Below are 230686 nucleotides of genomic sequence, written 5' to 3'. Positions count from 1 at the left end.
GAGACGTCTAAAAGGTTTTAATACGAATATTATGTATCATAACAGAACAAGACATAAAGATGATGAAGAAGCGCTTGGCGCATTATACGTTTCATTTGAAACATTATTAAAAGAGAGCGACTTTGTGATTTGTACGGTACCATTAACTCCAGAAACACGTGATAAGTTTGACGATAAGGCATTTAAAATGATGAAAAATGATGCGATTTTTATCAATATCGGTAGGGGCGCTGTCGTTGACGAGGAAGCATTAGTGAAGGCTTTACAAAATGGTGAAATTAAAGCATGTGGATTGGATGTTTTAAGAGAAGAACCCATTGATATGAAACATCCGTTACTTTCAATGAACAATGCAACGATACTCCCACATATTGGAAGTGCATCGGTGATAACAAGAGACCGAATGATACAACTTTGTGTAGATAATATAAAGTTAGTATTAAGTGAAAAAGAACCTAAGACTCCCGTGGTATAAATTACTTATACCATGTCAAGCTACTCATTACTTGATTAACCCAAGTGAAGAGTAGCTTAATTTTTAGAAATATTTACAATGAATATCAGTCATTTAAATTTGCATTATTACTAAAAGATGATTGCCACATATGATAACTGTGGTTGTTGCATTATTAGATCATTATATCTTGGTTTGAAATGTTTTATTGAATACACATTAAATTTTGTAAAAGAATTTAATGTGTATTTTTTTGATTTTTAAAATAACGCATTATTTATTTATATTCTATCTAACAATTTTGTTATATAGATGCACAAATATTTAATTGTAATGATGTAGGAAAAATTGTATAATTAATTGGTGAAAAAGTTGAATAATTTATATACAATAAAGCGTAAAACATAAAAAATAATTTAATGAAGATAATTAATGTTGAATTTACATAAATGCCAGAGGTGAAATATGCAAAAAAACGATAAAGAACGTACTGCTTTACAAAAATTCAAACCATGGTTATTGATAGTAATGTACTTAGCTATATTAATTGCATTATATTTAATTTATGGTACAGGAGATACACACAATAACTTTATTTACAATGAATTTTAATTAAGGAGACTATCATGAAAGACATCATTCGAACTTTAATAGAGCATGGAGAAAACTGCCCAAATCAAGTTGCAGTTAAACATAATGACGAAATTCTGACATATGAAGCGCTCAATCGCTTCGCTAATCAACTTGCAATCCTATTGAAAGATGCTAAAACACCACTAATTTTATATGGGCACATGTCCCCGTTTATGATTGTGGGAATGATAGGTAGTATGAAAGCAGGTTGTGGCTATGTTCCCCTAGATACTTCTATCCCTCAAGATCGTATTCTATCTATTATAAATAAAATAGAGCCTCAATTTATATTTAATACTACTGATGAACAACTAGAAATTGAGGATATTTCCTTTATTTCAAAAGATTTATTAACAGGCGTAAAACAAAATGAGGACACAGTAAGTAAAATTAAAGATTCAGATATTGCTTATACTATTTTCACATCAGGTTCTACTGGAGAGCCCAAAGGTGTACAAATCAGTTATGAGAGCCTCAATCTTTTTACAAATTGGATGTTAGAACTTAATCAAGTTGGTTCAAATCAACAATGGTTAAATCAAGCGCCTTTTTCATTTGATTTGTCTGTCATGTCTATATATCCATGTTTAATGACTGCTGGAACTTTGAACTTAGTTGATAAGACAATGATTAATAAACCAAAATTATTAAATGAAATGTTAGAAGAATCAAAAATAAATGTATGGGTATCTACACCCTCATTTATGGAAATGTGTCTCATGTTACCTCGCTTAACAGAAGCATATTACAGTAATTTAAAGGAATTTTTCTTTTGCGGCGAGATATTGGCAAATAAAACTGCAGAACTATTGCTACAACGTTTCCCATCTGCTTATATTTACAACACTTATGGGCCTACAGAAGCTACGGTAGCAGTTACAAGTATATTAGTTACAGAAGAAGTGATAAATCAGTACAATCCTTTACCAGTAGGATTACCGCAACCGGGAACGAAGTTATCTTTGACCCATGAAGGCGAACTTATTATTTCAGGGAAATGCGTAAGTGAAGGATATGTCAAAGACGAACTACGTTCTAAAAAAGTATTTAACAAGTTAGACGGTCAGAAATCATATTACACTGGTGACAAAGCACAATTTATTGATAATCAATGGTTTATTAATGGGAGAATAGATTATCAAATTAAATTAAACGGTTATCGTATGGAATTAGAAGAAATTGAATTTCAATTGCGAAAATTAGAAAAGATTAGAGATGCGATTGTCGTACCAACTTATAAAAATAACAAAGTCACTCATTTAAATGCCGCAGTAATATTGAATCATTGTGATGAGGTAAAAGATGTTCAAACTTTGACACATGATATCAAAACTGAATTGAAACCTGTACTGCCTGAATATATGATTCCCAAAAAGATAATATATATGAAGAAATTACCGCTTACGATGAATGGGAAATTGGATCGTAAGAAGATTGCTGAGGCTATATTGAAATGATTCCATATGGCGATTTTACATTCTTTTTTATAGCATTAGTAATATTATTACCAGTTATCATATTAGGATTTATGGGCAAACAGAGCAAAATCTATAATGGTCTTAGTACAGCCGTTATGATTATATTAATATTCTCATCGACTAAGCATAACCTATTTGGACAAACGTATTTAAGCTTAGAATTGATAAATTTTATACTTTATCTGATTTGGCAAGTGATGATTATTATATATTATTGGCATTCTCGAGCTAAAAATAATACTACAACAAAATTTATATCAGTTATTTTTCTTTCTATTTTGCCATTGATTATTGTGAAAGTTATGCAAAGTTCGTGGTTTGGTACTGCGCAGTTAAAACTACATGAGAGTAAAGTCATTGAATTTATAGGGTTTTTAGGCATTTCATATGTAACTTTTAAAAGTGTTCAACTATTAATGGAAATTAGAGATGGCTCAATCAAAGAGGTAAGACTTTGGAAAGTAGTACAATTTATATCATTTTTTCCAACCATTTCTTCAGGACCGATTGACCGTTACAAACGTTTTGTAAAAGATGACAATAAAATTCTGAGTGGAAGTGACTATAGTCATTTATTAGTCAAAGCAATACATTACATCATGCTCGGATTTTTATATAAATACATTATTGCTTATTTAATACAAACATTTGCAATTAATCCATTAATGCTGGATTTTTCTGGTGTTATCACAAAATGGCTATATATGTATGCTTACAGTTTATATTTATTTTTTGATTTTGCCGGTTATTCACTTTTTGCTATAGCATTTAGTTATATTTATGGTATTCAAACCCCGCAAAACTTTAACCAACCATTTAAAGCTAAAAATATTAAAGATTTTTGGAATAGATGGCATATGTCACTATCATTCTGGTTTAGAGATTGTATTTATATGCGTTCATTATTCTTTATGTCAAAGAAAAAATTACTGAAAAGTCAATTTGCAATGTCGAATATAGCATTTTTCTTAAACTTTTTAATAATGGGCATCTGGCATGGTATTGAAATTTATTATATTTTGTATGGTTTGTACCATGCAGCATTATTTATTGGATATGGTTATTATGAAAAATGGAGAAAAAGCCATCGTCCACGTTGGCAGAACCAGTTTACAACTGCTTTAAGTATTGTTGTAACGTTTCACTTTGTAACATTCGGTTTTCTGATTTTTTCTGGAAAACTTTTTTAAAATGAGGAGGAATTATAATGGAATTTAAAGAACAAGTGTTAGATCTATTAGCTGAAGTAACTGAAAATAATATCGTGAAAGAAAACCCTGACGTTGAATTATTTGAAGAAGGTATTATAGATTCATTTCAAACGGTTGGTTTATTATTAGAAATTCAAAATAAATTAGATATAGAAGTTTCAATTATGGATTTTGACAGAGATGAATGGGCAACGCCTAATAAGATTGTAACGGCATTAGAAGAATTAAAATGAAATTAAAACACTTTATTCCAATTATTATCAGTCTATGTTTATTTGGGATTTTCTTAATATTACCTTCTAGCTGGTTTAGTGGATTAATTACTCCGAAAACTATAGAAAATCAACGCACTTCACTATCAGATCAAGTGTTAAAAGGTACGTTAATACAAGATAAGATGTTTAAATCGAATCATTTTTATCCTATTTATGGTTCTAGTGAACTTGGAAAGGATGATCCGTTTAATCCATCTATGTTATTGCGCAACAAAAATACGTATGCTAAACAACCATTTCTAATTGGCACAGGTGGTTCTACAGATTTGATTAATGCTGTGGAATTAGCTTCACAATATGATCATTTAAAAGGAAAGAAAATGGCACTTATCATATCACCACAATGGTTTACGGACCATGGATTAACTAATAAAAATTTTGATGCACGTATATCTAAAGCACAATTGAATCGTTTATTTAATCAAAATTATTTAAGTCCAGAGCTTAAACAACGCTATGCAAAGCGTTTATTGAGATTTAAAAATGTAGAAAACCGAAAATATTTAGAAAAAGTAGCTAAAGGTAAAACCAACAATAAAGACCAATATTTATCACCGTTTAAAATGAATCAATTTGAAAAAATTGAAGCGATAAAGTCGAATTTCCCACTTTCAAATACTGAGCTAGAAGATATTAAACCAGTAACAGCTCAAGATGAAAGTTGGAAAATGCTTCTCAATAAAGCTGAACAATATGGCGCTAAACATTCAAAATCAAATATGTTTAAAATTAGAGATGAATATTGGCAATTAATAAAAAAACATAAGCGTAAAGTGAATAGAGATTATGAATTTAATAGTAATTCTCCAGAGTTTAAAGATTTGGAGTTATTGGTAGATACTATGCGAGAGGCTGGTGCTGATATTGAATATATCAGTCTTCCATCAAATGGAAAGTGGTATGATCATATAGGTGTAAATAAAGAAAAACGTCAGAAAGTATATAACAAAATTAGGGAAACTGTTGTTAATCGTGGCGGGAAAATTTATGATATGACAGCTAAAGATTATGAACCTTATGTTATCAGTGATGCCGTCCATATAGGATGGAAAGGCTGGGTTTATATTAGTGAGCACATTGCGCAGCACATGCGTAAATAGTTATTTTAAAATTGAACGTGAATGATTTGAAAAATATATAAAATGTAGCATAGGATAGGAAATCGCAATAATAGATTTCCTATCATTTTTTTATGGACGTGATTCATGAATCCAATCTTTGCATAAGTCCAGACAGTATATTGTTCAGGAAAAAGATGACTTAAATAAAATTAACTAACAAAATCAAATGTATTTCACATCGTGCATACATCGATTTTATTACTGATTTGAATATAAAAATGCACCTTCATTGAACATGAAAGTGCATTTTGTTATGAATCGGTTATTATATAACAAATTCATAAACAAAGAATTCTATAAAATTTGACGCTTTTGTTGTTTAATTTATATATAAGTTGATCAACTAGAATACTTGTTCTACTTCTACTACTCCAGGTACTTCTTCATGTAAAGCGCGTTCGATGCCTGCTTTTAATGTGATTGTTGAACTTGGGCATGTACCACATGCACCGTGCAATTGAAGCTTAACAATTCCATCTTCTACATCTACTAACGAGCAATCGCCGCCATCACGTAGTAAGAATGGACGTAGTTTTTCAATTACTTCTGCTACTTGATCAAACATTGTTACGTTTTCAGTTGGCATGGAAATGCCTCCTTTCAAGTATATTATTTCATTTTCTGTCTATCTTTTTATTATAATAGATATATAAAGAAAAATCTATCAATCAAGACAAAAGGGGATAGTTAAAATGAATAAAGTAAGTGTAGTCGTTTATGGTGCAGATGTTGTTTGTGCAAGCTGTGTTAATGCACCAACTTCTCGAAATACTTTTGATTGGCTGCAACCATTACTCAAAAGAAAGTACCCAGATACACAATTTGAATTTACGTATATCGATATCGAGAAGGATACTGAAAATTTAACTGATCATGACCAACAATATATTGAGCGTATTCAGGAAGATGAATTGTTCTATCCACTTGTAACGATGAATGATGAATATGTTTCTGATGGATATGTACAATTGAGAGATATTACTAAATTTATGGATGCGCATTAATTTAATCATTTAGAAAAAGACACGTTCATATACTTTTAACAGAAGTTAGTAAAGTATATGAAGACGTGTCTTTGTTATTTTTGTTTAAGATTTATCCATTGTGATATTTGTATAACCATAGCACACCAGATTTTAAGATTGAAGCTAAACGACCAGTAACTGTTCTGTCCATGATGTAGGCAAAACCTTTTTTATCGCCAAGAGAACCTAAGAAACCTTGAACTTTAAGTTCTGGCATTTTTTCTGGTAGAGGCTTGCCTTGCCATTGTAGTTTCATAACATCTGCAATTTGGTCTCCTTGAACTTCAGCAAGTTGTGCACTAGGTGCATGAGGCAAATCTGCACAGTCTCCTACTACGTAAACATTTTTATAGGTTGGAACTTGATGGTATTGGTTAAGGATGACACGGCCATCTCTACTAATATCAATTGGTAAATTTCTAACAATTTCCACAGGTTGAATTCCAGCTGTCCAAACGATTAAATCTAATGGTTCAGGTACATCATTATTGAAAATTTTACCAGGTTCCACACGATTAATATCAGAGTTTGGTACTACTGTTACATCGTTCTTTCTAAACCAATTTTCTATATAACGACTTAATTTTTCAGGGAAACGTCGCAAAATGCGTTCTCCACGATCATATAAGTATATTTGTAAGTCTTTACGACTTTCACGGAGTTCACTCGCTAGTTCGATGCCACTTAAACCTGCACCTACAATACCTACTTTTGCTCCGTTGGGAAGTTCACTAATATGATGAAATGTTTCCCGTGAACTTGATAACGTTTGGATACTGTGAGTATATTCTGCAGCCCCTGGAACATTATGATATTTGTCTTCACAACCAAGTCCAATAACCAATTCATCATAATCTACTTTTGTGTTGCCAACTGAAATAATTTGATCTTCCAAATTAATATCATTAATTTCTCCATACACAATATTGATACGTTCTGAATCAGGGAAATTCATACGAATATCTTTGTCTGATTTAGTACCAGCAGCTAATTCATAGAATTCTGGTTTTAAACCATGATAAGGCATACGATCAATTAATGTAATAGAATAATTTTCAGGAAGTGCAGATGGTAAAATATGAGACATAATGCGCATATTTCCGTATCCGCCACCCAATAGAACTAAATTTTTCATTTATGATACCCCTTTAGTAAAAATGTATTGAGCAATTTGATAAAAATACAACTTATTTTCGTTAATAAATAATATCTTTATCTCTTGTCGTCAATGTAAGTCAATAAATATAATGTGGTTAAATCATATTCGTCTTCATTGAACGAAATACCATTTCATAATAAGCTTACTTAGATATATTATATGCTTTTTTATATACTTCTACAAATAAACATGATGAATTGTAATTTGTAAATATATATCTTTTAAATGCAATATGATTATAACAATATAAAAATATTGTGTGAATGACATTTCATACGAAAATAAGTTTTGTTTTAATTGATTTGTAACAAAAAACGGCAAAATAAATGAATAAATAATATAAGCTAGTAATTGGTCAAAAGCGGTGTGATTTTGTTATAATTGATAAACTGATAATTAATTGAGAGGGTGTAATATGAATCCAATAGTTGAGTTCTGCATTTCGAATTTAGCGAAAGGTGGAGATTATGTATATAATCAACTTGAAAATGATCCAGGTGTAGACGTTTTAGAATATGGTTGTCTACAAAATTGTGGTATTTGCTCAAGTGGCTTGTATGCATTAGTAAACGGTGATATTGTTGAAGGAGAATCACCAGACGACTTATTACAAAATATTTATTCACATATAGAAGAAACATGGATTTTTTAGGGAGGTAATTTTAATGGCAGTAGTTGAACTGACAGAAGCGGCAGCATACGAAGTTAAAGATATGATGGAACAAAATGATATGCCGAATGGCTTTTTGAAAATTAAAGTCAATGGTGGCGGCTGTACTGGATTAACGTATGGTATGTCTGCAGAAGCTGAACCTAGTGAGAATGATGAAATATTTGAATTTCACGGTGTGAAAGTGCTGATTGATAAATATGACATACCAGTATTGGAAGGTACAAAAATTGATTTTAAACAATCGTTAATGGGCGGTGGCTTCCAAATCGACAATCCAAATGCAATTGCATCTTGTGGTTGTGGTAGTTCATTCAGAACTGCAAAAGTTTCTGGGTCACCAGAAGATTGTTAATAATTGTAAATAGAGTTTTTATAGACTATAGTTCGACTAAGTGAGGTGAGAACTATAGTCTTTTATCTGTTTATGTGAAAAAACAAACAATATATGCGTTTCGGCTTGAAAATAAACTATAAAAACTATAAAATTAGTGTTGGATGAAAAATGTCTTTTTTGTGAATTTCTATGAAAATCAGTATATTAAAAAAGACGATCGCAACAAAAAAATTATGAAAGCTTAGGTGAATGAAATGGCTCAAGAACGTAAAAAAGTTTTAGTTTTAGGCGCTGGTTACGCTGGGTTACAAGCTATTACCAAATTACAAAAGCAACTTTCGGCTGATGAGGCTGAAATTACATTAATTAATAAGAATGATTATCACTATGAAGCGACTTGGTTACATGAAGCTTCAGCTGGAACAATTAGTTATGAAGATGTTTTATACCCAGTTGCAAGTGTGATCAATAAGAATAAAGTAAACTTCATCAAAGCAGAAGTTACAAAAATCGATCGCAATGCTAAAAAAGTAGAAACTGATGCGGGTATTTTTGATTTTGATATTTTAGTTGTTGCTTTAGGTTTCGAAAGTGAAACATTTGGTATTAAAGGTATGAAAGATCATGCTTTCCAAATCGAAAATGTTTTAACTGCTCGTAAATTAGCGCGTCACATTGAAGATAAATTTGCTAACTATGCTGCATCAAAAAATAAAGACGATAAAGATTTAGCTATTATCGTTGGTGGTGCAGGATTTACAGGTGTTGAATTCTTAGGTGAATTGACTGATCGTATCCCTGAGTTATGTAACAAATATGGTGTAGATCAAACAAAAGTTAAAATTACTTGTGTAGAAGCTGCTCCAAAAATGTTACCTCAATTCTCTGATGAATTAGTAAACCATGCAGTAAGTTATTTAGAAAGCAAAGGTGTTGAATTTAAAATTGCTACACCAATCGTTGCTGCAAATGAAAAAGGTTTCGTAGTTAAGGTTAACGATGAAGAACAACAATTAGAAGCGAATACAGTTGTATGGGCTGCTGGTGTTCGTGGTAGCAAATTAATGGAAGAATCATTTGAAGGTGTGAAACGTGGCCGTATCGTTACTAACCAAGATTTAACAATCGATGGATATAATGATATTTTTGTAATAGGTGATTGTTCTGCATTTATTCCAGCTGGGGAAGAACGTCCATTACCTACAACAGCACAAATTGCTATGCAAGAAGGCGAGCACACTGCTAAGAACATTAAAAATATCCTAGAAGGTCAACCAACTCAAGAGTTTGAATATGTTGATCGTGGTACAGTTTGTTCTTTAGGTGCTAACGATGGCGTTGGCGTTGTTTATGGTAAAGATATCCAAGGTAAAAAAGCTGCATTTATGAAAAAAGTTATCGATACACGTGCGGTATTCAAACTTGGTGGCGTAGGCTTAGCATTTAAAAAAGGTAAATTTTAATAACTGATAAATACTAGATGTATATCTAGTAGTATAAATATTGAGGCTGAGACTATTTTATGTCTCAGCCTCAATTATTATATGTATGTTTTTATAAGTATAGACTGTAAATTATTTTTAATAATGGATAGGGATTAATAAATGATACAATGTGACTGAATAAACTGAAATGAGGGATGATTGATGAAAGCAATTATAAATAACACTGCTAAGGTTGAACAAGATACAATCATTGTTGGTGTACCTGAACACTTAAATCAATTAGAGGCAATAAAAATAGGTGAAGAAGATTTAAAAGACTTATTATCACCTTTAAAGGAACATCAAGTCTTTAGCACAAATGTTGGAATAATATCGACTACATTTTTTAAAGTAGAAGAGAAAGCGCATAAGTTGATTACTGTAGGATTAGGAAATACTAAGGAATTAGGATACAATGATTATTTAAAAATATTCGGTAATTTATTTCAAGCTTTAAATAGCAGTAGAATCACTGAAGCTTCACTGTTATTTAATTCATTTAAATCTCAAAAAGTCGAAAAGGAAATAATCGCTGAAATTCTTGGTCAGCAAAGTGAACAATCAATTTATCATTTTGATGGTTATAAATCCAATAAATCAGCGCCTTATCAATTAAAATTAGAGATACATACAGAAGAAGATGATATTGCAAAATCTATTGAAAATGGTGAAGCAATTGCAACTGCTGTTAATTTAGCTCGTGATTATAGTAATATACCACCTAATATATTAACACCTGCTTATTATGCAGAACTGATAGAAAACCAATTTAATGACACTAATGTATTTGTTGATATCAAAGATAATAAGACTTTACAAAAAGAAGGTTTTGGGTTAATTCATGCAGTTGGTAAAGGTTCTAAAAATGGACCACGTGTAATTACATTGACTTATAATGGTGGCAAACCAGGAGAAAATCCTATTGCACTTGTAGGTAAAGGCATTACTTATGATTCAGGTGGTTATTCAATTAAATCTAAAACAGGTATGCAGACCATGAAATTTGATATGTGTGGCTCAGCAAATGTAATAGGAATGATTGAAGCTGCTCGTAAATTAGCGCTGCCATTAAATATTGTTGGTATTATTGCTGCTGCTGAAAATATGGTGAATGAAGAAGCGATGAAACCAGATGATGTTTACACAGCGCTAAGTGGGGAGTCTGTAGAGGTTTTAAATACAGATGCAGAAGGACGTCTTGTTTTAGGTGACGCTGTATTCTACGCTAATCAATTTCAGCCAAATATAATATTAGATTTTGCAACTTTAACTGGTGCTGCTGTAGCTGCGTTAGGTGAAGATAAAGCTGCCGTTTTTAATCAAAATGCTGAAGACACTTTAAAATCTATTCTAAGTCAAGCAGAAATTATGGATGAAAAAGTCTTTGAATTACCGATTACTGCTACAGAACAAGGACTGATAAGAAAAAGTGAGGTAGCTGATTTAGTCAACCATACCAATGGTCAAGGTAAAGCATTGTTTGCGGCAACATTTATCAATCATTTTGCAGGTAATACACCACATTTACATTTTGATATCGCAGGGCCTGCTACTACGAATAAACCAAGTTATAAGGGGCCAGTTGGGCCTACAGGTTATCTAATATCAACAATCGTACAATGGTTACGTAACCTGTAAAATAAACAAATTGAAGTTAAGAAAACATATGCTTCAAGTTAATTTTTAGTAGATTAACTTGAAGCTTTTTTAACTTATATAAAAAGGTTGGCAAGTTTATGAAGCATGTCTCATTTTAGTATAAAGTTTTGAATAAATATATCTAAAGATAGGATTGACAATTTGATAAGCAATTGTTATTATAAATCTCGTGATACTTTAGTTCGATAACGTAATAAAGGAGTTGTGCTTTTGTGATAAATGCAGTTGTTATAGCAGTGGTACTGATGATTGTACTCTGTTTATGTAGATTAAATGTTGTTATAAGCTTATTTATCAGTGCACTAGTTGGTGGCTTAATCGCAGGTATGAGCGTCACAGACATTGTATCTGTATTTGGTAAAAATATTGTTGATGGTGCTGAAGTAGCATTAAGTTATGCTTTATTAGGTGGATTTGCTGCGTTGATTTCTTATAGTGGTATTACAGACTATTTAGTAAATAAGATTATCAATGCGATTCATGCAGAAAACAGTAAAATGTCACGTATTAAAGTTAAAGTTATTATTATCGGTGCACTATTAATTATGAGTGTAATGAGTCAAAACTTAATACCTGTACATATTGCATTTATCCCAATTGTAATACCTCCATTAATAAGTTTGTTTAATGAACTTAATATAGATAGAAGACAAATTGCAATAATTATTGGCTTTGGTTTATGTTGGCCATATGTTTTATTACCATATGGTTTCGGTCAGATTTTCCACCAAATCATTCAAAGTGGATTCTCTAAAGCAGATCATCCAATTGAAATGGGTATGATATGGAAAGCAATGCTGATTCCATCATTAGGCTATATTGTTGGCTTAATCGCAGGTATTTATTATTATAGAAAACCTAGAAAATACTCTGAACATAAAGACATTAAAGATATGAGTGAAATTGAAATTAGACCTTATGTTCTCGTAGTAACGATTATTTCTATTATTGCTACTTTTTTAGTACAGATGTTCACTGATTCTATGATATTTGGAGCTTTAGCCGGCGTACTTGTTTTCTTCATTTCACGTGCTTATAAGTGGACTGAGTTAGATCAAAAATTTGTAGATGGTATTAAAATCATGTCATTTATAGGTGTTGTGATTTTATCAGCAAATGGTTTTGCAGGTGTAATGAATGAAACAGGAGATATAGGTAATTTAGTAAGTGGGCTTAGTGGTGTTATTGGAGAAAATAAATTAGTTAGTATTATTGTAATGTACATTATTGGTTTGGTCGTGACTTTAGGAATTGGCTCATCATTTGCTACAATACCTATTATTGCAACGTTGTTTGTGCCATTAGGTGAATCTTTGGGACTAAGTACCATGGCATTAATTGCTTTGATAGGAACGGCGAGTGCATTAGGAGATTCGGGGTCACCTGCGAGCGATTCAACATTAGGTCCTACAGCAGGTTTAGATGTTGATGGTCAACATGATCACATTCGTGATACATGTATTCCAAACTTTGTTTTTTATAATATTCCTCTAATCATTTTTGGCACTATTGCAGCTATGATATTATAGACCTAAGAATAAGAAAAAGAGGTGTCTTCAATGGCAAATATGCTTGATGCTTTAAAGATAAAAGTAGAGCGACAAGAACATGGACTTATGGTTATGTCTATGCCAGTCACAGATGAAGTGAAACAACCATTTGGCTTTTTACATGGTGGTGCGAGCTTAGCGCTTGGAGAGACAGCATGCTCAATGGGAGCTGCTGACATTATTGACACAGAGCATTTTATTCCTTTAGGTCTCGAAATGAATGCAAATCATATAGGTTCGACGACTGAAGGAACGATATTTGCGACTGCTACAATCATTCATGAAGGTAGTACAACCCAAGTTTGGAACATAGATATCAAAGATCAAAATGATAGACTGATATGTGTTATGAGAGGTACAATTGCCATTAAATCACGTAAACGGCAGTAAGGCATTGAAGTATTAGATTAATGATATTTACTTTAATGAAATCAGATTTTTAAATGCTAATTAAGTTTTAAAAATAAATTATATGTAAAGGACTCATTCACAGTTAGCGGATGAGTCCTTTCAGAAAATAGACAAACCTCCTTCGTATTAATTTGCGAAGGGTTTGTTTATTTTCTAATTATATCGTTTTTTCAAATAGGACTTTTCCCCTTGAACTAATCTTTATTCTTTAATTTCATTATTTAATTCTTCTTGAAAATAGAGTGTGTCCTTCTCAGCTAATTCAGTTGTATACTTATTCTTATTTGCATTTGCTTTAATATGCGTAGCATCAATAAATAAAGATGAGTAATCTATTAAATTATTTTGATAGCTATTTCTTATATTTTCTCAAATATTTGTCTTCGACAAGTTCATATATAAAATTTAAATCTAATATCGCATCGACTTTACGTAATAAATGACTATTAGCGACTAAGTCAAAGATAGAAATCATTTCATATTGATCTCTTTTATCAATTGATTTATTCAACATAATAAACACCACCACTGCTTAATTTATATATATTATAATATTGGCAGTGATTTATGCCGACTCCTGCGGAAATAGCACTAGCCGAAGACTACAGGCTAAGGTAGTGCCCGCGGAAAGCGTGCATAAAAAACTGCCAACAAAGTCAGAGACTTTGTCAACAGTCTTAGCCATTTCAATTTTTAGAAATTCAAATCAATGAGACAAGATAGTCTCTGAATTAGTAATATTTTAGTGTGATATTGGCAGTGATTTATGCCGACTCCTGTGGGAATAGCACTAGCCTAAGACTACAGGCTAAGGCAGTGCCCGCGGAAAGCGTGCACAAAGAAACTGCCAACAAAGTCAGAGACTTTGTCAACAGTCCTTTTTGATAACATAGTATTTGAAATTTTTGATGCTGCTTCACAGGCACCCATGATATTTCATTCAAAAGGGCTGAGTTTTAAGTCGGCTAGACCACCTGATACAAATAAATAGGGTTAACCATTCTAAATGAGCAGAAGTAGAAGGCAGCCCTGAATCTGACACAGTTGCGTCATCATTTGTAATGATTTGTTTGATAATCAGCTGTTGCATTAATGTATCTTTGAAACCTGTTATGGAATAAAAAATACGCATTCCTGATATTGGAATGCGTAATTAAATGATATTACAATTTTGTATCTTTTAAGTCTTCTTGTATGTCATCACGTTTTGTTCTTTTTGAAGCGGGTGTCTTCAAATTATATGCTGATTTAATAATAAGGTGACTTGCTAACGGCCCCGTGATCAAAATGAATAATATACCGATAAGTAATTGCATATTTACATAACCTTCACGACCTATGAAATATAAGAAAACACCACTTATAAGTAACATTGCTCCTAATGTAGCAGCTTTACCAGCAGCATGCGCACGTGCATATACATCATCTAAACGTAAGAGGCCAATCGCAGCTAGTGCACTTATGAGTGAGCCAAGGATAACCAAAATAAGAGCTATACTAATGATGATCGTTGTTATCATGCTCAATCACCTTACCTTTATCCATATATTTTGCAAACACTGCAGTTCCTAAAAACGCTAAAATACCAATTAATAAAATGGCAACCATCATATATTTAGTACCCAAGAAAATACTAAATAGTGCTACAATCGCCATCAGTTGGATACCCATTGCATCAAGTGCCACAACCCTATCAGCAAGAGAAGGGCCGATAATGACACGAACAAGCATACCAAACATTGACAATGTTACAATAACTAATGCCACGATTAATATCACGTTGTAGTTCATTAATACTCGCCTACCTCTCTTACCACTTTTTCAAGTGATGATTTAATACTTTCAATTTCTTCTTCTTTAGTACTGAAATCAATACTGTGAATATATATTTGTTTGCGATCATCACTGATACCTAGAACAATCGTACCAGGTGTGAGTGTAATCAAGTTTGATAACAACACAATTTGCCAATCTTTTTTCAAATCTGTTGGATACGTAAAAAAGGCGGGTTCATTGTTAATTTTAGGTTTAGTAACGATTCTAATAACATCAATATTTGCTTTAACTAATTCTACTAAAAAGACGATAAATAATTTTATAATTTTATAAATAGTAATAATATAAAATCTACCGGGTAAGACACCACGCATCAGGAATACTAACAATTGACCAAATATATAACCTAATAGGAAATTATTAAATGTATAGCTACCTGTTACAAATAGCCAAAACACTGATAAAATTAAATTTACTAATATTTGAATTGCCATATTATTTGCCCCCCAATACGCTGTCTATATAAACACTAGGATTATAGAATGTTTCGGCAGCATCTTTTATGATTGGTTGTAAAAAGTCAGCGGATAGGCCAAATATTACTGATATAGCAACTGCAATAACAGCTACTGTTAAAATACCTTTGTATTGCAGTTTAGGGTTGACTTCATAACCTTCAGATTCTCCGAAGAAACCTTTTAAGAAAATACGAATAACTGAGTAAAGTACAACTAAACTAGATAATAAAACAATCATACCACTTAAATAAAATCCTTTTTCGAAAGTAGCTTGAACAATGTAATATTTTCCATAAAAACCGCTTAACGGTGGTATACCGGCTAAACTCAAAGCAGCGATAAAGAAAGACCAGCCTAATACAGGGTAATGTTTGATTAAACCACCATACTTACGTAAATCGTGTGTCTTGGTGATTTTATACATGACACCAATTAAGAAAAATAGTGCTGCTTTAATCAACATGTCATGTAATGTATAATAAATTGCTCCCATCATACCGGCCTGATTCATCATTGCTACACCTACTAAAATGACACCAACAGCAATCATAATATTATAAATTATGATTTTTTTAGTATCAAAGTAGCTAACTGCGCCTACACAACCAAAAATAATTGTAAGTAAGGCTAAGAATAAAATGGTGTACAGTGAAAAGTTAGAAGAATCACCAAAGAATAAGCTTGCTGTTCTAGCTATTGCGTAAACGCCAACTTTTGTTAACAATGCACCAAAGAAGGCAATAATTGCTATAGGTGGCGCATAATAAGCGCCTGGTAGCCAGATATACATTGGGAACACACCAGCTTTTGTAGCAAAGACAAAGATAAACATAATAAATATAATACTGATAATTCCTTTATCTTGTGTTGACAGTTGACTTAATTTTTCACTAATATCTGCTAAATTCAATGTGCCTACAACAGAATAAAGCATTGCGACGGCTATAACAAAGAAAGCAGAAGATGTCACATTCACAAGTACATATTTTATCGTTTCACTCAATTGAACTTGTGTGCCACCAATAACTAATAAAATATAAGATGCCATTAAAAATACTTCAAAGAATACGAAAAGGTTGAAAATATCACCAGTTATAAATGACCCTATAACACCAGTGAGCATAAACATTATGGCAAAATAATAGTAATATGTTTCACGCTCGATACCTACAGATTGATATGAATATAAAATAATCAACATCGTTACAATTAAACTTGTAATCACAAGTAAAATACTAAAAATATCTGTAACAAAAACAATACTATATGGTGCATCCCATGAACCAAGTTCGAGTTTTATAGGTCCATCTCTGAGAATATTTTTTAAATTTATAAAAGCAAAAATTAATGTAATTGCAGTACCTGTTAATGCAACGTAGCGTTTAATTTTAGGGCGTTTACCAATAAAAATTAATGCAATAATTGTTAACATTGGTATGACGAGTAATGAAATAATAAGATTACTCTCTATCATTATCTAGCACCCCTTTCATACTTTCTACGTTGTCTGTACCTAGTTCTTTATAGCTTCTAAAAGCCAATACTAAGAAAAAGGCTGTTACAGAAAATGAAATTACTATTGCTGTTAATATGAGTGCTTGTGGAATTGGATCTACATATGAAGTGAACCCTTTTTCATAAATAGGGACTTCACCTTTCTTAAGACCACCCATAGTTATTAAGAATAAATTAGCTGTATGTGTTTGTAATGTAGTCCCAATAATGATGCGTATCAAACTTTTAGAAAGAATGAGATAGACGCTCATTGTAGTGAGAATACCACAAACAAAAATCATCACTATTTCCATTACTCATTCTCTCCAATCGCTAATATTATAGTCATTATTGTGCCAACAACCGCACATAAAACACCTAAATCGAAAAATGTGGCAGTGTGCATTTCTATAGGTTTTAAAATACCTAATGGAATCTCAAATGGCGTATGCGTAAAGAAGTTTTTATTGTATAGCCAACTCGCCATAGGTGTAGCTAAACAAAAGAATAACCCGATACCAATGAGTTTCTTGAAGTCCCATGGGTATATTTTACGCATAGTCTTAATATCGTAAGCCACTGCTACAATCACAAGTGAACTTGATAGTAGTAGGCCACCGACGAAACCGCCACCAGGTGTATAATGTCCTGTTAAAAATAGGTGTAAACCAAACATAACGATTAAGAAGAAAATCACGATAGCTGAGTATTGGAAAATTAAATTATTTTTCTGTCTTTTCAATGTGAGTTCCTCCTTCATCATTTGGTTTGTTTTTATAACGAAGTTTAATCATTGTGTAAACACCTAAACCTGCAATACCTAGTACAGAGGATTCGAATAAAGTATCGGTACCACGGAAATCAACTAGAATAACGTTGACCATGTTTGTACCATGTGCTAAATCATATACATGCGCTTTATAAAATTCTCCAATTGAGCCAAAGTGTCTATTACCGTAAGTGATTAAACCTAATACTGTTACAACGGTACCAGCACCGATGGCAATAATAATGTTCAGCCATTTATATGAAGTTGATTCGTTGTGTCTATTTAAATTCGGCAAATGATAGAAACATAATAAGAACAATGCAGTAGAAATAGATTCTACAACAAATTGCGTCAATGCTAAGTCTGGTGCACCAAAGAAAATAAAGAAGATCGCTACTGCATATCCTACTGCACTTGCCATGATGATACTGAATAGGCGAGAGCGTGCAAATATAATCATAGATGCTGCTGTAATGATAATGACTACGATGATCAATTCAAATGGTCTGATTTCACTAACATCTTTGAAGTTAACACTGAATGGTGTTACTAATAATGTCACAAGTGTGATTACGATTAAAGACGCGAAGATGATTAATAAGTTATTACGAGTAAACCCAGTAACGTAAGTGTTAGTAAATTGACTTGAATAGCCTGGGAATACCGTTCCAAATTTATCATACCAATAATTGATTGTTAGTTTTGTAGGTTGTGCTTTTAATAAGCTAATCCAATAACCAAAGCTAAGTATTAACAAAATTCCAGCGATGTAAATGCCTAATGTTGAGAAAAAGGCTGGTGTAAATCCATGGAACATATGAAACTCAGCTGTTGCGTTAGTATTATGACTGATTGCGTTTACTGCTGGTTCAATGATTGTCCCAGTCAATATTGAAGGGAAGAACCCAAAAACAATGACGAGTATTGCTAATATACCTGGAGAAATTAGCATTAATTTTGAAACTTCATGAGCTGATTTTGGTAAATTATTTGGTTTATAGCTACCTAAGAATATTTGACCAATAAACCTAACAGCATAGACAAAAGTGAATACGCTACCTAAAATTGCCACGATTGGTATGAGTATACCAATACTATTTAAACTGAAGATATTAGCGTGCGTAACTTCAATCATACTTTCAAGAAATTTCTCTTTTGATAAGAAACCATTAAATGGAGGAATACCTGCCATACTCAATGATGTAATTAACGTAATGGTAAAAGAAATTGGCATGATGGTTACTAAGCCACCCAATTTATTGACATCACGTATTCCCGTACTGTGATCAATCGCACCAGTTACCATAAATAATGCACCTTTAAAAGTAGCATGATTTATAAGGTGAAACACAGCTGCCGTAAAGGCAGCAACGTAAATTTGACTGTCTGAGCCTTCGAAATGATAACTAACTGCTCCGATACCTAACATTGACATAATCATGCCAAGTTGTGAGACAGTTGAAAAAGCTAAGATACCTTTTAAGTCTTGTTGCTTTGTTGCATTTAACGATGCCCAAAACAGAGTGATTAGCCCCACTGCAGTAATCGTCCAAATCCAACCTTGTGAAAGCGCGAATATTGGTGTCATACGTGCAACTAAATAAAGACCAGCTTTAACCATTGTTGCTGAATGCAAGTAAGCACTAACTGGCGTTGGCGCTTCCATTGCATCTGGTAACCAAACATAGAATGGAAACTGAGCTGATTTAGTCATCGCTCCTATGATTACAAAGATCATAGACAATATAAAGTAAGGGCTTGTTTGGATTTCAGACGCATGATTAATGAGTGTTTGAATACTAGTAGAATTACCTGCAAGTGATAGTAAAATAAGTCCACCTAGCAGAGAAAGACCACCCAACACAGTTATGAGCATTGATTTTTGTGCACCATAAATAGATGCTTGTTTTGTTCTCCAAAATGAAATGAGTAGAAAACTTGAAAAGGAAGTTAACTCCCAAAACAGATATAAGATAATGATATTATCTGATAATACGACCCCTAACATGGCACCCATAAAAAGCAAAAGGTAACAATAAAAATGACCTAATTGCTCTTGTCGACTTAAATAACTAATGGAATATAATACAACCAAGCTTCCGATGCCAGTTATTAGTAAACTGAATAATAAGCCTAAGCCATCAACGTATAAATCGAAATTCATGCCAAAATGAGGCATCCAATTTACTTTATGTACTACGCTTTTGCCTGACATTGTTGTCGAAATGATTGATAGAAAATATATAAATAAGACGACGGGGATAGGTAACACAAACCATCCTAAATGTATACGCTTATGTATGCGATATACAATTGGAATAATGAGTGCAAATATTAACGGTAATAATACCGCTATATGTATCAAACTCATTATTTTATCCTCCTTTTTAAAATAGTATAAGGTCATTATACATGAATAAGACTATTCTGAAAAACCACGTTAACCCTTGTGGAGCTTTAATTTAAAGTTTGTTTTAAATAAGAAGAAACACGGTATTTTTATTCAAAATTTTGTTTATATTGAATTGAATAATCTTTTTTTAATTGTGCTAAATTAGCAAGTGAGCAATTAGCATATTCAGTATTTTCTTCTTTTAATTTATTTTCTAAATTTGTAATTGCAATTTGTAAAGATTGTATATAATCCAGTTCTTCTACATTAAATGGTCTAAGTTTGGATTTTGACGTATAACGCTTTTCAAATTGACTTAAAGCTTTGCGCTCGTGAAAAAATACATTCTTCGTTTCATTTGGATGGTGCAAGTCACCTTGCTTTGGATGTTTAATGACCTGTTCAATTTGAACAAGTACTTGATTGTCATCCTCTTCTATAACAGATACACCATAACTTCCAGTTTTATGTGCAAAACGATATAACATAATTCAATACACCCCTCATTTTATGTTAGAATACATATATCATCTTAACATGAAATGGAGAATAAAAATGTCGAACTATCCTCAGCTAAATTCAGAAGTAAACGAAAATGAAATAAAAATGGTTATGCATACGAATAAGGGTGATATGGCTTTCAAATTATTACCTGATATTGCACCTAAAACAGTAGAGAACTTTGTTACACATGCGAAAAATGGCTACTATGATGGTATTTCTTTCCATCGTGTCATCAATGACTTCATGGTACAAGGAGGCGACCCAACTGCAACTGGTATGGGTGGTGAAAGTATTTATGGAGGTCCGTTTGAAGATGAATTTTCACTTGAAGCATTCAATCTATACGGTGCTTTATCAATGGCAAATTCTGGTCCGAATACTAACGGTTCACAATTCTTTATTGTTCAAATGAAGGAAGTACCAGAATCTATGCTTAGCCAACTTGCAGATGGTGGTTGGCCGGAACCAATTGTCAAAGCTTATGGTGAAAAGGGTGGTACACCTTGGTTAGATCAAAAACATACTGTTTTTGGTCAGTTATTAGAAGGTGAATCTACGTTAGAAGATATTGCTGCAACAAAGGTAGGACCGCAAGATAAACCTTTACATGATATCACGATTGATTCGATAGACATTATTGAAAAATAATATAAAACGTAGTTTGAACGGTAGTAAGTAAAACGATCTTTTATCGTTTTGAATTTTAATGAAACATTAATCGATTATATTAAAAATATAGAGAAGTCTAAGAGGCTGGGACAAATTAATTGTTCCAGCCTCTTACTATTATATTGATATTTTTTAGTTATCTTTGTCAGAACATGGCGATGCAAACACATTAAATAAAATCACTTTCTGACCAATCATTTGATATTTTTTATTTTGAAAGGATTGAATCAAGTAACATTCTTAGGAGTTGTTCAAATACCTTTGTATAATGAGATGCAATCCCAATTCAAGCAAGTATTGTATAACTGAATTTTGAAAAATCGTGAAATTTTTCTAGGTAATATTAGTACCATTGAATGATTTATGCTATTATGAACATGTTAAGTAAAACGAAATAAGGGGTTATCACGTTGAATAATCACTATAAAGTAGGTCAACATATCAAAGTTCGTGTGACTGGTATTCAACCGTATGGCGCTTTTGTAGAAACCCCTGACAATACTGAAGGATTAATCCATATTTCTGAAATTATGGATGATTACGTCCATAATTTAAAAAAGTTTTTATCGGAAGGACAAATTGTCAAAGCGAAAGTCATTTCAATTGATAAAGAAGGAAAGTTAAATCTTTCTTTAAAAGATAACGACTATTTTAAAAATTATGAACGTAAAAAAGAAAAGCAATCAGTATTAGATGAAATTAAAGAAACCGAAAAGTATGGGTTTCAAACAATTAAAGAACGCTTACCGGTTTGGATTAAACAGTCCAAAAACGCGATAAAAGATGAACAATCATCTTTTAAAAAACACTAACATCTTATTTTAAGATGTTAGTGTTTTTTATTTGTAAGGTAAATTTGTAAGTTAAGATAACACTATAAAACTATATGCGTGAGCATATAGTTTTATATTTAAAATCAGGAAAGTTAGAATTAAAATCGCTTAAAGTGATTATGCAATGACACTTAAGTATATTGTATATTAGGAGGATTTAATTTAATGGACAAAAAATTTCAACCGTTATTTGAAAAATTAAAATTACCAAATCAAGTTGTTTTAGATAATCGATTTGTACTAGCCCCATTAACGCATGTTTCATCTAATGATGATGGTACGATTTCTAATGAAGAGGTTGTGTACATGGAACAACGTTCTAAAGATGTTGGTTTAGCAATTTCAGCAGCAAGCAATGTTACAGATTTAGGTAAAGCTTTTCCTGGGCAACCTTCAGTAGCGCATGATTCTAATTTAGAAGGCTTAAAACGTTTGGCAAAAGCTATGAAGAAAAATGGTGCGAAAGCGGTTGTCCAAATACATCACGGTGGTGCACAATCTTTACCTAATTTAACGCCTGATGGTGATGTTGCGGCACCAAGCCCTATATCATTAAAAAGTTTCGGTGAGCAAGAAGTCCATCAAGCACGTAAAATTACTAATGATGAAATTGAATCAACAATAAAAGCATTTGGTGAAGCAACTCGCAGAGTCATTGAAGCTGGCTTTGATGGTGTTGAAATTCACGGTGCAAACCATTATTTAATCCATCAATTTGTATCTCCATATTATAATCGTCGTAATGATGAATGGGGAGAAGACCGTTATAAATTTGCTACAAGTGTAGTAGACGAAGTAACTGAAACTGTTAAAAAATATGGTAGTAAAGATTTTATCGTTGGATATAGATTTTCTCCTGAAGAAGCTGAATCTCCGGGTATAAGCATGGAAATTACAAAAGAACTAATTGAGCTATTAATAGAAAAAACTTTAGATTACTTACATGTTTCATTAATGGATATTCACTCTCAAACACGTGAAGGCCAGTACAAAGGGCAAGAACGTATTAAACTCATTTTAGAGTGGATTAATGGACGCATGCCACTAATAGGTATAGGATCTATCTTTACGGCTGAACAGGCTATTGAAGCAATTGAATCAACAGGTGTAGAACTCGTCGCATTAGGACGAGAAATCTTGTTGGATCATAATTTTGTAAGTAAAATTAAAGATGGAAAAGAAGATGAAATTCTATCTCACTTTGATCCACAAAGAGCAGATAAACACCATCTGCCACCAAAATTATGGGAACAATTTAATAAAGGCTTTTACCCATTACCAAGAACAGACAATAAATAAAATCTTTGAATATGAAGATGTTTATAGTATTTAACACCACTATATTTTCATAATGAAGGTAAGTATAAACATTTTACTAATGAAGCAACGTCAATTTCTATTGAATATATATAGAAATTGACGTTTTTTGTTTGTATAAAATTTTGATGAACGTTAAAGTAACCTTTTATATTTATAACAGTCAATGGTTGTTGCTGCTGACGTTTTTTAGGCAGATATAGCATATATGTCGGAGATATTTAACGATTTTTTATATAAAATATTATAAATTTCAGACACTAAAATTAGCATAAATCTTGTGATAGTGATTTTAATCAAGAAGAATTAATAAATTTATTAAAATTGGCTTGTGTAAACAGTCGGGAATGTGTCATTATATTAATGTAAAGGCTTACATTTTGATAGCTATATTCTAAATTTAATATTTAAAAGTTGCTATGTGAGTTCTGTATCTACGATTTTATAGTATTTTCGGAAAATAGTTTTCGTAAGTGAATAAATACGTTATGCTATGAATGAGTATTGCCAATAAATTATTATATAATTCATACAAAGGGGAGATATTATGTCAAGATCTGAAGAAATCATTGAATTAACAAATCATTACGGTGCGCACAATTATGTGCCGCTTCCAATTGTAATTTCAGAAGCTGAAGGTGTATGGGTTAAAGATCCTGAAGGAAATAAATATATGGATATGCTATCTGCTTATTCTGCAGTAAACCAGGGTCACAGACATCCTAAAATTATTCAGGCTTTAAAAGATCAAGCTGACAAAGTGACTTTAGTATCACGTGCATTTCATAGTGATAACTTAGGAGCATGGTATGAAAAAATATGTAAGTTAGCTGGTAAAGACAAAGCCTTACCTATGAATACAGGTGCAGAAGCAGTTGAAACAGCATTGAAAGCTGCGCGACGTTGGGCTTATGATGTGAAAGATATTGCACCTGATCAAGCTGAAATTATTGCATTCAATGGTAACTTCCATGGTCGAACAATGGCGCCAGTATCATTGTCATCTGAACCAGAATATCAACGAGGCTATGGTCCATTATTAGATGGGTTCCGAAAAGTCGATTTTGGTAACATAGATGCTGTTAAAGAAGCAATCAATGAAAATACAGCTGCTATTTTAATTGAACCTATTCAAGGAGAAGCAGGAATCAATGTCCCACCAGAAGGTTATTTAAAAGAAATTAGAGAATTATGTGATGAACATAATGTATTATTTATTGCTGATGAAATTCAAGCAGGACTTGGACGTTCAGGAAAATTATTTGCTACTGATTGGGATGATGTAAAACCAGACGTATATATTTTAGGTAAAGCTCTAGGCGGTGGTGTATTCCCAATATCAGTTGTATTGGCTGATGAAGAAGTATTGGGCGTATTTACGCCTGGTTCACACGGATCAACGTTTGGTGGTAATCCATTAGCGTGTGCTGTATCAATTGCAGCCTTAGATGTATTAGTTGATGAAGATTTAGCAGGACGTTCTTTAGAATTAGGTGAGTACTTTAAATCAGAACTTGAAAAAATCAATCATCCAGCAATTAAAGAAGTACGTGGTCGTGGATTATTTATTGGTATAGAACTAAATGAAAATGCTAGACCTTATTGTGAAAAGTTAAAAGAAGAAGGTTTATTATGTAAAGAAACACATGATACAGTAATTAGATTTGCACCACCTCTTATTATTTCCAAAGAAGAATTAGACTTTGCATTGGATAAAGTAAGAAATGTTTTTAAATAAAAATGTTCTGTAACTTAAGTTTTGAAAACCCTTTAAAAAGCAAAATCTTATGTTACAATTATCGTGAAAGCGAAATCATTAGTAACGAAAAAGAGGCGAAATGAATCATGACTGAGAATAATAATTTAGTTACTTCTACGCAACAAATTATTAAAGAAGCATTGCATAAATTGGGATTTGATGATGGGATGTATGATTTAGTAAAGGAACCATTAAGATTCCTTGAAGTACGCATTCCTGTACGTATGGATGATGGTACTGTTCAAACATTTAAAGGTTATCGTGCTCAACATAATGATGCTGTTGGACCAACAAAAGGTGGGGTACGTTTCCATCCAGACGTTGACGTTGAGGAAGTTAAAGCATTATCTATGTGGATGACATTAAAATGTGGTATCGTCGACTTGCCATATGGTGGCGGTAAAGGTGGCATCATCTGTGATCCTAGACAAATGAGTATACATGAAGTTGAACGTTTATCTCGTGGTTATGTGCGTGCGATATCTCAATTTGTTGGACCTACAAAAGATATCCCAGCACCAGACGTATTTACTAACTCACAAATCATGGCTTGGATGATGGATGAGTATAGTTCATTAGATAAATTTAATTCACCAGGGTTTATTACTGGTAAACCGATTGTATTAGGTGGATCACAAGGCAGAGATCGCTCTACAGCACTAGGTGTAGTAATTGCAATAGAACAAGCTGCTAAAAGAAGAGGTCTAGAATTGAAAGGTGCACGTATCGTTATTCAAGGATTTGGTAACGCGGGTAGTTTCTTATCTAAATTCCTATATGATATGGGAGCAAAAATTGTTGGTATTTCAGATGCTTACGGTGCATTACATGACCCAGATGGTCTTGATATCGACTATCTTTTAGATAGAAGAGATAGCTTTGGTACTGTAACAAATCTATTCGAGGAAACAATTTCTAATAAAGAATTGTTTGAACTTGATTGTGATATTCTTGTACCTGCAGCGATTGCTAATCAAATCACTGAAGACAATGCAAATGAAATTAAGGCTGATATAGTTGTTGAAGCGGCTAATGGCCCAACAACACCAGCTGGCACACGTATTTTAACTGAACGTGGTAAATTGCTTGTACCTGATGTGTTAGCAAGTGCAGGCGGCGTAACAGTTTCTTACTTCGAATGGGTACAAAATAATCAAGGTTATTATTGGACAGAAGAAGAAGTAAATACAAAATTGCGTGAAAAACTTATCACAGCCTTCGATACAATTTATGAGTTATCACAAAATAGAAAAATTGATATGCGCTTAGCAGCCTATATTGTGGGTATTAAACGTACTGCTGAAGCTGCACGTTATCGTGGTTGGGCTTAATTAAATATTTTAATTTGTAGAAAAAGAAGAAGTTCTTGTACGCAAGAACTTCTTCTTCTTTTTATTTTATTTATTTTTTTGTTCATCATCTTGAATCACTTGTTTATATAAATCAGGGTAATTTGTGAAAACACCATCTACCCCATATTGATTTAAGCGGTGCATATCAGCTTCATTATTAACGGTGAAAGGATGTACGAGCAGACCAGCCCTTTTAAGATTTTTAACATTTTGTTTTGTTAAATCTGTATATTCAGGGCCGACACCAATTGCGTATTGACGAATTTGATTAAAATCCTGTTGGGTTAAAGAGAGTAATTCACCTTTATCTAATAATCTGATTAACGGGACATTGCTATTTAACTGATGCAATTTACTTAAGCTTTCAGGTGAAAATGATTGTAATAAGACATGTCCTTGATTCAGTGATTGTTCATTAAGCATATTGTGGTTGTTTAGTGTTTTTAATACTGCTTCTTCCATCCCTGGGTAAACATCTGGTGATTTAGTTTCAATATAATAATTTGCATTTGTACCATAGCGTTCTAATATTTCATCTAATGTAGGGATTTTAGCACCTACATAATTTGAATTAGCATACTGAGGATTTGCGGCATTAAATTTACTTCCAGCATCTAATTGTTTCAGTTCCTTTAGTGTATATGAATCAACTCTACCAGTACCGTTTGTTGTTCTATCTACAGTTTCATCATGCATTGCAACTAGATGACCATCTTTAGTCATCTGAAGATCGATTTCGATATAAGAAGCACCCATAGCATTATAGCTTTTATCATATGAATAAAAAGTATGTTCTGGCGCATAGCCACTTGCACCTCTATGCGCGACCGTTGTATATTTCTCGCCCGTTAGATTTTGTGCTCTATTTGGATTATGTGAGTTATTATCCTTTTGGTTTGATGGTGTGGCATGTTGTTGTGTTTGAACATTGTGGTTATTTTCGTTAGCTGATGTTATAGATGTCGTTCCAATTAAAGTTAAAGATAACATTGCTATACTCGTGGATAGTACTTTTTTAAAATTTTGCAAGAATGGGTCACTCCTCGATATGTATTTACATATCAACCCTACAAAATAAAAGTGTGTTTGAGAATAACATTTACAGGATTAAAATTTAAGTTTTATAAAGTTAATATTTTTATAACAATATATTAAAACAATTAAAATCTTTCTAGTATAAATATAATAGGAAATATTATTTTTTGTATCACGCTATCTTCATATAAGACTCCAAATCAACAAAATAAACGTCAATTTCTATAGAAATTGACGTTTACATGTAGTTAAAGTTACTATGTTGGTGATTTAATTGTTTTATCTTTTTTAAAATTTTCAATAGCTAACTTAATCTCATCTCTAACACGTTGGAATTCTGACCACGATTTACCAGCTGGATCATCAAAACCCCAATGTTCTTTTTTGACATTTGGCGGTAATATTGGACAATTCTTATCTGCATCACTACATAATGTTACTACCAAATCTGCTTGCGCTAAGATCTCATTATCTATCAAATCTGATGTATGATTTGATAGATCAATATCTACTTCTTTCATAGCTTCTACAGCTTTAGAGTTGACACCATGTGTTTCAATACCAGCAGAATAGACATGCCACGTTTCACCTAATATATGCTTTCCCCAACCCTCAGCCATTTGGCTACGACATGAGTTTCCTGTACATATAAAATAAATTGTTTGTTTGTCCATTATAGATACCTCTTTTCTTAAAATATGATGAGTGTAAGGTATAAACCTAACAATGTTACAAATAATACTGGAATGGTAATGATAATACCTGTTCTAAAATATGTTCCCCATGAAATTTTTACACCTTTTTGTGTTAAAACATGTAGCCATAATAACGTTGCTAAAGAACCGATAGGAGTGATTTTAGGACCTAAGTCAGACCCTATAACATTCGCATAAATCATGCCTTCTTTCATCGTTCCTATTACATTAGATTGGCCAATAGCGATAGCATCTATTAATACAGTAGGCATATTGTTCATAATTGATGATAAAAAGGCTGATATAAAGCCCATACCCATGATACTGCTAAATAATCCATAACTTGAAACGTTGGATAATATATCTGCTAAAATTGTGGTGATACCAACGTTTTTTAATCCAAACACTACTAAATACATACCAATAGAAAATAGCACAATGTTCCAAGGTGCGCCTTTAATCACTTGCTTGGTATGAACTGCTTTAGATTTACGAGCTAAGAGCACAAAGATAAAAGCAATGATACCAGCAATAATTGATACAGGGATATGAATAAATTCACTTACAAGATAGCCAACGAGCAATATGGCTAATACAATCCATGAAATTTTGAATAATTTGGGATCTTTAATTGCATCTCTAGGCGTTGTAAGATTTTCAGTATCGAATGTTTTTGGTATAGATTTTCTAAAATAAAGCCACAACACGAGGATGCTAGCTATTAAAGAAAATATATTAGGGATTATCATACGACTAAAATATTCAATAAAGCCAATATCAAAGTAATCAGCAGAAACAATATTTACTAAATTACTTACAATTAAGGGCAATGATGTTGTATCAGCAATAAAACCACTGGCGATAATAAAAGGGAAAATCACTTTTTTATTAAATCCTAAATTTCTTACCATTGCTAATACGATAGGTGTTAAAATTAAAGCTGCGCCATCGTTGGCGAAAAATGCTGCTACTATGGACCCTAACAACATGATGAAAACAAACATTTTTAAGCCATTACCTTTTGAAGCTTTAACCATATGTATTGCAGACCATTCAAAAAATCCAATTTCATCTAATATTAATGAAATAAGAATAACAGCAACAAATGTTAATGTGGCGTTCCAAACAATGCCAGTTACTTCTATTACATCGGAAAAACTAACTACACCTGTAATAATAGCTATGATAGCCCCAGCCAAAGCCGTAATACCAATATCTAATCCTTTAGGTTGCCATATGACAAAAGTTAATGTTAAAAGAAAAATTATAATTGCTAAAATAGTCATGTTTAACACTCACCTGATTTCATATTTTTGCATACGCAGTGTTGGTTAGATGTGTTAATCATATTGAGACTTTGATTGATATCATCTAAAATAGCATGATTAAGCTGGTACATACGTTTATTGCCATTTTTGCGTGTATTTACTAACTCGTGATCTACTAATGACTTCATATGATGACTTAGTGTAGGTTGTGAGAATTGAAAATGTTCCAACAAATCACATGCACATAATTCACCACAAGAAAGTAAATCTAATATTTCTAATCTGCTTGAATCGGATAAAATTTTAAGCAATGCTGAAAGTCTTTTATAAGACATATGTATACCTCCTAAACACTAAATAGATTAACATCTATATAGAAATTCGTCTATATAGTTTTGAGCTAAATAGTAAAGGGGGGGATTGATTTTATTCAAAAATAGATGATGTTGAATAATTTATTAAACTTATACAAAGGTATATCGAGTAAAGTAAGTGAAATGTAATAAAGCGAAGCGGTTTGGATAGTGTAAAAAAGAGTCTGCGACAAAAAGTTTTGGACAAATGTGACGTATTTTGGCAAGACTCTTGTGGAAATAGGGCAAGCTGAAGACTACAGGCTGAAGCTGTCCCTTAAGAAAGCGAGCCATCAATAAGAAGTATTGAATAAAAAGGAGCACTCAGATGAATTGAATTAAATCATCTGAGTGCTATTTTTCTGAGATTTATGTCCCAGATTCTGTTATAAAGTTTTTTAATTTGTATCTTGTTGCTGCTTAATGACTGATAATTGGTGTTCCACAGCTGCTTGTCCAGTTGAGCCATAACTAATTCTACGGCTAACACAATTTTCTGGCTTTAAGAAATCATAAATATCTGCATCGATACTTGTATGCGCATTTTGATATTCTTCCAATGGCACATCTAATAAATAGACATTATGTTGAATTGACCATAGTACGATTTTCCCTACAATTTCATGTGCTGTTCTAAACGGAACTCCTTTATTGACTAGGTAATCTGCCAGTTCAGTAGCATTTGAAAAATCATTATAAACAGTTTGATGTAGACGATCGACATTCACAGTCATTGTATCTATCATACCTGCAAAAATACGCAAGGAACCTTTTATCGTGTGAACAGCATCAAACAAGCCTTCTTTGTCTTCTTGCATATCTTTGTTATATGCTAAGGGTAAACCTTTGAGCGTCATTAATATGCTCATTAGGTTTCCTGTCGTACGTCCTACTTTACCTCTTATTAACTCTGCCATGTCAGGGTTTTTCTTTTGAGGCATGATTGACGAGCCTGTTGAAAACGCATCCGATAAAGTTACAAAATTGGCTTCTGCTGATGACCAAAAGATAATTTCTTCAGCAAAACGCGATAAATGTATCATTGTTAATGATATGTTATGCAATGTTTCTACAATATAATCTCTATCGCTTACAGCATCTATACTGTTTTCGTAAACAGAATTGAAATTCAATAAAGATTGCGTTTCATGACGATCGATTGGATAAGTCGTTCCACTTAGTGCAGCAGCGCCAAGTGGGGAAATATCGATACGCTTCAAACTATCCTGAAAACGCGATTTATCTCTATCTAACATCCAGTAATAAGTTAGTATATGGTGTGCAAATGAAATGGGCTGCGCTCTTTGTAAATGCGTATAACCTGGCATAATTGTATTGACATGTTGTTCTGCGATATTGACGATGGTTTGTTGCAAATCATTGACGAGCTCAATAATCTGAGTAACTTCATCTTTTGTATATAAGTGCATATCAGTAGCGACTTGATCATTTCTGCTACGTCCTGTATGCAATCTACCACCTGCATCACCGATACGTTTAATTAATTCATGTTCGATGTTGAGATGAATATCTTCTAAAGAAACATCGAACGTTAAATTTCCTTGTTCATAATCATTTAAAATCGCTGTTAAACCATTAACTATTTGCTTACAGTCTTCATCAGTTATGATATCTTGTTTGGCTAGCATTTTAGCGTGAGCAATACTTCCTTGCACATCATATTGAATGAGTGTTTTATCAAAGTGAATGGAGGCATTAAATTCATCGACCCAATCTTCGGGCTGCTCACTAAATCTTCCTCCCCAAGCTTTATTACTCATCTAAGTAACCACCATGTAACATAGAATTAACTTTTGTAGGTAAACCAAAGATATCAATAAAACCGACTGCAGATTCTTGATTAAATGCATCTTCCTTAGTATAAGTAGCTAATTTTTCGTTATATAGTGTATGAGGTGATTTTCTGCCGTTTACAACAGCACTGCCTTTAAATAATTTAATACGTACATCACCAGAAACGAATTTTTGTGTACTATCCACAAAAGCTTTTAAGCTATCTGTTAGTGGAGAGAACCAAAGACCATTGTATGTTTGTTCCGAAAATTGTTTTTCAATAACAGGTTTAAAATGAGCTACATCTTTAGTTAAAGTAATCGTTTCAAGTGCTTTGTGTGCTTTCATTATGACTTCTGCTGCAGGCGTTTCGTATACTTCTCTTGATTTAATACCAACGAGTCTATTTTCCACATGATCAATTCTACCAATGCCATGTTTACCAGCTAATTTGTTTAAATCTAAAATTAATTGACTTAACTTATAAGATTTACCATTTAAAGCGATAGGTAAGCCTTGTTCGAACGTAAGTACGATCTCATCAGCTTCGTCAGGTGTATCTTCAATTTCATTTGTTAAGTCAAATGCATCTTTAGGTGGTGCGGCATATGGATCTTCTAAAATACCACATTCATTACTTCTTCCCCATAGATTTTGATCAATAGAATACGGAGAATCATGTTGGATAGGTACTGGAATATTATGTTTGATTGCATAATCAATTTCTTCTTCACGGCTCCAAGCCCATTCTCTCACTGGAGCAAATACTTTTAACTCTGGGTCTAACGCTTTTATCGCGACTTCAAAACGAACTTGGTCATTACCTTTTCCGGTACAACCATGTGCAATACCTACTGCATTTGTTTTACTTGCAATTTCAACCAATTTTTTTGAAATTAAAGGTCTTGATAATGCGGAGACTAGGGGATATGTGCCTTCATACATCAAATTGCCTTTGATTGCATATGAAACAAAATCTTCACTGAATTCTTCAGTGGCATCAATAATATGACATTCAATTGCTCCCATATCTAAAGCTTTTTGATGAACTAGGTCTAAGTCCTTACCTTCACCAACATCCAAGCAGCAAGCAACGATATCATAGCCTTTATCTATCAACCATTTTACTGCCACACTTGTATCTAAACCGCCGGAATATGCTAAAACTATTTTTTCCTTCATATATTACACCTCAATTGAATTTTTTAATATGTTGTTTATAAATTTGATATTAGTAAGTATAGCAGAAGAATTATGAAAATAAAACCATTTTTATACATAATTATGCAAATTGTAGAAATTTCTTACAATTTAAATTTTACTTATAGTACTTATTTATAGGTTTGTTTGAGATTTTGTCGGATTTATAGAAATGTATATATTTATGAATATATAATTAGATGTTCTGTTTGTTATATAATAAAAGAATAAGCTAAAATATTTATAAAAAATCTTGTTTTATAGGCTAGTTGTTTGAATAGTCAAAATAAACTTAGTAAAATATATATGAAATCAAAAACACTGGAGGCAATTTAGATGACTCATATTCAATTAGATTATGGTAAAACTTTAGAATTTTTCGGCGAACATGAATTACAGCAACAAAAAGATATTGTTAAATCAATTCATAATACAATTCATGAAGGAACAGGTGCTGGTAGTGACTTCTTAGGTTGGATTGATTTACCTATTAATTATGATAGAGAAGAGTTTTCACGTATTTTAGAAGCTTCTAAACGTGTTAAAAAAAATTCAGATGTATTTGTAGTGATTGGTATTGGTGGTTCATATTTAGGTGCACGTGCTGCAATTGAAATGTTAACACCAGCTTTTAGAAATAGTGATGAATATCCTGAAATTGTCTTTGTAGGTAATCATTTATCTTCGACATATACACAAGAACTAATTCATTATTTAGACGGTAAAGATTTTTCAGTTAATGTTATTTCTAAATCTGGTACAACAACAGAACCAGCAGTTTCATTCAGACTATTTAAACAAATCTTAGAAAATAAATATGGTAAAGAAGAGGCCAAACAGCGTATTTTTGCAACTACTGATAAAGAAAAAGGTGCTTTAAAACAATTAGCAACAAATGAAGGCTATGAAACGTTTGTAGTTCCTGATGATATTGGTGGTCGTTACTCCGTTTTAACAGCAGTAGGCTTATTACCAATAGCTGTTGCAGGTATTGATATTGAAGCTATGATGGGCGGTGCTGCTAAAGCTAGAGAAGAGCTTTCTTCTGAAAACCTAGAAGATAATATTGCTTATCAATACGCCAGTATTCGTAATATTTTATATGCAAAAGGCTATGACACTGAAATGTTAATAAACTATGAACCTTCAATGCAATATTTCAACGAGTGGTGGAAACAATTATTTGGTGAATCAGAAGGTAAAGATTACAAGGGCATCTATCCATCCAGTGCAAACTATACAACTGATTTACACTCACTTGGACAATATGTACAAGAGGGCCGTCGTTTCTTATTCGAAACGGTTGTCAAAGTAAATACACCGAAACATAACATTACTATTGAAGAAGATAGTGAAAACTTAGATGGATTAAATTATTTAGCAGGCAAAACAATTGATGAAGTGAACACTAAAGCCTTTGAAGGTACTTTATTAGCACATACTGATGGAGGCGTACCGAATGTAGTGATTAATGTTCCTCAATTAGATGAAGAAACATTTGGTTATCTTGTTTATTTCTTTGAAATGGCTTGTGCGATGAGTGGCTACCAACTTGGAGTCAATCCGTTTAACCAACCAGGCGTAGAAGCATATAAACAAAATATGTTCGCGTTATTAGGTAAGCCAGGTTTTGAAGATAAAAAAGAAGCATTAGAAAAACGTTTATAATTTTATCTATTTATTAATTTAAAAAATGACTGACAAAATGATTTCCGCACTAATCAGGCGGGAATCATTTTTTGTATGTGCCTTATTTTATCAATGCACATCATCATTTCTGTGAGATGTCATTAACCTTTTTGGTACTTGAGACTGATATTTGTACAAAAGCATACATAATTGTTTTAAAATCGCTATAATACACTTATAATTATCGTTGACTAACAATGGTAGGGACTGATGAAATGACTCAAGAACAAGTGCAGTATTGGTTTGATTTATTTGGCAGTTTAGGTTATATCGTAGGGTTTTTATTGCCTTTTATTGAAGCTTTTATCCCAGTACTACCTATTATTGTATTTGTGATTGTTAATGTGAATGCGTTCGGATTGTGGATGGGAACATTATTAGCATGGTTGGGTACTGTTTTAGGGAGCTATCTTGTATTTTTAGGCTTCCGCAGATTGAACCATATACGTTATATGAAAAAACTACAGCAACGTACCTCAGTTCAGAGGTTAATTCATTTTATAGATAGAAAAGGGGTTATCCCTATTTTTATCCTATTATGTTTTCCATTTACACCAAGTGCATTAGTGAACTTGGTAGTAAGCCTGTCGCATATCAGAGCACACGTTTATCTTGTAGTATTGTTCAGTTCGAAATTGGTAATGATCGGTTTGATTGGATGGTTAGGTAATGATATTACGACACTATTTACAGAGCCGTTAAGGTTGATTATCATTATTATTGTTATTATTGTCGTTTGGTTTATAGGTAGAAAACTTGAACGATATTTTATGCATTCTCCAGAGGAGTGACAATTTGGGTAAGATAGTAAAACATTTGATTTCTATAATATTTGCGATTATTATTGTAATATTGATTCAGACTTTTATTGTTACAGGAGCAGTTATACAAGATAAAAGTATGACGCCGACGTTGAAACAAAACGATCGTGTGATTGTTAATAAAATCAAAACAACTTTTAACATGTTAAAGCTAAACGATATCATCATGTACCATAAAGGTGACGATGTACATATTGGTAGAATTATCGGGAAGCCCGGCCAATCTATAACCTTTAAAAATAATCAATTGTATAGAGATGACAGACAAGTAGATGAAAGGTATACTGAGTCAAGTATTGATGATTTGTCCCTCAGAAATATTAAAGGTTCTGAAGGAGATGTTATTCCACCAGACGAATATTTTGTACTGAATGATAATCGTGAAATAAAAAATGATTCTAGAACAGAAGGCTTTGTTCGACAAGAAGACATTATTGGTGATGTAAGTTTAAGGTATTACCCTTTAAGCAACTTCACAGTAAACTTTAAATAAATAGACGAGGTGTAAAAAGTGAAAAAAGAAATACTAGAATGGATTGTGTCAATTGTTGTCGCAGTAGCGTTAGTATTATTGATTACAAATTTTGTTGCAAAATCATACACAGTCAAAGGGGATTCTATGGATCCAACCTTAAAAGATGGTGAACGTGTAGTTGTAAATATGATTGGTCAAAAATTAGGACATTTAGAAAAGGGAAATGTCATTGTATTCCATGCTAATAAAGAACAAGATTATGTAAAACGTATCATTGGTACGTCTGGAGATAACATTGAATATAAAAAAGACCAATTATATGTTAATGGTAAAAAAGTTGATGAACCTTATTTAGATTACAATGAAAAACATAAACTAGGTGAATATATTACAGGTACTTATAAAACAAAAGAAATCAATCAAGTTGATGGTAAAAACAAAATTCCAGAAGGGAAATTGTTAGTATTAGGTGATAATCGTGAAGTAAGTAAAGATAGTCGTTCATTTGGTTTAATTGATGAAGATAAGGTAGTAGGTAAAGTTTCGTTTAGATATTGGCCACTAAATAAAATGACATTTGGATTTAATCCAGATGTCAGTTATGAATAGATAATATATAGAAAAAACCTGAGACATACAAATGTCTCAGGTTTTTTCTATATAGAACGATTGTACAATTTGTGGTTTGTTAACCGTTTGAGAAATGTTTTATAAACATGAAAACAATACAGTACTTAATTAATATATATGAACTTAAATGTAGGTAAATCACATAGACTAATAAACAAAGTACAATGCTTAATATGTTAAAATATAAATCAAAGGAGTTGTTGTATGCAATGGAATTCAATGCTTATATTGGGAGAGCTGGCACTGGTAAATCATACAGTGTAATAGAAGAAATAAAAACGAAAATGAAACAAAATCCATTAGGGGATCCTATTATATTAATCGCACCTACCCAAAACACTTTTCAGTTAGAACAAGCTTTCGTAAACGATCCATTATTATATGGTAGTTTGAGAACTGAAGTGCTCCATTTTGAACGATTAAGTCATCGTGTTTTTCAAGAAGTTGGAGGATTAACAGAACAACAGTTATCCAAAGTTGGTACTGAAATGATGATTTATGACATTATTCAACAACATCAGTCACAGTTAAAATTGTATCAATCACAAGTGAAATACTATGGTTTCAGTGAAAAATTATATGAACAAATACAAGATTTTAAGAAATATGCGGTTTCACCACAACATATTGAAGAGTATATAGCAACCAATCATTTACAAACGAGAACTAAGCATAAATTAGAAGACATTGCATTAATATATAAACAATTGGAAGATAGAATTCGTGGTGAATATGTTTCTACTGAGGATAGTTTGCAACGATTTATTGAGGTGATGAATCAGTCTGAATGGTTGCAACGTGCTGAGATTTACATTGATGGATTTCATAACTTTTCTACAATCGAATATCAAATCATTCGGTCATTAGTTCAAAATACTAAAAAAGTTACGGTTGCTTTAACTACTGATGGAGATAAAGATGTTTTTAGTTTATTTAGAAAGCCATCAGAATCTTTAACACATATGCAAGATATTGCAAGTGAATTAAATATTGATTTAAATATTAAGCAATTTTATCAACAACAAAGATTCATTCACGATGATTTAAAACATTTGGAACAAAACTTTAATGCATTGCAATTTGAACCCATTGCGTCAAAAGGACACATCTCTATCATAGAATCATCAGTGATGCGAGAAGAAATAAATGAAGTTGCAAGACGCATTCTAAAAGAAAATCGTGAATTGGGTAGACGGTTTCAAGATATTGCTATTTTATATAGAGATGAGACATACGCATATTTAATGGAATCTATTTTACCCCAATATGACATCCCGTATAATATTGACGTCAAGTCATCAATGACACATCATCCTATAATGGAAATGTTCCGTTCATTAATTGAAGTACTTCAGACAAATTGGAACTTTGAACCGCTCATGCGTTTGTTTAAAACAAATATTTTAACTAAAAAATTTAAAGACAGCCAATACTTAATTGATATTTTAGAAAATTTTGTATTAGAACGTGGTATTTATGGAAAACGTTGGATAGATGATAAATATTTCCAAATTGAACAATTTAGAAAAATGGGTTTAAAACGACAACCTTTAACAGAAGAAGAACGTGAAACATTTGAGAGGGTCATCCAATTAAAAGTAGATGTGATAGATAAAATTATGCGCTTTGAAAATCAAATGGCTAATGCAACAACAGCTGTTGATTTTGCAACGGCATTTTACGAAGCAATCGAATCATTTGATTTACCGAGCCAGTTAATGACAGAACGTGATACGTTAGACACTGAAGGCGAACACCGTAAAGCAGAAGAAATTGATCAAATATGGCACGGTTTTATTCAAACATTAGATGATTTAGTGACAGTATTTGGTACTCAAGATTTAACAAAAAGTAGATTTTTAGAGTTGTTAGATATTGGTTTGGATCAATTGGAATTTGTAATGATTCCTCAAACACTTGATCAAGTTAGCATTGGTACCATGGACCTAGCAAAAGTTGATAATAAGCAGCATGTGTATTTAGTTGGTGTAAATGACGGTATTTTACCTCAGACTGTTAGTGCTTCAGGCTTAATTACAGATGAAGAGAAAAAATACTTCGAAGAACAATCTGCGATTGAATTAAGTCCAACATCAGACATATTACAAATGGATGAAGCATTTGTATGCTATATTGCTATGACGAGAGGACGTTCAGAAGTGACATTCTCGTATTCATTAATGGGCGCAAGTGGAGATGAAAAAGAAGCAAGTCCATTTTTAAGTCAAATTCAGCAACTGTTTACAAATCTTGAAGTACAAAACATCCATCGTCAACATCAAGCAAATCCACTAACATTAATGGAACATCCACATCAAACAAAAATTGCATTATTTGAATCACTCAAAGCGTGGCTTGATGAAGAAATTGTCGCAGATACATGGTTAGATACATATCAAGTTATGAGAGATGATGAGAAATTAAATACGGGACTTAGTTATTTATTATCAGCACTCACTTACGATAATAAAACAGTACAATTAAGTGAAGCATTATCAAAAGATTTATATGGTACGACCATTAATGCTAGCGTATCACGTTTTGAAGGGTATCAATCATGTCCATTCAAACACTTTGCTTCACATGGTTTACGACTTAATGAACGTACAAAATATAAACTAGAAAACTTTGATTTAGGTGATATATTCCATCAAGTATTAAAATTTATCTCTGAAAAAATTAATGGTGACTTCAAAAATTTAAACGTAAAGCAAATTCAAAAATTAACGAGTGACGCATTATCTGAAATTCTCCCAGAGATACAATTTAATTTATTAAATTCAACAGCTTATTATCGCTATTTGTCACAGCGCATAGGTTCAATAGTAGAAACAACTTTAACTGCGTTAAAATATCAAGGTAGTTACAGTAAATTTACGCCGCAACGCTTTGAAGCTAGCTTCAGAAAAAAACCAAGGGACAATCAAGAGCTATATGCTCAGCCTTTACAAACAACACAAGGGGTTCCTATCAATATTCGAGGACAAATTGACCGGATAGATACGTATAACCATGGAGATGAAAGTTTTGTAAATATTATTGATTATAAATCTTCAAAATATAGTGGAACTTTAGATTTAACAAAAGTCTATTATGGTATGCAAATGCAAATGATGACCTATATGGATATTGTATTACAAAATAAATCTAGACTCGGGCTAACTAATATGACTAAACCAGGTGGGTTATTGTATTTTCATGTTCATGAACCACGTATAAAACTTGCTTGGAATGAATTAAATGAGACGAAAAGAGATTTAGAATTTATTCAATCTTTTAAATTAAGTGGCTTATTAAATAGTGATGAAGCAGTATTAGACGCTTTCGATACTCGAATAGAACCAAGCTATAATTCAGATATTGTACCTTTAGGTTTGAAAAAAGACGGTGGTATTAAGTCTAATAGTAAAGTTGCGGACGAAAAGACTATTTACAAATTAATCCAGCATAATAAACAAAATTTTATAGAAACAGCATCTAATATTATGGACGGTCATACAGAAGTAGCACCCATGAAATATAATCAAACACTGCCATGTGATTTCTGTAGCTATAAACCAGTCTGTCATGTTGATGGCATGATTGATAGTAAACGCTATAGAACTGTAGATGAAACAATTAACCCAATTGAAGCGATACAAAATTTGGAGTTAGAAAGTGAGGAAGAAGAATGATAAGTGAGATTCCTGTAAAACCAGCTGATACAAGGTGGACCGATAATCAGTGGAAAAGTATCTTTGCAAAAGATCAAGATATACTTGTAGCAGCAGCTGCAGGCTCTGGTAAAACAGCGGTCTTAGTTGAACGTATCATTCAACGCATTCTTAGAGATAAAATCGACGTAGATCGTTTATTAGTCGTAACATTTACTAATGCTAGTGCAAGAGAAATGAAGCAACGCGTAGACCAACGTATTCAAGAAGCATTTATTGAATCACCTGATAATACACATCTAAAGAATCAACGCATTAAAATTCATCAAGCTCAAATTTCTACACTTCACAGTTTTTGTTTAAAGTTAATTCAGCAACATTACGATGTATTAGATATTGATCCAAACTTTAAAACAAGTGGTGAAGCGGAAAATATTTTGCTACTTGAACAAACCATTGATGAAGTTTTAGAACAACATTACGATATATTAGATCCTCATTTTGTTGATTTGACTGAACAATTGTCTTCAGATAGAAATGATGAGCAACTTAGAGATATTGTAAAAAAAATGTATTTCTTTAGTGTTGCTAATCCCGATCCTTTGAATTGGTTAAGTCATCTTTCAACACCATATAAAGATAAAGCACAACAGGAAGCATTATTAAAATTGCTTAATGAGTTGGCTATGATATTTATGGAGTCAGCGTTAGAGTCATTAAATAAAAGTTATGATTTATTTATGATGCTTGAGCAAGTAGATAAGCAAATTGCAGTTATCGAAAAAGAACAACAATTTTTAGCTAAAGCTATGGAAAATGGCCATATAAATCATGAAACAATCGTGCAACACGAATTCGAAAAAACATTTCCTCGAAAAGATAAAAAGATTAAAGAAGCGAATGAAATGATGATAGATGCTTATGACGATGGTAAAGCATATTATGATAATTATAAAAAATTAGTGTCAAAAGTTAAAAATGATTATTTTTCAAGATCTTCAGAAAATCTAAAAGCAGATATGCAACGTTTAGCACCTAGAGTAGCTTATCTTAGTCTTATTACCAAAGATGTCATAACACTTTTTAATCAAAAAAAACGCAGTCGAAATATTTTAGATTTCTCAGATTATGAACATTTTGCTTTGAAAATTTTAACAAATGATGATGGTTCACCTTCAATCATTGCACAAGCTTATCGTGAACAGTTCGAAGAAATATTAGTAGATGAATATCAAGACACAAACAGAGTACAAGAAAAGATTTTGTCTTGTATTAAACGTGGTGCAGAACATGATGGCAACTTATTTATGGTAGGGGACGTAAAACAGTCGATCTATAAATTTAGACAAGCAGATCCTAGTTTGTTTATCGAAAAATATAATCGCTTTACTGAAGATGGTTCATCATATGGTTTACGTATAGATTTATCTCAAAATTTCCGTTCAAGATTAGAAGTGTTAACAACAACTAATTACTTATTTAAACATATGATGGATGAATCTGTAGGAGAGATTAACTATGATGATGCAGCACAATTGTATTATGGAGCTCCCTTTGACAACAAGCCACATGATGTGAATTTAAATATGTTAGTAGAAGATGCATCTTCTGATTTAAATGGTTCAGAACAAGAAGCAGAATACATTGTGCAACAAGTTGAAAAAATAATGAATAATCATGAAATCTATGATATTAAAACACAACAATATCGAAAGCCTAATTACAAAGATATCGTTATTTTAGAAAGGTCATATGGGCAAGCGCGAAAAATACAACAAGCATTTAAAGATCATAATATTCCGTTTCATGTGAATAGTAAGGAAGGCTATTTTGAACAAACAGAAGTACAATTGATATTGTCCTTTTTAAGAACAATTGACAACCCGTTACAAGATATTTATTTAGTTGGTTTAATGCGTTCCGTTATTTATCAATTTACAGAAGATGAATTATCAAACATTAGAGTGTTTAGTCCTCATGATGATTATTTTTACCAATCTATACAACATTATATGGATAATGATGTTGCCAATAAAAAACTAGTCAAAAAATTAAAATCATTTTTAAATGATATAGCTATGTATCAAGACTACAGTCAAAATCATCCTGTATATCAACTTATTGATAAATTTTACAATGATCATTATGTTATTCAATATTTTAGTGGACTTATTGGCGGCAAAGGTCGACGTGCGAATTTATATGGATTGTTTAATAAAGCAGTAGAATTTGAAAATTCTAGTTTTCGCGGCTTATATCAATTTATTCGGTTTATTGATGAACTTATGGATCGCGGAAAAGATTTCGGCGAAGAAAATATTATAGGTCCTAATGACGATGTTGTGCGAATGATGACAATTCATAGTAGTAAAGGGTTAGAGTTTCCATTTGTTATTTACTCTGGTTTATCACGTAAATTTAGAAGAGACGATTTACACAAACCTGTAATTCTAAACCAAAATTATGGACTTGGTATGACGTATTACGATGTTGAGTCAAATTTAGCGTATCCGTCATTATCTTCAGTCACTTTGAAAGCAATCGCAGAAAAAGAAATGGTTTCAGAAGAGATGAGATTGATTTATGTGGCATTGACGCGTGCTAAGGAACAATTATTTTTGATCGGTCGTGTTAAAGATGAGAAAGAATTAACACAACTTGAGCAGGTTTCTGTCTCGGAAACACATTTACCAGTAAGTTATAGAATTACAGCTCAAAGACCGATTGATATGATATATCCAATATTAGCAAAATATCAATCATCGTCATTACCAAGTGAAATGCGATTCGAGCAATCGATAGATGATATTGATGCTACGATGAAACCTTATGTGAAATTGACTACAGAATTTTATGAAGATGTTGCTTCAGAACAAGTTATTTCAGATAGTGAACAGCGAACTGTTAGTGACATTGAGAATATGAATAGTGGCAATGACACCTTAAAAACACAAATACATCAACAATTAAGTTACGTCTATCCATATCAGGAAGCCATGGTAAAACCTTCAAAACAGTCTGTTTCTGAATTAAAACGACAATTAGAAACGGAACAAGCGGATACAAATTATGATAGAGTTCGACAGTATCGTATTGGTACTACTGCATACGAAAGACCTGCATTTTTAAGTCATCAAACTAAAAGAAAAGCAAATGAAGTTGGGACATTAATGCATACAGTAATGCAGCATTTGCCTTTTAAACAAGAAAGGTTAACTTCAGAAGAAATTGAAGCATTGGTTGAGCAGTTAATTGTTAAATCTATCATTCCTAAAGATGCAAAAGCTGATATTCAATTTGAAGATATTCATAAATTTGTTGAAAGCGATTTGTATCTTACGATAGCGCAAAGTGATTATATTTATCGAGAATTACCTTTCGTTGTTAATCAAGCAAAGGTAGACCAGTTGCAAGATGTAGAAACAGATGCATCAATTATTCAAGGGATGATTGATTTGATTTTTATTACAGATGATCAATATTACTTCGTTGATTATAAAACAGATGCTTTTAATAGACGTTTGCATATGTCAGATGAAGAAGTCGGAAATCAATTACGCACCCGTTATAAAATACAAATGGAATATTATAGAAACACCTTACAGACCATCCTTGGTGAATCTGTTAAAGGCTATCTATATTTCTTTAAGTTTGGTCAACTTTCAATAGATGATAAGTCGATAAAATAATGCTTTGATAAAGGAGTGCTAAACAGTGTCGACACAGCAGAGAATATTTGAATTGGATGCTTTACGTGGGTTCAGTTTGTTAGGCATTGTATTGATGAATATTTTGACTTTTAGTCTGCCATATGAAGAATCATTTCTTCCTGATTTAGTGAAGGGTATAGATGAAAGTTTATTAAGAGGTGTTACGCTTTTTGTAATTAGTTCTTTTTATCCCATTTTCACTTTTTTATTTGGTTATGGTTTAGCCATAATGTATAAGCATAGTCTAAAAAGGTCAATGAAATACTATCCTTTTATTTATAGGAGATTAATATTTTTATTAATATTAGGTGCATTACACGGTTTTCTACTTTTTTCAGGTGATATTTTATTCAGCTATGCATTTACTGGGATGATTGCAGTATTATTTATTAAAAAAAATGCAAAGCAACTTTTTAAGATAGGAATTGTTTTGTATGTAATAAAAGTATTTATCTTGATTTTACCTACTTTTTTAGTGACACTCTTCGATGATCCATACAGTACTATTAACATAAGCGGATATAATGTTTCTGAAATCGTCAACTTAAAGCAAAGTGGTGAATATTTTAACTATTTAAAAATAAATGTTGCTGAAAATATCTATAATATTATAGATACAGTAACTTTTTCTGCATATTTTGAATTTTTACCGTATGTGTTCTTAGGAATGGCAGCACAAAAATACAACTTGATTGAAAAAGTACAATCCAATCAAAGTCGTCATCGTCATATTTTATACGTATTTGTTATGTTAGTTGTAGGATATGCTTTTAAAATGCCATATGTAATTGATTATGGAAACCAAGCTTTTGCTATCATTAGCGCTATGATTGGTGGTCCGCTTGTAGCATTTAGTTACATATTATTGTTTATTTATTGTTGTCAATTTAACCAGTTTTCTAAAGTAGTGCGTATTTTTAAGTATCCAGGAAAATTAAGTTTAACAGTATACTTAATGCAAAGTTTTATTTTTACATTTATTTTTGTAGGCTTAGGTTTTTATAATAAGCTGCCACTTTATGAATCTTATATTATCGTATTTATTGTATACAGTTTGCAACTTATTTTCTGTTATATGTATCTGAAATTTTATAGATATGGACCTATTGAATGGTTGTGGCGTAAAGTGACTTATTTAAAATAATGATGCGATATCCAAGACGGTGTTTATTGAATTTTTTGAAAATAATGGGTATTTATTTGTGATTTGTTACTAAATATAGTTATAATATGTAATAAGATATAGATGAGGAGCTGATATTGAATGAAATTTTTATCATTCAGACATAATGAACAGACATCTTATGGTGTGAAAGTTAAAAGAGAAGAAGCTGCTTGGGACTTGAAAAAAGTCTTTGCAGATTTTGCGGAAGGAGACTTTCATCCTAAGACATTATTGAATGGTCTTCAACAAAACCAAATATTAGATTTCCAAGAACAAGTACGTAAAGCAGTCGTAGCGGCAGAAGATAGCGGCAGAGCTGAAGAATATAAAGTTGCATTTACAGATATTGAGTTTTTACCTCCAGTAACGCCAACAAATAATGTGATTGCTTTTGGACGTAACTATCAAGACCACGCAAGTGAATTGAATCATGAGGTACAACGTTTATACGTCTTCACAAAGGCAGCTTCATCGTTAACGGGTGATAATAGTGTAGTACCAAACCATAAAGATATTACAGATCAGTTAGATTATGAAGGTGAGCTAGGTATTGTAATAGGTAAATCAGGTGAAAAAATTCCTAAAGCTTTAGCACTTGACTATGTATATGGCTATACAATTATTAATGACATTACTGACCGTAAAGCTCAAAACGAACAGGACCAAGCATTCTTATCTAAAAGTTTAACTGGCGGTTGCCCAGTTGGTCCATATATTGTAACAAAAGATGAATTACCAACTCCTGAAGATGTAAATATTGTAACCAAAGTAAATAATGAAATTCGCCAAGATGGTAATACAGGAGAAATGATTCTTAAAATCGATGAATTGATTGAAGAGATTTCAAAATATGTAGCATTACATCCTGGTGATATTATTGCTACTGGTACACCAGCTGGTGTGGGTGCAGGTATGGCACCTCCTAAGTTCTTACAGCCAGGTGATGAAGTGAAAGTAACGATTGATAATATTGGTACTTTAACAAATTTCATATCAGAAAAATAAAAATAAACGAATTAGGCTAATGATAATAAAGTTAGCCTAATTTTTTTGAAATAAAGTAGTGATATTGCTTTAAATTGAAATTAAAGATAAAATGTGAAGTGCAGAACTTTTTTTGAAAAACATATACTTTTTCAGTATGATTAGAGAAGTACGCTTTTAGTTTTGTAATTAAAAGCAATTATGTATTTATATTTTTTATAAAAAGTAAAAATAGTGTGGGGGTATCATATATGTTACATATGCATATTGCAAGTTGGGTATTATTAATTATCTTGTTTTTCGCAGCTTACTTTAATTTCTCAGAAAAACAAGGTGCAACACCTTATTTTAAACCAATTCATATGCTATTAAGATTATTCATGGTTTTAGTCTTAATTTCAGGATTTTGGATTTGGATTCAAGCATTTGGTGATGGAAATTCAGGCGGACACATGTTATTAACATTGAAAATGATATGTGGTGTTGCTGTAGTTGCGTTAATGGAAGTTACAGTTACAAAACGAAAAAAAGGACAATCAAGCAATGGTATGATGTGGGGCACGATTGCATTAATTATAATTACTATGATTATTGGTGTTATTTTACCGCAAGGCCCAATCACTCAAATGTTTGGTATGTAAAAAAACGGAGACATTAAATTGTCTCCGCTCAGACTGTCGACCAAGTCTCTGACTTTGTTGGCAGTTTTTTTGTGCACGCTTTCCACGGGCACTGCCTTAGCCTGTAGTCTTCGGCTAGTGCGTTTCCAGCATGAGACGGCCCAAATTACTGCCACCATTAATCTGAAAATAGTATAATATATATTATACAGTGGTGGTGTTTATTATATTGAATAAATCAATTAACAAAATAGATCAATATGAAGTGATTTCTATCTCTGAATTAGTTCCTAAAAATCATTTATTGCGCGCCTTATAGCCTATCATGTTGATAATATCTTTTGGTCGACTATAAGGTGGAGCATAAGAAACTTCGAACTCAGTAAGTTCATCAATGGTTAATTTATGCAACATGCCCATAGATAAAACATCTATACGTTTATCAGCGCCATTTTTTCCTACAGCAGCAGCACGAATGATACGTCTGCTAGATTTATCGAAATAGACACGTAAATGTAACTTAGTATTTCCTGGGTAATACCCTGCATGTTCTCCTTGGTTAGCTTCTACTATTTCATAATCAAAGTTATCTAATTCTTGTGGCGTTACGCCAACACTGGCAAAGGTATAATCAAAAAATTTTACAATATTTGCGCCTAAATAACCCTTAAAGTGTACAGAAGTATTTCCTGCTAGTTGTTCTGCTATAATACTTGCTGCTCTATGAGCACCCCATGCTAAAGGTACATGTGCATTTAAGTCTACATGACGATAATGAGAAGTAATAATATCACCTAAAGCATAAATGTTTTCAATGTTCGTTTGGAACTGATCGTTTACTGGAATGTAACCTTTACTGTCCAAAGTTACATTTGATGATTGAATGAATTCTGAATTAGGTTTAACGCCAATCCCTTCAATAATCAAATCATAGTGTTCAACTTTACCAGATTTAAAATGAACTTCATGACCATTCACTTTTACAATTTCTTCATTTAAACGATAGTTGATATCTCTTGCTTTCATTTCATCAAAAATGGGTTGATTCATATCACTATCCATTAATTTGTTCACATGAGTTGAACGATGTATTAATGTGCTATCAATCCCTCTATGATGTAAATTATCTAATATTTCTAATCCAATGTATCCCGCACCAACGACAAGTGCTGTTTTAACGTTTTGTCGCTCGATAAAGTTTTCAATGGCATCAGTATCTTCCATATTTCTTAATGTAAAACTGATATCACTGTTTAAGTTTAAAGAATTCGCGCTACAGCCAGGGCTTAAAATTAAAGTGTCATAGTCTTCTTCAAACGTCGTCTTGTCTTGTTTGTTAAAAACGGTAATTGTTTGAGTTTTGTCGTTAATCGCAGTTACTTCGTGATAGGGCTTAACAACAATCTTTTTAGAATCATAGAAAGACTCTGGCGTTGCTTCTAATACTTTGTCTCTAGAATCTACGACATTTCCTAAATAATAAGGCAGTGCACAGTTAGCAAAACTCATATCTCTATCTTTTTCAAAAACGGTGATTTCACTCTCTTTGTCTAATCTTCTGATTTGGCTAGCAACGGTTGCACCTCCAGCAACAGCCCCAACCACTACAATTTTATTCATAGTATATAGCCCCCTATAAATTTAATGATTAAATATGTGATTCTACTACTGTTTCATAAGATAAATTTAAATGGAAAAAATCATTTAAATAGCGACCAATACCATCGTCATTATTTGAATAAGTTACATGATTTGCGACATGTTTTAGTTCATCTAAACCATTTTCCATAGCGATGCCATGTTTGGCATATTTTATCATTTCTAAGTCATTATCTTCATCACCAAATGCAATAATATGATTTCTATCCACATCTAAATAGGATTTTACATAATCTATACCTCTTGCTTTACTAATACCTTGTTTTACGATTTCAATAACTGGGAAAGGTGAGCCCCATCTTCGGTGTTCAATGTTTTCAGCATAGAAACGTGTAAGCATTTGCTTAATTCTAGGAATCATAAACTCTTCAGCTTCGACTAAAATTGAAGTAGGTGATTCACTTAAAGAATTAAGTAAATCGCCGGTTTCTATTTTAGGGTTTCCCATTGAAAAACCATCAAATAATTTTTGGTCAAAATTATTTAAAAAGACATAATCTTTTTCTTCAGCAATAATATTGGAAACACCAAAGTTGTTTAGTGACTGAATAATCTCATGTGATAAGTCTAAATCTAGTACTTCATGTTTATTTTTAAAATGATCATCTTTTGGATGATGCACGAAAGCACCATTAAAATTAACTACAGGTGTATTCATATTTAGTTCATGATAATAAATTTGACTGGCTCTGTATGGTCTGCCAGTTGCTATCATTAGTTTGTGTCCTTGCTTTTGTAATGTAGTTAAAACCTTTTTAGTATAAGGTGTAATTTTCTTGTCATCGTTTAACAGTGTTCCGTCTAAGTCTAAACAAATTAAATAAGAACTCATGTAAATCTCCTTTAAATTTAATAAATGATGTATGAATATCATAGCATTTTATTGGCGTTTTGTAAGATATTTGATATATTGTTAGTATGATTAAATACGAAGAGGTGAAATGTATGGATGAAGGATTAAAAGATAGCATACTAAATGCTTTAGAGATGGTAATTGACCCTGAGTTAGGAATCGATATCGTAAACTTAGGTTTAGTATATAATGTAGATGTTGATGATGAAGGCTTATGTACAGTGGAAATGACATTAACTTCTATGGGTTGTCCGCTTGGACCACAGATTATGAACCAAGTAAAAATGGTCTTAGCAGAAATTCCTGAGATTTCAGATACAGAAGTAAATATTGTTTGGAGTCCGCCATGGAGTAAAGAAATGATGTCACGTTATGCTAAAATTGCGCTTGGCATAGGTTAATAAAAGATAGATAACTAGTTTAAGTAACAATACGTTTGAATATGTATTGCTAACTTAAGCTAGTTTTTTTTATTTTAGAAAACATGTGGACGCTTTATGTCAGGCTATTTTAAAATTTTTTATTTCTATCGTTCAATTCATTAAAATAATTGCAGTTGTATTACATTAATATTACAATAGCTAGGTGAATAAATTAGATGTTTACGTAATTTTAGGAAAGTTTGTGGGGAAATGAACAATAATCTTGAAAATAATCGTGTGAAACGTAACACGCGCTATATGCCTGGTTTAGATGGTTTAAGAGCAATTGCAGTAATTGGTATTATTATTTACCATTTAAATAAGCAATGGTTAACTGGTGGATTTTTAGGTGTTGATACATTTTTTGTTATTTCTGGATATTTAATTACTAGCTTACTTTTAAAAGAATATGAAGAAACAGGGATAATTAATTTAAAAAACTTTTGGGTACGACGTTTCAAAAGATTGATACCTGCAGTACTAACTTTAGTATTTGTTGTAGTAGTAGCAACATTGGTATTAAAACCAGAAGAAATTGTTAATATAAAAAAGGATGCAATAGCAGCAATTTTTTATTTTTCTAATTGGTGGTACATCGCTTCAGATGTAAATTATTTTGAACAATTTGCTTTTATGCCATTAAAACATTTATGGTCCTTAGCAATTGAAGAACAATTTTACATTGTATTCCCAATCCTTTTTATATTCCTTTTATTAGCATTAAAAAAATACCGCAATGTTGTTTTGATATTTTGGATAATTTCATTAATTTCTTTACTTGTGATGATTATCATTTCACAACCGCATATGTCTCATTCTCGAGTTTATTTTGGTACAGATACGAGACTTCAAACAATGTTATTGGGTGTTATACTAGCGTTTTTATGGCCGCCATTTAAGTTGAAGAAAAATCCTCAAAAGACACTAACGCATATCATAGATGGTATTGGTGTTTTTGGTATTTTTATCTTACTTTTACTTTTTTATAAAGTTAATGATAATAGTGATTGGATTTATAACGGTGGATTTTATTTAATATCTGCAATGACGTTATTTGTCATAATGAGTGCTGTTCATCCATCAGGTTATTTTGCTAAAGTTATCGGTAATCCTATTTTTGTTATTATTGGTAAGAGATCTTATAGTTTGTATTTATGGCATTTTCCAGTTATTAGTTTTGTACATTCATATTATGTTGCTGGGCAATTACCGAATTATGTGTACTTTTTAGATATCATATTGACAATCATTTTAGCTGAACTCTCGTATCGCTATATTGAAACACCTTTTAGAAAAGAAGGTTTTAAAGCATTTTCTATAAAATTAAATAAAAAATTACCATTAGTAAGAACAGCTATTTTGTTAATATTTATGATTCCAAGCCTATTTGTTTTAGCTGGTAGCTTTGATAAATTAGGGAAAGATATGATTACGGATAAAAAAACAACGTTTAAAACAGATGAATTTGATAAACAATTAGTGCGGCCTATACCAATTGATGAAGTAAACTTTTTTGATAAATCAAATTCTAAAAAAACAACAAAATCAGAAGTATATACAAATATTAAACCATTGCTTATTGGAGACTCAGTGATGGTTGATATAGGTGAAAATTTTAAAAAAAGGGTGCCCAACGCAAAAATTGATGGTGAGGTTGGACGTAATTTATATGATGTTGCACCACTTGTAGAAAAACACTATCAATCATATAATAAAAGTTCCGATAAAATTGTGCTAGAACTAGGTACAAATGGTGACTTTAGTAAAGAACAATTAGATACGTTAATCAATAAATTCGGAAATGCACAAATTTATTTAGTGAATACACGCGTTCCGAGAAGTTATGAAGGTCACGTGAATAAATTGATGGCAGATGCCGCTAAAGCACATAAAAATGTAACGCTTATTGATTGGTACAAACGCTCTGAAGATCATACAGAATATTTTGCGCCAGATGGTATACATATAGAAACAAAAGGTGTAGAGGCATTAACAGATGAGATTTTAAAACATATAGCAAACGATTCAAAATAAATCAGAAGGTTAGAGAAACACGATATTATTGTAGTTTGATTATACACAAACGCCAATTTCAATTGAAATTGGCGTTTGCTTTGTTATTGATACAATTTTTCGAAAAACTTTCGCTTGAATTTATTTGTGTTTTAAATGAAAATTCACAATCGTCTTTATGCGTTTTGAAACGATATTACTAACCTTGTACTATGTCTGTACTCATATTAAGTTGAGAATATATTAAATGACAAGTATTTATTATTTATGAGTTGCAATTGTTAGGTAAAGTGAACTCAATATTTTCTATCACGTTCATTGATTGGGTAATCATTTGCACTCATATCTCTTCTCGTCATGAGGCCATTATTATTAAATTTCCAATGTTCATTGCCGTGTGTACGCATCCATTGATTTGTAGAGGCATCATACCATTCATACTCAAATCTAACTGAAATACGGTTGTCGGTGTAACACCATAATTCTTTCATCAACTTGTAGTGAAGTTCTTTGCGCCATTTTCTATATAAAAAGGATTTGATTGCTTCTCGACCTTCAAAAAACTCACTACGATTTCTCCATTGTGAATCTTGTGTATAAGCAAGACATACTTTTTCAGGATCTCTGGTATTCCATGCATCTTGCGCTAATTTCACTTTTTCTAAAGCTATCTGTTTATTAAACGGCGGCGTTGGTCTTTTGATTACATTATTCATATATTTAACCTCCATTGTTGTATATTTACAATAATGCTAACATAACTTTAACGTAATGAGATATGTGCTATCGTTGGAAGTATAAAAATCGCTGTTAATTTAACAGTTTTTATGTAATCTATATGGATGTTTTAACAAATGTGTGTTGGGCAAATGTTATGATATGGTAAGCGTTCAAAACTTTAAAAAATAATTGAAAAACGAACCCTTTATTGTTGATTCTTGTCAAGAAGCGTAATATAATATAGATAAGGTCAAAGAAAGTCAAAGTCAAACTTACTTTATTGATCAATCATTAAATGGTGAGGTGAATCAATTTGGATATAAATCAAATGACCTATGCAGTTCAAAGTGCATTACAGAATGCAATTGAATTAGCTAAAACAAATGAAAATCAAAATATTGAAATTGAAGCTGTATTATCAGCAGCATTAACAGAAAATGAAAGTTTATTTAAAAGTATTTTCGATAGAGCGCATATTGATACAGAAAAATTAGATCAATCATATAAAGAAAAACTTAAAAAATATCCATCGGTCCAAGGGGATAATATTCAATATGGTCAATATATAAGTCAAAATGCTAACAATTTATTAAATAAAGCTGAAACTTATATGAAAAAATATGAAGATGAATATATATCCATGGAACATATCGTATTAGCTGCTATGGATATAGATGATACGACCAAACAATTTGTAGAAAATAAAAAAGAAGTAATAGAGGAAATTATAAAAAAAGTTAGAGGAGGCAATCGCGTGACATCACAAAATCCAGAAGCAAATTATGAAGCATTAGAAAAATACGGGCGTGATTTAGTTGAAGAAGTTCGTCAAGGTAATATGGACCCTGTCATTGGACGTGACGAAGAAATTCGTAATTCAATCCGTATATTAAGTAGAAAAACCAAAAATAACCCGGTCTTGATAGGTGAGCCTGGTGTCGGTAAAACAGCAATTGTCGAAGGATTGGCGCAGCGTATCGTACGTAAAGACGTGCCAGAATCACTGTTAGATAAAACAATTTTTGAACTTGACTTAAGCGCACTTGTAGCAGGTGCAAAATATCGTGGAGAATTCGAAGAAAGATTGAAAGCAGTACTTAAAGAAGTCAAAGAATCAGACGGAAGAATTATTTTGTTTATTGATGAAATTCATATGCTTGTAGGTGCTGGTAAAACTGAAGGTGCTATGGATGCAGGTAATATGCTTAAACCAATGTTGGCTCGTGGGGAGCTACATTGTATTGGTGCGACAACTTTAAATGAATATAGAGAATATATTGAAAAAGATTCAGCTTTAGAACGTCGTTTTCAAAAAGTAAATGTATCTGAACCTAATGTAGAAGATACTATTTCTATTTTACGTGGTTTAAAAGAACGTTACGAAGTATATCACGGTGTTCGTATACAGGATAAAGCATTGGTAGCAGCAGCTGAATTATCAGACCGTTATATTACTGATCGATTTTTACCAGATAAGGCAATAGATTTAGTAGACCAAGCATGTGCGACGATACGTACTGAAATGGGCTCAAATCCAACAGAATTGGATCAAGTGAATCGTCGTGTTATGCAGTTAGAAATTGAAGAGTCAGCATTGAAAAATGAATCTGATAATGCCAGTAAACAACGTTTGCAAGAGTTACAAGAGGAACTAGCAAACGAAAAGGAAAAACAAAGTTCTATTCAATCACGTGTTGAAGAAGAAAAAGAAAAAATAGCTAAACTGCAAGAGAAACGTTCAGAATTAGATGAAAATCGAAAAGCTTTAGAAGATGCTGAAAATAACTACAATTTAGAAAAAGCTGCTGAATTACAGCACGGTAAAATTCCACAACTAGAAAAAGAATTACGTGAATTAGAAGACGCTTTCCAAAATGAACAAAGTGAAGACAACGATCGCATCATTCGTGAAATTGTTACTGATGAAGAAATAGGCGATATTGTTAGTTCTTGGACAGGTATTCCAGTATCAAAATTAGTTGAAACCGAAAGAGAGAAACTCCTAAACTTATCTGATATACTTCATGAACGTGTTGTAGGTCAAGATAAAGCTGTAGATCTAGTTGCTGATGCAGTTGTCAGAGCGCGTGCTGGAATTAAAGATCCTAATAGACCAATTGGCAGCTTCTTATTCTTAGGTCCAACAGGTGTAGGTAAAACAGAATTAGCGAAATCATTAGCATCAACTTTATTTGATTCAGAAAAACATATGATTCGTATTGATATGAGTGAATATATGGAAAAACACTCTGTCTCTCGCTTAATAGGTGCCCCTCCCGGCTATGTTGGACATGAAGAGGGTGGACAACTGACAGAATCAGTTCGTCGTAATCCTTATTCAGTTATTTTGTTAGACGAAATAGAAAAAGCACATTCAGATGTGTTTAATGTGTTGTTACAAATATTAGAAGAAGGTCGTTTAACTGATTCACAAGGACGAGAAGTAGACTTCAAAAATACTATTATTATCATGACAAGTAATATTGGTTCACAAATATTATTAGAAAATGTAAAAGATACAGGCGTGATTACTGAATCAACAGAAAAAGCAGTAATGAATAGTTTAAACCAATACTTCAAACCAGAAATCATAAATCGTATGGATGATATCGTATTATTTAAACCATTATCCGTAAATGATATGAGTTTAATTGTTGATAAAATTTTAACACAATTAAACATTAGATTGATGGAACAACGTATTTCCATTGACGTTTCTGATAAAGCTAAAGCATGGTTAGGTGAGGAAGCATATGAACCTCAATTTGGTGCAAGACCACTAAAAAGATTTGTTCAAAGACAAATTGAAACACCACTTGCACGCAAAATGATTAGAGAGAATTTACCAGAAGGTACGTTAATAAAAATAGATTTATCAGATGATGGTTTAACATTTGAAGAAATCAGACCAGAAATAATATAAACTGAAAATAAATAGTACTTGAGATATCAACTCTCATAAAATAAGCCCGTAAAAGTGAACTGAGGCAGTTCTTTTACGGGCTGTTATTATAATAATTCAGAATTTTGAATGTTCAGAGTGCTAATTAACAAATTGTATCAATGCAAAACCGTCATGACATATAGGTCATTTGAGATAGGATGTAGTAACAAAAAATGACAATTTCTATTAAAAACTTAGAAATTGTCATTTTTTGTTAGTTCGAGGTATTTTACGTTCTGAACTTTTTTATTTGTATGTGATAAAAATTTAATGTTGTTCTTTCGTCTCATGCTTTGAAGGTTTAATAATCAAGTCAAATAATACGACAATGATTGTAAATACAATAGCACCAATAATAGGGGTAATTAAATTAAGTGCGCCCCCACCTGAAAGACTGTTAAGTACGAAATTTACCATTTGTAATAAGACAATAGACCAAAATAACACTGCGAGGTATTTCATTATGTAATGCCTCCAATTTAATATATATACATTCATTATAAATAAGAAAGCAGTATTTGTATAGTAGTAACTTAATAAAGTATAGATTTTAATTGTGCTAACATTTACGATAAACTATAATAAATAATGTGATTTTAATGAGTATACTAGGTGAAGTTCTTGTATTGGAAATATGTATTATGTTAAATTAATACCTGGTATTAAAAAATTATTAAGAAGGTGTACAACCATGAACGTGGGTATTAAAGGTTTCGGTGCATATGCGCCTGAAAAAGTAGTAGAGAATGCCTATTTTGAATCATTTTTAGAAACTTCAGATGAGTGGATTTCAAAAATGACAGGTATTAAAGAAAGAAGATGGGCTGATGAAGATGAAGAGACGTCTGATTTAGCTTATCAAGCAAGTGTTAAAGCTATCAATGATGCTGGTATAGAACCAACTGATATAGACATGATTATTGTTGCAACATCTACAGGAGATTTTCCGTTTCCAACTGTAGCTAATATATTACAAGATAGACTTGGAATCGGAAAAGTTGCTTCTATGGATCAGTTAGCTGCATGTAGTGGTTTCATGTATGCAATGATCAATGCTAAACAATTCGTACAATCAGGTGATTATAAAAATATTTTAGTTGTAGGAGCAGATAAATTATCTAAGATCACGGATTACACTGATCGTTCAACAGCTATATTATTTGGTGATGGTGCTGGTGCAGTAGTTATCGGTGAAGTGTCTGAAGGCCGAGGCATTTTAAGTTATGAACTTGGGTCAGACGGTTCTGGAGGAGAATATTTATATTTAAATCCAGAAAATGGTAAGATATTTATGAATGGACGAGAAGTGTTTAAATTTGCTGTTAGAATCATGGGTGAAGCTTCAAATAATGCAGTTGCAAAAGCAAATTTAGAACCAAAAGATATCGATATGTTTGTACCACATCAAGCTAATATTAGAATTATGGAATCTGCAAGAGAAAGATTAGGTATACCAAAAGAAAAAATGAGCGTCTCAGTTGATAAATTTGGTAATACTTCTGCAGCTTCAATTCCTTTAAGTATCGCACAAGAATTAGAAAATGGTAAAATTAAAGATGATGATGTTTTAGTACTTGTAGGATTCGGTGGTGGTCTTACTTGGGGTGCTGTAACTATAAGATGGGGAAAATAGGAGGATAATTTATGAGCAAGGAACATCGCGTTGTAATTACTGGTATGGGTGTTTTATCTCCAATCGGTAATGATGCAAAAACTTCATGGAAAAATGCACTAAATGGTGTTAGTGGTATAGACGAAATAACACGTTTAGATACATCAGCATATAAAGTTCATTTAGCTGGTGAATTAAAAGACTTTGATATTGAAGATCATATAGATAAAAAAGAAGCGCGTCGTATGGATCGATTCACACAGTATGCTGTAGTTGCTGCAAGAGAAGCGGTCAAAGATGCAAAACTAGAAATTAATGAAAATACTGCTGATAGAATTGGTGTTTGGATTGGCTCTGGTATCGGAGGTATGGAAACATTTGAATTATCACATAGTCAATTGCTAGAGCGTGGTCCTAGACGTGTGAGTCCTTTCTTTGTACCGATGTTAATTCCAGATATGGCTACTGGCCAAGTATCTATTGATTTAGGTGCAAAAGGTCCTAATGGTGCTACTGTTACAGCATGTGCAACAGGTACAAACTCTATTGGAGAAGCTTTCAAGATTATCCAACGTGGTGACGCTGATGCTATGGTTACTGGAGGTACAGAAGCACCAATCACACATATGGCTATAGCAGGCTTTAGTGCAAGCCGTGCCTTAACAACGAATGAAGATAAGGAAACAGCTTGTCGACCATTCCAAGAAGGTCGTGATGGCTTTGTGATGGGTGAAGGTGCAGGTATTGTTGTACTTGAATCATTAGAATCAGCAAAAGCGCGTGGTGCAGAAATTTATGCCGAAGTAGTTGGATATGGTTCAACAGGTGACGCTTATCATATTACTGCGCCAGCACCAGAAGGTGAAGGCGGCTCACGTGCAATGCAAGCTGCGATTGATGATGCTGGCATTGAGGCCAAAGATATACAATATTTAAATGCTCATGGCACAAGTACGCCAGTAGGTGATTTAACTGAAATTCAAGCGATTAAAAATACATTTGGTGAAGCAGCTAAAAACTTAAAAATTAGCTCTACAAAATCAATGACTGGTCACTTATTAGGTGCAACTGGTGGCTTAGAAGCAATCTTTTCTGCCTTATCTATTAGAGATGGACGTATCGCACCAACCATCCATGCTGAATCTCCAGACCCAGAATGTGATTTAGACATCGTTCCTAATAAAGCTGAAGATTTAGATATTACTTATGCAATGAGTAATAGTCTAGGATTTGGTGGCCATAACGCCGTGCTTGTTTTGAAAAAATTTAACGACTAAAATAATATGTAATGTTAAAGGCTGAGACAATTTATTTGTCCAGCCTTATTTATTTTTGGCTAAATTTATTTAACAGATACGGAAATTTTATAAATAAGCTTTGGATAGTATAAAGTATGAAAAATTAATAATGCAGATAATTAATAGTAAAATACATGATTAATTTTGATATTTTGTATATTTATGACGTACACCTAATGTATAATGTGCTTTATATTTAGGTTATAAGGAGGCAGTCAAGATGAAACGCTTCTCATCTTTATCAACAACTTTGAAAACACGAATGATTGCAGATTTTATCTTGATTATTGCAAGTCAAGCAATCATGCCTTTTATTGCACTTTATTTAACGAGTAAAGTGAACGCAGTTTTTGCAGGGACATTTTTAATTGTTAATATTGTGGTGAGTTTTATTGTGTCTTTCCTAGGTGGATATTTAGGCGATAATTATAATAGGAAGAAAATAGTGAATTATATCCATTTTTTATACGCAATTTGCTTAATTATTCTAAGTATTACGGTTACTATGAATGGCATCGGCTTACTAATTTTTTGCATTGCTGTGTTTATCTTTCAATTATTGTTTGCTGCAAGTGAACCAATATTTGAAGCGGCAATTATGGATGCTATATATGAAGATGTTAGAGAATATGTATACCAATTAAATTATTGGATGTTCAATATTGGTACAGCTATCGGTATGGCACTAGGTGCGTTGTTATACTTGGGACATAAACATTTATTATTTATCCTCTTCTTTATCGCAATGTTAGTGAGTTGGTATTTATTTGAAAAGTATTATAATGTTGAACAAATCATTAACAAAAAGGGAGATTTAACGACTAAGTTTAAACATTTTTTTGATAGTTATCGAGATGTAGTTAAAGACAAGTATTATATGATGCTAAATTTAGGTTATATGATGGTCATTATGGCTGAATTAAGTTTAAATTCTTATGTCGTGGTAAGATTGAAAGATGCTTTTGAACCATTATCTATTTTAGGTTTTTATATAGATGGTGTCAGAATGTTCACGGTCATTATGATTATTAACACAGTAGTAGTTGCAACTTTAACTTTTACTGTCAACAGAATTGTTGCAGCGACTTCAACTAGAATTGCATTTATGATTGGGATTGTCTTGTATACATTAGGATACAGTATTTTGACATCTGCAACATCGTTTTGGATTCTATGTTTGTTTTCAATTGTAGCGACGATAGGAGAATTAATATATTCACCTATCCAAAATGCACAAAGATTCTTAATGATTCCTGAAGATAAACGTAGTACGTATAGCACATTTGCGATGGTATCATTTTACGGTGGAAATATTTTAGCACGTTTTGGGCTTATTATTGGCGCATTTATATTGCCATGGATGATGTCAATCTATGTGGCAGTCATTGTTTTATTAGGATTTGTCTTACTTTATTATGCACTTTTCTGCAATCCCAACATTGATAATCGTAAACAAAAAAGGCTGGATTAGTTATTGTTATTAAATACAATTTCTAATCCAGTCTTTTTATATAGCAAATGATATGAAAATAGAAATAATGACATAAATAAGATTACAAAGAAAAGCAATTTTTACCCAAGAAGAGACAATATAAACATCTTTTTTAGGTTGAGTAGGTTTAAAAAATTCATCATTTTCAAACGCACTTCTATGTTTCTTTTTTGTCAATTGGTATTTTAGCCTTCTAAAACCAAAACTCGTGGGATCTAAAATGCCTTCTTGTACAATCAAAATGATAAAAAAGACAATTGCTAAGAGCATAGAGACATAAAATAAAGTATTAATAAAGTTTATCCAAGTATGGTTTGAAAATAGCCATAAAATAAATGAAATTATGGGTGTAAAAAGTAAAAAAATTACTAGGTGCTTTAAATATTTCATGTTGGCGCCCCCTAAAAAGAATTAAATTAATTGTAACTTAAGTTAACTAAAAAATGAATAAAAATTACTATAAATTCGTTAACAACAGTATTTAATTAGAAGTTTAAAATTAAATAATTTTTAATTTCTTTAATAAAGTAAAGCAATAGAATATTGATTAAAATCTTAACTAAACGTATAATGTTATTAAATATTCTGAATATTGTGAAGGGAATGTTTAATTCGATTCAAAGGGGGATACGATATGCTTAAATATGTTTTAAAGCGACTGGGTTATATGATTTTGTCATTATTCATTATCATTACCATTACATTTTTCTTGATGAAACTTATGCCAGGTTCACCGTTTAACGATGAAAAATTAAATGAAGAACAAAAGCAAATTCTTAACGAAAAATATGGTTTAAACGATCCAGTACCAGTTCAGTATGCGAGTTATTTAAAGAATGTTGTTACGGGGGACTTTGGTAACTCATTCCAATATGATAACCAACCAGTTTGGGAATTAATCAAACCAAGATTATTACCATCTTTAGAAATGGGTTTAACAGCGATGGTGATTGGTGTCATACTCGGTTTAATTTTAGGGGTTATTGCAGCAGTCCGGCAAAACACTTGGGCTGACTATACAGCTACTGTAATTTCAGTTATAGCGGTTTCGGTACCATCATTCGTATTAGCTGTTTTATTACAATATGTATTTTCAGTAAGGTTGCAATGGTTCCCAGTAGCAGGTTGGGAAGGTGTTTCAACAGCAGTTTTACCATCTTTAGCACTATCAGCAGCAGTTTTAGCGACGGTAGCAAGATACATAAGAGCAGAAATGATAGAAGTGTTAAGTTCAGATTATATTTTACTTGCACGTGCCAAAGGTAATTCAACAATGAGAGTATTATTTGGACACGCATTAAGAAATGCTCTGATTCCAGTAATTACAATTATTGTGCCAATGTTGGCAAGTATATTAACAGGTACTTTGACAATTGAGAATATTTTTGGTGTACCAGGGTTAGGGGACCAATTCGTAAGATCGATTACCACGAATGATTTCCCAGTAATTATGGCGACAACCATTTTATTCAGTACACTATTTATAGTTTCTATATTCCTTGTAGATATATTATATGGTGTTATTGACCCACGTATACGTGTACAAGGAGGTAAAAAATAATGGCTGATAATAAAAATGAAAATTTAAATCAAGATTATTCAAATGCAGTTATGTCACATACCTCAGAAGGAATTCCAGCATCAGACTTTATTAGAAGTAACAATGACATTGAAAAAGAGCCAGAAATACAAAGAGAGAGTAAAAACTTTTGGCAGGATGCATGGTCACAACTAAAGCGTAATAAATTAGCGGTAGTTGGTATGATAGGGTTAATTATTATCATTATTTTAGCGTTAATTGGCCCTTTATTTAGTGCACATGACTATGCTGAACAAGATGTTGAAAGACGTAACTTGCCAGCAAAAATACCTGTTCTAGATCAAATTTCATTTTTACCATTTGATGGTGAAGGTGCTCAAGGTAAAGATGCGTATAAAGAAGCTGGAGTGAAAGAGAATTTTTGGTTTGGTACAGATCAATTAGGTAGAGATTTGTGGTCTCGTACTTGGCAAGGTGCACAAGTATCACTATTCATCGGTGTTGTTGCAGCACTGCTTGATATTTTTATAGGTGTTATTTATGGCGCGATTTCAGGATTTTTTGGAGGCCGTATTGATAATGTGATGCAGCGTATTATTGAAATTGTTGCGTCTATCCCAACGTTGATTGTTGTTATTTTATTCGTTTTAATTTTTGAACCATCTATATGGACGATTATATTAGCGATGGCTATCACAGGTTGGATTGGCATGAGCCGTGTGGTCAGAGGGGAATTCTTAAAATTAAAAGGTCAAGAATTTGTATTAGCATCTAAAACACTAGGTGCCTCTAAACTTAAATTAATATTTAAACATATATTACCTAATACTTTAGGGGTTATTGTAGTTACATCCATGTTTACAGTACCGAATGCAATCTTCTTCGAAGCATTCTTAAGCTTTATTGGTATCGGGGTACCAGCGCCAAGAACTTCTCTTGGGTCACTTGTAAATGAAGGTCGAGCAATGTTATTGATTCATCCACATGAATTATTTATTCCGGCTATTATTTTAAGTTTATTAATACTATTCTTCTATCTATTTAGTGATGGGTTACGCGATGCATTTGATCCGAAAATGCGTAAATAATAAAGGGGGCAACATTTTATGTCAGAAAGAATATTAGAAGTGAACGATTTGCATGTTTCCTTTGATATTGACGCAGGGGAAGTGCAGGCAGTACGTGGCGTGGATTTCTTTCTTGATAAAGGAGAAACGCTGGCGATTGTTGGTGAATCAGGTTCAGGGAAATCAGTGACAACAAAAGCTATTACAAAATTATTCCAAGGCGATACTGGAAGAATTAAAAAAGGTGTTATTAATTTCTTAGGTGAAGACTTAGCTAAAAAATCAGAAGAAGAATTGATTAAATTACGAGGTAAAGATATTTCTATGATATTTCAAGATCCAATGACTTCGTTAAATCCTACAATGAAAATAGGCAAGCAAGTCATGGAGCCATTAATGAAACATAGAAATTACAATAAGGCAAATGCGAAGAAAAGGGCGTTAGAAATATTAAATCTTGTAGGATTACCAAACGCTGAAAAACGTTTTAATGCCTATCCACATCAATTCTCAGGTGGACAAAGACAAAGGATAGTCATTGCGACAGCACTTGCATGTGAACCTAAAGTATTAATTGCAGATGAGCCAACTACTGCACTTGATGTAACGATGCAAGCACAAATATTAGAATTGATGAGAGAATTACAAAGCAAAATAAGTACTTCAATCGTTTTTATCACACACGATTTAGGTGTTGTTGCTAATATAGCTGACAGAGTAGCTGTTATGTATGGAGGACAAATGGTTGAAACAGGAGATGTAGATGAAATATTTTATGACCCTAAACATCCATATACTTGGGGGTTACTATCATCGATGCCTGATCTGACAACTGGTACAGATACAGCATTATTAGCTATTCCAGGTACACCACCAGATTTATTACACCCACCTAAAGGAGATGCGTTTGCTGAACGTAGCCAATATGCATTAGATGTAGACTTTAAAACTCCACCACCATGGTTCAAAATTTCTGATACACATTTTGTAAAGTCTTGGTTACTTGATGAACGCGCACCGCATGTTGAACCACCAGAAATGGTACAAAAACGTTTACGTAAGATGCCTAATAATTACGATAAGCCGCAACAGGTAGAAAGGGTGGCGTTTGATGATGCAAAATAAAGACATACTTTTACAAGTGAAAAATGTTAAACAATATTTTAATGAAGGAAAGCGTAGCGAAGTACGTGCAATTGAAAATATTTCATTTGATATTTATAAAGGGGAAACATTTGGACTAGTTGGTGAATCTGGTTGTGGAAAATCTACTACTGGTAAAGCAATTATTAAACTCAATGATGTAACGAGTGGAGAAATTCTTTATGACGGTGTAGACATTCAAAAAATAAAAAACCGTAAAGATTCTTTGAAGTTTAATAAAAAGATGCAAATGATTTTCCAAGACCCATATGCTTCATTAAATCCAAGGTTAAAAGTCATGGATATAGTGGCAGAAGGGATAGACATCCATAAGCTTGCTAGTGGAACAAAAGATCGTAAAAGAAGAGTTTATGATTTATTAGAAACGGTGGGACTTAGTAAGGAACATGCCAATCGTTATCCACATGAATTTTCAGGTGGTCAAAGACAACGTATCGGTATTGCTCGTGCATTAGCAGTAGAACCAGAATTTATTATTGCAGATGAACCGATATCAGCGTTAGATGTTTCAATTCAAGCACAAGTTGTCAATTTGTTATTAAAGTTGCAAAGAGAACACAATATTACATTTCTATTTATTGCTCATGACCTTTCGATGGTGAAATATATTTCAGACAGAATTGCAGTTATGCATTTTGGTAAGATTGTCGAATTAGGTTCTGCAGATGAAATATATAATCATCCGTTACATCCTTATACGAAATCATTACTTTCAGCAGTGCCACAACCAGATCCTGAAAGTGAGCGTACGCGAAAAAGAACAGTGTATAAAGAAGACATGTCCAAAAACGATCAACGGTCTTTGAACGAAATACAACCAGGGCATTTTGTATTTACTACGGATGAGGAAGCAGAAACATTAAAATCTCAAATACAAGCACCATCAGTATAAGGGAAAGGGGGATTAATATGAAAAGGATTAAACTATTTGTAGTTTTATTAGCTTTAACTGTAATCGCTGCGGGATGTAGTAGTGCTGAAGGTGTTTACTCGGATAAAGGACAAGTATTTAGAAAAGTTATATCACAAGATATTTCTTCTTTGGATACTGCCTTAGCCACTGATACTGTATCGTTTGATATATATAACCAAGTGTATGAAGGTTTATATACATTAGATAAAAACGATAAAGCTCAACCAGGTGTTGCTAAAGAGATGCCAGAGAAAAGTAATGGTGGAAAGACATTGACTATTAAACTGCGTAAAGATGCTAAGTGGTCCAACGGTGACCCTGTTACAGCTCATGATTTTGAATATGCTTGGAAAAGAGTTGTTAATCCAGAAACAGCTGCTGAATATGCTTACATAATGTATGATATTAAAAATGCTGAAGACATTAATATGGGGAAAAAAGATGTTGATAAATTAGGGGTTACAGCTTTGAATGATCATACATTGAAAGTTGAATTAACAAAACCAATCCCATATATTAATGAAATGTTCGCCTTTGGAGCATTTATGCCACAAAATGAAAAAGTTGTGAAAAAGAATGGCGAGCAATATGCTACAACTGCAGATAAAACAGTCTTTAATGGTCCGTTTAAAGTTAAAGATTGGAAAGTTGAAGATAAAATTCAGTTAGTTAAAAATGAAAATTATTGGGACAAAGAAAAAGTTCAATTAGATCGTGTAAATTATAAAGTGTTAAAAGATCAGCAAGCAGGTGCATCACTTTATGACACTGGTTCTGTAGATGATACGACCATTACCGCTGACCAAGTAGATAAATATCAAGATAATCCAGGATTAAAAAAACGTTTATTGGCTAGCACGTTCTATATTAAAATGAATCAGGATAACGTACCAGAATTTAAAAATAAAGACTTGAGGTTAGCCATTGCACAATCTATCAATAAAGAGGGATATGTGAATTCAGTAAAAAATAATGGATCAGAAGCGACAGATGGATTTACTGCTAAATTAACGGCAGAAACACCAGATGGTAAAGACTTTGCTGAATCCATAGATTCACCACTGACTTATAATCCTAAAGCGGCCAAACAACATTTTGAAAAAGCAAAAAAAGATTTAGGTATTAAAAATTTAACATTTACGATGAATACTGAAGATACACCAGATGCAAAGGTTTCAGCTGAATATATTAAAGCACAGGTAGAAAGTACCTTGCCAGGTGTTACTTTGAAGATTAAACAATTACCATTTAAACAACGTTTAAATCAAGAGTCTTCTGAAACATTTGAAGCATCGTTATCAGGTTGGGGGCCAGATTATCCAGACCCATTGTCATTCTTAAATATTATGACTACAGGTAATTCGCAAAATAATACTGCATGGAGCAGCAAAAAGTATGACCAACTTATTAAAGATGCAAATGGTAAATTATTGAAAAAACCTGAAGAACGTAACGCAGCAATGAAAGAAGCAGAAGAATTGTTACTCAATGATGCGCCAGTAGCACCTGTTTATCAAAAAGGTGAAGCACACTTAACTAATCCTCAAGTTAAAGGGTTAATTTATCACCAAATCGGCGGCGATACATCGTTAAAAGAAGTGAAAATTGATAAATCAATTGACCGTGAAACAGGTGAAAAAAATAAAATGAAGTAAAAGGTGAAAAAGAAGCCTGAGTACAATTTATTGAATTAATGAAAAACGTCAGTTTCTATATCACGTTATAGAAATTGACGTTTTCCTCATGACAAGAATTTTGGTTCATTTGTTGAACTATTATTATTCTCTAGCAGAGTTGACTTTGTACGTTAATTAATAATGTAGGCATTATTGATATATTCCAAGAAATTGTGGTGTTATTGAAAAATTCGTACACTTAACGATATTGTAATTTGGTTATATCAAGTGGAAAATTTGAGTGGAAATTACAGAAATGTTTCATATGCAGGTTAATATAAATACCATAAAATTTATAGAAAAAAGGGCTAATCTATTTGATGTAGATTGGCCCTTTTTTGAATGAGATTTATGCAATCTTCACTATGATTTTATAAATTATCTTTTTCGGCCTAAGCCCATTGCTTTTTCCATTTTTTTCAACGTTTTAAATGAAGCTTTTTGAGCTTTATCTCTACCGTTATCTAAAATCGTATCTAATTCATCAGAGTTGAAATAGTATTCATATTTTTCTTGGAACTGAATTAAAAAGTCTTTCACAATTTCAGCTAAATCTGATTTAAATTCACCATAGTTAGAATCTTTATATTGTGTTTGGAGTTCATCAATCGTTTTGTCTGTTAAGCTTGAATAAATTGATAATAAATTTGAAATGCCAGGTTTATTGTCACGGTCAAATTTAATAATGCCATCTGAATCTGTTACTGCACTTTTTATTTTTTTGGCACCCACATTTGGTTCATCTAATAACGAAATATAATTTTTTTGGTTATTGTCACTTTTACTCATTTTCTTCGTTGGATCCTGTAAACTCATAACACGACCACCAACTTTTGGCATGCGTATTTCTGGTTTTACAAGTACATCATTGTAACGTGAATTGAATCGATCTACTAAATTTCTAGTTAATTCAATATGTTGTTTTTGATCGTCTCCAACAGGAACGATATTTGTGTTATAAATGACGATATCTGCTGCCATTAATGGCGGGTATGTAAGTAACCCAGCAGGTATACCTTCAGTTTGTTTTACTGCTTTATCTTTAAATTGTGTCATGCGTTCTAATTCACCAATCGATGAAATAGTTGTTAACATCCAGCTCGCTTGCACGTGCGCCGGCACCTCAGATTGTATAAATAATGTTGATTTTTCTGGGTCAATGCCTGATGCCAAATAAATTGCTGCTAGCTGTCTTGTTTGTTTACGTAGTTTTAATCGGTCTTGTGGAATTGTAATCGCGTGTTGATCCACGATGCAGAAGAAACAATCATAATCATCTTGGACTTCACCAAATTGCTTCAACGCACCAATATAGTTACCAAGCGTTGGAATACCGCTAGGTTGGATACCAGAAAATAAAGTTTCCATTTTTTGATGCCTACCTTTATAATAATTTAATTTGTATACTTTAGTAATAGTATAACAGTATTTCAATCATTTGTAAGTTATGTTAAACTGTATACATATCAATATTTCTAACTAAATTGATTGGGAATTAAGCTTATTTGAAATTTTTTAAAAAAATTAGAGAATTCTCATTTAATTTTAATGTTGATAGGGTATACTTTAATTGTAAGGTTAAGAGAGATAAAAATCACTTTAAAAATTCTTAATCATATAAAATTGAAATCTAATGAATTTATATTCATGAAAAATAGGAGAGTGAGATGTATGGTAACATTATTTACTTCACCAAGTTGCACATCTTGCCGTAAAGCGAAAGCATGGTTACAAGAACATGACATTCCGTATACGGAGCGTAACATTTTTTCAGAACACTTAACAATTGATGAAATCAAACAAATTTTAAAAATGACTGAAGATGGAACAGACGAAATCATATCTACTCGTTCTAAAACTTATCAAAAATTAAATGTAGATATTGATGCTTTACCACTTCAAGACTTATATTCAATTATCCAAGATAACCCAGGTTTATTAAGACGTCCAATTATCTTAGATGATAAACGTTTACAAGTTGGTTATAATGAAGACGAAATTAGACGTTTTTTACCTAGAAAAGTACGTACGTTCCAATTGCAAGAAGCGCAACGTATGGTTGATTAATGTATAGATAGAGCGATTGAGCCATAAAGTAACGTTATTGTGATGTTGCTTTGTGGTTTTGTTGTATTTACCGTAACAGATAAATATATACTTACGTCAAACAAATCGGTTATTCAATTGTGAATGATTATTGACTGAATTCAAACAGCACTCTAGAGAAAGTGCTGTTTTTTGGCCTTTTATAAGGGTATATGTTATTATAAGAGACCAAATAGAAAATAGTAAAAATTAATCAAACAAATTAATTGTAATTCTTACTACGTTCTAATACAATAATGATTACTATTCATCGACTGTAAGGAGTGAGATGATATGAGAATAGAGCGAGTTGACGACACTACCGTTAAACTATTTATAACATATAGTGATATAGAAGCAAGAGGCTTTAAACGTGAAGATTTATGGACTAATCGCAAACGTGGAGAAGAATTCTTTTGGAACATGATGGAAGAAATCAATGAAGAAGAAGATTTTGTTGTTGAAGGTCCTTTATGGATTCAAGTACATGCTTTTGAAAAAGGTGTGGAAGTAACGATTTCTAAATCTAAAAACGAAGATCTTATCAATATGTCTGATGAAGACAATGATCAATTAGATCATCAAGTTAATGATTTATTATCACAAACATTTGAGCAAGATGATAGTTTAGAGGATTTATTTGAACAACGTCAACAACAAAAAGAAACGCAACAAGATCAAGAACGCAACAAACGTAAACCACAGAATACGCGTACTGTTATAGTTAGATTTAATGACTTAGAAGAAGTAATTGATTATGCTTACCATAATAATCAAAGTGCAGATGAGTTTGAAGATTTATTATATAGTCTTAATAATGTATATTACTACGCTGTTCACTTTGATGAAACAGTTGGACAAGAAACAATTAACGATAGTTACAGTCAATTACTTGAGTTCGCATATCCTACTGATAAATCAGAAGTATATTTAAACGATTACGCAAAAATTATTATGAGTCATAACGTCGCTTCACAAGTACGTCGTTATTTTCCTGATACAACTGAATAATGATGATTAAAAACTAATATAAATTATTATCAATACTGATTATGATTTGATTAGTAATATTATTTAGATACTGAGCCATAAGTTAATTGTTAACTTATGGCTTTTTGTATTAATAATTTTTTCTTAAATAAAGTTATAGTAATTTGATGACTTTCTGCGTGTAATTATATGAGGTGACGAAATGTTATACGCAAACAATGATCAAAACCAGGCCGTGTGGGCAAAAAATGCAATAAAAAGTGAAAACTATCGTTGCCCATTTTGTAAAGGAAAAGTGTTATTAAAAAAGGGGGCATACTATACACCTCATTTTGCACATGTTCGTAATGATCGTTTATATTGTCATAAAAATGAATCGCAAGCACATTCTGATTTGAAATACCGCATTGCTCAACAGCTAAAAGATTTAAATCATAAAGTTAGCATTGAACCATATGTACCACAAAGTTACCAATATCCTGATTTAATTATAGATGATGAAATTGTATTCGAAATACAATTTTCAAAAGTAACGTTAGCGTGTATTTCAAGACGCAGTAAAGCTTTACAAAATGCCGGTTATAAAGTTTATTGGATAATAAAAGATGTAAAATATAATAAAAATAATAGCGTTGTATACTTATCAAAATACGAAAGAAATTTCATTAATATTTATAATAGATTGTTATTATCATGGGATACAACACATGAAATGCTTTTTGGTTATAAAGTGATTAATTTTATTGGTGGACAACAATTTATTGCGAAAAGGTATGATATACCATTAAAGCATTTAGTTAATCAAATTCAGTTAAAGGATGTTTATCATGCTGCAACACAAACGTTAAAACTATCAAATCGTGCTATAAAACATTATTTAAGTCTATGTCGTAAGACGCATTCAGTTTTAGAGCCAAGTTTAAGTGTGATGTATAATTTAAAGCTAACTGATGAATGGGTAGGTGAATATCTAGGGATCATTTATCCAGAACAAATGTATATTAAGTCGCATCCTGTGTATTGGCAATTACAACTTATATATATGTGGCAAATGAACACATTTAATATGACACATTTTAAACAACTGCTAGAATTAAACCAATTTTATAATAATGAAATAGATAAAACACAAATAAGTTATAGCATTGTTCAAAAATTCAAACAATTCTATTATAATCATGGGTGTTATAGCGTGCAAAAATGACTATGACGTGAGAAAATTATACTAATAGACTTTATAGGAGGTTTACTAGATATTATGACACAACAATTAACAAGAGAAGAGCAAGAACGTCAATATCCAGAATATACTTGGGATTTATCTACCATCTTTGAATCTGATAATGCTTTTGAGGATGCATTTAAAGATGTTGAAAATAATATAGGTGAAGAACAACAATATGTCGGTCATTTAGCTGATAGCTCATCGACTCTATTTAATGCATTAGCATTAGAAGATGAATTAGGTTCCAAGTTGGAAAAAGTATATGTGTATGCCCATTTAAAACAAGATCAAGATACGGCGAATGATAAATACACAGGTTATGAATCTAGAGCGCATCAATTAATTATAAAATTTAGCTCAGCATGGAGTTTTTTAGTACCTGAAATTCTACAAATAGATGAAGCAACGATTCAAAGTTTTATTGATGAAAATGATGATTTGAAACGTTATAAATTTGATTTAAAATTAATTAATGAAAAGAGACCGCATGTATTAAGTGCTGATAAAGAAAGATTATTGACAGAGGCGCAAGATGCATTGTCTACACCTGACAACGTGTATGGCATGTTTAGCAATGCAGACTTAGAATTTGAAGATGCAATAGATAGTGAAGGTCAACGACACGCTTTAACACAAGGGACATTCATAAAATGTCTGGAATCAGATGATCGCGTATTACGACAATCTGCATATGAAAATTTATATAAGGCATATGGTGCTTATAACAATACACTAAGTGCGACACTAGCTGGAGAAGTTAAGAAAAACGTCTTTAATGCAAGAACACATAATTATAAAACGGCAAGAGAAGCTGCTTTGAGTAATAATCACATTCCAGAAGCTGTTTATGATAATTTAGTGAAAACAGTTCATAAATACTTACCTTTACTGCATCGGTATACTAAATTACGCAAAGAACTATTAGGCTTAGATGATATGAAAATGTATGATGTATATACACCACTTGTCAAAGACATTAAGTTTGAAATGCCTTATGAAGAGGCTAAAGATTGGATGTTGAAAGCATTACAACCAATGGGTGAAGAATATATGAAAGTTGTGGAAGAAGGTTTAAATCATCGATGGGTAGATGTCTTTGAAAATAAAGGTAAACGTTCTGGAGGATACTCATCAGGTGCTCACTTAACGAATCCGTTTATATTACTGAATTGGTCAAATACAGTTTCTGATTTATATACCTTAGTACATGAATTTGGTCATTCAGCACATAGCTACTTTAGTCGTCAAAATCAACCATCTAATTTAAGTGATTACACTATATTCGTTGCAGAAGTCGCATCAACTTGTAATGAAGCATTATTAAGTGACTATATGGATAAACATTTAGATGACAAACGCAGATTACTACTATTAAACCAAGAACTTGAACGTTTCCGTGCAACGTTATTTAGACAAACAATGTTCGCAGAGTTTGAACATAAAATCCATCAAATAGAAGAAGCTGGAGAACCATTAACTGCTAACCGTATGAATGAAGAATATGCAGATCTCAATAGAAAATATTTTGGAGATGCTGTTGAAACAGATGAAAATATTAGTAAAGAATGGTCTAGAATACCACACTTTTATATGAATTATTATGTGTATCAATATGCAACCGGATACAGTGCAGCTCAAAGTTTAAGTCATCAAATTTTAACAGAAGGTAAACCGGCTGTTGAGCGATATATTAATGAATTCTTGAAAAAAGGTAGTTCAAATTATCCTATTGAAATCTTGAAAAATGCTGGTGTAGATATGACAACACCTGAACCAATTGAACAAGCTTGCCAAGTATTCGAACAAAAATTAGACGCTTTTGAAAAGTTAATGAAAGCTTAGTATGAATGTATTCGTTTAAAATATGACAAGTTTGTGACAAAGGGTATTTATTTAATTTTAATGGTTGAAAGGTATATAACAGCGTGTTATATTATATACATGAAATTAATCACATAACAAACATACCCCTTTGTTTGAAGTGAAAAATTTCTCCCATCCCCTTTGTTTAGCGCCGTGTAATCAGACACGGCGTTTTTTTTATATCCATTTTTAAATAACTAAGAGATGTATAAGAAATTGAATAACTATTCAGATATTTCAACATATAATTTGCATTGAATTTTATATAAAATACTAATGTATATTGAAAATAATGTTTAGCAATTAGCAAATAAGAAAAAGTTGTAGAGATTCATTTTACAAAAAGCAATTGAAATATAATAACTAAAGGCAATAAAAAGCGCCAACTTCTTTAGTAATAATATAGAAGTTGGCATTTTCTTTGTTTTTATGAAATTTTGTATTATATGACGATTTGAAAATGCTTTGGGTACTAAATTTATATAAGTGCAACTTTGTTTCATCTTCCCGTAGTTAGTTAAGTGCGGAATAGGTGTTTTTTGAGTTAAAATACATCATTTATCGAAAATTTGTAACGTGTCGATCGATGAGAATTTGAGCTAAGGGTGAGGTTATAGACTTAATTCATATTCTGTGTAAGTCAGTATAATCCCAATCGATAACTTGTAAAAAAGAACTAATACATTTTGTTATGGATTAGTTCTTTGTCCAATGCTTCTTGGAATTGAAAAGTAACTTTTTTTCACAGCTTCTTTGATTGTTTGTTTCATTGATTTGAGACAAAATAGTCTCTGAATTAGTAATATTTTCAGTGTGATATTGGCAGTGATTTGGGCCGACTCCTGCGGGAAGCGCACTAGCCGAAGACTACAGGCTAAGGCAGTGCCCGCGGAAAGCGTGCACAAAAAAACTGCCAACAAAGTCGGAGACTTTGTCGACAGTCCTTTTTAACAATAAAATACATGCCACAGTATCTGTTTCAAATAAAATGAAACTTATAATTTTGAAAATAAAGCATATATTGTTGTGAATACTAGCAATATTTCAAACTTTTGACTTCCAAAATTTACCTTCTGGTGAGCTAAGTTTTTCTATTTTTTGCTGTAATGCTAATTTTTTCAGTTCTTTATTCAATAATTTTTCAGGCCATTCATAAATAGTCAGCAACTCTTCTTTGGTTACTAATTGTTGTTGGTAAATGTAAGTTTCTAAACTTGGTGGAAGTTCTTTTTCAATTGGTGAACCAATAAGTTCATTTATGATATACGTATATATATGATAAGGGTATAAGCCTTCAACTTTTAAACCTTCTTCATGTATATCTTCGTTAAAGAATACAAGGGAAGGTGCCTCTTCAATTTCCATTTCTCGAGCTATATGCAGGTCAACTTGTAAACTTTCTTTTAATGAACTCTTATGTAAGTCTTCTTTAAAGACTTCATAATCAAGTCCAGCATTACTAATACAATTATTGACCATCTCTTCAGTTATAATATCTCGTTTTGGTATTATCTCATTTTGTACAAGATGTATAAAGCGCTCAGCCCGTAATCGACCTTGGAGTTCAGCAGCTTTATAGGCAAGTGCGATATTATCTAAATTAGATGTACTTTGAGCTTGGCATTTTGTTAATACTTGTAAGGAAGGATTTAAAATATGTCTAATACTGATATATTGTTTATACTCAAGTCGTAATTTTGAAAGTATAGCAGACAATTTAAAGCACTCTTTACTGAATGGATCGAAAAAGGAATAAATTTCAATCTTACTCAAAGGTGAAAGATTTGCATCTTCACGACTATTAGCATTTATTAATTTTAATTCTTCAGCCATGTTTTTTCACCTACAATTAATTTTCGGAATTAACCATGTGATTCGCTGTTAAACGTAATCGTTCATATAAATAATCCCCGACGCCTGCAGGAAAATCTGCTTGTTGAATAGCTTTATACATATTTTCAAGCCATGCGTCACGTTCGTGCGTTGTTATTACAAATTCTAAATGTCTTTTTTTTAACATAGGATGACCATGTTCTTCTGTATACAGTTGAGGACCGCCTAAAAATTGTGTTAAGAACTGTTTTTGTTTTCTGCTTGTTTCTTCAAAATCTCCAGGAAACAAATGATTGATTCTATCATCACGTTGTACCATATAATAAAAATGGTCAATCATTTTAAATAAGGCGTCTTGTCCGATAACCTCGTAAGGTGTTTGTGTCATAGTATCACCATATCCTATTAATATAATACTAATATAACATGAATTTTTACATTTGGAAGTAATTCGACTTCTTAATATTGCGCGCAATTAACTATTGCTTAATTTATGTTTGCGATTGAAAAATCTTTGGACTTTATTGTTTGGAATTTCATGATTGATATTGAATTGATGAAGGATTGATTTAAATTGAATTAATCCTTCATCATAATCATTTACTTCATATTCAAGTTCGAAGTCTTCAAAATCCAGATATTGATTTTTATCCAAGACAAGTAAATTACCATGAATTTCTTTTTCTAAACGTTCGGTAGTCAAAGCTCCTAATACGGTTAATGCATCAATATCTACATCCATTTTTAAGAGTTGGTTTAAAATATCTTGGGGCAGGTCCTGACTTTTGATGTGTTTGTTTAGTTTTGGTTCAACCTTTGTGTCGAAATTATACTCCATCAAGCCAATTTCAGCCGGTACTTTTAATGTCATTTCGTAAGTATCATCTTTAATACGAATTCTCAAAGCTGAGTGATGTGATTTTAAATCGAAATTTCGTGTATCGATGTAATAATTGGTCTGACTAAATGGTTTTGTATCTAAAAAATAAGTGTTGTATATTGCTTGGTAATTGTCTTTAGACAATAACTGTTTAAATTCAATTTCATTATTAGTTGCCACGCGTTACACTCCTTAAATACTTATGATAATTCATTTTAAAGTACTTGTGAGTTAATTTAAATTAGATTGCATTATACGCTAAAAATTATTATATTTACGTTAAGCCAATTGATGACATGATAATAGTCATGTAACGTGTTATGTACGTCATAATTATGTTAAAATGATGAAGAATAAGGAGGAACAAGCATGCGTATTTATGTGAATGAAATTAAAGTAACAGAAGATAGTTTAAAGTGTTATACAGAACAATCTACAGAAGGCTTACAAGAAGCAGGACAAATGCTTGTTGATAGTGATAATTATAGTTTTGCATATATCTTAGATGATGGTCAGTCATATTCATATTTGATTTTTGTTCAAGAAACCTGGTCTATGTTACATGAGAATAAAAATAAGAAGATTATCATTAATGATCAATTAGAACTAAAACAATTCGACAGAGAGTTTAATTATATATTAGAAAATATTCAAGGTAATTCAAACTATGGTAAGGAGTTTGTTTCTGTTGTGGAAGATACTTTCGAATTAGAGTGAAGCGGAGTGAAGCACAATGAATCAATGGGATCAGTTTTTATCTCCATATAGACAAGCAGTTGATGAATTAAAAGTTAAATTAAAAGGGCTTAGAAAACAGTATGACGTAGAAGATAATGCTTCACCAATTGAATTTGTGACGGGTCGTGTTAAACCTATGACTAGCATTATTGATAAAGCGAATAAAAGACAAATCTCATTTGATCGATTACACGAAGAAATGTACGATATCGCAGGTTTGAGATTAATGTGTCAATTCGTAGATGATATCGATATTGTGGTAAATCTCTTGAGACAACGTCAAGATTTTAAAGTAGTAGAAGAACGCGATTATATCAACAATACAAAACAAAGTGGATATCGTTCATATCATGTTATTATCGAATATCCAATTGAAACACTTGAGGGTGAAAAATCAATTTTAGCTGAAATCCAAATCCGGACATTAGCGATGAATTTTTGGGCAACAATCGAACATACATTACGTTATAAATACGACGGAGATTATCCGCCAGAAATCCAGCACCGACTAGAACGTGCGGCTGAAGCAGCGTTTTTACTTGATGAAGAAATGTCGGAAATTAAAGAAGAAATACAAGAAGCTCAAAAATACTATTCCAAAAAACGTGCTAAAAAGCATGATAATGACTAGGAGGTGTAATCATGCGCTATACAATTTTATCTAAAGGTGATTCAAAGTCTAACGCTTTAAAGCATAAGATGATTAATCACATGAAAGATTTTGAAATGGTTGAAGATACGGAAAATCCTGAAATAGTCATATCAGTTGGTGGAGATGGTACATTATTACAGGCTTTCCATCAGTATAGCCATATGTTATCACGGTGTGCATTTGTAGGGATACATACAGGACATTTAGGGTTCTATGCAGATTGGTTGCCACATGAAGTGGAGAAATTAATTATTGAAATTAATAATTCAGAATTCCAAGTTATAGAATATCCTCTATTAGAAATCATTGTTCGTTATAACGATAATGGATATGAGACGAGATACTTGGCATTAAATGAAGCGACAATGAAAACTGAAAATGGCTCTACACTTGTTGTGGATGTGAATATAAGAGGGAACCAATTCGAACGTTTTAGAGGAGATGGACTGTGTGTATCAACACCATCAGGTTCCACTGCTTATAATAAGGCATTAGGTGGCGCATTGATACATCCTTCTTTGGAAGCAATGCAAATTGCAGAAATCGCTTCTATTAATAATAGAGTGTTCAGAACGGTTGGTTCACCATTAGTATTACCCAAACATCACACATGTCTGATTACACCAGTGAATCAAGATAAGATTTTAACGACCATAGACCATGTTAGTATAAAACATAAAAATGTTAATGCAATTCAATTTAGAGTGGCAAATGAAAAAATTAGATTTGCTAGATTTAGACCGTTTCCATTTTGGAAAAGGGTACATGATTCCTTTATTTCAAGCGGAGACGACGAATAATGCAATTTACGTATACAATTAGAGGCCCTCAAATGCTAAGAACCTTTTTACAGGAACAAGGGTATTCTAAGAATACAATTAGCGCCATTAAGCATAATGGCGCTTTAATTGTTAATGGACAAACAGAAACTGTGCGTAAACAATTACAGAAAGACGATATAGTAGAGGTACATTTAGCTCAAGAAACAGCAAGCCACAACTTGGTCCCGTTTGAGAAAACTTTAAATATTTTATATGAAGATGAATACTTATTAATTATTTCCAAAGAACCTTATCAAAATTGTGCACCATCAAGGGAACACAAACATTTTAGTTTAGCTGAACAAATTCTTGGTTATTTTAAACAATCACGACAAAACATTGTCCCACATATTGTCACTAGGATTGATCGAAACACTTCAGGTATTGTTGTGGTTGCAAAACATGGTTTTCTACATCATCTTATGTCAAACATACACATTGATAAAACGTATTTATGTGTATGCTTTGGTGAAATGGAAGCACAAGGAATTATAGATGCACCTATTGCTAGGGATCCTTCTAGTATTATTACAAGACAAGTCAATTCACATGGCAAACAAGCAATAACTAAATATAGGCGTTTAGACCATGTCAGTAATTACAGTTTATGTGAAATTGCTTTATTAACAGGTCGGACACATCAAATCCGCGTTCATTTTCAATATATAGGACATCCTATTGTGGGTGATGATTTATATGGAGGCGGACACTCGAGCTATAAACATCAGTTATTACGATGTTTTAAAATATCTTTTATGCATCCAATCTATGATAAAAAAATTGAAATACAGGATAGATATGATGCAATAGAAAATATATTTAATATGATATAATTTGAGTAACTATGGAGGTGGGACTTTTGGCAAATGAAAAAGATCAAATCGTTTTAGAAGATGAGCAAGTATATGATCAAGAAATGTTAGATAAACTACTTCATGAAAATCATATAGGTGAATTTAGAGAAGAATTCTTAGCGATGCACACATACGAACAAAGTGAATACTTTGAAGACAGCGATGAAGATATTAGACAAAAAATGTTTGAAGTATTGTCCCCTGAAGAAGTAGCGGATTTCTTCGAACAATTAGAAATTGATGAAGAAGAGTATGAAGCGCTATTCGATACCATGGATGCTACATATGCTAGCAAAGTGTTAGAAAATATGTCATACGATAATGCAGTTGACATTATGAATCAATTATCTAAGCAGAAAATTGTTAGCTTGCTGACACTAATGAACCGTGAAGATGCAAAAGAAATTAAAGCATTACTACATTACGAAGAAGATACCGCCGGTGGTATCATGACGACGGAATATATTTCTTTAAAATCAACAATGCCTGTAAAAGAAGCATTAATGCAAGTTAAAGAACAAGCGCCAGATGCTGAGACAATTTATGTCATATTTGCTGTGAATGAGCATAAACAATTAGCCGGGGTTTTATCACTAAGAGATTTAATCGTAGCAGAAAATGATGCTTATATAGAAGACATAATGAGCGAACGTGTGATCAGTGCTAACGCTGCTGATGACCAAGAAGACGTAGCGCAAAAAATGCGTGATTATGATTTTATCGCTATGCCAGTTGTCGATTATCAAGACCATTTATTAGGTATTATAACAATCGATGATATCTTAGATGTTATGGATGAAGAAGCGAGCGAGGACTACTCTCGTTTAGCCGGGGTATCTGATGTTGATGCAACAAATGATTCTGTCATTAAAACTGCTAAGAAACGTTTGCCATGGCTAATTATTTTAACGTTTTTAGGAATGATTACAGCGACAATACTTGGATCATTTGAGGATACATTAGCACAAGTATCGTTGCTAGCAGCATTTATTCCAATTATCAGTGGTATGTCTGGTAACTCTGGCACACAATCACTTGCCGTATCAGTACGTAATATTTCAACTGGTGAAATTGATGAACAAAGTAATTTCAAAGTCGCATTGAGAGAAGCGGGCAGTGGCTTTTTAAGTGGATTGATTTGTGCTATATTGTTATTTATTATTATACTGGTGCTTTATGGTCAACCAATTTTAGCTACGATTGTAGCGAGCAGTTTAACGATTGCTATGACAGTAGGTACGTTAGTGGGATCAATGATTCCATTAGTTATGAATAAATTAAATATTGACCCTGCAGTTGCAAGTGGTCCATTTATAACTACGATCAATGATATTGTGAGTATGTTGATTTACTTTGGATTAGCAACTTCATTCATGTCTTACTTATTATAGGGGGTTACATGGAATTTTTATCACTTGTTGTCGTTGTAATGGCAGCATTCCTTACACCGATACTAATCAATAGATTACGAATTACATTCTTACCTGTTGTTGTAGCAGAAATACTAATGGGTATTCTCATAGGACACTCTTTTTTAAACATAGTAGAGCGTGATGCTATGTTAAATATTTTGTCTACATTAGGTTTTATCTTCTTAATGTTTTTAAGTGGTTTAGAAATTGATTTTAAAGCATTTAAAAAAGATAAAGGATCGTCTGGAGATAAGGATAAAAGTAAAGAACCAGGCCACCTGCAATTAGCACTTACTGTATTTTTATTTATTATGATAATTTCAATTGTATTTGCTTATGCATTTAAGTGGTTTGGCTTAATTGATGATGTCTTATTAATGATTATTATCATTTCTACGATTTCATTAGGTGTTGTTGTACCGACACTAAAAGAAATGAATATTATGCGTACTACAATCGGACAATTCATATTATTAGTAGCAGTATTAGCTGACTTAGTGACAATGATATTGTTAACTGCATATGGCACACTACATGCTTCAGGTGGTGCATCACTATGGTTAATAGGCAGTTTAGTAGTATTTGCGCTTGTTTTTTATTTCTTAGGTGGCATATTTAAGAAAGCACAATTTTTACAGAAATTGATGGATGGTACCACACAGATAGGTATACGTGCTGTATTTGCATTAATCATTATGCTGGTTGCCTTAGCAGAAGGCGTTGGTGCAGAAAATATTTTAGGCGCTTTCCTAGCAGGTGTGATTGTTTCTTTATTAGGCCCAGATGAGGATATGGTGGAGAAATTAGATTCTTTTGGTTATGGTTTCTTTATACCAATATTCTTTATCATGGTTGGTGTAGATTTAAATATACCAATGTTAATAAAAGAACCTTCGTTACTACTTATTATTCCATTTTTAATACTCGCATTTGTAGTATCTAAATTAATACCAGTGTTTTACGTACGTCGATGGTTTGATATGAAAACGACAATATCTTCAGCATTCCTGTTAACATCTACTTTATCATTGGTCATTGCTTCTGCAAAAATTGCTGAAAAACTTGGAACAATATCATCGGAAATATCAGGTATTTTAATTTTAAGTGCAGTTATCACATGTGTCTTTGTACCTATCATATTTAAAAAAATGTTCCCAATGCCAGATGAGGCTACAAGACAAATTGAAGTGAGTTTAATAGGAAAAAATCAATTAACCATTCCTATTGCTCAGAATTTAACATCACAACTTTACCAAGTTTCACTTTATTATAGAAATGATTTAAGTGATAAACGTAAATTATCAGATGCGATTTCGATGATTGAAATTGCAGATTACGAAGAACCGTTATTAGATCGTCTAGGTTTATTTGAAAGAGATATCGTTGTTTGTTCTACAAATGATGATGATATTAATAGAAAAGTGGCGCTAATGGCTAAAAGACATGGTGTTAATCGAGTTATTTGTAGATTAGAGGCGAGTACGGGTGATGAAGGTCTACAAAGTGAAGGCATTGAAGTATTTAGTGGTTTTATGAGTAATAAAATACTCTTGAAAGGTTTAATAGAAACGCCCAATATGCTAAATCTTTTAAGTAATGTGGAAACATCGTTGTATGAAATTGCAATGTTAAATCATAAATATGATCAAATTCAATTACGTAATTTCCCGTTTGACGGTGATATTATATTTGTGAGAATCATTCGAAATAATGAATCAATCGTACCTCATGGTGATACACAATTACGCTATAAAGACCGTGTTATTGTAACGGGTTCTAAAGAATATGTTGATGAATTAAAACGTGAATTAGAGTTTTATTATTAACATCCATGTCTGGGATATGATTTATGTCTCAGACTGATGTAGGAATAGGCAGTAAATGAATTTCTGAAAACTATTTTGAGTTGTTAATATTAATTTAATGAGTGAAGTATTGGTAAGCATTTTAACTTTGTAACCTATAAAAAATGATAAATTCGTATATAGAATGTAATATGAATTGTTTAAACAATGAAACCAATGTTAAAATAAAGTTTGTTAGAATTGGCATCGAGCAAAGTGATAGGAATACGATTATAACTTCTCGAACCAGTTTAAAATGAAAATTTAAAAAAGGAGTTATTTTCATGTTAAATTTAGAAAATAAAACATTCGTCATTATGGGTATTGCTAATAAACGTAGTATCGGTTTTGGTGTGGCTAAAGTATTAGACAAATTAGGTGCAAATTTAGTTTTTACATATCGTAAAGATCGTAGTAAAAAAGAAATGGAAAAACTTGTAGATCAATTAGATCAACAAACAATTAGAATGTATCAAATAGATGTACAAAAAGACGAAGATGTTATCAATGGTTTCGCAAAAATTGGAGAAGAAGTAGGTAACATTGACGGTGTTTATCATTCGATTGCTTTTGCTAATATGGAAGATTTAAGAGGCCGTTTTTCAGATACATCTCGTGATGGTTTCTTATTGGCACAAGATATTAGTTCATATTCATTGACAATTGTTGCTAGAGAAGCAAAAAAAATTATGCCTGAAGGTGGTAGTATCGTTGCTACAACTTATTTAGGTGGCGAATATGCTGTACAAAACTACAATGTAATGGGCGTAGCTAAAGCTAGTTTAGAAGCAAATGTACGTTATTTAGCATTAGATTTAGGTGAAGATAATATCCGTGTCAATGCGATTTCAGCTGGTCCAATTCGTACACTGAGCGCTAAAGGTGTTGGTAGTTTTAACACAATCATGAAAGAAATTGAAGAACGTGCGCCATTAAAACGTAATGTAGACCAAGAAGAAGTAGGTAAAACTGCAGCGTACTTATTAAGTGATTTATCAAGTGGTGTTACAGGCGAAAATATCCATGTAGATAGTGGTTATCACATCGTTAAATAATTTATGACTTAAAACATAATTGAAGATTTATATATTAAAAAAGACTATTCGTTTCAACGACAGAAACGAATAGTCTTTTTGTTTTATAACGTTATTTTATTCCTTGACATCACTATTTGCTTTAGCAATGATATCTTGTCTATATCGAAAGACATTTCTGACAACTGTTTTAATTACAGCATATAATGGAACGGCTATTAAGATTAAACCGAAACCACCAAGGTTACCTGCAGCTAATATCACTACTATAATTGTTAAAGGATGAATATTAAGTGATTTACCCATTACGTTCGGTGTGATTACATTGCCTTCCAATTGTTGTGCAATCAGCGTGATAATACATACCCATATAAATGTTGAAGGGCTTTGAATAATCGCAATGACTGCAGCAGGTGCAAATGCCATCCAAGGACCTAAGAACGGTATCATATTTGCAACACAAGCAAACATAACGAGCAATAGTGTGTAGTTAAGCCCTACAATTGAATAACCAATGTATAAGATTATTCCAAGAATGATACTTACTGTTACTTGGCCTTGAATATAAGATTTAACAGTTTCATTTAAATCTTTTAATAATTCTACAGTAAAAACTTTTCTATCTCCTTTAAACAATCTTGCAATGAAAGGGATGAAACGCTCATGATCTTTTAACATATAGATTAAAAAGAACGGAACCATTATCAATAAGAAAAGCGTTGAAATAAATGATGTTAAGTATCCTAAAGAGTTAGATAGAATATCAGCAGTACTGTCGCTAATAGATTGTACCATCTTATTAATTCTATCAGTTACATCATTCGGCAATCTTTCCATTTGATCTAGTGCAAAATTGATGATGTTCTGCACTTCATGTTGTAATGCAGGTATTTGATGTACTAAGTTTTCAATTTGTTCTGCAATTAACGGAGCTAACACACCAATAACAATACTAATAATAATAATTAAGCCTATAAAGATTATAGTAATGCTGCCCCAACGTGGCACATGATTTTTTTCAAGTATTTTTTGAAAAGGTAAACAAATATAAAATAAAAAGCCACTTAATAATAATGGCAACAATACTGATTGAAGGATAATAATAAATGGTGTGAAAATACTATGTACTTCCATAATCAGTTTGATTAGTAAAAACAGGATTAATAAAGCGATACCTGTTCTAAACCATACTTTGTTAAGCATAGAACGGTTCCTCCTATAAAACTTTATTTTAATTTATAATTCAGTATATCTTAAAAAAAGATAGAACAAAAGATAAACTTGTGAAACTTTGTACTTAATGTGCATGTGAAGATTGATTGAAATTTCAGAATGATAACAAAGGGGAAACAGTAATGCGTAGTGCATTATAAGATAATATAAATATTAAATACATTAATGTTATTTATGCAAAAAATTCATAACGAAATATATATTTTGTGAAAATAATAACTTATATAATGCGTTGCGCGGAACATAATATATGTGTATAATATTAAAAAATATCATTTTCTTTAATGGTATAACAAGGGGGATACGTTATGATAGAAGGTTTTTTAACTTGGCTCTATGACATAGTATGGAGCAAACCATTAGTTTATGGTTTGTTAATCACTGGTATATTATTTTCACTATTTATGAAATTTTTCCAAGTAAGACACTTTAAAGAAATGATTCGACTTATGTTTCAAGGGGAAAAGTCACCAACAGGTATTTCAAGTTTTCAAGCAATCGCATTATCGTTAGCAGGTCGTGTAGGTACTGGTAATATTGTAGGGGTATCAACAGCGATATTTATTGGTGGACCGGGAGCCGTATTTTGGATGTGGGCAACAGCATTTTTAGGAGCGAGTAGTGCATTTATAGAATCGACATTAGGTCAGATATATAAACGTGAAGAAAAGGGACAATATAGAGGTGGACCAGCATTTTATATTGAATATGGTATAAAGGGGAAACTGGGTAAAATATATGGCTTGATCTTTGCAATCGTCACTGTGATTTCAGTCGGATTGTTATTACCAGGTGTTCAATCAAATGCTATATCTAGTTCTATGAAAAATGCATTTCAATTAAATCCATGGATTGTAGCCATATTTTTAGCAATTATTATCGGCTTAATCATTTTTGGGGGAATAAAATGGATTGCTAATGCAGCGACTGCAGTTGTACCATTTATGGCAGTATTATATATTTTAATGGCGGTCATTATTATCATACTCAATATTGAAGCGGTTCCTTCTTTATTTGCATTAATTTTCAAATCCGCATTTGGTATGGAAGCTGCTTTTGGTGGGATAGTAGGTGCAATGATTGAAATAGGTGTCAAAAGAGGTCTTTATTCAAATGAGGCTGGACAAGGTACAGGACCACATGCAGCTGCGGCAGCAGAGGTATCACACCCAGCAAAACAAGGTTTAGTGCAAGCGTTTTCAGTTTACGTTGATACTTTGTTTGTTTGTACTGCAACAGCATTAATCATCTTGCTTTCTGGTACATATAATGTAACGGATGGCGGTAACACACCAAGTGATAAAGCAAGTTTAATTAAAGATAATGGTATCTTTGTTGAAATGTCAAATGGAGATAAAGATTATTCTGGAACCGCAATGTACGCACAAGCAGGTATAGACAAAGCATTACAAGGTGGAAGTTATCATTTTGATCCATCGTTCTCTGGATTTGGATCTTATTTTATAGCAATTGCTTTGTTTTTCTTTGCCTTTACTACTATATTGGCTTATTACTATATTGCAGAAACCAATATTGCATACTTAACAAGAAACGCAAATTATAGGACTTCCTTTATATTTATCAATATAACGCGAATTGTATTAATTCTTGCCACCGTTTATGGCGCAGTGAAAACGGCAGATATTGCATGGCTAATGGGAGATTTAGGTGTAGGTATGATGGCCTGGCTTAATATCATTGCAATTTGGCTATTACACAAACCAGCTATAAGCGCATTGAAAGATTATGAATTGCAGAAAAAACGTTTAGGATCGGGTAAAAAAGCTATTTATAAACCAGACCCTGAAAAAGTACCTAATGCTGTATTTTGGCTGGAAGATTATCCTGAACGTCTAAAAAAAGAGGATATTAACGACTAAAAATAATATGTCACTTAGACAAATAAAAAGCGAGTTATTTTAAAATATTGCGTCTCTTGATACAATGTCATTAAGACTACGAGGGGGCGCATTATTTTATGGACAATTTACAAGCAGGGCGAATTAATAAGATTAATTTTTCTAGTGACATATTAGATAGAGATATTACACTATCTATTTATTTACCTAAAGATTTTACAGAACTATTTAAATACAAAGTCGTCTTTTGTTTTGATGGTTTAGACTTTTTTAGCTTTGGCAGAATACACAGAACATATGAAAAATTATGGGAAGCAAATGAAGTAGAAAGAGCAATATTTGTAGGTTTTCATTATGAAGATGTTGAAAAAAGAAGAGCAGAATTTCATCCCCAAGGAGCAAAAACAGCTTTAACTGTAAAATGTATGGCGAATGAAATTTTACCGTTTATAGATGCTCAATTCCCAACGTATAAAGTAGGCAATGGCAGAGTTATTTTAGGTGACAGCTTAGCTGGAAGTGCAGCTTTGATTACTGCATTATCTTATCCGAGAATTTTTAGCCAAGTGGGACTATTGAGTCCTCAACATGATGAAGTGATACAAACATTAATCGAACGATGTCAATTTCAAGAACAATTGACAATATGGCATACTGTTGGATTAGAAGAAAAAAACTTTGCTTTACCAACGACAGGTAAGCAAGCGGATTTTTTAACACCTAATCGCCAGCTTAAATCGATTATCGAACATAGTGATATAACTTATCATTATGCAGAGTTTGATGGTGGTCATAGATGGAAATCTTGGAAACATTTATTAGAAGATTTATTAAAATATTTTTTATCAGATAATATTTCTTTTTAATTATCTGTAGGAAATTTAGTTAAAAGTAACGAATTTTTGTGAAATTTGATATAATGTAGTTATGTTAAACAAAGGAGGAATTTAAATGATTTTAGGATTAGCATTAATTCCGTCAAAAGCGTTTCAAGATGAAGTAAATGCATACCGTAAACGTTATGATGCTCACTATGCAACGATAATGCCACACATTACGATTAAAGAGCATTTTAAAATAAACGAAGGTGATCTTGACGCTGTCAAAGAGACAATCAAATCAAGAATCGAGGGGATACCACCTATTGAAGTACACGCGACAAAGGCTTCAAACTTTGCGCCAATTACAAATGTAATTTATTTTAAAGTTGCCAAAACAGACAATTTAGAAAAATTATTTAATCAATTCAATAGTGGTGATTTTTATGGTCGTCCTGAACATCCATTTGTACCACATTTTACAATTGCACAAGGTTTAACTAGTCAAGAATTCGAAGACATTTTTGGTCAATTGAACTTAGCGGGTATTGACTATAAAGAAGCAATTGAGCAACTTTCTTTAGTTTATTACGATGAAAGTGCGGAAAAATGGAAAGTCTTAGAGAATTTTAATTTTGCATAATTTTTTTATATAAAGTTATCATTTCAATCAATGATAATATTGAAACTTTAAAAGAGTCGCTATCATTTTAGAATTTATCTAAAAACTTGATAGCGACTCTTTTGTATATTGAACATTACTAAATATAGTTAAGTGTGTGTGTGTTGTTGTTTATTTTTAACAAAATAAATACCATAAAATATTGCTAAAAATAAAAATACTAATGCTGAAAAATAAAAAGTATTATTAACAGATTTAGAGAATTCTGTGATTAAACCACCTACGAGTGGACCAATCATAGAGCCGAAACCTTGTACACTATTGAACACGCCCCAAGTCTCTTCTTGTTCATCCATGTGTATATGACTTGCCATAAAAGTATTCCATGCAGGTAACAAGATGCCGTACATTAGGCCGATAAATAATGCCAAGCCCCAAACTAATTTAATATCCGTAATAATAGATAACGCAAATATCATTAAAGTATATAAAACAAATCCACTAAAAATGATACCATACATAAATAATGTACCATTGTTGTCTATAATTTTAGATAAAAACAACATAGAAATAGCACAACCTATGCCACCAATGATAATTGCAATCGTATATTCAACTGTTGAAACGCCCACGACTTTCGTTGCATATGTAGGTAATATCGGTACTAAGGCAGTAATGGAAGCACCTTGTAATAAAATACCTGGAAACAGAATTAAATGGCGTTTAGTCACATTTACAATTTGACCTAACTGTTGTTTTACAGGTCTTGTATTATAATTAGTCAGTCTTATTTTAACGAAATAGTATAGAATCCATGCAATCAGTACGACTAATGACATCATAAAAGCGAAACGTGTTGGATGGAATTTAAAGATTAAGTTCATTCCAACCATTCCAACTAATAAACCTAGTAACCATGAGAAATAAACATAACCCATTTGTTTACCACGATTATTTTCATCAACACTTGCAAGCATAATGACCCAAATAGGACTCACGGCGATACCTAGCAATATTGCACTTGTGATTAGCACGATAGGTGATGTAGGAAACCAAATGACTAAAAACAAACTACCAAACGCTAATAAAAATCCAAGTGTCAAAACAAGCTTTGTACCTAAGCGTTTAAGTAAAAAACCTATGACAAAGTTGGTTGTTGCATCAGCAATAAAGTGAATAGAAATAGCGATAGATGTAACACCTACCGCAATAGAAGTTGCCGTTGGAAGTAATGCTAAATAACTCAACACATACATACCTCTAGCAAACTCCATTAAAAATAAAATAATCAACATAATAATAAAATTTGTACTTGAATTGTAGTTAGTATTATTTAACGAAGAGCTTTGCATATAAAGGAACCTTTCCATAAACTTCTTCATAACGTGTTGAATGGTCTAGAAGATCTAATAAATCTTTGCATAATTTATATGTTGAATATGGAATGCGTGATTCACTCATTGCTTTAGACATTTCTACTAGTGAAGTTGGATGATTTGTTAATGATGCTACTTGTTGAATAGCTTCATCAGGTGAATAAGCGATAGTGCCGTAACCTTTTTCTTCAAAATAAAGCGCGTTTTCTAACTCTTGACCAGGTGCAGGATCTAAGAAAATCATTGGAATTTGTCGGGTTAGTGCTTCAGAAATCGTGATGCCACCTGGCTTTGTAATCATCAACTGACTTGATGCCATCCATTCATTCATCTGTTTTGTATAACCTAAGATAAGTACGTTATCATAATTTTTAAATTGGCTAGATAATGTGCGTTTCAACTCTTTATTTTTACCACAAACCATGACTACTTGTGATTGTGGACTTTTAGTCAAAATATCACTAATCATTTGACCGAATCCTTTTGAAACGCCAAAAGCACCTGCGGACATAAGTATTGTAGGTTTATCTGGATTCAAATTATTTTGACGTAACCATGAAGATTGGTCAATATCTTGTTCGAATTTATCAGAAATTGGAATGCCAGTAACCTTTAATTGATGTCTTGGGATCCCTATTTCAGCAAATTCATCTTTTAATTCCTCAGTTGCCAAGTAATACCTTTGAGAATGTGGTGTAACCCAATTCTTTTGTAATCTATAATCTGTCATAACTGTGGCAATTGGGATATTCATATCAAATTGCTCAGTTAATACAGACATTACTGGCGTAGGGAAGGTCAACAATATTAAATCTGGTTTTTCTTTTAGTAATAAATTAATTAATTTATTTAATCCATAATATTTATAGAAACATTTGTCTATTTGGTCAGGTTTACTATAGTAAAAAGATTTGTACATATTTCTGAAATACTTAAAACTATTGATATACCACTTTTTACATATAGAAGTCAGAATTGGGTGAGCTTCTAAAAATAAATCATGTTCAATGACAGTTAAATTGTCTAGATTCATTTCATTGAATTGGTTTACTACGCTTTGAGTAACCTGTAAATGTCCATTACCAAAAGAACCAGTAATAATCAATATTTTTTTGTTACGAGTAACCATTTTGAGTCACCCTCCAATAGTATAAATTTAGCTCATGCTAAGTTTAACGCATTTTATTGTCATGCGAAAGAAAAAACATAATTATTAGAGATTATATCATTTTACAAACGCATAGAAAATGATTCATACTTATTTTTTAAAATTATATCACGCTAAATTTAGATTGTTCTATATGTATACCATACCACGCTTTCTATTAAAATAAGCGACCTTAAAAGAAACTAAACAAATAAAAAAGAAAATCTACACAATTAATTACATATGATTAACAAACTGAATCTAGTTTATGCTCATGATAGTTATAAAATTTTTTAAATGAAAACGAAAAATATATAATAGTAGAGAAAGAAATAATTAGCAATATTAGTTTCTATAAAATCAACTGAAAATGTGTATAATAGAAGTATTGGAAATAAAGGAGCGGTTAATGTTGAATGCAAATGAGTTGTTTAAAAAAATAAGAGTTAAACAAGTGATAGGTACATTAGATATGAATGTTAATGATATAACAACAGACTCGCGTACTGCTAAAGAAGGAAGTATATTCGTTGCTTCTAAAGGTTATACAGTCGATAGTCATAAATTTTGTCAAGATGTTGTAAATCAAGGCTGTAAAGTCATTGTAGTAAATCATGAACAATTGTTGAAAGGTGATGTAACACAAGTTATCGTTCCTGACACGTTGCGCGTTGCCAGTTTACTCGTAAATGTATTATTTAATTATCCAAGTAAACAACTAACTACATATGGTGTTACTGGAACCAATGGTAAAACATCTATAGCGACAATGATACACCATATATATAGAAAATTAGATAAAGGTAGTGCTTATTTAGGTACTAATGGTTTCCAAATTAATGAGGAAAAATCTAAAGGTACAAACACAACACCTGAAACAGTTGCGCTAACTAAAAAAATTCATGAAGCTGTAGAAAAGCAAGCACAGGCCATGACTTTAGAAGTATCAAGTCATGGTTTATCATTAGGACGTTTAAGTGGCGTTAATTTTGATGTGGCGGTATTTTCAAATTTAACGCAAGATCATTTAGACTTTCATGGCACAATGGAAGCTTATGGTCATGCTAAATCATTATTATTCAGCCAGTTAGGTGAAGATTTATCAAAAGAAAAATATGTTGTTTTAAATCAAGATGATAGATTTTCAGAATATTTAGCTTCAGTTACACCTTATGAAGTCTTTACCTATGGCATTAATGAATGTGCACAATTTATGGCTGAAAATATTAATGAGTCATTACAAGGCGTAACGTTTGATTTTAATACACCTGAAGGTACATTTCCTGTAAAGTCACCTTATGTAGGCATCTTCAACGTTTCTAATATTATGGCTGCAATGATAGCTGTTTGGGCAAAAGGTGCTACGTTAGAAGAAATTATTCAAGCCGTAGAAAACTTAGAACCTGTTGAAGGTCGACTTGAAGTTTTAGACCCCCAATTGCCAATTAATCTAATTATTGATTATGCACATACAGCAGATGGTATGGATAAACTTATAGATGCTGTGAAACCTTTTGCAAAACAAAAATTAATTTTCTTGTGCGGTATGGCTGGAGAAAGAGATATGGGCAAAACACCTGAAATGGGGCGCGTTGCTTGTAGAGCGGATTACGTTATTTTTACACCAGACAACCCAGCAAATGATGATCCTAAAAAATTAACAAGCGAACTCGCTAAGGGCGCAACACATAATAATTATATAGAATTTGAAGACCGTGCAGAGGGGATTCGTCATGCTATTGAAATTGCTAATCCTGGCGATACAGTTGTCTTAGCTTCTAAGGGACGTGAACCTTACCAAATTATGCCTGGTCATGTAAAAGTACCACATAGAGATGATTTAATCGGTTTAGAAGCAGCTTATAAAAAGTTTGGCGGTGGCCCTATTGGAAATTAGGCTTATCAGTCTGAATGATGTAACAGTCCGTAGTTATATTTATAAAAATGATAACGATGAAGTCTTGCTTTTGGCAATACCAGACTTAAATTGGTCATTAGAAATTGATACTTCGTTAAATGATGATGATATCAAGGAGGAACTTGTGATACACTTGTTTACGTTACTTGATGAGTCAACAGCAGTACAAATTGCTGATGATATTGGTCAATCGATATTTGAGAGTTAAAGGAGAGAACAAATGAGTATAAAGGAAGAAGTAGAATCCAGAAAAACTTTTGCGATTATTTCCCATCCTGATGCTGGTAAAACCACATTAACTGAAAAGTTACTATTATTTGGTGGTGCAATTAGAGAAGCAGGGACTGTAAAAGGTAAAAAAAGTGGTAAATTTGCGACAAGTGACTGGATGAAAGTTGAACAAGAACGTGGTATCTCAGTTACAAGTTCAGTGATGCAATTTGATTATGATCATTACAAAATCAACATTTTAGATACACCTGGACATGAAGATTTTTCTGAAGACACATATAGAACATTAATGGCCGTAGACAGCGCTGTAATGGTTATAGATTGTGCAAAAGGTATTGAACCGCAAACTTTAAAATTATTTAAAGTTTGTAAAATGAGAGGCATTCCTATTTTCACATTTATCAATAAATTAGATAGAGTAGGTAAAGAACCGTTTGAATTATTGGATGAAATCGAGTCTACATTGGAAATCGAAACATATCCTATGAATTGGCCAGTGGGTATGGGACAAAATTTCTTTGGTATCATTGATCGAGATACACATACGATTGAGCCTTTTAGAGATGAACAAAATGTGCTTCATTTAAATGATGATTATGAATTGGAAGAAGATCATAAAATTAAAAATGATAGCGCCTTTACGCAAGCAATCGAAGAATTAATGTTGGTAGAAGAAGCGGGAGAAACATTTGATAATGAAGCTTTGAGAAAAGGTGATTTAACACCAGTGTTCTTTGGATCAGCGCTAGCAAACTTTGGTGTACAAAATTTCTTGAATGCTTATGTTGACCATGCACCTATGCCAAGTGCTCGACAAACGAAAGAAGATATTGAAGTTACACCATATGATACAGATTTTTCAGGCTTTATTTTCAAAATTCAAGCGAATATGGACCCCAAACACAGAGATAGAATTGCATTTATGAGGGTTGTTAGTGGCGCTTTCGAACGAGGTATGGATGTTACGTTACAAAGAACTAAAAAGAAACAAAAAATAACACGTTCAACTTCATTTATGGCTGATGACAAAGAAACTGTTAATCATGCAGTCGCTGGAGATATTATAGGCTTGTATGACACGGGTAATTACCAAATTGGAGATACATTAGTAGGTGGAAACCAAAAATTCAGTTTCCAAGAATTACCACAGTTTACACCAGAATTATTTATGAAAGTTTCTGCGAAAAACGTCATGAAACAGAAACATTTCCATAAAGGGATTGAGCAGTTAGTTCAAGAAGGTGCCATTCAATACTATAAAGCATTGCATACTAATCAAATTCTTATTGGTGCAGTTGGTCAACTACAATTTGAAGTTTTTGAACATCGACTTAAAAATGAATATAATGTTGATGTCATCATGGAATCAGTTGGTCCAAAAATTGCAAGATGGATTGAAAATGAAGAAGATATTAAAGATAAAATGAGTTCTTCTCGTTCTATATTAGTTAAAGATGTTTATGATAATTACGTTTTCTTATTTGAAAATGAATTTGCAACGAGATGGTTTGAAGAAAAATTTCCAGAAATTAAATTATACAGTTTGTTATAACATGATTAATTGTGTATAATACTATATTATTAATAGAATACCTATGACTTTGTAGTCGGAGGGGAGTAACTCAACTGTTTTTAAAGAGATATATGAGATAGTAATATCATTATAAAATATCTGTTTTATATATCTTTTTAACATAGTCATTTTGTCGTCATTACGAAACGTTAAATGTTTCCGGTAAAATGGGCAGGAAAAACACTGTCGAGTGAGACCTTTGCTTATAAATGTTACAAACATACAAATTATATAAGACCGAAAGTTTAATTTACTTTAGTGAGTGTATATGATTAAAATGTGTGTAGCATTTACTTAGCTTAGGTCTCTATTTTTATGTAAAAAAACTAAAGGAGTTGTCCTAAATGGATCCGAGTTTGATTTTACCTTATTTATGGGTTCTAGTAGTACTGGTATTTTTAGAAGGTTTATTAGCAGCAGATAATGCTGTTGTTATGGCAGTTATGGTTAAACATTTGCCTCCTGAACAACGTAAAAAAGCATTGTTCTATGGACTGTTAGGTGCATTTATTTTCCGTTTTATTTCTTTATTCTTAATAAGCATTATCGCACATTTTTGGTGGATTCAAGCGCTAGGCGCAATTTACCTATTATACATGTCGATTAAAAATCTCATATCATTCTTTAAAGAAAAAGACCATCAAAAAGAGGATGGTACTGATGATCATCATTATGATGAATCGGGTGAGGAAATACATGCAAGTCCTAAAGCATTTTGGGGCACAGTATTAAAAGTAGAATTTGCTGATATAGCATTTGCGATTGATTCCATGTTAGCTGCTCTTGCTATTGCAGTAACTTTACCTACTGTTGGTATACACTTTGGTGGTATGGACCTTGGACAATTTGCAGTCATGTTCCTAGGCGGTATGCTAGGTGTGATCATCATGCGTTTTGCAGCCACTTGGTTTGTAAATCTATTGAACAAATATCCTGGTTTAGAAGGCGCTGCATTTGCGATTGTAGGTTGGGTAGGTATTAAATTAGTAATCATGGTGCTAGCACACCCTGATATTAAAATATTACCAGAACATTTCCCACACAGTGTATTATGGCAATCAATTTTCTGGACGGTTATGATTGCACTTGTAATTATCGGTTGGTTAACATCTGTTAAAAATAATAAAAAAGAACATAAATAATATATGTAAGCCTGAGTCATAAAATCTATGACTCAGGCTTTTTTGTTCTATATGTGATAAAGTTAGAATTTTTTACTAAAAGAGACTATAATCTGTAGTATGCTAACTTTATATGACAAAATAAAGCAGAAAAATTATATATGTTATGTCATAATAGAATTGTAATCAAAAGGAATAGGGGGGCTTACTGTGACGCAAAATAAAAAACATGTCATCCCAAAAGTAAAGTATGGACGTAAACGACGTGAATACTTTCATAACGAGGAACGAGAACAACGTGTGCAACAAGAACGTAAAGCTAGAAAACAGCGTGAAGAAAAAGCTGAAATACTTGCTAAAAATAATGAAGAACGTGTGAAAGAAAATTTAAGAAAAGCACGTATTGAAAAGCTAACACAAGAAGAAATTCAGCAACAACAAGCAATTGCTGCAGCGCGGAATTCCAAACATACGCAAGAAGACACACAGCACAATGAAACAACTTCAGCAAATAATATCAATCAATCGTATAATGAAAACGATGATATGGTGGAGGAAGAAAATAAAATAGATTCAAAATCAGTACACACTGAGAGCGAGACTCAAAATAACAGTACATCGTCAAATGAAGAACATGTCCCACCTAAAAAAGAACAAGAACAGAATTTTTATTCAGAAAATGCACAACAATCAAGAGTTGATTATTATTTGAATAATGATGAGCAAACTTCACAACAAAAAAGTTCTAGGGAATATTCGAATTCTAATACTGAAACTAAGCACCAAAATACGACTAACACACTTGATAAAGTTAAGGCTTTCTTTATTGAACATTGGGCCAAAATTCTAATTGTTGTGGCAGTTATTGTTTTACTGACACTCATACAAGCTATATTCAAAAATGTTGATGAAAATGGCACTTCAAATGATCATGTTTTTCATGATAATCAAAATAAAGATAAGACTTATACAACAACAATGAAAAGTGCGAACAGTGCAATTCATTCCGTAGTAACTGTTGAAAATGATACGAGTGATGATAGAACTTCTGCTGAAAAAGAGACACAAGAAGCAGGTAAAGAAAATGAATTAGGTTCAGGTGTCGTCTACAAAAAAGTGGGCGACTCTATTTTTATTATGACCAACGCACATGTGGTTGGAGATAAAAAAGAGCAAAAGATTACATATGGTAATGATGACTATTCTATTGGTAAAGTTATTGGAACGGATAAATATTCAGATATCGCTGTTGTTAAGGCTAAAGTAAAATCAGATAATAAAGTGAAACCGATTAAAATAGGTGATTCCAGTACTTTAGTACTAGGTGAACCAATCATAGTAGTAGGAAATCCTTTAGGTGTAGACTTTAAAGGAAGTATATCTGATGGTATTATTTCAGGTTTGAATAGACACATACCAGTAGATATCAATAAAGATGATCAATATGATGTATTAATGAGTGCTTTTCAAATAGATGCACCTGTAAATCCAGGTAACTCAGGTGGTGCAGTTATCGATAGAAATAGTAAGTTAGTAGGCATAGCATCATTAAAAATAGATATGGATAATGTTGAGGGTATCGCCTTTGCTATACCAGTCAATGACGCTGAAGATATTGCCAAGCAGTTAGAAGCTAAAGGTGAAGTCAAATATCCTAACACTGGCGTAAAGATTGCTAATATTGGAGATATTGATGAGGCTACAAAGCAATCTATTAATTTACCAGAAGACGTTAAAAAAGGCGTATTTATAGGTGAAGTTAAAAAAGATTCATTAGGTGAAAAATCTGGGTTGCAAAAAAATGATGTCATAGTAGAATTAGATGGTAAAGAATTAGAAGATAATCTTAGATACAGACAAATTATTTTTAATCATAAAGATGATTTAAAAACTTTACCAGCTAAAATCTATAGAGATGGTAAAGAAAAGGATATTAAGATTAAACTGAAGTAACGTTGAGGTGAAGAAACGTTGTCTATTTTCAACCAATTGTTAAAAAAATCAAGTCCTCAACAAGGGATTGTAATGTATTATATCGTGGCTATTATTGTGGCATTTTTAATGCTGAACTTGCCCTTTGTTCATAAGTCCAATGTGTCTGTAGATCCAATTGATTCATTGTTTGTTGCAGTGTCTGGTGTCAGCGTAACAGGATTAACGCCAGTTAATATTATTGATACTTACACAACCTTTGGTCAAGTTATAATCATGCTGATACTTAATTTGGGCGGGATTGGTGTTATGGCCATCGGAACCATGTTATGGGTTGTCTTAGGTAAGCATATCGGTATGCGCGAACGTCAATTGATTATGCTAGATAATAATAAACATACGATGAGTGGCACTGTGAAATTGATTCTAGATGTTGTTCGAACAATCATCATTATAGAACTTGTTGGTGCATCACTATTAGCATTTTATTTTTATAGAGATACCCCGGATATACAATATGCAATCATGCAAGGATTATTTGTATCGGTATCGGCGACGACAAATGGTGGACTTGATATAACAGGACAGTCACTTATACCTTATGCAAATGATTATTTTGTACAAACAATCGTTATGTTTTTAATTATGTTAGGTTCAATTGGTTTTCCTGTATTAATAGAAGTGAAGGCATATATAAAAAATCGAATTCCTAATTTTAGATTTTCATTATTTGCAAAAATTACAACGGTAACATATTTTGGTTTGTTTATTTTTGGTGTGATAATTATTCTATTATTTGAACATAACCAAGCTTTTCAAAATATGAGTTGGCATAAATCGTTATTTTATGCATTGTTTCAATCAGCAACCACTAGAAGTGCGGGACTTCAAACTATTGATGTAAGCGGATTTGGTGAAGGTACGAATATCGTTATGGGTATACTGATGTTTATAGGTTCATCTCCAAGTTCAGTAGGTGGTGGTATTAGAACAACGACATTTGCTATTTTAATATTATTCCTTTTAAACTTTAGTAACCAACCTGAGAAAACATCTATCAAAGCATTTAATCGTGAGATTCACATTACTGATGTTCAACGTTCATTTGCTGTATTTATCATGGCCAGTATATTAACTTTTACGAGCATGATTTTTATACTAGTTGTTGAAAATGGAAAGGTATCATTTTTACAAGCGTTTTTCGAAGTCATGTCAGCATTTGGAACATGTGGATTGTCGTTGGGTATTACTGGTGATGTGAATGATATGAGTAAAGGCGTCTTAATGTTATTGATGCTCATTGGTCGTGTTGGCTTAATCAGTTTTATCATTATGATTGGTGGACGTAGAGAACCAGATAAATTCCATTATCCTAAAGAACGCGTTCAAATTGGTTGATTGTCAAAAGTAAATCTGAACTTAATAATTTGTGAGACCACGGCGCCAGTATATCTAACAAATGATGTACTGGTGCTTTTAATTTTGAAATAAAGGGAACATATATAGCAAATCATATATGTTCATAATTATTTCAAGCTATTTTAGAAACGTGTTAGACTATGATTAATGAGGGGAGAGGCAAATGAAAAAAAGTGAAAAGATCGCAATAGACATTATTACTACTTCTGATATGCATAGTTATTTTCAAAGTGGTGAAAATAATTCAAATATTTATAGAGCAGGCTCTTATGTTAAAAGTATTAGAGAAACAAATGATCACGTTATTCTGTTAGATAGTGGTGGTAGTTTAGCAGGTTCGTTAGCAGCATTTTATTATGCAGTTGTAGCACCGTATAAGCGTCATCCAATGATAAAATTAATGAATGCCATGCAATACGATGCAAGTGGTATTAGTCCTAATGAATTTAAATTTGGACTATCATTCTTTTCGAGGGCTGTATCATTGTCGAGGTTCCCATGGTTATCCGCAAATATTGAATATAAACGTACGAAAGAACCATATTTTTCTACACCATATACAATTAAAGAAATTGAAGGTGTGAAAATCGCAATTGTGGGTTTAACTTCAGATGGTTTAATGGAGCGTGAACATTTTGAAATGGAAAATGATGTACGGATTGAAAAAACATTGCGCTCTTCTAAACGCTGGATTCGATTTATTCACGAAAGTGAAATGCCTGACTTTTTAATTGTTATATACCATGGTGGGCTTAATCAACTAAATAAAACATCAAATGAACGTGAACAAAATGTTAATGAAGCGGAAAAAATAATGCAAACTTTAGGCGTTATTGATTTATTAATCACTGGTCATCAACATCAAACATTCATTGGTAGAGATGATCAAACGCTTTATGTACAAGCTGGACAAAATGCTGAACAACTTATTCATGTGAAAATTAACTTTAAAAAGCGTACAAATTCATATGAATTAGAAAATGTCAATTCTAAAATCGTAGATTTAAATCATTATCCAGAAGACCAAGCATTATTAGATTTGACTTTTTATGATAGAAAAACAGTTTGTAATTGGAGTGAAGAAAGCATTAACGAAAATGCTTTATCAGCTGAGGTAAATGGTTTGAGTGATGTTATTACAAAACCACATCCATTTACACAGTTATTGCATGATAGTATTCGGTTAGCCTATGATTATGATATATCGTGTGTGCACTTACCAACGAGTGGCGAAGAAGGACTCAGAGGCATCATTACAAATGAAGATTTATTCAATGCTTATCCTCATCCAGATGTTCCTGTTGATTTAACAATGAAAGGTCAACAAATTCACGATATTTTAGAATATTGCTATTCACATATAGAATTTAGTGACGGCGCATTGAGTTTAACAATTGTAGATGAAACCTTATGTACATTTTGGCAAGGTGTTCATTACACCATAGATATGAATGCTGAACCTTATCACCGTGTAACATTAGAAAATATTAAATTGGATCACATGTATCGTGTAAGCATGACTGATTACTGCTATAGAAACTACAAGCAATATTTAGAGAATGCTGTTATACATGAAACTGGAGAAATTACAATGGTAGAATTAATTTCTAGAAATTTAAAAGATAATGATTACCATATCGAACAAAAACAAACATTTAACGTTATTATATGATATGACACATAAAGTTTGAATGTCATCATTAGCTATAAAAAATGTCACGAAACCAAAGAAAACGCCAATTTCTACATTGTTTCAATAGAAGTTGGCGTTTATTTTCGTGCAGAGATCATTTATGGCTAATCTCTTTTAAAATTTGGATAAAAGGGTTAATATCTTAACCCTTTTTCACATCATTCATAAGCCTGAGTTTCCGTTTCAATTTAACCGTGGAAAATTAATAGAATAACAACTGCAACAATTTGTGCTATTACAGTCGTAGCAATTCTGCGCGTATAATAATAGCTTAGTGAAAGCACAATTTGAACGATAAACACAAAGAAAACAATCCACATTTTATCTAGATAGAAAAATAAAGAAGCAGAACAAATTGCTGTTATTAATACACTTAACCACATGGGAATGTTTAATTTGAGTAGTTCTTTTTGCAATACAGTTCTCATATAGAGTTCATGACATGGTATTACAAATAATAATGTAACTAACATTTGCCATTTAAAATATACGCCTGTTCGCGTTAACTCTTTAATCAGTGCTGTATACTGAATATCTGATGAGATAACCGCTAAAATAAGCTGTACAATAATGAGCACGATACCAGTAATAATACCTATCCCTAGAGATGTTAATAATCTTTTTGATTCAATATCTCTTTGGTAAAAGATATAACTGATACCTGCGATGAGCATGATACCAGTATAAAGGTACCAGTATTCTTGCTTTTCACCCCACATTATATATAAAATAATGTGAAATACGATAAAACTTACAATAAACCAGATTAAAGCGTTTGAAATTCTATTCATATAAACTATCCTTCTTGTTCGACGATTGTATATCGTTTGTGATTGATGACAGTTTTTTCAGGCAGGTCTAGATCATTGAAGTTTTCCATAATTGTTAAATCTACAATTACAGAGTTATCATTAATTTTTTCTACGCGGCCTTTTAAACCGTCATAAAATTCCACTATATTTCCGACTTCTGCAACAGTCATATTGAATCCTCCCTAGAAATGCTAACTAGATAGTATTATACAAAAAAACTACAGACAAATAAACAAATAACCTTTAAATATACAGTTATCATTCTTTTTTTAGAAAAATTAGTATAAATCAGTTAAATGATTGGCTTTTTTAACAAAAATATTGCATAAATAAGGTAAGGGCAATAAAAGGAAAAGGAGTGCAGTAAATGAAATTTATTAGTAATAATGATATTACCGATCCAACTTTAAATTTGGCAATGGAAGAATATGTTTTAAAACACATGCCGAATGACGATAGTTATTTTCTATTTTATGTCAATCGTCCTTCAATTATTATTGGTAAAAACCAGAATACGATTGAAGAGGTTAATCAACCTTATATTGATGAACATGGTATAGATGTAGTCAGACGTATTTCTGGCGGCGGTGCCGTATATCATGATACAGGGAACCTTAATTTTAGTTTTATAACAGATGATGATGGCAATAGTTTTCACAATTTTAAAAAGTTCACTGAACCTATTGTAGAAGCATTGAAATCACTTGGCTTAGATGCTGAAATGAGTGGTCGTAACGATATTCAAGTCGGTAAAGCCAAGATTTCAGGCAATGCGATGGTCAAAGTAAAAGACAGAATGTTTAGCCATGGAACTTTAATGCTAAATAGTGAATTAAATGAAGTTCAAAATGCTTTGCGTGTGAACCCTGCAAAAATCAAATCAAAAGGCATTAAATCTGTGAGAAGTAGGGTGGCAAACATCTCAGAATTTTTAACTGAACCATTAGATATTGATACTTTTAAAGAAATTATTTTAAAAACAATATTTGGTGAGGCGACACAAGTTGAAGAATATAAACTTTCAGACGAGGATTGGGCCAACATAGAGCAATTGAGTAATGAAAAATATCGAACTTGGGAATGGAATTACGGTAGAAATCCTAAATATAATTTTGAACGAGAAGAAAAATTTGAAAAAGGTTTTGTTCAAATTAAATTGGATGTTAAAAAGGGAAGAATTGAACATGCTAAAATTTTCGGTGACTTCTTTGGCGTAGGAGACGTTACTGAATTAGAACATGCATTGGAAGGTACATTGCATGACTTTGATAGTATAGAAGAAGCTTTAGCAGATTATGATATTTATCATTACTTTGGAGATATTGATAGATATGAGTTAATCAGGTTAATGTCTTAAATAAACAATATAAAAGGTCTATTCGCTAACTATAATTAATTAGTGAATAGACCTTATTTTAAATAAATTATGACTAAATTAACCAACGAGATATGCCTCCAAATTTTTGTATTCTTCTGTATAACGTTTGAAATCATTCTCGTTTTTATTTTTAAGCGCATGATCGATGAGATTTTCTAGTTGTTGTTTACGTACATTCCTTAATGATTCATCAATAATTAATTCAATACCTAAGTCATTAATTGTAGATACAAAAGACTCTAAAGTATTGTATTTTACATGTGTATTATGTTTCATTGTCAACACAACCCCTCTATCTATATTTAAAATATATTATACAAGGTTTTGATTTTTAAATCAACGAATATTCTGACTTTTCCGAAAAAATAAGTGTAAAACGAAACTTTCAATAATTAAAAAATAGAAAAAGATTCGCAACTAAAATTTAATTGTAGAATATATAGAAATTATTTTATAATATAAGTTGATTTTAAAATGATGATAGTATATTATTTGAGTATCACCAAAACTGCAAGGAGGTTACAACTATGATACAACCGTATATTATTAAAAAAGGTGATATGACATTACAACCGTGCCATTTGCCTGTTGGCCAATATGAAGGTACACGAGTACTAAGATATAAAGAAGACGAAAGTACGATAAAAGAACGCACCCACAAAATCATTGATCGTTCTTGTAGATTTTATGGTAGTAGCTATGTTTTTAAAAAAGAGGACACAATTCGTATTACAGGCATTAGTAGCAAGCCCCCAATTTTATTTACTCCATTATTTCCCACTTATTTTTTCCCGACACATTCTGATAGAAAAACACAAAATACATGGATCAATATCCATTATGTTCAAAGTATTAGATCACTAAAAGATAAAAAATGTAGAGTGAACTTTGTTGATAATCAATCTATCGTTGTGAATATCTCAGCTCATAGCATGCAACATCAATATTTAAATGGCATTTATTATTATTATATGATGGATAGAGCAGCAAGAGTTGCCACTTTTGATCCAGAGTCTCCCATAGATTACACAAAACCTCAATTAAATATATATGAAGCACTCGCTAAATATTCTTTATTTGAAAGTAAATAGTAAAGTTTATTAAAAATATTAATGTAAAAGTAGAATATGCGGAATATTATATTAATTTAGTGTAAATGTTCTGCATATTTTTTTGTGATATGACTTGAAAATTTGTTATTAATTGATATAATAATATTTGTGCTTGATTAGAGATACTATTTATCCACAGTAGCTCAGTGGTAGAGCTATCGGCTGTTAACCGATCGGTCGTAGGTTCGAGTCCTACCTGTGGAGCCATTGGAAACGTACTCAAGTTGGCTGAAGAGGCGCCCCTGCTAAGGGTGTAGGTCGCGAGAGCGGCGCGAGGGTTCGAATCCCTCCGTTTCCGTAAAAACATAAGAGTATATCCAAATGAATATTTTGGATACAAGAAGGACGTTGATATATCAGCGTTCTTTTTATTTTGTTAAAAATAAATAAAAGCCAATCTTATTATGCATAAGTCCCACTAACTCATTTAATTGAGATAGTGGGACTTTAATTTTCTTATATTTTATGTGCAAACTTTATTTTGTTTTTTTACTAATTAAATTTCTAATTCCTCTTACAATATAACCGACAATCAGTGTTCTAAAAACACGTTTTATAATATTCATAAACTTTTACCTCCTCATCGAAACTCATACATGCTTCATACATACCTTTACCCATTTATTATCAGAGTAATGAAAATATATGAAATTTTTATGCGGTAGTTTAAAACTATTTTTCGAAAGTGATGAGCCCGTTTTCATCTGCTTTGTTAAAGAAAATTGTTAAGATACCACTAATGATAGCAATAATATAGGGAATACCAGTCCAGAAAAATATTAAGTGAATAATGCCTTGTAGTAATTGGTTTGAGTAAAATTTGTGGATGCCACACCATCCTAAAAGAAATGCAAGCACGACGTAAATGACTTTGTTTACTTTCATGTGTATAATGTCCTTTCGTTATCTAGATTCTTATTTTAATTATCTCTTAAATAGTGGAATTGAACAAACAAAACAATGTTACAAAATTTGAGTTATAAAGTTGTTATTACATCGAAATTTTAATTTGATTCATATATAATAGAATTAATAATTGCTATAAATAAAGGAGAAATAAAATGATTAGAAAAGCTAAACCTAGTGACAAAAAAGATATTGCAGAATTATGTTATCTCATTTGGAGTCAATTAGACATCGATATGGTAAAAGAAGTCGAAAAGTTTCGTTTGCTAAAAATAATGGAACAAAGTATGGTAGATGTAAAATATAGAGGGCATATTAGTAATGTATGGGTGTATGAAATTGATGGCAATGTAGCAGGATGTTTAATTGCATATCCAGGCAATAAGGAATTAGAACTGGAACAAGCGTGGCTAGACATGGATTTAGAAGCAGATATAAAATCCTATGGTACACCTATGCCTATGAAAGAGGCTAATGATGATGAATGGTATATTGAAACTGTAGCAACATTTCCTCATTACCGTGGGAATGGTGTAGCAACGAAATTGATCAAACATGTCATTGCGAACTACCCAGATGAAAAATGGAGTTTAAATTGTGATATAGATAATCTTACAGCATTACGCGTCTATGAAAAATTAGGTTTTGAAATTACGAGCGAATTTGATTTATATGGTCATATGCATTACCACTTAGTACATATTTAGCGTATATTTGTTAAAAATAAAAATCGTTCATCAAATGAATGAAGAACGATTTTGTATATATAAGCATAAAGCTTAAAATTAGTTGTTATTAAATACCACCTAATAGGGCACTTATATAGATACCTAATGCATAAAGGAAACCAAAGAAAGTATTAGTTTTTCCTGTAGCAGCCATTGCAGGCATCATTGTTTCAGGTGTGTCGTTCTTTTTAAATCTTCTAACTGCTTTGATTGGCATTGGGAATGACAATAAGGCTAGCAAGAAGAAAATTGAACCACCAGGTTTAAAGAAAGTGATGTAGATAACGAGTAAATAAGCAACGATATACATCAATGCTAAAAAGCGTACAGCATTATTTTTTCCTAATAAAATGGGTAATGTTTTTCGACCGCTTGCCTTATCTTTTGCCCAATCTCTGATATTATTGCCCATATTGATAAGTCCAATTGTAATTACGATTGGAATACTAATCCATACTGCTAAACTTTGTAAATTACCAGTTTGGATAAAGAAAGCAATTAAAATAATGATCATGCCCATAAAAATTCCGGAGAATAGTTCACCAAAAGGCGTCCAAGAAATAGGGAATGGTCCACCCGTATATAAGTAACCTACGGCCATGCATACTAACCCAATCGGTAGTAACCAGAATGAACTTTGGGAAGCGATAAATATGCCTAATATTGCTGCGATAATATAGAACGTTATGGCTAAGTTCATGACTAATTTTGGACTCATGCCATTACGCACAATTGCGCCACCGATACCTACTGAAGTATGGTCATCTAAACCTTTTTTAAAATCATAGTATTCGTTAAACATGTTAGTAGCTGCTTGGATAAGTAAACAAGCGACTAACATAGCTACGAATAAGCTAAGCTTTAGATGATCTTCACTACCTAGGAGGAATATTTTTGCAGTTGCAGTACCTACTAAAACTGGAACTACTGCAGCAGTCAAAGTGTGTGGCCGCATTAGATGCCAGTATTTTCTGACTGTTGAATATTGTTGGTATTGAGATGCCATAATAATTTACCTCGAATTCTTTTAATATAATTAATTTTTATCAAATTAATTTTAATAGAAGAAGTTATAAAGGTCAACTTACGTAAAAAATGTCTACATGAAATAAGCTGAAAAACGTACACAGATTGTGAAAAGTGGTACAATATTATAATGAGTGTAAACAGATAATGAAATGAAAGAAGTGAAATAGATGACTTTAGATGTCAAGGAAAGTGAAATTGTCGAAGCGGTGTACGAAAGTAACCAAACTTGGGTTTCTGTAGAAGCAAAATTAGATTATGAATTAGAACCTACATTATTATTTCATTTAACCGAAGATTGTGCAGGAGACCGTTTTTATTTCAAGAAAAATGACAACGAAACTTCATTCTTTGGCTATCATGCTATTACGAGATTTAAAAACGATTTTGAAAATAAACAATCTATTTTTCGTGAGTGGGAAAAGTATAAAAATGATATTGAGTTAATACATCCAAATTCTGAAAAACATCATTTGAAAATCTGTGGCGGTTTCCAATTTTCAACACACAAATCAGGTGATGAATGGCGTGAGTTTGGTATTAATCATTTTGTCTTGCCTGAAGTACTCGTCACGATGGAAGAGGGACAATCTTTTATAACGTATACTGTCGAAGCTGATAAGTTTGAGATGGATGCTTTCTTAGCAATTATTGACAAACTTACGCAAAAGGACGTTCAACCTAGTGATGAGATAGGGGAAATAAAAAGAATTGACGATATCTATAAAGACGAATGGCGTGACCTAGTTAAAGATACAATTGATATTTTAGATGAAAATAAAAAAATTGTACTTGCAAGAAAAAGACTTATTATGTTTGATAAAAACATTAACATTCCATATATATTAAATAGGGCAATGCAAGGTGAACACAATAGCTATTTATTTGTGCTTGAATCAAAGGACAGTGTCTTTTTCTCTCAGACCCCTGAGCAATTAATGGAAGTAAAAGATGATGTGCTATCAACTAAAGCAGTTGCTGGTACGATTAAAAGAACACATCGAGATGACATAGATAAGGCAAACATTGATGCATTTTTAAATGATAAAAAGAATTTAAATGAACATCATTTTGTTGTGAAAAGTATATTAAATGATATCAAGCCTTATGTAGAGCAAATAAAATTTAATAAAAAACCACAAATTTTAACGAACGATCATTTATACCATTTATATACAAAAATTGAAGGGCATTTAATCCAGAATTCATATATTGGATTATTGGATAATCTTCATCCTACACCAGCATTAGGTGGTTATCCTAAAGAAGAAGCTATTTCTTATATTGAAAACAATGAGTTTGGTACTCGAGGTCTATATGGCGCTCCAGTAGGTTATATTGATATGTATGATAACTGTGAGTTTATCGTAGCGATTCGATCTATGTTAATTAAAAAGAATCAAGCTACTTTGTTTGCTGGGTGCGGTATTGTACAAAATTCTGATGCTGATAGTGAAGTAGAAGAAACTGCTGTTAAATTCAATCCGATGATGAAAGCTTTAGGAGTAGAGAAATATGAATAATTACACAGACGCTTTAACAAAACAAGTTTTTACATTAGTCTCAGAACTATATGCATATGGCATAAGAGAAGTAGTAATAAGCCCTGGTTCACGTTCAACGCCTTTAGCTATTGCTATAGAGGCACATCCTAAACTAAAATCTTGGATTCATCCAGATGAACGTAGTGCTGCTTTTTTTGCAATGGGATTAATGAAAGGCAGTGAAAGACCAGTTGCAATTTTATGTACATCAGGTACTGCGGCTGCCAATTATACACCTGCGATTGCAGAAAGTAATTTAAGTCATTTACCATTGGTCGTTTTGACGAGTGATAGACCACATGAATTAAGGGAAATAGGTGCACCTCAAGCGATAAATCAAACAAATATGTTTGAGAACTATGTTCAATATCAATTTGATTTTCCAATAGCGGATGCTGATGAAGAACAAGATTATTTGTTAGACACTATAAATTTTCAAATGCAAAAAGCAAGTCAATATTTTTATGGACCACATCGTGGGCCAATACATTTGAATTTACCATTTAGGGAGCCTTTAACTCCGAACTTAGAAAAAGTAGAATGGTTAAGTTCAGATAGTAAGATATTGCCACATTATCAAAAGACAGCAAGTTTGAATGAAATCAAAGCGATTATGCAAAAACGCAAAGGACTAATTGTTGTAGGTGATATGCAACATCAAGATGTCGATCAAATACTTACTTTTGCGACGATCCATGACATGCCTATATTAGCAGATCCTTTGAGCCAATTACGTAAAGAACATCATCCTAATGTAGTGACAACTTATGATTTATTGTATAGATCGGGGTTATCTATAAATGCTGATTTTATTATTCGCGTAGGTAAACCAGTGATTTCTAAAAAAGTAAATCAATGGTTAAAAGCCACAGAAGCTTTTCAAATATTAGTGCAAAATAATGATCAACCAGATGCATTTCCAAAGGTACCACATGTATCTTACGAAATGTCGGCCAATGATTTCTTTAGACAACTTTCTGAAATTCCTACTGTAGAACGTAAAAATTGGTTAGAAAAATGGCAATCATTAGAAAAACAAGCACATATTCAAATCAAAGACTATTTGAGAACTGCTACAGATGAATCAGCTTTTGTAGCGAATGTATTAGATAAATTAACGAAAGAAGATGCGCTGTTTGTTAGCAATAGTATGCCAATCCGTGATGTCGATAATTTATTTGTAGATTGTGAAGCAGAGGTTTATGCTAATAGAGGAGCTAATGGCATAGATGGTGTTATTTCTACTGCGATAGGAATGGCGGCACATAAACGCGTAACATTATTAATAGGTGATTTAGCATTCTATCATGATATGAATGGTCTGCTCATGTCAAAATTAAATAATATCAACTTAAATATCATACTCTTAAATAATGATGGTGGCGGAATTTTTTCCTTTCTACCACAAAAGTCGTCAGCTGATATTTATTTTGAAAGACTTTTTGGTACACCGACAGGATTAAACTTTGAACATGCTGCATTACTTTATGATTTCTCTTACAGATGTTTTGAAACAATTGAGACTTTTAAATATGCTGAGCTATCAAAACTTGGTGCGCATATATATGAAATCATTACAAACCGTGATGAGAATTTAAATCAACACCAAAATCTCTATACGAAATTGAGTGATATTATCGATGTTACATTATAAATTTCATCAAACTACAAATAACTCAAAAGATTTGCTCGTATTATTGCATGGATTTATAAGTGATCAATCGACATTTGATGAACATATCAAAACGTTCACAGATGAAATAAATGTATTAACTATTGACTTGCCAGGTCATGGGCTTGATCAATCAAGTGAAAATCATACTTGGAATTTTGAATTTATTTGCGAATCATTAGATGATACATTAACTTCATTTAAGTCATCATATCGTATTTTTTTACATGGTTATTCTATGGGTGGTAGAATTGCTTTATATTACGTACTCCATGGAAAACATCACTTAGATGGTTTAATATTGGAAAGTAGTTCTCCAGGTATTGCAGATGAAGACGATCGCATAGAAAGAATACAAATTGATCAAGCGCGTGCAAAAGTTTTAGAAATAGCTGGATTAGAAGTTTTTGTAAATGATTGGGAAAAATTACCTTTATTTCAAAGTCAGTATGGTTTAAGTACAGAAATAAAACAAAAAATTCGTCGAATGCGATTGCAACAAAACCCTATACGATTAGCAAAAGCTTTAAGAGACTATGGCACAGGCCATATGCCCAATTTATGGCCCGAAATAGCAAACATTACAGTTCCAACGTGTATAATTGTAGGAAGTTTAGATGAAAAATTTATAAAAACTGCTTATAATATGTGCGATTTAATACCAGAAACGAGCTTATATGAAGTTGATGGTAGTGGTCATACTGTACATGTGGAAGAAATGACAGAATTTGATAAAATAGTGTTAGGTTTTATTTTTAAGGAGGAGCAAAATGACTAGACAATGGGAAACAATTAAAGAATATAAAGAGATTAAGTACGAATTTTATAATGGTATAGCAAAAGTAACTATCAATAGACCTGAAGTTCGTAATGCATTTACACCAAATACTGTACAAGAAATGATAGATGCTTTTACAAGAGCTAGAGATGATCAACGTATTTCAGTTATTGTCTTAACAGGTGAAGGTGAAAAGGCATTCTGTTCAGGTGGAGACCAAAAAGTACGTGGCCATGGTGGTTATGTTGGTGATGACCAAATTCCGCGTCTTAATGTGTTGGATTTACAAAGACTTATACGTATTATTCCAAAACCAGTAATTGCGATGGTTAGAGGATATGCCATCGGTGGAGGAAATGTCTTGAATGTTGTGTGTGACTTAACAATCGCCGCAGATAATGCAATATTTGGTCAAACAGGACCAAAAGTAGGATCATTTGATGCTGGTTATGGTTCAGGATATTTAGCTCGCATTGTAGGACATAAAAAAGCACGTGAAATTTGGTATTTATGCCGTCAATATAATGCACAAGAAGCTTTAGATATGGGCTTAGTAAATACCGTTGTACCTTTAGCTGATATAGAGGATGAAACAGTAAAATGGTGTGAAGAAATCATGCAACATTCTCCAACAGCATTAAGATTCTTAAAAGCGGCAATGAATGCTGATACTGACGGATTAGCAGGATTACAACAAATGGCGGGCGATGCTACGCTATTGTATTATACAACTGATGAAGCTAAAGAAGGTAGAGATGCGTTTAAGGAAAAACGTAACCCTGATTTTGATCAATTCCCTAAATTCCCGTAAGCAAAATTGCTTAAAAGCAATACATTAATAAATTAGTGTGTTGTGACTATAAGTTATGAGGCTAAGCTAAAAAAAATCGTTAATTTCTATTAGATAATATAGAAATTAACGATTTTTTTATACAATTTTATAGCCATTTATTCACTATTTTATACTTAGTCGTAAGTATTAGGATCAAAAAAAGTGTTCAAGCTCATAAATCCAATATTTATAAAATATACATTTCATTAAGGAAAAAAGTTGAAATATAATATGAAAATATAGTTTTTAAATTTATTATTAAAAAGCAATTGTAAAACATGTAAATTGAGTGAAATTCGTTTTCAGAATATTCTATTGACTAATACTAGTAATGTTAAATTTTTAAACATTTTGTTATTATATTTGACCAAAAATAAAATTTCTATTAATATAATAAAAAAGGGCAGAGGAGAGTAATGAATGGCACAATATAAAAATAAAGACCTTATGCAGGATATGTGTTTTCTGTTTTATGTTTCTAGTAAAGAGATAGTAAATAAATTTAATAAACATCTAAAGCAGTATGATATTAGCTTTCCCAATTATGTGGTGATGTTATATATTGAAAATTCGAAACCTGTATTTATAAAAACCTTATGCGATCAATTATATTTAGATTCTGGTACAATAAGCCCAATTATTAAAAGACTCGAAAAAAAAGGATTAATTGAACGTATGAGAACAGAAGAGGATGAGCGTAGAGTTAAAGTCCAATTGACAAAAAAGGGTAGTGGGTTAAAAGAGAAATTTGAACAAATTTCAGATGAAGTTTTAACACAGTTTAATATGAGTTCGGAAGATATAGATATATATTATAAATTAATGAAAAAGTTTGCTGAAAAAAACATCTATCAATAAAACGTATATATCTGAAAAATAAATCATAATATAAAAGAAGCCCGTAAATGAATTTTCTTTGAAATTCATTTACGAGCCTCTTTTATATCGTATTTCCTAAAACATAGATGTTTTTCCAGAAATTCACCTCTGTCTAAATATATAGACATTTACCAGTAAAGTTCTCCTCATACGCCTCCTTACAACGAATCACTTTAAATACAAGTATTTTTAATCACTATAATGACTGACTGTATGTTACAGTTCATCAATTTTTATGCTGAAGTCTGATGTTGGATGTTAATACGCATAAAACAACATGTATGTATTCAATTAGGTTTTAGGCTCAAATATTGAATACATATATAGCCATAGTTAAAATTGATAAAAATATTTAAACTACAAATTAACATATTGTTATTCATAGTGTTCTTTTATATAAAGCTCTAATCTTCTCATAGCCTCTTTTAAAGCATCAAGTTCATAGGCGTAAGAAATACGCACATGGCCTTTACCGATATCTGTAAAAGCAGAACCTGGTACCATTGCAACATGTGCTTTTTCAAGTACATCTACGCAAAAATCAAAATCATTTTCAGTGAAATTTTCAATACTTGGGAAGATATAAAAAGCACCTTCTGGTTTAGCGTCGAGTTTAAAACCTAAAGCTTGAAGTTTTGTGATTAAAAAATCTCGTCTTTCAATATATGCTTTGTTCATATAATGAGGCGCGTCTAATCCTTCGTTTAACGCTGCTATACAAGCAATTTGAGCAGGTACATTTGCGCAAATACAATTATAAGCATGCATATATGTTAACTTTTCAATTAAATATTCAGGACCTATTAAAAAACCAATACGAATACCAGTAGCAGAATGAGATTTACTTAATCCACTTACAAGCAATAATTGATCACGGATTGATTCAAATTCAGCAAAAGAACAGTGTTTATTACTAAACGTATTCTCTGCATAAATTTCATCACTAATGATAAAGATTTCTTCGTTTTTTAACACTTCTGTAAGTGCATGAACTTCATCATAAGTTAAAATGACACCAGTAGGGTTAGTAGGATAATTTAAAAGAATTGCTTTTGTTTTTGGTGATATATTTTGCTTGATTGCTTCAGGCGTTATTTTGAAATCTGATTTTGTAGTGTCGATATATACCGGAATTCCACCAAGTGTTTTAATTAATGGGATATAACCGGCATAAATAGGACTAGGGATCAATATTTCATCACCTGGGTTAATTATGCTTCTTAAAGCTGTGTCTAGTGCTTCACTAGCACCATTTGTAATAATGATTTCATCAGAACTATAATGAAAACCATAACGTTGTTTAAAGTAATGACCGACTGCATTACGTGTTTCAAGTAATCCTTTGTTATGGGAATATTTCGTTTGGTTTTCTTTTATTGCATTAATATATGCGTTTTTTACGACATCAGGCATAGGGAAATCTGGTTGTCCGATTGTTAAATTGATACAATCATCAATATCTTTAATTTTATTTGAAAATTGCCTAATACTTGGTGCCGTTAAAAATTTAGAATTGTCGTTTAAAGATAGCTTCATTGTTTTTCACCTCAAAATAAAAATACCGATCTGTAGATAAATAAGTATGACTAGCTTTTAATATCAAATTACTACTATCATAACATATTTGAAACAACTACAAATCGGTTGAATATCGTATTAATCTTTAAAATTGGCAGGGGATTGCAAGTTTATGACTGGATTGGTCCACTTAGATATAAATCTTGTTGATAATACATATACAATAATACTTGTGAGTAAGATTAGATAGATATAAGTCATTATAGAGATCTGATCTTTAAATGGATAAATATCAAAACCACGTATAATACCAATTACAATGCCGTGTAGTAAATATACATACATAGTGCGACGACCAATGTATGTGAAAAATCTTTCTTTTTCAGGTACTAAATTAAGGAAAGAAAACATTGTAATTAAAATAATAAAGTATAATAGTAATCGTTTAATTGGACTATATAAATCTTGTTTACCTTCCAGTGACATATACGGTGAATCACCTAAAAGCCAATCAGCGTTTATAGGATGTAAAGTATAAATGATATAAAAAAGGAGTAGGATGCTGACAGCGATCGGCATGAATTTTTTACTTCTTAATAAACGTGTATGTTCACTAGTAAATAAATAACCTAAATAAAAAATAGGGAAGAACATGATTGTTCTTGAAAAACTTAAATAATTGTCAATATCATCTGAATAACCTGCAAATAAAGAAATAATGATGGATATTGGTAATACAAAATATGGTTTATAATCTTTGACTATAACTAATATGACATGGAAGAAGAATAATGTAAGTAAAAACCATAATGCAAATACAGGGTCAAATGGATCAAATTTAACACTGTCTTCTTTTCCTGTGAAATAGTAGTAAAAGGTAAAAAAGCCAAAGAAAATAAAATAAGGTACCAATAATTTTTTTGAAACTTTTTCTAGATAACCAGCCTTGCCTGCTTTTTTAGCAAAATAACCTGAGATGAACAAAAAGCATGGCATATGGAAACTATATATAGTTAAATAAAGTGACGAAAGATATTTACTTTCTTCAGTATATGGTTGTAATAAATGACCAAATACAACAAGAAATATTAATATCATTCTCGCATTGTCGAAGAAATAATCTCTTTCTTTTATCTGTGTCATGTAGTTGCTCCTTTTTTAATGCAGGTAAAAATTTATAATCACTGTTTCTAATTTATTATAAAACATATGACAAATGCAACAAAACCGACTGTTTTGTAGATTATTATTGTATATTATGCGGAATAACATTATAATATTAGAAAATAAAATAATAAATTTAAATGCTATTAAACATTTTAATTAAAGTAGTGGAGATGAAACAACATGTATAAACAACTAGAACAATTAATTACACTTACAAGTAATGATTTAAATTTAGTCAGTAGAAGGTTCGGCCAACGTACAGATTTAACTTCCGAACAGTTAGAAATGTTAAGGATTTTGTATCATTATAATGTGCTATCGCAGTACGATTTAACAATGAAAATTAATAAAGAACAGTCTATAGTGTCTAGGTGGATCAAAAAGTTATGCCAAATGGGCTATATTACCAGCAAACAGTCAAATAAAGATTTAAGGTGTAAAGATTTAATGATTACAGAAAAAACGAAAGCCCTTGTCCAGCAAATTAACGAAGTTAGGGTAGCTTTGATTGAAGCAAGATGTCAAAATTTAACATCAAATGATATTGAAAACTTAAATTACTTATTAAATAAATTAAACAACCATCATAATTATATAAAATAGACGATAAACAATCGCTAAAATTTCTAGCAGCATCTGATAATAAAAATTAAAAATGACTGCAACAAAATTTTTATGATTAAAATATAGAACTAATCCTTATGAATAAGGATTAGTTCTTTTTAATGTTATAAAGCTCAAATTAATCAAAACGTTTAGAAACAGAAAGTTAAAATTCATATTTAATAATTGAAAAAGAGTTTGCATTACCCAAAAGAAGTTATTGTTATAGTTTTAAAGGTTTCTAAAATAATTTGGAAAATCCGTGTTGCTATAAAATAAACAAAGCAATGTGACTAATAAACAGAACTATAGGCTCTAGTTAGTAATAGAATTCCTAAATTGTATTACATTATATAAAAAATAAACCTTAGGTAAAATATCACCTAAGGTTTATCTATGTTTTTAAATATACATAATTATGGTTTATTGTTATTTATATGTGTTTATATCAAAATATTTACCTAATTTATTCATAGAATCATAGAACCCTTTAATACGTGTAGCATTATGAGATGCCCATGCTACATCAGTTGCATATTGATGTACGCCTGGATTATCAGGGTTCCAACGCATTTTATATAAAGTGTTTTGCCCTTGATTGATGTATGAATTAGCGATGAATTTAGCACCACCGACAATTGCTTTTTTAACAGTATCCCAACCATTATTTTTAGCGGTAGCAAAACCTTGTTTTACAGGATCTTTATCAACGGCTCCAATACCGAACATATTGTAATATTTTTTAGCACCATTAGTAACAACTTTATTATTTACTACGTCGCCACCATTAGCAAGCTTAGAAGTACCGTTTCCAGTTTCAAGTAGAGCATGAGAAACTAAGTAAACTTCATTGATATTATAAGTTTTTGCAGCTTCACTAAATGCTTCACCTTGACCTTCTAATATACCTTTACCAACTAGTAATTTATCTAAATCAGTACCAGAAATATTTTGAGATTTATCTAGGCGTAAGAATTGGTATTTTTGGGTTGGATCTTTAGCAAGTTTACTACTATTCATAGCATTTTTAATCTCACTCGCTGTTGCATCTTCCCATTTTCCAGGTGTACGTTGAATTTGAGGTTTGAATTTCATACCATGTTGTAACGCGACAGCCTGATCTAAAGTAAGATTAGATTTATAATATTTTACTAGTTCTTTACGCAAATCACTTTCTTTAATCCAAACAATTTTACCGTTTGATAACTTACCATGATACCAAGTTACACCATTAATGATTTGTTTTTCAAAAACAGTAAAGATGCTTTCATGGAAACCTTTCAATGATCCAGCTGATTTTGTAGCGTTAGGATTCAAGTAATAATTACCGCTTGCATTGTAAATAACATAGTCGAATTTTTGTGGTGTGACAGCTGATTGTGTTTGAGTTTTATTTAAATCTTTAGCTGAAATCCATCCAGTTTTATTATTTACATTTCCATATAGATACTCATCTTTATCAACAAACACAGATTTTGATGCGTTAAATTTACTATTCTTAATATTATTTTGAGTATCTAATTGCTGAGCTTTTGTACCCCATGGAATTGCATATAAACCATTGTTCGTTGCTTTTACAGTATATTGTCCAGTTTTAGCTTTTGTTTTGCTTAAGTCACGCGTATTTATATCTTTAGTATTAACCCAACCAATAGGTGTATTTTGTTTAGTATTTTGAATTAACACGTAAGTGTTATTACCTTGCGTACGTTGTTTAGTTACCGTATACGTACGGCCAGCAAATTTCGAAGCATTTTTACCTTTTTTATCATAAACAGTTGTTTTAATACCAGAATTATTTGTATTTAATTGTCCGATTTTACTAACTGATGTCGTTGGTGTAGCAGTAGCTTTTGTAACTGCTTCCTTAACAGTGATATCACCTGTTTGCATCCAACCCAAGTTAGTATTTGTTTTATTATCTGTAATTAAATAAAATGAATTATTTCCTAATGTAGCTTTTTTGCTTAATTTATAAGTTTTACCATTTACATAAGATTTTTGAATACCTTTTTTATCATATACAGATGTATAAACACCATGATTTGTCTTAGCCACTGTACCTTGTTGACTTGTAAGTGTATTGACAGTTAAATGATTATTTGTAGTAGGGGAAGTAGCTGTTTTGCTTGTCGAAGTTAATTTACTTAAGCTTACCCAACCAGATAAATTATTTACTGTGCCATAAACATAATTTGTTTTGCCAATTTGCTGTTGTTTTGATGCTTTGAATGTTTGACTAGAACTACCTGAAACTGTGCCTGCTTTTTGAGAACTAGTGCCCCAAGGTACAGTATAAACAACTTCACCAGGTTTGATTTTATAGGATTGGTTGTTTTTAACAACGGACTTAGCAGAGTTATAACGTACATCATTTTGATGTACCCATCCTATTAAATCACCTTTATTATAATCAGAAACTAAATAAAAGTTTTTGTTTCCTAAAGTGGCTGATTTTGTAACTTTTAAAGTTTGATTTGTTTTACTTGTTTTCTTACCATTTTGATCATAAACAGTGGTATATAAACCATCATTACTTGTATTTATACGACCAACACCGTTGTTAGTTGATACTGTTAATTTACCAGTATTAGTAGATGGTTTTGTAGTAGAACCATTTGATTCGTTCTTGCTTCCACTTGTACTTCCAGATGAAGTGGTACCCCAAGCAGCAGCTTTACCTGTTTTAATTAAATATTTTTCATAAATTAAATCATAAAGTTCATCATAACTATAATTATGGTTAGCTAAATAACCATGAGGGTCGATATGATCTGATCCACCTAAATAATTACTTACAGATTTATGCGTCCAAACAGTTCCAACACCATCGTACTCAGCGCTATCAGGAGCAAGTCCATAATATTGTAGGTTTGTAGCTGCATAGTCTGCGTAGTTATTGATTGAACGCGCAAATGAATCATAGTCATGTGTATGGACTAATTCTACATGAATAAAGCGATCGTTTGCAGCTGGGCCAGCTCCCCATGCTAAATAATCTGTATTAGCTGTTTCAATTATACGATTACCATCTACATATGCATGTACAAATGCGCTATTATAATTATTTTTCATGTAATTAATTTCACCAGTAATTGTTGAATTATCGTTTGCAGTATCATGCATAACGATACCTTCAGGTTTACCATAACGATATTGATATTTTGGTAAATAACTTGCGATATCTTGTTCATAGTTAGGAGCTTTGAAGTTGTTTTTACGAATATAATTATTTATTGATGAATTTACTTTTGGCGTATATTTAGGTAATGAACTTTTAGTTGTAGATTCTTTAGTGACAGCTGATCTTGTAGCTATAGTAGGAGTACTAACTGATCTAGCCATTCTTAATTTTGGTGTTGCATCACTTTTATAAATTTGACCCGTTTTAGCTGAAGTATTTATATCTGAATCTAAAGTATTAACCTTTTTAGTTTGTGCTTCTTTGTCAGACTCATTTGTAGTAGTTGAATCGTCAGAGCTTACCTCTGTATTAGAAACTTCTGAATCATTATCATTTTGAGCAACATTAGTGCTGTCATCTTTATCATCTGCAACGTTAGTGTTATTATCTTTGTCTTCAGTCTCGTTAGAAGCATTATGAGTTTCATTATCAGTATCAGAAGTTGAATCGTCAGAGCTTACCTCTGTATTAGAAACTTCTGAATCATTATCGTTTTGAGTAACATTAGTGCTGTCATCTTTATCATCTGCAACGTTAGTGTTATCGTCTTTGTCTTCAGTCTCGTTAGAAGCATTATGAGTTTCATTATCAGTATCAGAAGTTGAATCGTCAGAACTTACCTCTGTATTAGAAACTTCTGAATCATTGTCGTTTTGAGTAACATTAGTGCTGTCATCTTTATCATCTGCAACGTTAGTGTTGTCGTCTTTGTCTTCAGTCTCGTTAGAGGCATTATGAGTTTCGTTTTCAGCATCAGAAGTTGAATCGTCAGAACTTACCTCTGTATTAGAAGTCACTGAATCATTATCATTTTGAGCAACATTAGTGCTGTCATCTTTATCATCTGCAACGTTAGTGTTATTGTCTTTGTCTTCAGTCTCGTTAGAAACATTATGAGTTTCGTTTTCAGCATCAGAAGTTGAATCGTCAGAACTTACCTCTGTATTAGAAGTCACTGAATCATTATCATTTTGAGCAACATTAGTGCTATCATCTTTATCATCTGCAACGTTAGTGTTATTGTCTTTGTCTTCAGTCTCGTTAGAAGCATTATGAGTTTCATTTTCAGTATCAGAAGTTGAATCGTCAGAGCTTACCTCTGTATTAGAAACTTCTGAATCATTATCATTTTGAGCAACATTATTGCTATCATCTTTATCATCTGCAACGTTAGAAGCATCATTATTTATATTTTGCGAATCAGAAGTTGGTTGTTCAGAATTTACCTCTGTATTAGAAACTTCTGAATCATTATCGTTTTGAGCAACGTTAGTGTTGTCGTCTGTATCTTCAGAACTGTTAGACGCAACATGATTTTCATTTTCGGAATTAGAAGAAGGTGCCTCTGTATTAGAAACATCTGAAGTATCGTCATTTTGAACAACATTAGCATTATCATCTGTATTACCTGTAACGCTAGAAGCATCATTACTTTCATCTTGAGCACTTTCATTTTGAGCGTCAGTTGCTAATTGTTCAGTATGAGTCTCTGTGTAATTATTGACGTTAGAATTATTTTGGTCTTCTTGATTCTGAGTAAGATATGTATTTTGACTTGATGTGTCTTTATTAAGTTCATCTAACTGTGCATCATAATTTTCAGGTTCATCAGATTTAAGCTCTTGCACTTGACTTGGATCATTGTATGTTTGTGTTCCTGAAATATTTGTCGTTGGTTTACTTACTTCAGATTTTATTTCTTCGCTTTGTTTTAAGGTATTTTCATCATTTAACACATTTTTATTTGATTTCTGATCTTGTGTACTATCAGCTGCATGTGCATAATGGGTTGTCAAAGCTGTACCTGCTAATGTCAATGCAACTATTGAAGGTACCTTATAATTCAACTTTTTATTAGTCATTTAACTGCCCCTTTTATTATTAATATTTAATACCATTATAATACGAAGATAGTTTAATTGAATTGATTTCATAGATTTGTAATATAAAATTAATCTTATTAAGACACTATAAAAGAAGATATAATTTAAAAAAAGGCGGAAATACGCCTAATTTTAAATATATTAAAATATTACACTCTTTAGAATATTACATTGTAAAGATGTACATTAAATACAACTTTATTAAATACTTTAGCTTAAATTGTTTTATTCATTAAAATATGTTCAATATTTTCCTCTAAAAAAATATCACCTGAAGATTTATAACCTAAGGATTCATAAAAGCGTTGCGCATGACATTGGGCATTAAGCGATAACGTTTGATATCCACGATTTTTAGCTGCTTCTTCAATAAAAAGCATTAATGCTTTGCCATAACCTGACTTTCTGTGTGTCGGTAAAATTGCTACACGCTCAATTTTCGCTCCATTTTGATAGGGTCTAAATCTTCCAGTAGCAAAAGGGGAGTGCTGTTCATCATAACCAATAACATGAGTGGCGGATGATTCAAATTGGTCTATTTCATTTTCAACTGGCACACCTTGTTCACGAACAAAAACTGCTTTTCTAATTTCATATGCATCATCTAACATTTCGGATGTAGTAACTACTTCGAACATGATAAAACCTCACTTTTTTAAATATAATAAAACTACCCTATCACAATTATAATGTAATAGGGTAGTTATTTAATGAATTATTGAGCTTCTTGACGTACTAATGCAGTATATTGCCAAAAAATTCTCATTTGTGCAATATTCCAATTGTTCATGCCCATGGTAAAACCGGATGGTCTAAATAAATTAACATCTGTTACTTCAAGCGCTGCTGCAATTAAATATTGTAGCGGTACACTGAGTTCTTTCATTGTTTCAGTTATTCCATTTTGATCATAAACCCAAGAAAAAGGTAGTTCTGATTCAAAAACATCAACTTTATCAAAAATTTCAGGTAGGGCTACGATATAACATGCGCCATCTACAACAGGATTGGTTTCACTATCCTTGTAGTAGATTCGTAAAGCTTCATAGTTTTCACGATGTGCGTGATTAACATAGAAAAATTCATTTCTAAAAAGTGCCATATCCTTACTATGGATTAATTGCTGTTCTAAAACGTTAAACATACCGTTTATATTTGCTAATTTTTCATATGTTTTTCGTGACATGTCGCGATCTCCTCTCTACAGCCTAATATAAATTTGTTTGTAATTCTTGCGTGTTTTGTTGTTGGTTTGGATCCTGTTGCTGTTGATTAGGATCTATTTGTTGGTTTGAATCAGGTTGTTGATATGAATCGTTTGGTTGCTGTGTCGTTTGATTATTATCTTGTTGATTCATATTATCTTGTTGGTTTTCATTTGTTGAATTTGTGCCTTGTGAATTTGAATTATTTTGTTCTGATTGTGAATTTGAATTGTCTTCATCTTGTTCAGAGCTATCTTTTTGATTTTTACGTAATAAGCTACTGTCAATTTCAGTTTGTGGTACGAGTGTACCATAAAAGTCGATAACACGTTTATTCAAGAAATCGTCTGTATCCTTAATTTTAGGTAAATTTAAATCGCTGCGCAAAAGGTTTGCAGTATCTTTTATATTTTTAATATTAGGATTATAGTAATAAACACCATTCAAATAATCATCTTGACCTTCTAGTTGTTTACTTTTAATTTCAACATCATCTTTTAAGTAAGAAGTGGCTAATGCTTTTACTTCTTTATAACTTAAATTATGTTTAGCATTTTTTCCTACTATTTCAATTACATCATCTAATTTACTGAAAGAATCTGCCTTTTGAGCTTTAATAAATAGCTTTTTGATTAAATCCATCTGTCTTTGACCACGTTTTAAATCTGAATCTTGATGACGTGTTCTAGCAACTGCTAAAGCTTCATCTCCATTTAGCTTTTGATGTCCTTTTTTCACTTTAATTTTCCCAGTATCGTTTGTATTTGGTTCAGAAATATTATATGGCACATCATATTCAATGCCACCGAGTTCATCAACGGCATCCACGAATGCTTCCATGTTAATTCTTACATAATAATCAACAGGAACATTCAATGTAGCTTCTACAGCATCCATAGAAGCTGTAGGTCCATCGTATGCATGTGCATGTGTGATTTTATCATAATAGCCAACTTCTGGAATGTAACTAATCGTATCGCGTGGAATACTTAGCATTCGAATTTGTTCTTTATCTGCATTAAAAGTAGATAATATCATTGCATCAGTTCTTGATTGTTCAGTACTTTGACCATTTTTTTGACGACCACTATTATCATCGATACCTAAAAATAAAATAGAAATTGGATCTTTAGACGGGTTTATTTTCGATTCACGAATACTTGATTCTCTTGATGTATCGCTCGTATTCAATGAATGTTCAAATGCACCTTGTGACGATTTAAGTAATAAAACGGCAAATATAACTGGAACAACTACAAGAATTAAAGATAGAAATATTAAAAAGTATTTTAAAAATTTATTCATGTATGAAGCTCCCCATCGTATGTGATTTTTTTGTATATTACAATATTGATCTAATGTTAAGTTTTTGATTGTTTCATTAAAATATTGTAAAGAGAAATTTGTACTATAACTTATAATTTTATAACTAACATTAAAAAATATCAACTAAGAATTTATCCTACTAAAGTTTGAATTATAAATTGGCGTACAGTTGACCATTAAAATATTATTAATGAAAATAAAAGAAATAATTATAAGAAAATCAACATAGCTAAAAATGATTTATTTATGAACATACGATATAATTAACATATGTTAAATGTTATTGTTCATTGATAACATTAATATTTTTATTAAAGTGAAATTTTTAAACAGAGATTTTAAATTCAAAACGATTTTTGGTATTTATTAAATCAATTCGACGATGAGATAATACCTTGTGAATAATTGTTTAATATATTGGAGTTTCAAGGAGGATATAACCATGAAATCAGAATGGTTGGATAAATTAGATGAAAGTTTAGTAAAAACATTTTATGAAGCGCAAACCGACAAAGAAATAGAAGAAGGGTTTAGTGGGAACTTAACGTTTGGCACTGCTGGTATACGTAGTACCTTTGGTTTAGGACCAGGTCGATTGAATGCATTTACAGTCCGTAAAGTAGCATTAGGCTTATCACAATATTTGAAAGAAAAATATGATAATCCATCTATCGTAATCCATTTTGATACAAGATTATTATCTAAGGCATTTTCAGAAGAAATGGCGTCTGTTTTAGCTCAAAATAATATTATTACGATTTTATCAGAAAATTATAAATCTACACCAGAATTATCATTTGCGGTTAGGTATTTAAAATCAAGTGCAGGTGTGATGATCACTGCCAGTCATAATCCTAAAAACTATAACGGTATTAAAATATACGATCAAAATGGTGGCCAATTATTGCCAGATGAATCAGAAGATTTAAGTCAATATATAAACGCTATTGAACGTCCATTACAAATTGATGGAGGCAATTTTAATTCATTACTAAATGATAAAAAAATCACATATATGTCACATGAAGTTACTGAAGCTTATAAAAGTGAAGTGAAAGATTTAGTGGGGGACATTCCTGAAAAAGATGCAAAAGTAGTACTGACGAGTTTACATGGTACAAGTTTACCTTTAACTTCTACAATATTATCAGAATTAGATTATGATAATTTTGTTATTGAAAAAGAGCAATCCACACCAGACGGTAATTTTCCAACTGTTGCGATAGCTAATCCTGAAGATGAAGCTGTGTTCGAACGTGGTATTAAGCTGGCAAATGATACTGATGCACAATTAATTATAGCAACTGATCCTGATGCTGATAGATTAGGTTTAATTGAACGTTATGATGACGAAACATATAGGTATTTTAATGGAAATGAAATTGGTATATTACTTACTAAATTAAGATTTCAAGATTTAGTAGAAGAGGGTAAGCAACTTTACATGATTAAATCTATAGTCACAAGTCAACTTGCGGAAAGACTAGCTTTAGCATTAGATGTTGAAGTAAATAATGTATTAACAGGATTTAAATATATTTCAAATTTATTGGAAAAAGAAAGCACACAACAAGATAAACAATTACTAATTGCTTTTGAAGAAAGTCATGGCTATTTAGCAAAACCATTTTCGAGAGATAAAGATGCAATCCAAATGGTACCTTTATTAATCAAATATAAAAATTTATTAGCGAATAATGGAATGACATTTAAAGATACGATAGATGATATATATGCTCATATCGGTGCATATAAAGATAAAACTTTATCACCGACTTTTGAAGGTGCAGAAGGTATTGAAAAGATCACTAAAATAATGGACCAATTTAGAAATGAAGATGTTTCAACAATTTGTGGTCTTGAAGTAAAACAAATTGAAGATTATCAACTAGGTACCATTAAAAATGTAACAGAGGGTAGTACCGAAGCTTTGTCTTTACCTGAGACAAATTTAATTCGCTTTATTTTTGATGAAGGTTTCATTGCATTGAGACCTTCTGGTACTGAACCTAAAATTAAATTGTACTTCTCGTTAAATATAGAGGATATTGATGCCTTAACAAACCAATTTAAAGATGAATATATCAATCATATAAAATAACAACAAAGAGGCAACAACATGAAAGCCAACAAATTTAAAATATTTATTGTTTTGATCATTTTCATATTTTTGATTTTAGGATTTACTGGATACAGACACTATAAACAAATGAAAGATTATATCAGTCCTTCAAAGATTTTGACCAAAGAAAATGAAAAGCAATCATCGAAAAAACAAAAAAAGTTAAAAACGGTTGTTGATCACAAACATCCACAAATTAATAAAATTGATGAGTATTTAGAACAAACTCATTTTAATGGAACCATTGCGCTTTTTGAAAGAGGTAAACTCAAACTGAATAAAGGCTATGGTTATCAAGATTTTGAAAAGAATGAAGAAAATAATGCCAATACGATGTTTTTAATAGGTTCAGCACAAAAATTTATGACAGGCATCATGTTAAAACAGTTAGAAATTGAAGACGAGATTCATATGATGACGCCTGTGAAGCATTATTTAGAATGGTTTGACTCAAATTATCCACTATCTATAAAACAACTGATGTTACATCAAAGTGGATTATATAAATATAAAGCTAATCCAAAATTTAAAGATTTAAATGATGCAACACATGCAATACAACAGAGAGGTATCAATCCCTTAGAATATAATAAATATCAATATAACGATGCTAATTATTTAATATTGTCAAAAGTTATAGAAGAAGTAACACATAAATCTTATACGCAAAATTTAAATGATAGATTAATAAAGCCATATAATTTAGAATATACAGCGCGATATAATAATGTGAATTTCAAAAAATATATGGCTGTTGGTTATAAAAATGATAAATTAACTGGAAAACGTATCCGTCAAAAACCTAATATTTTAAATCAATATGATGGGGCAGGTAACATTTATATGTCTCCTTATGATATGGGGAAAGTAGTATTAAATTTGCAAGATAATAGAATTTTTGATTCAACAACTACCATGCCCTTTATTCATGAAAGTTTAACTACACAATATCCTAAACCATATCGATATGGATTTTATTCATTTGCTGATAAAAATAGAATTAATGGTATCTTTTTTGGTAATATATTCACAGTATATTTTAATGATAATTATGTAATTGTATTAGCAACAAATTATGACAACAGTAAAATTAATAACGAATATAAAATGAAACATATTTACTTTAAGTTATTACATCAAGGTGGTCACTATAACAGAGTGAAACAGCTATATTGAAAAATTAGGTGATAGGTGTATAAATATCTCTTATAAAAACATAACCGCCAATTTCTATCGTTTTTTATAGAAATTGGCGGTTTTTTACTTTTTATAAAAAAACTTCATGTTCAATAAAATTAATGCTTCTAAGAGTGAATCTGAGATTAATGTTAAATTCATATATTTAAGATTTCTCATTAAATTAGTTTATCTATGAATTTAAAGAGATGAAAATATCTTTGTTTATCTACAAAATAGTTATTTTTATGATTTGTAAGGTGCTGACTGGATAATCGTATGTGAGAAAAAGTCCAGATTCGAACTTATACCCATGATTAAAACGGTCAAGATTCAAAAAGATTCTAGGGCACCATTGATTCATCTCAGACACAATTATATTGTTAGCGGATGACTGAACTGAAAATAGAAACGCCCACTTCTCAATTATTGAGTTAGTGGGAGTTATGCATGAGCTTTAGCTCAGGTAATCATTTTATATTTTTACCAATTCTAGTCATCTTTGTTGGGGTGGTAAGGAGAAATCTTTTTAATAAAATTAAATTTCTGTCTTACTTCTTTTTTATTGAAAACGTATATTTTTGTTACAACCGTTTTGTGTATTTAAAATTTACTTACAATACTTTAAAGCATCAATAAACATCTGCTTAAAGGTATTTGCTTGTACTGACATTACTACGGTTGTATTAGGAAATTGAGATTTGAAATCAACTACTGAAGCACCCTTGGTTAATTTGCCATCTGTTTCAATTTGCACATCAGCTTCTTGTACATCAAAATGTTCTGGATGTAGTAGGTAAAGCAATGTGTAGGCATCATATACATTAATACCTTTTTCAAAATCGTCTCCTCTATAATGTTTGAATAACTGATGTAACATCTTTCCTGTTTCGTTGATTAAGCTTAGCTCATTGATTGTGTCATGCGTTAAACTAGAACTTCTAGCAACGTCTAATCCTACCATTGTTAAGGGCAGACCAGAATTAAACACGATTTGAGCAGCTTCGGGATCACAATAAATGTTAAATTCAGCTAATGGTGTTACATTACCTCGAGTTGCTGAGCCGCCCATTAACACAATTTCTTTAATAAATGTCTTTACTTCAGGATAAGTCATTAATAATAATGCAATATTCGTCAACGGGCCAATGGGGATAAGTGTGATGGGTGTTTCACTTTTGACTAAAACGTCTCTCATGGCCTCAACGGCATGAGTAGAATAGAGATCACTTTCATTGATTTCTGGGAAAGTATATCCTTCCATTCCTGATTCACCGTGTACATCACTTGCATCTACTATATCTGATAATAGTGGTTGTGAAGCACCTCTATGTACAGGTATGTCACTATTAAAGAAACGTTTGAGTTTTAAAGCATTAGCAGTCGTTTTTTCGATACCAACGTTACCATTGACTGTAGAAATCATTTTCAAATCAAATTCTGGATGGTTTATTGCAAAGCTAATCGCTGCTGCATCATCAATGCCTGGGTCTGTATCAATAATAATTGGTTGTTTCATAATTTATCTAATCCTCCTATTGCAAAAATAACATTATCAATTATATTCTACATCTTTTGTGAAAAGAAATGTTACAAAGTAAATTATAGATTGAAAGCATAGGGGAGGTTAATAAATAAAACTATAAAAAAAAGACTTCTCTTTCGAGAAGTCTTTTTTGGGTTTATAAGTGGCTTGAGTGTCCACCTTGCATTACCCAATACGTACCAATAACTGTAATTAGAGTAATGATAACCGCAAATATAACTTTAAATCCTTGTAAGTTTCCATCTTTACCTTCAGTTAAGTGCATGAACATTAATAATTGTACTGCAGCTTGGATAAAGGCAAAGCCAAAGATGATTGTAATCTTAGCATTAAGTGCCATTGATGTGTATAAGGTTACGAATACTGCTAAAATAGTCAATACGATTGAGCCAATAAAACCGACTGTGTGTTTTACAATTGTATTCATCCGCTAAACACCATCCCTATCATATATACGGCAGTAAAGATGAAGATCCAAACAACATCTAAGAAGTGCCAGTATAAGCTTACTATAAATAACTTAGGAGCATTATCTTTATTTAATCCACGCATTGCAACTTGAATTAATAAACATGTAATCCAAACAATACCTAATGATACGTGGGCACCGTGAGTTCCTAATAGAATAAAGAAACTAGACCAATAAGAACCAATAGTTAAGTTAACACCTTCTGAAACATAGTGAGCAAACTCATAAATTTCAAAGCCTACGAACACAAGTCCGAATAGTAAAGTGATAACCATCCATATTGTCATTAATTTTGCTTTTTCTTGTCTCATATAGTAAATAGAAATACCACAAGTATATGAACTAATTAATAACGCAAATGTCATTATTAAAACTAGGGGTAATTCGAACATCTCAGTTGTCATTTTACCGCCATAGTCGCCACCGTGTTGAAGCGTTAATAGGGTTGCGAATAGCGTACCGAATAATGAGACTTCTGCTGTAAGGAATATCCAAAAGCCAAGTCTATTTAAATTACCTTCATGCGAACGTTGATCAATAGTGTTTGCATCATGACTCATGACTTACAGCCTCCCTTTCTTTTATACGTGCTTCACGTAAACGTTTTTCGGTTTCTGCTACTTCAGAAGCTGGGATATGATAACCGTGGTCTACTTGGAAACTGCGGTAAATCATAGTACCAAAGATACCTATTAAGCAAATAACTGCAGGGAGTATTGTTTCAAAGACAAGGAAGAATCCTCCGATTGTGAAGAAAATTCCCATCCAGAAACCAACTGGTGTATTATTTGGCATATGGATATCAGAATAATTGTGATTATCTAAGTAGTGTCTACCGTGTTCTTTCATATTCACAAATGTATCGTAGTCATTCCAATCTGGCGTAACAGCAAAGTTGTATTTAGGTGGCATTGCTGAAGCAGTTGACCACTCTAATGTACGTCCTAAGCCATACCAGTTATCACCAGTAGCTTCACGTGGTGCTTTGAAGAAGCTGTATACGATACTAGCAACTAAGAACATAAAGCCTAATGCCATCATTAATGCTCCGACAGTAGAGATTGCGTTTAACATCCACCATCCATCTTCTGGCATATAAGTGTATAAACGACGAGGCATACCATCTAAACCAAGAATGAATTGTGGTATGAAACAAACGTTAAATCCGATTATGAATAACCAGAAACACCATTTGTTTAATGTCTCGTTCAATTTAAATCCAGTCATCTTAGGCCACCAGAAAATTAAAGCACCTAGACAAGCAAATACAACACCAGCCACTAATGTGTAGTGGAAGTGAGCAACTAAGAAGTACGTATTATGATACTGATAGTCGGCTGCTGCCATAGAAAGCATGACACCTGTTACACCACCAATTAAGAAGTTAGGTATGAAACCTAATGCGAATAACATAGGTGATTCAAAGGTGATACGGCCTTGATAAAGCGTAAACAACCAGTTAAAGATTTTAACACCTGTTGGTATACCAATCAGCATAGTTGTAATCGAGAAGAATGAGTTAATTAATGCACCATTACCCATAGTGAAGAAATGGTGAACCCAAACTAAGAAACTTAAGAATGCGATTCCTGCTGTTGCCCACACCATACTTTGGTGACCAAACAGACGTTTACGTGCAAATGTTGGAATGATTTCTGAATAAATACCGAATGCCGGTAGGATAACGATATAAACTTCGGGGTGCCCCCATACCCAGAAGAAGTTAGCCCATAACATTGGCATACCGCCATTTGCGACTGTAAAGAATGCAGTATCGAAGATTCTATCTGTTGTAAACAGTGCTAAAGCTACTGTCAATACTGGGAAAGCCAAAATAACGATTAATGCTGTAATGAAAGTAGTAACCGTGAACATTGGCATTTCCATAAATTTCATCGTAGGTGATTTACATCTAAGTATTGTTACAAAGAAGTTAATACCAGTCATTAGGGTACCTATACCAGAAATCTGTATCGCGATAAGGTAGTAGTTAACCCCAGGTCCTGGGCTGAATTCCCCTGCAAGTGGTGCATAGTTAGTCCAACCAGCTGCAGGTGAGCCTCCGATTATAAATGATAGGTTGAATAACAACATACCAGAGAAGAATAACCAGAAACTTACGTTATTTAATACAGGGAATGCAACGTCTCTTGCACCAATTTGAAGAGGTACAATAACATTCCATAAACCAAAAATGAAAGGCATCGCCATAAAGATAATCATTATTACGCCGTGCGTACTAAAGACTTCATTATAGTGGTTTCCTTCTAAGAATGTATTATCTGGAATTGCTAATTGTGTACGCATCATTAGGGCATCAATACCACCACGTACGAACATTAATACAGCACAGATTAAATACATAGCACCAATTTTTTTATGGTCAATAGATGTGAACCATTCTCTGTATAGATATTTCCACAATTTAAAATAAGTAATTACTGCGATCACTGCGATGATAGCAAACGGTGCACCAATTTGTGCCATTGTAATCATCCAGTTACCTTGAACGAGTAATTGATCCCATGGGAAACTCATTAATGTCCACCTCCATGTTCATGGTCTTTTTTCTCAGCTTTAGATGCTTCTTCATCTTTAGCACCTTCTGAGATTTTTTCCATTTCATCCATATTATGTGATTCTTCATCTTTGAATTCACTATTATATGGTTCATTATTGCCTAGAATCATAGCTTTCATACCATGACGTTCATAGTTAGCGTTTGTGATTTGTGGTTTACGTGCAGGTTTATTAGGTTTATCTAATACGTCCTCTTTAATTTCTTTAGGTGTGTTAAAGTTAGGATCTTTCTGTACGTAATTGAAACGATCATAAGCATGGAAAATATACTCAGGATCAGCTGCTGGATCAACAAACGCCATGTGCGTACCACTGAAAGTTAAGTTTTTATTTTCAGTAGTTGGTAAAAGTTGTTTATCAAAAGTATCTTGATCTAATTCCTTTTGACTTTGAGCATCTTTTACCCAATCCTTGAATTTACTTTGGCTTACTGAATTAACATCAAATGTTTGGCGAGCGAATCCTTCACCGTTGAAGTTTGAGTTACGTCCTCGGAACGTACCTTCTTCACTAGCCGTTAATGTCCAATCCATTGTCATACCAGTCATCGCATATTTTTGACCACCTAATTGTGGAATCCAGAAACTTGTCATCATATCCATTGATTGGAGTTTGAAGACAACAGGGCGATCTTTAGGTATTGTTAAGTGATTAACAGTTTCAATTTTTTCATCAGGATAACTGAAGAACCACTTATAACCAGCGCTTGTCGCATAAACAACAAGTGGATCGTCTTGTTTATCTGGTTTAGCTTCGTACATGTAAAGTGATTTTACTGTAGGGATAGCTAAAGCGATAACGATGATCACCGGAATGATAAACCAAATTGTTTCCATTAAAGCACTGTGATGCATCTTACCTGCTTCTTCTGTTTTGTGTAATCTATATTTAAATAGAAACAGAGTAAACATGATAAGTACGGCGGCAATAATAACAAGCATGAAGATGATTGAATACATAATCAAGAACTTCGAGTCACTTGCTACCGGCCCTTTTGGGTTTAAAACTTCTACATTTGAACAACCACTAAGTATAATTAGTGAGCCAAAGAGTAGAAGCAAAGACTTAAATTTTGACACTTTTTTGACCTCCTAATACTACAATTGTAGGGCTTACCATCAATTTTAAGATATTACGCAATATTTACAAGTGTTTGTGTAAAAAAATTATTGTAAAATTAAAAGAAACCCAACAAACTCAACGTCTGACGGGCTTTCAAAGATTTGTTAAAATTATGTGTACATTTTGTGAAAAGTGTCATATTTTAGACGATAGGATAAATTCACACCAAATATTAATGATTTGATGTAAATTTCATAGTGACATATGTATTCATAAATTATTTTACTTCGATATATCTTACTGATTTATTCATTGCACCTTCTGAATCTTCTACAGTATATTCAACTTTATATTTTCCTTCTTTTTCTGTATTAATATTTCCATTTACTGAAATTTTGTGCGTCAAGTCACCATCTTCTTTGTCATAGGCACGTACACCATTTAATAAATTATAGTTATTTCCTTTATCAATGATTACATCGTTTGTTCCTTTTAATTCAGGTATAGAATTTTCTGTAGCTTCTGCACTTAAATTAGGTGAAACAAGTGTTGCAGATACACCGAGTGCTGATAATGACTGCATTAATTTATTCATAACGTAAACCTCCGTATGAGCGTCATTTATTTTTTATCTTAAATACACTATATGTTATTTTGAATGAAATTACATCGTACTATAGTCTTAATATAACGCAATAGTGTAAATTGAGTGATAATTTTTTGAAAAAATTCAGTTAATTGTAATATTTTTTGATTAACATAATAGCAATTAAACAAAATTGAGTGATATTCGAAGAAAACGTCATTAATGTTTGTTTTAAAATGGATGGATTATTTTAGAACATAATTTAAAAGCAGATATGTGGTGGGGCAGAAATCTCATTGAAATAATAGGCATCTTTTACAATTAAACTAAGTGATTTGAAAGGATTAATTAAGGTTAAAACAATCTTTAAATGATACAAGGCATATTGGTCAATGAGTAAAAGCGTTGCAGCATTACATAAAAAATAAACGTCAACTTCTATTGTAACAATCTAGAAATTGACGTTTATTTATTAGTAGTTAAAGATAAGGTATCTCAACTTTGTTCAGTTTTTGAAATATGTTTCTTAAAACAATAGTGTTATTCGATGCCTCTACGCATTTTTTCTGCCATAAGTGTATTGTTTAATACCATTGTAATTGTCATTGGGCCTACACCACCAGGCACAGGTGTAATAGCTCCAGCAATTTCTTTAACTTCATCATAGGCAATATCACCTTTTAATTTGCCGTTTTCGTCAGGTGTATTACCTACATCAATTACAACTGCGCCTTCTTTAACATCATCTTTAGTAACAAGACCAGGACGTCCGACAGCACTAACGATAATGTCAGCATTTTTTAAATGTTGATGCATATCTTTAGTTCTTGAATGCAAAATCGTAACTGAAGCGTTTTTTTGTAATAATAGTTTTGAAACTGGTTGACCTACAATATGACTTCTACCTATAACAACAGCATCTTTACCTTCTAAATCAATGTCAGCATGATTTAGTAACTCCATGATACCAAGTGGTGTACAAGGTACAAATGTTTGTTGGTCAATATATAATTTACCTATATTTTCAGGATGAAATCCATCAACATCTTTAGCAGGATTAATCGATTCTAATACTTTTTGTTCACTTACTTGATCTGGTAGCGGAACTTGAACTAATATACCACTCACACTATCATCTTCATTTAAGCGTTGAAGTTCGCTTAATACTTTATCTTCACTAGCACTTTCATCTAAATGTACGATTTCAGAAATCATACCGATTTTTTCTGCAGCTTTCTTTTTTGAATTCACATAACTTTTACTTGCACCATCGTTACCTACTAATATTACTGATAATTTTGGTGTGTAACCCTTAGTTTGTAAAGCCTCGACTTGATCTTTTAGACCTTGTCTATAATCCTTTGCGATTTGTTTACCGTCTAAAATTTTTGCGACCATGAAAAAATCCTCCTCCAATGTATGAACTTTACTTAACTTTAACATAATTACCATCATGTTTTTCAACCAAAAGACGAAAATTTAACGATTTTTTTGTGTTAAAGTTCGATTTTTGATTGAAAAAGCGATTTTTAGTTGTTATGCTATATCTGTAATATACATCTAATAGTCATAACATTTCAAATTTCTGAAAGGGTGTTCATTTTGAAAGTGGTAGTCATAATGGGTAGTTCTTCCGATTGGGAGACTATGAAAGAAAGTTGTCAAATGTTAGAGCAACTAGATATACCGTATGAAAAGAAAGTTGTTTCTGCACATCGTACGCCTCAATTAATGTATGAATTTGCTAAAGGAGCCAGAGATGATGGCTATGATGTCATTATTGCTGGTGCTGGTGGTGCAGCACACTTACCAGGTATGGTTGCCTCGATGACGACGTTACCAGTAATTGGTGTACCTATAGAATCTAAAAGCTTAAAAGGGTTAGACTCTCTCCTATCTATTGTCCAAATGCCAGGTGGTATTCCTGTGGCTACAACAGCTATAGGGAAATCTGGGGCAAAAAATGCGGGAATACTTGCTGCCAGAATGCTCAGCATTGGTAATAAAGTAGTCCGAAAGAATTTGGAAAATTATGAAAAATCATTGGTTGAGAAAGTGAGTGAGATGCAACATGAACTTCAATAAACTATCATTTGGATCAACGATTGGAATTATTGGTGGTGGGCAATTAGGTAAAATGATGGCACAATCTGCTCAGAAAATGGGTTTTAAAGTTATTGTGTTAGATCCCGATGAAAATTGTCCATGCCAACATGTAGCACATCAGTTTATAAATGCAAACTATGATGACGAACAATCGCTTGTTCAACTAGGTGAATTATCCGACGTTATCACATATGAATTTGAAAATATTTCTGCGAATCAATTACAAACATTAGTTTCCCAATATAATATTCCTCAAGGTTATCAAGCTATACAACTATTACAAGATAGATTGATTGAAAAACAAACATTGCAAAATGCCGGAACTCAAGTAGCACCATTTATGAAGTTATCCGATGCAGACAGTTTATCTCAAGCTGTAGAAAATATTGGTTTTCCGTTTATGGTAAAAACAAGATTTGGTGGATACGACGGAAAAGGGCAAGCGCTTATTACAAATGAAGCAGATTTGGATAATGCTAAAACATTAATTAATAAACAAGAATGTGTTGCTGAAAAATTTTTAGAACTACAAAAAGAAGTTTCTTTAACAGTAACCATTGGTAACGATAATCAAATCACGTATTTTCCATTACAAGAGAATGAACATCAAAACCAAATATTATTTAAGACAGTTGTACCTGCTCGTGTACAACCACAAATTGAACAAATGGCACGAAAAGAAGTTGAGAAAATTATCAAACATATTCATTTTGTGGGTACGTTCACGGTGGAGTTTTTCATCGATACAAGCAATCAATTGTTTGTGAACGAAATTGCACCTAGACCTCATAATTCTGGACATTATTCAATAGAAGCATGCGATTATTCGCAATTTGATACACATATATTAGCAGTTACTGGTCACCGGTTACCAGAAAAAATTGAATTATTAAAACCTAGTGTAATGATGAATTTATTAGGAAGAGATTTAGATTTATTGGAACATAAATTCGATGTTCATCCTGAATGGCATGTACATATTTATGGCAAAATAAGCCGCAAGCCTGACCGAAAAATGGGTCACCTTACTATGCTGACAAATCATGTAGAACAAACAGAACAAACTTTACTAAATCATTTTGAAGGGAGACATAGCTAATGTCTTTGTTATATGAAGGAAAAGCAAAAAGAATTTTTTCTACGGCGCAATCGGATGTGCTTCGAATTGAATATAAGGATGAAGTCACAGCCGGCAATGGAGCGAAAAAAGATTTTATAGAAGGTAAAGGTCGTTTAAATAATCAAATTACTTCTAGAATTTTTAGTTTTATTCAAGAACGTGATATTGATAGTCACTTTATCGAGCAACTATCAGAAACTGAACAACTCGTGAAATCTGTGGAAATTATACCATTAGAAGTCGTAGTGAGGAACATCGCTGCGGGTTCTATAACAAAGAGATTAGGCTTTGATAAAGGACATACGTTTGAAAATCCTTTAGTTGAATTCTTCTATAAAAACGATGATTTAAATGATCCTTTAATTACTGAAGATCACATACAGTTATTACATTTAGCTAGTAAAGAAGAAATTGAAAAGTTAAAAGAGGCAGCAAAAACAATTAATGCAGTGTTAATTGAATTAATGGATGGTATGGATTTACGACTTGTAGATTTCAAAATAGAATTTGGGCGCAGCAAGGATGGTCAAATTCTATTAGCAGATGAAATTTCACCCGATACATGTCGTATTTGGGATAAATATAGTGATACAAATTTTGATAAAGATGTTTATCGTGAAGAAACGGGTTCAATCATAGAAACTTATCAAACTTTTCTTAATAAATTGGAGGAACTATAAAATGAAAACAATTGAATTGCATATCACATTACAACCACAAGTATTAGATACACAAGGACAAGCTTTAAATCGCGCAGTACATGATCTAGGATACACACAAGTTAATGATATACGTGTTGGTAAATTATTGTACATGACAGTTGATGAAGCTACTGATGCTGCTGTTCACAATGTCGTTACTACTTTAAGCGAAAAACTTTTTGCAAATACAGTTATTGAAGAATATAGCTATAAAGTATTGGAAGAAGGGGAGAAAGCATAATGAAATTTGCAGTGCTAAAATTCCCAGGATCTAATTGTGATAGGGACATGTATAATGCAGCATTGAAATCCGGTGTAGAAGCAGAATATGTGGACTATAGAAATACATCATTAGAAGGTTTTGATGGTGTGTTAATACCCGGTGGGTTTTCATTTGGTGACTACTTACGTTCAGGTGCGATGGCAAGTGTTGCACCTATCACTGAAGAAGTTAAACGTTTCGCGAATGAAGGGAAACCAGTATTAGGTGTTTGTAACGGATTTCAAATTCTTACTGAGATAGGTTTGCTTCCAGGCGCTTTATTGCATAATGATTCACATTTATTTGTAAGCCGAAATGAGCTATTAAAAGTTGTAAATAACCAAACGCCCTATACCAAATTATATGAAGAAAATGAAACAGTAATATATCCTGTAGCGCATGGTGAAGGTCATTACTATTGTACATCAGAAATGTATGACAGATTAGCAGAAAACAATCAAATCATTTTAAAGTATAAGGATAATCCCAATGGTTCGTACAATGATATTGCAGGTATTGTCAATGAAAATGGAAATGTTTGTGGCATGATGCCGCACCCCGAACGCGCAATGGACTCTTTATTAGGAACTGATAGTGGCGTTAAATTATTTGAAGCAATGGTAAATAGTTGGAGGGAACAAAATGTCTAAGTTTATTGAACCAAGTGTGGAAGAAATCAAATTAGAAAAACTATATAAAGATATGGGATTATCAGAGTCAGAATACGATAAAGTATGTGAAATTCTAGGTCGTGAACCCAATTTTACTGAAATTGGCATTTTCTCTGTAATGTGGAGTGAACATTGTTCTTATAAGCATTCAAAACCATTTTTAACTCAGTTTCCAACTTCAGGCGAACATGTATTGATGGGGCCTGGTGAAGGTGCGGGCGTGGTAGATATTGGTGACAATCAAGCAGTGGTATTTAAAGTTGAATCACATAATCATCCTTCAGCTGTTGAACCTTATCAAGGTGCGGCAACAGGTGTCGGAGGCATTATACGAGATATTGTTTCCATTGGTGCTAGACCGATAAATTTATTGAATAGTTTACGCTTTGGTGAATTGACAGAAAAACAAAATCGTCGTTTATTACGTGGTGTAGTAGCCGGTATTGGTGGCTATGGTAATTGTATTGGAATTCCAACTACAGCGGGTGAGATAGAGTTTGATGATAGATATGATGGCAATCCACTGGTGAATGCAATGTGTGTGGGTATTATTGATCACGATAAAATTCAAAAAGGTACTGCTAAAGGTTCGGGTAATTCGGTTATATATGTAGGGTTGAAAACAGGTCGTGATGGTATTCATGGCGCTACTTTTGCTTCAGAAGAACTAAGCGAAGATAGTGAAAGTAAACGTCCATCAGTACAAATTGGTGACCCATTTGTAGGTAAAAAACTTATGGAAGCGACGTTAGAAGCAATTACGTTTGATGAACTTGTTGGCATCCAAGATATGGGAGCTGCTGGTCTAACATCATCCTCGTCAGAAATGGCTGCTAAAGGTGGCAGTGGCTTACATCTACAATTAGAAAAAGTACCAACAAGAGAAAAAGGTATTTCTCCTTATGAAATGATGCTCTCTGAAACCCAAGAACGTATGCTATTAGTAGTAGAAAAAGGATCTGAAGCTAAATTTTTGAATTTATTTGATAAACACGAATTGGATAGTGCAGTTATCGGTGAAGTTACAGATACAGATCGTTTTGTCCTTACATATGAAGATGAAATTTTCGCTGATATACCAGTACAGCCATTATCTGATGAAGCGCCTGTATATGTACTTGAAGGTGAAACACCGCTATATAATGAACCACAAAATGACTATAGTGATATTGATGTTGAAGATATATTTAATCGTTTACTTGTTCATCCAACAATTGCTTCCAAACGCTATTTATATGAACAGTATGATCAACAAGTTGGTGCGAATACTATTGTCAAACCAGGATTACAATCTTCCGTTGTTCGTGTCGAAGGTTCAAATAAAGCAATTGCTTCTACGATAGATGGTGAAGCACGATTTGTCTTTAATAATCCATATGAAGGTGGAAAGATGGTAGTAGCAGAAGCATACCGTAATTTGATCTCTGTTGGTGCTACGCCTTTAGCGATGACTGATTGTTTGAACTATGGATCACCAGAGAAAAAAGAAATTTATCAACAATTAGCAGATTCTACGAAAGGTATGGCAGAAGCTTGTGAAATATTAAAGACGCCAGTAGTTTCGGGTAATGTTTCTCTGTATAACGAAACAAAAGAGACTTCAATATTCCCTACACCCGTTGTAGGCATGGTTGGTTTGATTGAAGAAATTGATTATTTCAATGATTTCACGCCCAAAGCAGGTGATACGCTTTATATTGTAGGCGATACACATAGCGATTTTGGTGGGAGCCAAATTGAAAAATTACTTTACGGTAAAGTGAATCACGAGGTTGAAACCATTGATTTATCAAATGAAGTCAAAAGAGGGGAGTCAATTAAAAAAGCAATCCGCAGTGGCATTGCTTCTCACGTCCAAACAGTTGGTAAAGGTGGACTGTTAATGACATTAGCTCGTATTAGTGCACATTATCAAATGGGCTTAGATGTAACTTTAAATCTTAAGCATGAGCAATTATTCAGCGAAACACAAGGGCGTTATATTGTGGCTGTAAAAGGCGATCAACCTTTAGAAATAGCAGATGCCATTCAAGTTGGTACATTAACAGAAAATGAAAAATTTGTAGTTTCAAATGGCGACACTATAATTTCACGTGATGTGAAACAATTGAATGAACAGTGGGAAGGAGCAATTCCTAAATGTATGACTACAACGGATTAAATGAAGAGTGTGGCGTTTTTGGTATTTGGAATCATCACGAGGCAGCACAATTGACGTATATGGGGTTACACAGTTTACAACATAGAGGTCAAGAAGGCGCAGGTATGGTGTGTTCTGACGGCCAAAAACTTACTGGAGAAAGAGGACTTGGTCTTTTGACTGAAGCTATTACAGATACTCAGTTGGAAGCATTTAAATCTTATCAACATGCGATTGGTCATGTACGATATGCTACGTCAGGCAATAAAGGTATAGAAAATATACAACCATTTTTGTACCATTTTTATGATATGAGCGTTGCAGTTTGTCATAACGGAAATCTTATTAATGCACAAAGTTTAAGAAAGTCTTTAGAACATCAAGGTTCTATTTTTCATTCTTCTTCAGATACAGAAGTAATTATGCATTTAATTCGTAAAAGTAAAGCACCAACCTTTGAGGAAGCATTACAGGAAAGTTTACGTAAAATAAAAGGTGGTTTTACATTTGCACTATTAACAAAGGATGCGTTATATGGTGCTGTTGATCCAAATGCAATTAGACCATTAGTTGTAGGAAAAATGAAAACAGGTGCCTATATCATTGCAAGTGAAACTTGTGCCGTAGATGTTTTAGGTGCAGAGTTCGTTAGAGACATTCATGCAGGTGAATATGTGGTTATCAATGATGAAGGAATTCGAATAGAATCTTATACGAGACATACGAATACAGCAATATCAGCTATGGAGTACATTTATTTTGCTAGACCAGATTCTACTATTGCAGGAAAAAATGTTCATGCTATTCGTAAACAATCTGGTAAACAATTAGCATTAGAAAGTCCTGTTGATAATGCGGATATGGTTATTGGCGTACCTAATTCATCACTTTCAGCAGCATCTGGTTATGCTGAACAAAGTGGTTTGCCATATGAAATGGGCTTGGTCAAAAACCAATATGTAGCACGTACATTTATTCAACCGACACAAGAATTACGAGAGCAAGGTGTAAGGGTCAAATTATCGGCAGTAAAAGATATCGTACAAGGCAAAAATATCGTCTTAGTGGATGATTCTATTGTTAGAGGAACGACAAGCAAACGCATTGTCCAAATGCTAAAAGACGCTGGAGCTAATGAAGTGCATGTACGTATTGCATCTCCAGAATTTATGTTTCCAAGCTTTTATGGCATAGATGTTTCTACAACTGCTGAACTAATATCAGCGAATAAATCACCTTCAGAAATCAGCGAACATATTGGCTCTGATTCTTTGGCCTATCTAACTGTAGCTGGTTTGATAGATTCAATTGGCCTTGAAGTAGATGCACCATATAAAGGGTTATGTGTAGAAAGTTTTACAGGTGATTATCCTGCTGGTCTTTATGATTATGAAAAAGATTATTTTGAACATTTAAGCGAACGTCAAAAAGAATATTTAGCAAATCATAAACAATACTTTGATAGAGAGGGTAATTTAAATGTCTAAAGCATACCAACAAGCAGGCGTTGATATTAGTGCAGGTTACGAAGCGGTTGAACATATGTCAAGCCATGTTCAACGAACAATGCGTAAAGAAGTTTTAGGTGGATTAGGAGGATTTGGTGCAACATTTGATTTATCACAGTTAAATATGAAAGCACCATTGCTCGTATCTGGTACAGATGGCGTTGGCACTAAATTAAAGTTAGCGATTGATAACAACAAACACGATACGATAGGTATTGATGCAGTAGCGATGTGTGTCAATGATATTTTAACAACTGGTGCAGAACCATTATATTTCTTAGATTATATTGCTACTAACAAAGTAGTTCCAGAAGTTATTGAACAGATTGTCAAAGGGGTTAGTGACGGTTGTGAAGCTACGAATACAGCACTTATAGGTGGTGAAACAGCTGAAATGGGTGAGATGTATCATGAAGGTGAATATGATTTGGCTGGATTCGCTGTAGGAGCAGTTGAAAAAGAAGCATATATAGATGGCTCTGCCGTAAAATCAGGTGATGTAATTATAGGACTTGAATCAAGTGGTATACATTCCAACGGTTATAGCTTAGTGAGAAATTTAATAAAAAAATCAGGTATTGATCTACAAAATAAATTTGATCAAAATCACACATTTTTGGATATCTTTTTAGAACCTACTCGATTATATGTCAAGCCTGTATTAGCTGTAAAAGAACACGTACATATACATGCGATGACACATATCACTGGCGGCGGATTTATTGAAAATATTCCAAGAGTGCTGCCTGAAGGCGTGGGTGCAACAATTGATGTAACACAATTTCCAACACCAAAAATATTTGAATGGTTACAAAAGCAAGGCAGCATTTCAACCAAAGAAATGTACAATGTATTCAATATGGGCATTGGTTTTACCATAGTTGTTGATGCTAATTATGAAGCTAAAGTATTAAACACACTAAAAGAAGCACAAGTAAATGCATATAGAATTGGTGAAATTGTTAAAAGTGAAGAACCAATTCATTTGACGGGGGTATAAAAGTGACGAAAATTGCTATCTTTGCTTCAGGATCAGGAAGTAACTTTGAAAGTATCATGTCACAAATAGAAGCAGGTAATTTACCTCAAATTGAAGTGACTGCATTATATACGGATCAAGTAAATGCTTATTGTATTGAGCGCGCAAGAAAGTATCAATTAGACGTACATATTAATGAGCTTAAAAATTTTGATTCTAAAGCAGACTATGAGCGGAAAATCATTGAATGGTTAACTACAGAAAAAGTTGAATGGATTATTTTAGCTGGTTATATGAAATTAATCGGTGAAAATATATTAAGTGCATATCAAAAACGCATCATTAATATTCATCCTTCGTTATTGCCAAAATATCGAGGTAAAGATGCGATTGGTCAAGCATTAAATAATGGTGACAACATTACAGGTACAACAGTACATTTCGTAGATAGTGGGATGGATACAGGAGAAATTATTGAACAACGTACATGTGAAATAAAACCGGACGATACGAAAGAACGATTAGAAGAAAGAATAAAAGCGATTGAACATGAATTATATCCAGAAGTTATTTCAAAAATTATTCAATAAGAGGTGCCAATAAACATGAAAAAGGCAATAATAAGTGTATCTAATAAAACAGGTATTGTACCTTTTGCACAATCACTCCAACAATTAGGATACGAGTTGTATTCAACTGGTGGTACGATGCGAGCGTTAGTTGAAGCAAATATTGCAGTTAAATCTATATCAGAACTCACACATTTTGATGAAATTATGGATGGGAGAGTCAAGACATTACACCCAGCTGTTCATGGCGGTATTTTAGCTGATCGCAATAAACCAGAACATTTAGCACAATTAAAAGAACAGCAAATTGATTTAATAGACATGGTAGTCGTAAATTTATATCCATTCAAAGAGACTGTTGCAAATCCAGATGTTACAGAAAATGACGCGATTGAAAATATAGATATTGGTGGACCTACAATGTTACGTGCAGCAGCTAAAAACTTCAAACACGTTACTACAATCGTACATCCATCAGACTATAATGAAGTTATTGAAAAACTAAAATCAAATCAATTAGATGAATCTTATAGAAAATCATTGATGATTAAAGTATTTGAACATACGAATCAATATGATCAAGCAATTGTTGATTTCTTTAAGGAAAATAAAGAAAGTTTAAGATATGGTGAAAATCCACAACAACAAGCTTCATTTATAAGAACATCAGATGCTAATCATACGTTAGGTGGCGCGAAACAATTGCATGGTAAGCAATTGAGTTATAACAATATCAAAGATGCAGACGCGGCGCTGTCATTAGTTAAACAATTTGAAACGCCAGCTGCAGTTGCTGTTAAGCACATGAATCCTTGTGGTGTAGGTATTGGTACAAACATTTCTGAAGCATATCAGCGTGCATTTGAAGCAGACAGTCAATCTATTTTCGGAGGCATAGTAGCATTAAATAGAACCGTTGACGCCACTTTGGCAGAAACGCTGCACAGTATATTCTTGGAAGTGATTATTGCACCAAAATTTTCTGAGGAAGCGTTAGCTATTTTAAGTAAAAAGAAAAATATAAGATTATTAGAAATTGATATGACAATCGATAATAATGAGCAAGAAATAGTATCTGTTTCAGGTGGATATTTAATACAAGATAAAGATAATGTATTAATAAAAAGTGATGACTTAACAGTTGTTACAGAAAGTGTACCTACAGAAGCTCAATGGAATGCAATGTTACTTGGATGGAAAGTGGTCGCTTCTGTTAAAAGTAATGCAATTATCTTATGCAACGATAAACAAACAGTCGGTATTGGTGCGGGGCAAATGAATCGGGTAGGATCAGCAAAAATTGCAATAGAACGTGCGGTTGAAATTAATGATAACGTCGTAATGGTATCGGATGGTTTCTTCCCAATGGATGACACAGTAGAACTTGCTGCGCAACATGGTATTAAAGCCATCATTCAACCTGGTGGTTCAATTAAAGATCAAGATTCAATAGATATGGCGAATAAATATGGCATTGCAATGGTAACTACTGGCATTAGACACTTTAAACATTAAAATATTGGAGGCAAAATTATTTATGAAAGTACTAGTCATTGGCACAGGCGGAAGAGAACATATTTTAGCACATAAGTTAAAACAGTCTTCACTCGTAAATGAAATTTTTGCAATTCCAGGAAATGATGCAATGTCAGACATTGCAAATGTACATTGTGAAATAGCAGAAACAGACCATAATCAAATTGTTGAATTTGCTGTTGCGCATAATATTTCGTGGGTCATTATTGGACCGGAACAGCCACTTACTGAAGGTTTAGCAGACAAACTAATCGCAAAAAAGATCAAAGTATTTGGTCCTAATCAAGCAGCTGCTCAGATTGAAGGATCGAAATTATTCGCAAAGCAATTAATGCAGAAATACCATATTCCTACTGCAGAATACAAAGAAATATCAAATAAAACAGATGCGTTACGTTATATTAAAACATGCCAATATCCTATCGTGTTAAAGAAAGATGGTTTGGCAGCTGGTAAAGGTGTTATTATAGCCGAGAATTATGATGAAGCTGAAGAAGCAGTTCACTCATTGTATCCACAAGAGCTTGGTACGGTTGTCTTTGAACAATTCTTAGAAGGTGAAGAATTCTCATTGATGACATTTGTAAATGGTGATTACGCTGTGCCGTTTGATTGTATTGCACAAGATCACAAACGTGCATATGACGATGATAAAGGGCCTAATACTGGAGGGATGGGGGCGTATTGCCCCGTACCTCACATAAATAAAGAAGTCCTTCAGCTTACTAATGAAGTAATTGCACAACCTATAGCCAAAGCTATGTATAAAGAAGGTTATGAATTTTTTGGTGTTCTTTATATTGGCGTGATTTTAACAGCAGATGGCCCGAAAGTAATAGAATTTAATGCAAGATTTGGTGACCCTGAAGCACAAGTATTACTGACAAGATTGGAAAGCGATTTAATGCAACATATCATAGACTTAGAAGCTAAAAATAAAATAACCTTTAAGTGGAAAGATGCTTCGATTGTTGGTGTAATGCTTGCTTCTAAAGGGTACCCTGGTAATTACGAAAAAGGCAAAGCAGTTTCAGGGTTTGATTTAAATGGTAATTATTTTGTCAGTGGTTTGAAACGAGATAAAGATAAATTTGTAACCAATGGTGGACGTGTCATCTTAGCATTGGGAGAGGGCAATGATATTGCAAGCGCTAAAGCAAATGCTTATAAAGCTGCAGAAAAGATTCAAAGTGACGCGTTATTTTATCGAAAAGATATTAGCAATAAAGCAATAAAACATTTATAAATATTCATAAAAAATCGTAATTTCTATTAGCAGTGTATAGAAATTACGATTTTTAAGTTTTTAACATAGCATTTTTATTAAAGGATATACAATCACATACAAATTTATGTAAATGATTATATCAAAAAGATAAGACAAAGTGGTTTAGTTTTTGTCTTATCTCTATAAATTGGATAGTAATGAATTTTGGATAAAATAAGGTAATCGTTAATATATATTTTTTATACGAACATCGTTTATACCCGTAATCGGTAAGTGAAGTGCTAGGAAATAAGCAACTATCAAAATGATGCTAAAAACGATGATTAATAGAATGTCTTTATACGAGAAAGGCGCATGATAATAATAGGTGCGCGGACCATCTTTAAAACCTTTTTTCTCCATTGCAACAGCAAGTTGATGTGCTTTTCTAATGTTTTGGCTTAAAAGTGGAATAATAAGATGTTTGATTCTGTTTAATATATTGTAATTTTGTTGAGAGATAATTTGATATCTCATTTTTAAAGACTTCCTAAGTTGAACTAAAGAGCTAATCATTAATGGAACCATTCGTATAGCAGCCATAAACGCATAAGCAACTTTGGGTTTAACTTTTAAATGTTGCATAAGACTATAAAAGACCATTACAATTTCAGATGTGAAAGCAATTAAGATACCGAAAAATGAGACGGTTGTTGTACGTAATGCTAAATGTAGCCCTCTAACCAAACTTTCAGTGCTAATTTGAATAAATCCAAATTTAAACAAAATATGTGTACCTTCACCATAAAAAATCATGAATAAAGCTGAAATTAAGCTAAAAGTAATAGTAAAGAAAATAAAAGCAAATGTAATTTTTAATTTTATACCATTGAATAGTAATAAAAATAGGAACATCAATAAGCAAATATAAATCATGTAATCAAATTGATGTACAAATATAATAAAGAAAAACAAAATAACGGCTAATGTTAATTTTGTAATGATATTCACGTCATCCATGAAGGAGTAATGCTTTTTCCACATTTCAAACATGATTATCACCTGCTATCTCTAGTATTTGTTTTTTTCTTACATACAATTTACGTGTAGGATAGCGTGCGATAATCTCAGGGTCATGTGTAACCATAATGATAGTTTGACCATCTTTAACGCGTTGCTGGAATAATTTAATTAAATTAAAAGTATTATGGCTATCTAAACCGAACGTTGGCTCATCCAATAAAATATAGTCTGATGAAGAGCTTAGAGCTATGGCGACACTCAGTCTACGTTTTTGACCGATTGACAATTCGTACGGATGTTGTGATTGTACATCTTCTAAATTTAACATTTTAAGCATTTGTACAGTTTTATCATCAGCTTCTGATATGGAAGGGTAATTGGCTTTGTTTTGGATGAAGATTTCTTTGTAAACCGAATTTGCAATAAATTGAAGTTCAGGATTTTGGTATACAAGATACATATTTTTAGCAGCTTCTTTAATTTTGGTGAGTTTTTTGCCATCAAAAAACATTGTGCCATCATATTTAATGAGCTGCATGATCGATTCTAATAAGGAAGTCTTACCTGAACCGTTTGCACCAGTAATTGTAATCCATTCCCCGCTAGTAACATTGAATTTTGGTATATCAATAAGTATTTGTTTTCTTCTTTTTACAGAACCTTGTTCAAAAAGCAATAGATGATTATCGGCGTTTTGTACATTAGATGGTTGTAAATCGATAGGTGAAGGTGCGTTGTCCCACGCTTTTGGATGCCAAACACCATATTCGGATAAAAGGTGTTCATAGTTTTTTAATATGTCAGCGGGTGAGGCATCGCCAATAATGACACCATCATAGTTTAATAATATAACACGATCAATATGTTGCCATATATGTTCTACTTTATGTTCAACTATGATAACAGTTTGGTCTTGCCATAGGGCTTTAATCTTATTCCATAAGTCTTCCGTTGATGGTACATCTAACATCGCTGTTGGTTCATCTAAAAATAAAGTGTCGGCTTGTTGTAATAATGTTTCTGCAATAGCTAATTTTTGTTTCATACCACCACTTAAATTATTGATATATTGGTCTTTATTTACGTTTAAATCTACAGAGTCGAGTGCTGTTTCGATCATGGCATCCATTTTGTGTCGGGGTGTTTGTAAGTTTTCCAGGACAAAAGCGAGTTCTTCATATACTTTTGGCATACAGAACTGACTATCAGGCTCTTGAAAAATAACACCACAATCATGATCAATCTCTAATTTATCGTATTTCATAGGTAAATCAATAAGATTTGGTACGATACCACTTAAAACATTAAGTAGCGTGCTTTTACCTGAACCGGAAGGGCCGAGTATAAGCACTTTTTCTTTATCTTTAATATGAAGTGATAAATTGTCGAATATTTTCTTTTGTCCATTTGGATATTTAAGACGTAGATTTTCAGTGACTATCAACTTTTATGCTCCTTATAAATTGTCATAATCTTTTTGTGTTGCAGGTCTGAATAATTTAGTGACGCCAGTTTGATCTAATATTTTCACAATATAATAGGACAACAATCCAGCCACAACAATACCACTAATCAATCTAAATACGATATAAAGTGTTAAGTTCCAACCCGCAATTTCTCCTAAATAACCATAAGCAAAATCAAGGGGAAGTGTCGCAACAGATGCTAAAAATCCTGCTAACATAGCTACCATTGCCGAACGTGATTTGTATCTAAAAATAGCGAAAATAATTTCACATGCTAATCCTTGAAGTAACGCATAGACCATTGTGGGAATATCAAATCTGCCCATAACAATCGTTTCACCTGCACCTGCTGCAAATTCAGCTAAAATGGCAATACCAGCTTTTGGTATGATCAGGTATGCAACAATTGCGGCCATAAACCACGCACCGTATGTTAATTCTTCTAGATGAAGACCAGAAACCTGCACTGCTTTATATACTAAAGTCCAAATATTATAAACGATTGCAAAAACAACAGCTATAAGTACGGTTACTAAAATTTCTGATAGTTTTAAACCTTTTGACATAAATTCTCCTCCAATAAAAAAACGCACAACCCTCTAGAAGTTGCGCGTTAAATATAGGCATACGGATACCAAAAACATATCACGATACACTTTCCTACGCTAGTTTAATCTAGATCAGGTTCAAAGGGTTTGAGGGTATACCTCATCTCAGTCACAAAACACCCCTAGTGCGAATATTAATTTTTAATTTTAACTATAATGTATGACTTTTAATTAGTTATGTCAAGGTGTATTCACGTTGAAATTAATATTTATAACCTAAATCGTACAACATAACATAAGGTTAAATAGAGCGCATTAGTTTAAAAATTTGGTGATATGGCTGTGTGTGTTTGGTAGTTAAAAATTGTTTCGTTCAACGTTTGTAATAATAAAAGTAAATATTTAAGGTCAATTACATATCACGATAAATGATATGTGGTGTTTAACTTATGATGAAGTTTTTCTGTTGTTCAAATACATCTTTGCTAGGATGTTGTATGTTTTGACGCATAGGTAAGATGTTATGAGTGACTAGTAACTGGGATTATGTGGATCATAGATCATATCTTCAGTCAAACATGCACGGTAAAAAACGACATGATATCAAAAAAAGGACTAATCCAATTTTACACAGATTAGTCCATTTATGTTAAAAAGCAATACTCATTTAGAAATCAAAAGCGTGTATTTTAATCTAGAGTATCTTGAATATTTTTTTTCGTTTCTTCAGTACTCTCTTCAGCAGATTCTTTTTTATCTTTTAATTTATCTTCAGCTTCTTTTGCTTTTTCAGCTGCTTTTTTATTTAATTCTTCTTTACTCATAGTTAAACACTCCTTCAATATTCAAATTACTTATATTTTCAATATACCACTTCATTTGAAAACTAAACCATAAAGATTTAACGGTATGTATTTCTTTGAATTTGAAATATTTGTTTAATTGATTATGTTTGGTGGAAACTTGACTGTACAACTATTTTCTATCATACTATAGACTTATTTATTGATTTATTAAAGACAAGAACTAAATGTTAATATATAATAACTTTGAGGTGAATGGTATGTCTTTTTTAAAGAAACACGCTGAGATATTATATAGTTATATAATAGGCATCGTTTCGCTCTTCACAGGTCTCATCATTTTAATAAATTTATCTATGATCCATGATTTAAAGGACAAAGGTAAAATTGAATTACATATTCATAATGTTTGGGATTTTATAAATGCATTTTTTGCAGAAATCATAAGAGTTATGAGTAATTATATAGGGAATTTCCCAGTTATAAGTGCAGTGTTAATTATTTTATTTGGTATTGCAGTTATCCTACTTGGATTCACTCTATTAAGAACAACAAGATACGATTATGATGTTTCAATCTTCTTCTTAGTTATAGGAATACTGTTCTTCATTATAACACTTATTTTAATGACACAAGTTTATAGTTTTTTTGCCATCATTTTTATCATCCCATTTGTGATTCATATTGGGTATATTGTATATAAAGATGAATTAAATCCAAATCATAGAAAATATCATTATTTATTAATTATTTTCAGTTATGGCATAAGCTATTTAATTACGCAAATCGTGTTATATGGAAGAATAGATAGTGACGAAATCATTCCAATTGATATTTTGAGTGTAAATTCATTCTTTTTATTGATGTGGCTATTAGGTCAAATGTCGATTTGGAACTTCTTGTTTTTAAGAAGGGCACTACCTTTAACAAAACAAGAATTAGGTGAAGAGGGACCTGAATTATCGAGAACAAGCAAAGGTACAGTTACAAACCAAACGAAAGAACATTTGAAAAGTTTACAAGATAAGACAACTGAGTTTACTCGAAAAACACGTAGAAGTGTTGATATTCAAAAATTAAGAGATAAAAAAGACAAATTTATCGAAAAATGGAAGAATATTATTGATATACAAGAGGATGATATACCAAATTGGATGAAAATACCAAAGTGGGTTAAATCAGCTTATGTAGAAATATTTTGTGGTGTTGTATTATTATTCTTTACAATCATAGAATTTAATAATAGAAACGCATTATTTGTTTCAGGTAATTGGGAAATTTCTCAAACACAATATGTGATTGAATGGATTACTTTATTATTATTGATGCTGATTATCATTGCTTATATATTAACGACATTAACAAACTACTTGAGAGATAAATTCTATTATCTGCAGTTATTTATGGTAAGTATATTATTTTTCAAATTGTTCACAGAATTTGTGAATATCATGGTTCATGGTCTTTTATTGTCTATTTTCATTACGCCTATATTGTTTGTGATGTTAATAGCAGTGATTGTATCATTCATTATTAAATTACGTGAACCTTCAAAAGATTAACAAGTAAATATATTTTTAAAAGAACTGGCCTTAGCTATATGCCAGTTCTTTTTTTGTTCATGATTGTAATGGCGCAAAGCACCTGATGATTTTAATGAAAAACGATACAATGTGTGAATTGAGAAAGCATTCAATTACATATAAATGATGTTACTATGATTATTGAGATGATAGAATAAGAAAGCATAAATTATAAAATTAGTAGAAAGGCTGACATATAATTATGAAAACTGCCACATTAAATAAAGGTAAAGAAACGAAATATCTAAATGGATACCCATTAATCGACGAAGATGATGTATTTGCGCATGACCATTTGAAAGAGGGCGATTTATTCTCATTAATCAATGATGAACAAAGCTATATTGCAACAGCATATGTCGGAAGACAACATAAAGGTCTTGGCTGGGTATTAAGTTATGACGAAAACGAAGTGATTAATACTCAATTCTTTGAGAGACTTTTTGAAATTGCTAAACAAGAAAGAGCATATTTTTATAACATTGAGGGTACCAATGCTTTTAGAATTTTTAATGGTGAAGGTGACGGTGTAGGTGGCCTGACAATTGATAACTATAACGGTCACTTTTTAATACAATGGTATTCTAAAGGTATTTATAAATATCGTTATCAAATTTTAAGTGCCTTAAAAAATACCTTTAAATATAATTCTTTATTTGAAAAAATGCGATTTAAAGATGCTCAGATAGCTGGTGGATTTGTTGATGGTGAGGCACCGGAATTTCCTATTGTAATCGAAGAAAATTTCACGTTTTATAATGTTGATTTAAATGATGGTCCTATGACAGGTATTTTCTTGGACCAAAAAGAAGTGCGTAAGAAATTACGAGACCACTTTGCCGAAGATAGATATTTGTTAAATGTGTTTAGTTATACTGGCGCTTTTTCAGTTATCTCAGCAGAAAAAGCCAAAGTGACGACTAGTGTTGATTTAGCTAATAGATCACGTACCTTAACAGAAGAAAATTTTGGTTTAAATGCAATTGATCCAAAAACACAATATATATTTGTAATGGATACCTTTGATTATTTTAATTACGCACGCCGTCATGATTTACTATATGACACAATTGTGATTGATCCACCTAGTTTTGCTAGAAATAAGAAAAAAACATTTTCAGTATTGAAAGATTACGATAAATTAATTTTAGGTGCTTTGGACGTACTTTCACCAGGTGGAACTTTATTATTGTGTACAAACAATAGTACATTTTCATTAAAAGCATTTAAGAAGATGATTAAAGACACTCTAAATAGTGCAGAAGTTGATTTTGAATTATCAGAAGTTATGGGATTACCAAAAGATTTTAAAACACATCCACATTACAAACCTTCAAAATATTTGAAAGCTATTTTTGTAAATATACAGTAATTTCTTTGAAATAGGGTAATCATTTTACAGTACTAGATTTTATCAAGGAGTGAATATCATGAGTTTTAAGAATAAAATAACTAATAACGTAACACAGAAAGTCGGAAATAAAGTTTTAAATATTGAAGATATAAAAAATAAAAGTACCATACCGACGACGAACATTGAATTGGATGAACGTCGTCAACGTGCCCAAGCTATAGTGAGAAAAAAATCAGTGTTATCTTCGAGTGTGAGTATTGTACCAATACCAGGTCTTGACTTTGGTGTAGATATCAAGCTAATGAGAGATATCATTGAAGATGTTAATAAAATTTATGGCTTAGATCACAAACAAGTTAATTCGATGAGAGAAGATGTAAAAGAACGTATTTTTACAGCAGCTGCAATACAAGGCAGTCAATTTGTCGGTAGAAAAGTATCTAATGCCATATTAAAAGTGGTTATCAGAGACGTTGCAAAACGTATGGCTGCAAAACAGACGAAATGGTTCCCACTTGTAGGTCAAGCCATCTCAGCTTCTATCAGCTATTACTTTATGAAAAAAATCGGCGATGACCATATTGAAAAATGTGAAAAGGTTGCTAAATCTTTAATGGAATAGTGGAGCGTTTTCATAAAAAGAAACAATATTCAATGAATATTGTCATATCATGGGTGCAACGAATTGAATTTATATGTATAATTTGGTAATGTTATTATATAAAACTATGCTAGGTTTTATAATAAACTAACGATTCTAACTATACGAAGGAGACATCATATTATGGAACAAAAATCATATGTAATTATTGACGAAACAGGTATTCATGCACGTCCAGCTACAATGCTTGTTCAAACTGCATCAAAGTTTGATTCAGATATTCAATTAGAATATAACGGTAAAAAAGTTAACTTGAAATCAATCATGGGTGTTATGAGCTTAGGCGTAGGTAAAGATGCTGAAATTACAATCTATGCTGACGGTAGTGATGAAACAGATGCAATGGAAGCGATTACTGATATCTTATCAAAAGAAGGATTAACTAAATAATATGACTAATTATATTAATGGCATTGCTGCTTCAGATGGCGTAGCAATTGCTAAAGCATATTTATTAGTTGAACCTGATCTTTCATACGATAGTGAAAAGATTCAAGATGTCGACGCAGAAATTGCTAAGTTTCAAAATGCTATTGAAACATCTAAAGTTGAATTAACAAAAATCAGAAATAATGCCGAAAAAAATCTCGGCGCTGATAAAGCTGCTATTTTTGATGCACATTTATTAGTCTTGGATGATCCAGAGTTAATTCAACCGATTGAAGACAAAATTAAAAATGAACAAGTTAACGCACCAACTGCGCTTTCTGATGTGACTGGACAATTCATTACTATTTTTGAAGCAATGGATAATGAATACATGAAAGAGCGTGCTGCAGATATTCGCGATGTGTCGAAACGAGTTTTAGCACATATATTAGGTGTGGAGTTACCTAATCCTAGTATGATTGATGAAAGCGTTGTTATTATAGGTAATGATTTAACGCCTTCAGATACTGCTCAATTAAACAAGGAATTTGTACAAGGTTTTGTTACAAATATTGGAGGCAGAACTTCTCACTCAGCAATTATGAGTCGCTCACTTGAAATTGCTGCAGTAGTAGGTACGAAATCAATAACGGAAGAAGTTAAACAAGGTGACATGATTATTGTTGATGGTTTGACTGGTGAAGTGATAATTGATCCTACAGAAGACGAAGTCATTGCATACCAAAACAAACGCGAACGTTTCTTTGAAGATAAGAAAGAGCTTCAAAAATTACGCGATGAAGAAACAACAACTATTGACGGTGTTCATGCTGAACTTGCTGCTAATATCGGTACACCAAATGATTTAAAAGGTGTAATTGAAAATGGTGCTGAAGGTGTCGGATTATATCGTACTGAATTTTTATATATGGGTAGAGACGAAATGCCAACTGAAGACGAACAGTTTGAAGCTTATAAAAAAGTGCTTGAAACAATGGAAGATAAACGTGTTGTTGTTCGTACTTTAGATATAGGTGGAGATAAGGAACTACCATATTTAAATTTACCAGAAGAAATGAACCCGTTCTTAGGCTATCGTGCAATTCGTTTATGTCTAGATCAACCTGAGATTTTCAGACCACAATTGCGTGCCTTATTACGTGCGTCAGTTTATGGGAAATTAAATATTATGTTCCCAATGGTAGCGACAATCAAAGAATTCCGTGATGCTAAAGCATTATTATTAGAAGAAAAAGAAAATTTAACAAGTGAAGGTATTGAAGTATCTGATGATATAGAAGTTGGTATCATGGTAGAAATACCTTCAACAGCTGCATTAGCAGATGTTTTTGCTAAAGAAGTAGATTTCTTCAGTATTGGAACGAATGATTTAATTCAATATACAATGGCTGCAGATCGTATGTCAGAGCGAGTGTCATACTTGTATCAACCATACAATCCAGCAATTTTACGTTTAGTGCAACAAGTGATTAATGCTTCTCATAATGAAGGCAAATGGACTGGAATGTGTGGAGAAATGGCCGGAGATGAAACTGCTATTCCATTACTATTAGGTTTAGGATTAGATGAATTCTCTATGAGTGCTACATCAATTCTTAAAGCACGCCGTCAAATTAAAGGGTTAAGTAAAAATGAAATGGAAGAATTGGCACAAAAAGCAATTAACTGTGCTACTTCTGAAGAAGTACAAGACTTAGTAAGTAATTATACGAAATAAAAAAGATTGGGACACAAATCCCAGAAAAATAGCACTCAGATGATTTAAATCAATTCATCTGAGTGCTTCTTTTTATTCAATGCTTCGTTTTGTTGGCTCGCTTTCTTAGGGGACAGCTTCAGCCTATAGTCTTCAGCTTGTCCTATTCCCACAAGAGTCTCGCCGAAATACGTCGCATCCATATGTGATTTTACATTCAAATACTTAAAAAATTAGGTCATCATGTATAATCTAATAAACACTATTGAACTATATTAACGAGGTGCCTCATGTATAAAGATTATAATGTGACTCAACTTACACTACCAATGGAACTTCAATTCTTATTCCCACAAATGATATGTCATGACATGTTAATGAAATTGTTGAAATGATTTTTAATGAAAAAGGCAATTTCTATATGATCCAATAGATATTGTCTTTTTCACTTGTTCAAGAACTTTATGTCCTAGACGCTTTTTATAGTTATATTGAAATTTATTTGAATGGTATGGAAATGTATGCGAAGTTGAGTAGTTTTGGAGAATTCACAACTCACTAAATTGTTTATTACAGTTGAAATTAGGTTATGGTTAGTTAACCCGTTTAAAATGATGCATTAGCCTTATTTCAGTTGATTTAGTTAATGTGTTTGTATTTGAGAGGTTTAATGTGTTGTTTCAATATTTAAGGTTTGGTTAATTTTTTCCATATCAACTTGGTACATCGGTTCACCATTCAATAATATAAAAGGTGTTGCAAAAGCATCATAATCAATCATTTCATTTCGATATTGCTGATTAGCGATGTTTTTTTCTATATATTTAAAGCCTTTATCAGTTAAATAGTTTTTAATAAAGGTACAAGGAGGGCAGTCATTCTGTGTGTAAATGATGATATCAGTCATTCAACATCAATCCTTTCTACAAAGTCGTTTTCTATAATAGTAAGTGACTTTTAATTAAAATTCAAGTTATAAAATTGCATGTAATTGGTCATTAATTTGTCACTTAATTCTGAGTTTAACTAATTTTAAAACATAGCCATTGGGTTTATAATGAATGGACGTTGTGATTTTTGTCACAAATAAATTAAAAAGGTGATATTATGGATTCAGTTGAATTAGCTCGTTTTCTAACTGCAATGACACTCGCAGTGCATATCATATTTGCAACAATTGGTGTAGGTGTCCCATTGATGTTTGCAGTTGCTGAGTTTTTAGGGATTAAAAAGAATGATCCTCATTATATAACATTAGCCAAAAGATGGTCTAAAGGTTATACAATTACTGTGGCAGTTGGGGTTGTAACAGGTACGATTATAGGATTACAACTGTCATTATTATGGCCAACGTTTATGCAAATGGGCGGCCATGTGATTGCATTACCGTTGTTTATGGAAACATTTGCGTTTTTCTTTGAAGCAATTTTCTTAAGTATATATTTATACACTTGGGATAGATTTAAGAGTAAATGGACACATTTCTTAATTAGTATACCAGTGATTATTGGAGGTTCTTTCTCTGCCTTCTTTATTACGGCTGTCAATTCATTTATGAATACACCAGCTGGTTTTGATATTAAGAATGGTAAAATGATAAATGTTGAACCTTGGGTAGCAATGTTTAACGATTCATTTTTAATAAGATCTTTTCACGTTGTAACGACTGCTTTTATGACGATGGCTTTTGTACTAGCTGCCATTGCTGCTTTCAAGTTAGTGAAAAATAAGTTTAAAAAAGATGCAGAATATCATAAAAAAGCATTGAAATTAACAATGATTCTTGGCATTATCTTTACTTTAGGTTCAATGTTAGCAGGAGATTTATCTGCAAAATTTTTACATCAAGAACAACCAGAAAAATTAGCTGCGTATGAGTGGCATTTTGATACGGAATCCAATGCCGATTTAGTACTTTTTGGTTCTTTAAATGAAGAGACACAAGAAGTAACTGGAGCAATTAAAATTCCGAGTCTACTTAGTTTCTTGGCTGACAACAATGTCAATACTAAAGTGAAAGGGTTGGATGAATTTCCAAAAGAATTGCATCCTCCAATGATAGTACATTATTACTTTGACTTAATGGTGTCAATGGGTGTCTTCTGTTTAATTGTTTCAGCTGCATTTGTACTAACATTATGCTTTAAAAAATTACGGAAATTCACTTATTCAAAACCAATGCTATACGGTGCTTTATTAACAGGACCTGCAGCGATGTTAGCGATAGAGTTTGGTTGGTTCTTAACGGAACAAGGGCGTCAACCTTGGATTGTACGTGGATATCTAAAAGTGGCTGAAGCGGCTACTCAAGCAGGTGGCTTAACACTCGTAACAATATTATTTGGTATATTATATTTAATATTAATTGTTACCTCTTCTTATGTATTAATAAGAATGTTTAAGGATAAACCAGCATATGAAGAATTTGAAGTAACTTCATCGGAAAGAGGTGATGCATGATGGTATTTGCATATATAGGTATCACGGTACTATGGATATTCTTATTTTGTTATATTATTGTTGCATCAATTGATTTTGGTGCTGGTTTCTTTACGCTACACGCTAAAATAACAAAACAAGATAAAAAAATTAATCACTTGATTGCACGTTACCTTAATCCAGTTTGGGAAGTGACGAATGTTTTCTTCGTATTCTTTTTCGTAGGAATGGTTGGTTTTTTCCCAGATACAGCTAAATATTTCGGTACAGTATTGCTTTTACCAGCATCTATTGCGTTGATATTGTTGTCCATTAGAGGTGGCTTTTATGCCTTTGAAAACTATGGACCAGATACAAAACTACCGTGGCTTGTACTATATGGTTTAGCAGGTTTATTCATACCTGCAGCCTTAGCCACTACTTTAACGATTTCTGAAGGTGGTTATATTACTGGCTCAAGTAACCATTTAGATTTAAATTGGTTTGAATTATTGTTAAGTCCATATTCATGGTCAGTAGTATTTCTTGCAATTATATCCGTACTTTATATTTCGTCTGGATTTTTAACTTATTATGCTTCTAAAGCAAATGATAAACCTGCTTATGGTTTATTAAGATACTGGTTCTTATTTTGGGGACCGCCAATGATTGCTATTTCATTATTTGTATTTCTATCATTAAGATTGCAAAATGAGACGCATTTCTATACAGCAGTATTTGATTATTGGTGGATGTTTGTACTCAGCTTACTATGTTTTGCTGGTGCAATGTTACTCACATTGATGAAAAAGTGGCACGGTTTTGCATTTATCTTAGTAATTTTACAAATGGCTTTTGCGTTCTTCGGCTACGGTGCAAGTAAATTACCATATATTTTATATCCATATATTCGCATAGATGAACATGTTGTTAATAGTGGTATGGCTATTGCTTTAATCATCGCGTTTATTTTAGGTTTACTTTTATTAATTCCATCGCTAATATTATTATTGAGATTATTTGTTTTTGATAAAAAATATGTTGAAGGTAAAAAGTAGACAAATATACTTAAATACAGTAGTAATGTTTATTGTTTAAACTACTAATATTTGATATATTTCAATTATCTTATTTTTGGAGGACGCATATGGATAAAGAATATGTGGTTATAGGTTTAGGTCGTTTTGGTGGTAGTATTGTTAGAGAATTAAATGCCTTAGATATGGATGTCATGGCGATTGATATGGATGAAGCACGTGTGAATGAATATAGTGATATTGCCACACATGCTGTAATTGCTGACACAACTGATGAAGCAGTGATGAAAAGTTTAGGCATTAGAAATTTTGATCACGTTATTGTTGCAATAGGCGAAAATATTCAATCTAGTACGTTAACGACTTTAATTTTAAAAGAGTTGGGCGTTAAGAAAGTAACGGCTAAGGCTCAAAATGATTATCATGCTAAAATTTTAAATAAAATTGGTGCAGATACTGTTGTTCATCCTGAAAGAGATATGGGCAGAAGAATTGCACATAATGTAGCTAGTGCTAGTGTTTTAGATTATTTAGAATTAGCAGATGAACATTCAATAGTAGAAATTAAAGTTAGTGAAAAGATGGCAGGCCAAACAATAATAGAATTAGATATTAGAGCTCAATATGGTATAAGTATTATCGCTATTAAAAGAGGCAGAGATATTATCGTATCTCCAGATCCAAACATAAATATTGAAATTGGAGATATTTTAATTATGATTGGTCATGACAATGACTTAAACCGATTTGAAAAAAAGGTAGTTAGATAAATAATAATATATAAATTAAAGAAGGGGTAGGGACAAATCAATGGTGCCCAAACCCTTCTTTTTTAATTATTAACTGATTTTGTTAACTGGTGATCGCGATGTGAATTATGTATGTGAGATACTGTAGAGGTATACTATATCCTCATCCACAGGCAAAACAATACGTTCAAAATAGCAAGTATTTTAATATAAAAAGCACTCATCCATAGCAAATGGATGAGTGCTTTATTTTGAAAAGTTGATTATATTTTTGGTTATGATTACGATTCTGATGATTGATCCGATTGATTATCATCTTTTTTTGGTTTCTGAGTTGTGTTTTTATTATCTTTATTGTTAGAACCTTTTGTGTTTTTGTTTTGAGATTTAGTATTGTGTTTTTTAGTACTGTCTTTTTTAGTACTGTCTTTTTTTTGATTTGGTTTATTTTGTGGTTTTTTATTTTGAGAAGGTGCATCACCTTCATTTACTTTCATTATCACTGGTAAAATCATTGGCTTACGTGCTGTTTTCTCAAATAAATATGGTTGTAGCGTTTCAATGATTGATGATTTAATTTGATGCCATTGTATTTCTGGATTTTGGTTCAGTTTAGAAATAACATCTGTTTTGATTTTTCTTTGGGCATCATAAATTAATTGACCAGATTCACGCATGTAAACAAAACCACGAGAAATAATGTCAGGGCCTGAAAGTAGTTTGTTTGTTTTAAAGTCTATACTAACGACGACGATGACTAAACCTTCTTCAGACAATAATTTTCTATCTCGAATAACTACATTTCCGATATCTCCAATACCGCTACCATCGACTAGCACATTGCCAGATGGTATTCTTCCAGCTTTTCTAGCTGAATTATGAGTTAAAGCTAAGACGTCACCGATATCAAAGATAAACACGTTGTCTGGTTCTACGCCACATTCAATTCCTGATTGACCGTGTGCTTTTAACATACGATATTCGCCATGAATAGGCAGGAAGAATTTTGGACGTAGTAAGCGTAACATCAATTGTTGATCGCCTTTAGATCCGTGTCCAGATGTGTGAATGTTTGAAACCTTATTGTGTATTACTTCAGCACCAGCGCGATATAATGAATTTATGGTGCGGTTGATACTTTTAGTATTACCTGGAATAGGGGAAGAACTAAATACTACAGTATCTTCTGGAATGATTTTTATTTGTTTGTGTGTACCGTTAGCAATTCTTGATAAAGCTGCCATTGGTTCACCTTGTGAACCTGTACATAAAATGAGTAACTCATGTTTAGGAACACTATTAATTTTGTTTGGTTCTATAAAAGTTTCAGGTGGTGCTTTTATATAACCGAGTTCCATACCAATTTTAATATTGTTTTCCATTGAACGACCAAAAGTTACAATTTTACGGTTGTGTTTAATTGCAGCTTCGACTGCTTGCTGAACACGATAGATATTAGAAGCAAAAGTTGCAAAGATAATTCTACCACTACAATTACGGAATATCTTTTCAACATTTTGACCCACTTCACGTTCACTTAATGTAAAATCAGGAACTAGTGAGTTAGTAGAGTCTGAAAGTAAACAAAGTACACCTTCTTCTCCGAGTTTCGCCATTTTCGCTATATTTGCTGGTTCACCAACTGGCGTAAAATCAAATTTGAAATCTCCAGTGTGAACAATATTACCTTCTGGTGTATTAACAATAACACCATATGATTCTGGTATACTATGTGTTGTTAAATAGAAAGAAACTTCGAAATGTTTAGATTTGATAACGGAACTTTCTTCAATTTCAATAAGTTTTGTTGTTCTTAACAAGTGATGTTCTTCCAACTTATTTCTGATTAAACCTAAAGCTAATGGTCCACCATATATAGGCACGTTTATTTGTTTTAATAGGTAGGGCACACCACCTATATGGTCTTCGTGGCCGTGTGTTATAAACAGACCAACTATTTTGTCTTGGTTCTGTTCTAAATAAGTAATGTCAGGAATCACGTAATCAATACCTAATAAGTTATCATCAGGGAATTTGATACCTGCATCTATAATTACGATTTCATCCTGATATTCTACGGCATAAGTGTTTTTTCCGATTTCACCTAAGCCACCAAGGGCATAAACCGCAACTTCATTTTTATGAATTTGTTTCATTACTCAGCTTGCTCCACATTAAAGTGATCGGATTGTTTTTCATATTCTAAATGTGCGCCCTCAAGTTTAGTAATAAACTCGATATTGTAATTACGGTCTTTCAAATATCTTCTTACTTGTTCTTCTGATTGAGCTTCAACATAAATAGTTTGTGTGTGTTCTCTAACAACTACTTCTTCTTTGTTATGTTGAAAAAATACTTTAAATACTGCCATTATATCTATTTCCTCCTAAATTTTGGTTAAATTATTTATATAAACCCTGAAATGTATATTATTTTGTGAGCTTCTTAATTTTAAATAAAATGATATTTACTAAAAGTGTATTGAAACTACGTTTTATATAAAGAGAACATACGAGCATTTGCCCAGTATGTTTCTAGGGTCATTTTAAATTCGTTCGTATAGAAAAATACAAATAGAAAGCATTTGTATGTTTTCAGTTATTTCTCATTTTACATGATGTAGTAGAATAAATAAAGCAGTTTTATTTTCTGCTTATACTTAATATGTAGAAAAAAGTGATTCACTATATATAAGGTATTTAACTTAGTAAATTTAAACAAATCATTTTGAAATATTAAATGAATTATCAAATAGCTTGAGTCGATAATAAAAATTAATTATGATTAAAAGGAAATATAATAATTAATAATATAAAGTGAAAAAGTAATAGAGATGAAATGAAGGTGGTTGCTATGGATAAAGTGGAGCGTATTGTTGAAGATATTAAAAATGAAAAACAACGAACTGATAAGGTCTTTCAAGATATCACATTTGAAATACGTGCGGAACAAGTTATCATGTTTTTCAATTACAATGAAATCATTGATACTGTGAATGAAGATCAAAATTATGTAAAGCACAATCATGATCCGGTATTTATTGATATTCAAGAATTAAATGCTTTGAAGAAAGAATTACAAGAATTGAACATCATGTACCATGAAAGAAGAGACGATTTTATGTAAAAAGAACTGTTAGTAAACGTGTGCAATTGCCACATCTACTAACAGTTCTTTTTTTATACTTCTACTGCATCTTCATGAGGTTGCAGTGGATGTTCTGAATCTATGTGATCATAAAACATGATGCCATTAATATGGTCTATTTCATGTTGAACTACAACAGCTGGATAACCTTTTAAACGTAATTTAACATCATTACCATCTATATCTTTCGCTTTAACTGTAACTCTATATTTACGGTGTACTAGTCCTGGTACATTTTCGTCTACACTTAAGCAACCCTCACCAGTAGGTAGATAGGCTTCTTGAATGCTATGACTCATAATTTTAGGATTTACTAACATCAAGTCATAACTTTTACCTTCTCCATCATCTGGTAAATAGACGGCAATCATTTTTTTAGAAATATTGATTTGTGGCGCTGCAAGTCCAACGCCAGAACGAAGACCATATTTATTAGCAGTTTCTTCATCTTGACTATTTATTAAAAATGCTCTCATAGATTTTAATGTCTCTCTATCTTCATCTGATAATGGGACTTCGACATCTTTAGCTTTTTCACGTAGTGTTGGATGTCCATCTCTAATTATATCTTTCATTGTTAACATTTGTTCATACACCTTCCTTAATATAAAATATACCAAAGATTACCAAATAAAATACAGTAATAAATTTGATTTATTAAAATTTATTATATAATATAGCACACGAAAAAGGAGGATTTCTCAAAATGAAATTTAAATATGGTATTGGTGCCATACTAGCTTCCACAGTACTTATAGCTGGATGTACAACTGATAAAGGTGAAATAAAAGATTATAATGAAAAAATACAACAAGCATTCGATGAAGAAAAGCCTGTTTCATCAGTAGGCAAAAAACTTAATGAACTAGAGCAAAAGAAACAAAAGCTAGTGAAAAAAATCAATGGGAAAGACCAACAAGAAGCCAAACAAACTTCTGAAAAAATTGTAGATAATGTTGAAGAAAGACAAAAAGAATTTAAAAAAGAAGAAAATGCGTTAGATAATTCAGAAAAAGAATTTAAAAAAGCACAAAAACATTTAGATAATATTAGTGATGAAGATAAGAAAAAAGAAGTGAAAGAATTAAATGATGCTTTAAAAGATAAATATAAAGCACATGATAACTATGCAAATGCATACAAGAATATTATGAACAAAGAAAAAGATTTATTTGAATATGGAACTCGTGATCAAGCTAACCAAGAAGAAATGAATAAAAAGACAGAAGCTGTATCCAAATCATATAAAACTATGGACAAATCTTTTAATAAATACAAAGATGCAATGGAAAAAGTAAATAAAGAAAAACAAGATGTAGATAATTTAAACTAACTTAAAATGCTATTAATTTGAAATTTAAGGTAAATAACTATAGCATATTAAATGAGGACGCTTACATTCTTTTGGGAGTGGACACTTTGAACCTTGTAAAAAAGATAGTACAGCATGTTTGAAAATAGTGATACAGTTTTAAAACTGTACCTATTTACTGTATTACAGAACTTTTCATATTTGTTTAACAGTGAAACAGTTTTGTGATACAATGTTAAAGGATAAAATGAATTTCTATTATACGGGAAAGGTATGGTGAATTGAATGGCTCCGAAATTGAAAGCCCAATTCGATGCAGAGAAAGTATTGAAAGATACTGAATCTCAATTTGAAATGATCCAAATTTTGGATGAAGACGGTAATATCGTTAATAAAGATCTAGTACCTGATTTATCAGACGAGCAATTAGTAGAATTAATGGAAAGAATGGTTTGGACACGTATTCTTGATCAACGTTCTATTTCACTAAATAGACAAGGGAGATTAGGATTCTATGCACCTACTGCTGGTCAAGAAGCTTCACAATTAGCTTCTCAATATGCATTAGAACAAGAAGACTTTATTCTTCCTGGTTATCGTGATGTTCCACAATTAATTTGGCAAGGTCTGCCATTAACTGAAGCATTTTTATTCTCTAGAGGTCACTTTAAAGGAAATAGAATGCCTGAAGGTGTTAATGCACTAAGCCCACAAATTATTATCGGCGCACAATACGTACAAACAGCTGGTGTTGCACTTGGACTTAAAAAACGTGGGAAACAAGCTGTAGCAATCACATATACTGGTGATGGTGGTTCTTCACAAGGTGATTTCTATGAAGGTATTAACTTCGCTTCAGCTTACAAGGCGCCAGCAATTTTTGTAATTCAAAATAATAACTATGCGATTTCTACACCACGTAGTAAACAAACAGCTGCTGAAACTTTAGCTCAAAAAGCTATCTCAGTAGGTATTCCTGGTATACAAGTAGATGGAATGGATGCACTTGCAGTATATCAAGCGACTAAAGAAGCGCGTGATCGTGCTGTAAACGGTGAAGGTCCAACACTTATTGAAACAATCACTTATCGTTACGGTCCACATACAATGGCTGGAGACGATCCAACGAAATACAGAACTTCAGACGAAGATTCTGAATGGGAGAAAAAAGATCCATTAGTTCGTTTCAGAAAACATCTTGAAAATAAAGGTCTATGGACTGAAGAGAAAGAAAACGAAGTAATCGATCGTGCGAAAGCTGAAATTAAAACTGCTATTAAAGAAGCGGATAATACAGAAAAACAAAAAGTTACAGACTTAATGGAAAATATGTATGAAGAAATGCCTCAACATTTAGCAGAACAATATGAAATCTATAAAGAGAAGGAGTCGAAGTAACCGATGGCACAAATGACAATGGTTCAAGCGATTAATAATGCGCTTAAAACCGAATTACAAAATGATGAAAATGTCTTACTTTTCGGTGAAGACGTCGGTGTTAACGGTGGTGTATTCCGTGTAACTGAAGGATTACAAAAAGAATTCGGTGAAGACCGAGTATTTGATACACCTTTAGCAGAATCTGGAATTGGTGGCTTAGCTCTAGGCTTAACTACACAAGGTTACCGTCCAGTTATGGAAATCCAATTCTTAGGATTCGTATTTGAAGTATTTGACTCTGTTGCAGGTCAAATTGCGCGTACACGTTTCCGTTCTGGTAACTCAAAACAAGCACCAGTAACTATCCGCGCCCCATTTGGTGGTGGTGTACACACACCTGAATTACACGCAGATAATTTAGAAGGTATCTTAGCTCAATCACCAGGATTGAATGTAGTCATCCCATCTAGTCCTTATGATGCAAAAGGATTATTAATTTCTGCAATTAGAAGTAACGACCCAGTTGTATATTTAGAGCACATGAAATTGTATCGTTCTTTCCGTGAAGAAGTGCCTGATGAAGAGTATACAATTGAAATCGGCAAAGCGAGTGTCAAACAAGAAGGTAATGATATTACATTAATCGCTTATGGTGCCATGGTACAAGAATCATTAAAAGCTGCTGAAGAATTAGAAAAAGATGGTCATTCAGTGGAAGTTATTGATTTACGTACGGTACAACCAATCGACTTAGAAACGTTAGTTGCTTCAGTAGAAAAAACTGGACGTGCAGTCGTAGTTCAAGAAGCACAACGTCAAGCTGGTGTTGGAGCTACAGTTGCTTCAGAATTAGCAGAGCGCGCAATTCTGTCATTAGAAGCACCAATTGCTCGTGTAGCTGCTGCTGATACCGTTTATCCGTTTACTCAAGCTGAAAATGTTTGGTTACCAAACAAAAACGATATCGTTGAAAAAGCAAAAGCAACATTAGAATTCTAATAAATATTAATAAGTTTGGGATAGCTTTTAAAATGTTATCCCAACTTCATTGATTAATAATAAAACAGCATGAGATTGCGAATCATAAGTTTCGTTCTCATTTTCTAATTTTTGACTAAATATGAATTTTTAGGAGGATAATAACGTGGCATTTGAATTTAAATTACCCGATATTGGTGAAGGTATCCACGAAGGTGAAATTGTAAAATGGTTTGTTAAAGCTGGAGATACTATCGAAGAAGATGATGTTTTAGCTGAAGTCCAAAATGACAAATCTGTAGTAGAAATTCCATCACCTGTGTCAGGTACAGTGGAAGAAGTACTTGTAGATGAAGGTACAGTTGCTGTTGTCGGAGATACAATTGTTAAAATTGACGCGCCTGATGCAGAAGATATGGAATTTAAAGGTAGCGATAGCAGTGAATCTACAGATGAAGCTGAAGCAGAACCTGCTAAAGAAGAAAGTTCTGAAGCAGCGGCAACTACACAATCATCAGCTGATGAAGATGTAGATGAAAATAAACGTGTTAAAGCTATGCCTTCAGTGCGTAAATATGCACGTGAAAATGGCGTGAACATTAAAGCAGTTGTAGCTTCAGGTAAAAATGGACGTACAACTAAAGAAGATATTGATGCATACTTAAATGGAGATACAAGTGCAGCTTCAACTGAAAGTGCAAGTGAAACTGCAGAAGAAACTTCTGCGAGCACAGCACAATCAGCGCCAGTTTCTAGTGAAGGTGAATTCCCAGAAACAACAGAAAAAATCCCTGCTATGCGTAAAGCAATCGCAAAAGCAATGGTTAATTCTAAACACACTGCACCTCACGTAACTTTAATGGATGAAATTGATGTTCAAGAATTATGGGATCATCGTAAAAAATTCAAAGAAGTTGCGGCTGAGCAAGGTACTAAATTAACATTCCTACCTTATGTAGTGAAAGCTCTTGTTTCTGCACTTAAGAAATATCCAGCACTAAACACAGAATTTAATGAAGAAGCTGGAGAAATTGTACACAAACATTATTGGAATATTGGTATTGCAGCTGATACAGACAGAGGTTTATTAGTACCTGTTGTCAAACATGCTGACCGTAAATCTATGTTCCAAATTTCAGATGAAATTAATGAATTAGCTGTAAAAGCACGCGATGGCAAATTAACTTCAGATGAAATGAAAGGTGCTACTTGTACTATTAGTAATATTGGATCAGCAGGTGGACAATGGTTCACACCAGTTATAAATCACCCAGAAGTAGCTATCTTAGGTATTGGTCGTATCGCTCAAAAACCTATCGTTAAAGACGGAGAAATTGTAGCTGCACCAGTATTATCATTATCATTAAGCTTTGACCATAGACAAATCGATGGTGCTACTGGACAAAATGCAATGAACCATATCAAGCGTTTATTAAATAATCCAGAATTATTATTAATGGAGGGGTAAAACATGGTAGTTGGAGATTTCCCAATTGAAACAGATACTATTGTAATCGGAGCAGGACCTGGAGGATATGTTGCAGCAATTCGTGCAGCACAATTAGGTCAAAAAGTAACAATCGTTGAAAAAGGCGAATTAGGCGGTGTATGTCTTAACGTTGGATGTATTCCATCAAAAGCATTATTACACGCATCTCACCGTTATGATGAAACTAAAAACTCTGAAAATTTAGGTGTTATTGCTGAAAGTGTTTCACTTAAATTTGACAAAGTTCAAGAATTCAAACAATCAGTTGTTAAGAAATTAACAGGTGGTGTTGAAGGATTATTAAAAGGAAATAAAGTAGAAATCGTTAAAGGTGAAGCTTATTTCGTAGATAACAATAGTTTACGTGTTATGGACGAGAAGAGTGCTCAAACTTATAACTTCAAACATGCAATCATTGCAACTGGTTCAAGACCAATTGAAATTCCTAATTTCGAATTCGGTAACCGTGTTATTGATTCAACTGGTGCTTTAAATTTACAAGAAGTTCCTGGTAAATTAGTAGTAGTTGGTGGCGGTTATATCGGTTCAGAACTAGGTACTGCATTTGCAAACTTTGGTTCAGAAGTTACGATTTTAGAAGGTGCTAAAGATATCTTAGGCGGCTTCGAAAAACAAATGACACAACCTGTTAAAAAAGGCATGAAAGAAAAAGGCGTTGAAATTGTTACTGAAGCAATGGCTAAATCTGCTGAAGAAACAGATAACGGTGTTAAAGTAACTTATGAAGTTAAAGGTGAAGAACAAACGATTGATGCTGATTATGTATTAGTTACTGTTGGTCGTCGTCCAAACACTGATGAATTGGGCTTAGAAGAATTAGGTCTTAAATTCGCAGATCGTGGATTATTAGAAGTAGACAAACAAAGCCGTACTTCTATCGACAACATTTTTGCAATTGGTGATATCGTTCCTGGGCTACCATTAGCTCATAAAGCGAGCTATGAAGCAAAAGTAGCTGCTGAGGTTATTTCTGGAGAAGCATCAGAAGTGGATTACATTGGTATGCCTGCTGTATGTTTCACAGAACCAGAACTAGCACAAGTAGGTTACACTGAAGCGCAAGCGAAAGAAGAAGGATTAGAAGTTACAGCTTCTAAATTCCCTTACGCAGCAAACGGTCGTGCATTATCATTAGATGACACAACTGGTTTCGTTAAATTGTTAACACTTAAAGAAGATAATACACTAGTTGGTGCACAAGTAGTTGGTACTGGTGCTTCTGACATTATCTCTGAATTAGGCTTAGCAATAGAAGCTGGTATGAATGCTGAAGATTTAGCATTAACTGTACATGCTCACCCAACATTAGGTGAAATGTCTATGGAAGCTGCTGAAAAAGCTTTAGGATTACCAATTCATACAATGTAATAAATTAATAAGTATAAATAGTTACACTTTAGATGTTTTATCTTAAATGGTTATGGAAGTAATGAACGATATTACTGTTCTAGTGTTTTCAAATCATTGTATAAATGTTTAAAGCTTACAACAAATATATAGGGGCGGGAATAAGGAATCAATTTATTATATTTTGATTTCTGTCCCGCTCTTTTTTTACATCTTTTAAAATTTTGGTAACTATTTGTTAATTAAAGGGAGGATAAGTATATGGAATATTCATATCCGATTGATCTTGAATGGACAAATGAAGAAATGATGCAAGTGGTTGCTTTTTTTAATGCTATTGAAAAATACTATGAATCAAAAGTTGAAGGTAAAGTACTGTTAGAACGTTACAATCAATTTAAAAAAATAGTTCCAGGTAAAGCTCAAGAAAAGCAAATATTTAAAGAATTTGAAAAACAAAGCGGCTACAATAGTTACAAAGTAGTAAAATCAGTCAAAGATGCGTCAAATCAAAAATATTTTAGTTCAAAACAAATTTAACTATTGTCATCTTAGCTATATTTTGATATTTTTATTAAGCACTAAACAAAATGTTTGATAAAAGTAAACAAAATATAGTTTTTTTGTATAAATAATGCTCACGTTTTGGTTAACTATTGTTCCTTTAATGTGCAAAATAAGAAATTATAAAATAAGGTGACAGAATGAAGATTGGAAAAAAATTAAAGAATCTTAGAAATATTAAGCAACTCACTCAAGGTGAGCTGGCAGAGCGTACAAATTTATCTAAAGGATATGTTTCTCAAATTGAAAGTGAACATGCCTCGCCAAGCATGGAAACTTTTTTTAATATTTTAGAAGTATTAGGTACTACCCCTCGTGAATTTTTTTACGATTCAGCAAATACTAAGGTGTTATATAAGAAAAATGAACAAATTCATTATGATGAATCTGATAAAGGATATTTACTAAACTGGCCAATCACACAATCGAATAACTTTGAAATGGAACCATTAATACTTACTTTAAAACCTAATGCGTCATATAAAAGTTTTGATCCATCAGATTCCGATACATTTATATATTGTCTACAAGGTGAAGTTTCGCTTTTATTAGGAAGTGATTATTATCACGCTGAAGAAGGGGATGCGTTATATTTTAAAGCAAACCAAATACATAGATTAAAGAACCTTACGTCACAGGATGTGAAAGTTCTGGTTGTTGCTACAGCATCATATTTATAGGAGGACAATACATGAACCCTTTATTGACATTCCAATCAGTAAGTAAAGCTTATGATGGAACACAAATATTAGATAATATAGATTTGAATATTGAGTCTGGACATTTTTACACATTATTAGGCCCTTCTGGTTGTGGGAAAACTACAATTCTGAAATTGATTGCAGGCTTTGAACAAGTTGATCATGGACAAATCGTTTATCAAGGAAAATCGATTAATCAAGTTCCTGCTAATAAGAGAAAAGTAAATACTGTTTTTCAAGATTATGCTTTATTTCCGCATTTGACTGTATTTGATAATATCGCATTTGGATTAAAAATAAAAAAATTAAATAAGGAAGTAATTAAAGCTAAAGTGCAAGAAGCTTTGAAATTAGTGAAATTAACTGGTTTTGAAAATAGAATGATAGATGGCATGAGTGGTGGACAAAAGCAACGAATTGCGATTGCGCGTGCTATCGTAAATGAACCTGAGATTTTACTTTTAGATGAATCATTATCGGCATTAGATTTAAAATTAAGAACTGAAATGCAATATGAATTAAGAGAGATTCAATCTAGATTAGGTATTACTTTTATTTTTGTGACTCATGATCAAGAAGAAGCATTGGCACTGAGTGATTATATATTTGTTATGAAAGATGGGAAAATACAACAATTTGGTACACCCACTGATATTTATGATGAACCAGTAAATCGTTTTGTTGCTGATTTTATTGGAGAATCTAATATTTTGAAAGGTACAATGGTCAAAGATTATGTTGTTAATATTTACGACCAAGCATTTAAGTGTGTCGATATGGGAATTCCTAGTCAACAACAAGTTGAAGTCGTAATCAGACCAGAAGACATTGCGTTAGTAACCCCTAATGAAGGATTATTTGAAGTGACTGTTGATTCCATGTTATTTAGAGGTGTACACTATGAAATCAATTGTGTAGATAGAAAAGGTTATGAGTGGATGGTGCATTCTACAAAGAAAACTGAAGTAGGTAGCAAAGTAGGTTTGTTTTTTGAACCAGAAGCGATTCATATTATGGTGCCGGGCGAAACCGAAGCAGAGTTTGATGAACGTATTAATAGCTATGAGGTTAATGATAATGCGTAAAATAAACAGATTTTTATTTATACCATATATCTTATGGATGGTTTTATTTATCGTTGTGCCAGTCATTTTGCTAATTTATTTCTCAATGATTGATATACATGGTCATTTTAGTTTAGATAATTATAAACAAATGCTGACACCAAAGTATTTTTTGATGATATGGGACTCTATATTGTACGCTGTGTTAATTACGATGACTACGTTGCTTATTAGTTATCCAGCAGCATACTTTATTCGTACAGCAAAATATCAGAATTTATGGTTATTGGTATTAATTATACCCACTTGGATTAATTTACTTCTAAAGACCTATGCATTTATTGGCTTGTTCAGTCATGATGGTATTATCAACCGAATATTATATAGTTTGCATTTACCTAAAGCGGAACTTTTATTTACAGGTCCTGCCTTTATAATTGTAGCCAGTTATATTTATATACCATTTATGATTTTACCAATTTTTAATAATATGAAGGACATACCAAATAATTTATTACAAGCCTCAAGTGATTTAGGCGCTAGTAGACTAATGACATTTAAAAAAGTAATTATGCCTTTGACTAAACGTGGCGTATTAACAGGGGTGCAAGTTACATTTATTCCTGCGCTTTCTTTGTTTATGATCACAAGGTTAATTGCTGGTAATAAAGTCATTAATATTGGAACGGCGATTGAGGAACAATTTCTTGTAATTCAAAACTATGGGATGGGTTCAACTATTGCGTTGTTTCTCATTCTCTTCATGGCTTTTGTCCTAATCATTACAAATAAAAAATCTACAAATGGAAAAGGGTGAATCATATGAAATGGTATGGCAAACTATATATCGGTATATTAATTGCAGTGTTGTATATCCCTATACTGTTTTTAATGTTTTATTCATTTAATTCAGCAGGTAATATGATTCACTTTGAGCATTTTACATTAGCGCACTATCTATCCTTATTTAACAATGACAGATTATTAGCAGTTATTTTTAATACGATTGCGGTGGCATTATTAGCTGCTGCAATTGCAACGGTAATTGGAACAATGGGGGCCATTGCTTTATATCATTTAAGAAACAAAAAATTAAAAATTTCGTTACTCACTTTAAATAATGTGCTAATGGTTTCTTCCGATGTAGTTATTGGTGCATCATTTTTGATTATGTTTACGGCAATAGGTCATTTTACAGGTTTAGGGCTTGGTTTTATCACTGTATTAATTTTACATATTGCTTTTTGCATTCCAATTGTAGTGATTATTGTGTTACCTAAGTTATATGAAATGAATGAGCATACTTTAGATGCTGCTAGAGATTTAGGTGCCAGTGAATTACAAGTTTTAAATAAAGTGATGTTACCCCATTTGTTTCCTGCAATACTTGGCGGTTTTTTTATGGCACTAACCTATTCTTTGGATGATTTTACAGTTAGTTTTTTCGTTACAGGAAATGGATTTAGTGTATTATCAGTAGAAGTTTATGCTATGGCTAGAAAAGGTATAAGTATGGAAATTAACGCGATATCGACAATACTTTTTATAACGATCATAATAGGTATTCTTGGTTATTATTTGATACAAAAACTTATCAAACGAAATAAAGCATTGAAGCAGGTGACACAATAATGAAACGATTTTTACAATTAATCGTGCTTTCAATTTTCGTTGGACTACTATGTTTATTGGTAAGCCAAAAACTCACTGAAAAAGAGCATTCTGCTTCAGGTGAAAAAATTTATGTGTATAACTGGGGAGAATATATTGATCCGAGTTTAGTAAAAAAATTTCAAAAAGAAACTGGTATTGAAGTTGTGTACGAAACATTCGATTCAAACGAAGCTATGGAGGCAAAAATACGTAATGGTGGTACAAATTATGATGTTGCTTTTCCAAGTGAATATACGATAGAAAAAATGAAAAAGGAAGGTTTGTTATTACCTTTAAATCATGAGAAAATACCAAATATGAAAAATTTAGATAAAGATTATATGAACATGTCATTTGATAGGAAAAATCATTATTCAGTGCCATACTTTTTTGGTACAGTAGGTATTTTATATAATAAAAATGTATATTCACAAGATAACTTTGATTCGTGGGAAAGTTTATATAATCAAAAATATCAAAATGATATTTTATTAGTAGACGGAGCAAGAGAAGTTATGGGTTTAAGTTTAAACAAATTAGGCTACAGTTTAAATGATAAGCAATCAAAACATTTAGCAGAAGTTGAACAAGATTTAAAACAATTAAGCCCTAATATTAAAGGTGTTGTCGGTGATGAAATAACTATGATGCTTGAACAACACGAAGCTAATATTGCGGTTGTGTGGAGTGGTATAGCAGCGCCAATTGTGCAAAATAATAGTGATTTTGATTACGTCGTTCCAAAAGAAGGATCAAACTTATGGTTTGATAACATGGTAATTCCAAAGACAGCTCAAAATAAAGCAGGCGCACATAAGTTTATCAATTTTATGTTAGATGCACAGAATAGTAAACAAAATACGGAGTGGGTAGCTTATGCAACACCTAATAAGGCTGCAAGAGCACAATTACCAAAAGACATCAAAGATGATGAACGTTTTTATCCTTCAAAGCGTACACAAGCACGTTTAGAAGTCTATAAAGATTTAGGTAAAGATACACTTAGTGAATATAATGAACGCTTTTTAAATTTTAAAATGTCGCTAAATTAAAGCGTAGTATAGTAGTTATTTTATCGTTTATTCGATATAATAGTTTGATAAGTAGTATAAGGAGTTGTATAGAAATGTCAGGAGAACAATATACTCAAGTTAGGCGTCCAGTGAGTCGACTAGCAGAAAAGGTATTGGGTTGGTTGAGCTGGATATTCTTACTATTACTAACAATCATCACAATGTTTATTGCATTAGTTTCTTTTAGTAGTGAAAGTTCTATTCAAAATTTAGAAACGTCGTTAAATGGTAATGATTTTATTCAGCAAATATTGGCGAATAATGGATTAAATACGATTCAATTTGTTATTTGGTTACAAAATGGTATATGGGCAGTTATTGTATATTTCATTGTTTGTTTATTAATATCATTTTTAGCGTTAATTTCAATGAATATTAGAATATTATCTGGATTTTTATTTTTAATAGCTACCATCGTCACTTTACCTTTAGTTCTATTATTTGTACCACTCATTATACCGATTCTATTTTTAATAGTTGCAATTATGATGTTTGCACGCAAAGATAAAGTAGAAATGATACCAGCTTATTATTCTGGTGGTTATCAAGGTAGTTATAATGACTATGGTCAAGAAAGAGAAGCAGAACCAAAATCTGAGCCAAAACCTGAACCGAGACCTGAGCCAAAATCTGAACCAAACCCTCAATATAATGTACAACAAGATACTTCTGACTTAGAACAACCATCAAACCAAGAACAACAATTAAGAAGAGGTGGGTACAGTTCCGAAATTGCAGACAAAGTAAATTCGGATATTAATTCAAAAGAGGAAGAACCTCAAGTATTATCTCGACAGGCTAAATACAATTATAAATCAAGAAAGCAGCCAAATGATTTTGATGAAAATCTTCAAAATGAACAAGAGGACTCAAATATCGATAGTGAAGAATCTGAAATAGAAGCTAGACAAAGACAAGAAGCTTTTGAAAAAGAACAACAACTTCAACAAGAAGCTTATGAAGAACAACAGCGAATCAAGCAAGAAAAGGCTGAGGAAACTGCTAGATTGAAGCAAGAAAAAGCCGAAGAAAAAGCTAGAATTAAGCAAGAAAAGAAAGCACGTAAACAGCGTGAAAAAGAAAAACGTAAACAACAACCAAGTGCAGTTAGTCAGCGAAGAATGAACTTTGAAGAACGAAAGAAAATCACAAGTCAAACTGCTGAATCATCAGAGATTGATGAAGAAAAAAGTCAATCAAGTAAAACTAAACAAAATGAAGCAGTAGATTCAGATAAAGAAAAATAAAGATTTTATTTTCTCTATCCTATACGCAAAATAAGAGGGCCAATCCTTAATATGGATTGGTCCTCTTTATATTTAAAATCTTACGATTTTGATCGTGCATGCTTGCCTGGGGATATGGCTAGAGCCTGTAGTCTCTCGCTCATATCATTTCCCCGGGCGTCAGCATATTACAAAATCGCAATTTCGCAAAGAAATCGTCAATTTTGTTTCTCTGTAAATATTTGAGTTTCAGTAATATGTCTACATGAGCTCTTTAAATGTTTCTAATATTAAGTATACATTTAATATGCTTAAAATAATGATTAATAGCCATGAAATAGTATTAACCCAGGTTCTGTTTTTAAATTGTCCCATTAAATAAAGATTATTTGTAGCCAGTTGTAAAGGTATTAATGAGAACGGTAAAGCTAAACTTAAAAACACTTGTGAGAACACTAGCAATTGTTCAATTTTTGCTTCATCACTTTTGAAAATAATGATACAGAATATGATAGGTAAAATTGCAAGTAGACGCGTAACAAGTCTACGTAACCAGTTTGGAATTTTAAGATGCAAAAAACCTTCCATTACAATTTGACCAGCCATCGTACCAGTAATTGTAGAATTTTGGCCTGATGCCAATAAAGCAACTGCGAATAAAGTACTCATAATTGCACCCATAGAAGCTCCTAATACAGGTTGATTTTGTAAAGCGTGATATAAATCGTAGAAACCACCCAATTGATCAGTATTAACACCATAAAATAAAGCTGCACCTAAAACGAGTAATAAGCAATTAATGATAAATGCAATTGAAAGTTGAATATTAGAATCCATCGTAGCATATTTAATTGCATGTGCTTTTGATTTTAAACTATTTCTATCATACATTCTTGATTGAACAATTGAAGAGTGTAGATATAGATTGTGTGGCATAATCGTAGCCCCAATAATCCCTAGAGCAATAAACAATGCGCTGTTATTCGTTATTATTTCTTTGCTTGGTACAAAACCAGTTAAAACCTCATTAACATGAGGTGAGGCAATAAACACCTCAAATATAAAGATCACAAGTACTGTAAAAATTAACGTACCTACAATCGCCTCAATTTTTCGGAATCCAAAGCGCATGATAAAGAGTAATAAAAATACGTCCAATACCGTGATAAGTGCACCGACAAGTAGTGGAATGCCAAACAATAAATCTAATGCTATCGCACTCCCGATAACTTCTGCGATATCAGTTGCAATAATTGCTAATTCAGCAATTATCCAAAAAACAAAAGCTAATGGTTTGTTTAAGTAATATTTTGTAGCTTGTGCTAAATCCATACCTGTCGCTATTCCTAATCTTACCGTCATACTTTGCAGTAACATTGCAGATAAACTAGAGAGTAAAATTACGAATAGCAAAATGTATCCAAATTGTGCACCACCTTGCATTGAAGTAATCCAATTTCCTGGATCCATGTAACCAACTGCTACTAATAACCCTGGACCTAAATAAGATAATAACTTTTGACTAAATTTACCATTACTATTAATAGAAACCGTATTGTTGATTTCTTCTAAACTTTTATTATGCATTTTTATATTATTAGCCAATAATGATACCTCCTATACTTCTAACTAACTTTTTATAGGTTACTCCAAAAAAAATATTAGGTCAACCTAATAACAGGTAATTACTTAGATAAAGTTTTACTGTTTTTATTTTTTAATTAGTAAATTAATATTTTGAAATATAGAAAATAACACTTTGTAATTTTGTAATTTTGTTAAATTTGCTATGATAGTGATAATGAATGAATAGGAGGAAAAATGATGAATCGGAAAGCAGAAAAAATCCTTGCTTGGATTGCAAACGGTCTTAGTTTATTATTTTTAATACTCATGATTTTGGGACTAATTTTATTGAATTTTCCCGAATCCAAGGAAGCATTAAATCAAATATATGAACAACAAGGTATGTCAATATCGGCAGATGCGCTTAAAGCTTCAATATTAATGCAAGGTGGATTTTTATTATTCGCGACGATTCTAGGATTCTGTGGCGTATTTACAATTAAAGGAAACAGAATTTTAGCTGGTTGCCTTTTAATTGCAGCGGCTTTAATTAGTATTTTTACTGGTAATTTTATTGCGTTAATACTTTGGATTATTGCTGGAATTATGCTATTGGTGAAAAAAGACAAAGGCCAACCACAATATTATAATCAAATACAACAAAATGACATTAGTGAAGATGCCAAAGATATTGGTCAACGACAAAAGAGTGATATGAACCCAGAACAAGAATTAAAAAAGAAAAAAGATGAGGATCCTTATATTTATTAAGTTATGTGAAAAGACTTACCAATTAATGATCTATAAAAACTGAAAATATATGCTAACTGCTAACAAAGTATTAACTATGTTAGCAGTTTAGTTGTTAGTATAATTTTTGATTTTATATAGAATACAGATTCAGGGTTTAAAATACCATTCTTTTTTTGAGCATATTAATAATAAGAAAGATATCACAACATGCTAATGTATTTTTATAAACGTAAAACGGCGACAAAGTCCCCGGCTTTGTTGGCAGTTTTTTATGCACGCTTTCCGCGGGCACTACCTTAGCCTGTAGTCTTCGGCTAGTGCTATTCCCGCAGGAGTCGGTATAAATCACTGCCAATATTATAATATATATAAATTAAGCAGTGGTGGTGTTTATTATGTTGAATAAATCAATTGATAAAAGAGATCAATATGAAATGATTTCTATCTTTGACTTAGTCGCTAATAGTCATTTATTACGTAAAGTCGATGCGATATTAGATTTAAATTTTATATATGAACTTGTCGAAGACAAATATTTGAGAAAATATAAGAAATAGCTATCAAAACAATTTAATAGATTACTCATCTTTATTTATTGATGCTACGCATATTAAAGCAAATGCAAATAAGAATAAGTATACAACTGAATTAGCTGAGAAGGACACACTCTATTTTCAATAAGAATTAAATAATGAAATTAAAGAATAAAGATTAGTTCAAGGGGAAAAGTCCTATTTGAAAAAACGATATAATTAGAAAATAAACAAACCCTTCGCATTAATTTGCGAAGGGTTTGTCTACTTTCAAGTCTAAGATATTTATATCTTAGTTTATTTGTAAAATTTTAATAACTGTTCGAAGGTATCTTCTAAAAAGTTTAAAAAGCTTTTATCTGTTTTTAATTCGTCCGCATTTGGAGCAAGTGTACGTGCAACAAATAATTCACCTTTTTTTACTTTTTTAACACGATCAATTGCACTTTGTATTTCATCATCTGACATGTCTTTAATATATGTTTTTTCTTGAGACATGTGGTCCAAGCTTAAGCTATAATCGGATGGTAAATTTCTAAGTGTATGAAATTGTTCTTCAAAAACTTTCACACGCTGTGCTTTATCTTTTGCTTCATGCATAACACCGTACATGACAAATAATTGGTTTTCAAAAAGACCTATTTGAAAATGTGGTAACATTTTATAACCACGATTGTTGGTTGCAAAAGCGACCCATGTATCTTTAGGTGGATTTACACTTCGTCTTGCATGTTTAGCAACGTGTGGATAAAAAACTTCTCCAGTTGTTGCCTCTAAATATTGAGAAAAATATTCTCCTAATTCATGCAATTGTGGTCGAACATGTTTATTCAAAGCTTCCATTCTGTTATCTAAACCATCAACAGTAAATGCTTTGAAATCGTTTATTTTAAATGTATATTTAGCCATTTTAACCTCCTAGTGTGCATCTATTCGTTTATATTTTAGCATAATATAACACTATAAACAGTGACTTTGTTTTTTTATTTGAATAATCGTACATTGTACAGAAACGTGTATAAACCTATGAATTAGGGTAAAAACATAGTATTATTAACTAATATGATATTACATACAATTGACTATTTTAAATATATAGTTCTATATCTTATTAAATATTAATGAAAAGTGAGTCGTGAAAAGGAGAGGGATACAATGACTGTTTATGAGTTTGCAAAAGGCCTTATTTTAGAAGCGGGCATCAATGTAAAAAAAATCATGAAACAAGGTATAGAAATAGAAACTAAGTCAAATCCCAATGATTTAGTGACAAATGTTGATAAAGCGACAGAAAAATATATTTTTGACAATATCAAGCAGACTTATCCAGAACATTTAGTGATTGGTGAAGAAGGACATGGACATGACCTTAAAGACGAATCAGGTATTGTATGGGTTATTGATCCAATTGATGGGACGTTGAATTTTGTACACCAAAAAGAAAACTTTGCAATTTCTATTGGCATATTTAACGATGGCAAACCATATGCAGGATTTGTATACGATGTAATAAATGATAAACTTTACCATGCAAAAGCTGGTGAAGGTGCATTTGAAAATGGCAACTTGCTACCTGCAATTCAATCGAGCCCTTTAAGCATAAGCATAATTGGTATCAATCCTAATTGGCTTACAAAACCAAGATTGGGTGAAGTGTTCAAACCAATTGTGGACGAAGCTAGAAGCGCGAGAGCTTATGGTTCAGCTGCGCTAGAAATCATTCATGTAGCTACTGGTAAATTAGGAGGCTACATTACACCAAGATTACAACCTTGGGATTTTGCTGGCGGTTTAATCATCCTGCAAGAAGTAGGTGGCATTGGTACAGATTTAATGGGTAACACCTTGTCTATATATGAACCAAGTTCCATAGTAATGGCTAATCCGCAATTACATGCGGAATTATTAGAATTTCATTTTCAAAAAAATAATGAAATCATCGAAGCATTACAAAAACGTTTAAAACATTAAGATAACTACTTTAATTCATACTATTAGGCAAAATTTTATATATTTAAGTAAAAGACATATGACAAAAGCGATGAATAAGATAACGAGTAGAGAATGAAATATAAACTTTAAATCATTTTAAAAATTTAAGTCAACATATAAAAAAGGACAGAAAATACATTTTCAAAATGATTTTCTGTCCCTATTTATTTTAGCAATTATAGCCAGTTATTTTCACGATATTTCTTTTTTAAAGTGAAACCGTACCCAAATGTTGCAATGAATAGTATAAATGTTAAAATCATCATTGGAACATTTGTAGCAGCGATACTAAAGCTAAATAAAAGCAATAATATAACAGCTATGATAGCGAGTACCCAGAATATTGATTTAGATTTTTTTTGTTGCATCCCAACCACACCTTTATAGTTTTCTTTAACCAATTATATGATATAATAAAAAAGTTGCAAAGAAAAGTGGGAATTTACTCGAGAAAGGAAATTGTATAAAATGACTAAAATAAGAGAAGATGTTCGTAATATCGCAATCATCGCTCACGTTGACCATGGTAAAACAACATTAGTAGATGAATTATTAAAACAATCAGGAATATTCCGTGAAAATGAGCATGTAGATGAAAGAGCAATGGATTCTAACGACATAGAAAGAGAACGAGGCATAACAATTCTTGCTAAGAATACAGCAATTAATTATAAAGATAACAGAATTAATATTTTAGATACGCCAGGACACGCCGATTTCGGTGGTGAAGTTGAACGTATTATGAAAATGGTTGATGGTGTAATCTTAGTTGTAGATGCTTATGAAGGTACAATGCCACAAACACGTTTCGTCTTGAAAAAAGCACTTGAACAAAATTTAAAACCTGTAGTAGTTGTAAATAAAATTGATAAACCTGAAGCTAGACCAGAAGGTGTAGTAGACGAAGTATTAGACTTATTTATTGAATTAGAAGCTAACGATGAGCAATTGGATTTCCCTGTTGTTTATGCATCAGCTGTTAATGGTACTGCAAGTTTAGATTCTGAAAAACAAGATGAAAACATGCAATCACTTTACGAGACAATTATTGATTATGTGCCAGCTCCAATCGATAATAGAGAAGAACCGTTACAATTCCAAATAGCATTATTGGATTATAACGATTACGTTGGTCGTATTGGTGTAGGACGTGTGTTTAGAGGAACGATGCGTGTTGGTGATAATGTATCTTTATTAAAATTAGATGGCTCAGTTAAGAATTTCAGAGTGACTAAAATCTTCGGTTATTTCGGATTAAAACGTGAAGAAATTGAAGAAGCTTATGCTGGTGATTTAATTGCCGTTTCAGGTATGGAAGATATTAACGTAGGTGAAACTGTAACACCTAGTGATCATCAAGATCCTTTACCAGTTCTAAGAATCGATGAGCCTACATTGGAAATGACGTTTAGAGTGAATAATTCACCGTTTGCTGGACGTGAAGGTGATTTCGTTACGTCTCGTCAAATTCAAGAACGTTTAGATGAACAATTAGAAACAGATGTATCATTAAAAGTAACGCAAACAGAATCGCCAGATAAATGGATAGTTGCAGGACGTGGGGAACTACATTTATCTATTTTAATTGAAAATATGAGACGTGAAGGTTATGAATTACAAGTTTCTAAACCTCAAGTTATCTTAAGAGAAATTAATGGCGTTAAATGTGAACCATTTGAACGTGTGCAATGTGAAGTACCTCAAGAATATACAGGTGCTGTCATTGAGTCATTAGGTCAGCGTAAAGGTGAAATGTTAGACATGGTGACAACGGATAATGGTTTAACTCGTCTTATATTCATGGTTCCAGCACGTGGTTTAATCGGTTATACTACTGAGTTTATGTCACAGACACGTGGATATGGTATTATTAACCATACTTTTGAAGAATTCAAACCTCGTGTTAAAGGCCGTATAGGTGGTAGAAGAAATGGTGCGCTTGTTTCTATGGATAAAGGTCAAGCAAGTTCATATGCGATTATGGGACTTGAAGATCGTGGTACAAACTTTATGGAACCAGGAACTGAAGTTTATGAAGGTATGATTGTTGGTGAACACAATCGTGAAAATGACTTAACAGTAAATATTACGAAAGAAAAACACCAAACTAACGTACGTTCAGCTACAAAAGACCAAACAGTTACAATGAAACGACCAAGAAAATTAACTTTAGAAGAAGCATTACAATTTATCAATGATGATGAATTAGTAGAGGTAACACCTGAAACGATTCGTATTAGAAAAACAATTTTAGAAAAAGCAGCGCGTGAAAAAGAATCGAAACGAATCAAACAATTAATGCAAGAAGAAGAATAATTAGTAAATCATCAGTATAATCGAGAGATAAATATCGTTGATTCACATGACAATGTCAATTTCTATTGGAATAATATAGAGATTGACGTTGTCTTTTTTTATGACATTATATAGTTGAGTAAACATACAATGATTTGTATTTAGTAATAAAGTCAGTTCAAATTTCAATATCCTAATTGAAGGATTTAGTATGAGATGTGTTGCATTTAAATATAACTAAAACTATTATATGTATTACACTAAGGTAAATCGATTTAATTGCATTTATTAAAGTGTAGGTAAATACTTTAATTGTGTAGTGGATGCCTAGGAAATGATTAATGAAATTTAAAATTATTTTCATTGATAAACGTTAGCATGTATATTTGCGTTTACATACTAAGTCTTGTTTCACACTAAGAAAGTTAACTAATAGGAAACGTTGATATAAAAAAACCATGAAAGTTTCAAATTAATAGAAACTTTCATGGGATAAATTTTTAGAATTAAACTCTCAGTTTAATTTGTAATATTAACAATCATTGACAAACATCATATACTTCTTTCAACGATTACTATTATTATGATGACATGCTTTAAATTTTCGGTTAAAACAACATTAAGTTTATAAAAAATATGTTATCGATGGTCGAAAGTGCTTTCTTGTTTTCGTTGTTTTGGTGTATCTAGACGACTTTTACATTCGTCGCACATAAAAGTGTGCATTGGATCATTTCTTAATCTTTTAGCTTCTAATGTATTTTGATCAATGAATACTTCAGTATCACAGATAATACATTGCACTTTTATCATTTAAATCACCTCGATATGAGTAACATACTTGAACTCATATGAATAACCTTGTTCTGGTATATAGACAAAACTATCAACGAAGTTATCGTCATAAAGTCTTTTGCCATCACGAGCAAATTGGAAGAAAAGATATGGTAGTAGGTCTATTGGTACTTCTATAGAATCTTTATCATTAAACAAACGTATTGCTTTTGCATGATCATGTGGTTCAGCATTTTTGAAAAATGGTGACATATTAATTACAAATGAATCTTTTAAAACTGCTCTTTTTCGATATTTAATTTCTGAATTTAGTGTTGGAGGATTTGTTTGTCCTTCTAAGATTGCACGATTCCATTCGCGGTTGTCATTGAAATTGATTGGTTTAGTGCTATCAAATACACCATTCTCTAAATCTTCTAATTTAACTTTTCTATCATCAAATATCCAAGTAGTACTATCTAAAGTAATTGGAAATTTAACTTCGCCCTTAATTTGAATCATAATCCCACTCCTAATATATTTTAAAAATTTTAAATAAAACGATTCGACAACAAGTTCAGTCGTTACGATAATTGACATTTTTGTGAATTTGAACATAATTAAATAGTTTGTATTATTGAAGATGCATCATAATATTAAAAATGCCTAACTGTTTCAACGCTCATATCACAATGATTTGTGTAGTTCGTTTTATTAATTGTATATGTAACTAAAATAAATATATCACTAATTCCAATATTATCATAAATAACTAGCCTTAGTATATTACTGAATTCACTTGCTTTTTCTGTATCAGTAAGATAAACTTTTACATATAAAGTTACAATTGATAGGGGGAGTATGTCATGGTAAAGGGCCAAAAATTAAACAGTGCGGCATATGACCAATTAAATAAAGATGCAGACAGGATTCTTCAATTGATAAAAGTTCAAATGGATAATCTTACATTACCTCAATGCCCATTGTATGAAGAAGTTCTTGATACACAAATGTTTGGTTTACAAAAAGAAGTTGATTTTGCTGTTGAACTAGGCTTAGTGGATAGAGAAGCGGGCAAAGATTTAATGCTTCGTTTAGAAAAAGAATTGTCTAAATTACACGAAGCATTTACAAACGTTTAATTGGATTCGCTAATTTTGAAAAGTATAAATTTATTTTTACTAAATAAAATGATATAAAACGAATTAAAGTAGTTAAAAAACTACATAAGATATTTGAAGTGGCTAAGATGTCAATATTATATTGATTGTATCGTAGCCACTTTTTTTGTTGGATAATAAATGATGTTACGGTTTGATAATGATTGAACAACAAATTATATTTGTTCGAAAAATGAATACATTTTTTGATATACTATTAAAGGTACAATGAAATTTTAAAAATAATTTCAGTATTTAGAATAACGAAAATGATTGAAACTTTTATTAAAAAATGATTAATATGTAAAGAATATATAAAATAGAATTGGATGATATGTCGAATGAATAACATAAAGAAATTTTTTCAGTATATTAGCAAGAATGCTAAATATATTGACTATCCGTTAGTAATTACATATTTGTTGTTATGTCTCATTGGCTTAGTCATGGTATATAGTGCAAGTATGGTTGCAGCCACTAAAGGTTCTTTAACAGGTGGTGTACCAGTAACAGGAACATATTTTTATACTAGGCAATTAATGTACGTAATTATGAGTATCATTCTTGTTTTTTTTATGGCATTCGTGATGAATGTGAAGTTACTAGAAACGATTAAGTTTCAAAAGTGGATGATGCTTGGCATTATCTTATTGTTAGTAGCAACCCTATTAGTAGGAAGTAATATTAATGGTTCGAAAAGTTGGATTAATTTAGGTTTTATGAATTTACAAGCATCAGAATTATTGAAAATTGCCTTGATATTATATATTCCATATATGATTGAAAAGAAAAGGCCAAAAGTATTTAAAAATCCTAAGCTCATGACTTCTCCAATTATTTTATCTGCTATTTGTATCGGCCTTGTATTTTTACAACGCGATGTTGGTCAAACATTATTGATTTTAATAATTTTTTTCTCAATATTATTTTATGCAGGCATTGGAGTTCAAAAATCGCTAAAATATGGGTTAATGATACTCACAGGTATTGTGCTCATAGGTGGCTTGTTTTTACTGATAGGACTTGTGCCAGATTATTTAACTGCCAGATTTAGTACGCTTACAGATCCATTCAGCAATGAAGGTGGCACAGGTTACCATATTTCTAATTCATTAATTGCAATTGGTAATGGTGGTTTGTTAGGCCGTGGTTTGGGAAACAGTATTATGAAGTTAGGTTACTTGCCTGAACCACATACTGACTTTATTTTCTCCATTATTTGTGAGGAACTTGGACTTGTTGGAGGACTAATTGTCATTTGCTTATTATTCTTTATTGTATATAGAGCATTTGAACTTGCGAGTAAGACGAGTTCATACTTTTATAAACTAGTTTGTGTAGGTGTTGCTAGCTATATAGGTAGTCAAACATTTGTCAATTTAGGTGGTATTTCAGGTACGATACCTTTAACTGGTGTTCCATTACCATTTATTAGCTTTGGTGGGTCGTCAATGATCAGTCTAAGTATTGCAATGGGGCTATTATTAATTACCGCTAAACAAATTAAAGTCGATGAATCGAAAAAAAGACAACAGCGTAAACATACGCACCATTTTAGTGTTCCAAAAAATGGTTAATACGCGCATAATAAGCAAACGATTCAACATGTTGATGTTGAAAACGTTTGCTTATTTTTTTAACTATATCATTTACTTTTGAAAAACTTAGCAAATACAGTGCTTTTAATAAGTTAAAGTTATCAATAATGATAACTTTGTATTATGTTATTTTTATGATATAATCTCTTTTAAATACGGTAGGTATCAAATTTTAAGAACTCATTGCAATAAAAAAGATAGTATTATGGTAAAAATATAAGCACTAGTCATATTGTAATTTTAAATAATGTGAAAACTATTTTACTGTATACATAGTTCGTATTTTGCTATAATCAATTTTATATCCAACTTTTTAGAAAATTCAAAATTTAAGGGGGACCATGATTTGAAACAAATTAATAAACTTATGGTAGCCAATCGTGGAGAAATAGCAATAAGGATTTTTAGGGCTGCAACAGAATTAAATGTTAAAACGGTTGCGATTTATTCAAATGAAGATAAAGGATCATTACATAGATATAAAGCTGATGAGTCATATTTAGTTGGGAAAGATTTAGGACCAGCAGAATCATATTTGGATATAGAGCGCATCTTAGATGTTGCGAAACGTGCAGGAGTGGACGCAATTCATCCTGGTTATGGATTTTTAAGCGAAAATGAAACTTTTGCCAAACGTTGCCAAGAAGAGGGGATTAAGTTTATCGGACCACGTGTCGAACATTTAGACATGTTTGGTGATAAAGTTAAGGCAAGAACTACAGCAATTAATGCTGATTTAAGAGTTATTCCAGGTACAGATGGACCAATTGATAATCAATCCGATGCAATTGCCTTTGCAAATGAAGCCGGCTATCCTTTGATGATTAAAGCTACAAGTGGTGGTGGTGGAAAGGGCATGCGTATTGTGCGTTCCGAAGATGAATTAGAGGAAGCATTCCACAGAGCAAAATCTGAAGCGGAAAAATCTTTTGGTAATAGCGAGGTTTATATTGAAAAATATATAGATAATCCAAAGCACATTGAAGTACAAGTCATTGGTGATGAACATGGTAACATTGTTCATTTATATGAACGTGATTGTTCTGTTCAAAGACGTCATCAAAAAGTTGTTGAAGTTGCGCCATCTGTTGCACTTACTGATGATTTGAGAGAACGTATATGTGGCGCTGCAATTCAATTAATGGAGAAAATTGAGTATGTGAATGCTGGCACAGTTGAATTTTTAGTATCTGGAGACGATTTTTATTTCATAGAAGTCAATCCACGTGTACAAGTTGAGCATACGATTTCTGAGATGGTGACTGGCGTAGATATAGTTAAAACTCAAATTCTTGTAGCTGATGGTGAAAAGCTATTTGATAATGAAATTGGCATGCCACAACAAAAAGATATTCAAACATTAGGTTATGCAATTCAATGTCGTATTACAACTGAAGATCCAACAAATGACTTTATGCCAGATACTGGTAGAATAATAGCTTATCGTTCAAGCGGTGGCTTCGGAGTCAGACTTGACGCTGGTGATGGCTTCCAAGGTGCAGAAATTTCACCGTATTATGATTCATTACTTGTAAAATTATCAACACATGGTATGACATTTAAACAAGCAAATGAAAAAATGGACCGTTCATTACAAGAAATGCGTATTCGTGGTGTGAAAACAAATGTACCATTTTTAATTAATGTTATGAGAAATACACAATTTAAGACTGGCGACTACACAACTAAGTTTATCGAAAGTACGCCAGAATTATTTGATATTGAGCCTACATTAGATAGAGGTACGAAAACGTTAGAGTATATTGGTAATGTATCTATCAATGGTTTTCCTAACGTAGAAAAAAGACCGAAACCAATTTATGAAACGTCACCAATCCCTCAGGTTCAAAAAAAGGTTGTCGAAAAATTTGAAGGTACTAAGCAGTTATTAGATCATAAAGGACCACAAGCAGTTGCAGAATGGTTGAAACAGCAAGAGGATGTATTAATTACAGATACTACTTTCAGAGATGCACATCAATCATTGTTGGCTACACGCGTACGTACTAAAGATATGATGAATATTGCTTCTAAAACAGCTGATGTAATGAAAGATAGTTTTTCATTAGAAATGTGGGGCGGTGCAACATTTGATGTTGCTTACAACTTCTTAAAGGAAAATCCATGGGAAAGACTTGAAAGATTGAGAAAAGCTATTCCAAATGTTTTATTCCAAATGCTTTTACGTGCGTCTAACGCTGTTGGCTATAAAAATTATCCAGATAATGTCATTAAAAAATTTGTGAAAGAAAGTGCTGATGCAGGTATAGATGTCTTCCGTATTTTTGATTCGTTAAACTGGATAGATCAAATGAAAGTAGCAAATGAAGCAGTTCAAGAAGCAGGTAAGATTTCAGAGGGCGCTATTTGCTATACAGGAGATTTTTTAAATGCAAATCGTTCTGATATTTACACGTTAGATTACTACGTAAATATGGCAAAAACACTTGAATCAGAAGGATTCCATATATTAGCTATTAAAGATATGGCTGGTTTATTAAAACCGAAAGCAGCTTACGAATTAATCGGTGAGTTAAAAGCAGCAGTTGACTTACCAATTCATTTACACACACATGATACGAGTGGTAATGGACTTTTAACTTATAAAGAAGCTATTGATGCGGGCGTAGATGTTATTGATACAGCAGTTGCATCAATGAGTGGTTTAACAAGTCAACCAAGTGCTAATTCATTGTATTATGCACTGAATGGTTTCGGTAGAAGCATGCGTGCAGACATTGATGGAATGGAAGAGTTATCACATTATTGGGGTACTGTACGTCAATACTATAGCGATTTCGAAAGTGATATTAAGTCACCTAACACAGAAATTTATCAGCATGAAATGCCAGGTGGACAATATTCTAATTTACGTCAACAAGCGAAAAGTTTAGGCTTAGGCAACAGATTTAATGAAGTAAAAGATATGTATAAGCGTGTTAATTTCTTATTCGGTGATATTGTTAAAGTAACACCTTCATCAAAAGTTGTTGGCGATATGGCCTTATACATGGTTCAAAATGATTTAGATGAGCAATCTGTAATAAAAGATGGACATAAATTAGATTTCCCTGAATCAGTAGTATCATTCTTTAAAGGAGAAATTGGTCAGCCAGTTAATGGCTTCAATAAAGACCTACAAAAGGTAATATTGAAAGGTCAACCCCCATTAACTGAACGGCCAGGGGAATATTTAAAGCCAGTTGATTTCGAAACAGTAAGACAAGAATTAGAGGAAAAACAACAAAAAGAAGTCACTGAACAAGATGTCATCAGTTATGTGTTATATCCAAAAGTGTATGAACAATTTATTGCTACGCAAGAACAATATGGAAATGTATCACTTTTAGATACACCAACATTTTTCTTTGGCATGAGAGCAAATGAGACTGTAGAAATAGAAATTGATACAGGAAAACGATTGATTATTACACTTAAAACGATTACAGAACCTGATGAAAAAGGTGTACGTACAATATTTTATGATATGAATGGTCAGGCAAGACGTATCTTCATACAAGATGAAAATGTTAAAGCCAATGCAAATGTTAAACCAAAAGCGGATAAACTAAATCCAAATCACATTGGTGCACAAATGCCTGGATCAGTTACAGAAGTTAAAATTGCTGAGGGTGAATCTGTGACGAGTGGACAAGCATTATTGATCACTGAAGCTATGAAGATGGAAACAACGATTCAAGCACCGTTTGATGGTGTCGTAAGAAAAGTAACAGTACAAAATGGCGATGCCATTGAAACAGGCGACTTATTAATAGAAATTGAAAAAGAACAAGAAGATTAAACTAAAAATGGCTGTGATACGGTTAATGTATCACAGCCATTTTATATGTTAATTAAAGTGGATTATCCACCACTTCGTATAGTTCTTAGCATCAATACAATAAAGTATGCAATCAATCCAAACAATATTGTTATGAATAATGCGTGTAATAGAGCGATTAATAAATTCACTTCAGTAATAATAGATAAAGCACCTGTTATCACTTGTAAAATTATTAAAATAAATGCAGCGGTATAGCCGAAACGAATTGTTCGATTTTCTTTGTAATTATTAATTGCATGAACAAACGTGATTAAAATCCAAATAAAAGCGATTAAAGCCATACCTCTGTGAGTGAAGTTCACCCAATCTTGAACGTTATGAGGTATTAAATCATTAAATGGAAGCGGCCATTGCCCATAAGCTAAACTTGCTTCTTTATGTCTAACTAACGCACCAGTATATATCGTTAAGTATACAATGATTGCCATAATCCATGTATAAATTCTAAGCGGCTTACGAATAAATAATTCATCAGCTTCGTATTTACGGTCTACTTCAAAGATAATTAAAGTTAAAACAAATACTGAAGAAAATGAAATTAATGAAATACCAAAATGTAATGCCAAAACATAATCGTTTTGTTGCCACATTACTGCTGCTGCACCAACAAGTGCTTGCAATAAAAGGAAACCAATACTAATCATGCATAACGGTTTAACTTCTTTGATATAACCAATGTGTTTCCAAGCAACAATCACTAGCCATAAAACAAGAATTAAAGATAGACCTGATACTGCACGATGACTTAATTCAATTATTGTTTGTATAGGCAAATTTTGAGGTAAAAAAGCACCATGACATAATGGCCAGTCAGAGCCACAACCATCAGCTGAACCAGTTTTAGTAACCAACGCGCCTCCTAGCTGTACAAATGCCATTATTATCGCTGCCAATACAGATAACCATTTCAGGTTTTTTTTGTTAAACAAGAATTAACCCCCCACAAATAAATAAAACAGATATGAGTAATGATTCAGCTACAATGATACCAATCATTTGTAGTTTGAACCATAGACTCTTTACATTTACTTTTTTATTTTTAAATAAAACTTAACTATTATTATAACAAGAAATACGCTTCTAATTGTGTCACAAAAATGACTATTTGTGAATGTCGATAAAGTGTCACAAATAACTTTGTATAAATGTAGTCAATCACCGTAAATTGATATATCATTGTATTATATGGAAAAATTAGGAGGGAAATTATGAACAAAGAACAAACTTTGTCGCATAATTCTAGTCGTGTAACGTTTAAAGAGTTACAACAAATTATTAAAATGGGACTAGTTCAGGGCAATTTAATTCCAGCATTTGCTGGTTCATGGCTTGCAATTGTGTTGGCAAATCATTCCTTCCTCTCGTCAATACCACAGATTTTAATGATTTTGGTAGGTTCGACATTAATTATGGGGGGCGCATGCGCTTTAAATAATTACTATGATCAAGATATTGACAGTATCATGCCAAGTAAACAGCAAAGACCTTCAGTTAATGGAAAAATTTCAAATAGAAATTTATTATTACTTAGTTTTGGAATGATGCTCGTAGGGGAAGCATTATTATTTGCTTTAAATATACCATCTGGTGTAATAGGATTGTTAGGTATTGTTGGATATGTGTCATTTTATTCAATTTGGTCTAAACGTCATACAGTTTGGAATACAGTGATTGGGAGTTTTCCTGGTGCTGTGCCACCGTTAATAGGTTGGACAGCTATTGAAGGCAATATTAGTATGGTTGCTGTAGCGCTTTTCTTAGTAATATTTTGTTGGCAACCAGTACATTTTTATGCATTGGCAATAAAGCGTAAAGATGAATATAGTTTGGCAAATATTCCAATGTTACCTTCTGTTAAAGGTTTCAAACGCACGAGAGTGAGTATGTTTATCTGGCTAGTATTGTTATTACCACTACCATTATTATTGAATGATCTTGGTACAACATTTATCATATTAGCTACATTATTAAATTTAGGCTGGTTATATTTAGGTTTAACGAGTTTTAAAAAAGATTCAGATCAAACAAAATGGGCAACAAAAATGTTTATTTACTCTTTAAACTATTTAGTAGTTTTCTTCGTACTCGTTGTTGTTGTTTCATTGATTAAAATGTTCTAATAAATATTAATAAGGATGGAATATATGAATTTACCAATCTTACCTACAATTAGCACAACATGTATAGTGATAAGCGCAATCCTTATTGCAATAGGATGGCGTAAAATATGGAAAAGAGAAATCGAAAGTCATAAAAAATTTATGTTACTTGCTGCTATATTTGCGCTAACTTTCTTTATTATTTATGCTTCGAGAACGATATTTATTGGTAATACTGCTTTTGGTGGCCCAGATTCAATTAAGATTTATTATACAATCTTTTTAATTTTTCATATCAATTTAGCTACCATCGGTGGTCTGCTAGGACTTTTCCAAATCATCACTGCGTTCAAAGACAAATTTAAACTTCATAGATTTGTAGGACCAATTGCATCAATTGTTTGGTTTTGTACTGCTATCACAGGAGTGATGGTTTATGTATTGCTCTATGTATTATATCCAGGCGGAGAAACAACATCATTGTTGAAAGCAACTTTCGGTTTTATAAATATACTTAGTTAAAGTATTGATGGACTAAGCTGAAATAATCATTATATCTAAAAATAACCTGAGACACTGCAGTGTCTCAGGTTATTTTTATTTTAAAGTTGCAGTTGCAGATGTTATCTGTTTAAGTGGTAGATTCTTTTTATAATTTTTGTAACTCAAGATTTGTGTGTGGTTTCATTCAAATAATTTAAATAAAAATTTTAAAAAAGCGACTTAAGATAAATACCTTTTTAAGTGTTTAGCCGTAACAGAAGTAGTGGTTGCTAATAGACCATCTGGATTTCCTTGGTAAAGTAATTTACCACCTTTGTTTCCAGCATATGGCCCTATATCAATAATCCAGTCTGCATTTGTCATCATCGTTAAATTATGTTCAATGATAATTACTGTGTTACCTTGGTCAATTAAATTATCAAAACAAGTTAAAATAATTGGTATATCATCTTCATGTAAGCCAGTAGTAGGTTCATCAAATACAAAAATGTGATTACTCACAACGTGTGTCAAATATTTACTGAGCTTAACACGTTGTATTTCTCCACCAGATAATGTATCAAGTGTTTGTCCTAAATTCATATAATTTAAACCTGTTGCTTTCAGTGATTGCAAAGGCTGTGCAATAGATTGATTTGTATTAAAAAAGTTTAAAGCTTCATCCACTGTTAAGTTCAATATGTCTGCTATAGAATAGCCTGAGATAGTTGCATTTAAAACTTCAGGTTTATATCTTTTACCACCACAAACATTACAAATTTGGGTGAAGTCTGGCATAAATGCAAGCTCCGTTTTTAGCACGCCTTTTCCATGACACTCAGGACAGGCGCCTTCAGAGTTGTAACTGAATAATGACTTCTTCAACCCTGTATTTTTACTGAAATAGGTACGAACATCATCAAATATATCTAGGTATGTTAACAAATGAGAACGACTTGAAGCGTGTACGGGCTTTTGATCGATAATAATAGCGTCTTCATCGTTTTGTAAGCCGCCATGTATAAGTGTGCTCTTGCCAGAACCAGCTACACCAGTTACAACGGTCATTGCATGTTTAGGAATACGAACTGAAATATCTTTTAAATTGTTTTGCGTCATATGATTTAAGTCAATAAACGCATCTGTCTGTCTTATGGATGATTTCAATTTATGTTTTTTCTTTAATGCTTTTCCAGTACTGGAATTTGATGATAATAAATCAGAATAGTTACCAGTGAAAACAATTTCACCACCATTTTTTCCAGCATAGGGCCCTAAATCTATGATGTGATCTGCAATTTTGATAACGTCAGGGTCATGTTCTACTACTAGAACTGTGTTACCTTTATTTTTTAAAGATTGAATGATTTCATTTATTTTTTGAATATCCTCAGGATGTAGCCCGATGCTCGGTTCATCTATGATATATACTAAGTCACTTAAAGGGCTATTTAGATGCCTGATAAGTTTAATACGTTGAGATTCCCCACCAGACAGCGTTTTTGTTTCACGATCTAAAGTGAGATAATTAAGTCCAATATAACTAAGAGCTTCTAATTGCTTTAACAAAGGGCTAATTATAAATTGTGCTTTGGTAGAATCTAATTTTTGAATGAAAGTCATTGCTTCGTCAATAGATAAGTGCGTGAACTCAGCGATATCTAAGCCATTAATTTTGGATTGTAATACATTTTGATTTAATCTTTTACCACCACATGTTGGGCATTTTTTTGATGTCACAACTCTTTCAATATCGTGTTTGAATTTATTTTTTTCAAAATTGTCATTTAATAGAAAAGAACGTCTAAATCGATGAATAAGTCCTTCGAATTTTGCAGTTTTTGGCCAGTTTTCTGGAGGGTTTTTCAATTTGGTAGGTTTTGTGTATAACAGTGTATCCAATTCTTTTTTATCATAATGTTTCAATTTCTTGTCATTATCAAATAAACCAGAATATAAATAACGTTTACCGCGCCAACTATCCGGTCTGAAAGAGGGAAAACGGATTGCATCTTCATTTAAAGATTTTTCAAAATCTAACAGTTCTTCCAAGTTAATATCTTCTACGTATCCAAGGCCAGAACATGTTTCGCACATACCATTTGGATTATTGAAAGAAAAAATGTCAGAATATCCTACAAAAGGTGTTCCGATACGAGACCATAATAAACGCACTGAAGCATAAATATCGGAAATTGTACCTACTGTAGACCGTGAATTACCACCTAACCTTTTTTGATTGATAATCATAGCTACTGGTAAATGTTCTATTAAATCTACATTTGCTTTACTAAATTGTTTTAATTGATTTTGTATATATGTAGAATATGTTTCGTTAAGTAAACGTTCAGATTCGGCAGCAATTGTATTGAAGACTAATGATGACTTACCTGAACCAGAACGACCAGTGAATACAGAAATTTTATGTTTTGGTATATCTAAAGAAATATCTTTTAAATTATTTTGTTTCGCACCATGTATACGAATGATTGACATATTTGTCACCCCTTCATTTATTTTATACCCAAAATTCTCTTGTATATTACGTCATGTACATATAATATATGATGAAAATGTAAAGGGTTTATTACAAATTAACAAATTTGAGGACATGCCTTGCTTGTATCTGTCATAAACATGTACAATGAACCAAAGAATAATGTAGGTGGATGAGCGATGAAGAAACTAATAATTAAAGTTATTGGTGTATTATTATTGATTTGTTTTATAATTTATCTATTTTACTCACCGCGTTTGAAATTTGATGTTTTAGAAAATCCTAATAAAGAAACTTCAAAAACAACACAAAACAAAGATTTTCAAAACAAAAAAACAAATGTTGAAAATCCTAAACTTAAAAAAGGTGTGGGTACTTGGATTGGACAAGATTTACATAATTTAACTGATAATTATGGACAAGCAGATAGGGTCTATTCATATAAAGGTGGTTTTAAAAACTACGTATATAAACAAAAAAATCAGTATTATCTTGTCACAACGAAAAAAAATAAAATTAAATCAGTTTATGCCACTGGTAAAAATGCTAACGTTAATCCAGTTGAAATTGGTGATAATGCAGCGCATGTTTTTGAAAAGTACAGTATCAATCCAGAGCCAACGATTAAAGCTAATGGAAAAGCGTATGAAATAGAACTTTCAGATTCAGATATGAAAACACAGACACTTATAAAATTCAATAATGTTTACGCACAAGTATATATTGATCAACAAGCTAATGAAATCGTAGGTGTAAGATATTTAGATAGTGAAGCATTAATAGCATTCAAACCCTATCAAATGATTACTGCGCAAGAAGATAAAAAAGTGAAAAATAATTATAAAAAAATACCATATGAACAAAATGCAAATCAATTGATGACACTTTATGAAATAACTAATGAGATGCGCAAATTAAAAGATGCTAAGCCTTTAAAAATCAATAATGACGTAGCTCATATTGCATCATATAATTTGTACGAAGCAATTGATACTGATAGTGTAGAATTTACAGAAGATGCCTTGAAACAAAAGCTTAATGAACAAAATATTTCTTTTGTTTCTACTAGTCAAAATGTAGGATATGATTTTAACGAAATACCAACTTTAATCCATAGTTGGTTAAATTCTGATATTCATAGATCAAGGATGTTAAATTCTAAATACAATGAAGTCGGCGGCGAAGTGTCAAACGGTTATTATACAATTATTTTCATTGAAGATAAGTAGGAGAGGATATAATGATAACAGAAGAAACTTTGAACATTCTTGATGATATTGAATATTTAAGTGATAAAATACTTGATTCACGATTATATCATTCATTTAAAATAGCAGAACAAAATTTACAAGAAAATGATGAAGCGCATTTACTCTATCAAGCTTTTTTAAAATCAAAAGAGCAATATGACGAAATAATGAGATTTGGAAAATATCATCCAGATTATCAAAAAGTGATGTTAGAAACACGTAAACGAAAACGTGCTTATGAAATGCTACCAGTAGTTATGGATTACAAACAAAAAGAAGTTGCATTACAAGATTTAATAGACGAGGTTATAGTGAAAATAGCTTATGCTGTATCTGAAAATGTAAAGATAGAAACAGGTAATCCATTTTTCCAAAAAGATGCAAGTGGTTGTGCAACAGGTGGTTCTTGTAGCTGTTCCTTATAGCAAATCAGTGCTGAAATGTTAATTAATATAAAAGCTGGGCACTTGTAGTGACCCAGCTTTTATATAACTATTTATTTTGATAGGTGTTTTTAAATCGTTCTGCTAAATCAGGTCTGTCAGTGACTATAGTATGCACCTCGTTTTTGGCTAAATCATTCATTAAATCTAGATTATTAATACCATAAAAACCAGGGACAATATTACGTTCATTTAACCACTGTATAAATTTAGGTGAAGTCAATTTAATACCTTTAAACGTCACTGGCATTTGAAATGTATGTGCTTGTGGTTTAAATGTGTTACCTAAACCTGATTTGAATTTTAAGAAGCCTTCTGCCACTTCGCTCTGACTTGCTCCAATAGCTATTGTGTAGTTGCTTACTTTTTTGAACCTTTCAATTTGATCGCTTTGAAAACTAGTAACTAAAACACGATTTTGCGCGTGGTTTTTAACAATGATATCATAAATGATTTTAGGTGCTAATTTACCTTGATCACTTTGTGAATCATCTTTAAGGTCAACATTTATAAGTGTGTTAGGATATAATTTTAATAATTCATCAAAAGTTAGTATTTTAGTGTCAGTGTGATTACGATAAGGTGTTAACCCGTTTAAATCCGTAAAATGATAACCTGCGTCTAATTGCTTTAATTCTGTTAAAGTATGTGTTGCTACTTTTCCTGAGCCGTTTGTCGTACGATCAACATCTGCATCATGAAAAACCACTAATTGTTGATCTTTAGTCAATCTCACATCAATTTCGAATCCATCAATATGATGTGATAAAGCATTGTCAAATGCGAGTTTTGTCAGTTCAGGTTTCACTGCCATACCACCACGGTGTGCGAAGATACACGGTGCAGGCTTAGAGAAAAAAGGCGGGATTTCTTGGTTCATAGGTTTAGCTTTATATTTTGAAAAGAAAATAACACTACCTACTAAACCAACCGTACCTAGAAATGCACCTTTTATTAATTTGTTAATTGTTGTCATGCGCAAATCCTCCTTGATTTGAGTATATACAGTAATATAGCAAATGTTAGCTATTGTTCAAAATAATTGTTATTTATTAATCGAATTAGACATGATATTATAAAGTGGCTAATAAATGGAGTGATAATTGTATGAATATTGTATCTAGAACAAGTTTAGTTATATATTTAAAACATATGAAACACGAACGCCAAATTAGAAAATTTGGACATATTGTCAGTACGAATAAGCTACAACGCTATGTTATTATGTATATAAATGAAGAAGAAGCGGACACAATTGTAGATAAACTTATGAACTTAAAATATGTAAAACATATTGCAGGTTCTCCTTATAAATATCTTAAAAAGGAATATCCCAAAGAACAACATGAATTTTCTTGATTATATGATACTTAAATAAATTTTTAATTAACAAGCAAAGTCACTTTAGATTTAAATATAGCTACGTGACTTTGTTTTATTTACTATTATTGTAATGGTGGTATCCATCTTTGAAGTCGCAATACACTGATTAGATAATTGAAATAAATATTGTTGGAATGAAAATGCTCAGGTGGTTGCACATCAATTTCTTTTACATCAATGTTGAAACGTGTTGCTTGTTCATTAATTAAATCGAATTTTTTGTTTGAATGAGGATATGGATATTTAACCGCATTTACCATAATATACATCGCTTGGAAATGTTTACCATGTGTAGGTTTCATAATAATCGCCACTGAAGATAATTGTTTATCAAAAGTAGGGGTGTGGAAATAAACGATATGCTCAATTCTTGCATGATTGTATTCTATAAGTGTTGTAAATTCAAATAAGTCTGTAAGGCCTTCGCCCAATTGTATAAATGCTTGTTTCATTTTGCCCCTCCTTTCATGCAGTATGTATTATATAAAAATAACTTAAAGAATGGAAGTGTTTCTCAATGAGAGTGATTTCTGGAATCCATAAAAGTAAACCATTAGAAAGTATGGAAGGCCGTAACACTCGGCCTACGATGGACAAAGTTAAGGAAGGTATTTTTAACAGCCTACATGAAGTATCAGGTATCGGGTTAGATTTATTTGCTGGAAGTGGTGCTTTGGGTATTGAAGCATTGTCTCGGGGAATGGAAAAAGTAATTTTTGTAGATCAAAATTTTAAAGCAATAAAAATCATCAAAGCGAACCTTCAACATTTAAACATCTCTGACCAAGCGGAAGTATATAAAAATAATGCGGATAGAGCCCTTAAAGCACTTTCAAAAAGAGCGATGCAATTTGATGTTATATTTTTAGACCCACCTTATGATAAAGGATTAATTGATGAAGCACTGGACGGAATTATAAAGTTTAATTTATTAAAAGAAAATGGTATTATCGTTTGTGAGTTCAATCATAAAGAAGAGATTGATACAAAATCATTTCATGTGATTAAAAGATATCATTATGGATTAACAGACACTTTGTTATTAGAAAAAGGAGATTAAAATGTCTACAACTAAAGCAGTGATTCCAGGAAGTTTTGATCCAATTACATATGGCCATATTGACATCATTGATAGGAGTGCCGATCGTTTCGATGAATTGCATATTTGTGTTTTGAAAAATAACAACAAGTCGGGGACCTTTTCAGTTGATGAGCGCATTGAATTAATAGAAGCATCTGTAAAACACCTTGATAATGTTACAGTACATCATTTTAATGGATTACTTGTAGATTTTTGTGATGAAATTGGTGCGCAAACAATTATTAGAGGATTAAGAGCTGTAAGTGATTTTGAATACGAATTGAGATTGACTTCAATGAACAAAAAGTTAAATAGTAATGTAGAAACTATGTACATGATGACAAGTACAAATTATTCCTTTATTAGTTCGAGTGTAGTGAAAGAAGTGGCTGCATTTAAGGCTAATGTATCAGATTTTGTACCAGAACATGTTGAAAAAGCGTTGAATGAAAAATTCAAGAAATGATAAAGAACCACTTCCCAACTTGTTGGGTTAGTGGTTCTTATGCATGAGCTAAAGCTCAGGTAATCCTTAATACCACTTCCCAACTTGTTGGGTTAGTGGTTCTTATGCATGAGCTAAAGCTCAAGTAATCCTTAATACCACTTCCCAACTTGTTGGGTTAGTGGTTCTTATGCATGAGCTAAAGCTCAGGTAATCCTTAATACCACTTCCCAACTTGTTGGGTTAGTGGTTCTTTATGCATTCAGCAGAATGAAAGAAAGTAAACGTTGCACACTTCACGGTGAACAATTGAAGATAAAAGGGTGATAATCATTAACTTTGACTCGAGTTTATTATTTAATAAATTAAAAGAAACGAAATTAGCATTTTCATTGAAAGATTTAAATATAGAAACCTGGAATCAAGATTATGAAGCTATCAATTTTATTTTTAATAACATCACTTTTAAAAGTAGATTAGCTAAAAAAACACCGAAGAAACACGGCTACTTTGTTGCAATATGGCATAAAAATAATCAAGGGAACAATGTACCTTTTACTTATGATGAAATAGCAGATAAATTAGTTGTTAATATTATAGATGGTGTACAAAAAGGACAATTCGTTTTTCAAAAAGAAATACTCATGCACAAGGGTATAATTAGTTCTGAAAATAAAAAAGGGAAAATGGCTTTTCGTGTTTATCCAAGTTGGGAAAAGGATTTAAACAAAACTGCGCAGCTTAGTCAAAAATGGCAACTCGAATATTTTGTTGATTTGTCAAATGATGTTGATGAACAAAAGATAATTGAATTATATACATAGTGTTGACGCAAGATATCTAATATAAACATCCACTATTTTTTATTTCGTCTAATTGCGAACAATAAATGATACATAGGTATTTTTTGTAATGAAAAGTAAAGTGAAAGTGATTCAAACAATCTATTGTTTGAAATATAAATTGAAATACTATCATAATAAACGAGCCGAATACTAAAGTGTCCTACTATAAAAAAGCCTGAGTATGAAATTTTTATAAATTCATGCTCAGGCTGATTATACTAGAAATGAAATTTTAAATGTTTTCGAGTAGTAATTATTCATTTTAAACGCGTAATACATGTGTATTAAAATCTGTTTCTGTACGATTAGAAAGCAAATTATAAATGTGTGTTGAATGGATTTCTTGCTCAAATAAATGCGCATTTTGTTGATTTAGTTGCGTAATGAAATGACGTTCTGGAAATTTTTTCTTTAAGTATTTTAAATATTGTTGACCTTTTGATGACATACCAAGGATATGCACTGCTTTTATGTCGTTATGTTTATGTTGGTGTTGAAAGTTTAGTAAAATATTCATTAATATACGTTGTATATGCGTATATGTATATCTCTTTGTTTTAATCAACGACATTAAATGCTCAAATGATGAGGCATATCTGATTTTATCTAATATGCGATTTTCTAATCCTTCCCTCATCGTATAGATATTTTTCAATGAATTTGTTGTATGACTTAAAATAGCATATTTAATATACGGAAATGTATCTTCTACAGTCGCGTGTGGTTCTTGATAAAGCTGTTGTATTGAGTTAGGAACAACCGATTTCCATAGGTCATTTTGAGTTTGTAATGCATTGCGAATGGCAGTGCCACTAGCGAAATTTAAGTTTGAAATGTTGAAATCATGGTGATGACTACTTTCTCTTGATATCGTCCAAGGTTTGATATGTGGTGCTAACTTTTGAATTGCCCGCATATAAGAAATACCTAGTGTATTATTTGGAGAAGATAATAACGTATGATTGTTTAAAAGTTCACTTAATATTCTGGGATAACTTTTGCCTTCTTTTAGTTTCATTGAAAATTCAGATGTTTGTTCTATTTTAGAGATGTCTTTTTGCAATTCATGAAATGAATCGATATCACCTGATTCACTACCAAATGATAGATGATTTGCGTCAACATAACTTGCTATTTGGACAGCTGTTTCTGCAAAATATTGTCCTGCTGATAAAGCAGCTACTGCTGGCAATTCAATGACTAAATCGACAGCACTCAATGCCATTCGGGTGCGTATAAATTTATTATATATAGCTGGTTGCCCTCTCATAACAAAATTACCACTCATAATGGCTATTGATATTTCAGAATCGGTTATTGACTTTGATGTCTGGGCATGGTATAAGTGACCATTGTGGAAAGGATTATATTCAGTGACTAGTGCAACGCTTTTCATTTGCAATTCTCCCTTTCAGAATTCATTATAGATATTGTATCAGATTAATTTGTGTTAAGAAAAAATCTTGACAACTTTTATCTATAAAGTTAAAATAAATTTTGTGCTTGTTAGAGGTGAAGCCATATGAAATGGTCAATAACACAATTAAGAAAATTCCAAGATAAACCATTTGAGTTCCATCAAACGGTGAATTTTGATCATTTAGTAAAATCATTAGATTTAATAGATCTATCTGATATTGATGTTGAGGGTGAACTAACTGTCAAATCAAATGAAGTCATTGCAGATATGCATATAACTGGAACCTATACGATGGCATGTGCCCGTACGTTAGTACCAGTCGAAGTTCCTATTGATATAAAATCACAAGAAATTTTTGATTTAGAAGGTAACGAGTATATAAGTGATGACGAGGAAGATGAGCATTATCATGATGCCACAGACGGCATGATTAATCTAAAAGATATTGCTGAAGAACTTGTTATTATAGAAAAGCCAATGCGTGCTTTTGCAAATAATAGCGATCAGATGTTACGTGAAGGTAATGGTTGGGAAGTTATTGACGAGGAACAAGCGGTTGAGCTTGCTGAAGAAGAGGAAACTGAGCAAATCGATCCTAGGCTTCAAAAACTACAACAATTATATGACGAAGAGCAATAGCGGATTTAAATAATTTATAGTATAATAGATTATTGAGTCTGAAAATAATTTAGTAATGTATGAATATAAGGAGGATATATCATGGCAGTACCAAAAAGAAGAACGTCAAAAACAAGAAAAAATAAACGTCGTACTCATTTTAAAATTTCAGTACCTGGTATGACAGAATGCCCAAATTGTGGTGAATACAAATTATCTCACCGTGTTTGTAAGAACTGTGGTTCATACAAAGGTGAAGAAGTTGTATCTAAATAATTTCATTTATTTAAAGGCTAATGTATAGCCGAGATTAATCGTTCATTAATTATTCATATAATAATTTTTGAGCGATTTTTTATTTTATAATACTAATGCTATATACAATTGATGGGTTGTGTAAATGATGATTGAAATAAATGCACAAGTAATTTTAGAAAAAATAGAAAAAAGTGATAGCGAATGGTTATATAATCAGTTTAGTGATTATTTCCAAGAAATTTCTTCCTATCACGAATTAGAAAGATTATTGAAATCTTATAATACAATTAGGCATAAAAATATATTATATAAACACATACAACTCAATTATAAAGAAGAATACATATGGTTGGATGTAAAGCAAACATCTGGTATTAGTGTGACTTTAAATAAATATCATGAAATTATTGGTTTCGTTCTTATGCCTATCAACTTGGCAAACAGGCATAAAGAAACGAAATTAAGGTATACGATACCAGTTCCAAACAGTTGGTTTGTTTACGCTGGCGGAGAAAATGAACTTTTAAACCATCATTACTCATACAAAAATCAAAGTCATGCATTAGATTTAGTTTTTGTGAAGGATCATCTTACTTATCAGGGCAATCCTAATAGCTGTGAAAGTTATTATAGTTATGGTCAAAGTGTGATTGCACCAGCAAATGGCGTTGTAATAGACATTGTAGACGGAATACCAGATGCACCACCGGGTGAAAATAATATGAAACACCCTGAAGGGAATTACATCATTATTAAACATACAAGCAAAGAGTATAGTATGATAGCACATCTTAAACCAGACACATTTGAAGTGAATGTTGGAGATTATATAAGACGTGGGCAATTAATTGCACGAGTAGGAAATTCGGGTAACACAATGGAACCGCACATACATTTTCAAATTATGAATCAAAGCAACCCACAATTCGCCAAAACTTATAAGATTAGGTTACTAGATAACGTTTTGCCTGAAAAAGGTGATATGGTAAGTTATAGTGGAGACAGTATTATTATAGAAAATCAATTTGACTTAGCTAGAAGATGTAAGCAATTAAGTTCTAATATTAGGCATATATTTAAAAATTGAAATAAAGAGGCTATATTATGGAAATGATAACTTCTGCACAAAATAATAAAATTAAAAGTGCAAATAAATTAAAAAAGAAACGTGAAAGAGATAAAACAGGTCATGTACTTATCGAAGGTGTACATTTAATTGATGAAGCATATAAGAGTAATATAAAAATATTACAATTATTCGCAATTGATATCGATAGACTAGATGAGCAATTAGTGAATGATGCAGAAGAAGTATATGAAATAAATATAAAAGTTGCGGAATCATTGTCTGGTACGGTAACACCACAAGGATTCTTTGCGATTATAGAAAAAGTACATTATGAGGAACGCGCATATCAGCAAGTACTACTGTTAGATCGTATTCAAGATCCAGGTAATATGGGGACATTAATACGTACTGCGGATGCGGCAGGTATTGATTTAATCGTGCTAGAAAAAGGAACCGCAGATCCATATCAAGATAAAGTACTACGTGCAAGTCAAGGTAGTGTTTTTCATATTCCTATTATCACTAGAGATTTAAGTGAATTTATAGATGGTTTTAATGGAAATGTTTATGGTACAGCATTAGAGAACGCTATCCCTTATAATCAAATGGAACATCAAGAAAAATTTGTGCTGCTCCTTGGAAATGAGGGAGAAGGTGTCAACCCTAATTTATTAACACAAACGACTCAGAATTTAAACATTCCCATATATGGGCAAGCAGAAAGTTTAAATGTTGCCATAGCTGGTAGCATATTATTGTATCATCTCAAAGGTTGACCCTTTGAATGAACTTCGTATATAATACAAGTATCAATGAAAAATATTAACCTATAAAAAGACGTAAACTAATTGAGACAGTTGTTCAAGGGAGATTATTCATAGACTGAAAGATAATCCACTGTAATTGGTTTTTTTCATCTTTTTGGTTACTTAAAGAAATTTAAGTCGGAAATCATTTCCGTTATCAAAGATTACAAGTGTATGCGTGTGCATAAATTTGGGTGGTACCACGGAAAGCTTTCGTCCCAGTTTTAAGGGATGAAAGCTTTTTTGTATGCATTTATTGTTTATTTGAAAATATAGATCTTAAATAGGAGGCAAAGTATGGCACAAACAGAGGCAATGTCTGAGATTAAACAACAAGCATTAGTTGATATAAATGAAGCTCAAAATGAAAAAGAGTTACAAGATGTCAAAGTCAAATATCTAGGTAAAAAAGGTTCTGTGACTGGTTTGATGAAACATATGAAAGAATTATCAAACGAAGAGAAACCAGCATATGGCCAAAAAGTAAATGAAGTGAGACAAACGATCGAGGGTGAGATTGAATCCCGTCGAGAGGTTTTAGCAAATGCAAAATTAGAACAACAGTTAAAAGAAGAAAAAATTGATGTAACGTTGCCTAGCCGTAAAATTTCAATAGGTGCTAAGCATCCTTTAACAAGAACGATTGAAGAAATTGAAGATTTATTTTTAGGATTGGGCTATGAAATTGTTGATGGATATGAAGTTGAAAAAGATTATTACAATTTTGAAGCATTAAATTTACCAAAATCTCACCCAGCGAGAGATATGCAAGATAGTTTTTATATTACAGAAGATATTTTAATGCGCACACATACGTCACCAGTTCAAGCGAGAACAATGGAACAACGTAATGGTCAAGGACCAGTGAAAATATTATGTCCCGGTAAAGTTTATAGACGTGATTCTGACGATGCAACACACAGTCATCAATTTACGCAAATTGAAGGTTTAGTTGTAGACGAAAATATTCAAATGAGTGATTTGAAAGGGACATTAGAGTTGTTAGCCAAACAATTATTTGGTGAAGACAGAGAAATTCGTCTTCGTCCAAGTTACTTCCCATTTACTGAACCATCTGTAGAAGTTGATGTTTCTTGTTTTAAATGTGGTGGCGAGGGATGCAATGTCTGTAAACAAACGGGTTGGATAGAGATTTTAGGGGCAGGTATGGTTCACCCGAATGTACTAGAAATGGCTGGATTTGATGCAACGAAATATACAGGATTTGCTTTTGGTATGGGACCAGATAGAATTGCGATGCTCAAGTACGGTATTGAAGATATACGTCATTTCTATACGAATGATGTGCGTTTCTTAGACCAATTTAAAGCAGTAGAAGATAGAGGTGAGTTATAATGTTTATTTCAAAAGAATGGTTAGAGACATTTGTAGAAATTAATCAACCTGTCAATGTTCTAGCAGAAAAAATTACACGCACAGGTATTGAAGTAGATGATATTATTGATTACACAAAAGACATTAAAAATTTAGTGGTTGGATATATTCAATCTAAAGCACCGCATCCAGATGCAGATAAACTAAGTTTATGTCAAGTTGATATAGGTGAAGAAGCACCAGTGCAAATTGTTTGTGGTGCACCTAATGTAGATGCAGGACAGAGTGTCATTGTGGCAACTGTAGGTGGACGTTTACCTGGGGGAATAAAAATCAAAAGAGCAAAATTACGAGGTGAACGTTCAGAAGGAATGATTTGTTCATTACAAGAAATTGGTATTTCCTCAAATCTAGTTCCTAAACAATTTGAAGAAGGTATATATGTATTTACCTCAGATGTCAAACCTGGAACAGACGCCCTTACGGCTTTATATTTAAATGATCAAGTTATGGAATTTGATTTAACACCAAATAGAGCAGATGCATTAAGTATGATAGGTACAGCTTATGAAACAGCTGCACTTTATAATATGCCATTGAAAAAACCAGAAACACAATGCGAGACAACGAACGAACAAGCCGCTGATGAATTAAGTATTAGTGTTCAAAACCAAGACAAGGTACCGTACTACAGTGCTAGAATAGTGAAAAATGTTAAAATCCAACCATCACCAGAATGGATGCAAATGAGATTGATTAAAGCAGGTATTCGACCAATAAATAATGTTGTAGATATTTCAAATTATGTATTATTAGAATATGGTCAACCACTGCATATGTTTGATAAAGACCACATCGGCTCTGATCAAATAGAAGTGCGCCAAGCCAAAGCAGAAGAAAAAATGACAACACTAGATGATCAAGAGAGAACATTAAAAGAAAGTGATATTGTTATTACTAATGGTGATAGTCCTATTGCAATTGCTGGTGTTATGGGCGGCGATTTCTCAGAGGTGACTGAAAATACCACAAATGTCATCATCGAAGGTGCAATTTTCGACCCAGTTTCAATTAGACATACTTCCCGACGTTTAAATTTGCGTAGTGAAGCTTCAAGTCGATTTGAAAAGGGTATTGCAACAGAATTTGTAGACGAAGCGGTAGACAGAGCTTGTTATTTGCTACAACAATATACGAGTGGAACGGTGGTACAAGATCGTGTAGCTGCAGGCGACCTTGGCCAATTTGTTACTCCAATTGAAATTACTGTTGAAAAAGTAAACAAAACGATTGGTTTTGATTTATCGAGAGAAGAAATTGAAGCTATTTTTGTTCAACTAGGCTTTGAAACAACACTAGAAGGTAATGCATTGACAGTAATGGTTCCGTCTCGTCGTAAAGATATTACAATCAAAGAAGACCTAATCGAAGAAATTGCTCGAATATACGGTTATGATGAAATTCCTTCAACGTTACCTGTGTTTGAACATGTAACACCGGGTACATTAAATGATAGACAAGCAAAAACAAGAATAGTAAAAGCGACATTAGAAGGTGCCGGTTTAAGCCAAGCGATTAATTACTCACTTGTAGATAAAGCACGTGCAACTGATTTTGCACTGCAAGATCGCTCAACGATATCATTGCTGATGCCTATGAGTGAAGCACATGCTACTTTGAGACAGAGTTTGATTCCTCATCTCATTGATGATGTGTCTTATAATGTAGCTCGAAGTAATCATCATGTTGCGCTATATGAATTAGGGCGTGTATTCTTCGGCAATGAGGAAGATCAATTGCCAGACGAGGTAGAATATTTAAGCGGTATATTAACAGGAGATTATGCTGTTAATACTTGGCAAAGTAAAAAGGAAGCAATTGATTTCTTTGTAGCAAAAGGTATCGTTGAACGTATTGCAGAAATTTTAGACATTCAATTTGAATATGAAGCTGGTGAAATAACTGGATTACACCCTGGTAGAACTGCATTGGTTAAATTAAATAATGAAATCGTTGGATTCGTAGGGGAGTTACATCCGCAAACTGAAAATGATTATGATTTAAAACAAACTTATGTATTTGAACTTAATTACGATAAGTTGATGTCAGTTTCAGTAGGTTACATTAATTATCAACCAATACCAAGATTCCCTGGTGTATCAAGAGATATTGCACTAGTCATTAATCGTGCAACGCCATCAGCCCAAATCGTTAATGTGATTAAAAATAACGGTGGCGACATTTTACAAAAAACGGAAGTCTTTGACGTTTATGAAGGTGAACATGTGGCAGAAGATGAAAAATCAATTGCACTTCGTTTATCATATTTAGATACAAAACAAACACTTACAGATGATAAAGTAAATGAAGTACATGATCGTATTTTAGAAGCCTTACAAGCAGAAGGTGCAACGATTAGATAATATAATAAAGCCTTGAATCTATGTCGCATGTTGCGATGATTCAAGGCTTTATTTTGCATTAGTAACGTTATGATTTACAAAAAAGCGTTTATTGTTGCTTTTTATTTATTAAATTTAAAGCTTTTGTTCTGTTAGCAAAATGTTTTTTGGTCATGGTATCTAAATAATGGACACCTTTTTTATCAATGATTTTTGCAGCGGCCAAATCCACTTTATTACTGGCGCCTTTAGGTAATATAACTTTTGCGTATTTTGAAAGTTGATCCATATTTTTCACAAAGGCATAACGTGAAATAATACTAGCGGCAGCAATTGCTATGGATTTTGATTCACCTTTCGTTTCAAATTTTGTCTTATTTTCAAACGGCAGTTCGCCAAGTGCATATCTTTTATATACGCCAGGTTCAACAAATTGATCAATAACGATATAGTCAAGTTCGTCTGTGTCAATTTTTGCAACGACATTTTTAATTGCTTCGTTATGCAAAACTGCTTTCATTTTAACTTGAGACCAACCGGCTTTTTGTTTCTCGTTGTATTTTTCATTATGCATTGTTAATAAAGAATGTGGGATGAAAGTTATAATTTGTTCAGCAATTTCTATAATTTTAGGGTCAGTAAGTCTTTTAGAGTCGTCTACTCCAAGTGTTTTTAAGATTTGAGCGTCTTTTTCTGATACATAAGCTGCACAAACTGTTAGTGGTCCAAAGTAATCACCGCTGCCTGCCTCGTCACTACCGATACATTGAAATTGATTATAGGAGATGTGCTGTTTAGTTTGTTTGGTACTACCATGTTTTGTTTTGTTTTTGGGAGATGCTGATTTATTAGGTAATATAGCGTTTGCTACAGCTTCAGCATCTTTACCTTGAAACATTACTTTATTAGAATTATATATCGTAATCGCAGTATTGCAATGCTTTGCACGTGCTTTCATACCTTGTGAAAGATTAGTTGTATCAAAATTGATTTTAGTCATTAATTGTTGTATCTCTGAATTTGTTAATTTATGTACTATATTAGTCATTTAGTGACCTCTCTTTGTTCGTATAACGTATTTTAAAATTTAACAATGCATATCATATCATAAATTTAAATAAGTAAGCTATTTATGATATAACTAGCAATATGACTTTAATGAATGTGAATTAAAACCATTGTTTTATAATCATTAAATATTTCAAATAGAACAATTCCCACCTCTTACAAAAAAATATCTTGTCGTGTATAATAGTTCGTAATAAATATTATAAATTACCAACATATAAATATAAATAAAGTAAAACATTTAGATTAGAAATAAAATACAAAAGTCAGGAGTTATTATATGGGTGAGTTTAAAAATCGGATTAATGTAACTATAAATGATCAACATTATACAATCGTCGGAGAAGATAATCCTGAGCATATCCGTTATGTAGCACATTTGGTAGATGAAAGACTCAAAGAGTTAGCAAGTAAAAGTGCGGGTTTAGACACAACTAGAAAAGCCATTCTTACTGCAGTTAATATCATGCATGAAAAAGTCCAAGTAGAAGAAGAAAATGATCGTTTAAGACAAGAAATAAATCAATTGAAACATAGTGAAGATTAATGATTATTGATATAGTGATAGCTGTCATCTTTATATATATTGGCATCATTGGCTTTAGAAGAGGCGTGTGGTTATCAGCTATACATTTGAGCGCAACAATTTTTGCTTTGTGGATGGCTCAACGATATTATTTACAAATAGCACGACGCTTGGAGTTATTTGTCCCATATCCAAAGACACATGCTTACGATATGAATTTTGCATTTCAATTTGATAATTTGCAACAACGTTTTGAGCATATTGTCGCCTTTGTAACGATTGCTCTGATTACAAAAGTAATATGTTATGGCATTATTGTTATATTTGATTATACGCTTAAACAAAAGCTACCAAATATTACGAGCAGACTATGTGGTATGATTTTAAGTGTTATTCCATCGTTAATCATTAATGCTATTTTGTTATATAGTTGTGCAATTTATCCTAATGTGACGATACAACAACAACTTTCTCATTCGATTATAACAGAACATATATTATTACATATTCCATTTATCTCAATGTTTATCACACAACTATAAAGATATTGATGTGAAATTTATAGATTTAAAAAACTAGGGGGTCAAGGCATAACTGAAATACCAAAATAGTTTGGTGATGCTGTCTTGGCCTTTTTCTATGGAGTGAAACAAATGACTAAAAAAGAAATTATTCAATTATTAGAAAAAATTGCGGTGTATATGGAAATAAAAGGCGAAAACACTTTCAAAATTTCAGCTTATAGAAAAGCAGCTCAAAGTTTAGAAATAGATGAACGGCCTTTAGACCAAATCGAAGATGTTACAGAATTAAAAGGGATTGGTAAGGGTGTAGGAGACGTAATCAATGAATATAGAGAAACAGGTAATTCTACGACTTTAGCAACATTACAAGAAGAGGTGCCAGAAGGGTTAATTCCTTTACTTAAAATACAAGGTCTCGGTAGCAAAAAAATAGCGAAATTATATAAAGCGCTTAATATTGATGGGAAAGAAGCGTTGCAAAAAGCATGTGAAGAAGGAAAAGTAAGTGAATTAAGTGGATTCGCTAAGAAAACTGAAAAGAATATTCTTGAAGCAGTAAAAGCATTAGGAGCAAAAAAAGAGCGTTATCCAATTGATCAAATGAGAGGACTAAATATAGAAATTAGTGATTATTTATCATCGATTGAGACAGTAGAAAAATATGAAGTTGCAGGGAGTTTCCGTCGCTTTAAAGAAATGAGTAAAGACTTAGATTATATTATAAGCACGAATCAACCTTTAGAAGTTCAAAAAGCTTTATTAAAAATTCCAAATAAGGTTAAAGAAGTGGCAGTTGGAGCAACAAAAGTGTCATTAGAGTTAACTTATGATGACGAAACTATTGGCGTAGATTTTAGATTAATCGAGCCATCTGCTTTTTACCATACACTACAGCATTTTACAGGTTCAAAAGATCATAATATTCGAATCCGTCAATTGGCAAAAGAAAACAATGAAAAAGTTAGTGAATATGGTATAGAAAAAGAGAACGGCGCACTAATTCAATATAGCAGTGAACAAGAGATTTATAATCACTTTGGAGTGAATTGGATTGAACCTGCACTACGTGAAGATGGTAGCGAATTTGACAAAGGCTTAACAGATATTATCAATATCAATGATATCAATGGTGATATTCATATGCATACAACATATAGTGATGGTGCTTTTAGTATTGAAGATATGATTGAAGCAAACATCGCAAAAGGTTATCAGTTTATGGTTATTACAGATCATTCTCAAAGTTTAAAAGTCGCCAATGGACTTTCTGTTGAGCGGTTGTTGCGACAAAATGAAGAGATTAAAGCGTTAAACGAAAAATATGATGAAATTGATATATATTCAGGCATTGAAATGGACATTTTACCTGATGGCCGTTTAGACTATGATGATGAAATATTAGCACAGTTAGATTATGTCATCGCAGCGATACATCAAAGTTTCAACCAATCTCAAGAAGACATTATGTATCGACTAGAACAAGCATGTCGTAATCCTTATGTCCGTCATATTGCACATCCAACAGGACGTATCATAGGTAAACGTGCAGGTTATGAACCTGATATTGATAAATTATGTGAAATCGCAGAAGAAACAAATACTATTTTAGAAATCAATGCGAACCCTAAACGCTTAGATTTAAATGCAGATATCGTTAAAAAACATCCTAATGTTAAATTAACGATTAATACTGATGCTCATCACGTAGATCACTTAGAATTTATGAAATATGGTATAGCTACTGCACAAAAAGGTTTTGTAAAAAAAGAAAGCGTGATTAATACAATGGATAGAGCATCCTTTAAAACATTTATTGAAAATAATATAAAATTGAAGAAATAGAGGGATTATATGAGACAGAAATCATTAAATGTCTTAGAATTCGATAAAATAAAAGCACTTGTTGAAAAAGAAACCATGAGTGACTTAGGTAGAGAGAAAGTCGTTGAAATGGTACCAGCAACTGATTTTCAAACTGTCGAATTTCAAATGAATGAAACGGATGAAATTGCTCAAATATATAATAAACACCGTTTACCCAGTTTGAGTGGATTATCTAAGATTTCATCACTGATTCATAGAGCGACAATCGGCGGTGTATTAAGTGTTAAAGAACTTAATGCAATTAAACGTTTAATTCAAATTCAAAATCTATATAAGACATTTTATAATAATTTATTAGAAGAAGAAGAAGTAGTGAATTATGCTATTCTTCACGATAGGATGGAACAATTACCTGTCCTTTCAGAGTTGTATCAAAATATCCATCAAAAATGTGACGCTAATGATTTATTCGATAACGCTAGTTACGAATTACAAGGCATCCGGAGTAAAATTTCTGGTACGACTCAACGAATAAAACAAAACTTAGACAAAATTGTGAAGCGTCAAGCTAATCAGAAAAAGTTGTCAGATGCTATAATAACGGTGCGCAATGAACGCAATGTTATTCCGGTAAAAGCAGAATATCGTCAAGATTTTAATGGCATCGTTCATGACCAATCAGCTTCTGGGCAAACACTTTACATTGAACCTTCGTCTATCGTTGAAATGAATAATCAAATTAGCCGTCTAAGAAATGATGAAGCGGTTGAACGTGAACGTATTTTAACTGAGTTAACGGGTTATGTAGCGGCTGAAGCAGACGCTTGTTTAATTTCAGAAAATATTATGGGTCAAATTGACTTTTTAACCGCTAAAGCACGTTATGCACGCTCAATCAAAGGAACGAAACCTGAGTTTACCAGTGAGCGAATGGTTTATTTACCCAAAGCATTTCATCCTTTATTAGATAGAGATACCGTTGTAGCAAATACGATTGAATTTGCAGACGATATTGAAACTGTGATCATCACCGGTCCTAATACAGGGGGGAAAACTGTAACACTAAAAACCCTCGGACTCGTTATTTTGATGGCACAATCAGGGATGTTGATACCTACTTTAGACGGTAGTAAACTAAGCATTTTTGAAAATGTTTATTGTGATATCGGAGATGAGCAATCTATTGAACAATCACTTTCAACTTTTTCCTCACACATGAAAAATATTGTTGAAATCTTACAGCATACAACAAAAAATAGTTTGATTCTTTTTGATGAACTAGGTGCTGGGACAGATCCGAGTGAAGGTGCTGCTTTAGCGATGAGTATCTTAGATCATGTTCATGAAATAGGATCATTAGTAATGGCGACAACGCATTACCCTGAACTTAAAGCATACAGTTACAATAGATCAGGTGTGATGAATGCTAGCGTAGAGTTTGATGTTAATACATTAAGCCCAACATATAAATTGCTCATGGGTGTACCGGGACGTTCTAATGCTTTTGATATTTCAAAAAAATTAGGACTCAATATGAAAGTGATTCAAAACGCGAAAGCAATGATAGGACAGGATGAGCAAGAAATAAATGAAATGATTGCTTCATTAGAAAAAAATTCTAAACGTGTAGACGAACAGAGAATTGAATTAGATGGTCTATTAAGAGAAGCTCAAGAAACACATGATGAACTTGAAAAAGAATATGATAAATATCGTAATCAAGAGAAACAATTAATGAGTGAAGCCAAAGAAAAAGCCAATCAACGCGTGAAAGCCGCTACCCAAGAAGCAGATGAGATCATTAAAGAATTACGCGAACTTAGAGATAAAAAAGGTGCTGATGTAAAAGAACATGAGCTTATCAATAAAAAGAAACAGCTGGATGATCAATATGAAGCTAAGTCAATAAAGCAAAATGTCGAAAAGAAAAAATGGGATGAAATTAAAGTTGGCGATGAAGTAAAAGTTCTGACATATGGGCAAAAAGGTGAAATATTAGAATTACTAGATGATAATGAAGCGGTTGTTCAAATGGGCATCATTAAAATGAAATTACCAACCAGTGACTTAGAAAAAACACAAAAGACGAAAGAAGCACCTTCTAAAATGGTTAAACGTGAAAATCGTCAAAGTATTAAAATGGAACTTGATTTACGTGGCTACCGCTATGATGAAGCAATGGTTGCGGTTGATCAATATTTAGACCAAGCTGTATTAAGTAATTATGAACAAGTATATATTATTCATGGTAAAGGAACAGGTGCACTTCAAAAAGGTGTGCAAAAACATTTAAAACAACATAAAAATGTGTCATCATATAGGAACGGCATGCCAAGTGAAGGTGGATTTGGCGTGACCGTTGCAGAATTGAAATAAATGTGAGCAAGAGGTATGCAGATTTGTACAAAGTCTGTTATAATTTCTTCATCATTTGAAATTTAAGGAGGATTGGCAGTTATGGCAATCGTAAAAGTAACAGATTCAAACTTTGATGAAAATATTCAATCAGGTGTCAATTTAGTAGATTTTTGGGCAACATGGTGTGGCCCATGTAAGATGATTGCTCCAGTATTAGAAGAATTAGCTGGTGATTATGATGGAAAAGCTAATATTTTAAAACTTGATGTAGATGAAAATCCGTCAACAGCTGCTAAATTTGAAGTAATGAGTATCCCGACTTTAATCTTATTTAAAGATGGTGAACCTGTCGATAAAGTTGTAGGCTTCCAACCTAAAGAAAACTTAGCAGAAGTAATTGAGAAACACTTATAAAAGCACAACGAAACGACCTGGGACATCAATGATTGTCTCAGGTTTTTTCTGTGATTTTTGTTAGTTTGTCTGAAATCGTAGTTTTTATGATTTTTATAGAGCTAGGCCTACATTCTGATTATTTATAGCATTGGTATAAAAATGCGAATTTGCATTATATTCATAACTAAAATTGACTGCATATCCACACCCTATATTATTCAACGTCGCTTATCCTCTAAATTTGGTTTATGAAAAAGCTTCAGTGTTTAAAATATTTTGATGCACCAGCATTTTATAGATTAAGGTGCTTTATATATAATGTTTGAAATTTTTACTGGCCACATATTTCATGTTCAAACGAATACTTTGGTTTAATGATAATGTATATTCTATAATGAATATTAGAATTAAAATTTTATATTTGCGAATAAGCTTTCAACGTTATATAACTGTGATGCAAATGATATATATCTTATTTTAGCAATATATTTTTACAAGAAAGGGGGGACTAAAGTGGAAAAATATCAAGAAGATATTAAACAAAAATTAACGGTCGTACCCACTGAACCGGGTTGCTATTTAATGAAAGATCGAAATGATCAAATTATTTATGTCGGCAAGGCTAAAAAATTAAGAAATAGATTAAGATCTTATTTTACAGGTGCACATGATGCTAAAACGACACGGCTCGTTTCAGAAATTAGAAACTTCGAATATATTGTAACTTCGAGTGAAACAGAATCATTATTGCTCGAACTTAATTTGATTAAACAATATCAACCGAGATATAACATTTTGTTGAAAGACGATAAAAGTTACCCTTTTATTAAAATCACTAAAGAAAAATATCCTCGGTTAATTGTGACACGCACAGTTAAAAAAGGAACAGGAAAATATTTTGGGCCTTATCCTAATGCATATTCAGCACAAGAGACAAAAAAGTTATTAGATAGAATTTATCCATTTAGAAAGTGTGATAAAATGCCCGATAAATTGTGTCTTTATTACCATATTGGCCAATGTTTAGGTCCTTGTGTTTACCCAGTAGATTTAAATAAATATGCTGAAATGACTAAAGAAATTACTGACTTTTTAAATGGCGAAGATAAAACAATATTGAATAACTTAGAACAAAAAATGAATGAAGCGAGTGAAGCACTAGACTTTGAAAGAGCAAAAGAGTACAGAGATTTAATACAACATATTCACAATTTAACTAAAAAACAAAAAATTACAACTTCGGATAATACTATAAGAGATGTTTTTGGGTATAGTGTGTCAAAAGGTTGGATGTGTATTCAAGTGTTTTTCATTAGACAAGGGAATATGATTAAGCGAGATGCAACTATGATTCCATTGCAACAAACAGAAGAAGAAGAATTTTATACTTTTATAGGTCAATTTTATGATTTAAATCAACACATTCTTCCTAAAGAAGTCCATATTCCTAAAAATTTAAACAAAGACATCATTCAATCGGTAGTAGATACGAAAATAGTCCAACCCATTAAAGGTAAGAAAAAAGAAATGATTGATTTAGCGAATCATAATGCTGAAGTTACGCTAGAGAATAAATTTGAACTCATTGCTAAAGATGAATCACGTACCGTGAAGGCAATTGAAGAATTAGGGGATCATATGGGGATTCAAACGCCTATTCGTATTGAAGCTTTTGACAATTCAAACATACAAGGTGTACACCCTGTTTCAGCTATGGTTTCATTTGTTGATGGCAAACCTAATAAAAAAGGATACCGTAAATATAAAATTAAAACGGTGGATGGCCCAGATGATTATAAATCGATGAGAGAAGTTGTGCGTAGACGTTATACACGTGTTTTAAATGAAGGTACACCATTACCAGACTTAATCATCGTCGATGGTGGTAAAGGTCATATGAACGGAGTAATCGATGTGCTTGAAAACGAATTAGGTTTGGATATACCAGTTGCTGGGCTACGTAAAAATGATAAACACCAAACCTCAGAGATTCTGTATGGTGAAAGTGCAGAGATTGTACCTTTGAAAAAAAATAGCCAAGCGTTTTATTTACTTCAAAGAATACAAGATGAAGTTCATAGATTTGCAATTACGTTTCATAGACAAACACGCCAGAAAACTGGTTTACAATCAGTTTTAGATACCGTAGATGGTATAGGTTCTAAACGCAAAACAAAACTATTACGAACTTTTGGCTCCATAAAGAAAATGAAAGAGGCAAGTATCGAAGATCTAAAGTCTTCTGGTTTACCTCAAAAAGTCGCTGAGAATCTTCATCACGCACTATATAACAAATAGAAAAAAAGAATATGGCATGAGAATCATTCTCATGCCCAAAATTTTATGAATTAGTGTTACAATAGCAAATAACAGGAATTCTTTTTTTAAAAGTATATGGAAGCGTTTACTAATTGAGAAAAATTATCACTTAAATCTAAATAATAAAACAATTGTTAAATTCAACTAGGGGTATTACTTCATTGTTTTATACATACATGTTGAAGTTTATATTGCTATAAATATAAAGCGATTGCATAACATGTTGTTGTTTAGTTTTAGTTGATAAGTGTCATCACATTTATACTTTAAAAAAAGGATACCAAAAAATTAATTGTTTCACAGGGGGGACTTCCTTTTGGCATATTCGAAAAATCAATTCTATTTAAGACGCTTACATTCTTTGTTAGGCGTAATACCGATAGGTGGATTCTTATTAGTGCATCTACTTGTTAACCACCAAGCTACAAAAGGCGTTGAGGCGTTTAACAAGGCTGCTGGATTTATGGAATCTTTACCATTCTTGATTGCATTGGAGTTTATCGTAATTTACATTCCAATTCTATATCATGCGGTATATGGTGTACATATTGCCTTTACGGCAAAAGAAAACGTAGGACATTACTCTCAATTTAGAAATTGGATGTTCTTATTGCAACGTATTACAGGTATTGTAACGTTTATTTTTGTTGCTATACATTTATGGCAAACACGTATTCAGCGTGCATTAGGTCAAGAAGTAAACTTCGATATGGTACATGATATTGTATCTAATCCAGGTTGGTTAATTTTCTATATCATTTGTTTACTTTCTGTAACATTCCACTTCGCAAATGGCTTATGGTCATTTTTAGTTACATGGGGTGTTTTACAATCTAAAAGATCACAACAGATTTTTACATGGGTATCACTTGTTGTATTTATCGTAGTTTCGTATATCGGAATAAGTGCTATTCTTGCGTTCGTATAATTTAAAAATGTTTCAGATATATTTAGGGGAGTGACTATTTATGGCAGAGAAGAAAATTATTGTTGTCGGTGGAGGACTTGCCGGTCTGATGTCAACAATTAAAGCAGCAGAACAAGGCGCACACGTTGACTTGTTCTCATTAGTGCCTGTTAAACGTTCACATTCCGTATGTGCCCAAGGTGGCATAAACGGAGCAATCAATACGAAAGGTGAAGGTGACTCACCTGCTGTTCACTTTGATGACACAGTTTATGGTGGAGATTTCTTAGCGAATCAGCCACCAGTAAAAGCAATGGCAGAAGAAGCGCCAAATATTATACATTTACTTGATCGTATGGGTGTAATGTTTAATAGAACGAATGAAGGCTTGCTAGATTTCCGTCGCTTTGGTGGTACGATGTATCACAGAACGGCATATGCTGGAGCAACAACTGGACAACAATTAATGTATGCCTTAGATGAACAAGTACGTAGTTATGAAGTGGATGGTTTAGTTACAAAATATGAAGGATGGGAATTCTTAGGTATTGTCAAAGATGATGACAATATGGCCAGAGGTATTGTGGCTCAAGATATGACATCTTCTGAAATAAAATCATTTGGTTCAGATGCAGTTATTATGGCAACTGGTGGTCCAGGTATTATATTTGGTAAAACAACAAACTCAATGATTAATACTGGTTCTGCTGCATCAATCGTTTACCAACAAGGAGCAATTTATGCAAATGGTGAGTTTATTCAAATTCATCCAACAGCAATCCCTGGCGATGACAAACTACGATTAATGAGTGAATCGGCTCGTGGTGAAGGTGGACGTATTTGGACATACAAAGATGGTAAACCATGGTACTTCTTAGAAGAAAAATATCCAGATTATGGTAACTTAGTACCTCGTGATATTGCAACACGTGAAATTTTTGATGTATGTGTTAATCAAAAATTAGGTATTAACGGTGAAAACATGGTATACCTTGATCTTTCTCATAAAGATCCGCATGAATTAGATGTAAAATTAGGTGGCATCATTGAAATTTATGAAAAATTCACTGGTGACGATCCAAGAAAAGTACCAATGAAAATCTTCCCAGCAGTCCACTATTCAATGGGTGGCCTTTATGTAGATTATGATCAAATGACAAATATCAAAGGCTTATTTGCAGCAGGTGAGTGTGATTTCTCACAACATGGTGGTAACCGTTTAGGTGCTAATTCATTGTTATCTGCTATTTACGGCGGAACAGTTGCAGGACCAAATGCAATTGAATATGTTGCAAATATTGAAAAATCATATACTGATTTGGACGACAGCATTTATGAAAAACGTGTTAAAGAAGAACAAGAAAAATTCGATAATTTATTGAATATGAATGGTACAGAAAATGCATATAAACTTCATAGAGAACTTGGTGAAGTTATGACAGCAAACGTTACTGTTGTACGTGATAATAAAGCATTATTGGAAACAGACAAGAAAATCCTAGAATTGATGGAACGTTATCAAGATATTGACATTGAAGATACGCAAACATGGAGTAACCAAGCAGTCTTCTTTACTCGTCAATTATGGAATATGTTAGTACTAGCACGTGTAATTACAATCGGTGCATACAACCGAAATGAGACTCGTGGGGCACATTATAAACCTGAATTCCCTGAGAGAAACGACGAAGAATGGTTGAAAACGACTTTAGCATCATATCAAGGAAAAACAGAACCGCCTAAATTTACATACGAACCAGTAGATGTAAGTTTAATCCCACCTCGTAAACGTGACTATTCAAGTAGTTCTAAAGGAGGTAAATAAAATGGCAGATACTAAAGAAGTAAATGAAACTCAAGCGCAAAACGAACAACAAAGCCAACAACAAAATCAAAAAACAATTAAATTTATCATTAAACGACAAGATGATGCAGAATCTAAACCTTATGAGGAAGAGTTTGAAATTCCTTATAAAGAGAATTTAAATGTTATTGCTTGTTTAATGGAAATTAGACGTAATCCGGTTAATAGTAAAGGTGAGAAAACAACACCTGTTATTTGGGATATGAACTGTTTAGAAGAAGTTTGTGGTGCTTGTTCTATGGTTATCAACGGCAAAGCGAGACAATCTTGTACAGCAATTGTTGACCAATTAGAACAACCAATTAAATTAGAGCCAATGAGTACATTCCCAGTGGTTCGTGACTTACAAGTTGATCGTAGTAGAATGTTTGATAACTTGAAACGTATGAAAGCATGGGTACCGATTGATGGTACGTATGATCTTGGACCAGGGCCTCGTATGCCAGAGAAAAAACGTCAAACAGCATATGAATTATCTAAATGTATGACATGTGGTGTATGTTTAGAAGTTTGTCCAAACGTTACAAGAAATAACGACTTTGTTGGTGCACAAGCTATTTCACAAGTTAGATTGTTTAACTTACACCCAACAGGTTCAATGACTAAAGATGAACGTTTAAATGCATTGATGGGTGCAGGTGGTTTACAAGAGTGTGGTAACTCACAAAACTGTGTTAACGCATGTCCTAAAGGTATTCCTCTAACGACATCAATTGCAGCATTAAACCGTGAAACTTCTTTCCATATGTTTAAATCATTCTTTGGTTCAGACCACCAAGTAAATTAATATATATATTAAGACTGTCAACAAAGTACTAACTTTGCTGACAGTTTTTTTATGAAATATGGTATAGATATAAATTTAACATCATGATTAGACGTTTAGTAAAAGTACTTTTCATATTAAATACGTTTAAATCACTGCTGTTGTAAAGTTAATATCTGAAATGCCAGTTATTTAGAAATTTAGTTCTTGTAAAATGATTTTGAAAACACAGCTATGCTACAATAAAAGACAAGTAAATATATAAGGATGAACAATATATGGAGAAACCAATTGGAGTTATTGACTCTGGCGTTGGAGGTTTAACAGTAGCTAAAGAAATCATGCGCCAATTACCAAATGAAACAATCTACTATTTAGGAGATATAAAACGTTGTCCTTATGGGCCAAGAGAAGCTTCGGAGGTAAGACAATTTACTACAGAATTAGCTGAAAAGCTCATGACGTTTGATATCAAGATGTTAGTGATTGCGTGTAATACTGCAACGGCAGTCGCATTAAAACATTTACAAAATTTATTAGCGATACCTGTTATTGGTGTTATAGAACCAGGTGCTAGAACAGCCATTATGACAACAAAAAATCAAAATGTTTTAATATTAGGTACAGAAGGTACGATTAAATCAGAGGCCTATAGGCATCATATTAAGCAAATTAATCCAAATGTAGAAGTATCTGGAGTTGCATGCCCAGGCTTTGTTCCACTTGTAGAACAAATGAGATACAAAGATCCAACGATTACGAGTATTGTTATACATCAAACATTAAAACAGTGGAGAAACAGCAAAGCAGATACAGTTATTTTAGGATGTACGCATTATCCATTACTGTATCAGCCAATTAATGATTACTTTCACGGAGAAAAAGTAGTTATTTCATCTGGTTTAGAAACAGCGAGAGAAGTGAGTGCATTATTAACGTTCAGTAACGAGCATGCAGGTTATAAAAAGCAACCCGAACATAAATTTTTTGCTACAGGAGAAACAGAACATATTGAACGCATTATTGATGAGTGGTTAAATATGAAAGCAACAGTTGAAAAAATAGAAGTTTAAAGTGAGGCGTAAATAATGGAAGATATTGTTATTGCATCAAATAATAAAGGAAAAATAAACGATTTTAGAGTTATTTTTCCTGATTATAATGTTATAGGTATATCAGAACTCATCGAAGGTTTTGATGTTGAGGAAACGGGTGACACTTTTGAAGAAAATGCAAAACTAAAATCTGAAGCAGCTGCGCAAGCATTAAATAAACGTGTTATTGCTGATGATAGTGGATTGGAAGTTTTTGCGTTAGATGGTGAACCTGGTATATATTCAGCTCGCTATGCTGGCGAAACTAAAGATGATAATGCAAATATTGAAAAACTTTTAACTAAATTAGGTGATGAAACCGACCGTAGTGCACAATTTGTTTGCGTTATTAGCATGAGCGCACCAGGTGAAGATACAGTACAGTTTAAAGGAACTGTACAAGGAGAAATCACACTAAATAAAATTGGTGAACATGGCTTTGGATATGATCCTATCTTTTTCGTAGAAGACAAAAATAAAACAATGGCACAGTTAACCGCTGAAGAAAAAGGGCAAATTAGTCATAGGGGTAAAGCAATAGAACAACTACAACAATACCTAGAAGGTGATCAATAATGTCGAAATGGATTATAGTTAGTGATAATCATACTGAACAAGGTGTGTTGTTTGATATTATAAATCAACATGAGCATGTAGATGCTGCTATTCATTTAGGTGACTCTGAATTTGCTTATGATGATAGTGAACTCAGTCATTTTTATAGAGTAAAAGGAAATACCGATTTTTACCCTGAGTTTCCAAATGAACAAACACTTAATATAAATGGTATCAATGCATTTTTAACTCATGGCCATTTATATCAAGTGAATCGTACAAGAATACCTTTAGCAGAACAAGCAAAAGCAGCAGACTGCAAATTTGCCTTTTATGGACATACACATGTTGCTAAACATGAAGCAATAAATGGTGTGCATGTGATAAATCCAGGTAGTATTTCACAGTCGAGAAGTAATATTGAAGAAACATATGCAGAATTGCTTATTGATGATACGAGTTTAGATGCGATTTTAAATTTCCGTAATCGAAATCATGAAATCATCAGCAGTGAAAACTTTACAATTTAAAAAAGATGAAGGGTCTAGCTACGTTTAGAAACAATTTAATCGTAGCTTCATCCTCTTATTTCTATAAATAGTTAGATGCAACAAATAATTAAGCGTTATAAAGTTGTAAAAATAACGCTAACGTTAATGAATTCCTCAATTTAAAGAATTTAAATAAATTAGCAATATTATGATAAAAAGTTTACAATAGTGAAAAATCATATTTATTTTTAAGGGATAGAGTATTGCTTTATCAGTGCAAGTTAGATATAATTATTCTTGTGTTCAAAAGATAATGTCCTGGTAGCTCAGCTGGATAGAGCAATGGCCTTCTAAGCCATCGGTCGGGGGTTCGAATCCCTCCCAGGACACTAAAAGCGTTAAAATACATAAATTAATTTATGCATTTACTGACTAGACTGCTGATATATCAGCAGTCTTTTTATTTTGCTTTAAATTTTATTTACATATAGTTGACACACATAGTGGATACAAACATACTGTTTATTAAAGTCATAATATAGTTAATTAGCACATTGCAAAACTAAGTTTACAGATGAAATTGGATATTGAATATTGAATAAAGTGAATGATCATTATAATATATGAAAATGATGTCAAAAAGTATTATTTTATATAGTGAATTTAAACTTTCCCTTGCTCATTAGGCTATAACAATTAAAATACATTGTCATTTAATGCTTAATCATCTAAATTTGTAAGATGCTGAAATTATTTATAGATAATTGAGACATTAACATATGTTTCAGTCTAACAATAAGTGGTATTTAATATATAACTATAAGGTAATATATAACTTAATGATTATTTTGCGTTTGCGCTACTTCAATTTGAAGTGGCGCATTTTTAATGTTATTTATAAAATTAATAAAAACCTTTCGTATTAAAAACATTGATATATTACATAGCAAGCTTAATTAGCATTAAATTATTCGGTAAGTTTAATTGTATATATATTATAATTAAAGGCTCTCATCTAAGTTGTATAACATGGAATTGTGCAAAATACAGTTGAGCATTCAAAACTGTAAAATGATGTGTTTTTCACTACAGTTTTTACTATTATTTAATGAAGTATGAAATAAAACACAATTTTATATGTAAATGTCTTATAGTTATAGATAACAAACGATACTTAATTAAATAAAAAGATAACAGTATCGTTTAAAACATAATAAAACAGTCATAAGCATCTATCATATAATGAGGAGTGTTTATAATGGAAGGTTTATTTAACGCAATCAAAGATACAGTACAAGCTGGCATAGCAGGGGACGGTGCTAAATTAGGTACAAGTATCGTAAGTATCGTAGAAAACGGTGTAGGTTTAGCAAGTAAATTATTTGGATTCTAATATAAATAAATAATAAAGGAGATATAAATTATGACTAAATTAGCAGAGGCAATTGCAAACACAGTTGAAGCGGCAAAATCAGGTAACGGTTCAGAATTAGGTACAAGTATTGTAGATATCGTTTCAAGTGGTGCGGGTTTACTAGGTAAACTTTTCGGATTTTAAAATTGAGTACTTAGCTTATTTTAAAAATATAGTGAGGAGTGTTTATAATGGAAGGTTTATTTAATGCAATTAAAGATACAGTACAAGCTGGCATAGCAGGCGATGGTGCTAAATTAGGTACTAGTATTGTAGAAATCGTAGAAAACGGTGTAGGTTTAGCAAGTAAATTATTCGGATTCTAATATAAATTTCTATGACGGACTGGCCAAGGTAATAACCTTGGCCTTTTTTTGTTTGCCGAGATATGAAATATGGTATGATGAAGTAAAATTCGGCTATGTTTATACATTGACGAGGACATAACTGATATAGTTTATTAAAAGATATCATTAAGGGGTTAGAAAATACTATGAATAAAAGATGTTTGCTTATCGATTTTGACGATACAATTGTTGATTTTCATGATGCAGAAGCATATGCATTTCACCAACTTACAAAAAAATATAAATTAGAGACAAACCAAAATGATTTATATCAATTTATGACTGTAAATCAAGCGCATTGGGAAGCATTTCAACAAAACCAATTATCAAAAACTGAAGTTTTAAGTAAAAGGTTTGAAGTGTATTTTGAGTTACATCAAATCAATGTTAATGGAGAAGAAGCGGACGTAATCTTTCGTGATGAACTGGCAAATGCTCCAATAAAGTATTTTATGAACACGGTGGAAACATTGAGAATGCTCAAAGATACACATGATCTATATATTGTTACAAATGGTGTTTTAGAAACACAAGAAAGACGCATAGCAAAAACAAAAATGGGGAATTGGTTTAAAGGTGTTTATGTATCTGAGCAAACAGGATATCAAAAACCGATGCCAGAATTTTTTGATTTTGTTTTTAATGAAATTGGTCATGATAAAAGAGACCATGCAATGATTGTTGGCGATTCAATAACATCAGATATTTTAGGTGGGAAAAATGCTGCAATAAAAACATGTTGGTTTAATCCAAGAAATAAAATAAATGACACAGAAATTAATCCGGATTATACTATCGAATCGCTTGATCAATTGTTAGATATAGCAAAATAAAAGAAGCGTGAATTATAATCAGAAAAATTGATTTTAATTCACGCTTCATATTATGTTGATGATCATTCAAGAAATAAAAAAAGTTTACTTTATTAATAAAGTATCTACTATATTATAAAAATGAGTGCATTATTTTAAATGTATTAGATGTGAAAATTATGGTGTCCAAATAAGTATATCGTGACCATCTTTATTTTGTTGTTCAATATCTTTAAATCCATGTTTAATAAAGAAATTTTTTGATTGATTACGTGCAATAACTTTTATAGGTTGGCCTTGTTCCTTGGCAAAATCTAGCAATGCTTTACCGTAACCACGACCTTGGAAATCACGTAAAACTTCTAGTTTCCATAAAATATTATAATCATTAAAATCTGAGAAATATACATCTTCAACTTCTCCTTTTCGGTATAAAGCCATACGAGCGCCTAACCTATCACCAACATATATGCCGAAAAATGGTGAGTCTGAACTAGCGTCTATCATTTCACCGCGTAATTCATCTACTAAATATAAATCTTCATTTCCGAAGTTTCTAAAATCTTCAAATAATTCGTCAGTTTTGTAATTAATATCTAGTCGTTTAACATTACTCACTTTAGCTTCCCCCTTTGCTTTATTACTAACTATTATACCTTATTTTATTGGATATTTCACAAAAATGAATGCTTAAAACATTTTGTAAAATTAACAATGTTAATTTGCTCATTGTTTTTATATAATGTAAAGTGCTGATAACTTGTATGAATATTGGACAACGACGTTTATACATATTTAAAATAATTTCCAATCAATTTATAAGCCGTAAAATTGTCAATGTTGAACATAAACTTTATACTAAATAGGAATAGAGTAACGTAAGGAGAATTACGAATGGATTGTATGACAACGAAACTTAATGAAAAAGATCAATTTATATCGAATGTTAAAAATAGTGATTCAACTTTAGCTAAATATTATCATCTTGATGCAATGAATGAACATGATTACAAAAAACGACTACTTATAGAAAATAACGGAAGAGAAGCGTCACTAGCAAAAATCATTGAAGCATACATGGGTGATTTAACATTAGATCATCAACAAAATGACAATTTAAAAGCACTTAGTAACGGTGCGAAAGTTGTAATCGGAGGCCAACAAGCTGGTTTGTTTGGTGGGCCCTTATACACGTTCCATAAAATATTTTCAATTATTACATTAAGTGAAAAACTATCAAAAGATTACGATACGCACGTTGTCCCTGTTTTTTGGATTGCGGGTGAAGATCATGATTTTGATGAAGTAAATCATACTTATGTTTTTAATGAGCACAAGGCAACTTTACAAAAAATTAGATATAGTACAATGACGCCACCAGAGTCTAGTGTTTCAAAGTATTTGCCAGATAAAGAAGCGTTACATAAAGCGTTAAATCAATTTTTTAAAGAACTAAAAGAAACTGAGGCTTCTTCAAAACTATTGAACATGTGTAGAAATATTATCGATCATTATGATGGTTGGACTGACATGTTTAAAGCTTTATTACACGAAGTTTTCAAACATTATGGGTTATTACTGATAGATGCAAATGATAAAGCGTTGCGTCAATTAGAAAAACCAATGTTCAGAAACATGATTGAAAAGCATCATTCAGTTGACGATGCCTTTAGACAAACGCAAGCTCAAACAATGGCTGATGGCTTAGACCAAATGATACAGACAGAGACGAATGTGCATTTGTTCATGCATGATGAGGGTGTAAGACAACTATTAACTTTTGAAAATGGGAGATTTTATTTAAATAAATCTGAGAAGTCATTTTCGGAACAAGAACTTCTTAATATAGTAGAAACAGAACCAGAAAGATTTTCTAATAATGTCGTTACAAGGCCAGTAATGGAAGAATGGCTATTTAATACAGTAGCGTTTATAGGCGGTCCAAGTGAAATTAAATATTGGACAGAATTAAGCGATGTTTTTCGAACATTAGAAGTAAACATGCCTATCGTTTTACCTCGATTAAGAATTACTTATATAAATGCTAGAATAGAAAAGTTATTAACGCATTATCAATTGAACCGTAATGATATCATTGAAAAAGGAATAGAGGCAGACAAAGCGCAGTTTATTAGATCCAAAGCGTCACAAACTTTTATAGAACAAATTGAAACACTGAAAGAACAGCAAAAGGACTTATTTCAATCTCTTCAAGCAGAAGTTACAGACAATCATGATAATAAAGTATTGTTAAACAAAAATAATGAAATTCATCAAAAACAATTTGATTACTTGCTAAAACGGTACTTATTAAATATCGAAAGAGAAAATGACATTAGCATGAAACATTTTGAGATATTAAGTAAAACACTCCATCCAATGGGTGGATTACAAGAAAGAATATGGAATCCACTTCAAATTATGAATGATTTTGGGATAGATGTGTTTAGTCCCTCCACCTATCCACCACTTTCTTACACATTTGATCATATATTGATAAAACCTTAGAGCGACAATGGAAACACCCGATTCATCATTAAGATGAATCGGGTGTTTTTTTCTATATTTCAAGAAATTTTGGTGAAATTTGTATAATTAGTGGAGGATAGTGGTGAGATGTGGTAAATTATATATATAAGAAGGTGAGGTGATTATAAATGTTCATGGGTGAATACGAGCATCAATTGGATACTAAGGGACGTATGATTGTTCCTTCCAAATTTCGCTATGACCTAAATGAGCGTTTTATAATTACCCGAGGCCTTGATAAATGCTTATTTGGTTACACTTTAGAAGAATGGCAAGTAATTGAAGAGAAAATGAAAACCTTACCAATGACAAAAAAAGATGCGCGTAAATTTATGCGTATGTTCTTTTCAGGCGCTGTCGAAGTAGAATTAGATAAGCAAGGGCGTATTAATATTCCTCAGAATTTGAGAAAGTATGCCAATTTAAGTAAGGAATGTACGGTAATAGGTGTCTCAAATCGCATAGAAATTTGGGATAGAGAAACTTGGAATGATTTTTATGATGAATCAGAAGATAGTTTTGAAGATATTGCCGAAGACTTAATTGACTTTGATTTTTAAATGGAGGCGTTAAATTGTTTCATCATGTCAGCGTTATGCTAGAAGAAACTATAGATTACTTGAATATTAAAGAAGATGGCATATATGTCGACTGTACATTAGGTGGAGCAGGTCATGCCCTCTATTTATTAAATCAAATTGGAGACGAAGGTAGACTTATTGCAATTGATCAAGACACAACAGCACTTGAAAATGCAAAAGAAGTATTGAAAGACCATATACATAAAGTTACCTTCGTTCACAGCAACTTTAGAAAATTAACTGAAATTTTAGATGATTTAAATATTGAAAAAGTAGATGGCATTTATTATGACTTAGGTGTATCTAGCCCCCAATTAGACGTGCCTGAAAGAGGTTTTAGTTATCATAATGATGCGAAATTAGATATGCGTATGGATCAAACACAATCATTATCAGCATATGAAGTAGTGAATGAATGGTCGTTTGAAAAATTAGTTAGGATTTTTCATCGTTATGGTGAAGAAAAATTTTCAAAACAAATTGCAAGACGTATAGAACAAAATAGAGAACAAAAGCCAATTGAAACAACTTTAGAACTTGTAGATGTCATTAAAGAAGGTATCCCAGCTAAAGCAAGAAGAAAAGGTGGGCATCCTGCTAAAAGAATTTTCCAAGCAATTAGGATTGCAGTTAATGATGAATTATCTGCATTTGAAAATTCGTTAGAACAAGCGATTGATCTCGTGAAAGTGGATGGAAGAATATCTGTGATAACATTCCATTCGTTAGAGGATCGGCTATGTAAACAAATGTTTCAAGAATATGAAAAAGGTCCCGAAGTTCCTAGAGGTTTACCTGTCATACCAGAAGCTTATACACCTAAATTGAAGCGAGTTAACCGAAAACCAATCCTTGCTACAGATGAAGATTTAGAAGAAAACAATCGAGCGCGTAGTGCCAAGTTACGTATAGCTGAAATACTAAAATAAGGAGTGATTTTTGAGTGGCAGTAGAGAAAATATACCAACCGTATAGTGGAGCAGAGCAGCATATACCACAAACGCAACCGTCGCCCCATCCCCAGAGTCAACCCCAGACAGTTAAGCGTAAAGTAATTGTCAAGCTAACTAAGTTTGAAAAGATGTTATACATAGGACTTATAACAGTAATTGCTTTAATAAGTATTTATATGCTATCTTTAAAAATGGATGCGTATGAAACTCGAGAAAAAATTGCAGATTTAGATACAAAAATTGAAAAACAATCTAGTGAAAACAGCGCAATAAAATCTGAAATTAAAAAGAACTCCTCATATGAACGCATTTACGATAAGGCCAAAAAAGATGGAATGAGCCTTAAGAACGATAATGTAAAGGTAGTGCGTAATAATGGCGAAGCGAAGAATTAAATTAAAAAAACCGAAGTTTTCAATTAAAAAAAGTAAAATAGGGGCAGTCCTACTCATCCTTGGATTTGGACTGCTCTTTTTTACGTTGGTTTTAAGATACTCGTATATTATGTTGACAGGACACTCTTCTGGTGAAGATTTAATTATGAAAGCGAATGAAAAGTACTTAGTAAATACACAACAACAACCAGAAAGAGGTAAGATTTATGACAGAAATGGCAAAGTCTTAGCTGAAGATGTGGAACGTTATAAAGTTGTGGCAGTTGTAGATAAAAAAGCAAGTGAAGGTAGCGATAAACCTAAGCATGTGACAGACAAAAAAGAAACTGCCAAAAAACTTGCAACTGTGATTGATATGTCAGCAAAAGAAATTGAAAAAAAACTGGATAATAAAAAAGCCTTTCAAGTTGAATTTGGTCAAAAAGGTACAGATTTAACGTATCAAGAGAAAGAAAAAATTGAAAAAATGAACCTTCCTGGTGTGACGTTATATCCAGAAACTGAAAGATTTTATCCTAATGGAAACTTCGCATCTCATTTGATAGGAATTGCACAAAAAGATCCTGATAGTGGAGAATTAAAGGGTGCTTTAGGCGTTGAAAAGATATTTGATAGCTATCTTTCAGGTCAAAAAGGTGCATTATCATATATTCATGATATTTGGGGCTATATTGCACCAAATACCAAAAAAGAAAAAGTACCTAAACGTGGAGATGACGTACATTTAACCCTTGATTTAAACATACAAGTTTTCGTTGAAGAAGCGTTAGATGGCATGGTTGAACATTATAAACCAAAAGATTTGTTTGCCGTAGTTATGGATGCTAAAACTGGAGAAATCTTGGCGTTTAGTCAAAGGCCAACATTCAACCCAGAAACTGGTGAAAATTTTGGTAAAAAATGGGCAAACGATCTATATCAAAACACTTATGAACCAGGATCAACTTTTAAGTCTTATGGACTAGCGGCTGCAATTCAAGAAGGTGAATTTAAACCGGATAAAAAATACACTGCTGAACCTAGAGAAGTTATGGGATCTAAAATATCTGACTGGAATAAAGTAGGTTGGGGAGAAATCTCAATGTCTACTGGTTTCACATATTCTTCAAATACTTTAATGATGCACTTACAAGATTTAGTTGGTTCAGATAAGATGAAAGAATGGTATGAAAAATTTGGTTTTGGTAAATCTACCGATAGTATGTTTGATGGTGAATCTACAGGTGGTATTGCCTGGGATAATGAAGCACAGCAAAAAACATCTTCATTTGGTCAATCTACAACCGTAACACCAGTTCAAATGCTAAGAGCGCAATCAGCTTTTAATAATGAAGGTAAAATGTTGCAACCATGGTTTGTGGATAGCGTGAGCAATCCTGTTACTGATGATACATTTTATAAAGGTAAAAAAGAGTTTGCAGGAAAACCAATTACTAAAGACACTGCTAAGAAAGTTCGTACCGAATTAGATAAAGTTGTAAACAGTGAAGACAGTCACGCTAAAAACTATCAAATTGATGGTTATGACGTAGCCGGTAAAACAGGTACAGCACAAGTTGCTGACTCTGATAATGGTGGTTATGTTCAAGGTGAAAATCCATATTTTGTAAGCTTTATTGGTGACGCACCTAAAGATGATCCAGAAGTAATTGTTTATGCTGGTATGAGTTTAGCACAAAAAAATGATCAAGAAGCCTACGAAATGGGTGTAAGTAAAGCGTTTAAACCTATTATGGAAAATACGTTAAAATACTTAAATGTTGGAGATAAAAATTCTAAAGATAAATCTGATGTGAAGTATAGTAAAGTACCAGATGTTCAAGGTCAAGAGACGCAAAAAGCACAAGATAAGGTGAATAGTAAATCTCTTGATCCAATAGTCATAGGAAGTGGAGATAAAGTGGTAAAACAATCAGTATCACCTGATAAAGAAGTGCTTCCAAATAGTAA

212 protein-coding genes, 3 tRNA genes and 1 riboswitch (2 of these 216 cut by a window edge) are annotated in these 230686 nt (G+C 32.3%); of the genes, 147 read left to right on the top strand and 68 right to left on the bottom strand.

Annotated elements, in window-relative coordinates; all coding sequences use genetic code 11:
• The 6 genes from FYJ81_RS04415 to dltD all read left to right on the top strand — a co-directional run.
• On the top strand, window positions 1-475 hold the 3' end of the coding sequence (locus FYJ81_RS04415) for a 2-hydroxyacid dehydrogenase (protein WP_107504617.1). It extends 485 nt beyond the left edge of the window; the window shows 475 of its 960 coding nt (coding positions 486-960); the start codon falls outside the window, past its left edge; its stop codon occupies window positions 473-475.
• Window positions 476-919: 444 nt separating this feature from the next.
• The gene (locus FYJ81_RS04410) at window positions 920-1066 is read left to right on the top strand and encodes a teichoic acid D-Ala incorporation-associated protein DltX (RefSeq protein ID WP_019469681.1); all 147 of its coding nucleotides are present in this window, start codon (window positions 920-922) and stop codon (window positions 1064-1066) included.
• A gap of 14 nt (window positions 1067-1080) precedes the next feature.
• Entirely contained in the window at window positions 1081-2544 is a 1464-nt protein-coding gene (gene dltA / locus FYJ81_RS04405; RefSeq protein ID WP_154409351.1) for a D-alanine--poly(phosphoribitol) ligase subunit DltA, read from the top strand.
• Complete coding sequence (gene dltB, locus FYJ81_RS04400; RefSeq protein WP_154409350.1) at window positions 2541-3755, top strand: D-alanyl-lipoteichoic acid biosynthesis protein DltB; 1215 nt, start codon at window positions 2541-2543, stop codon at window positions 3753-3755. Before dltA ends, dltB begins: the two co-directional genes overlap by 4 nt.
• Window positions 3756-3772: 17 nt before the next feature.
• A complete protein-coding gene (dltC, locus tag FYJ81_RS04395; protein ID WP_107505385.1) occupies window positions 3773-4009 on the top strand; it encodes a D-alanine--poly(phosphoribitol) ligase subunit 2 in 237 nt (78 codons plus the stop codon).
• Window positions 4006-5151, top strand: coding sequence for a D-alanyl-lipoteichoic acid biosynthesis protein DltD (gene dltD / locus FYJ81_RS04390; RefSeq protein WP_107384597.1), 1146 nt, complete (start codon window positions 4006-4008; stop codon window positions 5149-5151). The genes dltC and dltD overlap by 4 nt, the downstream gene beginning before the upstream one ends.
• 364 nt (window positions 5152-5515) lie before the next feature.
• On the opposite strand, the gene FYJ81_RS04385 is transcribed toward dltD, so the two are convergent.
• Entirely contained in the window at window positions 5516-5758 is a 243-nt protein-coding gene (locus tag FYJ81_RS04385) for a NifU family protein (protein WP_019469675.1), read from the bottom strand.
• Between the two features lie 106 nt (window positions 5759-5864).
• On the opposite strand from FYJ81_RS04385, the gene FYJ81_RS04380 reads away from it, so the two are divergent.
• Complete coding sequence (locus FYJ81_RS04380; RefSeq protein ID WP_154409349.1) at window positions 5865-6176, top strand: YuzD family protein; 312 nt, start codon at window positions 5865-5867, stop codon at window positions 6174-6176.
• 91 nt (window positions 6177-6267) lie between these two features.
• On the opposite strand, the gene FYJ81_RS04375 is transcribed toward FYJ81_RS04380, so the two are convergent.
• On the bottom strand, window positions 6268-7332 hold the full coding sequence (locus FYJ81_RS04375) for an NAD(P)/FAD-dependent oxidoreductase (RefSeq protein ID WP_107384599.1): 1065 nt from the start codon (window positions 7330-7332) through the stop codon (window positions 6268-6270).
• A 439-nt stretch (window positions 7333-7771) separates the two neighbouring features.
• On the opposite strand from FYJ81_RS04375, the gene FYJ81_RS04370 reads away from it, so the two are divergent.
• From FYJ81_RS04370 to FYJ81_RS04345, 6 genes are all read left to right on the top strand, one after another.
• Entirely contained in the window at window positions 7772-8008 is a 237-nt protein-coding gene (locus FYJ81_RS04370) for a YuzB family protein (RefSeq protein ID WP_019469672.1), read from the top strand.
• Between the two features lie 13 nt (window positions 8009-8021).
• Window positions 8022-8381: a HesB/IscA family protein gene (locus FYJ81_RS04365; protein WP_107384600.1), complete on the top strand. Its 360-nt coding sequence runs from the start codon at window positions 8022-8024 to the stop codon at window positions 8379-8381.
• Window positions 8382-8617: 236 nt separating this feature from the next.
• Window positions 8618-9826 (top strand): NAD(P)/FAD-dependent oxidoreductase, encoded by a 1209-nt coding sequence (locus FYJ81_RS04360; RefSeq protein ID WP_154409348.1) that lies wholly within the window; start codon window positions 8618-8620, stop codon window positions 9824-9826.
• A gap of 183 nt (window positions 9827-10009) precedes the next feature.
• Window positions 10010-11485 (top strand): M17 family metallopeptidase, encoded by a 1476-nt coding sequence (locus FYJ81_RS04355; protein ID WP_107386373.1) that lies wholly within the window; start codon window positions 10010-10012, stop codon window positions 11483-11485.
• A gap of 233 nt (window positions 11486-11718) precedes the next feature.
• A complete protein-coding gene (locus FYJ81_RS04350) occupies window positions 11719-13035 on the top strand; it encodes a Na+/H+ antiporter family protein (protein WP_019469668.1) in 1317 nt (438 codons plus the stop codon).
• Window positions 13036-13065: 30 nt separating this feature from the next.
• On the top strand, window positions 13066-13446 hold the full coding sequence (locus tag FYJ81_RS04345; RefSeq protein ID WP_154409347.1) for a hotdog fold thioesterase: 381 nt from the start codon (window positions 13066-13068) through the stop codon (window positions 13444-13446).
• A 373-nt stretch (window positions 13447-13819) separates the two neighbouring features.
• Here the strand turns inward: FYJ81_RS04345 and FYJ81_RS04340 are convergent, their stop codons facing one another.
• The 9 genes from FYJ81_RS04340 to kapB form a co-directional block, all read right to left on the bottom strand.
• Entirely contained in the window at window positions 13820-13981 is a 162-nt protein-coding gene (locus tag FYJ81_RS04340; protein ID WP_154409316.1) for a hypothetical protein, read from the bottom strand.
• Window positions 13982-14630: 649 nt separating this feature from the next.
• A complete protein-coding gene (locus FYJ81_RS04335) occupies window positions 14631-14987 on the bottom strand; it encodes a Na+/H+ antiporter subunit G1 (RefSeq protein ID WP_107384605.1) in 357 nt (118 codons plus the stop codon).
• Entirely contained in the window at window positions 14965-15258 is a 294-nt protein-coding gene (locus tag FYJ81_RS04330) for a Na(+)/H(+) antiporter subunit F1 (protein WP_046208018.1), read from the bottom strand. Before FYJ81_RS04330 ends, FYJ81_RS04335 begins: the two co-directional genes overlap by 23 nt.
• Complete coding sequence (locus tag FYJ81_RS04325; RefSeq protein ID WP_154409346.1) at window positions 15258-15737, bottom strand: Na+/H+ antiporter subunit E; 480 nt, start codon at window positions 15735-15737, stop codon at window positions 15258-15260. The genes FYJ81_RS04330 and FYJ81_RS04325 overlap by 1 nt, the downstream gene beginning before the upstream one ends.
• 1 nt (window position 15738) lies before the next feature.
• Window positions 15739-17235, bottom strand: coding sequence for a Na+/H+ antiporter subunit D (locus FYJ81_RS04320; protein WP_107386491.1), 1497 nt, complete (start codon window positions 17233-17235; stop codon window positions 15739-15741).
• Complete coding sequence (gene mnhC1, locus FYJ81_RS04315; RefSeq protein WP_154409345.1) at window positions 17222-17569, bottom strand: Na+/H+ antiporter Mnh1 subunit C; 348 nt, start codon at window positions 17567-17569, stop codon at window positions 17222-17224. Before mnhC1 ends, FYJ81_RS04320 begins: the two co-directional genes overlap by 14 nt.
• Entirely contained in the window at window positions 17569-17997 is a 429-nt protein-coding gene (locus FYJ81_RS04310; RefSeq protein WP_080760407.1) for a Na(+)/H(+) antiporter subunit B, read from the bottom strand. The genes mnhC1 and FYJ81_RS04310 overlap by 1 nt, the downstream gene beginning before the upstream one ends.
• Window positions 17978-20395, bottom strand: coding sequence for a Na+/H+ antiporter subunit A (locus FYJ81_RS04305; protein ID WP_154409344.1), 2418 nt, complete (start codon window positions 20393-20395; stop codon window positions 17978-17980). The genes FYJ81_RS04310 and FYJ81_RS04305 overlap by 20 nt, the downstream gene beginning before the upstream one ends.
• A gap of 128 nt (window positions 20396-20523) precedes the next feature.
• On the bottom strand, window positions 20524-20904 hold the full coding sequence (gene kapB, locus FYJ81_RS04300) for a sporulation phosphorelay system protein KapB (protein ID WP_107386489.1): 381 nt from the start codon (window positions 20902-20904) through the stop codon (window positions 20524-20526).
• 67 nt (window positions 20905-20971) lie between these two features.
• Here kapB and FYJ81_RS04295 point away from each other — a divergent pair, with 67 nt between their 5' ends.
• The 5 genes from FYJ81_RS04295 (at window position 20972) to FYJ81_RS04275 (ending at window position 26829) form a co-directional block, all read left to right on the top strand.
• Window positions 20972-21568, top strand: a complete 597-nt coding sequence (locus FYJ81_RS04295) for a peptidylprolyl isomerase (protein WP_107505098.1) — start codon at window positions 20972-20974, stop codon at window positions 21566-21568.
• Window positions 21569-21999: 431 nt separating this feature from the next.
• A complete protein-coding gene (gene ygs, locus FYJ81_RS04290; RefSeq protein ID WP_046208025.1) occupies window positions 22000-22401 on the top strand; it encodes a S1 domain-containing post-transcriptional regulator Ygs in 402 nt (133 codons plus the stop codon).
• A 186-nt stretch (window positions 22402-22587) separates the two neighbouring features.
• Window positions 22588-23721 (top strand): NADH-dependent flavin oxidoreductase, encoded by a 1134-nt coding sequence (locus FYJ81_RS04285; RefSeq protein WP_154409343.1) that lies wholly within the window; start codon window positions 22588-22590, stop codon window positions 23719-23721.
• 565 nt (window positions 23722-24286) lie between these two features.
• Entirely contained in the window at window positions 24287-25477 is a 1191-nt protein-coding gene (locus FYJ81_RS04280) for an ornithine--oxo-acid transaminase (RefSeq protein WP_107386656.1), read from the top strand.
• 107 nt (window positions 25478-25584) lie between these two features.
• On the top strand, window positions 25585-26829 hold the full coding sequence (locus FYJ81_RS04275; RefSeq protein ID WP_107384486.1) for a Glu/Leu/Phe/Val family dehydrogenase: 1245 nt from the start codon (window positions 25585-25587) through the stop codon (window positions 26827-26829).
• Window positions 26830-26895: 66 nt separating this feature from the next.
• Here FYJ81_RS04275 and FYJ81_RS04270 read toward each other — a convergent pair whose 3' ends face one another.
• From FYJ81_RS04270 to FYJ81_RS04240, 6 genes are all read right to left on the bottom strand, one after another.
• Complete coding sequence (locus FYJ81_RS04270) at window positions 26896-27879, bottom strand: glycerophosphodiester phosphodiesterase (RefSeq protein WP_154409342.1); 984 nt, start codon at window positions 27877-27879, stop codon at window positions 26896-26898.
• A 263-nt stretch (window positions 27880-28142) separates the two neighbouring features.
• A complete protein-coding gene (gene arsC, locus FYJ81_RS04265) occupies window positions 28143-28559 on the bottom strand; it encodes an arsenate reductase (thioredoxin) (protein WP_154409341.1) in 417 nt (138 codons plus the stop codon).
• A 17-nt stretch (window positions 28560-28576) separates the two neighbouring features.
• Window positions 28577-29866 (bottom strand): arsenite efflux transporter membrane subunit ArsB, encoded by a 1290-nt coding sequence (gene arsB, locus FYJ81_RS04260; protein WP_107384483.1) that lies wholly within the window; start codon window positions 29864-29866, stop codon window positions 28577-28579.
• A 2-nt stretch (window positions 29867-29868) separates the two neighbouring features.
• Window positions 29869-30183 (bottom strand): ArsR/SmtB family transcription factor, encoded by a 315-nt coding sequence (locus tag FYJ81_RS04255; protein ID WP_154409340.1) that lies wholly within the window; start codon window positions 30181-30183, stop codon window positions 29869-29871.
• A gap of 416 nt (window positions 30184-30599) precedes the next feature.
• A complete protein-coding gene (gene argH, locus FYJ81_RS04245) occupies window positions 30600-31982 on the bottom strand; it encodes an argininosuccinate lyase (protein ID WP_107504538.1) in 1383 nt (460 codons plus the stop codon).
• The gene (locus tag FYJ81_RS04240; protein WP_107384479.1) at window positions 31975-33177 is read right to left on the bottom strand and encodes an argininosuccinate synthase; all 1203 of its coding nucleotides are present in this window, start codon (window positions 33175-33177) and stop codon (window positions 31975-31977) included. Before FYJ81_RS04240 ends, argH begins: the two co-directional genes overlap by 8 nt.
• A gap of 354 nt (window positions 33178-33531) precedes the next feature.
• On the opposite strand from FYJ81_RS04240, the gene FYJ81_RS04235 reads away from it, so the two are divergent.
• The 9 genes from FYJ81_RS04235 to FYJ81_RS04195 all read left to right on the top strand — a co-directional run bounded on the left by FYJ81_RS04235 (window position 33532) and on the right by FYJ81_RS04195 (window position 46963).
• Window positions 33532-34863, top strand: a complete 1332-nt coding sequence (locus FYJ81_RS04235) for a glucose-6-phosphate isomerase (RefSeq protein WP_107386134.1) — start codon at window positions 33532-33534, stop codon at window positions 34861-34863.
• Between the two features lie 236 nt (window positions 34864-35099).
• Window positions 35100-35675 (top strand): TVP38/TMEM64 family protein, encoded by a 576-nt coding sequence (locus FYJ81_RS04230; protein ID WP_154409338.1) that lies wholly within the window; start codon window positions 35100-35102, stop codon window positions 35673-35675.
• Between the two features lie 4 nt (window positions 35676-35679).
• Window positions 35680-36198 carry a signal peptidase I gene (gene lepB / locus FYJ81_RS04225; protein ID WP_107384476.1) on the top strand — a complete coding sequence of 173 codons (519 nt, stop codon included), beginning with the start codon at window positions 35680-35682 and terminating at the stop codon, window positions 36196-36198.
• Between the two features lie 18 nt (window positions 36199-36216).
• Window positions 36217-36789, top strand: a complete 573-nt coding sequence (lepB, locus tag FYJ81_RS04220) for a signal peptidase I (RefSeq protein ID WP_107384475.1) — start codon at window positions 36217-36219, stop codon at window positions 36787-36789.
• 230 nt (window positions 36790-37019) lie between these two features.
• Entirely contained in the window at window positions 37020-40484 is a 3465-nt protein-coding gene (gene addB, locus FYJ81_RS04215; protein ID WP_154409337.1) for a helicase-exonuclease AddAB subunit AddB, read from the top strand.
• Window positions 40481-44152 carry a helicase-exonuclease AddAB subunit AddA gene (addA, locus tag FYJ81_RS04210; protein WP_107386137.1) on the top strand — a complete coding sequence of 1224 codons (3672 nt, stop codon included), beginning with the start codon at window positions 40481-40483 and terminating at the stop codon, window positions 44150-44152. Before addB ends, addA begins: the two co-directional genes overlap by 4 nt.
• A gap of 25 nt (window positions 44153-44177) precedes the next feature.
• Window positions 44178-45317: a DUF418 domain-containing protein gene (locus tag FYJ81_RS04205; RefSeq protein ID WP_107504542.1), complete on the top strand. Its 1140-nt coding sequence runs from the start codon at window positions 44178-44180 to the stop codon at window positions 45315-45317.
• A gap of 120 nt (window positions 45318-45437) precedes the next feature.
• Window positions 45438-46343, top strand: a complete 906-nt coding sequence (locus FYJ81_RS04200) for a fumarylacetoacetate hydrolase family protein (protein WP_154409336.1) — start codon at window positions 45438-45440, stop codon at window positions 46341-46343.
• Between the two features lie 230 nt (window positions 46344-46573).
• Window positions 46574-46963, top strand: a complete 390-nt coding sequence (locus FYJ81_RS04195; protein ID WP_019469044.1) for a YisL family protein — start codon at window positions 46574-46576, stop codon at window positions 46961-46963.
• A gap of 276 nt (window positions 46964-47239) precedes the next feature.
• On the opposite strand, the gene FYJ81_RS04190 is transcribed toward FYJ81_RS04195, so the two are convergent.
• Both FYJ81_RS04190 and FYJ81_RS04185 read right to left on the bottom strand, forming a co-directional pair.
• The gene (locus tag FYJ81_RS04190; protein ID WP_154409335.1) at window positions 47240-48562 is read right to left on the bottom strand and encodes a CoA-disulfide reductase; all 1323 of its coding nucleotides are present in this window, start codon (window positions 48560-48562) and stop codon (window positions 47240-47242) included.
• A gap of 28 nt (window positions 48563-48590) precedes the next feature.
• On the bottom strand, window positions 48591-49433 hold the full coding sequence (locus tag FYJ81_RS04185) for a Cof-type HAD-IIB family hydrolase (protein ID WP_154409334.1): 843 nt from the start codon (window positions 49431-49433) through the stop codon (window positions 48591-48593).
• 113 nt (window positions 49434-49546) lie between these two features.
• Between FYJ81_RS04185 and FYJ81_RS04180 the strand changes: the two genes are divergently transcribed.
• Together FYJ81_RS04180 and FYJ81_RS04175 are read left to right on the top strand one after the other, a co-directional pair.
• Window positions 49547-49855 carry a metal-sulfur cluster assembly factor gene (locus tag FYJ81_RS04180; RefSeq protein ID WP_019469047.1) on the top strand — a complete coding sequence of 103 codons (309 nt, stop codon included), beginning with the start codon at window positions 49547-49549 and terminating at the stop codon, window positions 49853-49855.
• Window positions 49856-50086: 231 nt separating this feature from the next.
• Window positions 50087-51910, top strand: a complete 1824-nt coding sequence (locus tag FYJ81_RS04175; protein WP_154409333.1) for an acyltransferase family protein — start codon at window positions 50087-50089, stop codon at window positions 51908-51910.
• 275 nt (window positions 51911-52185) lie between these two features.
• On the opposite strand, the gene FYJ81_RS04170 is transcribed toward FYJ81_RS04175, so the two are convergent.
• On the bottom strand, window positions 52186-52605 hold the full coding sequence (locus FYJ81_RS04170; protein ID WP_154409332.1) for a nuclear transport factor 2 family protein: 420 nt from the start codon (window positions 52603-52605) through the stop codon (window positions 52186-52188).
• Window positions 52606-52922: 317 nt separating this feature from the next.
• Between FYJ81_RS04170 and clpB the strand changes: the two genes are divergently transcribed.
• A complete protein-coding gene (gene clpB, locus FYJ81_RS04165) occupies window positions 52923-55532 on the top strand; it encodes an ATP-dependent chaperone ClpB (protein WP_154409331.1) in 2610 nt (869 codons plus the stop codon).
• A gap of 288 nt (window positions 55533-55820) precedes the next feature.
• On the opposite strand, the gene FYJ81_RS04160 is transcribed toward clpB, so the two are convergent.
• The gene (locus FYJ81_RS04160; RefSeq protein ID WP_046208047.1) at window positions 55821-56015 is read right to left on the bottom strand and encodes a YjzD family protein; all 195 of its coding nucleotides are present in this window, start codon (window positions 56013-56015) and stop codon (window positions 55821-55823) included.
• Window positions 56016-56244: 229 nt separating this feature from the next.
• Here FYJ81_RS04160 and FYJ81_RS04155 point away from each other — a divergent pair, with 229 nt between their 5' ends.
• The 3 genes from FYJ81_RS04155 to FYJ81_RS04145 all read left to right on the top strand — a co-directional run bounded on the left by FYJ81_RS04155 (window position 56245) and on the right by FYJ81_RS04145 (window position 59934).
• The gene (locus tag FYJ81_RS04155; protein WP_107384885.1) at window positions 56245-57186 is read left to right on the top strand and encodes a beta-ketoacyl-ACP synthase III; all 942 of its coding nucleotides are present in this window, start codon (window positions 56245-56247) and stop codon (window positions 57184-57186) included.
• A gap of 11 nt (window positions 57187-57197) precedes the next feature.
• Window positions 57198-58442 (top strand): beta-ketoacyl-ACP synthase II, encoded by a 1245-nt coding sequence (fabF, locus tag FYJ81_RS04150; protein WP_107384884.1) that lies wholly within the window; start codon window positions 57198-57200, stop codon window positions 58440-58442.
• A gap of 241 nt (window positions 58443-58683) precedes the next feature.
• Window positions 58684-59934: an MFS transporter gene (locus tag FYJ81_RS04145; RefSeq protein ID WP_107386146.1), complete on the top strand. Its 1251-nt coding sequence runs from the start codon at window positions 58684-58686 to the stop codon at window positions 59932-59934.
• A gap of 36 nt (window positions 59935-59970) precedes the next feature.
• Here the strand turns inward: FYJ81_RS04145 and FYJ81_RS04140 are convergent, their stop codons facing one another.
• The gene (locus FYJ81_RS04140) at window positions 59971-60345 is read right to left on the bottom strand and encodes a DUF3899 domain-containing protein (protein WP_107384882.1); all 375 of its coding nucleotides are present in this window, start codon (window positions 60343-60345) and stop codon (window positions 59971-59973) included.
• A 244-nt stretch (window positions 60346-60589) separates the two neighbouring features.
• Here FYJ81_RS04140 and opp3b point away from each other — a divergent pair, with 244 nt between their 5' ends.
• From opp3b to FYJ81_RS04115, 5 genes are read left to right on the top strand one after another with little or no spacing between them, the layout of a single operon-like run.
• On the top strand, window positions 60590-61516 hold the full coding sequence (opp3b, locus tag FYJ81_RS04135) for an oligopeptide ABC transporter permease (protein ID WP_107384881.1): 927 nt from the start codon (window positions 60590-60592) through the stop codon (window positions 61514-61516).
• Entirely contained in the window at window positions 61516-62583 is a 1068-nt protein-coding gene (gene opp3C / locus FYJ81_RS04130; protein ID WP_107384880.1) for an oligopeptide ABC transporter permease, read from the top strand. The genes opp3b and opp3C overlap by 1 nt, the downstream gene beginning before the upstream one ends.
• 18 nt (window positions 62584-62601) lie before the next feature.
• A complete protein-coding gene (locus FYJ81_RS04125; protein WP_107384879.1) occupies window positions 62602-63687 on the top strand; it encodes an ABC transporter ATP-binding protein in 1086 nt (361 codons plus the stop codon).
• A complete protein-coding gene (locus FYJ81_RS04120; RefSeq protein WP_181187560.1) occupies window positions 63677-64618 on the top strand; it encodes an ABC transporter ATP-binding protein in 942 nt (313 codons plus the stop codon). The genes FYJ81_RS04125 and FYJ81_RS04120 overlap by 11 nt, the downstream gene beginning before the upstream one ends.
• A 17-nt stretch (window positions 64619-64635) precedes the next feature.
• Window positions 64636-66294: a peptide ABC transporter substrate-binding protein gene (locus tag FYJ81_RS04115; RefSeq protein WP_154409330.1), complete on the top strand. Its 1659-nt coding sequence runs from the start codon at window positions 64636-64638 to the stop codon at window positions 66292-66294.
• A gap of 399 nt (window positions 66295-66693) precedes the next feature.
• Here the strand turns inward: FYJ81_RS04115 and trpS are convergent, their stop codons facing one another.
• Window positions 66694-67683, bottom strand: coding sequence for a tryptophan--tRNA ligase (trpS, locus tag FYJ81_RS04110; protein ID WP_154409329.1), 990 nt, complete (start codon window positions 67681-67683; stop codon window positions 66694-66696).
• Window positions 67684-67986: 303 nt separating this feature from the next.
• Between trpS and spxA the strand changes: the two genes are divergently transcribed.
• The 4 genes from spxA (at window position 67987) to pepF (ending at window position 72457) form a co-directional block, all read left to right on the top strand.
• Window positions 67987-68382 (top strand): transcriptional regulator SpxA, encoded by a 396-nt coding sequence (gene spxA / locus FYJ81_RS04105; protein ID WP_040030144.1) that lies wholly within the window; start codon window positions 67987-67989, stop codon window positions 68380-68382.
• Window positions 68383-68694: 312 nt separating this feature from the next.
• The gene (mecA, locus tag FYJ81_RS04100) at window positions 68695-69411 is read left to right on the top strand and encodes an adaptor protein MecA (protein ID WP_107384675.1); all 717 of its coding nucleotides are present in this window, start codon (window positions 68695-68697) and stop codon (window positions 69409-69411) included.
• A 181-nt stretch (window positions 69412-69592) separates the two neighbouring features.
• Window positions 69593-70594, top strand: coding sequence for a competence protein CoiA (locus FYJ81_RS04095; protein WP_107523496.1), 1002 nt, complete (start codon window positions 69593-69595; stop codon window positions 70592-70594).
• A 54-nt stretch (window positions 70595-70648) separates the two neighbouring features.
• The gene (pepF, locus tag FYJ81_RS04090) at window positions 70649-72457 is read left to right on the top strand and encodes an oligoendopeptidase F (RefSeq protein WP_107384677.1); all 1809 of its coding nucleotides are present in this window, start codon (window positions 70649-70651) and stop codon (window positions 72455-72457) included.
• Between the two features lie 1065 nt (window positions 72458-73522).
• On the opposite strand, the gene yjbH is transcribed toward pepF, so the two are convergent.
• The 3 genes from yjbH to FYJ81_RS04075 all read right to left on the bottom strand — a co-directional run bounded on the left by yjbH (window position 73523) and on the right by FYJ81_RS04075 (window position 75371).
• On the bottom strand, window positions 73523-74311 hold the full coding sequence (gene yjbH, locus FYJ81_RS04085; RefSeq protein ID WP_154409328.1) for a protease adaptor protein YjbH: 789 nt from the start codon (window positions 74309-74311) through the stop codon (window positions 73523-73525).
• 16 nt (window positions 74312-74327) lie between these two features.
• On the bottom strand, window positions 74328-74699 hold the full coding sequence (locus FYJ81_RS04080) for a truncated hemoglobin YjbI (RefSeq protein ID WP_107384678.1): 372 nt from the start codon (window positions 74697-74699) through the stop codon (window positions 74328-74330).
• Window positions 74700-74786: 87 nt separating this feature from the next.
• The gene (locus FYJ81_RS04075) at window positions 74787-75371 is read right to left on the bottom strand and encodes a CYTH domain-containing protein (protein ID WP_107384679.1); all 585 of its coding nucleotides are present in this window, start codon (window positions 75369-75371) and stop codon (window positions 74787-74789) included.
• A 189-nt stretch (window positions 75372-75560) separates the two neighbouring features.
• On the opposite strand from FYJ81_RS04075, the gene FYJ81_RS04070 reads away from it, so the two are divergent.
• The 7 genes from FYJ81_RS04070 to fabI all read left to right on the top strand — a co-directional run bounded on the left by FYJ81_RS04070 (window position 75561) and on the right by fabI (window position 82567).
• A complete protein-coding gene (locus tag FYJ81_RS04070; RefSeq protein WP_107384680.1) occupies window positions 75561-75908 on the top strand; it encodes a hypothetical protein in 348 nt (115 codons plus the stop codon).
• A 16-nt stretch (window positions 75909-75924) separates the two neighbouring features.
• Window positions 75925-76560, top strand: a complete 636-nt coding sequence (locus FYJ81_RS04065) for a GTP pyrophosphokinase (RefSeq protein ID WP_107384681.1) — start codon at window positions 75925-75927, stop codon at window positions 76558-76560.
• 11 nt (window positions 76561-76571) lie between these two features.
• Window positions 76572-77381: an NAD kinase gene (locus tag FYJ81_RS04060; RefSeq protein ID WP_107384682.1), complete on the top strand. Its 810-nt coding sequence runs from the start codon at window positions 76572-76574 to the stop codon at window positions 77379-77381.
• Window positions 77381-78235 (top strand): RluA family pseudouridine synthase, encoded by an 855-nt coding sequence (locus FYJ81_RS04055; protein ID WP_107384683.1) that lies wholly within the window; start codon window positions 77381-77383, stop codon window positions 78233-78235. Before FYJ81_RS04060 ends, FYJ81_RS04055 begins: the two co-directional genes overlap by 1 nt.
• Before the next feature lie 83 nt (window positions 78236-78318).
• Window positions 78319-79647 (top strand): magnesium transporter, encoded by a 1329-nt coding sequence (gene mgtE, locus FYJ81_RS04050; protein ID WP_394859557.1) that lies wholly within the window; start codon window positions 78319-78321, stop codon window positions 79645-79647.
• An 8-nt stretch (window positions 79648-79655) separates the two neighbouring features.
• The gene (locus tag FYJ81_RS04045; RefSeq protein ID WP_107384685.1) at window positions 79656-81494 is read left to right on the top strand and encodes a monovalent cation:proton antiporter family protein; all 1839 of its coding nucleotides are present in this window, start codon (window positions 79656-79658) and stop codon (window positions 81492-81494) included.
• Between the two features lie 302 nt (window positions 81495-81796).
• Window positions 81797-82567 (top strand): enoyl-ACP reductase FabI, encoded by a 771-nt coding sequence (gene fabI, locus FYJ81_RS04040; RefSeq protein WP_154409327.1) that lies wholly within the window; start codon window positions 81797-81799, stop codon window positions 82565-82567.
• 96 nt (window positions 82568-82663) lie between these two features.
• Here fabI and cozEa read toward each other — a convergent pair whose 3' ends face one another.
• Entirely contained in the window at window positions 82664-83749 is a 1086-nt protein-coding gene (cozEa, locus tag FYJ81_RS04035; protein WP_107384687.1) for a lipoteichoic acid biosynthesis protein CozEa, read from the bottom strand.
• A gap of 338 nt (window positions 83750-84087) precedes the next feature.
• Between cozEa and FYJ81_RS04030 the strand changes: the two genes are divergently transcribed.
• The 3 genes from FYJ81_RS04030 (at window position 84088) to FYJ81_RS04020 (ending at window position 87099) form a co-directional block, all read left to right on the top strand.
• The gene (locus FYJ81_RS04030) at window positions 84088-85659 is read left to right on the top strand and encodes an alanine/glycine:cation symporter family protein (RefSeq protein WP_107384688.1); all 1572 of its coding nucleotides are present in this window, start codon (window positions 84088-84090) and stop codon (window positions 85657-85659) included.
• A gap of 98 nt (window positions 85660-85757) precedes the next feature.
• A complete protein-coding gene (locus tag FYJ81_RS04025; protein WP_107386391.1) occupies window positions 85758-86504 on the top strand; it encodes an esterase family protein in 747 nt (248 codons plus the stop codon).
• An 85-nt stretch (window positions 86505-86589) separates the two neighbouring features.
• Window positions 86590-87099: a YjcG family protein gene (locus FYJ81_RS04020; RefSeq protein WP_019469079.1), complete on the top strand. Its 510-nt coding sequence runs from the start codon at window positions 86590-86592 to the stop codon at window positions 87097-87099.
• A gap of 128 nt (window positions 87100-87227) precedes the next feature.
• Here FYJ81_RS04020 and ltaA read toward each other — a convergent pair whose 3' ends face one another.
• Both ltaA and FYJ81_RS04010 read right to left on the bottom strand, forming a co-directional pair.
• Complete coding sequence (gene ltaA, locus FYJ81_RS04015; RefSeq protein WP_181187540.1) at window positions 87228-88430, bottom strand: lipoteichoic acid biosynthesis MFS flippase LtaA; 1203 nt, start codon at window positions 88428-88430, stop codon at window positions 87228-87230.
• Entirely contained in the window at window positions 88408-89583 is a 1176-nt protein-coding gene (locus tag FYJ81_RS04010; RefSeq protein ID WP_019469081.1) for a diglucosyl diacylglycerol synthase, read from the bottom strand. The genes ltaA and FYJ81_RS04010 overlap by 23 nt, the downstream gene beginning before the upstream one ends.
• A 430-nt stretch (window positions 89584-90013) precedes the next feature.
• Here FYJ81_RS04010 and FYJ81_RS04005 point away from each other — a divergent pair, with 430 nt between their 5' ends.
• The 7 genes from FYJ81_RS04005 (at window position 90014) to FYJ81_RS03975 (ending at window position 99467) form a co-directional block, all read left to right on the top strand.
• A complete protein-coding gene (locus FYJ81_RS04005) occupies window positions 90014-91498 on the top strand; it encodes a UDP-N-acetylmuramoyl-L-alanyl-D-glutamate--L-lysine ligase (RefSeq protein WP_107505157.1) in 1485 nt (494 codons plus the stop codon).
• On the top strand, window positions 91488-91727 hold the full coding sequence (locus tag FYJ81_RS04000) for a YueH family protein (RefSeq protein WP_107505156.1): 240 nt from the start codon (window positions 91488-91490) through the stop codon (window positions 91725-91727). The genes FYJ81_RS04005 and FYJ81_RS04000 overlap by 11 nt, the downstream gene beginning before the upstream one ends.
• 12 nt (window positions 91728-91739) lie before the next feature.
• Window positions 91740-93302, top strand: a complete 1563-nt coding sequence (locus FYJ81_RS03995) for a peptide chain release factor 3 (RefSeq protein WP_107384872.1) — start codon at window positions 91740-91742, stop codon at window positions 93300-93302.
• 365 nt (window positions 93303-93667) lie between these two features.
• Window positions 93668-94465: a TerC family protein gene (locus FYJ81_RS03990; protein WP_107384871.1), complete on the top strand. Its 798-nt coding sequence runs from the start codon at window positions 93668-93670 to the stop codon at window positions 94463-94465.
• A 189-nt stretch (window positions 94466-94654) separates the two neighbouring features.
• Complete coding sequence (locus tag FYJ81_RS03985) at window positions 94655-96397, top strand: S1C family serine protease (protein WP_192942984.1); 1743 nt, start codon at window positions 94655-94657, stop codon at window positions 96395-96397.
• A gap of 18 nt (window positions 96398-96415) precedes the next feature.
• Window positions 96416-97774 carry a TrkH family potassium uptake protein gene (locus tag FYJ81_RS03980; protein ID WP_154409326.1) on the top strand — a complete coding sequence of 453 codons (1359 nt, stop codon included), beginning with the start codon at window positions 96416-96418 and terminating at the stop codon, window positions 97772-97774.
• A gap of 184 nt (window positions 97775-97958) precedes the next feature.
• Complete coding sequence (locus FYJ81_RS03975; RefSeq protein ID WP_154409325.1) at window positions 97959-99467, top strand: bifunctional metallophosphatase/5'-nucleotidase; 1509 nt, start codon at window positions 97959-97961, stop codon at window positions 99465-99467.
• Between the two features lie 209 nt (window positions 99468-99676).
• Here FYJ81_RS03975 and FYJ81_RS03970 read toward each other — a convergent pair whose 3' ends face one another.
• Both FYJ81_RS03970 and FYJ81_RS03965 read right to left on the bottom strand, forming a co-directional pair.
• Entirely contained in the window at window positions 99677-100279 is a 603-nt protein-coding gene (locus tag FYJ81_RS03970; protein ID WP_107384867.1) for a CPBP family glutamic-type intramembrane protease, read from the bottom strand.
• 5 nt (window positions 100280-100284) lie between these two features.
• The gene (locus FYJ81_RS03965; protein ID WP_002508073.1) at window positions 100285-100470 is read right to left on the bottom strand and encodes a YkvS family protein; all 186 of its coding nucleotides are present in this window, start codon (window positions 100468-100470) and stop codon (window positions 100285-100287) included.
• 197 nt (window positions 100471-100667) lie between these two features.
• On the opposite strand from FYJ81_RS03965, the gene FYJ81_RS03960 reads away from it, so the two are divergent.
• The gene (locus tag FYJ81_RS03960) at window positions 100668-101657 is read left to right on the top strand and encodes a lipoate--protein ligase (protein ID WP_019469090.1); all 990 of its coding nucleotides are present in this window, start codon (window positions 100668-100670) and stop codon (window positions 101655-101657) included.
• Between the two features lie 78 nt (window positions 101658-101735).
• Here FYJ81_RS03960 and FYJ81_RS03955 read toward each other — a convergent pair whose 3' ends face one another.
• Entirely contained in the window at window positions 101736-101954 is a 219-nt protein-coding gene (locus FYJ81_RS03955; protein WP_019469091.1) for an IDEAL domain-containing protein, read from the bottom strand.
• A 251-nt stretch (window positions 101955-102205) separates the two neighbouring features.
• On the opposite strand from FYJ81_RS03955, the gene FYJ81_RS03950 reads away from it, so the two are divergent.
• The 3 genes from FYJ81_RS03950 to FYJ81_RS03940 all read left to right on the top strand — a co-directional run bounded on the left by FYJ81_RS03950 (window position 102206) and on the right by FYJ81_RS03940 (window position 103088).
• Complete coding sequence (locus FYJ81_RS03950; protein ID WP_107384866.1) at window positions 102206-102769, top strand: competence protein ComK; 564 nt, start codon at window positions 102206-102208, stop codon at window positions 102767-102769.
• A gap of 153 nt (window positions 102770-102922) precedes the next feature.
• A tRNA-Asn gene (locus FYJ81_RS03945) sits at window positions 102923-102997 on the top strand.
• A 2-nt stretch (window positions 102998-102999) separates the two neighbouring features.
• Window positions 103000-103088, top strand: a tRNA-Ser gene (locus FYJ81_RS03940).
• 178 nt (window positions 103089-103266) lie between these two features.
• Here FYJ81_RS03940 and FYJ81_RS13315 read toward each other — a convergent pair.
• Window positions 103267-103356 (bottom strand): SAR1012 family small protein, encoded by a 90-nt coding sequence (locus FYJ81_RS13315; RefSeq protein WP_019469096.1) that lies wholly within the window; start codon window positions 103354-103356, stop codon window positions 103267-103269.
• Window positions 103357-103462: 106 nt separating this feature from the next.
• Window positions 103463-103675, bottom strand: coding sequence for a TM2 domain-containing protein (locus FYJ81_RS03935; RefSeq protein ID WP_107504744.1), 213 nt, complete (start codon window positions 103673-103675; stop codon window positions 103463-103465).
• A gap of 176 nt (window positions 103676-103851) precedes the next feature.
• Between FYJ81_RS03935 and FYJ81_RS03930 the strand changes: the two genes are divergently transcribed.
• Window positions 103852-104403 (top strand): GNAT family N-acetyltransferase, encoded by a 552-nt coding sequence (locus tag FYJ81_RS03930; protein WP_107384701.1) that lies wholly within the window; start codon window positions 103852-103854, stop codon window positions 104401-104403.
• An 88-nt stretch (window positions 104404-104491) separates the two neighbouring features.
• Here the strand turns inward: FYJ81_RS03930 and FYJ81_RS03925 are convergent, their stop codons facing one another.
• Window positions 104492-105430: a 1,4-dihydroxy-2-naphthoate polyprenyltransferase gene (locus FYJ81_RS03925; RefSeq protein ID WP_107384700.1), complete on the bottom strand. Its 939-nt coding sequence runs from the start codon at window positions 105428-105430 to the stop codon at window positions 104492-104494.
• 190 nt (window positions 105431-105620) lie between these two features.
• Here FYJ81_RS03925 and FYJ81_RS03920 point away from each other — a divergent pair, with 190 nt between their 5' ends.
• The 5 genes from FYJ81_RS03920 (at window position 105621) to FYJ81_RS03900 (ending at window position 111134) form a co-directional block, all read left to right on the top strand.
• On the top strand, window positions 105621-106973 hold the full coding sequence (locus tag FYJ81_RS03920; RefSeq protein WP_107384699.1) for an isochorismate synthase: 1353 nt from the start codon (window positions 105621-105623) through the stop codon (window positions 106971-106973).
• Window positions 106966-108648 carry a 2-succinyl-5-enolpyruvyl-6-hydroxy-3-cyclohexene-1-carboxylic-acid synthase gene (gene menD / locus FYJ81_RS03915; protein WP_107384698.1) on the top strand — a complete coding sequence of 561 codons (1683 nt, stop codon included), beginning with the start codon at window positions 106966-106968 and terminating at the stop codon, window positions 108646-108648. The genes FYJ81_RS03920 and menD overlap by 8 nt, the downstream gene beginning before the upstream one ends.
• Entirely contained in the window at window positions 108635-109444 is an 810-nt protein-coding gene (gene menH, locus FYJ81_RS03910; RefSeq protein WP_107384697.1) for a 2-succinyl-6-hydroxy-2,4-cyclohexadiene-1-carboxylate synthase, read from the top strand. The genes menD and menH overlap by 14 nt, the downstream gene beginning before the upstream one ends.
• A complete protein-coding gene (gene menB / locus FYJ81_RS03905) occupies window positions 109437-110255 on the top strand; it encodes a 1,4-dihydroxy-2-naphthoyl-CoA synthase (RefSeq protein WP_107384696.1) in 819 nt (272 codons plus the stop codon). The genes menH and menB overlap by 8 nt, the downstream gene beginning before the upstream one ends.
• Before the next feature lie 441 nt (window positions 110256-110696).
• Window positions 110697-111134, top strand: coding sequence for a MarR family winged helix-turn-helix transcriptional regulator (locus FYJ81_RS03900; protein WP_107384695.1), 438 nt, complete (start codon window positions 110697-110699; stop codon window positions 111132-111134).
• A gap of 396 nt (window positions 111135-111530) precedes the next feature.
• Here FYJ81_RS03900 and FYJ81_RS03895 read toward each other — a convergent pair whose 3' ends face one another.
• Together FYJ81_RS03895 and FYJ81_RS03890 are read right to left on the bottom strand one after the other, a co-directional pair.
• Window positions 111531-112691, bottom strand: coding sequence for an aminotransferase class I/II-fold pyridoxal phosphate-dependent enzyme (locus tag FYJ81_RS03895; protein ID WP_107384694.1), 1161 nt, complete (start codon window positions 112689-112691; stop codon window positions 111531-111533).
• Window positions 112692-112811: 120 nt separating this feature from the next.
• Window positions 112812-113816 carry an acyltransferase family protein gene (locus tag FYJ81_RS03890; protein WP_107384693.1) on the bottom strand — a complete coding sequence of 335 codons (1005 nt, stop codon included), beginning with the start codon at window positions 113814-113816 and terminating at the stop codon, window positions 112812-112814.
• Window positions 113817-114020: 204 nt separating this feature from the next.
• Between FYJ81_RS03890 and FYJ81_RS03885 the strand changes: the two genes are divergently transcribed.
• On the top strand, window positions 114021-114443 hold the full coding sequence (locus tag FYJ81_RS03885) for a MarR family transcriptional regulator (RefSeq protein WP_107384692.1): 423 nt from the start codon (window positions 114021-114023) through the stop codon (window positions 114441-114443).
• 429 nt (window positions 114444-114872) lie between these two features.
• Here the strand turns inward: FYJ81_RS03885 and FYJ81_RS03880 are convergent, their stop codons facing one another.
• From FYJ81_RS03880 to FYJ81_RS03865, 4 genes are all read right to left on the bottom strand, one after another.
• Complete coding sequence (locus tag FYJ81_RS03880) at window positions 114873-119489, bottom strand: GW dipeptide domain-containing protein (protein WP_154409324.1); 4617 nt, start codon at window positions 119487-119489, stop codon at window positions 114873-114875.
• Between the two features lie 236 nt (window positions 119490-119725).
• Window positions 119726-120148 (bottom strand): GNAT family N-acetyltransferase, encoded by a 423-nt coding sequence (locus FYJ81_RS03875; RefSeq protein ID WP_107384690.1) that lies wholly within the window; start codon window positions 120146-120148, stop codon window positions 119726-119728.
• 77 nt (window positions 120149-120225) lie between these two features.
• Complete coding sequence (locus FYJ81_RS03870; RefSeq protein WP_019468155.1) at window positions 120226-120696, bottom strand: DUF2538 family protein; 471 nt, start codon at window positions 120694-120696, stop codon at window positions 120226-120228.
• Between the two features lie 22 nt (window positions 120697-120718).
• On the bottom strand, window positions 120719-122020 hold the full coding sequence (locus FYJ81_RS03865) for an LCP family protein (RefSeq protein WP_107384703.1): 1302 nt from the start codon (window positions 122018-122020) through the stop codon (window positions 120719-120721).
• Between the two features lie 463 nt (window positions 122021-122483).
• On the opposite strand from FYJ81_RS03865, the gene FYJ81_RS03860 reads away from it, so the two are divergent.
• Both FYJ81_RS03860 and FYJ81_RS03855 read left to right on the top strand, forming a co-directional pair.
• Window positions 122484-124142, top strand: coding sequence for a phospho-sugar mutase (locus FYJ81_RS03860; protein ID WP_154409323.1), 1659 nt, complete (start codon window positions 122484-122486; stop codon window positions 124140-124142).
• An 18-nt stretch (window positions 124143-124160) separates the two neighbouring features.
• Window positions 124161-125339, top strand: coding sequence for a serine hydrolase domain-containing protein (locus tag FYJ81_RS03855; RefSeq protein ID WP_107385320.1), 1179 nt, complete (start codon window positions 124161-124163; stop codon window positions 125337-125339).
• Between the two features lie 610 nt (window positions 125340-125949).
• Here the strand turns inward: FYJ81_RS03855 and rihC are convergent.
• The 7 genes from rihC to folD form a co-directional block, all read right to left on the bottom strand.
• Window positions 125950-126858 (bottom strand): ribonucleoside hydrolase RihC, encoded by a 909-nt coding sequence (gene rihC, locus FYJ81_RS03850; RefSeq protein WP_154409322.1) that lies wholly within the window; start codon window positions 126856-126858, stop codon window positions 125950-125952.
• Between the two features lie 163 nt (window positions 126859-127021).
• Window positions 127022-127312, bottom strand: coding sequence for a cytochrome aa3 quinol oxidase subunit IV (gene qoxD, locus FYJ81_RS03845; protein WP_107385237.1), 291 nt, complete (start codon window positions 127310-127312; stop codon window positions 127022-127024).
• A complete protein-coding gene (gene qoxC, locus FYJ81_RS03840) occupies window positions 127309-127914 on the bottom strand; it encodes a cytochrome aa3 quinol oxidase subunit III (protein ID WP_107385238.1) in 606 nt (201 codons plus the stop codon). Before qoxC ends, qoxD begins: the two co-directional genes overlap by 4 nt.
• Window positions 127904-129892 carry a cytochrome aa3 quinol oxidase subunit I gene (gene qoxB / locus FYJ81_RS03835; RefSeq protein WP_019468148.1) on the bottom strand — a complete coding sequence of 663 codons (1989 nt, stop codon included), beginning with the start codon at window positions 129890-129892 and terminating at the stop codon, window positions 127904-127906. Before qoxB ends, qoxC begins: the two co-directional genes overlap by 11 nt.
• Window positions 129892-131013 carry a cytochrome aa3 quinol oxidase subunit II gene (gene qoxA, locus FYJ81_RS03830; RefSeq protein ID WP_107385240.1) on the bottom strand — a complete coding sequence of 374 codons (1122 nt, stop codon included), beginning with the start codon at window positions 131011-131013 and terminating at the stop codon, window positions 129892-129894. Before qoxA ends, qoxB begins: the two co-directional genes overlap by 1 nt.
• Before the next feature lie 260 nt (window positions 131014-131273).
• Window positions 131274-131591: an immunoglobulin-like domain-containing protein gene (locus FYJ81_RS03825; RefSeq protein WP_107385241.1), complete on the bottom strand. Its 318-nt coding sequence runs from the start codon at window positions 131589-131591 to the stop codon at window positions 131274-131276.
• Between the two features lie 531 nt (window positions 131592-132122).
• Window positions 132123-132980 carry a bifunctional methylenetetrahydrofolate dehydrogenase/methenyltetrahydrofolate cyclohydrolase FolD gene (gene folD, locus FYJ81_RS03820; RefSeq protein WP_019468145.1) on the bottom strand — a complete coding sequence of 286 codons (858 nt, stop codon included), beginning with the start codon at window positions 132978-132980 and terminating at the stop codon, window positions 132123-132125.
• 204 nt (window positions 132981-133184) lie between these two features.
• On the opposite strand from folD, the gene purE reads away from it, so the two are divergent.
• From purE to purD, 11 genes are read left to right on the top strand one after another with little or no spacing between them, the layout of a single operon-like run.
• Window positions 133185-133667 carry a 5-(carboxyamino)imidazole ribonucleotide mutase gene (gene purE, locus FYJ81_RS03815; RefSeq protein ID WP_154409321.1) on the top strand — a complete coding sequence of 161 codons (483 nt, stop codon included), beginning with the start codon at window positions 133185-133187 and terminating at the stop codon, window positions 133665-133667.
• On the top strand, window positions 133654-134787 hold the full coding sequence (purK, locus tag FYJ81_RS03810) for a 5-(carboxyamino)imidazole ribonucleotide synthase (protein WP_107384864.1): 1134 nt from the start codon (window positions 133654-133656) through the stop codon (window positions 134785-134787). The genes purE and purK overlap by 14 nt, the downstream gene beginning before the upstream one ends.
• The gene (gene purC, locus FYJ81_RS03805) at window positions 134787-135488 is read left to right on the top strand and encodes a phosphoribosylaminoimidazolesuccinocarboxamide synthase (RefSeq protein WP_107384863.1); all 702 of its coding nucleotides are present in this window, start codon (window positions 134787-134789) and stop codon (window positions 135486-135488) included. Before purK ends, purC begins: the two co-directional genes overlap by 1 nt.
• A 1-nt stretch (window position 135489) precedes the next feature.
• A complete protein-coding gene (purS, locus tag FYJ81_RS03800; RefSeq protein WP_019468141.1) occupies window positions 135490-135750 on the top strand; it encodes a phosphoribosylformylglycinamidine synthase subunit PurS in 261 nt (86 codons plus the stop codon).
• Window positions 135750-136421, top strand: coding sequence for a phosphoribosylformylglycinamidine synthase I (gene purQ / locus FYJ81_RS03795; RefSeq protein ID WP_107504843.1), 672 nt, complete (start codon window positions 135750-135752; stop codon window positions 136419-136421). The genes purS and purQ overlap by 1 nt, the downstream gene beginning before the upstream one ends.
• Complete coding sequence (gene purL / locus FYJ81_RS03790) at window positions 136414-138603, top strand: phosphoribosylformylglycinamidine synthase subunit PurL (RefSeq protein WP_107523322.1); 2190 nt, start codon at window positions 136414-136416, stop codon at window positions 138601-138603. Before purQ ends, purL begins: the two co-directional genes overlap by 8 nt.
• On the top strand, window positions 138582-140069 hold the full coding sequence (gene purF, locus FYJ81_RS03785; RefSeq protein WP_107504842.1) for an amidophosphoribosyltransferase: 1488 nt from the start codon (window positions 138582-138584) through the stop codon (window positions 140067-140069). The genes purL and purF overlap by 22 nt, the downstream gene beginning before the upstream one ends.
• The gene (purM, locus tag FYJ81_RS03780) at window positions 140062-141090 is read left to right on the top strand and encodes a phosphoribosylformylglycinamidine cyclo-ligase (RefSeq protein ID WP_154409320.1); all 1029 of its coding nucleotides are present in this window, start codon (window positions 140062-140064) and stop codon (window positions 141088-141090) included. The genes purF and purM overlap by 8 nt, the downstream gene beginning before the upstream one ends.
• Before the next feature lie 2 nt (window positions 141091-141092).
• The gene (gene purN / locus FYJ81_RS03775) at window positions 141093-141659 is read left to right on the top strand and encodes a phosphoribosylglycinamide formyltransferase (RefSeq protein WP_192942990.1); all 567 of its coding nucleotides are present in this window, start codon (window positions 141093-141095) and stop codon (window positions 141657-141659) included.
• Between the two features lie 15 nt (window positions 141660-141674).
• Entirely contained in the window at window positions 141675-143153 is a 1479-nt protein-coding gene (gene purH / locus FYJ81_RS03770) for a bifunctional phosphoribosylaminoimidazolecarboxamide formyltransferase/IMP cyclohydrolase (RefSeq protein ID WP_119535756.1), read from the top strand.
• Window positions 143154-143175: 22 nt separating this feature from the next.
• Complete coding sequence (gene purD / locus FYJ81_RS03765) at window positions 143176-144420, top strand: phosphoribosylamine--glycine ligase (RefSeq protein ID WP_107384856.1); 1245 nt, start codon at window positions 143176-143178, stop codon at window positions 144418-144420.
• Between the two features lie 207 nt (window positions 144421-144627).
• Here purD and FYJ81_RS03760 read toward each other — a convergent pair whose 3' ends face one another.
• The 4 genes from FYJ81_RS03760 to graF all read right to left on the bottom strand — a co-directional run bounded on the left by FYJ81_RS03760 (window position 144628) and on the right by graF (window position 148242).
• Window positions 144628-145434, bottom strand: a complete 807-nt coding sequence (locus FYJ81_RS03760; protein WP_119535832.1) for an energy-coupling factor transporter transmembrane component T family protein — start codon at window positions 145432-145434, stop codon at window positions 144628-144630.
• Entirely contained in the window at window positions 145427-146848 is a 1422-nt protein-coding gene (locus FYJ81_RS03755) for an ABC transporter ATP-binding protein (protein WP_107384854.1), read from the bottom strand. Before FYJ81_RS03755 ends, FYJ81_RS03760 begins: the two co-directional genes overlap by 8 nt.
• A gap of 12 nt (window positions 146849-146860) precedes the next feature.
• Window positions 146861-147436 (bottom strand): ECF transporter S component, encoded by a 576-nt coding sequence (locus FYJ81_RS03750; RefSeq protein ID WP_019468131.1) that lies wholly within the window; start codon window positions 147434-147436, stop codon window positions 146861-146863.
• A 74-nt stretch (window positions 147437-147510) separates the two neighbouring features.
• A riboswitch (TPP riboswitch) is annotated at window positions 147511-147612 on the bottom strand.
• Window positions 147613-148107: 495 nt separating this feature from the next.
• Window positions 148108-148242 (bottom strand): glycopeptide resistance-associated protein GraF, encoded by a 135-nt coding sequence (gene graF, locus FYJ81_RS12985; RefSeq protein WP_019467642.1) that lies wholly within the window; start codon window positions 148240-148242, stop codon window positions 148108-148110.
• A gap of 239 nt (window positions 148243-148481) precedes the next feature.
• Here graF and auxA point away from each other — a divergent pair, with 239 nt between their 5' ends.
• From auxA to ptsP, 5 genes are all read left to right on the top strand, one after another.
• Complete coding sequence (gene auxA, locus FYJ81_RS03745; protein ID WP_107524124.1) at window positions 148482-149783, top strand: lipoteichoic acid stability factor AuxA; 1302 nt, start codon at window positions 148482-148484, stop codon at window positions 149781-149783.
• A gap of 223 nt (window positions 149784-150006) precedes the next feature.
• Window positions 150007-151176, top strand: coding sequence for a class I SAM-dependent rRNA methyltransferase (locus FYJ81_RS03740; RefSeq protein ID WP_107384423.1), 1170 nt, complete (start codon window positions 150007-150009; stop codon window positions 151174-151176).
• Window positions 151177-151234: 58 nt separating this feature from the next.
• Window positions 151235-151780: a DUF697 domain-containing protein gene (locus tag FYJ81_RS03735; RefSeq protein WP_107384422.1), complete on the top strand. Its 546-nt coding sequence runs from the start codon at window positions 151235-151237 to the stop codon at window positions 151778-151780.
• 162 nt (window positions 151781-151942) lie between these two features.
• Entirely contained in the window at window positions 151943-152209 is a 267-nt protein-coding gene (locus tag FYJ81_RS03730) for a phosphocarrier protein HPr (protein WP_019467646.1), read from the top strand.
• A 1-nt stretch (window position 152210) separates the two neighbouring features.
• Entirely contained in the window at window positions 152211-153926 is a 1716-nt protein-coding gene (gene ptsP, locus FYJ81_RS03725) for a phosphoenolpyruvate--protein phosphotransferase (RefSeq protein ID WP_107384421.1), read from the top strand.
• A 646-nt stretch (window positions 153927-154572) separates the two neighbouring features.
• On the opposite strand, the gene FYJ81_RS03720 is transcribed toward ptsP, so the two are convergent.
• A complete protein-coding gene (locus tag FYJ81_RS03720) occupies window positions 154573-154812 on the bottom strand; it encodes a glutaredoxin family protein (RefSeq protein WP_107384420.1) in 240 nt (79 codons plus the stop codon).
• A 200-nt stretch (window positions 154813-155012) separates the two neighbouring features.
• On the opposite strand from FYJ81_RS03720, the gene FYJ81_RS03715 reads away from it, so the two are divergent.
• The 3 genes from FYJ81_RS03715 to FYJ81_RS03705 all read left to right on the top strand — a co-directional run bounded on the left by FYJ81_RS03715 (window position 155013) and on the right by FYJ81_RS03705 (window position 158130).
• On the top strand, window positions 155013-156365 hold the full coding sequence (locus FYJ81_RS03715; protein ID WP_019467856.1) for a cytochrome ubiquinol oxidase subunit I: 1353 nt from the start codon (window positions 155013-155015) through the stop codon (window positions 156363-156365).
• Window positions 156365-157381: a cytochrome d ubiquinol oxidase subunit II gene (locus FYJ81_RS03710; RefSeq protein ID WP_107384425.1), complete on the top strand. Its 1017-nt coding sequence runs from the start codon at window positions 156365-156367 to the stop codon at window positions 157379-157381. The genes FYJ81_RS03715 and FYJ81_RS03710 overlap by 1 nt, the downstream gene beginning before the upstream one ends.
• 89 nt (window positions 157382-157470) lie before the next feature.
• Complete coding sequence (locus tag FYJ81_RS03705) at window positions 157471-158130, top strand: potassium channel family protein (RefSeq protein WP_019467854.1); 660 nt, start codon at window positions 157471-157473, stop codon at window positions 158128-158130.
• Between the two features lie 260 nt (window positions 158131-158390).
• Here FYJ81_RS03705 and rnjA read toward each other — a convergent pair whose 3' ends face one another.
• The gene (gene rnjA, locus FYJ81_RS03700; RefSeq protein ID WP_154409319.1) at window positions 158391-160265 is read right to left on the bottom strand and encodes a ribonuclease J1; all 1875 of its coding nucleotides are present in this window, start codon (window positions 160263-160265) and stop codon (window positions 158391-158393) included.
• Window positions 160265-160480 carry a DNA-dependent RNA polymerase subunit epsilon gene (locus FYJ81_RS03695; RefSeq protein ID WP_019467852.1) on the bottom strand — a complete coding sequence of 72 codons (216 nt, stop codon included), beginning with the start codon at window positions 160478-160480 and terminating at the stop codon, window positions 160265-160267. Before FYJ81_RS03695 ends, rnjA begins: the two co-directional genes overlap by 1 nt.
• 482 nt (window positions 160481-160962) lie before the next feature.
• Here FYJ81_RS03695 and FYJ81_RS03690 point away from each other — a divergent pair, with 482 nt between their 5' ends.
• Window positions 160963-161235 (top strand): hypothetical protein, encoded by a 273-nt coding sequence (locus FYJ81_RS03690; protein ID WP_107384418.1) that lies wholly within the window; start codon window positions 160963-160965, stop codon window positions 161233-161235.
• 53 nt (window positions 161236-161288) lie between these two features.
• On the opposite strand, the gene def is transcribed toward FYJ81_RS03690, so the two are convergent.
• A complete protein-coding gene (def, locus tag FYJ81_RS03685; RefSeq protein WP_107384417.1) occupies window positions 161289-161840 on the bottom strand; it encodes a peptide deformylase in 552 nt (183 codons plus the stop codon).
• Between the two features lie 122 nt (window positions 161841-161962).
• Between def and FYJ81_RS03680 the strand changes: the two genes are divergently transcribed.
• The 12 genes from FYJ81_RS03680 (at window position 161963) to auxB (ending at window position 174085) form a co-directional block, all read left to right on the top strand.
• Entirely contained in the window at window positions 161963-162589 is a 627-nt protein-coding gene (locus tag FYJ81_RS03680; RefSeq protein ID WP_107386106.1) for a YkyA family protein, read from the top strand.
• A gap of 264 nt (window positions 162590-162853) precedes the next feature.
• Window positions 162854-163966 carry a pyruvate dehydrogenase (acetyl-transferring) E1 component subunit alpha gene (pdhA, locus tag FYJ81_RS03675; protein ID WP_019467848.1) on the top strand — a complete coding sequence of 371 codons (1113 nt, stop codon included), beginning with the start codon at window positions 162854-162856 and terminating at the stop codon, window positions 163964-163966.
• Window positions 163967-163969: 3 nt separating this feature from the next.
• Window positions 163970-164947, top strand: coding sequence for an alpha-ketoacid dehydrogenase subunit beta (locus FYJ81_RS03670; RefSeq protein WP_107384415.1), 978 nt, complete (start codon window positions 163970-163972; stop codon window positions 164945-164947).
• 145 nt (window positions 164948-165092) lie between these two features.
• Window positions 165093-166394 carry a dihydrolipoamide acetyltransferase family protein gene (locus FYJ81_RS03665; RefSeq protein WP_192942991.1) on the top strand — a complete coding sequence of 434 codons (1302 nt, stop codon included), beginning with the start codon at window positions 165093-165095 and terminating at the stop codon, window positions 166392-166394.
• Window positions 166395-166397: 3 nt separating this feature from the next.
• A complete protein-coding gene (gene lpdA, locus FYJ81_RS03660) occupies window positions 166398-167804 on the top strand; it encodes a dihydrolipoyl dehydrogenase (protein ID WP_019467845.1) in 1407 nt (468 codons plus the stop codon).
• Window positions 167805-168044: 240 nt separating this feature from the next.
• Window positions 168045-168323, top strand: a complete 279-nt coding sequence (locus tag FYJ81_RS03655) for a UPF0223 family protein (protein ID WP_019467844.1) — start codon at window positions 168045-168047, stop codon at window positions 168321-168323.
• A gap of 164 nt (window positions 168324-168487) precedes the next feature.
• Window positions 168488-169027, top strand: coding sequence for a helix-turn-helix domain-containing protein (locus FYJ81_RS03650; protein ID WP_107384413.1), 540 nt, complete (start codon window positions 168488-168490; stop codon window positions 169025-169027).
• Window positions 169028-169038: 11 nt separating this feature from the next.
• Window positions 169039-170133 carry an ABC transporter ATP-binding protein gene (locus FYJ81_RS03645; RefSeq protein ID WP_107523662.1) on the top strand — a complete coding sequence of 365 codons (1095 nt, stop codon included), beginning with the start codon at window positions 169039-169041 and terminating at the stop codon, window positions 170131-170133.
• Entirely contained in the window at window positions 170126-170929 is an 804-nt protein-coding gene (locus tag FYJ81_RS03640) for an ABC transporter permease (RefSeq protein ID WP_107384411.1), read from the top strand. Before FYJ81_RS03645 ends, FYJ81_RS03640 begins: the two co-directional genes overlap by 8 nt.
• Before the next feature lie 5 nt (window positions 170930-170934).
• Window positions 170935-171744, top strand: coding sequence for an ABC transporter permease (locus FYJ81_RS03635; protein WP_154409318.1), 810 nt, complete (start codon window positions 170935-170937; stop codon window positions 171742-171744).
• A complete protein-coding gene (locus FYJ81_RS03630; protein ID WP_107384409.1) occupies window positions 171744-172817 on the top strand; it encodes an ABC transporter substrate-binding protein in 1074 nt (357 codons plus the stop codon). Before FYJ81_RS03635 ends, FYJ81_RS03630 begins: the two co-directional genes overlap by 1 nt.
• Window positions 172818-172891: 74 nt before the next feature.
• A complete protein-coding gene (auxB, locus tag FYJ81_RS03625) occupies window positions 172892-174085 on the top strand; it encodes a lipoteichoic acid stability factor AuxB (protein WP_107384408.1) in 1194 nt (397 codons plus the stop codon).
• A gap of 240 nt (window positions 174086-174325) precedes the next feature.
• Here the strand turns inward: auxB and FYJ81_RS03620 are convergent, their stop codons facing one another.
• Window positions 174326-175651: an Nramp family divalent metal transporter gene (locus FYJ81_RS03620; RefSeq protein ID WP_107524428.1), complete on the bottom strand. Its 1326-nt coding sequence runs from the start codon at window positions 175649-175651 to the stop codon at window positions 174326-174328.
• A 237-nt stretch (window positions 175652-175888) separates the two neighbouring features.
• Here FYJ81_RS03620 and FYJ81_RS03615 point away from each other — a divergent pair, with 237 nt between their 5' ends.
• Both FYJ81_RS03615 and FYJ81_RS03610 read left to right on the top strand, forming a co-directional pair.
• On the top strand, window positions 175889-176401 hold the full coding sequence (locus tag FYJ81_RS03615) for a DUF4064 domain-containing protein (RefSeq protein WP_154409317.1): 513 nt from the start codon (window positions 175889-175891) through the stop codon (window positions 176399-176401).
• A gap of 377 nt (window positions 176402-176778) precedes the next feature.
• On the top strand, window positions 176779-176940 hold the full coding sequence (locus FYJ81_RS03610) for a hypothetical protein (protein WP_154409316.1): 162 nt from the start codon (window positions 176779-176781) through the stop codon (window positions 176938-176940).
• Between the two features lie 273 nt (window positions 176941-177213).
• Here the strand turns inward: FYJ81_RS03610 and FYJ81_RS03605 are convergent, their stop codons facing one another.
• Window positions 177214-177825, bottom strand: a complete 612-nt coding sequence (locus FYJ81_RS03605; protein ID WP_107385289.1) for a YktB family protein — start codon at window positions 177823-177825, stop codon at window positions 177214-177216.
• A gap of 246 nt (window positions 177826-178071) precedes the next feature.
• Here FYJ81_RS03605 and FYJ81_RS03600 point away from each other — a divergent pair, with 246 nt between their 5' ends.
• A complete protein-coding gene (locus FYJ81_RS03600) occupies window positions 178072-178887 on the top strand; it encodes an inositol monophosphatase family protein (protein ID WP_107385290.1) in 816 nt (271 codons plus the stop codon).
• Between the two features lie 197 nt (window positions 178888-179084).
• Here FYJ81_RS03600 and FYJ81_RS03595 read toward each other — a convergent pair whose 3' ends face one another.
• Window positions 179085-179276: a DUF5325 family protein gene (locus FYJ81_RS03595; RefSeq protein WP_019469262.1), complete on the bottom strand. Its 192-nt coding sequence runs from the start codon at window positions 179274-179276 to the stop codon at window positions 179085-179087.
• Window positions 179277-179376: 100 nt separating this feature from the next.
• Between FYJ81_RS03595 and typA the strand changes: the two genes are divergently transcribed.
• Window positions 179377-181224 (top strand): translational GTPase TypA, encoded by a 1848-nt coding sequence (gene typA / locus FYJ81_RS03590; protein ID WP_154409315.1) that lies wholly within the window; start codon window positions 179377-179379, stop codon window positions 181222-181224.
• A gap of 618 nt (window positions 181225-181842) precedes the next feature.
• Here the strand turns inward: typA and FYJ81_RS03585 are convergent.
• Entirely contained in the window at window positions 181843-182016 is a 174-nt protein-coding gene (locus FYJ81_RS03585) for a DUF2197 domain-containing protein (protein ID WP_107384369.1), read from the bottom strand.
• Window positions 182017-182499, bottom strand: a complete 483-nt coding sequence (locus tag FYJ81_RS03580; protein ID WP_154409314.1) for a hypothetical protein — start codon at window positions 182497-182499, stop codon at window positions 182017-182019.
• Between the two features lie 344 nt (window positions 182500-182843).
• Between FYJ81_RS03580 and FYJ81_RS03575 the strand changes: the two genes are divergently transcribed.
• The 3 genes from FYJ81_RS03575 (at window position 182844) to FYJ81_RS03565 (ending at window position 188537) form a co-directional block, all read left to right on the top strand.
• The gene (locus tag FYJ81_RS03575; protein WP_019469266.1) at window positions 182844-183119 is read left to right on the top strand and encodes a YlaN family protein; all 276 of its coding nucleotides are present in this window, start codon (window positions 182844-182846) and stop codon (window positions 183117-183119) included.
• 359 nt (window positions 183120-183478) lie between these two features.
• Window positions 183479-184714, top strand: coding sequence for a cell division peptidoglycan polymerase FtsW (gene ftsW / locus FYJ81_RS03570; RefSeq protein WP_107384371.1), 1236 nt, complete (start codon window positions 183479-183481; stop codon window positions 184712-184714).
• A gap of 367 nt (window positions 184715-185081) precedes the next feature.
• A complete protein-coding gene (locus tag FYJ81_RS03565; protein ID WP_154409313.1) occupies window positions 185082-188537 on the top strand; it encodes a pyruvate carboxylase in 3456 nt (1151 codons plus the stop codon).
• 62 nt (window positions 188538-188599) lie between these two features.
• Here FYJ81_RS03565 and FYJ81_RS03560 read toward each other — a convergent pair whose 3' ends face one another.
• Complete coding sequence (locus FYJ81_RS03560) at window positions 188600-189508, bottom strand: COX15/CtaA family protein (RefSeq protein WP_019469269.1); 909 nt, start codon at window positions 189506-189508, stop codon at window positions 188600-188602.
• 279 nt (window positions 189509-189787) lie between these two features.
• Between FYJ81_RS03560 and cyoE the strand changes: the two genes are divergently transcribed.
• Together cyoE and FYJ81_RS03550 are read left to right on the top strand one after the other, a co-directional pair.
• Window positions 189788-190699: a heme o synthase gene (gene cyoE / locus FYJ81_RS03555; protein ID WP_154409312.1), complete on the top strand. Its 912-nt coding sequence runs from the start codon at window positions 189788-189790 to the stop codon at window positions 190697-190699.
• A gap of 24 nt (window positions 190700-190723) precedes the next feature.
• A complete protein-coding gene (locus FYJ81_RS03550; protein ID WP_107384374.1) occupies window positions 190724-191200 on the top strand; it encodes a DUF420 domain-containing protein in 477 nt (158 codons plus the stop codon).
• A 201-nt stretch (window positions 191201-191401) separates the two neighbouring features.
• Here the strand turns inward: FYJ81_RS03550 and FYJ81_RS03545 are convergent, their stop codons facing one another.
• Window positions 191402-193657 (bottom strand): ATP-binding cassette domain-containing protein, encoded by a 2256-nt coding sequence (locus FYJ81_RS03545; protein ID WP_107384375.1) that lies wholly within the window; start codon window positions 193655-193657, stop codon window positions 191402-191404.
• Between the two features lie 180 nt (window positions 193658-193837).
• On the opposite strand from FYJ81_RS03545, the gene FYJ81_RS03540 reads away from it, so the two are divergent.
• Together FYJ81_RS03540 and FYJ81_RS03535 are read left to right on the top strand one after the other, a co-directional pair.
• Window positions 193838-194887: a CAP-associated domain-containing protein gene (locus FYJ81_RS03540; protein ID WP_154409311.1), complete on the top strand. Its 1050-nt coding sequence runs from the start codon at window positions 193838-193840 to the stop codon at window positions 194885-194887.
• A gap of 11 nt (window positions 194888-194898) precedes the next feature.
• Window positions 194899-195333, top strand: a complete 435-nt coding sequence (locus tag FYJ81_RS03535) for a YlbF family regulator (protein ID WP_107384377.1) — start codon at window positions 194899-194901, stop codon at window positions 195331-195333.
• A gap of 67 nt (window positions 195334-195400) precedes the next feature.
• Here the strand turns inward: FYJ81_RS03535 and FYJ81_RS03530 are convergent, their stop codons facing one another.
• A complete protein-coding gene (locus FYJ81_RS03530; RefSeq protein WP_154409310.1) occupies window positions 195401-196327 on the bottom strand; it encodes a glycerophosphodiester phosphodiesterase in 927 nt (308 codons plus the stop codon).
• Between the two features lie 131 nt (window positions 196328-196458).
• Here FYJ81_RS03530 and FYJ81_RS03525 point away from each other — a divergent pair, with 131 nt between their 5' ends.
• Window positions 196459-196710, top strand: coding sequence for a YlbG family protein (locus tag FYJ81_RS03525; RefSeq protein ID WP_107384379.1), 252 nt, complete (start codon window positions 196459-196461; stop codon window positions 196708-196710).
• Window positions 196711-196796: 86 nt separating this feature from the next.
• On the opposite strand, the gene FYJ81_RS03520 is transcribed toward FYJ81_RS03525, so the two are convergent.
• Window positions 196797-197186 (bottom strand): DUF7147 family protein, encoded by a 390-nt coding sequence (locus tag FYJ81_RS03520; protein WP_107384380.1) that lies wholly within the window; start codon window positions 197184-197186, stop codon window positions 196797-196799.
• Window positions 197187-197251: 65 nt separating this feature from the next.
• Here FYJ81_RS03520 and rsmD point away from each other — a divergent pair, with 65 nt between their 5' ends.
• From rsmD to FYJ81_RS03505, 3 genes are all read left to right on the top strand, one after another.
• Window positions 197252-197794, top strand: a complete 543-nt coding sequence (gene rsmD, locus FYJ81_RS03515) for a 16S rRNA (guanine(966)-N(2))-methyltransferase RsmD (protein WP_107384381.1) — start codon at window positions 197252-197254, stop codon at window positions 197792-197794.
• A gap of 1 nt (window position 197795) precedes the next feature.
• Entirely contained in the window at window positions 197796-198281 is a 486-nt protein-coding gene (gene coaD / locus FYJ81_RS03510; RefSeq protein ID WP_154409309.1) for a pantetheine-phosphate adenylyltransferase, read from the top strand.
• A 302-nt stretch (window positions 198282-198583) separates the two neighbouring features.
• On the top strand, window positions 198584-199084 hold the full coding sequence (locus FYJ81_RS03505; RefSeq protein WP_192942993.1) for a MepB family protein: 501 nt from the start codon (window positions 198584-198586) through the stop codon (window positions 199082-199084).
• A 283-nt stretch (window positions 199085-199367) separates the two neighbouring features.
• Here FYJ81_RS03505 and FYJ81_RS03500 read toward each other — a convergent pair whose 3' ends face one another.
• Window positions 199368-200501, bottom strand: a complete 1134-nt coding sequence (locus FYJ81_RS03500) for a nucleotidyltransferase (protein WP_107384384.1) — start codon at window positions 200499-200501, stop codon at window positions 199368-199370.
• 126 nt (window positions 200502-200627) lie between these two features.
• Here FYJ81_RS03500 and FYJ81_RS03495 point away from each other — a divergent pair, with 126 nt between their 5' ends.
• From FYJ81_RS03495 to pheT, 6 genes are all read left to right on the top strand, one after another.
• On the top strand, window positions 200628-201164 hold the full coding sequence (locus tag FYJ81_RS03495; RefSeq protein WP_107384385.1) for a YceD family protein: 537 nt from the start codon (window positions 200628-200630) through the stop codon (window positions 201162-201164).
• Between the two features lie 81 nt (window positions 201165-201245).
• Window positions 201246-201419, top strand: coding sequence for a 50S ribosomal protein L32 (gene rpmF / locus FYJ81_RS03490; protein ID WP_019469283.1), 174 nt, complete (start codon window positions 201246-201248; stop codon window positions 201417-201419).
• A gap of 124 nt (window positions 201420-201543) precedes the next feature.
• Window positions 201544-202488 (top strand): M23 family metallopeptidase, encoded by a 945-nt coding sequence (locus FYJ81_RS03485; protein ID WP_107384386.1) that lies wholly within the window; start codon window positions 201544-201546, stop codon window positions 202486-202488.
• A 17-nt stretch (window positions 202489-202505) separates the two neighbouring features.
• Window positions 202506-203246, top strand: coding sequence for a TrmH family RNA methyltransferase (locus FYJ81_RS03480; RefSeq protein WP_154409308.1), 741 nt, complete (start codon window positions 202506-202508; stop codon window positions 203244-203246).
• Between the two features lie 327 nt (window positions 203247-203573).
• Window positions 203574-204632, top strand: a complete 1059-nt coding sequence (gene pheS, locus FYJ81_RS03475) for a phenylalanine--tRNA ligase subunit alpha (RefSeq protein WP_107386411.1) — start codon at window positions 203574-203576, stop codon at window positions 204630-204632.
• Window positions 204632-207034 (top strand): phenylalanine--tRNA ligase subunit beta, encoded by a 2403-nt coding sequence (pheT, locus tag FYJ81_RS03470; protein WP_154409307.1) that lies wholly within the window; start codon window positions 204632-204634, stop codon window positions 207032-207034. The genes pheS and pheT overlap by 1 nt, the downstream gene beginning before the upstream one ends.
• Before the next feature lie 88 nt (window positions 207035-207122).
• Here pheT and rnhC read toward each other — a convergent pair whose 3' ends face one another.
• The gene (gene rnhC, locus FYJ81_RS03465) at window positions 207123-208061 is read right to left on the bottom strand and encodes a ribonuclease HIII (RefSeq protein WP_154409306.1); all 939 of its coding nucleotides are present in this window, start codon (window positions 208059-208061) and stop codon (window positions 207123-207125) included.
• 300 nt (window positions 208062-208361) lie between these two features.
• On the opposite strand from rnhC, the gene zapA reads away from it, so the two are divergent.
• The 17 genes from zapA (at window position 208362) to FYJ81_RS03380 (ending at window position 224299) form a co-directional block, all read left to right on the top strand.
• Window positions 208362-208628, top strand: a complete 267-nt coding sequence (gene zapA, locus FYJ81_RS03460) for a cell division protein ZapA (protein ID WP_019469289.1) — start codon at window positions 208362-208364, stop codon at window positions 208626-208628.
• Window positions 208628-209149: a CvpA family protein gene (locus tag FYJ81_RS03455; protein WP_107383700.1), complete on the top strand. Its 522-nt coding sequence runs from the start codon at window positions 208628-208630 to the stop codon at window positions 209147-209149. Before zapA ends, FYJ81_RS03455 begins: the two co-directional genes overlap by 1 nt.
• A gap of 111 nt (window positions 209150-209260) precedes the next feature.
• Window positions 209261-210973, top strand: coding sequence for a DNA polymerase/3'-5' exonuclease PolX (gene polX / locus FYJ81_RS03450; protein WP_154409305.1), 1713 nt, complete (start codon window positions 209261-209263; stop codon window positions 210971-210973).
• A gap of 9 nt (window positions 210974-210982) precedes the next feature.
• Window positions 210983-213331, top strand: coding sequence for an endonuclease MutS2 (locus tag FYJ81_RS03445; protein ID WP_154409304.1), 2349 nt, complete (start codon window positions 210983-210985; stop codon window positions 213329-213331).
• 81 nt (window positions 213332-213412) lie between these two features.
• Complete coding sequence (gene trxA, locus FYJ81_RS03440; protein ID WP_019469293.1) at window positions 213413-213727, top strand: thioredoxin; 315 nt, start codon at window positions 213413-213415, stop codon at window positions 213725-213727.
• 495 nt (window positions 213728-214222) lie between these two features.
• Window positions 214223-216007: an excinuclease ABC subunit UvrC gene (gene uvrC / locus FYJ81_RS03435; RefSeq protein ID WP_019469294.1), complete on the top strand. Its 1785-nt coding sequence runs from the start codon at window positions 214223-214225 to the stop codon at window positions 216005-216007.
• A 337-nt stretch (window positions 216008-216344) separates the two neighbouring features.
• A complete protein-coding gene (locus tag FYJ81_RS03430) occupies window positions 216345-216956 on the top strand; it encodes a succinate dehydrogenase cytochrome b558 subunit (protein ID WP_107383703.1) in 612 nt (203 codons plus the stop codon).
• Between the two features lie 40 nt (window positions 216957-216996).
• Entirely contained in the window at window positions 216997-218760 is a 1764-nt protein-coding gene (gene sdhA, locus FYJ81_RS03425; RefSeq protein ID WP_107383704.1) for a succinate dehydrogenase flavoprotein subunit, read from the top strand.
• Between the two features lies 1 nt (window position 218761).
• Window positions 218762-219586: a succinate dehydrogenase iron-sulfur subunit gene (gene sdhB / locus FYJ81_RS03420; protein WP_107383705.1), complete on the top strand. Its 825-nt coding sequence runs from the start codon at window positions 218762-218764 to the stop codon at window positions 219584-219586.
• A gap of 257 nt (window positions 219587-219843) precedes the next feature.
• A complete protein-coding gene (gene racE, locus FYJ81_RS03415; protein ID WP_107383706.1) occupies window positions 219844-220638 on the top strand; it encodes a glutamate racemase in 795 nt (264 codons plus the stop codon).
• A gap of 15 nt (window positions 220639-220653) precedes the next feature.
• Window positions 220654-221235, top strand: coding sequence for an XTP/dITP diphosphatase (locus tag FYJ81_RS03410; RefSeq protein ID WP_107383707.1), 582 nt, complete (start codon window positions 220654-220656; stop codon window positions 221233-221235).
• The gene (locus FYJ81_RS03405; RefSeq protein ID WP_107383708.1) at window positions 221235-221744 is read left to right on the top strand and encodes a YfcE family phosphodiesterase; all 510 of its coding nucleotides are present in this window, start codon (window positions 221235-221237) and stop codon (window positions 221742-221744) included. Before FYJ81_RS03410 ends, FYJ81_RS03405 begins: the two co-directional genes overlap by 1 nt.
• Before the next feature lie 276 nt (window positions 221745-222020).
• A tRNA-Arg gene (locus FYJ81_RS03400) sits at window positions 222021-222094 on the top strand.
• A gap of 869 nt (window positions 222095-222963) precedes the next feature.
• Window positions 222964-223098: a beta-class phenol-soluble modulin gene (locus FYJ81_RS03395; protein WP_019469301.1), complete on the top strand. Its 135-nt coding sequence runs from the start codon at window positions 222964-222966 to the stop codon at window positions 223096-223098.
• 30 nt (window positions 223099-223128) lie between these two features.
• Window positions 223129-223263 (top strand): beta-class phenol-soluble modulin, encoded by a 135-nt coding sequence (locus FYJ81_RS03390; protein WP_046208718.1) that lies wholly within the window; start codon window positions 223129-223131, stop codon window positions 223261-223263.
• Window positions 223264-223310: 47 nt separating this feature from the next.
• On the top strand, window positions 223311-223445 hold the full coding sequence (locus FYJ81_RS03385) for a beta-class phenol-soluble modulin (RefSeq protein WP_154409303.1): 135 nt from the start codon (window positions 223311-223313) through the stop codon (window positions 223443-223445).
• Between the two features lie 167 nt (window positions 223446-223612).
• The gene (locus FYJ81_RS03380; RefSeq protein WP_119536062.1) at window positions 223613-224299 is read left to right on the top strand and encodes a YjjG family noncanonical pyrimidine nucleotidase; all 687 of its coding nucleotides are present in this window, start codon (window positions 223613-223615) and stop codon (window positions 224297-224299) included.
• Between the two features lie 156 nt (window positions 224300-224455).
• On the opposite strand, the gene FYJ81_RS03375 is transcribed toward FYJ81_RS03380, so the two are convergent.
• Window positions 224456-224896, bottom strand: a complete 441-nt coding sequence (locus FYJ81_RS03375; protein WP_107383710.1) for an N-acetyltransferase — start codon at window positions 224894-224896, stop codon at window positions 224456-224458.
• Window positions 224897-225172: 276 nt separating this feature from the next.
• On the opposite strand from FYJ81_RS03375, the gene bshC reads away from it, so the two are divergent.
• The 5 genes from bshC to FYJ81_RS03350 all read left to right on the top strand — a co-directional run.
• Window positions 225173-226786, top strand: coding sequence for a bacillithiol biosynthesis cysteine-adding enzyme BshC (gene bshC, locus FYJ81_RS03370; protein ID WP_154409302.1), 1614 nt, complete (start codon window positions 225173-225175; stop codon window positions 226784-226786).
• 149 nt (window positions 226787-226935) lie between these two features.
• A complete protein-coding gene (mraZ, locus tag FYJ81_RS03365; RefSeq protein ID WP_046208714.1) occupies window positions 226936-227367 on the top strand; it encodes a division/cell wall cluster transcriptional repressor MraZ in 432 nt (143 codons plus the stop codon).
• Window positions 227368-227381: 14 nt separating this feature from the next.
• Window positions 227382-228317 carry a 16S rRNA (cytosine(1402)-N(4))-methyltransferase RsmH gene (gene rsmH, locus FYJ81_RS03360; RefSeq protein ID WP_107383712.1) on the top strand — a complete coding sequence of 312 codons (936 nt, stop codon included), beginning with the start codon at window positions 227382-227384 and terminating at the stop codon, window positions 228315-228317.
• A 14-nt stretch (window positions 228318-228331) separates the two neighbouring features.
• Window positions 228332-228736: a cell division protein FtsL gene (ftsL, locus tag FYJ81_RS03355; protein WP_019469309.1), complete on the top strand. Its 405-nt coding sequence runs from the start codon at window positions 228332-228334 to the stop codon at window positions 228734-228736.
• Window positions 228717-230686, top strand: the 5' portion of a protein-coding gene (locus tag FYJ81_RS03350; RefSeq protein WP_154409301.1) for a penicillin-binding protein. Its footprint extends 313 nt past the window's final position; only the first 1970 of its 2283 coding nucleotides appear in the window; the start codon lies at window positions 228717-228719; its stop codon lies off the right edge, out of view. The genes ftsL and FYJ81_RS03350 overlap by 20 nt, the downstream gene beginning before the upstream one ends.

This window comes from Staphylococcus sp. McC-251-APC-3A2 (genome assembly GCF_009695665.1).
GTDB lineage: Bacteria > Bacillota > Bacilli > Staphylococcales > Staphylococcaceae > Staphylococcus > Staphylococcus cohnii.
This window is presented reverse-complemented; position numbering and strand designations above follow the sequence as displayed.

What these genes read in the sequence shown, in the direction of transcription:
- FYJ81_RS04410 (WP_019469681.1), top strand. Translation starts at nt 920, where the DNA reads ATGCAAAAAAACGATAAAGAACGTACTGCTTTACAAAAATTCAAACCA.
- dltA (WP_154409351.1), top strand. Translation starts at nt 1,081, where the DNA reads ATGAAAGACATCATTCGAACTTTAATAGAGCATGGAGAAAACTGCCCA.
- dltB (WP_154409350.1), top strand. Translation starts at nt 2,541, where the DNA reads ATGATTCCATATGGCGATTTTACATTCTTTTTTATAGCATTAGTAATA.
- dltC (WP_107505385.1), top strand. Translation starts at nt 3,773, where the DNA reads ATGGAATTTAAAGAACAAGTGTTAGATCTATTAGCTGAAGTAACTGAA.
- dltD (WP_107384597.1), top strand. Translation starts at nt 4,006, where the DNA reads ATGAAATTAAAACACTTTATTCCAATTATTATCAGTCTATGTTTATTT.
- FYJ81_RS04385 (WP_019469675.1), bottom strand. Translation starts at nt 5,758, where the DNA reads ATGCCAACTGAAAACGTAACAATGTTTGATCAAGTAGCAGAAGTAATT.
- FYJ81_RS04380 (WP_154409349.1), top strand. Translation starts at nt 5,865, where the DNA reads ATGAATAAAGTAAGTGTAGTCGTTTATGGTGCAGATGTTGTTTGTGCA.
- FYJ81_RS04375 (WP_107384599.1), bottom strand. Translation starts at nt 7,332, where the DNA reads ATGAAAAATTTAGTTCTATTGGGTGGCGGATACGGAAATATGCGCATT.
- FYJ81_RS04370 (WP_019469672.1), top strand. Translation starts at nt 7,772, where the DNA reads ATGAATCCAATAGTTGAGTTCTGCATTTCGAATTTAGCGAAAGGTGGA.
- FYJ81_RS04365 (WP_107384600.1), top strand. Translation starts at nt 8,022, where the DNA reads ATGGCAGTAGTTGAACTGACAGAAGCGGCAGCATACGAAGTTAAAGAT.
- FYJ81_RS04360 (WP_154409348.1), top strand. Translation starts at nt 8,618, where the DNA reads ATGGCTCAAGAACGTAAAAAAGTTTTAGTTTTAGGCGCTGGTTACGCT.
- FYJ81_RS04355 (WP_107386373.1), top strand. Translation starts at nt 10,010, where the DNA reads ATGAAAGCAATTATAAATAACACTGCTAAGGTTGAACAAGATACAATC.
- FYJ81_RS04345 (WP_154409347.1), top strand. Translation starts at nt 13,066, where the DNA reads ATGGCAAATATGCTTGATGCTTTAAAGATAAAAGTAGAGCGACAAGAA.
- FYJ81_RS04340 (WP_154409316.1), bottom strand. Translation starts at nt 13,981, where the DNA reads ATGTTGAATAAATCAATTGATAAAAGAGATCAATATGAAATGATTTCT.
- FYJ81_RS04335 (WP_107384605.1), bottom strand. Translation starts at nt 14,987, where the DNA reads ATGATAACAACGATCATCATTAGTATAGCTCTTATTTTGGTTATCCTT.
- FYJ81_RS04330 (WP_046208018.1), bottom strand. Translation starts at nt 15,258, where the DNA reads ATGAACTACAACGTGATATTAATCGTGGCATTAGTTATTGTAACATTG.
- FYJ81_RS04325 (WP_154409346.1), bottom strand. Translation starts at nt 15,737, where the DNA reads ATGGCAATTCAAATATTAGTAAATTTAATTTTATCAGTGTTTTGGCTA.
- FYJ81_RS04320 (WP_107386491.1), bottom strand. Translation starts at nt 17,235, where the DNA reads ATGATAGAGAGTAATCTTATTATTTCATTACTCGTCATACCAATGTTA.
- mnhC1 (WP_154409345.1), bottom strand. Translation starts at nt 17,569, where the DNA reads ATGGAAATAGTGATGATTTTTGTTTGTGGTATTCTCACTACAATGAGC.
- FYJ81_RS04305 (WP_154409344.1), bottom strand. Translation starts at nt 20,395, where the DNA reads ATGAGTTTGATACATATAGCGGTATTATTACCGTTAATATTTGCACTC.
- kapB (WP_107386489.1), bottom strand. Translation starts at nt 20,904, where the DNA reads ATGTTATATCGTTTTGCACATAAAACTGGAAGTTATGGTGTATCTGTT.
- FYJ81_RS04295 (WP_107505098.1), top strand. Translation starts at nt 20,972, where the DNA reads ATGTCGAACTATCCTCAGCTAAATTCAGAAGTAAACGAAAATGAAATA.
- FYJ81_RS04285 (WP_154409343.1), top strand. Translation starts at nt 22,588, where the DNA reads ATGGACAAAAAATTTCAACCGTTATTTGAAAAATTAAAATTACCAAAT.
- FYJ81_RS04280 (WP_107386656.1), top strand. Translation starts at nt 24,287, where the DNA reads ATGTCAAGATCTGAAGAAATCATTGAATTAACAAATCATTACGGTGCG.
- FYJ81_RS04275 (WP_107384486.1), top strand. Translation starts at nt 25,585, where the DNA reads ATGACTGAGAATAATAATTTAGTTACTTCTACGCAACAAATTATTAAA.
- arsC (WP_154409341.1), bottom strand. Translation starts at nt 28,559, where the DNA reads ATGGACAAACAAACAATTTATTTTATATGTACAGGAAACTCATGTCGT.
- arsB (WP_107384483.1), bottom strand. Translation starts at nt 29,866, where the DNA reads ATGACTATTTTAGCAATTATAATTTTTCTTTTAACATTAACTTTTGTC.
- FYJ81_RS04255 (WP_154409340.1), bottom strand. Translation starts at nt 30,183, where the DNA reads ATGTCTTATAAAAGACTTTCAGCATTGCTTAAAATTTTATCCGATTCA.
- argH (WP_107504538.1), bottom strand. Translation starts at nt 31,982, where the DNA reads ATGAGTAATAAAGCTTGGGGAGGAAGATTTAGTGAGCAGCCCGAAGAT.
- FYJ81_RS04240 (WP_107384479.1), bottom strand. Translation starts at nt 33,177, where the DNA reads ATGAAGGAAAAAATAGTTTTAGCATATTCCGGCGGTTTAGATACAAGT.
- FYJ81_RS04235 (WP_107386134.1), top strand. Translation starts at nt 33,532, where the DNA reads ATGACTCATATTCAATTAGATTATGGTAAAACTTTAGAATTTTTCGGC.
- FYJ81_RS04230 (WP_154409338.1), top strand. Translation starts at nt 35,100, where the DNA reads ATGACTCAAGAACAAGTGCAGTATTGGTTTGATTTATTTGGCAGTTTA.
- addB (WP_154409337.1), top strand. Translation starts at nt 37,020, where the DNA reads ATGGAATTCAATGCTTATATTGGGAGAGCTGGCACTGGTAAATCATAC.
- addA (WP_107386137.1), top strand. Translation starts at nt 40,481, where the DNA reads ATGATAAGTGAGATTCCTGTAAAACCAGCTGATACAAGGTGGACCGAT.
- FYJ81_RS04200 (WP_154409336.1), top strand. Translation starts at nt 45,438, where the DNA reads ATGAAATTTTTATCATTCAGACATAATGAACAGACATCTTATGGTGTG.
- FYJ81_RS04195 (WP_019469044.1), top strand. Translation starts at nt 46,574, where the DNA reads ATGTTACATATGCATATTGCAAGTTGGGTATTATTAATTATCTTGTTT.
- FYJ81_RS04190 (WP_154409335.1), bottom strand. Translation starts at nt 48,562, where the DNA reads ATGAATAAAATTGTAGTGGTTGGGGCTGTTGCTGGAGGTGCAACCGTT.
- FYJ81_RS04185 (WP_154409334.1), bottom strand. Translation starts at nt 49,433, where the DNA reads ATGAGTTCTTATTTAATTTGTTTAGACTTAGACGGAACACTGTTAAAC.
- FYJ81_RS04180 (WP_019469047.1), top strand. Translation starts at nt 49,547, where the DNA reads ATGGATGAAGGATTAAAAGATAGCATACTAAATGCTTTAGAGATGGTA.
- FYJ81_RS04175 (WP_154409333.1), top strand. Translation starts at nt 50,087, where the DNA reads ATGAACAATAATCTTGAAAATAATCGTGTGAAACGTAACACGCGCTAT.
- FYJ81_RS04170 (WP_154409332.1), bottom strand. Translation starts at nt 52,605, where the DNA reads ATGAATAATGTAATCAAAAGACCAACGCCGCCGTTTAATAAACAGATA.
- FYJ81_RS04160 (WP_046208047.1), bottom strand. Translation starts at nt 56,015, where the DNA reads ATGAAATACCTCGCAGTGTTATTTTGGTCTATTGTCTTATTACAAATG.
- FYJ81_RS04155 (WP_107384885.1), top strand. Translation starts at nt 56,245, where the DNA reads ATGAACGTGGGTATTAAAGGTTTCGGTGCATATGCGCCTGAAAAAGTA.
- fabF (WP_107384884.1), top strand. Translation starts at nt 57,198, where the DNA reads ATGAGCAAGGAACATCGCGTTGTAATTACTGGTATGGGTGTTTTATCT.
- FYJ81_RS04145 (WP_107386146.1), top strand. Translation starts at nt 58,684, where the DNA reads ATGAAACGCTTCTCATCTTTATCAACAACTTTGAAAACACGAATGATT.
- FYJ81_RS04140 (WP_107384882.1), bottom strand. Translation starts at nt 60,345, where the DNA reads ATGAAATATTTAAAGCACCTAGTAATTTTTTTACTTTTTACACCCATA.
- opp3b (WP_107384881.1), top strand. Translation starts at nt 60,590, where the DNA reads ATGCTTAAATATGTTTTAAAGCGACTGGGTTATATGATTTTGTCATTA.
- opp3C (WP_107384880.1), top strand. Translation starts at nt 61,516, where the DNA reads ATGGCTGATAATAAAAATGAAAATTTAAATCAAGATTATTCAAATGCA.
- FYJ81_RS04125 (WP_107384879.1), top strand. Translation starts at nt 62,602, where the DNA reads ATGTCAGAAAGAATATTAGAAGTGAACGATTTGCATGTTTCCTTTGAT.
- FYJ81_RS04120 (WP_181187560.1), top strand. Translation starts at nt 63,677, where the DNA reads ATGCAAAATAAAGACATACTTTTACAAGTGAAAAATGTTAAACAATAT.
- FYJ81_RS04115 (WP_154409330.1), top strand. Translation starts at nt 64,636, where the DNA reads ATGAAAAGGATTAAACTATTTGTAGTTTTATTAGCTTTAACTGTAATC.
- trpS (WP_154409329.1), bottom strand. Translation starts at nt 67,683, where the DNA reads ATGGAAACTTTATTTTCTGGTATCCAACCTAGCGGTATTCCAACGCTT.
- spxA (WP_040030144.1), top strand. Translation starts at nt 67,987, where the DNA reads ATGGTAACATTATTTACTTCACCAAGTTGCACATCTTGCCGTAAAGCG.
- mecA (WP_107384675.1), top strand. Translation starts at nt 68,695, where the DNA reads ATGAGAATAGAGCGAGTTGACGACACTACCGTTAAACTATTTATAACA.
- FYJ81_RS04095 (WP_107523496.1), top strand. Translation starts at nt 69,593, where the DNA reads ATGTTATACGCAAACAATGATCAAAACCAGGCCGTGTGGGCAAAAAAT.
- pepF (WP_107384677.1), top strand. Translation starts at nt 70,649, where the DNA reads ATGACACAACAATTAACAAGAGAAGAGCAAGAACGTCAATATCCAGAA.
- yjbH (WP_154409328.1), bottom strand. Translation starts at nt 74,311, where the DNA reads ATGGCTGAAGAATTAAAATTAATAAATGCTAATAGTCGTGAAGATGCA.
- FYJ81_RS04080 (WP_107384678.1), bottom strand. Translation starts at nt 74,699, where the DNA reads ATGACACAAACACCTTACGAGGTTATCGGACAAGACGCCTTATTTAAA.
- FYJ81_RS04070 (WP_107384680.1), top strand. Translation starts at nt 75,561, where the DNA reads ATGCGTATTTATGTGAATGAAATTAAAGTAACAGAAGATAGTTTAAAG.
- FYJ81_RS04065 (WP_107384681.1), top strand. Translation starts at nt 75,925, where the DNA reads ATGAATCAATGGGATCAGTTTTTATCTCCATATAGACAAGCAGTTGAT.
- FYJ81_RS04060 (WP_107384682.1), top strand. Translation starts at nt 76,572, where the DNA reads ATGCGCTATACAATTTTATCTAAAGGTGATTCAAAGTCTAACGCTTTA.
- FYJ81_RS04055 (WP_107384683.1), top strand. Translation starts at nt 77,381, where the DNA reads ATGCAATTTACGTATACAATTAGAGGCCCTCAAATGCTAAGAACCTTT.
- mgtE (WP_394859557.1), top strand. Translation starts at nt 78,319, where the DNA reads ATGTTAGATAAACTACTTCATGAAAATCATATAGGTGAATTTAGAGAA.
- FYJ81_RS04045 (WP_107384685.1), top strand. Translation starts at nt 79,656, where the DNA reads ATGGAATTTTTATCACTTGTTGTCGTTGTAATGGCAGCATTCCTTACA.
- fabI (WP_154409327.1), top strand. Translation starts at nt 81,797, where the DNA reads ATGTTAAATTTAGAAAATAAAACATTCGTCATTATGGGTATTGCTAAT.
- cozEa (WP_107384687.1), bottom strand. Translation starts at nt 83,749, where the DNA reads ATGCTTAACAAAGTATGGTTTAGAACAGGTATCGCTTTATTAATCCTG.
- FYJ81_RS04030 (WP_107384688.1), top strand. Translation starts at nt 84,088, where the DNA reads ATGATAGAAGGTTTTTTAACTTGGCTCTATGACATAGTATGGAGCAAA.
- FYJ81_RS04025 (WP_107386391.1), top strand. Translation starts at nt 85,758, where the DNA reads ATGGACAATTTACAAGCAGGGCGAATTAATAAGATTAATTTTTCTAGT.
- FYJ81_RS04020 (WP_019469079.1), top strand. Translation starts at nt 86,590, where the DNA reads ATGATTTTAGGATTAGCATTAATTCCGTCAAAAGCGTTTCAAGATGAA.
- ltaA (WP_181187540.1), bottom strand. Translation starts at nt 88,430, where the DNA reads ATGCAAAGCTCTTCGTTAAATAATACTAACTACAATTCAAGTACAAAT.
- FYJ81_RS04010 (WP_019469081.1), bottom strand. Translation starts at nt 89,583, where the DNA reads ATGGTTACTCGTAACAAAAAAATATTGATTATTACTGGTTCTTTTGGT.
- FYJ81_RS03995 (WP_107384872.1), top strand. Translation starts at nt 91,740, where the DNA reads ATGAGTATAAAGGAAGAAGTAGAATCCAGAAAAACTTTTGCGATTATT.
- FYJ81_RS03990 (WP_107384871.1), top strand. Translation starts at nt 93,668, where the DNA reads ATGGATCCGAGTTTGATTTTACCTTATTTATGGGTTCTAGTAGTACTG.
- FYJ81_RS03975 (WP_154409325.1), top strand. Translation starts at nt 97,959, where the DNA reads ATGAAAAAAAGTGAAAAGATCGCAATAGACATTATTACTACTTCTGAT.
- FYJ81_RS03970 (WP_107384867.1), bottom strand. Translation starts at nt 100,279, where the DNA reads ATGAATAGAATTTCAAACGCTTTAATCTGGTTTATTGTAAGTTTTATC.
- FYJ81_RS03965 (WP_002508073.1), bottom strand. Translation starts at nt 100,470, where the DNA reads ATGACTGTTGCAGAAGTCGGAAATATAGTGGAATTTTATGACGGTTTA.
- FYJ81_RS03960 (WP_019469090.1), top strand. Translation starts at nt 100,668, where the DNA reads ATGAAATTTATTAGTAATAATGATATTACCGATCCAACTTTAAATTTG.
- FYJ81_RS03955 (WP_019469091.1), bottom strand. Translation starts at nt 101,954, where the DNA reads ATGAAACATAATACACATGTAAAATACAATACTTTAGAGTCTTTTGTA.
- FYJ81_RS03950 (WP_107384866.1), top strand. Translation starts at nt 102,206, where the DNA reads ATGATACAACCGTATATTATTAAAAAAGGTGATATGACATTACAACCG.
- FYJ81_RS13315 (WP_019469096.1), bottom strand. Translation starts at nt 103,356, where the DNA reads ATGAATATTATAAAACGTGTTTTTAGAACACTGATTGTCGGTTATATT.
- FYJ81_RS03935 (WP_107504744.1), bottom strand. Translation starts at nt 103,675, where the DNA reads ATGAAAGTAAACAAAGTCATTTACGTCGTGCTTGCATTTCTTTTAGGA.
- FYJ81_RS03930 (WP_107384701.1), top strand. Translation starts at nt 103,852, where the DNA reads ATGATTAGAAAAGCTAAACCTAGTGACAAAAAAGATATTGCAGAATTA.
- FYJ81_RS03925 (WP_107384700.1), bottom strand. Translation starts at nt 105,430, where the DNA reads ATGGCATCTCAATACCAACAATATTCAACAGTCAGAAAATACTGGCAT.
- FYJ81_RS03920 (WP_107384699.1), top strand. Translation starts at nt 105,621, where the DNA reads ATGACTTTAGATGTCAAGGAAAGTGAAATTGTCGAAGCGGTGTACGAA.
- menD (WP_107384698.1), top strand. Translation starts at nt 106,966, where the DNA reads ATGAATAATTACACAGACGCTTTAACAAAACAAGTTTTTACATTAGTC.
- menH (WP_107384697.1), top strand. Translation starts at nt 108,635, where the DNA reads ATGTTACATTATAAATTTCATCAAACTACAAATAACTCAAAAGATTTG.
- menB (WP_107384696.1), top strand. Translation starts at nt 109,437, where the DNA reads ATGACTAGACAATGGGAAACAATTAAAGAATATAAAGAGATTAAGTAC.
- FYJ81_RS03900 (WP_107384695.1), top strand. Translation starts at nt 110,697, where the DNA reads ATGGCACAATATAAAAATAAAGACCTTATGCAGGATATGTGTTTTCTG.
- FYJ81_RS03895 (WP_107384694.1), bottom strand. Translation starts at nt 112,691, where the DNA reads ATGAAGCTATCTTTAAACGACAATTCTAAATTTTTAACGGCACCAAGT.
- FYJ81_RS03890 (WP_107384693.1), bottom strand. Translation starts at nt 113,816, where the DNA reads ATGACACAGATAAAAGAAAGAGATTATTTCTTCGACAATGCGAGAATG.
- FYJ81_RS03885 (WP_107384692.1), top strand. Translation starts at nt 114,021, where the DNA reads ATGTATAAACAACTAGAACAATTAATTACACTTACAAGTAATGATTTA.
- FYJ81_RS03880 (WP_154409324.1), bottom strand. Translation starts at nt 119,489, where the DNA reads ATGACTAATAAAAAGTTGAATTATAAGGTACCTTCAATAGTTGCATTG.
- FYJ81_RS03875 (WP_107384690.1), bottom strand. Translation starts at nt 120,148, where the DNA reads ATGTTCGAAGTAGTTACTACATCCGAAATGTTAGATGATGCATATGAA.
- FYJ81_RS03870 (WP_019468155.1), bottom strand. Translation starts at nt 120,696, where the DNA reads ATGTCACGAAAAACATATGAAAAATTAGCAAATATAAACGGTATGTTT.
- FYJ81_RS03865 (WP_107384703.1), bottom strand. Translation starts at nt 122,020, where the DNA reads ATGAATAAATTTTTAAAATACTTTTTAATATTTCTATCTTTAATTCTT.
- FYJ81_RS03860 (WP_154409323.1), top strand. Translation starts at nt 122,484, where the DNA reads ATGAAATCAGAATGGTTGGATAAATTAGATGAAAGTTTAGTAAAAACA.
- FYJ81_RS03855 (WP_107385320.1), top strand. Translation starts at nt 124,161, where the DNA reads ATGAAAGCCAACAAATTTAAAATATTTATTGTTTTGATCATTTTCATA.
- rihC (WP_154409322.1), bottom strand. Translation starts at nt 126,858, where the DNA reads ATGAAACAACCAATTATTATTGATACAGACCCAGGCATTGATGATGCA.
- qoxD (WP_107385237.1), bottom strand. Translation starts at nt 127,312, where the DNA reads ATGAATACAATTGTAAAACACACAGTCGGTTTTATTGGCTCAATCGTA.
- qoxC (WP_107385238.1), bottom strand. Translation starts at nt 127,914, where the DNA reads ATGAGTCATGATGCAAACACTATTGATCAACGTTCGCATGAAGGTAAT.
- qoxB (WP_019468148.1), bottom strand. Translation starts at nt 129,892, where the DNA reads ATGAGTTTCCCATGGGATCAATTACTCGTTCAAGGTAACTGGATGATT.
- FYJ81_RS03825 (WP_107385241.1), bottom strand. Translation starts at nt 131,591, where the DNA reads ATGAATAAATTAATGCAGTCATTATCAGCACTCGGTGTATCTGCAACA.
- folD (WP_019468145.1), bottom strand. Translation starts at nt 132,980, where the DNA reads ATGGTCGCAAAAATTTTAGACGGTAAACAAATCGCAAAGGATTATAGA.
- purK (WP_107384864.1), top strand. Translation starts at nt 133,654, where the DNA reads ATGAACTTCAATAAACTATCATTTGGATCAACGATTGGAATTATTGGT.
- purC (WP_107384863.1), top strand. Translation starts at nt 134,787, where the DNA reads ATGTCTTTGTTATATGAAGGAAAAGCAAAAAGAATTTTTTCTACGGCG.
- purS (WP_019468141.1), top strand. Translation starts at nt 135,490, where the DNA reads ATGAAAACAATTGAATTGCATATCACATTACAACCACAAGTATTAGAT.
- purQ (WP_107504843.1), top strand. Translation starts at nt 135,750, where the DNA reads ATGAAATTTGCAGTGCTAAAATTCCCAGGATCTAATTGTGATAGGGAC.
- purL (WP_107523322.1), top strand. Translation starts at nt 136,414, where the DNA reads ATGTCTAAGTTTATTGAACCAAGTGTGGAAGAAATCAAATTAGAAAAA.
- purF (WP_107504842.1), top strand. Translation starts at nt 138,582, where the DNA reads ATGTATGACTACAACGGATTAAATGAAGAGTGTGGCGTTTTTGGTATT.
- purM (WP_154409320.1), top strand. Translation starts at nt 140,062, where the DNA reads ATGTCTAAAGCATACCAACAAGCAGGCGTTGATATTAGTGCAGGTTAC.
- purH (WP_119535756.1), top strand. Translation starts at nt 141,675, where the DNA reads ATGAAAAAGGCAATAATAAGTGTATCTAATAAAACAGGTATTGTACCT.
- purD (WP_107384856.1), top strand. Translation starts at nt 143,176, where the DNA reads ATGAAAGTACTAGTCATTGGCACAGGCGGAAGAGAACATATTTTAGCA.
- FYJ81_RS03760 (WP_119535832.1), bottom strand. Translation starts at nt 145,434, where the DNA reads ATGTTTGAAATGTGGAAAAAGCATTACTCCTTCATGGATGACGTGAAT.
- FYJ81_RS03750 (WP_019468131.1), bottom strand. Translation starts at nt 147,436, where the DNA reads ATGTCAAAAGGTTTAAAACTATCAGAAATTTTAGTAACCGTACTTATA.
- graF (WP_019467642.1), bottom strand. Translation starts at nt 148,242, where the DNA reads ATGAGTAAAGAAGAATTAAATAAAAAAGCAGCTGAAAAAGCAAAAGAA.
- auxA (WP_107524124.1), top strand. Translation starts at nt 148,482, where the DNA reads ATGTCTTTTTTAAAGAAACACGCTGAGATATTATATAGTTATATAATA.
- FYJ81_RS03740 (WP_107384423.1), top strand. Translation starts at nt 150,007, where the DNA reads ATGAAAACTGCCACATTAAATAAAGGTAAAGAAACGAAATATCTAAAT.
- FYJ81_RS03735 (WP_107384422.1), top strand. Translation starts at nt 151,235, where the DNA reads ATGAGTTTTAAGAATAAAATAACTAATAACGTAACACAGAAAGTCGGA.
- FYJ81_RS03730 (WP_019467646.1), top strand. Translation starts at nt 151,943, where the DNA reads ATGGAACAAAAATCATATGTAATTATTGACGAAACAGGTATTCATGCA.
- ptsP (WP_107384421.1), top strand. Translation starts at nt 152,211, where the DNA reads ATGACTAATTATATTAATGGCATTGCTGCTTCAGATGGCGTAGCAATT.
- FYJ81_RS03720 (WP_107384420.1), bottom strand. Translation starts at nt 154,812, where the DNA reads ATGACTGATATCATCATTTACACACAGAATGACTGCCCTCCTTGTACC.
- FYJ81_RS03715 (WP_019467856.1), top strand. Translation starts at nt 155,013, where the DNA reads ATGGATTCAGTTGAATTAGCTCGTTTTCTAACTGCAATGACACTCGCA.
- FYJ81_RS03710 (WP_107384425.1), top strand. Translation starts at nt 156,365, where the DNA reads ATGGTATTTGCATATATAGGTATCACGGTACTATGGATATTCTTATTT.
- FYJ81_RS03705 (WP_019467854.1), top strand. Translation starts at nt 157,471, where the DNA reads ATGGATAAAGAATATGTGGTTATAGGTTTAGGTCGTTTTGGTGGTAGT.
- rnjA (WP_154409319.1), bottom strand. Translation starts at nt 160,265, where the DNA reads ATGAAACAAATTCATAAAAATGAAGTTGCGGTTTATGCCCTTGGTGGC.
- FYJ81_RS03695 (WP_019467852.1), bottom strand. Translation starts at nt 160,480, where the DNA reads ATGGCAGTATTTAAAGTATTTTTTCAACATAACAAAGAAGAAGTAGTT.
- FYJ81_RS03690 (WP_107384418.1), top strand. Translation starts at nt 160,963, where the DNA reads ATGGATAAAGTGGAGCGTATTGTTGAAGATATTAAAAATGAAAAACAA.
- def (WP_107384417.1), bottom strand. Translation starts at nt 161,840, where the DNA reads ATGTTAACAATGAAAGATATAATTAGAGATGGACATCCAACACTACGT.
- FYJ81_RS03680 (WP_107386106.1), top strand. Translation starts at nt 161,963, where the DNA reads ATGAAATTTAAATATGGTATTGGTGCCATACTAGCTTCCACAGTACTT.
- pdhA (WP_019467848.1), top strand. Translation starts at nt 162,854, where the DNA reads ATGGCTCCGAAATTGAAAGCCCAATTCGATGCAGAGAAAGTATTGAAA.
- FYJ81_RS03670 (WP_107384415.1), top strand. Translation starts at nt 163,970, where the DNA reads ATGGCACAAATGACAATGGTTCAAGCGATTAATAATGCGCTTAAAACC.
- lpdA (WP_019467845.1), top strand. Translation starts at nt 166,398, where the DNA reads ATGGTAGTTGGAGATTTCCCAATTGAAACAGATACTATTGTAATCGGA.
- FYJ81_RS03655 (WP_019467844.1), top strand. Translation starts at nt 168,045, where the DNA reads ATGGAATATTCATATCCGATTGATCTTGAATGGACAAATGAAGAAATG.
- FYJ81_RS03650 (WP_107384413.1), top strand. Translation starts at nt 168,488, where the DNA reads ATGAAGATTGGAAAAAAATTAAAGAATCTTAGAAATATTAAGCAACTC.
- FYJ81_RS03645 (WP_107523662.1), top strand. Translation starts at nt 169,039, where the DNA reads ATGAACCCTTTATTGACATTCCAATCAGTAAGTAAAGCTTATGATGGA.
- FYJ81_RS03640 (WP_107384411.1), top strand. Translation starts at nt 170,126, where the DNA reads ATGCGTAAAATAAACAGATTTTTATTTATACCATATATCTTATGGATG.
- FYJ81_RS03635 (WP_154409318.1), top strand. Translation starts at nt 170,935, where the DNA reads ATGAAATGGTATGGCAAACTATATATCGGTATATTAATTGCAGTGTTG.
- FYJ81_RS03630 (WP_107384409.1), top strand. Translation starts at nt 171,744, where the DNA reads ATGAAACGATTTTTACAATTAATCGTGCTTTCAATTTTCGTTGGACTA.
- auxB (WP_107384408.1), top strand. Translation starts at nt 172,892, where the DNA reads ATGTCAGGAGAACAATATACTCAAGTTAGGCGTCCAGTGAGTCGACTA.
- FYJ81_RS03620 (WP_107524428.1), bottom strand. Translation starts at nt 175,651, where the DNA reads ATGCATAATAAAAGTTTAGAAGAAATCAACAATACGGTTTCTATTAAT.
- FYJ81_RS03615 (WP_154409317.1), top strand. Translation starts at nt 175,889, where the DNA reads ATGAATCGGAAAGCAGAAAAAATCCTTGCTTGGATTGCAAACGGTCTT.
- FYJ81_RS03610 (WP_154409316.1), top strand. Translation starts at nt 176,779, where the DNA reads ATGTTGAATAAATCAATTGATAAAAGAGATCAATATGAAATGATTTCT.
- FYJ81_RS03605 (WP_107385289.1), bottom strand. Translation starts at nt 177,825, where the DNA reads ATGGCTAAATATACATTTAAAATAAACGATTTCAAAGCATTTACTGTT.
- FYJ81_RS03600 (WP_107385290.1), top strand. Translation starts at nt 178,072, where the DNA reads ATGACTGTTTATGAGTTTGCAAAAGGCCTTATTTTAGAAGCGGGCATC.
- FYJ81_RS03595 (WP_019469262.1), bottom strand. Translation starts at nt 179,276, where the DNA reads ATGCAACAAAAAAAATCTAAATCAATATTCTGGGTACTCGCTATCATA.
- typA (WP_154409315.1), top strand. Translation starts at nt 179,377, where the DNA reads ATGACTAAAATAAGAGAAGATGTTCGTAATATCGCAATCATCGCTCAC.
- FYJ81_RS03585 (WP_107384369.1), bottom strand. Translation starts at nt 182,016, where the DNA reads ATGATAAAAGTGCAATGTATTATCTGTGATACTGAAGTATTCATTGAT.
- FYJ81_RS03580 (WP_154409314.1), bottom strand. Translation starts at nt 182,499, where the DNA reads ATGATTCAAATTAAGGGCGAAGTTAAATTTCCAATTACTTTAGATAGT.
- FYJ81_RS03575 (WP_019469266.1), top strand. Translation starts at nt 182,844, where the DNA reads ATGGTAAAGGGCCAAAAATTAAACAGTGCGGCATATGACCAATTAAAT.
- ftsW (WP_107384371.1), top strand. Translation starts at nt 183,479, where the DNA reads ATGAATAACATAAAGAAATTTTTTCAGTATATTAGCAAGAATGCTAAA.
- cyoE (WP_154409312.1), top strand. Translation starts at nt 189,788, where the DNA reads ATGAACAAAGAACAAACTTTGTCGCATAATTCTAGTCGTGTAACGTTT.
- FYJ81_RS03550 (WP_107384374.1), top strand. Translation starts at nt 190,724, where the DNA reads ATGAATTTACCAATCTTACCTACAATTAGCACAACATGTATAGTGATA.
- FYJ81_RS03545 (WP_107384375.1), bottom strand. Translation starts at nt 193,657, where the DNA reads ATGTCAATCATTCGTATACATGGTGCGAAACAAAATAATTTAAAAGAT.
- FYJ81_RS03540 (WP_154409311.1), top strand. Translation starts at nt 193,838, where the DNA reads ATGAAGAAACTAATAATTAAAGTTATTGGTGTATTATTATTGATTTGT.
- FYJ81_RS03535 (WP_107384377.1), top strand. Translation starts at nt 194,899, where the DNA reads ATGATAACAGAAGAAACTTTGAACATTCTTGATGATATTGAATATTTA.
- FYJ81_RS03530 (WP_154409310.1), bottom strand. Translation starts at nt 196,327, where the DNA reads ATGACAACAATTAACAAATTAATAAAAGGTGCATTTCTAGGTACGGTT.
- FYJ81_RS03525 (WP_107384379.1), top strand. Translation starts at nt 196,459, where the DNA reads ATGAATATTGTATCTAGAACAAGTTTAGTTATATATTTAAAACATATG.
- FYJ81_RS03520 (WP_107384380.1), bottom strand. Translation starts at nt 197,186, where the DNA reads ATGAAACAAGCATTTATACAATTGGGCGAAGGCCTTACAGACTTATTT.
- rsmD (WP_107384381.1), top strand. Translation starts at nt 197,252, where the DNA reads ATGAGAGTGATTTCTGGAATCCATAAAAGTAAACCATTAGAAAGTATG.
- coaD (WP_154409309.1), top strand. Translation starts at nt 197,796, where the DNA reads ATGTCTACAACTAAAGCAGTGATTCCAGGAAGTTTTGATCCAATTACA.
- FYJ81_RS03500 (WP_107384384.1), bottom strand. Translation starts at nt 200,501, where the DNA reads ATGAAAAGCGTTGCACTAGTCACTGAATATAATCCTTTCCACAATGGT.
- FYJ81_RS03495 (WP_107384385.1), top strand. Translation starts at nt 200,628, where the DNA reads ATGAAATGGTCAATAACACAATTAAGAAAATTCCAAGATAAACCATTT.
- rpmF (WP_019469283.1), top strand. Translation starts at nt 201,246, where the DNA reads ATGGCAGTACCAAAAAGAAGAACGTCAAAAACAAGAAAAAATAAACGT.
- FYJ81_RS03485 (WP_107384386.1), top strand. Translation starts at nt 201,544, where the DNA reads ATGATGATTGAAATAAATGCACAAGTAATTTTAGAAAAAATAGAAAAA.
- FYJ81_RS03480 (WP_154409308.1), top strand. Translation starts at nt 202,506, where the DNA reads ATGGAAATGATAACTTCTGCACAAAATAATAAAATTAAAAGTGCAAAT.
- pheS (WP_107386411.1), top strand. Translation starts at nt 203,574, where the DNA reads ATGGCACAAACAGAGGCAATGTCTGAGATTAAACAACAAGCATTAGTT.
- pheT (WP_154409307.1), top strand. Translation starts at nt 204,632, where the DNA reads ATGTTTATTTCAAAAGAATGGTTAGAGACATTTGTAGAAATTAATCAA.
- rnhC (WP_154409306.1), bottom strand. Translation starts at nt 208,061, where the DNA reads ATGACTAATATAGTACATAAATTAACAAATTCAGAGATACAACAATTA.
- zapA (WP_019469289.1), top strand. Translation starts at nt 208,362, where the DNA reads ATGGGTGAGTTTAAAAATCGGATTAATGTAACTATAAATGATCAACAT.
- FYJ81_RS03455 (WP_107383700.1), top strand. Translation starts at nt 208,628, where the DNA reads ATGATTATTGATATAGTGATAGCTGTCATCTTTATATATATTGGCATC.
- polX (WP_154409305.1), top strand. Translation starts at nt 209,261, where the DNA reads ATGACTAAAAAAGAAATTATTCAATTATTAGAAAAAATTGCGGTGTAT.
- FYJ81_RS03445 (WP_154409304.1), top strand. Translation starts at nt 210,983, where the DNA reads ATGAGACAGAAATCATTAAATGTCTTAGAATTCGATAAAATAAAAGCA.
- trxA (WP_019469293.1), top strand. Translation starts at nt 213,413, where the DNA reads ATGGCAATCGTAAAAGTAACAGATTCAAACTTTGATGAAAATATTCAA.
- sdhA (WP_107383704.1), top strand. Translation starts at nt 216,997, where the DNA reads ATGGCAGAGAAGAAAATTATTGTTGTCGGTGGAGGACTTGCCGGTCTG.
- sdhB (WP_107383705.1), top strand. Translation starts at nt 218,762, where the DNA reads ATGGCAGATACTAAAGAAGTAAATGAAACTCAAGCGCAAAACGAACAA.
- racE (WP_107383706.1), top strand. Translation starts at nt 219,844, where the DNA reads ATGGAGAAACCAATTGGAGTTATTGACTCTGGCGTTGGAGGTTTAACA.
- FYJ81_RS03410 (WP_107383707.1), top strand. Translation starts at nt 220,654, where the DNA reads ATGGAAGATATTGTTATTGCATCAAATAATAAAGGAAAAATAAACGAT.
- FYJ81_RS03405 (WP_107383708.1), top strand. Translation starts at nt 221,235, where the DNA reads ATGTCGAAATGGATTATAGTTAGTGATAATCATACTGAACAAGGTGTG.
- FYJ81_RS03395 (WP_019469301.1), top strand. Translation starts at nt 222,964, where the DNA reads ATGGAAGGTTTATTTAACGCAATCAAAGATACAGTACAAGCTGGCATA.
- FYJ81_RS03390 (WP_046208718.1), top strand. Translation starts at nt 223,129, where the DNA reads ATGACTAAATTAGCAGAGGCAATTGCAAACACAGTTGAAGCGGCAAAA.
- FYJ81_RS03385 (WP_154409303.1), top strand. Translation starts at nt 223,311, where the DNA reads ATGGAAGGTTTATTTAATGCAATTAAAGATACAGTACAAGCTGGCATA.
- FYJ81_RS03380 (WP_119536062.1), top strand. Translation starts at nt 223,613, where the DNA reads ATGAATAAAAGATGTTTGCTTATCGATTTTGACGATACAATTGTTGAT.
- bshC (WP_154409302.1), top strand. Translation starts at nt 225,173, where the DNA reads ATGGATTGTATGACAACGAAACTTAATGAAAAAGATCAATTTATATCG.
- mraZ (WP_046208714.1), top strand. Translation starts at nt 226,936, where the DNA reads ATGTTCATGGGTGAATACGAGCATCAATTGGATACTAAGGGACGTATG.